Source organism: Chryseobacterium sp. HR92, assembly GCF_045689405.1.
Lineage (GTDB): Bacteria > Bacteroidota > Bacteroidia > Flavobacteriales > Weeksellaceae > Chryseobacterium > Chryseobacterium viscerum_A.
This window is the reverse complement of record NZ_CP139139.1, coordinates 4,805,858-5,036,543: the sequence shown is the minus strand read 5'-3', so window position 1 is coordinate 5,036,543 and position 230,686 is coordinate 4,805,858. Positions and strand designations below refer to the sequence as shown.

Below are 230,686 nucleotides of genomic sequence, written 5' to 3'. Positions count from 1 at the left end.
CCAAATAAGTACAGGGTTTCCTTTATATTCCCCTGGTTTCCATTTTGCGGTCATAGATTTCATCACTCTTTCCACTTCATTATTAAGGGATTCATTGTCTCCGGTTATCTGAATCGTTTCTATATCACCTTTAGCATTAACGGAGAACTTTGCATTGGAACGGGATTTACCTTTTGGCCCTTTTATTCGGTTAGAATCAATTTTTTGAGTTACCTCCCGCATAAATACTGAAAGCCCGCCGGGATATTCTGCCTGTTTACTTTGTTCAGGCATATACTTATCTCTGGAATGATTTTCTGCAGGTTGTGTTTTGGCCTCCTGTGTCTGAGCAAAGACGAGCCCAAACCCAAGACATAAAATGAATGCTGATATTTTTTTCATGCTTTAATTTGTATTCTGGTTATTTATTTTCAAAAAACTCTATGACCAATTCATTGAACAGCTCTGGTTTTTCTTCGGGAACATAATGATTTGCATTGGGGATAATAGCTAATTGTCCTTTTGGGATAGATTCTGCGATTTTTACCGTATGTTCCGTTTTTATAAGATCATTATCACCAGCAATGATCAATGATGGGCACTGAATTTTATTCAGATCTTCATACTTCCATTGAGGATACTTCAAATCCAGATTGAGAAGATCAATAAAGATATCATTTTTATGGTCTTTATTCTCTTTAGTAAGGCTCACGAGCATTTCTTTCATGGATTTTAAATCATTATCTTTAACTCCTTCCGGAAAAATATTGGCTCCCGAGCATGCTATTTTGTCTACCATCTCCGGATATTTCATGGCCATAGACAGTGCGAGAATTCCTCCGTCACTCCAGCCAAGAATTTTTGTTTTTTTGATGTTCAGCTTCTCTAAAAACTGCTTAATATCCTCTGTCTGAATATCAAAAGTAAGTTCTTTCGTTTTGTCATAAGTAGACCTTCCCCGTTCACGGCAATCTATAATGATCACTTTATATTTTTTAGCAAATGTATCTTTTTGGTTCATAAAGGCACTGATGGATTGGCCATTGCCATGAAGCATAAGAACCGGCTCACCTTCTCCATAAACTTCATAGTATAATTTGATACCATTAACATCCATAAATTTTCCTTCCGGCATTGCTCCGATAATACCACGGCCTCTGATCAACAAAGATTTGCTGCCACTGAATGGTTTGTAATCTGAAGTTTCAATTGTAAAATGTTTTACGTGCTTTATTTTCTGAGAACGGATTCCTTCAAACCAACCATTTGAAGATGCAATCTCTTTTTCAAAACCTGAGTTTTCCAACGGAATTTCAGTCCATTTTTTTGACTTCCCATCATTGACTTCCAACTTAAAATCGTCAAAATAAAAATCCCCGTTGCTTTGTGCAAAAGCTCCGATATTCATGGTCTTCGCAGATGGATTGATGGTTCCTTTTATTTCGTAGGTTTTCCATTCATGGGTTACCTGGATTCCATAATATTGATTTTCAAAGAAACTAGTAGACTCATCTTTATTATCTATTCTGCACCATAACCCACAATTGGAACCATTATCCTCATTATCTTTTCTGATTTTTGCTGTTATACGGAAGTTCCAGTTAGGCTTATTTTCTATATTGACAGCCTGTGTAAGTGAAGTCCAGTCAGAGACAATCGTTTTTTCCTGGCTGTATCCTAAAAAGAACCAGAATAAAAGAAAGAAAGCGAGATTTTTTTTCATGTTTATAGTTTTTAGTAAAAATAATACTTTTTTATAAGGTGTTGAGATCCTGTGCAATAAGCCATCCTTCACTCCAGCATGCCTGAAAATTGAAACCGCCCGTTACGGCATCTATATTTAAGACTTCTCCGGCAATATAGAAATTTGGAAGTAGTTTTGAAGACATGTTTTTAAAGTTAATTTCCTTTAAATCAACACCTCCGGCCGTTACAAACTCATCTTTAAAAGTTGATTTTCCGGTCACCTGAAATTTCTTCCTGCAAAGATTTTCAAGGATTTTCTGCATTTCCTTTCCGGAAATATTAGCCACCTGTTTGTTGAGGTCAACGTTTGAAATATCTAAAATTTTCTGCCAGAACCTGTTGGTAATGTCGAAGATCTTAGACTGTCCGATGGTTTTTTTAGGATTGCTTTGTTTAAAATTATTAAAAATTTCTTCTGCTTCATCCGTTTCAACCGAAATAAAATTAACTTCAATTTCAAAGTTATATTTGAGTTTTGCCAGGCTTATAGCCTCCCATGCAGAAATTTTCAAAACAGCAGGCCCGGAAAGTCCCCAGTGGGTAATAAGCAGCGGCCCGCTTTCCTCGGTTTTCAGCTTCGGGATTGAAATTCCTGCATTTTCAAAGCTTGTTCCCGGAAGATCTTTCAGTAATTCATCTTTAATATTAAAAGTAAAAAGGGAAGGAACAAGGTCTACAATCTTATGACCCAGATTTTCAACTATTTTTAAAGATTTTGGAGAGCTTCCGGTAGTATAAACAATATAATCTGCCTCAAAATCCCCTGAATTGGTTTTTACGATATATTTTTCGTCCTGTTTTTCTATCTCTTTTACCGTACATTTTGTTTTTACAGAGACATTTTTCTTTTGGGCTTCATTCAGAAAAGTATTAATGATAGTCTGAGAAGAATTGCTTTCAGGAAAAGTTCTGTTGTCATTTTCAATTTTCAACGGAACATTACGTTGATCAAACCATTCCATTGTATCTCCAGGCTGAAATTTGCTGAAAACACTTAATAGTTCCTTGTTTCCACGAGGATAAAACTGAACAAGTTCTCTGGGGTCAAAGCATGCGTGAGTCACATTACAACGTCCGCCTCCGGAAATTTTAACTTTCTGAAGGACATCCGAGTTCTGTTCTAAAATCGTAATTGTATATTTCTTTTCGTCAAGATTGGATGCACAGAAAAAGCCTGCAGCACCGCCTCCGATAATAATGATCTGTTTCATGTATATGTAATCCTATGCGGAAGATTATTTTTTCAAAAGTACAATTTTTATAAACCATCTTATTTGAGTATTTTTGAAGATTATTATTTTATAATACCCAAAAACGATTTTCAAATGATTTTCTACCATAAATTTGAAGTGCGATGGAGCGATCTTGATGCTAATAAGCACTTAGCCAACTCATCATATGTACAATATTGTGCGCAAGCCAGAATGGCTTTTATGACTAAAGAGAAAATGGGAGTAACCCAGCTAAGCAGATGGGGAATTGGTCCTGTGATCCTGCATGAAAGATATTCTTTCTTCAAAGAAATCTATGCAGATCAGATCGTCATTGTAAGTGTCGAAATAGACGGATGTGCAGAAGATTCTTCTATCTACCGTTTTGTACACAAGTTCTATACTCCGGACGGGATGCACTGTGCTACTGCGGAAGCTACAGGAGTATGGATTGATATGATGCTTAGGAAAATGACCACGCCGCCGGATGATGTAGTGGAAGCAATGAATAAGTATAAAAGCCCGGAAACTGTTGTATTGTCAAAAGAAGACTTTAAAAAATTTCCTTTCCACCCACACAACATAGACCCGGCAGAACTTACTCAATAATTCAAAGTTTAAAATTCAAGGTGATGATGATTTTCAAAGTCATTAATACATTTTACATTAGACATTAATACAAAACAATCATGTTTGAAGATAAATCACAGGAGCTGACGCCCATTTCAAAATTAGGAGAATTCGGTCTTATTAAGCATTTGACAGAACATTTTCCGCTATCCAATGAGTCTTCGGAGCTTGGAGTGGGAGATGATGCGGCAGTAATCAATCCTGATAATAAAAAAGTAGTTCTTACAACAGATGTACTGGCGGAAGGAGTGCACTTCAATCTGGGGTATGTGCCGTTGAAGCACTTAGGATATAAAGCTGTCGTGGTAAACCTTAGTGATATTGCAGCAATGAATGCAACTCCTACACAGATACTGGTTTCTCTTGCCGTTTCTAACCGTTTTCCGGTGGAAGCTTTAGAAGAAATCTATTCCGGAATTCAAGCTGCTTGTGGAAGATACAAAGTTGATCTGATTGGAGGAGATACTACAAGTTCCAATTCAGGGCTGGTAATGAGCATTACTGCTGTAGGGATTGAAAATGAAGAAAATATCGTAAAAAGAAGCGGAGCAAAACCTAATGATCTTCTTGTGGTAACAGGAGATTTAGGCGGCGCCTACATGGGTTTACAGATTCTGGAAAGAGAACATGCTGTGTATCTTGCAGATCCGAACATGCAGCCGGAAATGGAAGGATACGACTATATCCTGGAAAGACAGCTGAAGCCTGAAGCAAGAACAGACGTTAAAACGATTCTGGAAGAACTGGATATAAAGCCGACTTCTATGATCGATATTTCAGATGGTCTGGCTTCCGAAATTCTTCACCTTTCAGATCAGTCGAAAGTAGGATTCAGGTTGTATGAAGAAAAAGTACCATTGGATAATCTTACGATTTCTACTGCAGATGAAATGAATCTGAATCCGGTAATGACTGCTTTAAGTGGTGGTGAAGATTATGAACTTCTGTTCACGATTTCACCGGATGATTTTGATAAAATTAAAAACCACCCGGATTTTACCATTATAGGACATGCTGTAGACAAAGAAGAAGGAAACTTTATGGTAGCGAGAGGATCTAACCAGCTGGTAGCACTTACTGCTCAGGGTTGGGACGCTTTTTTAAACCAATAAAACCGAAAAATTATATTTAATTTTAAATATTGTAAGAAAACCGCAGCACTTTTTTTGCTGTGGTTTTTGTTTATAGTTAAATACTTTATCATACAGTAATGATTACACCAGAAAAAGAAATCCCGGTTCATCATCTGACTTCTGAAGAATTTCAGATGAGTACTTTGAGCGCGGCAGGTCCGGAGAATTTTCACGATGTTCACCGGCATAATTTTTTTGAAATTATCTGGTTCAGGGAGGTGTATGAAAACAGCCGTTTAGAACTGGATTTTGAAAGCTATCAACTTAAGAATAATCAAATCTGTATTATTGCACCGGGACAGGCATTCAATATGAAACTGGAAGGAGAAGAAGGGTATGCAATGGCCATAAGCAGGGAAATTTTCAACGAAGCCTGTGATATAGAATCTGTACTCACAGGAGGAGAACTTCCCTTTTTTTTAAATCCGAAAAACGAAAAAACCTGCAGTACAATTATATCACTGATTGAGCAGGAATATAAAACATTATCAAGAACTGAACTCTTAAAGGCATACCTGAAAGCATTTTGTATCATCATCGGAGAGCAAATCAACCCTCAGGAACCTTTATTGAATGACCGTCAGCGCATTCAGGAACTGGTGGGGCTTATTGAGAGGCATTATATAGGACATAAAGAAACAGGTTTCTACGCTGATCAGTTGAAGATAAGTACGCATCATCTTAATGATATTGTGCGCCTTTTGAGAGGAACAACGGTAAAAAAAATGATTTCCCAGCGTCTTATCCTGGAAGCTAAAAGAGAACTAAGCTTTGGAGCTCTCACAGTAAAGGAAATTGCTTTTAAACTTGGTTTTAACGATGCTTCATATTTTTCAAGGTTTTTTAAGAAACATACGAACCAAAATCCTGACAACTTTAAGAATAATGAAAAACGGTAATCTTCAATATTTACTGTAATTATGTGCTTAAATTAGTAATTTTGATTTATTATTGTATTTGAATCTTCAGTTTGTCCTATACTTCCTTCAGTTCTTTTATTGAAATATGATGCTTTTTACATCAACTTTGCAGCTGAAAAACCGGCTGTGAAGGCTTATGTATTTTATGAAGAAGAATTTGAATATTGTGGTGTTTATTTTAGCACTGCTCAACACATTGGAGTCGCTAAGTATAGATCTTTATCTTCCCGCTTTCCCAAGTATGGCCCAAATTTTTAATACCGATATCGGACATATTCAGATATCCATTTCGGTGTTCTTTGCCGGGTTTGCTTTCGGGCAATTGTTATGGGGACCTTTATCCGATAAAAAAGGGAGAAAACCCATGCTGTACTGCGGGCTTTTACTTTTTATTATAGGAGCAACGGCTATCTATTTTACCTCAGATATTTATGTGTTATGGGCAATGCGTTTTCTGCAGGCGTTCGGAGGAAGTGCCGGAATTGTTATCGGAAGGGCAATTATTATTGATCTTTATGATAAACAGAAATCGGTAACCATCTTTTCCCAGCAGTCTCAGATCAGTGGTATCGCTCCCATTGTAGCTCCGTTACTGGGAAGTGTTTTTCTTAAATTCTGGGGCTGGAACAGTTCTTTTGGATTTTTATGCATTATGGGACTGATAACACTTTTCATGGTATACAAATATGTACCGGAAACCAATAGCAGAATCAACCTTCCGGATGAGGAACTGGTGAATGAAAAAGGATTAAAAGACCAGCTGAAAATGATTATTTCCAACAAAGATTTTATCAACAGTACGATGGTGGGAAGTATTGCGTTTGCTTCCCTTATTATCTACATCTCGAATGCCCCATTTTTATTCATGGAAATCCATGGTTTCTCAAGCAGTGTGTTCAGTTTTATATTTGCTTTTAATTCCCTGGCATTGATAACAGCAGCTTATATTACGCCTAAACTGATCAAAAGGATAAGCAATTCATCGCTTTTATTTACGGCTACCATTGTATTACTGGTTGTATGTTCCCTTCATATTCTGATTGCCGCTGAAAATGTTTCTGTAGCCCTGGAAATTGCGATGCTTTATCTTTCATTACTGGCTATTGGTATTTTATTTCCTATTACATCCGCCCATGCGTTGTCTCCATTTAAAGAAGGAAGAGGAACAGCGGCGGCTTTGCTTGGATTCATGCAGCTGATGGTTACATTTTTAATGTCAGCATTACTTGGGTTTTTAGAAGCAGATTCTATAATTCCAATGGTGGTAACACGCTCTGCTATGGCATTGATTGCTGTGTGGTTCGGATATCGCATTTTTAAAGCTCAAAAAAGAGAAAATTTAAATACCAGTTCTAATCCGGAAACTCATCCTCTTATTTGATCCTGTTGTCATACAATCCAGACACTTAATCAAGTAATTTTTGTAAAAAATAACCAAAGGGCTCTCTTTGCATAAAATTTAAAATATGAAAAGAACCCTTTCGACGGTTTTATGCTGTTTATTGCCATTAGGTTATTGGGTAAGTGCACAATCCGGAATCTCTGCAGAACTGAAAACAGAATATATTCCGGGCTCAAACTATATCCGCCCTGAAGACAGCACAAAGACGAATTCCAAAAGTGATTTTAAAAGAATAGATCTTAACCTCAGTATTCCATTATCTGTAAAAAAAGATACCGACGGGAAAGTAAGGTCATGGTCTATGCTGTTGAGCGGATCTTACGCAAAGATGGCACACAAAAATTACGAAACCCAGTTATTTCCGGATCAGATGCTGAATGCGCAGGTCGGGATACAGCATCTGAGACCTTTAGGTAAAAAGTGGAGTATGATGATGACAGCATCGGTGGGAGTGTATACAGACCTTGAAAGAGTCAGTTTTGATGATGTGCTGGGACAGGGAGGACTTTTATTTATCAGACATTTTAATCCTACTCTTTCATTGGGTGGAGGGCCTGTTCTTACCACTGCCTTTGGAGTTCCTATGATTTTACCATGGATTTATTTTGACTGGAAGACCAATGGAAAAATTAAGTTCAACATCAATTTCCCGCAAGGGATGGAAGCCGGTTATCTGTTTTCAGATAAATTTGCTTTAAAAGCTGTTGTAGATCTCAACGGGATGACGGTAGAGAGAAATGTAGGCGGAAAATCTATGCTGTTGGGCTACCAGCAGATCACTGCGGGACTCAGACCAGAATTGAAAATCAATGACAGACTTACGTTGCGTCTCACAGGTGGAACGGCAATACTGAGAAGTTTCAACGAAAATGACCGTAAGATCAAAAATATTTTCAGAGACAAAAAAGTAGCGGATCCAAGATTTGCAAGTACATTCTACGCTGCAGTATCGCTACGCTGGAATCTGCCATAAGAAAAAATAAACTGGAGGCTGAGAACATACAATATTGAATACAATGAGTTAATTATTCATTGTGCTTTATAACTCCCAGCTTCCGGCTTATTTCTTCCAGCTACTTACTTATTAATTTTTTATACACCACCTGATTAAGCAATTCTTCTTTTCGGGTACGGGAAATCGGAAGCTCAATTTTATTAATGAAAAGCCGTCCTCCCGAGATCATATCAATATGGGTAATATTGATGAGGTAGGATTTGTGAATCCGGAAAAAATGATCTGAAGGAAGAGATTCCTCAATGGCTTTCATCGTCTGATGAATAATCAGAGATTTATCCTTAAAATGAAGCTTGGTGTAATTCTGCATACTTTCAATGTACAAAATATCTACCCAGGAAACCTTAATAAATGAGTCAGACTGCCTCACATACAAAAAAGGATCATCCAGAGAAGTATTCTTTTTCAATTTTTCACTGATGATAAACTGTTGCTGTGCCTTATTCACTGCCTGATAAAAACGGTTAAAAGCAATGGGTTTTAAAAGATAATCTACAACCTGCAAACGAAATCCCTCCAGAGCATATTCAGAATAAGCCGTGGTAAGAATACACAAAGGAGGATTTTCCAGCTGTTCCAGAAACTCCAGACCGGTAAGATAAGGCATATTGATATCAAGGAAAAGTAGATCTATTTCGCTCTCTTTTACTTTGGCATCTGCTTCCAGTGCTGTAGCGCATGTACCTTCAACAGATAAAAAGTCAATTTGACCGGCCAGTTCTTTAAGATGAAATCTGGCCAGAGGTTCATCATCTATAATCAGGCATTTCATTTTAGGAATATTAGAGCTCATGATAGTCAGATAAAGTTAAAATTAAAGTTATTTTGAAGGTATGATGATCTGATTCAATTTTTAGATCGTGAGAGTCAGGATATTGCAGTTTTAAACGTTTTTTTACATTTTGAAGGCCAATTCCGCCCGCTCCGTCTTTCTTTTTATAGGTTGCCATATCAGAATAGGAATTTTCAACATAAAAATAGAGATTATTGCTTTTTTCTTTACAGGAGATTTTTATATACCCTTTATGTCCGGGAAGCCTGCAGACATACTTAAAGGCATTTTCTATAAAAGGAACCAGCAGTAACGGAGCAATAAAAGCTTTCCTGTTATCAATTTCCCATGAAGCTTTTACATCCAGTTCATTTCCCCATCTCAATTTTTCTACCTCAACAAGATTCTGAAGGTATTCAATATCTTTATCCAAAGGTACCAATGGCTGATTGCAATGATACAGCTGATACCGGAGAATATCCGAAAACTTCATCAGTAAAAAGTCCGCAAGCTGTGTATCCGTTTTCATCAGAATATGAATATGATTCAGAATATTGAATACAACATGAGGGTTGATCTGATCCTGTAAAAGTTTAAGCTGGTTTTCCAGATGCGCTTGCTGGAGAAGAATATGATCACGTTCTATTCTTCCGTGTTCCTTATAAAATTTTATACCGCATGCTGCTCCATTGATCAGAAAAGAAGCAGGTAAAGACATGTAAAAGCCTTTCCACAAAAAAGGAAGTTGGTCTGAAAAATTCTTTGGAAGCTGATCTTTGGGTGCAACTTCAAGATAGGTGAAGACAAAAGAGAATACCAGACTGAGCAGGAAAATAACAAGTACCGCCTGTACCAGAAACAATTTCATTTTCTTTTCCAGAAGAGCTTTCGGTAAAAATTTATTGGTTAAAAAATGAGTCAATATAAATGAGAAGACTGCAATAATCGCAGCCTGAGTCATTGCAAGATATTTTTCTGTTGTACTTTGGAAATTAAACCACAATACAATAGCGAGAACAAGCCAGAAAATAAAAGTGAATATATATTCTTTTAAAACAAAAGATTTTGTCATGGAAATGGAAATAGGTTGATAAAAAAATTAGAAACTGCAGGGAAACAGTTTCTAACAGGTAAAGATAATTTAAGTTTTTTAGAACAGGAAATAACCTATTCCGAGGGAAAAACTGTGGGGTTTGGACTTAAAGTCTTTACTGATGCTTGAAAGACCGGTTTCATACCTAAGATCTACTGTGAAGTTCTTATAATCTACTCCAACACCTCCCGTAATGCCAATATTGGATTTGTCAAAATTTTTAAATCCCTCCTGAAAAGCCTGAGAAGTAGATACTTTATTGTTAAAGGCGTAGCTGTAAACACCTCCGGCAAATAATCTTACATTAAAATCATCTGCTTTAATCAGTTTATATCCTACTACTACAGGAATATCAATAGCGTTCCAGGAAAGTTTTGAAGAGTTCCCGTCTTGGGATGTGTATGATGTCTTTCTTTTGTTGAACAGAGCTTCTCCCTGTACATATAACTTTCCGAGATCTACTCTTGTCATTACTCCTGCCTGATAGCCGAGTCCATATTTCCCTTCCAAAGAAGATTCCGTTGAGGTTTTTGTAAAGTTTGCCCCTCCCTTGACCCCAATGTGAAAAGCCGGAGCTTGTTGTGCTTTCGTTTCTATACCGCAAAAAATACATAATAACAATGTACTTAGAGCGAAAAATTGCTGCTTCATAATTAATTGTGTTAAAAATCTGATACAAAACAACAACTATGAAGTGGGGAGTGAAATTTTATTTGATGAACGGCAAAGATACTTTGACAAGACTCTGTTTTAGGATGAAAAATAAAAAACCGGAAGTATCACTACTCCCGGTTTGCTATTACTAATACGGTTGTTCTTCACAAATAGATGGAGGGTTGCATCCACCGCCGCCTCCGCCAGGGTTTCCACCTCCTCCTACAGCGATGCATTGTCCCGGATTTCCGTCTTCATACATTTCACATGCATATCCCCAGGCACATTGGCAGTCGTCCTGACAATTGTAAGAGTTGCCTCCCATATGGCAGCCGTCTATTCCGCTGCCCAGAATTACAGATAAGTCCTTTCTCAAAAGTTTTTTCATTGTTTTCATGATTAATTTGGTGTTAAATGTTATTGTTTAAAATTGTACATTCTTGTAAATATAATAAAATTGTCTTAATGGATTGTAAATGAATTGCATGCAGATGCATTATACGAAGAAAGCCACTACAAGAGCGGCTTTCTTATGATAGTTAAACGTTTTGTCTTAGAAACTGAAATCCTTTTGATACAGCATATATTCTTTTTTGAAAAGAGGAATCGTTCCTTCATATCTGAGAGGAGCTATTCCAAAACCATAAAACATATCAGCCTGAATTTTGCCTTTTACAGAGATCACACCTTTTCTTTCAGGTATGAATGTTAACCCTAAAGATGAAAGAGCAGAAGCTCTTCCTCTTAATCCGGAATTGGCAATAGGAATAGAAATAAACATCAGCCCTACTGCTCCCTTAGCTTCTAAACCTGCTTCAGCAGATAAGTTTCCTTCTGCTCCTGTGATGGCGGGATCTGATTTCTTTTGAAGATTTATGTTAATCGCTGGAGTTTTGCTTACCAAAAAGTTAGCATTTCCTTCAAGATCCAAAAGTTGTCCCTGTACTTTTCCTGTTGCCTGTACTCCCAGAAATGGTCCGGCAGAAAGAGTGGGACTTAAGATCAGTCCGGTAGGTCCTAAAACGATAGGAACAATAGGAATATTCAGGTAGTCTGTAGTACTTGCCGTATAGCCAAGACTTCCTACAATACTTGCTGTGCTCTGAAGTTTGATATCATCCATGATGAGGTTAACATAAAAATTGGACAAATGCCCCCACGAGAATGTAATATTGTAATCAATTTTTGGAGTAAATCCACCTTTTACATTTACACTGGATGTACCCGCTGAAGATAGAGGGAATGAAAAGGTTTTATTAAAATCAAAACGGTTGAAAGCAATTATTTTCTGGTTTTGAATGTTTTTTGCTTCAATAGAAAGTATTTTTTGATTGATTTGCTCAGAAATCATACCTTCTACAGGAACATAGTTTACCATTCTTCCGTCAATATTAACAGGTGCTTTACCTGATGGGTCATAAACCCCGCTCAATGTTCCGCTATAGATAAATTCTTCAAGTTTTGCACTGGAAGTCTGTACTTTAAACTGGTTATTCAATGTAGAAACAGAACTTACTTTTGAAAGAATGGTACTCACCTGATCACCTTCTATCTTAGTTCCTACAATAACAGTTCCTACCGAAATACTGTCTGTTTGCGGAGTTGTTCGGCTAAATGTAATTTCTCCGTCATTATGAGTGGAAATTGCATTTACCGATTCATCATTCAGAATAATAACATTCTTCTGTAAGGTCAGATTTCCCAAAGTCTTCATCTGAACAGACTCTGCAGGTTTTTCAACAGGTGCATCCGCGAGATCATCCTGAGAACAAGACGTTAAAAGAAAGAAACAGAAAAAAGATAAAAGAAGGGAAAAGTAAAATTTTCTGTTGATTTTGAAGTGGCTAGATTTCATTTTCATATACAGTGATTTTAAGTTTTCTCTAAATTAGGTGAATTTTTTAAGATTTACAAAATAATAGTGTTGAATTAGTGTCAATAACATAATTAATTTTAGTAATGTTTTTGAATATAAAAAAGAAAAACCCACTACCATCGTAGCGGGTTCTATGTATTATTTTTTAAAAGTCAATGCTAAAGGAACAGAAACATTGGAAGAGACAGGTTTTCCTTTGTCTTCTGCTGATTTCCATTTACCTTTATCTTTAATCCTGTAAAAAGCAGCTTCAATAAATGCATTTACATCTTCATTATTTCCTTTTACATTAGGATCCAGAACATTTCCTTTAGAATCAACTACAAATGTTATTGTTGCTTTGTAGGTTTCCGAAGAAAAGTTTAAAAAATCAAGATCCACAGCTTCATATAATAATTTTTGAAAGGCAGCTCTGCCTTTATCGTATTCAGCTTCTTTAGTAGCTTTTGTTTTTGTCGGAGGATCTGCAGCGATCATTTTCTGATCTTCAAGAGAAGCCTTATCCAAAGCATCTTTGTACGCAGCTATTTTATCTTCCGTCAAAAGCCATTCTTTCTTCGTTCTTAAATCATTAGGCTTAGGATATTTATTATACAGAGCCGTTTTCTTTCTTTCATAGCGTGAATCTGCCCTTTGAAATTCAGAAATCTGGGCACTGCCGAAAATAAAAGTGAAAATGAATGCTGATGCTAAGACCTTTTTCATGATTTATTAAGCTTTTACAATATTAATAATTACTTCAGTTGCTTTTTCCATGCTTTCCAGAGCTACATATTCGTATGGCCCGTGGAAGTTGATTCCTCCTGCGAAAATATTAGGGCATGGAAGTCCCATATATGAAAGCTGAGCACCATCAGTTCCTCCTCTGATTGCTTTGATCTTAGGCTCAATCCCAGCTTCAGTCATTGCTTTTGCGGCAAGATCTACAATATGCATTTTACCTTCAAACTGCTGCTTCATGTTTCTGTATTGTTCTTTGATTTCCACTTCAGCAGTTCCTTCACCATGCTTTTGATTGAATTCAGCGATTTTTCCTTCTAAGAATTTCTTTCTGGCTTCAAATTTATCTGCATCATGATCACGGATAATGTATTGAAGTTTAGCTTCAGAGATATCAGCTGTAATCTCCATTAAATGATAAAACCCGTCAAAACCTTTTGTCGTTGCCGGAGTTTCATTAGCCGGAAGCATTTGAGCAAACTCAGCTGCTAAAAGCGCTGCATTGATCATTTTTCCGTAAGCGTAACCTGGGTGTACACTCAATCCATGAATTTTTACTACAGCTCCGGCAGCGTTGAAGTTTTCATATTCCAGTTCTCCAACTTCCCCACCGTCCATAGTATAAGCCCATTCTGCTCCAAATTTAGCTACATCAAATTTATGTGCTCCTCTTCCGATCTCTTCATCCGGAGTAAATCCTATAGCAATTCTTCCGTGTTTGATTTCAGGATGAGCGATAAGATATTCCGCAGCTGTTACAATCTCTGCACAACCCGCTTTATCATCGGCACCCAGAAGAGTTGTTCCGTCAGTAGTAATTAACGTTTGGCCAATATATTTTTTTAAACTTTCAAATCTTGAAGGGGATAATGTGAATCCTGTAGCCTGGTTCAAAAGAAGATCATTACCGTCATAATTTTCCCAAACCTGAGGTTTTACATTTTCTCCGCTGAAGTCTGGTGAAGTATCATAGTGTGAAATAAATCCGATCGTAGGTCTGTCATCATTTTCAAGGTTAGAAGGAACATATCCCATAATATAACCATGCTCATCAATTGAAACATTTTCCAGGCCGATGGTTTTCAGCTCTTCAGTAATATAATTGGCAATATCCCACTGGCGAGGAGTAGAAGGTGTTGTTTCGCTCTCTGCATCGCTGGTTGAATATATTTTTACATAGCTAAGAAAACGGTTCAGTAATTTTTCTTTCCACAATGGGTTGAATTCTATTGTACTCATCAGATATCATAAATTTTAACAAAGTTAGCAAATTTGATGCTGAGAATACGTTATTTGCGATTTAATATCAGTTATTGAAATTATAAATCAGATATAAATCTTTGAAAATCAAAATAGTGTTAGCTTTGTATGTACAGTATACTAAGTAGTTTAGTTTTATTATATTTGAGAAAATCAAAAAGTAACAATGTTTCTTACCGAATGTCCTAGAGATGCCATGCAGGGATGGGGAGAATTTATCCCTACCGATAAAAAAATAGATTATATCAACTCCTTGATGGATGTTGGCTTTGATGTATTGGATTGTCTGAGTTTTGTTTCTCCGAAAGCAATTCCACAGATGGCTGATTCTGATGAGGTAGCCAAAAATATTGACAAGTCACGTTCCAAAACGAAAGTTTCCGCGATTATCGGTAATTACAGAGGTGCTGAAAAAGCATTGAAACACCAGTCGGTTGATATTCTTGGTTTTCCGTTTTCTATTTCTGAAACCTTTCAGCACAGAAATACCAATAAAAGTCAGGAAGAAGCTTTTGATGAAATCATTAAAATGCTTGAACTGGTGAAAAGTGAAGAAAAGCAGCTGAATATCTATTTCTCCATGGCTTTTGGAAATCCATACGGTGAAATGTGGAAATGGGAAGATGTTGACCAATGGGCACAAAGATTTTCAGATATCGGAGTGAAAGACATCTTATTATCAGATACAACTGGTGTGGCCACTCCCGAAACGATTGCTCTTTTGTTTGAAAAAATACCTTCAAAATATCCTGAAATCAACTTTGGAGGACACTTTCATAACCGCTATGAAGATTCCTATTCAAAATTAAAAGCAGCTTATGATAAAGGCTGCAGAAGATTTGACAGTGCCATCAAAGGAATTGGAGGGTGTCCTATGGCTAAAGATGATCTTGTAGGAAACATGCCTACAGAGCAGGTGATCAATTTTATGAGCGTAGAAAAAGTAGATCATAAACTGAATCTTCTGAATTTTGAAAGCTCTTATAATAAAGCGAAGGATATTTTTCATTTTTAAAATGAATCAATCTCATAGATAGAAAAGAGATCTGCTCAATCAGTAGAATCTGCGAGAAAAATCAATAGGAGTGGGCTTTAGCCCGCTTTACTATATAGAGATACAAATGGCTTTAGCCAAAACATAATTAAATTTCAATTCCAAAATCAACAAAATGTCTCCAATAATCTCATCATCCCAACTAAAAAATATTCCAGTAGAAAATCTTGTTATTCTTGATGCAAGAACTGGAAAAGAGGTAAAACAGAACTACCTTGAAAAGCACATAAAAGGAGCAAGATTCATTGATCTGGATAAAGATCTGGCCGAGATAGGAGAGAATGCTGCTTTTGGTGGGAGGCATCCGCTTCCTTCCGTAGGAAAGTTTGCAGAGACACTTTCAGATCTTGGAATTTATGAAGGAGCTCATCTCGTTGTTTATGACGACAAAAATGCTTCAAATACAGCGGCAAGAGCATGGTGGATGTTAAGATCTTTCGGGTTTGAAAACGTACAGGTTCTTGATGGCGGAATGCAGGCTGCAGAAAAAGCTGGTTTAGAGTTTTCTTCAGGAGAAGAAATAATTAATAAAGCTTCTTTAATCAAAAAAGATCAATGGGAGCTTCCGGTTTCGAGTCTTGAAATTGTTGAAAGTGACTTGAAGAATAATTCTTCTACTGTTATTGATGTAAGAGATGCTTATCGGTATAAAGGAGAATCAGAGCCTATTGATCTGGTTGCCGGGCATATTCCCGGAGCGATCAATATCCCTTTTTCTGAAAATCTTGATGAAAATGGAAACTTTCTGAGCCCTGATACTTTAAAAGAAAAATACAGAAAACTATTGGAAAATAAACCTGAACATCTGATTATTCACTGCGGATCAGGTGTTACTGCATGTCATACTATTTTAGCTTTGGACTATGCAGGGTTCCCGATGCCGGATCTGTATGTAGGTTCCTGGAGTGAATGGAGCAGGAGAGAAGGAAAGGAAATAGCAAAAGAAATATAATTATAGAAAACAAGAAAGGATGTCCGATAAGACATCCTTTTTATGGGTACATATTACGTTGTACTTATTTTTTACTCAAGTGAAACAGAGAAATAATGATGAAGCCGATTCCTGTGATAAAAGGAGGCTGTGCTTTCATCTGCGCTCCTAAAAAGAGCATATAAATACCGAGAAAAGCAAGAACTATCGCTCCAATTTTCTTTGCCATTATTTCCTGAGTTATAGCATTCCTAATTCAAACTTCGCCTCTTCACTCATCATATCCTTATTCCAGCTCGGTTCAAAAGTAAGCTCTAAATCTACACTCTTTACATGCTCTACTTCAGCTACTTTATCTTTTACTTCCTGAGGAAGTGTTTCTGCAACAGGACAGTTGGGAGTAGTAAGGGTCATTATAATTTTTACGTCAGCATCATCGGAGATCTGGACATCATAAATCAGCCCTAATTCGTAAATATCTACCGGAATTTCGGGGTCATATACGGTTTTCAGCACACCAATGATTTCCTCACCAATGTCAGCAATTTGATCGTCTGTAAATTTCATTTTTTAATCTAGATTGATATTCCTTTTCAACAAATCTTCCTGACGCATGCGCCGGAAAATATTTGCCAAAGTTAAGACATCTTTTTCACAATAGTCAACAATTCTCTGCAAGTCTTTTTCTATGTAGTAAATTGATGAAACCATTGAGCCGTCAATATCATCTTTCGGAGTAGGAATTCCAAAGACATGCGCCAGTAATTCCAGAGATACAAAACTTTTATAGTCCCCAAATTTCCAAAGTTCCATTGTATCTATATGAGGAACCTCCCAGGGCTTTTTCCCAAACATCTGAAAGGGAGTTGGGGGTTGTATCCCATTAATAAGGTATCGTCTGGCAATCCAGGGAAAATCAAATTCTTTTCCGTTGTGTGCACAGAGAATAATATTGTGAAGCCTTGGGCTGTTGAAAATTTCTCCGAATTCCTGAAGCATTTTCTTTTCATCATGTCCGGAAAAGCTTTTTATTTTCAGCGTATCATTCTTTTCAACCATTCCGATAGTAATGCAGATGATTTTTCCAAACTCAGCCATAATACCGGCTCTGTCGTAAAATTCTTCTGCTGTGATATCTTCTTTTCTCTGGAATCTTGTTTTTTTATCCCACAGGTATTGTTCTGTTTCGGATAATTCGTCCCATGATCCAGCCTGTGGAACGGTCTCAATATCAAGGAATAAAACTCTTTCTAAGGGTATGTTCTGTATCATATGTGTTTTTGTTGGGTATCTATCCTACCTGCATTCCGTTTTTCGTAGGTAATGAAGGAGCTAAAAGAGTGACATCTTTTTTGTCTTCACCATATAATCCTAGCACAAGACATTCACTGAAGAAGTTGGCAATCTGTTTTTTAGGGAAATTAACAACGGCTAAAATCTGTTTTCCTATCAGTTCTTCTTTTTCATAAAGAGAAGTAATTTGTGCCGATGATTTTCTGATTCCTAAATCTCCGAAATCGATCTCCAGTTGATAAGACGGATTTCTTGCTTTTTCAAAATCATTTACTGAAATAATGGTTCCGCATCTGATGTCTATTTTTTCAAAATCTGCCCAGGTGATGTCTGGTTTTACTGTCATGGTAATTCGTTGATTAAATGTTCTACTTCTGTTTTCTGTTCTGCATATTTTTGCTGCAACACTGAACCTTCACCCATTCTTTTGTAATATTCCAACGCTTTTCCTCCGAAGAATTTTTTATGAAAATCCGAAACGTCCGGTATTTGTGGAAATACTTTGTGAAAAAGCATTTCATAATATGCCTGAAATTCTCTTTCATTTTTGTCTTCAATGACCTGCCCCGGAGCTTTTTGTCTTACATGAAGCATTTCGTGGGCCACCATATTCAGAACAAGGTTAAGGTCAAAATCAAATAAATTTTTTGGAATCATGACCGTCTGCGGGCCGCCCAATTCACCTTCTGCCGTAAGAAGCATTGAGGTAGGAGACAATTCCTGCCTAAATCCAAACCCTGCAAAGTTTTCATGTTCCAGATCAAAAGAATGGATCAGGTATTTTGCTGCATCCAGAATCTGATCATGCTCTTTGTAAGCCTCAAGGTGTAAATTGATCTGTTCAAAATTCATCTGAAATATGTTTTAAACAAATGTATTAAAATATTGAGAATTATGATATATTTTAATTATTTGAAAGGACAAGAGAAAAATGATTTATTTTCAACCTTGGCTCACATTATCATACAGTTTTGAATTAGTGATTAGAAGGAATTTTGTCAATTCCAAAAGAGGAGGATAATTTATAAGCCAAAATGATAAAATAACAATAATCAAAGTACTTAATTAGCTGGTGTTATAAATAGAGCAAATTTCTTCTCGGAATAACTGTTCAATTTATACGGTTAGTGAGACCCAATAATGTTATATTAATTTTCATTAATATAAATTTCGATTATACTTTCCCAATGTTTATAATCCCCCCACTCTAGTTTAACTTTAATTGGCAATTTTGAATCAAAAATTTCAATATCTCCTATTTCTACATTTATAATCCTGTTAATAAAATCTAAAGGAGGAACCCCATTTATCTGCAATTTATCTGCATAAGGAATAGAAATCAATCTTGTAATTTCTAATTTAATAAGTCGATTTAATATTGAAATATTGTTTTTAAACTTTTGGTAATAATAAGAAAGTAATGAACCAAACATTGGATGGCTTTTTAAGTCTCCGAATCCAGTACTTAAGGTTAGTTTTATTATCTGTTTCGCACAATCTTCTCCCTTTACAATTTTAAAATCTCCGTTTTCTATTTCAAAATCTTCTGAGATATCTTGTAGATTATAAGGTGTAGTTCTTGGTGATTTTTCTTTAGGAGTTAAAGAAATATTGTATCTTCCGTCAATAATCTCCCAATTTAAATCACCTGAAATCATTCTTCCGTCTCCCTGGGTTTCAATAACGATGTATCTTAGTTCCTCTATAGATTCATCATTAAAAACTCTTATATCATTAATCTCGCCAAGTATAAACTTTTGAATTTCAAATTGCCAGACTCCATTATTTACAGATTTCCAGATTGCCTCGACTACGATTTTGCTTCCAATGGAAAGAAAAGTTGTTGGTAAACTTATACTTTCCCTTTCAAGGGTTTTTAGTAGATTAATAGCTTCTTTTTCTGCAATTAGCTTCCATTGAATTAATGTTTCTGCAGAATAGTTAGAATAATCAGAATCAATAATTCTCGCATGTTGTCTGCATAACCATATTCCATTTTCAATAGAAATCCTTTGCTCCTTGGTCATTTTCTCATCATAACGAGGACCTTCAGGTGAGGCCGCATAAATATGTGCAGCTTCACCTAAGTTTATAACATGACTAGAGCTTTTATGTCCTGCTCCTACTGTAATTCTCCTGCATCCTAGAAATGAGCAACGCCAAGCAACTCTTTTTGCTAATATTTCCTTTGTCTTTGATGTGAAATTATCTCTCATTTATTAATGATTTTATGCATTTTCTTGAGGGGTATTTTCCTGTTGCATAAAAACCGTAGAATTCTTAGGCACTGGAATGTCAACCAATATTCCTACTTCTCCATTTTCAATGCTTTCAACATTCTTGTCATTAAATTTTATCTCAAGAATCCTTACTTTTTTAAAGCGATTTCTTATTCTAATAAATAAAATGTTTCCCACACTTATTAAGGTGTTGTTTATGGTGAAAATTAATACTTTATTTTCTTTAAAGGTTTCAGTTACAGTTCCTATTTCAACTATATTATGAGGTATAAAAGATATAAGCCCATAATCATACAATCTATCTCGTGCCTCTCCCTTGCTGATAATTCCATTTTCTATATCATAGTATAGTTGAAATAACTGCCATGTTGTTAGTAACCCTCTTTCTTCATTGATTGCATCGTTTATCTGATGCTCCGAAAATGGCGGGTTACTTCTATTTAAAGCGGGAATGTGTCTTTGGTGATTAACGATATATAAACCAAATACATCAAATTTATTTCTTTCCTTTGCTCTTCTGTATTTTATTTTTGAAATCTGGCTACATTCGGAATCTTTGGAAGTTCCTCCAATTCCTTTTACTTCAATGACAAGTAATCCTTTTTCGTTCTCAATTTGAATGTCTTCTTCCTTCTTTTCCCCCTCTTCTAATTGTTCATCCATATCAACTACGTTACTTAATCCCAGCCACTCTAAATATTCAATAACAGCAGTTACTAATGAATCTCCAGTTTCAGTAAGAAGATTATGTAAAAACTGGTACTTTTCTATATTCTTTGAGATTTCATCATTTTTAATGTTTACTTTTTCTTCATATTCTTTCTCTAAGTCTAGTTTTTCTTCTATCAGTTTCGAATGATTTGGTAAAGCATACTCATTTTGGCTTGTCCATTTTTTTTGAGAAGAAAAGGGAAATAATTCAGGCTGAATAGTTGGTGCTATTTCTTGAAGAAACTCTAATAAAAAAGTTGAATTATCTTTTAATTCCGGAAATAAATATGTTCTTGAAATTTGATTTCCGTACGTATAAGAAACTATATCTCCATCATTGTTCACTAGTAAAGGGAAAAAATGAGGGTCAGGTTTTCTTTCTCCTTCTTTCCATACAGTAGGGGGTTCAAAAATATTATGGTATATATATTCTGATTGGTATTTAGTTAAAAATTTATGAAATTCATTTTGTTTTTTGTCCCAAGCTAATTGAGTTTTTAAACCATATTTAATTCCTAAAGAAGGAAGTTTAGGGACAAATTCATAGAGGTTATAAATTGCTAATTGTTTCTGACGGCTCTTTTTATCATAAAACTCATAAGTAAGCTGCATATATTCATTTTGGAACACAATCAACATGAAGTCCTTATTAAAGCAACTTTTTATTTTTTCTTCCAAAAAATGAGCAGAAACCCCTCTGGGATCAAACAAATTCATAGGTGGTTTGCAAAGAATATATAAATCTTTTCCGGTTTTATTGACTGTTCTAATATGTTGCTTTTCATCATAATCAATGATTTCTTCATTTGTCAAGTCAACTATAACAATATCAAATTCATGTAAATTATTAGGAATGATTTGGCCCGTTAAGCAGAATGTCTCTCCAGTTTTGTCTTTAAGATTAACTGTTTTTCCCAAACTACCTTCAGTAATATTAAAATCATTATTTATTAATAAGTCTTTTGTTTTTTGGGTAATATTCAGAGTTAATATTTGTGGTTTATTCATTTTGATTTTTTCAGATGTTATCTATTCTATAAAAAGTTGTTTTTACTAATTCCTGCTTGCTTACAGGCTTTATCGATAGGAATACTTTTTGTTATCATATAAATGTTTGGCAAACTGATATTTATCTAAACTTTCTTTGCTGAAGCTCTTTGGTCTTTCTAACAATTTTTTCTCTTTCTTGCTCTTTTCAATCTTACTTTTATCCTCTCATTAATCAAATTTCTTTCAAATTCAGCGACTACTCCAAAAATCTAAATAATAAATTTACCCTTGGCGGAAGTTGTATCAAATGCAGATTCGCTCAAGTTCTTAAATAAGACTCCTCTTTTCTTAAATTTATCAAAGGTTAATCATATTTCAAGAGGGCGAAAAATTAGGTTTGTTTTATAAACTATTACAATCTCTCCCTTTCGTAAATATGTCAGCATTTCATTAAATCCTTTTCGGTCATCTCTTCTTACACCATTAGCAATATCGGAGTAAATTTTTTCACAACCAATTTGATCAAACAGGTCAATTTGAGTTTTTAAATTCTGGTCTGAAGTTGAACCCAAGCATATCCAACTATCATAATTTAGTCTTATAAAAGGTTTATTTACGAAACTATTAATAAAATGGAAAATGAGACTGATTTGATTTTAAAAATAGATGTTTTTTATTGAATCACAAAACGAACATAAAAAAAGCCTACCTCGAAAGGCAGACTATAGATTTAAATTAAAAAATAAATTAAGGATGTTCATTTCTCGCTCTGATGACCAGATTGACTAAATCTGAGCCGCCACTTGCAAAATTATCACTTGGATTATGCGCGCTTTGAGTAGCCACAGCATACGGAGAACCGTCCCAATATCCCCAAAAAGGACCTCCGCTTTGTCCAGGCCATATATCTGCTTTATGGCTCATGCTTTCGTTGTCATCAGCACTCCAGAAATCTCCATCCAGTGCGATACCTGTTTGGTATGTTGGTCTTTGCGTTCCTGTAAGGTCTCCCGGATATCCTGCATGGGTCCAGTAAGCTCCTCCATCCCATGAGTCAGAGTAGGATTTTGAGCCTAACCAGCCTGTGCTGTTTCCGATAGGTCTGTCTAATACAATCACTACATAATCGTATTGAATCTCAGTAGAGTCGATAGTAGGACCTGCTACTTTATACTTGTAATAAGTTAATGTTCCCCAGGCTGTTCCGTAAGGAGCGCTTCCGTTGTAATACATGGGTGTAAACTTCAGCCATCCTGTAGTATTATTAGGCTGCCAGTCTACAATATGAGAACAGGTAAGAAGGTGTCTTGGGCCGATCATTACACCGCTTCCTGAGCCTAAAGAACTTTCTACTCTGCCGACACACCTCCATGGATAGGCTGTAGAATTATATACTTTTCTTTGGTCTGTTCCGAAAATAGTTCTCGCATTTTCCGGAGTCAGGAAAGAATCTCTGTCAATGAATTTTGGTTTACGGTCTTTTTTAGGTTCCAGCTTTGGATTGTATTCAAAATCAGCATGGGTAGGATAAAAATGGTCAGTTTCCAAAGATCGGTTTTCAGCTGTTTTTTCATCCATGGGCATTCCTATTGTTTTCATTCCTTTAGGGAAAGTTCTTCCGTTAATGGTTTCCATAGCGGGAGCCTGGCTGGATAATTTTTCAATTGCTGACGGTTTTTCAGTTGATTTTGCTTTAACAGTTCTAAGTCTTAGAATCTCTTCAGCGGTCATTGGGTTGTTGTTTTCAATTTTAGACATGATTATTATTTTTAATCTAGTGTGTTCCTACTCTTTTAATGGCTTTTCGGATTCCGCCGATAATGGTTTTATGATTAAGTGAATATTTTTTGTGAAAATTCTGCAGTGATGCTTTCCGTTTGGTTAATTTGGGCTGCTCCCATAGCTGCTAATGCGACGGCAACCTGCTTATCAAGTGTTTTTCGGACGATATTTCCATTGGTAGCACGCAGTATTTTACAGAAATGATAGGTGAAATATCCTCGTATTTGTCCGCTGATAGTACCTTCCATAGATACCTGATTGTCTTTCGCTGCAGCCCATAGCGTATGATTCATTCCGGCAACTGGGACAAGAGCCTTAGTAAGAACGGTTGATTTTTTTGAACTTTTGGAAGTTTCCATTTCACTGGTATACGTCAGATAAAATTCATCTTCAAGCATTGGCGGGATATAACGGGCGGTTTCATTGAGAAGGTCTGCCTCCAGTCCCAGATCCATTTTTCGGGTTCCCGTTCCGGAATAACAGCAGTCGAAGATCACTTCCATATTAACCCCGGCTTTTAGCTTGCTGAGAACTGTTTTGAAATCATCATCCCGGATGACTCCGTTATTGGCATAGTCGTGAGGACAAATGGCTTCATCCAAACCATCCAGTTCCAGATCTGATCCTATATTGGCTACTCTTGTTCCGTGTCCTGAATAATAAAAAACCAGAGAATCACCTTTTACACTGGTGCTGATCATGGATTTCAGATAGTTTAATATATTCGCTCTTGTGGCATTCTGATTGGTCAGGATTTTAATCTTTGTCGGACTAAAACCACAAATAACCAATGTATTTGCCATATCTCTTGCGTCATTTACACAGCCATTAAGGTCCGGACCTCCGTATCCGATGGGTGCATAATCATTAATACCTACGATAAGTGCTTTTTTCATTGTATTAGTTTTAAAAATATTCCCTACTCTGTTTCGGCTTTTCAGGTACCGCCTTTCTGTATTTTTTTCTATGACAAATTTCCGTCATTCCGAAAGGCAAAAACAGAGGCGAAAACCGTATTTTGAAAAAGGGAAAACACCTTTTTAATTGTATATGAGATTGTTATGAAATAAGTATCCGGCAGCTTGAAAAGCTGCCGGATACGTAAATAGAATGTAAAGATGTTTATTGTATAGGCTAAGAAGTAAGATTAAAATTAAGTCAGCACAGATCATGTTTCAACGCAAAAAGAACCAGTCCGGCTCTGTTTTTTATGTCCAGTTTTACAAAAACCGAATCCCGGTAGCCATCAATTGTTTTCGGGCTCAGGCACATCCTGTCGGCAATTTCCTTATAGGTAAGTTCACTGCATGCCCACTTTATAAATTCTTTCTCTCTGTCTTTCAGCTCAGAAAGCAGAGAGGCGTTTTTCATTTCTTCTGTTTTTACTTTCAATAATTTCTGGGCCACAAAATCAGTATAAAAACTGCCCTTTTCAAATACGGTGTCTATGGCCTGGAATAGGATAGAAGGCTGCATATCTTTCAATAAATATCCTTTAGCACCTGCTTTCAGCATTCTAATCAGAACTTTTTCATCATCATCCATTGTCAGGGCAATGACTTTAATGTCGGGATAATGCTCGGTAAGCCATTCTGTAGTTTCTATACCATTTTTATAAGGCATATTAACATCCATCAGTACTACGGCGGGTAATTCAGAAGCTTTTTCCACACCTGCAATAAATTCTTCTCCGTTGGGATGATTCATAATTACCCGATATTGAGTGTTTTCTGTGATCATATTTTCCAAAGCTTTGGAGATTAAGGTATGATCATCAACGATCGCTATGGGGATAGTTTTCATAATAAATTTTTATGATAGGTTATCAAAGTTTGTGTTCCTTTATTCAATTCTGAGCGTATAGACAGTTCGGCATGAATCAGTTTTGCTCTCAGTTCCATGTTTTTTAATCCTGAGCCGTCCTGAATACTGCTAGTATCAAAACCTCTTCCGTTGTCGGAAATGCTGATGTGCAGTTTTTCACAATCATCTTCCATTTGTATGGAAACATTTTTGGCTTTGGAATGTTTCAGGATATTGTTGATGCTTTCCTGGATAATTCTGAAAAGGATCAGACCATGTTTTGGGGAAATATCAATATCCTGTTTCTGGGTAATGAACTCTATTTTTAATAATTTCAGCTTTTTGATCCGCTGAACTTCTCTTTCAACGGATTCTGCCAGTCCGAAATGAATAATCTGTTCAGTAATTAATGTTTTAGACAGGTTTCTTATATCCTGTATACATTCACCCAATAGTTCATTGAGCTCAATCAGGTCTTCTTTTTCATTGTTTTTTAATTTGGTAATCAGTTGGTTTTGCCGCAATCGGACCACGGAAAGTTTTTGTCCAAGATCATCGTGTAATTCCTGGCCTATGTAATTCAAGGTCTGTTCCTTCATTTCTACCTGTGAAGTAGCCAGCTCTTTTTCAAACCGTAAATCTTTTTCTTTTTGCTCTATCAGCAAGGTTGTCTTTTTCTTGATGAAAACAGCATAAATGAAGATCATTGTTAAAACAACGATGAATAAAGTAATCGTAAAGATAATGACCAAATTATTCTCTTCCATATCTGAAAAGGATTTATCTGATTTTTTCTTGTTTGTTCCAAATTAAGCCTAGTATGAGTATACCGTTACTGATCAGATTCAGCATAAATAAAATGAAGAAATAAATAGTCTCTGAAACAGTAGTTCTGAAAAAGAGTATCGGAATACTTCCAATAAAAAAGATCAGTAAAGCCACTGATATCCAGAATGGTAAATAGCTTTTGATTTCCAGTATTTTATCAGAATTAAAGGTTTGATACAGGAACAAAATAATTGAAAATAGCAACAGAAGAATATCTACATACAGCATATTAAAAGAAAAGTGATGAAGCAGATCATCTTCCATGTAAAACATTACAGCAATATTTAGGACAAAAAGAATCAGGATGATAGTCTGTATCTTTTTGAGCAGCGGAACATATAATAACTGGTGATAATAAAATAAATATAAAAAGAATACGATCATTAAAAACCCAATTACATAAAATATGTCCGTAGGCAGATTTGTCAGGTCGTAGTAGAAATAACAGAAAATATCAATCAGGGAAAACAACAGATATCCAATAATAAAAAATAAGTTCTCTTTTCCGGTTTTTCTATATTTTATGACCATTAAAAGTATCACTATGATGGATAGGATCATCGATATCTGTTTCCCTGTTTCAATATTCCAGTTCATAATTTTGTGTTTTTAAGGCATTGTTCCTGACAGAGTTTTTGGTGGAGGTGCCAGATTGGTCATGTTCATAGATTCTATAGAAGGAACATCTGTATTTTCCTCGGTGGTGGCTGATCTGGACACTGCGTTGGTTCTTTCTCTTTTTTGAGCAGTAGGAACTAAAAATATAGTCTGATAACCTGCATATTCCGGTTTTGCCATTCTGTTTTTAGGATGATTCATCGGATATTTTCCCATGTAAATCCTGATTCCCGGATTTTTTAATTTTTGTTTTTTTGCATTTTCTTTTACGTATTTAATATAGCCTTCCATATCTTCCAGCGAAAACCAGTACCATCGGGAGTCAGGTTCACCGTTTCTGTACTTCATGAGAATTTCATGATTAGTCCTGGTGTATTCATCAAAAAGGACCCGGCCTTCACGGTAGCTGATCAGTTTCTTTTTATAACTGTTACTAACGGGTTCCTGAGGTGGTTCGGAGCAGCGGGTGCAGCTTAGCAGACAGAGGGTTAGAATAAATGCTGCACAGAGCAGACTTAAAGTCTTAGTAAAAAAGGAAGTTTTCATTTTTATGGTTTTTAATTTTATTGAACAAAATTAGCTAACGGTACAACTATAAAAAAGAGGGAAAACACTGTTTTTTTATCCTTTACTAAATTTACGGCTTTTTTATATTCATGTGAATTTAAATTATCAGTTTGTTTTTGTTTTTTTAAAAAAATATTAATTATGATTATTAAAATGGTAATTCATTTTTGATTCCGAAACTGAGTATGAAAAACAGGACCGGAAAGAAATTTCCGGTCCTGTCAAACAAGATTAAGTGTAAAATTTAGCCCTTAAAGGCAAAAAGGATAATTCAAATATGAACAGATTTTTATTGATTCTTAATCTATGTTTAAGGGAATTGACAGTAATGGTATCTTATTTTTATAGGCCATAATAGCTGTTTTACTGCGATGAAAAAGAGACTCCACAAGATTATATTTGTAGGGAACCATAGTCAGCAGATCCGGGCTCGTCAGCCTGATTTCTTCTTCAATTGCTTTAATGACTTCGATAGATTGAATCATTTTAAAACTATACTTAATATCATCCAGATTATATCCGGAATTCAGGTCAATATCATGAATAACCTCTGCAAAATCCTCCAAACTTTCACTTACATTGAATACCTCAACTTCAGCATTAAATTCATTAATAAAATAATAAATATCGTTCATTGCAGACCAGGTCATACTTTTGTGAGTATCATAAGCAAAAAGAATCTTCCGGATTCCAGTATATTCGATGTGAGCGGGAATAATTAAGATGGGCTTTTTAACCCTATGAATGGCCCTTGTAACGCTATTTCCTAACAACTTTTGCTCAAGCGTTTTTTCTGCCATTCCCATCACTACAAAATCGCATTCGTTGAGTTGTATACAATTTTCAAGCTCTTCAATAAAATTACCGGAAGCCAGATGATGCCCGGTCTCTATAGCATACATAGTATTAAGTTCGGTTGCTTTATCTTCCAGTTTTTTCTGATTTTTAAGCGTTTGGGTGTAGAAAAAATCAGCAGAGGCTTGTGCATTCAAAGCATGAATAGAAACGGTTTGCAGATTAAAAAGGATAATCCTGTAATTATTTTCTTTAGCCATAGATGCTGCATAATGAGTCGCATTTTCGGCTTCGTATGAAAAATCTGTGCAGACAATTATTGTTTTCATTGTTCCGGATTTAATACTGCAAAACTAGGATAGATGGCAGTTGCCTTGCCCTAAAAATAGGGTGACATTGCATAAAATGATGATGAAATGTCTTTTTCAGGTGATGAACCGTCACATCCATTTTAACGTTCCTATTTTACGTTTCAGGTACTGTTTTGGCGGTCTCGTCTAAAATAGAGGATACTCATATAAAATCTATTTCTATATTTACATTCACAAAGTCCCTGATATGAATAGGATTTCTTCCATCAGAAAAAATATAGTACGGAATAAGAAGATTCTTTCCACCATGAAAAGAAGGCTCGTGATCTGGGCACTGGCAGTGGTTACTTTCTGTGTTTTTTCCTACCTTATTGATCCCTTTGACCCTGTTTGGAAAGAATATCTGAATGGTCCGCTGAAGATGATTCTGGAAGATGGCACCTGGATTGTCTTTTTTTCCATCATTATTTCAGAGGTAAGTATATTTATAGACAGAACGCTCAATAAACTGCTTCCCTGGAGAGACAGAACTGTAAAGCGACTGCTCATCCAATGCTTACTGCAAATTGTGGGAAGTGTCATGATTGTGATTATTATCAATGGAATTGTAGGTTCCTGTACCTCTGTGACATTACCTGATATGGATTCCCGGAGAGAATATACACTTCTTGGGCAGTGGATTGCAACTAATATTATAATATCATTGATTATCAGTGCTTTTAATACCGTGGATTATTTACTTGAAAACTGGAAAAAAACAGCAGTAGAAGCTGCCCAGCATAAACTGAGGGCTTCCAAACACAAACAGGTAGCTATGGCGGCTGAACTTCAGGCACTTAAGCTTCAGATAGATCCTCATTTTATTTTCAATAACTTAAGTGTGTTGTCAGAACTCATCCTGGAAGATCAGCAGCTAGGGTATGATTATTCCGAAAAATTTGCGAGAGTATACAGGTACCTGTTAGTCAATTCCAAAAAAGATATTATTGCATTAGAAGAGGAGCTCAAATTTTTAGAATCCTACATCTTTCTGATTGAAAAAAGAATTGGCGAAGGTGTTATATTCAAAATAGATATTCAGGAAGAGTACAGATCCAGATTTACTCTTCCGCTGTCTTTACAATTATTGGTTGAAAATGCCATTAAGCATAACCAGACCTCTAAAGCAAATCCTCTGGAAATCCATATTTATACAAACACTGAAGGAGAATTGGTTGTTTCTAATACATTTCTGCCTTTGATCAATAAGCCGGATTCCTCAGGAGTAGGACTTACCAATATCATTGCACGTTACGAAATCCTTGGATATCCTAAGCCTGTGATTGAAAAAACTGAAGATAAATTTATTGTAAAACTCCCATTGATATGAAGATTAATAAAGTTTTAATAGTTGAAGACGAAAGACCTAATGCAGATAGATTAAAAAGGCTGTTGTTGAAATTAAGACCCCATATCGAAATCCTGTCTGTAGAAGACTCAATTACCTCAACGGTACATTGGCTGGAAAATAATGTCGTTCCGGATGTCATTATGATGGATGTGCGCCTTGCAGATGGACTCAGCTTTGAAATCTTTAACAAACATGAAATTAAAAGTGCAGTCATATTCACCACAGCATACGATGAATATGCCGTGCAGGCATTCAAATACAACAGTGTAGATTATCTTCTGAAACCTATCGAGGAAGAAGAGCTGGAGGCTGCTTTAAAACGTTACGAAACTTTTATGGAAGCCGTTCCGGTAGTAGGAACAGCTATCGAAGGGCTGCTGAATTATCTCCAGCCGAAAGATTACAGAAAACGCTTTCTCATAGCTCATAGAGATGGATATAAAACGGTTCTGGCAGAAGACATCTTATACTTTTATACCGAGTTGGGAATCAGTAAAGCCATGCTGAATAACGGAGTGGTAGAAAATGTTCCACAAACACTGGAAGAGCTTGAAAAACAGTTGGATCCCAAATTCTTTTTCCGGGCTAACAGACAGGTTATCATTCACATCAATTCTGTAAAGCAGATTTTTAATCATTTTAATGGAAAGCTGAAGCTGGAACTCAGAAATCAGCCTGATATGGAAATCATTGTAAGCCGGGAAAAAGCTTCCATTTTCAAATCCTGGATGGATTATTAATTTCATAAAAATACAAACGAGATTGCTTTTACACAAAGCAATCTTTTTTTGTTTTACCTGTGAGAGATATTATTTAGTGATTTAACACTTATTTTTCCGGAAAATCTCTTTTTTATCACAATTATAAGGAAAAACAGCCGTTTTCTTTTCATTTTTGGTATCATACGCTTCACCTGCGATTAACGACGCTTCACCCAACTTCTGAATGAATATCACTCTAAGATGAAGTTATTTTGCTCCTGTAAAATTTAAAACCAAATGTTATGAATTACAGAAAAGGATATCTGGTTCTCTCACTTACAGCAGCAATATTGTATTCGTGCGGTTCCGGCCAGGAAAATACTCAGCAAATGCAGCAGGCGCTGCCTACAGATTTTATCCAGGTGAAATCCGGAGATGCAGAAGTGTCTACAGGATACCCAGGAAGCATAGAAGGACAGGACAATGTAGATATTAAAGCGCAGGTGACAGGTTATCTGGAAGCCGTATATATCAAAGAAGGACAGTATGTAAGTAAAGGACAGACCCTTTTCAGAATAAATCCATCCGTGTACAATGAGCAGGTGAATACCAATGAAGCTGCTTTGAAATCAGCTATGGCAGCACAGGAAACAGCAAGACTTGAAGTGGAAAAGCTGAAACCCCTTGTAGAAGGAAAAGTAGTTTCTGATATGCAGTTGAAAACAGCACAGGCAAGTTATAAAGCGGCATCAGCACAGGTAGCACAGGCACAATCATCATTAGGGTCATCAAAGATCAATGCCAATTTTACGTACATCAAAGCACCGGTGAGCGGATACATAGGAAGAATTCCAAATAGAGTAGGAAACCTTATCAGCCCATCAGATGCATCACCTTTGACAACTCTTTCAAGTATCAACAGTGTTAATGTGTATTTCTCAATGAATGAAGCTGATTTTATTTCACACAGCAAAGCGTCTGCATCAGGAAATACAGCAGAAAATGTAGAGCTTATTCTTGCTGACGGCTCCACCTATTCTCTTAAAGGAAAATTGGAAAATGCCAGCGGAAACTTCGACAGAAACACAGGAAGTATCCAGATGAAAGCTGTTTTTCAGAATCCTGATAAATTATTAAGAGCCGGAGGAACAGCTAGAGTAATGATTCACAATGAGCTGAATGGAGTAGTCAAACTTCCGAAAACATCCGTGAAAGATATTCAGGACAGATTCTTTGTCTATAAACTGAATGGTAAGGATAAGGTGAAAATGACTCAGATTACGGTTTCAGGAAGTACGTCTCAGGATTATTTTATCAAAGAAGGCGTGAATGCAGGAGACAAGATCGCTATCAATAGAATTGATGCCCTTACAGACGGAGCTCAGGTTGTTGCGACAACAGTTCATTTGAAATAGTTGTATAACCATTCTTAGAAAATTCAAAAATGTTAAAAAAGATAATAGACCGTCCGGTACTGGCGACGGTAATATCCCTTATCATCGTTATTTTAGGGATTATAGGATTAAACCAGCTGGCGGTGACTAGGTTCCCGGACATTTCTCCGCCTACGATTACTGTTTCAGGGTCGTATCCGGGAGGAAATAGCGAAACGGTGATCCGTTCTGTGGTAACGCCGCTGGAAGAGCAGATCAATGGAGTGGAAGACATGGAATACATGAAATCCACAGCGAGTAATGATGGTACATTCTCCATCTCCATTATATTCAAACAGGGAGTTAATGCCGATCAAGCAGCTGTAAACGTACAGAACAGAGTACAGCAGGCCACTCCGATACTTCCGCAGGAGGTAGTGAGAATGGGATTAACCACATCCAAGCAGCAGAACAGTATGGTGTTGATTTTCAATATTTATACTGAAGATAACAAACAATATGATGAAACTTTCCTTCAGAACTACGCGAATATCAACCTTATTCCGCAGGTTAAAAGGGTGAAAGGAGTAGGGCAGGCCATGGTTTTCGGGTTGAAGGATTATTCCATGAGAATATGGCTTAACCCTCAGAAAATGTCATCCTACGGACTTGAACCGGCAGATGTTTCCAGAACAATAGCAGACCACAGTTTAGAATCTGCTCCGGGTAAATTGGGAGAAGAATCTGATGCTGCGTTAGAATATGTAATCAGATATAAAGGAAAAAAGAACAAGCCGGAACAATATGAAAATATTATCGTTAAAAATACCGGAAGCCAGGTCATAAGGTTAAAAGATGTAGCCCGTGTAGAATTCGGAGCCATTTCCAATACAGGAGATAACCTTTCTAATGGGAAGAATGCGGTTACTGTAGCTATTATGCAGACTACAGGATCCAATGCCAATCAGATTGAAATAGGAGTAAACAAAGCCCTTGATCAATTATCGAAATCATTCCCTCCGGGTATTAAATATACGAAGGTAATGAGCACCAAAGAAAGATTGGATGAGGCCACAGGACAGGTAAAATCTACTTTGATAGAAGCATTTATTCTGGTGTTTATCGTTGTATTTATTTTCTTGCAGGATTTCAGATCTACGATTATTCCGGCAGTGGCGGTTCCGGTAGCCATTATCGGTACATTCTTCTTCCTTCTGGTTTTAGGGTTTACGATTAATGTTTTGACACTTTTTGCCCTTGTACTGGCCATCGGGATTGTAGTGGATGATGCCATTGTAGTGGTGGAAGCCGTCCACAGTAATATGGAAGGAACAGATCTTTCAGGAAGAGAGGCTACTCACAAAGCAATGAGTGAGATCACAGGAGCGGTTATTTCCATTACACTCGTGATGTCAGCGGTATTTATCCCAATTGGATTTATGTCCGGTTCTGCAGGATTATTCTATAAGCAGTTTGCCTATACATTAGCCATTGCGATCATCATTTCAGCGGTTAACGCATTGACTTTAACTCCGGCTTTATGTGCCGTGTTTTTGAAAAACAATCACTCTGGAGAAGGTAAAAAACCAAAAGGATTCGGGCAAAGATTTGCGCTAGCATTCAATGCAGGATTTAATAATATGACCAACCGCTATGCAAAAGGAGTTCGTTTCTTAATAGGACGAAAATGGATTGCAGGAGGATTAATCGTAGCCGTTATCGGTGTTGCAGGCTGGCTGATGTCAAGCACGCCTAAGAGTTTTGTACCAATGGAAGACGATGGATTCTTCATGTACACTTTAAGCATGCCTCCCGGAACAGCATTGACCAAAACGACAGAAGTTTCCAACAAGATCAATGACATCTTAAAAGGAGTAGAAGCCGTACAGGAAAATACTTCCATTACCGGATATAACCTTCTTAGTAATAGCGCAGGACCCGCTTATGCAATGGGGTTTGTTAAACTGAAACCTAAAAAAGAAAGAGGTGAAGTTCAGGATATTCAGGAAGTAGTAGATATGGCGAATGCAAAATTGGGAGTCATCAAAGAAGGAAGTGTAATGACCTTTAGAATGCCTCCGGTAGAAGGATATGGAATGACGAATGATGCAGAAATTGTACTTCAGGACCGTATGGGAAGAGATCCTCAGGTTCTTAAAGCTAAAGCAGACGAACTGATCGGGCAACTGATGAAAGTTCCGGAAGTGGCATTTGCCTACACCATGTTTAGAGCAGATTACCCTCAGATGGAGCTTGAAGTGAATGAAGATAAAGCAAAACAGCTTGGAGTAAGCATTTCAAACTTGTTGGGAACCGTTCAGACCTATTTCTCAGGAGATCAGTCTCAGAATTTCTCAAGATTCGGGAAATTCTACAGAGTGAATATTAAGGCGGACGGAGTTTTCAGAATGGATGAGCAGGCCTTCAACGATATTTTCGTAAAGAATGAAAAAGGAGATATGGTACCGGTGAATACCCTTATTACTTTGAAAAAAGTCTACGGTCCGGAATCTGTCCAGCGTTACAATCTTTATAACTCATTAAATATCAACGTGTCTCCAAAGCCAGGAGTAAGTAACGGAGAGTTGATGGGCAAATTGGAACAAACTTTAAGCAAATTACCGTCTGATTACAGCTACGAATGGACTGGATTGAGTTTAGAAGAAAAATCCGCAGGAAATCAAACGATTGCCATCTTTGGACTGTGTTTACTTTTTGTATACCTGCTTCTGGCAGCTCAATATGAAAGTTATATTCTTCCTTTAGCCGTAATGCTTTCCATCCCAACGGGAATTGTAGGGGCGTTCTTAGGAATAAAAGCGATTGGACTGGATAATAATATCTATGTACAGGTAGGATTGATCATGCTTATTGGTTTATTAGCCAAAAATGCAATTCTTATTGTAGAATTTGCCATACAAAGGCGAAAAGCAGGTCTTTCCATTCTGGATTCTGCACTGGAAGGGGCAAAGGCGAGATTACGTCCCATTATCATGACTTCCTTAGCCTTTATTGTAGGAATGATTCCGCTGATGATTTCTACAGGAGGAATGGCTTCAGGAAACAAATCAATCAGTACAAGTGCTGCCATGGGAATGCTGAGCGGCGTGGTTTTAGGAGTTTTTGTAATTCCTGTACTATACATGTTCTTTCAATATCTGGATGAGAAATTCTCTGCCAAAAAGAAGTATAATACGATAGAAAATCAATTGACAAATGAGAATATTTAATATAAAGAATTTCCTTATTTCAGGCGCAATGGCATCACTTCTGGTGTCTTGTGCCGTAGGGAAAAAATATACAAGAACAGACCTTCAGGTTCCCGAAACCTACAAAGAATCTGTACAGGTAACAGGAGATACTGTAGTGCTTCCATGGAAAACCTTTTTCAAAGATCCTAAGCTGATAGGATTAATAGATAAAGCTCTTTCCAGAAATAATGAAGTGAATGTAGCCCTGAAAAACATAGAACAGCTGGACCTGATCTATAAACAGGCTAAGCTGGGTCTGATGCCAACATTAGATCTTACAGCAGGAGCAAACAGAAGCTGGGCTTCTACCAATACGCTTAACGGCTCTTTGAACGAACAGTTTGTCGGTACAAAATACATAGATGATTTTAGTGCTGCACTGAGGCTTTCCTGGGAGGTAGATATCTGGGGAAAGGCTAAAATGCAGAAAGAATCCGCTGCAGCAGAATATTTTGGGCAAAAAGAAAATCTGAATGCCATCAAAAGCAGGATTGTAGTTCAGGTGGCTCAGGCTTATTATAACCTTATCAGTCTTGATGAACAGCTGAAAATAGCTGAGCAGAATATTGAACTTAGTGACAATACCCTTAAAATGATGAATCTTCAGTTTACAGCAGGCCAGATTAATTCATTGGCTGTTCAGCAGTCAGAAGCGCAAAAGAAAACTGCGGAACTGTTGATCCCTTTGGCAAAACAGAATATTTCCATTCAGGAAAATGCATTGAGTATTCTTTGTGGAGAATATCCGGCTAAAATAGAAAGAGAAGGAAACCTTAAAACAATGATTCCTGAAAACAAATTGTCAGAAGGATTACCCGCACAGCTACTGAGCCGCAGACCGGATCTGAAGGTGGCAGAATTTAACGTAATCAGTTTGAATTCTAAAACCGGGCTGGCAAAAGCAGCAATGTATCCAAGCATAAGCCTGAGCCCGCAGATAGGAGTAAATTCCAATAAATTCAGTTCATGGTTTGACATCCCGGGCTCTATTACCAAGGCAATCGCAGCGAATCTTGCAGCTCCCATTTTTCAGAAAAAACAACTGAAAACGGCTTATGAGACCGCATTGCTTGAACAGGAAAAAGCAGCCATCAATTTTAAACAGTCTGTAATGACCGCTGTTGGAGAGGTATCCGATGCCATGGCCAAGTCTAAAGGCTCTTCAGAACGACTGCAGCTTTTAGAACAGAGAACAGCCATTCTGGACAAAGGAATCAATGATGCACTGAAGCTGTATAAAAGCGGAATGGCAACCTATCTTGAAGTGATTACAGCTCAGAATAATAAGCTTCAGAATGATCTGGAAACCATTAATGTAACCCTTGAAAGGTTAAATGCAGAAGTAGACCTGTACAGATCACTGGGCGGTGGAGTAGAATAAAATGTAAAAATGATAAATAATAAAGGAAGCTACATCATATAGCTTCCTTTTTTGTTATTTCTGAAGGTAAATACCATTTAATTTTAACATCAGGTCCGAAATTTGCAGAGAAGTGATGAAATTTTATATCCATTAAATCAATGGTTTATGAAAAATTTTATCTTTTTTTCAAAAATAGATGCAAGATTTTTGAAAAGTGAGATTTATATAGATGAGTACTCGAAAATAATTAATGTTTAACGAAAAAAATAATGCAATGAAAAGATTGACAGTACCCCGATTTTTTATAACAGTTTTAATGGTTTTAATAGGATTTACTCTATCCTCATGTAACGATAATGATGGTCCGGACATCCCTCCTGTAAAAATAGAAGATTTAAAAGGAAACTATAAAGGTAAGCTGGTTATTGTACAGGGAAATAGTAAAAGAGAAGGAATAAAAGAGTTTAAAGTAAAAAAAGATACGATCTCATTTGCTGAATTTCCGGTTGCCGAAATTGTAAAAACAGTAGTGAAGGACCCGGCAAAAGCAGAAGCAGCCTTGAAGACAATGGGAAAAGTGAAGTATGACGTTAAGTATGCCGCAGTAATTAACACTGCAAATAATGTGATAGAACTTACTTTGGCCCCAAAAGTTATGGAACTTCAGATCCCTGTAGACGGAGTGAATAAAAAGACCGTTGTAGAATTTGTAGCAAAACAAAAAGGATATTATGTAGGATTGGACCAGACGCTGAGGTATGCTATAACAGCAGAAAAAATTACAGTAGATGGTACATTGGTTACCCCTTATGAGGTAATTGATTATAATTTTCCATTCTGTATAAAAAATTAATTAATAGATATTATCATCAATGGATTGCGCTTTATTACTAAGATGCAATCTATTTTTGCTTGACAGTTTATAACATCCCACTGGGTATGGCGGCATTATATGGAAGAAAGTAAAGAACAGATTTTGGTAAAGCACCTTCTGAAGAAGGAGGAAGCTGCCTGGAAAGAGCTTTTTGGAGCTTATTCCGGAAATCTGGCCTATGTCTGCTCCCGTTATATAGCTGAGAAAGAAGATGTTCATGATGTATTGCAAAACAGTTTTATCAAAATGTTCCGTTCGATAGAATCTTTTGAGTACAGGGGAAGTGGTTCTTTAAAAGCCTGGATGACCCGTATCACTGTCAATGAATCTTTGAAACATATCAAACAAAAAGGAGATTTTAAATCTGCGGTGGAAGTAGATGATCTTCCGGATATTCCTAATGAAGAAGAACCAGACTTTGAAGAGATTCCGCGTGATAATATTATGATGATGATAAAATCTCTTCCTGAAGGGTACAGAACTGTTTTTAACCTGTATGTATTCGAGAAAAAAAGCCATAAGGAGATTGCCGGACTGCTGGGAATTGCAGAAAATTCTTCTGCATCTCAGTTTCACCGTGCAAAAGGACTGCTTGTTCAGCAAATAAAAGAATTTAAAATGTCAAAAAAAGCACAATATGAATAACGAATGGCTAAATAACCTGCGAAGCAGAATGGATGACCATGAAGAGGACGTTCCGGAGGGATTGTGGGATGACATCAAAGATGAACTATTCGCCGGGGAAGAAAATAACAGCATTCCCGGGTTTATTCCTGAAATTCATGAAGGTGCTACGAAGAAAGAAAAGGAAATAAATGTAGGCCGAAAATCTTTGTTTTATCAGATTGGAGGTATTGCAGCAGCCATTGCACTGATATTTTTGCTCATAAAAATTCTGCCACAGGATGATACAGAAAAAAGAATGTCTCAGAAACCGGCAGATATAGTAAACGAAAAGGAAAGAAATTCTTTAAAACCTATAGAAACTGAACATAATTCAGGCGGAGAACCGAAATCAGGAACAGGAGATTTTTTAGCAGACAATATAGTAAATACAGGATATTCGGAGAAAATTACAGCACAGAGATATGCTGAGAGAAGAGCGGAAAATAATCAAAAAATCCAGGATATTTTCAAGCTTCCCACAGCATCAGAATCTTTTCAACAGGAAAGCAGAATTGCTCAGAAAGTCCCTTCTGTTGATGATACAGTAAAAGAATCTACAGAACAGCAGACTTCTGATGAGGTTCTTTTTAAAGAGGAGAAGCCAAAAGAAATCTATGCTGAAAATACAAAACTAAATAGATCAAAATCCCGCGATAAAAAGTCGTGGATGCTGAGTATGCTTACAGGAAATGTTGCTTCCAACTCTGCAGAACAGCAGTTCCCGGGCTATGCTTCCATTACTGGAAAAGCAATGAATGTTGAGCAGGTATTTACTACATCCGAGCATCATGATGATCCCCTTACAGCCATATTGCTTGCCAATCAGAGCCAGCCGGTAGAAGCGAGAATCAGGCATAAAGTGCCGGTAACATTTGGGTTATCACTTTACTACAATTTAGGAAAAAGATGGGGAATAGGAACGGGATTGAACTATACCAAACTATCTTCTGAACTGCATTCCGGAACTGAGAACAATTATATTAAAGGAGATCAGACGGTTCATTATATAGGAATTCCTGTTCAGGTTAATTATAATGTCATTCAGAAAGGCCGGTTTACAGGATATGTTACAGGTGGGGCACTCCTGGAAAAACCTGTATCGGGAAGTGTTACAACAACCTACGTAGTGAATGATGAAATAAAGGAGACGTCAAAGGAAAGTCTTGATCACAAACCGTTGCAGTTTTCTGTTAACACTGCAGTAGGATTTCAGCTGAAGGTCATAGACAAAGTTGGAATTTATGCAGAACCGGGAATAGGATACCATTTTAAGGAAGAAAATGCTCCTAATACCATTTATAAAGAGAAACCGCTTCATTTTAACATGAAATTCGGGATCAGAGTACTGTTGGATTAATGTAGAGGCTTTTTAAGACCAAAATCACACTTAATAATCTATATATGAAAACAAAACTAATTTTTTTAGTGTTTTTATTATTCAGTATTCTGGATATAAAAGCACAGTGTACCCCTACAATTACCAGTCCGAGGCTTGGACAGAAATATCCGGGAACCATCTTGTTCTGTGATGTGGAAGATGAAATAATTTCTACCACACAGACGTATGGAAGCTACCAATGGTACAAGCAGGAATGGACCTGGCAGACACCTAACAACAACCCTTGGGTAGCCATTCCGGGAGCCACATCACAGCAGTTAACCGTTAGTGGTAATGACCAACTGAATTATTTTAAAGTTAAAGTTACAGACGGAGACTGTATCGCGGAAAGTCCTGCAGTATTTGCAGATGGATTTGTCTATGGTCTGCCGGCAATGATGACTACTTATACTCCCGGAACTTATCAGGATAATGGGGGAATAGTGAATGTGTGCAACGGGGCTTCTGTACAATTTGATAATATATTTCCGGTTGTATATGGCAAACATACCTGGTTCAGATGTGTGCCAAGCAGTAATCCTCCGGTATTGGGAGATCCTTGTATCATCCCTGGAGTGGTAGGAGATACTTATGTTGCGACAAGTTCCGGAAAATATGGGTTTTATGCCTGTACAGAATACTGCCCGGATCAATGTCAGATGCTGGATCCGTTTGCCTTTGTGGAAGTGAATTTCGGAAATTGGGACTTCTGCAATAATCTGGGAACAGGAGAGGTGAAGAGTAAGGATAATAATCTGAAAATTTACCCTAATCCTACAGCGCAGCATCTTTATATCGGTAAAGAATCAGATAAGATCTATAAGGAAGTTACCATTATAGATATGTCCGGAAAGCTTGTTCTGAAGAAAAATGATCATCAGTACAATCAGGCGATTGATGTAAGTCAGCTTGTGCCAGGAAACTATATCATTGTTTCTAAAAGCGCAGATGGAAAAGAGTATAAAAACAGATTTATAAAAAAATAGGATTACATAGTCTGAATGTGTTAAAATATTGATTGTGGGAAGGAAGAATGGATGTCAGAAGAGGGATGTTCCTTGTATTGAAGAAGAACTAAAGTATTTTTTACTTTACGCTCAATAGATAAAGTTTCATCCTTGTTAATCTAATGACGGTCATAATTACCCCAAAAGGAGCCCTCTCTTTCGGGCATCCGCTTCCTGACTCACATTGGGTATTTTATCCTGAATTCAGATGAAATAATCTCTTTCGTTAGTTTTTAATAATGGTTGGATCGGTACAATTTTTTTGTGCCGATTTTTTTATTTTACAACCGGCAGAGTTTTTTGTTGTGGGGTTTTGTGGGCCATTTTAATATGATTTTTTTTCATAAATAATTGGGATTTCTGCAGAAAATTTCACAAAAAATAATTTTATAAAAAGATCTAAATGATAAATATTGTAACTTTGTTTTGTTGAAAACTTATAACAAACATATTGGTCACATTTTTATCCTATGTCTGGTGCTTTTCCTAGTACCAAACTTAGGTTTTGCGTGTACCAAGAAAAATATAAAAAAGGATGAAACCTTAGGTTATAAGTGCGCAACCAATAATTTTTCTAATAAATTCTGCTGCGAACCGGGTTTTTGTAAAAAAGACAGGGACCATAGTGACTGCAATGGCAAATGTAAACACAATTCCTGCCGATGCGGAACTGTGATCTCACTAGCAGGGCTTCCTGTTATGGCCGATCTGAAAATTAAAAATCATTTCAGAGAAGAAAAGAAACTTAAATTTAGTTTTAGTCAGACCTATTATTCTTCAGGTTTTTCTTCTATCTGGCAACCTCCCAAAATAGGATAACAATCTGGTTTTACAGCCAGAAATACGTCTTGTCGAAAGCAAATTTTTTGTTTTCGGACAATCTGTTGTATTCCCATTATTAATTTTTTAAAATCAAAAAATGAAATCATTATCAAAAATATTGATGGTAATTGCTGTATTACTATCATACACCATAAGCTTTGCACAGATAAAAAACGCAAAGACAGAGACTGTAAAAATATATGGCAACTGTGATATGTGTAAAGCCAATATCGAAAAAGCAGGAAATCTAAAGAATATTTCATCCGTAACATGGAATAAAGACACAAAAATGGCTGCACTGAGTTATGATGCCCAAAAAACAAATGAAGATGAAATACTTAAGCGCATTGCATTAGCCGGCTATGACAGTGAAAAATTCTTAGCACCAGATGATGCCTACCAAAAATTAGCAGGCTGCTGCCAATACAAAAGAGAGTTAAAACCTGCCGGTATGAGCAAAGATCAAAGGATGAATATGAATACTGAACATGGAGATCATGATCACAGCAAAATGACTCAGGCCAGTAGTACTGAAAATAAAAACAACTCTCAGCTTAAGGCAGTTTTCGACAATTATTTTTCCTTAAAAGATGCTCTTGCAAATACTGATGCAGGAACATCATCAACTAAAGCTGCCTCTTTGGAAAAAGCTATTCAGAATGTTGAAATGGGGAAACTATCCAGCGAAGAACATACTGTTTGGATGAAAGTTTTAAAAGAACTTACAGCGCAGGCAGAAAAGATTGCAGCTGCCAAAGACATCTCAAAACAGAGAGACTTTTTTGCGCTTCTGTCTGAAAATATTTATGCCCTTGCAAAAGTTTCAAAACAGGAAGAACCAGTGTATTACCAGCATTGTCCAATGTTTAATAACGGAAAAGGAGCTAATTGGCTTAGTAAAGAAGAGACCATCAAGAATCCTTTTTATGGGTCCAAAATGCTTACTTGTGGAAGTGTTCAGGAAACCATCAATAACAAATAACAAAGAGCTTTAAAAGTAAATATCAATACAATGAAAAATATAGTTTTATCAATCATCATATCAACAACTGCTGCATTAACAGTTGTTTCCTGCAAAAAATCCCCAAATAAAAACAGTGAATTAAAGGTACAGGACAGCACATCCTTATCTGAAACAAAAACATTACCGCAACATAATTCAGTGGTTTCTGCAGAACAGGTAACTGCTCCGGTTCAGAAAACTGAAACTCCTAAAATGCAGGATCAGTCCCAAAATTTTAGCATTGAATCTACTGTTAAAGATTATTTAGCCCTTAAAAATGCACTTGTAGCGGATAATGATAAAAGTGCAGCCAGTGCAGCTAAACAATTACTGACGACCTTAAAGAATATTGATATTAACAGTATTCCCGCTGCTAAGCAAAAAGAATATAAAGAAATAGCAGATGATGCTAAAGAAAATGCTGAACATATCGGTGATAATACAGGAAAGATTGATCATCAGCGGGAACATCTTGCTTTTTTAAGTAAAGATGTTTCAGACCTTATCGCATTATTTGGCAGTTCGCAAAAGCTGTATCAGGATCATTGCCCGATGTTTAATGATGGTAAAGGAGCTGTATGGATCAGTGAAACCAAAGCAATTAAAAATCCCTACTATGGAAATCAGATGCTAAGTTGTGGTTCTGTGAAAAAAGAGTTCTGAAAATGAGGCAGATACTAAAAAGAATTTTGGTATTTGCCCTGTTCATTTTTATTGCAATACAGTTTTATCAGCCCGCCTTTAATACAGATAAAGGTGAGGCTGTTACAAAAGATTTTACTAAAGTCTATAAAATGCCGGCTGATGTAAAAACTTTGTTTCAGAATTCTTGCTATGACTGTCATAGTAACAATACCAATTACGCCTGGTACGATTACATACAGCCCGCAAGGATACTTGTAGAAGATCATATTAAAAACGCAAAAAATGATCTGAATTTCAGTGAATGGGATACTTACTCAAACCGAAAGCAGGAAAGATTGCTGAATTCAATAAAAGAACAGATTGTAAACAGAAAAATGCCATTGTCATCCTATACAGTAATGCACAGGAAAGCAAAACTGAATGATGATGAAATTAAAACAATAGCCGATTGGCTAAACGCGCAGAACAAAGTTTATGAATAAAAATAGTACAATGAATATACTTCAGAATATCATAATAAGGTTACTTCAGGCAATTTTGATACTTCTCTGCTGGCAGGGTATTTTTGCACAAAAAGTAGTAAGATATGAGCTGTATGTAAAAGATACACTGGTCAACTACGCCGGGAAAGAAAAAAGAGCCATATCAGTCAACGGGCAAATACCAATGCCAACCCTTACTTTTAAAGAAGGAGATACCGCTGAGATTGTGGTACACAATCAGTTGAAAGAGAGCACATCATTACACTGGCATGGAATATTTTTACCCAATAAAGAAGATGGGGTACCATGGCTGACACAAAAGCCTATAAAACCGGGAGCCACCTATACCTATCGTTTCCCGATTATTCAACATGGAACACACTGGTATCATTCACATTCCGGGCTTCAGGAGCAGATTGGGATGTATGGAAGTTTCATCATGAAAAAAAGAGAAGATGACAAAACCTTCAGAAAAGGAATTGATGATCTGCCCACTGTTCCCATTATTTTAAGCGAATGGACGAACCTGAACCCAGATAATATCAACAGGATGCTGCATAACGCTAACGACTGGGCGGCAATTAAGAAAAATGCTACGCAGTCTTATGTGGAAGCCATTAAAGAAGGACATTTTAAAACAAAACTTACCAATGAGTGGAAGCGCATGCTGGCAATGGATGTAAGTGATGTATATTATGATAAAGTACTGATCAATGGAAATAACAGTACAGATTTAACAACCGTAAACGGAAAAAAACTAAAAGCGGGAGATAAAGTCCGGTTAAGGATATCAAACGGTGGGGCCTCTTCTTATTTCTGGCTGCGCTATGCCGGAGGTAAAATTACCGTTGTAGCCAATGATGGCAATGATGTGGAACCTGTAGAAGTAGACAGACTGATCATAGCTGTTTCCGAAACCTATGATATTGTAGTAACGATTCCTCAGGATGGTGTTGCATATGAATTTTTAGCTACCACAGAAGACAGAACCCAGTCTGCAAGCTACTTTGTAGGTAATGGAATAAAACAGCTCATTTCTCCTCTTCCCAAACTTAAATATTTTGAAGGAATGAAAATGATGAATGATATGATGAAAATGAATGGAGACCTGAATGATATGGGAATGAAAATGAGCCTCAACCAAATGGATATGAATGTGGTTATGTATCCTGAAATCACAGGAGACGGAAGCCGGAAACAGGATCACAGCCAGCATAATATGAAGGCAGATAAAGAAATGGATAAGGAAATGAACATGGATACTAATGCCAGCAAGTATAATGCTAATGCCTTAGGTGATATTAAAACCCTGAATTATGCCATGCTGCAATCTCCTTATAACACGGAACTTCCCAAAAATGCCCCTGTAAAAGAATTAAAGTTTACCCTTACAGGAAATATGAACCGATATGTATGGAGTATGGACAACAAAATTTTATCAGAAACGGATAAAATCCCGGTGAAAAAAGGTGAAATATTACGGATCACGATCTATAACAATTCGATGATGAGACATCCGATGCACTTACACGGTTTTGATTTCAGGGTAATAAATGGAAAGGGAGAGAAGTCGCCCCTGAAGAATGTACTGGATGTAATGCCCATGGAAACCGATACTATTGAGTTTCTGGCCAATGAAGAAGGAGACTGGTTCTTCCACTGCCATATTCTTTATCATATGATGGCAGGAATGAATAGGGTCTTCGCTGTAGATGATTATAAAAACCCTTATTTGCCAGACAAAAAAGAGGCGTATAATATGCTTCAGAAAGAAAGTAACATGCCCCATTTCATGATTCAGAACGACTTTGCAACCAATGGAAATGACGGAGATGCAATGCTTCAGAATGCAAGATGGAACCTCTCTACAGAATGGCGTTTAGGATACAATAATATGCATGGATATGAAGTAGAAACCCATTTGGGAAGATATATTGGTAAAATGCAGTGGTTTATGCCGTTTGTGGGATTTGACTGGCGTTATAGGAAAATGGGAATTGATGAACAGGAAAAAAATATCTTTGGACAAAAAAATGAAAAAGATACCCGAAGAGCAGTTAGCTTAGGTTTTGTATATACCCTTCCGATGCTGGTCAACTTTCAGGCAGAAGTATACCATGACGGGATCGTTCGTTTACAGTTGATGAGAGAAGATATTCCGATCTCAAAACGATTGAGAGGTGGCTTTATGGTCAATACCGACAAAGAGTACATGACCGAATTAAAGTATATTCTTAATAAAAATGTGAGTATTCGTGCACACTATGACAGTGATATGGGATGGGGAGCAGGAATTTCTTTAGCCTATTAAAAGAAAAACTTTACAAGTGGATTATTAATTAATTTGCAACAATTGATAATTTATGAGAAATACATTCAAAGAGCAGTTATTTAATAGCTGCTCTTTTTTTATAGGAAGGGTCTTTTCAATATCTGTTTTTCATAATATCTTTTTCAATATATCCATTCAACTAGAATATCATTCATGTAAATATCAGATTTTCAAAATAGTATATTCATTATTTTTACTTCAAAAACACACCATGCTGATTAAAATTTATGGAAGTGCCATTCATGGAGTGGCTGCACAGACAATAACAATTGAAGTGAATGTAGATACCGGCGGAGTAGGATACCATCTGGTAGGGCTTCCTGATAATGCAATTAAAGAAAGCGGTTACAGAATCTCTGCCGCACTGAAAAATGTAGGATATAAAATTCCCGGAAAGAAAATCACCATCAATATGGCTCCTGCGGATCTCAGGAAAGAAGGATCTGCCTATGATCTGAGTATTGCGATTGGTATTTTAGCAGCTTCAGATCAGATTTTGGCGGAGGAAATTGAACATTATATTATTATGGGTGAACTTTCTCTTGATGGAAGCCTGCAGCCTATCAAAGGAGTTTTGCCTATTGCTATCCAGAGTAGGGAAGAGGGCTTCAAAGGAATTATTCTTCCTAAACAGAATGCCAGAGAAGCCGCTATTGTAAATGATCTCGAAGTATATGGAGTAGACAATATAAGAGAAGTGATTGATTTTTTTAATGAAGGAAAACCTCTTAACAGGATTACGCTGGATACCCGGAAAGAATTTCATGAGAAAATTAATGATTTTCCTTTCGATTTCTCTGAAGTTAAAGGCCAGGAAACAGCCAAAAGAGCAATGGAAGTGGCTGCCGCAGGAGGACATAATATCATTCTCATAGGCCCCCCCGGAAGCGGAAAGACCATGCTGGCTAAAAGGGTTCCCAGTATTTTACCTCCATTGACTCTGAAAGAAGCTTTAGAAACAACAAAAATTCACTCTGTAGCTGGAAAAATAGGAACCGAAGCTTCATTAATGACCGTTCGCCCCTTCAGATCTCCCCATCATACAATTTCTGATGTTGCCCTGGTGGGCGGCGGAAGCTATCCGCAGCCCGGTGAGATTTCCCTCGCACATAACGGTGTATTATTTCTTGACGAGATGCCTGAATTTAAAAGAACGGTACTCGAAGTGATGAGACAGCCTCTGGAAGACAGGGAAGTGACCATTTCAAGAGCCAGATTTACAGTGAATTATCCTGCAAGTTTTATGTTAGTAGCCTCTATGAATCCCAGCCCAAGCGGATTCTTTCCCGATGATCCAAACAATACCTCATCTGTTTATGAAATGCAGCGGTACATGAATAAACTTTCAGGACCGCTTTTGGACAGGATTGATATTCATATTGAAGTGCAGAAAGTGGAGTTTGAGCAGCTTTCTGAAAAAAGAAAAGGGGAAAAAAGTAAGGATATCAGAAATCGGGTATTGAAAGCCAGAGATATTCAGAATGCAAGATACCAAAGCCTCAATATCAGCAGTAATGCCCAGATAGGACCTAAAGAAATTGAGAAATTTTGCGAATTGGATGAAAACTCTTTCGGACTCATCAAGCTGGCGATGGAAAAACTTAATCTTTCGGCAAGAGCTTATGACAGAATCCTGAAAGTAGCCAGAACAATTGCTGACCTTGAGGAATCTGAGAATATACTGTCTCACCATATTTCCGAAGCCATACAATACAGAAGTCTGGACCGGGAATTCTGGAATGGATAACAGATTCAGAGTTCTGTTGGTGAAATAATGTTACAGGGCATTTATTTCCTGATCTATTTTAAGGCTGATCAAAAAAGGATGGTTGTAAACTTTAGGAACCCATTGAAACTGGTCATTTACTTTATTAATATACCCAATACCCGGCCATGGAAGATGAGCGGAGCAAATAAGTGTTCTGTTTTTAAAGCAATTTTCAAGAACTTTCTTACGGGTTTCAACGCCTGTTTCAAAATCAATATCCCATTGTGTTCCCCAGTCAGGTTTTGCAATAAGAAGAGGAGAATGGAAAACATCTACTACATTGGTAATGGATATATCCCCATCATTCACTGTATAAATAATATGTCCCGGAGTGTGTCCCGGAGCAGCATGTGTCTGAATACAGGAGAATAATTGATCTCCCATTTCAAATTTCGTAAGTCGGCTGTCTATAACAGAAAGGACTTTTCTAACCAAAGGAATGCTTGGCTTTCCACCTTCCGGGTTTTTGCTTTTCTGAAAGTCCGGTTCATTACTCGTCCAGAATTCAAATTCCTGCCTGGAAATATAATAATCTGCATTCGGAAATACAGCTTCATTATCCTTAGAAAGAATTCCTCCGATATGATCTCTGTGAGCATGGGTAAGCAGAATATCTGTTATGGACTCCGGTGTAAATCCGGCTGCTGTAAGGCTGTGTAATAATTGTCCTGCGTTTTCATCATCATAAAACCCTTCTCCGGTGTCTATTAAAATAATACGCTCAGCTTTTTTGACAAGCATTACATTAATAGGAGCTTCATAATAAGAGTCTGATAAATAAAGATTTCGGAGTTCATTTTTTACCTTATTTTCAGGAATATCGGGAGCTAAAATAGGCTGGTGATAGCCAATACCAAAATAGCCGTCAGAAAGTATAAAAATATCCAGTTCATTGCATGGAATATGTATGAATCCATGGTTTCTTTTCAGGTTTTGATCCATATTAAAATGAAGTGTGTTTTATTGTTCACAAATTTAGAGAATATTCCAATACGATGGCCGTATTAAAAACGGATACAGAAGAATGCTGTTTTTGATGATGCAATAAATTGTAATTCAGTTTTTTATTTTCCATTTCTTCCAGAATATCAATTCCGGGATGTGGTAGATGATAGTAATTATGTAACGCATAGGTTAAAATATTATGTTAAGTTTGATTACCAAATTATTAAAAATATTACATTATGAAAATAAAATTTTTAAATTCAGAATAAAAATTTACTTCTAATTTCTGAAAGATATCTGCAATATATTCTTTCTTCTTTCCGACTGCAATAAATAACGTTTTGAGTGCTGTTTCCCGTTCTGCTTATGGAGTAGATCGCTTAAGATTCTGCATCATTCCGTTTTTAAAATTTTTATGAAAACACATTTATTAAATAAACTGTGGCTATACCTTGCGTCCTGTTGTTTCTTTGTTTCACAGAGATTAAAACAACTTTACGTAGAGTTAAAGCCATTGATTGCAAATTTTTAAACCAAATCAAATTATTATGTCAAACACAATTCCCTCATTAGAAAATCTATCATCGGGTTCACCAGTATTATTGTCCTCTGAAGATAGAGATAAGTTACTCAACAGGTTTAATAAAACTGGCTGGGACTATCATCATGAAGAAACATTAGAATCTCTTTTCCGTAAGCAGGCACTCCTTTATCCCGATAAAACTGCCATTGTTTATCAGGATCAGGAGATCACGTACCGTGACTTAGATCAGAGAAGTAACCAGATTGCTAATCTATTATTGAGCCATGGTATCAAAGAAGGCAAGTATGTTCCTATTTGGCTGGACCGTTCTTTAGAATGGGTTGTTGCAGTTCTAGGCGTGATCAAAACAGGAGCAGCGTATGTTCCTATAGATCCTGCTTACCCCGCTAAAAGAGTAGAATTTATTCTTTCAGATACCGCTGCCGATATTATCCTTACCAACCAAAATCTTGAAACCCTTTTATCTGGAACAGAAAGAACAAAAGTATTTGATCTGAGCAGTATGGAGAATCTTAATCATTTATCTTCAGATGCCCCGGAAATTAAAATTCATCAGAACAGCCTGGCATATACAATTTATACTTCAGGTTCTACAGGAAAACCGAAAGGAGTAATGGTAAGCCATCAGGCTATTCAGCACCTGGTAACCTGGCATAATCATCATTTTCACGTGGATCAAAGTTCAAAACTGACTCTTGTAGCAGGATTGGCATTTGATATATCTGTATGGGAAACCTGGTCGGCACTTACTTCCGGGGCAACTCTGTTTATTGCAGATAATGAAGACAGAACAGATGCTCATGCATTGGTGGATTTCTACAGGAGAAATCAGATTACACATGGTTTTGTTCCCTCTGTTTTAGGTCCGCCGGTTGTTAATTATACCAGAAATTATCCTGATCTGAAATTGAAATATCTCTTTACCGGAGGTGAAAAACTGAAGCCCGTACTTACTACTGAGCTAAGCTATGAGTTGATAGATTATTATGGGCCAACGGAATGTACTGTATTTGCAACTTTTAAAAAAGTGAAAGATATCAATGGAAAATATGTCTCTTCAATAGGGAAACCCATTGCCAACGCAAAAGCCTATATTTTAGGTGAGAATATGGAATTGCTGCCAGTAGGAGCTGTAGGAGAGTTATGCATCGGAGGAAATATTTTAGCGAATGGATATCTTAATAATGAAGAACTTACAGATTCTAAATTTATTGATAATCCATTCCGGGAAACCGAAAAACTGTATCGTACCGGAGATCTTGCAAAATGGAGGCCGGACGGAGATATTGAATTCCTTGGAAGAATAGATAATCAGGTGAAAATTCGTGGATTCCGGGTTGAATTGGGAGAAATAGAACGAACGTTGCAGCAGCAGAAAGATATTAAAGAGGCTGTGGTCATTAGCAGAGATACAGAAGGAGATAGTAAATATCTGATTGCTTTTATTGTTTCAAGACCTGAAGCCGAGAAAGATATTTCATCAGTTAGAAGTGCATTGAAAGAAGAGCTTCCGGGTTATATGATTCCTGCCCAGATTATTTTTATAGATAAAATTCCTTTGACGGCAAATGGCAAAACAGATGCTCAGGCTTTAAAAGATCTGGCAGATAAAGAAGCGAAAGAACTTATTTCATTTGAGCCGCCAACCAATGAAACAGAACGTATTGTTGTAGATGTCTGGTCCTCAGCTTTGGAACGTCCCGTTATTAATATCACAGATAATTTCTTTGATATCGGCGGGAATTCCCTGTTGGTAGCAACTGTTGCTGTGGCATTGGAAAGAAAGCTGGATACAAAAGTGTATCTGCGGGATATTTATCAGTTCCCCGTGCTGCAGGACCTATCGGAGGTTCTTATAGCCAGATCCCGGGCAACAAGAGAGGCTGTTCCAATGGAAGATGTAGAGCCTTATGTTGCCTTACAGAAGGATGTTTATCTTGCTCCGGGAACTGTTTTTGCAGGTGGATTTGATCCTAAACAAATAGAAAATCCCGCCACAATATTTTTAACGGGAGTTACCGGATTTGTGGGAATTCACCTTTTACAGGAGCTTCTGGATACTACAAATGCTGATATTTACTGTCTTGTAAGAGCTCAGGATCAATTTCATGCGATGGAAAAGATTGAGAGATGTTTTAAACAATACCACATTCCTCAAAAAGAAGAACAGAAATCGAGAATTATTCCCGTAATCGGAGATCTGGCGTTGCCGGCTTTAGGATTGTCAGAAGAAATATTCACAAAACTGGCAAAACAAACTGATCTGATTTACCATTCCGGAAGTTCCGTAAACTTCATTGAACCTTATTCTTACATGAAAACTCCCAATGTAGAAGGATTAAGAGAAATCATCAAATTGGCCGGAGCAGAAAGGACCAAATGTCTTGCCTTATTATCCACCATTTCAGTATACAGCTGGGGGCATGTGTTTACAGGAAAAACAGTGATGCTGGAGTCTGATGATATTGAGCAGAATTTAATGTCTGTAAGCAAAGACATTGGTTATGTAAGAAGCAAATGGGTAATGGAGGCCGTCGCAGATCTAGCTGCAAAAGAAGGTCTGCCATTGATTACTTATCGTCTTGGATATGCAATGTGCCACAGTGAAACAGGAGCATGTGCTTCCTACCAGTGGTGGTCCGGATTGGTGAAAAACTGTATAGAATTCAAATCTTATCCTGCATTGACTGAGCTTAGAGAAGGTCTTATCACAGTAGATTATATGACGAAATCTATGGCTCATATCACAAAAAATAAAGAGGCAATAGGGAAAAAATTTAATTTGATAGCCCGCCCGGAAACCAATCTTACATTGGAAGGCTTCTTTGGGCTTATGAAAAAGTATTATCCTTTCATCCTGAAAGACCTTCCTTACAAAGAATGGAGAAAACAGTGGGAAGATGACAGCAAAAACCGGTTGTATCCACTGACGAGCCTTTTCAGAGATAATATGCATGAAGGTTTATCCACCGTGGAGCTTTATCAGAATACCTACATATGGGATTGTTCCAATGTAATTCAGTTTCTGGAGGGCTCGGGTATTCAGGAGCCGGTATTTGATAAAAAAGTACTGGATTCCTATTTGAAATATCTTGGAATTCCAGTCGAATAATATTACAGATTATTAAAATTCCAGGCAGTTATGCCTGGAATTTTTAATTGTATGATCTTTTAAATCTGAAAATTAATTCACGGTTACTTTAATCACATTCTGAACAGCAGGAACAGAATATTGGTTTCCTACTTTTGAAATAATTTTATTTTCACTCTGCGGAGTGCCACCGAATAATGCCTGATGATTTCCGGCTCCGGGATATTGGTCAATCCCTGTTCCGGAATCAAATAATGAAGTTTTTGAACTAATATCTCCCTTGGTATTTGCATCAATGCTCTGTTCATTGGCATAGAACCAGTCATTGGAAAATCCAAACATGGTTACATAAGCTATTTTATCCCCGGGTTCAGCATTAAAGCTTGTTGTTACTTTGCTTCCCGGTGCTACAGGAGCGTTCCCGGCAACATATACACCTCTTACAGCGGAGAGAGATTTCAGGCTGTTTTGAAGCTGGGTTACATTTCCAAACTGTGCAATATCTTTCAATCCCATTCCGCTGTCAGGTTGACCTAATTCATAAATAGGATTTTTGTCACCACGGTAAACAACTACCAAAGCAGGAGAAAGGCCGGTCATAATTCCTGTGTTGACATTCAGTTTTGTCATCATTTTACTGATATTCCCCATCTGGGCAATATCCGTGATTTCCGGATTTGATAAAGCATTAGGAGTAAAAAAAGGAGCGTTGTTCAGCAGCTGGGAGCCATTGTAGTTGGAAACAGCCCATACTCCGGGAGAAAAAGGAGTTTCATTAGCTGTTCCGCCAGATGTATTGGTAATGGTGAGGGTAAACTCTGAGGTTACATCATTGTAAGCAAGATTGAGCTTCATAAGCTGTGAAGCATTTACGTTAGGAACCTGCATAATAGGCTTGCTTTCTGCCTGTCCCGTTGTGTCATCTTTGGTTCCGTTATCCCACAGTCGTACACTTGAAGAAACATCCCCGGTAATGGCATTTCCATTAGTGTCAAACAGTTTGATACCAGGCTGTTGGGAAGCAAAAAACCAGTCTTTTGAAGCACCATACATGGTAGCAAACATTAAGGCCTGTGTTTTTCCTGCGCTGAATTTAACAGAAACAGATTGTCCGGGCAAAATAATAGGAGAAGTTCCTGTTCCCTGAAAACTTCCGCTTTCTACAAAATCTTTAGGAGTTACCACATTTTCAAAAGTGATAGTTCTTTGAAAAGACATATCCGTCATCATGTCATTATCCGAATCACTACATGAAGAAAGAGTAAATGCAGCTAGAGTAGCTGCCACTAAAACCGATGTTCTGAAAATAAACTTGTTCATAAAAGTAAATTTTTTATAGTTATAAATGATATCTGTAACTATAGTCGGCTACTTTTTGAGAACCTGACAAAAAATATTTTCTTTTATTCAATTTTTTTAATGTACAGCTTTCGGGAGTGAAAACAGAATGATTTATATCCCCTTTTTCCCATCTAAAATCATCTGAATCATTTTAATCTTTCTGTTTTCTCTTGTTTCCGGTTTTTTAGCCTCTTCTATCCAGCGGATATATTCCTTTTTGTGGGTATAGCTCATCTTGTCAAACAATGCCTTTGCTTCGGGGTTTTCATTAAAAACAGAAACGACATCTTCAGCAATCTCAACTACTCTCTCTTCTTTATCTTCAGTAAGGGAAACGGAAACCTTATCTCCGAAAGTTTTCCCAAGCTGTTTCCTGATCTCCTGTGTAAGTCCTAAAATATGACAATCTGATTTCATTTTGGCAAGGCTTCCGCGGTATTCAACTTTATCATCAAAAACGGCTTTAATTTTTACCTGTCCTTTTTTATGAAACAGTTCTTCTGTAGAAAAAGGAAATTCTACAAACGCCGCATTCATCTCTCCGTTTTGCTGAATAACAGCTGTGAATTCAATAGGCTTAGGGTTCATGATAAAATATTTTTAATAGTCAAAAATAAAAAAACCGTGAAATTTACTTTCACGGTTTCAAAAATATATCAGATAAGATAATTATTTTTTAACTTTCTTAGGCGTTGTTGTAGTACCTGAGTTTTTAGTTTTTGTATCAGCTGGAGTGTTTTCACCTCTTACAAGCTTCAACTCGTCAACTAATCTTCTTGCACCGGCAAACTTATCAATTGTCCAAAGAACAAAACGAACGTCTACGTTGATAGTTTTCTGCCATTCCTGCTCGAATACGATATCACCGCTTAATGCTTCGCTGTTACCATCAAAAGCAATACCGATAAGGTTTCCGTCTCCATCAATTACCGGAGAACCAGAGTTACCACCTGTAATATCATTGTTAGAAAGGAAGTTTACAGGCATATAACCTGCTGCATCAGCATACTGTCCGAAATCTTTAAGGTTGTAAAGGTCGATTACTCTTTGAGGAAGATCAAACTCTTCATCACCTTTCTTGTATTTTCCAACAAGACCAGTCATGTCTGTATAATAGTTATCAGTAATACCGAAATAGTTTCTGTCATTTCTGATAGGTAATTTATCTACAGTACCGTAAGTTAATCTCATAGTAGAGTTAGCATCCGGGTAGAATTTTTTCTCAGGCATAGCCTTCATAAGACCTGCTAAAAACAAACGGTTATTTTTTGCAAAATTATCGTCTACTTTAACATATCTTTCTGCGCTCATTTTTTGATCAGCAACGATACCGTTAGCTACTTTCCAAAGTGGATCAGCATCAAGTTTCAATGCATCAGGATTCAATAAGAAGTTCGTTGCAGAAGTTTTGTTAGCAAAGATTGAAGAATAAGCTAAATTAGAAACTGTTTTAGCATCCAATCCTAAAATAGTAGCAGAAGCAACCTCTGGATTTTTAACTCTTGCTTGGTAAAGTCCGGTCATAGACGCAAGCATATCTCCCTCTAAAGAAGGGCTGAAGTTCTCATAAGCAGCTTTGATGGCGGCTTCAGTTTTAGCCTTCATTGCAAGTCTTCCCTGCATATCCTGAGCAGCATAAGCTTTCAATACAGAACCTACCTGCAGAGCAAGAGACATATATTTTACATTTCTTGAGAATTGTGAAGCATAGTTTCTTTCAACATTTCTTTCAGAAACCTGCTTGTAATACATTCCAATATCTTCTAAGATACCATCATAAGCTTCATTTCCAGACATCATTGACCATTTTTTGAAGATCTCTTCAGTTTTTTGTTTGTCAGTGATTGTTCCGTTTTGCTCTACGGCATCAATAGTTCCTTGTCTGTTTTTCCAGTAGTTGGCTACTGAAGCATATTGAGAAGCATAGTTAAGCTGAGTTGCTTTATCCTTATCCATGTACTTTTTCATTACATCCATGGCAAGTTTAGAAGCCTCAACCCAAGCTGGGTAGTCTTTGTTTACCATTTGCTGAATTCCGTAAGAAGTAAGGTAACGGTTTGTTCTTCCAGGGTAACCTAAGATCATTGAGAAATCACCAGGCTTAATTCCCTTAAGAGAAACCGGAAGGAAATGTTTAGGCTTCAAAGGAGTATTGCTTGGAGAATATTCAGCAGGGTTTCCTGCAGCATCAGCATATACTCTGAAAATAGTGAAGTCTGCAGTGTGTCTTGGCCATTCCCAGTTGTCTGTATCTCCTCCGAATTTTCCTAATGATGAAGGGGGAGCACCTACTAATCTGATGTCTTTATAATCCTGATATACGAAATAGTAGAATTCATTTCCGTTGAAGAAATCTCTCACCACTACAGTATATTTTCCGTTCTCAGAGTTTTCTGTCTGGATGGCTTTTGTTTCAGCATCAATAACAGCTTTTCTCTCAGCTCCGGTCATATTGTTGTTTAGTTTAGAAGTGATTCTCTGCGTAGCATCATCCATTCTTACTAAAAATCTTACATAAAGATCCTTTGCATTGAATTCGTCTTTCTGCTTCATTGCCCAGAAACCGTTCTTCAAATAATCTTTTTCTGGTGTAGAAGCCGCAGCTACAGCACCGTAACCACAGTGGTGGTTTGTGAATATAAGTCCTTTATCAGAAACAATCTCACCTGTACAGAAACCACCGAAACTTACGATAGCATCTTTTAAGCTTGAATTGTTTACAGAATAAATTTCTTCAGGCGTAAGGTGTAGACCCTCTTTTTGCATATCAACACCGTTAAGTCTTTTGATGAGCATTAGCAGCCACATCCCCTCATCCGCCCTCATCTGAGCAAAGCCCAGTAAGAAAGTGAATAGTAGAAATAGTCTTTTCATTTTATAAAATAATTTTTGTGTCGCTAATTTACTAATTTTTACGAGATTCTGTCCCGGATTGGTATGAAAATGGGATGATAACCCACATGAAAAAGATACTATTGTCCATTTTTGCAGTTTTACTTTTAGGAATCGTTTTAAATTGTTCCTCTGTGCCGGATAAAAATCCTGCTCTTCAAAGGCAGTGGATGCTGGTTTCTTTTGCTGGTTTTTCAAAAGATCAGCTGATTGCTAATAAAGCTGAAATGAACCTGACAGCCAGTATGGTTGATGGTAAAATTCAAGGAAGCGCTTATATGGGATGTAATCAGATGTCTTTTGTTTCCGAATTTAAAAAAGGAGGAAAAGTAAAGATTTCAAACGGGGTCAGTACGATGAAAGCCTGTCAGGATATGAGTCTTGAAACATCTTTTCAGAAAAAAATTGAGACGATGACTAAGTATTCTATTGAAGGACATTTTCTTACCTTGTCCGATGATCATGGAAATACAATGAAATTTGTAGCTGCTGATTGGGATTAATAATACAATACTACAATACAAAAGTCCGCATTACAGCGGACTTCTTTGTTTGAAAAATCTAGTTTGGTTATCAGCTTTTTGCGGTTATTAGCTTTTGAGAGTCATTAGTTTTTGGGAATTGTCTTTTTTATGTCTTCCAGGGTTGCTGTGTTAGGCAGCCCGGTAACTGTCATTTTTGTGTTCCTAGAATTTATAGTATTGTGATATGCCTGTCGGTTGGGGATTGTTTTCTTTATATCTTCAAGACTTGCGGTATTAGGGAGAAGCTTTCCTGAATTGTCAGCTGCTGCTTTGGGTTTGGAATCCTGTTTTTTTACTTCAAGTCCATGATCGGAAACAAGACCTGAGTTGGCCGTTTTCTTTTCATTGTTTTCCTTAGCTTCCTGCATTAGTTTTGCCTGTTGTTCCTGTGCCTGTTTTACAACCAGTGTTTGATCTTCTTCTTTCGGAGCGGCCTTCTTATTTTCCTGAGCATAAATAATAGTGCTTAGGAATAATAACGGGATAATATATGCTATTTTCATGACGGTTTATTTTATGTTGACTAATACTTGAATTTTTCCAGTCTCTTTTTGGTCATAATCCTGAAGTGCTTTTCCGATTACCTGTCCAATTTTTACCTTTTTGATATTGGCTTTCATGGCAACACCTGCTTTAGATGAAGTTACCAGAAGATCTCCTCTTTTTATTTTTCCATTCTCAAGACATACTTTGGTTGGAATAACACCAATGACACCCATTGGCGCTTTATTGGAAATATCAGTATCAATATGTTCCTCTGTGAGGAGTACACCAGGTTTTGTAGCATACACTCCCGCAACAAGAGTTGAATAAGGCGTTGAAGATTTTTCAACTGTTCTGTCTGCTTTGGTTGAGATGACAAGAATATCACCAGGTTCATATTCAGAAATGCTTCCGTTTACATCAAACACTTCTGCAACGTCAGCACCGCTGTTTTGTGTACCTCCGTTAAAAAATCCACGTCCGGCAGAATTGATTCTGGCCACATTCACTGTACCCGGATTTCCGGATTTAAATAAAGCAATAGATCCGTTGCTGTGGGTTTCTACTGTAAGAGGTGGGTTGGTATTGCCGGTATTGTAATTTACAAATCTTGCGGCACGTCCTTGTCCGAAATTAGGAACCCATGCGTAGATAGCATTTCCTGTTCCGTCTGCAGTAGTTTCTACACCGTCCCCAGTGTTTGATGCATTAGCCGTTATACCGTTACCATTACCATCTGCAATAGCAATCAGTGCAGGACCATTTCCGGAAGGATTACTGGCGTGGAATAATCCGGCAAATCCTCCTGTCCCTGAGGATATCCCATAAATACCCGCGGTGCCGAAATTGGCAAACTGAGAGTTAACCTCACCTCTCACCGCTGCTGAAGTCCCGGTCACTTTATCTACTTTAAAATTTCCTGCAATACCATTTCCTACAGTAGTTACAGTGATAACATCGCTGGTGTTGGATTCGTTAAAAATATTAAATCTTCCGGCGCGTCCGGTAGAAAAAGAAGGAACCCATGCATAGAGTGCATTTCCAGCGCCGTCAATATTGGTTTCAACACCGTTCCCGTCTTTTCCTGCATTGGCTGTGATCGCATTTCCGTTACCATCAGTCAGAGCAATCAATGAGGCTCCGTTTCCTGCAGGATTTGATGCATAAAATAAACCTGCACGCCCTCCTGTTCCTGAAGAAATTCCATAAATAGCGGCGGCGCCAAAATTCCCGAAAATAGTGTTTACTTCCCCTCTTACTGCTGCAGCAACACTATTGGTGTTGTCAACAATAAAAGAAGCGGCATTTCCCTGTGTATCATCAGGGATATTTCCATTTCCATTGGTTTCTACCTCAAAGGTATTTCCCGTGGTATTTGTTTGGTTAAAATTTTCAAATCTTCCGGCACGTCCAGTACTGTTATTTAAACCTACCTGTCCGTAAACACCGATACCGGTTCCGGATGTATTGGTAGCCACAAATCCTCTTACTCCATATCCACCTCCATCATTACGGCCTACAACAGCTCCGGCAATATCACTGGTTGTTCTACCCACCACCGCTTCACCAGCTCCTGTATTGTCTCCTATAACACCTGCAGAAGATTGGGAAGAAGTGATGCCATGAACTCCAAAGCCTCCAGCTGTGGAACTGAGTATCCCAGCGCCAGTACCTGTACTTGAAACGTTAATGACAGTACCGTTGCCTACAGTAGATGCTGTAAGAACACTATTGGCATTTGCATTATTGGTGATAGAAATATTAGCGGCAATACCATTGGTACTGGTTGCGTTTAAACCCGTTCCTGTATTACTGTTTGCATAAACACCATATCCGTTTCCGCTGGCATTTCCGTACACTCCTAAACCGTTTGGAGTAACACCATATACTCCCCAGCCACTTCCGGCCTGGCTTCCCCAGACCCCGATTCCCAGCCCGCCGGTTCCGTTATTGACACCGCGTACTGCTGAAGAAAACCCGCCTGGAGCAGTATTGCTTACAATTCCTCTTACGGAAGCGATACTTGATGTTGTTGTGCTATTAATTCCTTCCACTGAAGTTCCATCACCATCATTGGTTAATGAAAATAAAGTTGAGGCATTATTGACTGTATTAGTATAGGGAATTGTAAAGCTTCCGCCTCCGCTACCTGCAGATTTAGCATACATAGCATAAGGAACACTTAGGAGCTGGCTCGTTCCTACTATAGTATAGCTGGTTCCTCCGGCAGGGTCAGTTTCTGTTTTTAAATAATAGCTTCCTGTAGGCCAGTCGATGGTGGCAAATATTCCTGTAAGTACAGTTCCTGTTCCTATTTCAAGGCTGATAAGCCCGTTGGCATTGGTATTTCCGGTGAGCCTTTCTGAATAGACTGCGGCGCCGGCAGGAGATCCCTGTAATATGCTTACTCTCACGGCTATAGCTTGATTGATTAAGAGTTGTCCGGAGCCATTTCTCATGACAGCCTGGTAGCTCATTTTTTCCGGAGCCTGAGAAAGTCCCATAAAGAAACCGGTCAGGATCCAAAACAGTAATAATATTTTTTTCATGGCATTTTATTTTTTGATGATTTTGAATGTTTTAATATTTTCTCCGTTTTGAGTAATCCTGATGATATACATAGCAGAAGGAAGTGAGGAGAAATTAAGCTCAGATTTTGATTGTGAAATCTTATCTTTTTTTACCAGCTTACCTTGGGCATCAAATAACTGATACTCTGATCCTTTAAAATTATTTGAGGTAAAATCTAAATACAAATAATCTCTGAAAGGATTAGGGTATAGCAAAATGCCTGTGAGTTCAGAAGAAGTTTCAAGGGAAGTAAGAGTGATAATTTCGTAAGGCTGTTGAACACCTTCGAGAACCTGTCCTGTTCCTTTTTCGAGGTAGGTCGTCTGGCCTACACTGTAAGAAACAAAACCATTAGCTGCTGAAGCATCCAGTCCGGTTGCCAAAACTGCAGATTGTGCGTGCAGTATGGGGACGGAAAAGACAGACAGAATAATACAATAAATAGATATTCTTTCCATGGATAACAGTTTTGGTGATTAATAGATGTGTTTTTCTTGGGGAATTTGGGAAGACTAAATTACCACCTATCTCAATCAAATAACAGGAAAATAGACCAACGGCAGAAATAATCGACCAATGGCATTTTGTGAATTATTGTTGAATGTTTTTCGGGATTTTTTAAGGATTGAAAAAAGAAAGATTATCCTTGTAAGTTCTGCCGATAGGAAGTTTGATGTGATGTGCAAGTTCTATCTCATGACAGCTTTTTCCACGGATAAGGTGGCGCGGAACAGCATAACTTCTGTGTATTCTGACAAAAGAGTCAAAGATTTTTTTTTGCAGAAGATTTCCCAGAGAATTTAAAATACAGTGATTTTTTTCAAGAGTGATAATTCTGGTGTAATCTTTCAGAGCTTCCAGATACAGAATATCTTTCATATTAATCTGAAAAACCTGCCCTCCTTCTTTTATTTTGATGCAGTTTTCTCCTACCATTGCATCATAGCATTCACATTTTTCTTTCACTTCAAAAAAATCAAAAAGCTTCTCCATAGAGTAATGAAAGCGTTCTGCAGTAAGGGGTTTGGTGATAAAATCTAAAGTGCTGATCTCAAAAGCTCCCGCAGCCAGCTCAGGATGGGAACTTACAAAAATACAGGCAGGTATTTTATGGGCCAGTCTCCGGAATTCAAGTCCGCTCATGCCCTGCAAATTAGTCTCAATAATCAGGAGATCGGCGGGAACGTCAAGGTAGGGTATTGCCTTTTCAGCAGAGTCAAAAGAGGCAACAATTTCAATGTTTTGATATTGTTTGATATAATGCTGAAGAACCAGTCTGTCCAGTTCATCATCATCAATAATCATACATCTGATATGGGTAATCATGATATTCCGGAGATTAGTTTTTAAGTTAAATATTTAAAAATCAGAAATTTATTACATAAAGTTATTGATTTTTTATAAACCTTTCATCAGTAAACTTAAATTTATATTAAAATATGTTATTAAATAAAAATTGATTTTGTTTTTTTTCTGAAAAATATTAACTTGTAAAAATCATAAACATAGACAGAACTTAATGTTAGAAAAGAAAGAACATAACTATGAGAAAGCGGTCTTAGTGGGTGTTATTACTCAAAATCAAGACGAAGAAAAACTGACAGAGTATTTAGATGAACTTGAGTTTTTAGCTTTCACAGCCGGAGCAACCGTACAAAAGCGTTTTACCCAAAAACTGACTCAGCCGGATTCCAAAACCTTTATAGGAAGTGGAAAAGCAATTGAGATAAAAGAATATGTAAAAGAAAACGAGATCGGAACTGTGATTTTCGATGATGAACTTTCTCCTTCACAGCTTAAAAATCTGGAAAGAGAGATGGAGGTTAAGATTTTGGACCGTACCAATCTTATTCTTGATATTTTTGCCCAAAGGGCTCAGACTTCTTATGCAAGAACCCAGGTAGAACTGGCACAATATCAATATCTTTTGCCACGATTGACGAGAATGTGGACTCACCTTGAGCGTCAGAAAGGGGGAATTGGAATGAGAGGTCCCGGAGAAACGGAAATTGAAACTGACCGTCGTATTATCCGTGACAGAATTACATTGCTGAAAGAAAAACTGAAGACGATTGACAAGCAGATGGCGACTCAGCGTAATAACCGTGGGAAAGTAGTGCGTGCAGCTTTGGTAGGATATACCAATGTTGGAAAATCTACTTTGATGAATTCTATTTCAAAATCTGAGGTTTTTGCAGAAAATAAACTATTTGCTACTCTGGATACCACAGTAAGAAAAGTGGTGATCGGAAACTTACCATTTCTGCTTACGGATACGGTAGGGTTTATCAGAAAATTACCTACTCAGCTGGTAGAATCATTCAAGTCTACTCTGGATGAGGTTCGTGAAGCTGATCTTTTGATTCATGTAGTGGATATTTCACACGAAAGTTTTGAAGATCACATAGAATCTGTAAACCATATTTTGATGGAAATCAATGCCCATCAGAAACCAATGATTATGATCTTCAATAAGATTGACGATTTCAGTTATGAGAAAAAGGACGAAGATGATCTTACCCCTTCAACCCGTAAAAACATCTCTCTGGAAGAGTGGAAGAAAACATGGATGGGGAAATCAAAATATCCAACGGTTTTCATTTCTGCTTTAACGAAGGAAAACTTCCCGGAAATGAAGAAAATGATTTACGATGAGGTAATGAAGATTCATATTTCCAGATTTCCATACAATGATTTCCTTTTTGAATATTTCGATAACGACGAGGAAGAAGAAAGAAACAATTAATGAAGTATCACTTTTTCCTTTTATTCATCATATTTTCAGTTTTTGGCTTCAGCCAGAAATCAAAACTTGATTTAAAAGCTATTGAGAAAAGTCTCAAAAATTCTGATTCTCCTTACAATTATGAGAAGCTTATTTTTAAATATAAAGGATATCCGAAGTCTTTGGACAGTATAGAGTCGCAATATCTTTACTATGGAAGAAATTTCATAAAAGATAAAGTAAATACGTCAGATGATAGCTTTAAAAGTCTTGCTGAAGCCTTTAAGCAAAACAATTTTGCAGACTGTATCGGGCAGGGAAAAGCTTTGTATTATAAAGACCCTACGAATCTGGATATTTTGCTGATCCTTCTCAGAGCATATGATTCTGTGAAGGACGGCAGCAACTTTATGCATCATCTGAATCAATTTCGTTCACTTACTGAAGGAATAAAACTTTCAGGAGACGGGAAATCTGAAAAAACCGCCTATATCGTCAATTCCGTAGGAGATGAATACATTCTGCTAAACATTCTGAATATAGGACAGGATTATACGAGAAGCTCAAAACCTGCTAAGGATGGCATGTTTGATGTTTGGGAAAAAGAGGGGCAGCAGCTCTATATTAAAATACTCTATTTGGAACTAACCAATTAATCATAAAACAAGAAACACTTAGTGGAATTATATTATTCATTTTCAGCATTAATCGTATTAGCATCAATATTTGCCTATCTCAATTACAGGTTTTTAAAACTTCCAAGCACCATCGGAATTATGGTGATTGCCATTGTGGTGTCTATTTTTCTGGTAATGTTCGGAGAAACAGTGCTTCCGAGAACTTTCGGACATCTTCACAATCTAATGAACGGTATTGATTTTACCGAGGTTTTGATGGGAGCTATGCTTAATTTTCTGCTCTTTGCAGGAGGAATTCATATTAATATTAATGATCTGAAAGAACAGTTCAGGCCTGTAGTAATATTTTCCACAGTAGGCGTTGTGATTTCTACTTTTGTGGTAGGATTCGGAATGTTTTATCTGCTTCCTTATGTGGGCGTTAAGCTTCCTTTTATCTACTGTCTTGTTTTTGGTGCCCTGATTTCACCTACTGATCCGGTAGCGGTTCTGAGTGTACTGAAACAGGCAAATGTATCAAAATCACTTGAAACAAAAGTAGCCGGAGAATCTCTGTTCAATGACGGTATGGCGGTTGTGGTCTTTACAGTGATTTTACAGCTGGCAGTCGGGAAAGAAGTGGATCTGAGTGTTGAAACCATCGGATTGCTTTTGCTTAAAGAAGCCGGAGGTGGTCTTTTACTTGGAGTTCTCCTTGGTTGGGTTACATCAAGATTGATGCGTGAAGTGGATGATTATATTATTTCCGTATTAGTAACGCTTTCTGTAGTGATGGGAGGATATCTTATTGCAAGGCAGATGCATATTTCAGGGCCGTTGACAATGGTGGCAGCAGGATTATTTATGGGAAACTTCAACAGAAGCTTCAAAATGAAATCCGTTACTCAGGATTATCTGATTAAATTCTGGGAACTGATTGATGAAATTCTGAATGCAGTATTATTCCTGTTCATCGGATTTGAACTTTTAATGATTAAAGATCTCAGACACTTCATGATTCCTGGATTAGCTGCTATTGTGGTAGTTCTGTTTGCAAGATTTATTTCTATCTGGGGACCTACGAAATTTACCTCTTTGAGAAGAAGTTTCAGCCCGCAGACTGTAAAAGTTCTGGTTTGGGGAGGAATCCGTGGAGGAGTTTCTATTGCACTGGCGATGTCTATTCCTAAAAGTGAATACAGTGAGATTATTTTAAGTATTACCTATTGTGTAGTAGTATTCTCGATCATTGTTCAGGGGCTTACCATTGCCAAGGTGGCGAACCCTAATAAGATTGCAAAAGAAGAGGAAGAGCAGGAGAATACTGCCTTAGAAGAAAAAGCTTAAAAACGCTTGTAATATGAGCATTGTTAAAGAAATACAGGAAGCACTAGCTATTCTTTCCATTCCTGAAAAGGCAGAATTCTTTCCGAGATTTTTCAAAACAGGAAAAGGAGAATATGGGGAAGGCGATTTGTTTCTGGGAGTAAAAGTTCCGGATCAGCGCTCTGTTGCTAAAGAGTATTATTCGAAAATCAATTTGGAAGAACTCAGTATATTACTTTCTTCAAAATACCACGAACACAGGCTGACGGCTCTTTTTATGCTGATTTTAAAGTTTGAAAAAACAAAAGATAAAGCAGTAAAAGAAGAAGTGGTAGCTTTTTACCTGAACCACCTTCCTTATGTCAACAATTGGGATCTTGTAGACTCTACCTGTTATAAGATTTTAGGTAGATATGCTTTTGAAAACCAGAAAGAAAGCCTTCTTAGGAAGCTTTCTGAATCTGAAGAAATGTGGCACAAAAGAGTGGCTGTTGTAGGGACGATGCATTATATAAAAAAGGGATCATTTGATCTTACTAAGGAATTCGTAACCAGAAACCTGAAGCACCCGCATGATCTGATGCATAAAGCCAATGGCTGGCTATTAAGGGAAATGGGAAATAAGAATGAAGGAGAATTGATCCGTTATCTGAATTTATATTACAATGAAATGCCCAGAACCTGCCTTCGGTATGCTATTGAAAAGCTGGACGAAGATCTTCGTCAGGACTATCTGAAAGGACGTGTTTAAAAAATAATATACGGAAATAGTACCGTGTTTTCCCCTAAAAAAGTACCGGGAAACAGCTATTTATGCCCGAAAAATCAGAGATTATAAGGTTTTAAGTCCAAAATTGAGTAATTTTGTGGCTTTAAACCTAATCATGAAAAATTTCCTCAGATTATTTCTTCTTTTTTTTCCTTTACTATTTCTTACAAGCTGTTTCGATATCCTTGATAAAGTGAATGTAAAGGCTGACGGAACAGGAGAATATACCATTATTCTTAACGCCAGTAAAAGCAAAACGAGGCTGGCATCCATCTCAAAAATGGAAACTATCAACGGGAAAAAAGTTCCGAAAAAGACCGAAATTGAAAATAAAATCAATGAAGCGGCAAAAATTTTCAAAGGAACTCCCGGAATAAGCAATGTGAAAACATCCATGGATTTTGATAATTACATCATTAAACTGAGCTGTAATTTCAAAAAAATTGAAAACATCAATGCCGGCCTGGAAAAACTGAAGGCTCAGAATATATTGGGTAAAATGGTTCCAACGCAGGTTTACAGCCAGAATCTTGAAAAAAAGACGCTGACAAGGAATAAAGTCAATACATTCAAAGCAGATTACGACAAGATGAGTAAAGCGGATAAGGAAGTTTTTAACAATGCGAGATATACTTCCATTATGCAGTTTGAAAGTACAGTGAAATCACAAACAAACAATACATATGTGCTTTCTCCCAATAAAAAAGCGCTCAAACTGGAAGCTGATATTCTGGATCTGATCCTTCAGAAAAAACAAATACAAAACACTATTCTTTTTCAATAAATTTCTAAACTATAGTCATGAAATCTATCTTATTAAAAACACAAAAAATCCTTTTTGTACTCTTTGGTTTTACACTGATTTTTGCCCAAAATAGTATGAAAATCCCCACTGATGCTGTATTTTATATGGAAGTCAACGGGAAACAGCTTAACAACAAAATCAACTGGAATAAACTGAATCCTTTGCTGCACGAACTGAGCAAAAATAATAAAGAAAACCTTTCTTGGACAGATTATTCCAAAACCGGAATCAAATATGACGCTGTTCAGTACCATTATGCAAGCTTTAATGACTCCATTAAGGCATACAATACTCATTTTATCATTGATAATAAGGAGAAGTTTCAGGAATTCATCAATTCTGTCAAGAAAAAAGGACAGGAAGTTTCTAATAAAAAGAACTATTCTTATGTAGATATTAATGATGATATTTTCGTGGCATGGAACGGAAGCCGCGCGGTTCTTAGGATGATAAGCTATACCAAACCTTACAAAGATCTTTGGTCAACAGAAGCCGTTGCGGACAGTACTGCCGTTGCCGTTGACAGCGTTTACGCAGAAGAAGGAGATACAGCTTATACAGATGAGCCGGAAAAACCTTTTGATTACAAAGAAGAAATCAAAAACCTTAAGGATGATATTAAATATCTGAAGGAAAGCATCAAAGATAACAACAACGAGATTGCAAGAATCCAGAAAGACATCAAATACCTGCAGAAACATCATAAATATCCTGCAGAGAAGGAAAGTGCTGAGAACCCCGAAAACGGAGAGGAAATGCCTGATGATGCTTATGCTTACGATGAAGAAGAGGATAAAGCATACAAAAAAGAGCAGGACTCTATCCGCAGAGAAAACTTTAAGATCGTTAAAAAGAATGCTGAAGATCATTTTGACCAATATTTCAGCTCAAATCTGGAAATTGAAGTTCCTAAAGAAATGCTGACATTCAGAGACACTAATTCTGATGCTTTTGTCTACACAGATTATGGAAGAATAGTGAATGAAGGAATCTATGGTAAGATGACGAAGTTCTACAGCTATGGGCAGTTCTTTAAAAATATGTACAATTCCAACTATTCTTACAATCTGTATTTTGATAAAGATAAAGTAAGGCTTGTTAATAATTACCAGCACAAAAATGCTGACCTTCAAAAGAATATATCAGCTATTTATAAAGGAAAGAAGAATAAAAAACTGCTGGAATTAATCAATGAAAAAAGCGTTGGCTACTATGCAATGAATGTGAATGGAGCCAAATGTTTTGATTTGATGTACAGCCTGCTTCAGAATTCCGGAGAAAACGAGTATAAAAAGGAAATGGAGCTGGTCATGGAAACGATGAAAATTGTTCTGGATGAAGAAGCTATTACCAAAATTGCACCCGGAAACGGAATCTTTGTTTTAAATGAATTGAAATCCAAAACAGTAGAGTACACGGATTATGAATATGATGCTGATTTCAACGAAAAAGAAGTAAAGAAAACCAAAGAAATTGCTGTGCCTAACTTCACTTTTGCTTTTGCAACAGAGAATGAAGGCTACTGGAACCGTATTTTTGATTTATTGGCTACCAACAAGAAATTCTCTAAAAGGTTCTCTAAAAAAGGAAATCTGTACACCTTTAAGGAAGAGAAAGACGGGGGATATATAGATCAGCTGTTCTTCACTGTAAAAGATGGTGTTGTTTATCTGATGAGTTCTGCGGACAATATGTTGTCTGTAAACCAATCTGATATTTCCAGAAAATGGGCAAAAGATTCAGCTAAATATCCATTGTCAGGAAGACTGGATATCCAAAAACTTTTAACAGGTTTAGATAAAGAATTCAAAAGCCCTAAAGAGAGAAAAGCCCTTGATGCCTTTAGAAAAAATGTAGGAGAATTGTATTATAAAACAGAAGTGAAAGGAGAGAGTATCCAGACAGAAATGAATTATAATATTAAAGATTCTTCGGAAAACAGTTTAATGTATTTCTTTGATGTATTCGATCAGGTTTTTAAAACAAAAGAAACAGAAGAGAAACCACAAATTTTATAGATGAATAGAAAGAAGATTATTGTCCCGTTAATTGTATTGCTCGCTATTGCAGTATATTTTGTGGCCTTTCATAAGAATAAGAGCCTCAAATATATTCCTGGAAATGCAGATGCAGTAGTTTTAATTGATGTAAAGAAACTAACGGGACAATATCTCTTCAGCCTGATAACACATCCTTCACATTGGTCCGGAAACAAAGCTAAAGGCAAGAGTTCAGGTTCATTGAAAGAGGCGGGAATCAGAATTCCTGATTTTTTGCAGATCTTCCATCTTAAAGACACAAAGTTCTCCGAATGGTACAGTGTTTTAGAATTGAAAGATCCACAAAAATTGATCACTTTTTTAAAGAAACAAAATTTTGTAGAGAAAGGGAATAACCATTTTCAGAAGGATAATATTTTTATTATAATCAATGGAGATCATTGTGTTGCAGGGACTTCAGATCTGGCTTTTGAAAACATTCAGAAAAAGCTTCTCAAGACTTCTTCAAATCCGGTTTGGGATGCAGATCAGTTTATTCATCATACAGCGGCAAGCATTTCTTTCATTTCAGGAAAGAAAATTCAAAACTTTTCTATTGATTTAAATGATGATGAAATTGAAATTAAAAACAATTCAAACTCTCAAATTCTTAATGCTGTCACTTCCAAACTCCAAAAGGGAAACCACTTTCTTGATCTGGAATTAGACAAAGAAAACATCAGGAATTTTAGCCGTTTTTTCAATAAAAGTATTGCTGATTCTTCACAAGCTGTTTATCTGAAAGCAACGGCAGATCTTGAACAGGTCAATGACACGATTATCAGCTATGAATATGATGACAATTTCAATGAAGTTGAAAAAAAGACCTTTCAAAAAATAACCCAACCCAATTATACTATAGATATTAAAAGTGATGATCCTGAAAGAACATGGGAATATTTCCAGTCTAAAAAGTGGATCAATAACGAAAATCAATTCACAGCAATTCCTTTCCTGCCGAATCAAATCAGCCGAAATAACAACGGTGTTGCGATCAAATCAACCCGAAAACCAGTATCATTATCACCTCAGTTAAAAGAAAATTATATTTTCATCAGAAACACTGCTCTGCTGTATTCCTCTTTGAAAACTTTAGGCAATACTGAAAAAAGAATCATTTCAGATATAGATTATATACTCTACGGGAATAAATCACAGGATTACTGGATAAAAATAAAGGCTAAAAACGGAGAATTACCCTTAATTTTGCGATGGTAAGTATAGAAACCGAATAAAATTATTTATTAATGGCTCCATCAGACATCGCATTGCTCAAAACTTTTACTCATTATTTTTTGCATCTCGTTTTTCCCGTTTTTATTGCATTGATCTTTTACCGTAAAAACTGGAAGAAGGCTTATTTTATTCTCCTGGCTACCATGCTGGTAGATCTGGACCATCTTTTTGCCAATCCTATTTTTGATCCGTCGCGGGGAAGTATAGGTTTTCATTTTTTACATTCATATTATGCCATTGCGGTGTATTTTTTGCTGCTGTTTTTTAAAGGAGATATCAGAATTATAGGAATTGGACTTCTGTTTCATATGTTTACAGATTATCAGGACTTTAACTTCTGGCCGCATTAAAATATTATTAATATTTTCTTTTGATATTTAAAATTTCATAGATTTTTTGTATTTTGTAGTCACTTATGAGACCTAAAGAATTCTTACATTATACCTATATTTTTCCTCTCCTTGCGGTAGGGTACTACTTTTCCGGACTGATGGGATCTGGGGTTCTTTATGATATTCTTGCAGGTGTTTTACTGATCGGAAGTGTATTATCAGCAGTACACCATGCCGAAGTAGTGGCTCATAAAGTAGGGGAGCCTTTCGGAACCATTATTCTGGCTCTTTGTATCACCATTATTGAAGTTGCGCTCATCATCTCGCTGATGGTGGCCGGCGGAGATCAGGCGATCACGCTGGCCAGGGATACGGTTTTTGCCGCTGTAATGCTTATTCTTAACGGAATTCTGGGAATATGTATTCTTGTAGGCGGTGTTAAATATCATGAGCAATTCTTCGCAAGAACCTCTGCAACTACTTATCTGGTAAGTATTGTTTCTATTCTGGTACTTACCCTTGTTCTTCCTAATTTCACTTCAAGTGTCAACGGACCTTTCTATAACGAAGCTCAGCTTATTTTTATATCCATCGCATGTCTTGTTATTTACGGAGTTTTCCTGATGGTACAGACTGTGCGCCACAGAAGCTATTTTATTGTTCCTGATGAACATCCGGAAGAACATTATATTCCTTCACTCACAAAAACGCTTATCAGCTTTGCTTTTCTTGTGGTTTGCCTTGTTATTGTTGTATTGATGGCAAAAGGATTATCAGACACGATAGAAGGGATGGTACAAAGCCTTGGTGCTCCAAAATCCCTTGTTGGGGTCATCATTGCAGCCGTAGTATTACTTCCGGAAGGGGTTGCGGCAATCAGAGCGGCAAGAGCCAATCAAATCCAATCCAGTTTGAATCTTGCATTGGGTTCTGCACTGGCTAGTATTGGATTGACTATTCCAGCGGTTTCCGTGGTATGCATCATGTACGATATTCCATTGGTTCTGGGCTTGGACAAAAAGGATATTATATTGCTTTCTTTATCCGTATTTATCGTAATGCTTTCATTAAGCCGCGGAAAAACAAATGTCCTCTACGGAACTGTTCTATTGGTGAATCTGGCAGCTTATATCTTTACGGTAATTGTGCCTTAAAAGAGAAATTATTATTTGAAATAAATCTGGGATTTTGTACCTCGTACACCGAAATCCCGCACCCCGAAACACATTACAATCTCCTCGCCAAATCCATCTTGAAAGCCATAAGCTTTGCTATGTTTTCAGACTTGTAGACTGCCATATCTGCATTTTCTCCTACGAAGTTTTCTTCAATAGTGGTACGCCAAAGCAGAAGCCACCTGTCAAAATGTTTCTGTTCCATAGCCTGGATCTCATTAATCGGGAAATGAACGCCCATTGGATTTCCTTTATAAGACATTTGTCCGAAAAGAATAGATTCCCAGAAAGAATACATTTTAGGAAGATGTTTATCCCAATCTACTTTAGCAACATCATTAAAGAAAAATCCTATGGTTTCATCTTTAATGACCTTTGTATAAAATGAGTTGACAAGGTGCTCAATGTCCTCTCTTGACTCCAGTTTTTTCATACCTCAAATGTACTCCAAAATCAAATTAAAACTCAAATGAATCAATTGATAAAATTCATCAAAACAATATTTTATCTTTGCACCAGAAACGGTAAGAAAGAAGATAAGCAAATCCCTCAATTTGCTGTTGTAATTTAAGCTGTTCAAAAATAAATGCTATAAAAATGACAAGAGGATTCAGAAAAAAGATCCGTCAGAAAAATGCGGAGAACAGTGGCTTCGGGACTAATGCATCCGGAAGATTTATCAATAAAGACGGTCTTCCGAATGTTCAGAGAAGAGGAGTGAATGTCTTCAACAGGCTAAGCTGGTATCATACCATGCTGAATCTTTCTTCATTTCGCTTTATTTCTTATTTAGTCATCGCTTATATTCTCATCAATCTTCTTTTTGCAATGATCTATTACCTGATAGGTGTTGAGCATCTGACCGGAATTGATAAAAGTGATCCGTTGAACGAATTTATCGACGTCTTTTTCTTCAGTTCCCAGACCTTCACAACAGTTGGATATGGAAGAATTGCTCCGGTGGGATTTTTGGCCAGCCTTGTGGCTACTTTTGAAGCTTTTTTGGGATTGCTTACCTTTGCCATAGCAACAGGACTTTTTTACGGAAGATTTTCAAGACCGAGAGCATACCTCAGATTTTCTGATATAGCAGTTATTGCTCCTTTTCAGGACTCTCCAGCATTGATGTTCAGGCTTGCTCCTTATAAAAATAATGCACTGACAGATGCTGACGTGATTCTTTCGGCGGCTATTGAAGTCATAGAAAATGGAATTGCCAAAAGTAATTTTTACAGACTGGACACCCAAATGAGCAAAATTAATACGTTGGCACTCAACTGGACCGTGGTGCATAAAATTGATGAAAACTCTCCATTTTATGGCTTTTCCGAAGATGATTTTAAAAATACGGATATCGAGCTTATTGTACAGGTGCGGGCATTTGATGAAGTATTTTCAAACACTGTAGTTCAGCGGTCCTCCTATACTACCAGAGAAATTGTATACGGAGCTAAATTTGTTCCGATGTATTATCCAAGCAAAGAAAACCTTACGACAGTCCTGGATCTCGATAAAATCAATGAGTACAAGAAAGAAGAGATTCCAGATTTTGTAAGAAATAATGAATAAATGAATTTAGATTTTTATAAAAAACAAGCAATACAAAAGCAGAAAGAGCACAAAAAATTTCTGGACGGATTAAAGAAAAAACCACCCAAAAACCTTGATTATATTGTGCAGGAAACCCATGATGAAGTTTTCTCTGAAATAGACTGCTTGCAATGTGCCAATTGCTGTAAAACAACCGGCCCTTTGTACACGGAAAAGGATATTGAGCGTATTGCCAAGCATCTTCGTATGAAGCCCGCAGACTTTGAGGCCAAATTTTTAAGGATAGATGAAGATAATGATAAGGTACTGCAGCATCTTCCATGCTTTTTCCTGAACAGTGATAATACCTGTTCTATCTATGAAGTAAGACCTAAGGCCTGCCGTGAATACCCTCACACAGACCGGAAGAAGATTTATCAGATTAATAACCTGATGCTGAAAAATACAGTGATCTGTCCGGCCGCTTTTGAATTCGTGGAAAAAATGATGAAGAATGTAGCAAAGTAGTTTTGTAGGCAGGAAGTGAGAAGATGGAGCGTGAAGCTGTTACACAAAAAAATGATGGCTCAACTGAGATTAACTTCTAGCTTCAAGCTTCGGTCCTTCAGTCCAATTCGTTAGAATTATTTTTTACTAATTCCTCTTAAATAATTATAAAGTACGTTAAATAAGCTTATTACACATAATTTTATAAATGATGCTTCGTTTAAGTTAAACAATCATTTAAATATTACATTATGAAAAAGTTATTTTTAACGGCAGCGTTTACATTAGTCGGAGTAATCGCAGTATCAGCACAATCAACACCACAAAAGCCGGCGGATACTTCTACTAATAATCCAACGACAACTCAAACCCAACAACCGAATACACAGACTACAAGTCCTTCGGATCCAAAAACTCAACAGGAAAAAACCCCTGCAACTACAATGGAAACATCTCCTGCAACTGACCCAACGGTAAGTACAACACCTACAGATGCAACGAAGCCAGCAGATGCACCTAAAGAGGAAAAGAAAGACAAAAAGAAGAAAAAGTAAAAGTACTTTAGCAAACACTAGTCGGAATCCTGAAATCTCGTATTTCAGGATTTTTTTTGGTCAATTTTTCCTACTTTAAACCGGAGAATCTTATTGACTAAATCCAGCGGGAGATCACCGGAAATCGGAAACTGTACAGCTCCCTTGGAAAATGTATATTTTCTTTGCTCAAAATCTGTTTCAAAATTACTGATCCCTTCAGCTCCGGGATAAAAACCAATGTGTTTTTTATATCCGGCAAAATATACCAAAGGCTTTCCTTTATACCTGAAAGCAGGCATCTGATATCCAATATATTCTTCCAGATCCGGAATCTGTGAATGGATGGCTTGTCTCAGTTCAAGCAGTTTTTCCTGCACTTCCATCGGGAATAGAAGGATATATTCATCAATATTTTTAAAAGTGTTTTTCATGATATAAAAATAAAAAAAAGCGCTGCATATAGCAGCGCTTTCTCCTTTCACTTTTTACTTTTTTCCCATTATCCCGGGAACAGGCTATATCAAAAAAGGTCGGGAATTTTTCCCAACCTTTGTTTTTCTGTTACACAACTCCTTGAGCCAACATTGCTTCTGCTACCTTTACGAAGCCGGCAATATTTGCACCTTTTACGTAGTTTACATAACCGTCTTCGTCTTTTCCGTAGTCTCTACAAGCTTTGTGGATACCAATCATGATTTCCTTTAATCTTGCATCAACCTCTTCAGAAGTCCAGTTAAGACGGATAGAGTTCTGAGTCATTTCTAATCCTGATGTAGCAACACCTCCAGCGTTGGAAGCTTTACCAGGAGAGAATAATACTTTATTATCTAAGAAATAGTTGATGGCGTCTAGTGTAGAAGGCATGTTAGCCGCTTCCGTTACACAAACACATCCGTTTTCAACTAGTTTTCTTGCATCATCTAAATCTAATTCGTTTTGAGTTGCAGAAGGGAACGCAACATCACATTTCACATCCCAAGGACGTTTCCCAGCATGGAATTCAGCAGAAGGATATTTTTTAGCATAATCTTCAGCTCTGTTGTTTCCTGAAGATCTAAGCTCTAATAAATAATCGATCTTTTCTCCGCTGATACCATCTTTATCATAAATGTATCCATCTGGTCCAGAGATTGTTACTACTTTAGCGCCTAGTTCAGTTGCTTTTTTGATAACTCCCCAAGCTACGTTTCCGAAACCTGATACCGTTACTGTTTTCCCTTGGAAATCCTGCCCGATAGTCTTAAGCATTTGCTCAGCGAAGTATACTACGCCGTATCCTGTAGCTTCAGGACGGATCAATGAACCTCCATAAGCAAGACCTTTTCCTGTAAGAACTCCGGTAAATTCGTTTCTGATTTTCTTGTACTGTCCGAATAAATATCCGATTTCTCTTGCTCCTACACCGATATCTCCCGCAGGTACGTCTGTTTCAGGACCAATGTGCTTGCACAGTTCTGTCATGAAAGCCTGGCAGAAACGCATTACTTCCATATCAGATTTTCCTTGTGGATCGAAATCTGAACCTCCTTTACCACCTCCCATTGGAAGAGTTGTTAAAGAGTTTTTGAATACTTGTTCAAAAGCTAAGAACTTAAGAACTGATAAGTTTACAGTAGGATGGAAACGAATACCTCCTTTGTATGGTCCAATAGCAGAGTTCATTTGAATTCTGAAACCTCTGTTAACCTGAATCTCTCCTTTGTCATCAACCCATGGAACTCTGAAAATAATAATTCTTTCAGCTTCAGCCATTCTTTCAAGCAGCTTCATTCCGGTATATTCTTTTTTAGTAGCAATGAATGGAATTACTGTTACGGCAACTTCTTTTACAGCCTGTAAGAATTCCGGTTCGTTAGGATTTTTTGCTTCAATTTTTGCAATAAACTCTTGGATTTTCTGGTCAATATTATATTGTTCCATATATTAAGGTTGAATATTATTGTCAACAAATTTAATTTTTTTTTCAAGATTCACAACACTGTATTTCAACATTGTTAAAAATTAAATAATAATGTTTCGTAATATTATTAAATTGATAATTTGTGTTCAAATTTTATTAAAAATGAAATGTTATGTGTGAAATAATGCAATATTAAGAAATCATTAAATCTTAAATTGCGATGAATTGCCTCCCGGAAAATGATTTTACTTTCCCTAAAAGTTCCAATTCCAAAATTATTGGTAAGATTTTGTGGGTGGGAATATTAATTTTCTGCGCCAGATCATCCAGAGAAATCTGAGGTTGATCTTTAATAGATTGATATATTAAATATTGATTATCAGGTAATTGTATCAATGTCTCGCTGTAAGGAAATAACTCTTCTATTTTTTCTTTAGGACCATTAAATCCAAGCATACTTATAAGATCTTTTATAGTAGAAATGGCTGTCGCTTTATTATGGAAAATCAGCTGATTACATCCCTGGCTGCAGATGTCTGTAATTTTTCCCGGGAGGGCAAAGACGTCACGGTTATAATCATTGGCAAAAGCAGCAGTACTTACAGACCCTCCTCCAAAACCGGTTTCCACCACAATGGTTGCGGGAGACATTCCTGCTACAATTCTATTTCTCTGAATGAAGTTTTCACGGTCTGGTTTCCGGGAAGAACTGAACTCTGTGATTAATGCGCCTCCTTCCTCCAAAATTTTCTCTGAAAGTTTTCTGTTCTTTGATGGATATAAATATTGGAAACCATGTGCAAGAACCGCTACAGTAGATTTTCGGTGAAGAATAGACTGCTCATGAACCTCTTTGTCAACACCCAAAGCAAGTCCGCTTACTGATGTATATCTTGAAGATTGAGTTGTTTCAAAGAAGTCTTCAATAAATTTTTGGCCATAGCCCGTCATATTTCGGGTTCCTACAATACTTACTTTTGACTGTGTATCATCAATCTTTCCTTTCTGATAAAGAATAGCAGGGGCATCATTACATTCGTTAAGCAGTAAAGGAGTTTCACTAAGATGCTTCAGCCTGATCCGGATATTATTCTTTTCGCAAAAATTTAATTCTTCTTCTGCGAATTCCAAATGAGACTTATTTCCAATATCTGAAACTGTTTTTTGTCCTATTCCTTCCAGTTTTTTGTACTCTTTCTTTGCTCTTTTCCATGCTTCCTGTGCACTCCCAAAAGTATGGACAAGTTTATGAAAATGAATATCACCTATCTGGCTGCATTCGCGGAGGGCGATTGTGTAAAAGTATTCTTCGGAAATCATGTGTGTTTTTTTTCAAATGTAATGAAATAAGTTTTTATCTTTTCCTTAATTCATCCAAATGATCCCAAATATCATCTCTTTTTTTATAGGGAAGCTCCATAAAATCCTCCGGATGATTTTCCTTGTATTCCTGCCACAGCTTATCATCCTTTTCACTATAATAATTAGGAAATTCCCAGATAAATTTTTTCTTTTTTTCTCCAACATTTTTAAAAGCAAATGCAATGACACTACCTACTACAGCACCGGAAAGATGGGCCTGCCATGAAATTTTACTGGGTTCCTGCATATTGTAGAACAGTTCTTCCGGAAGCATTCCCCAGACTAAACTTCCATAATACAGTACCACTAGCATTGAAATGGTAAGAAGCTTTGTATTCCATTTGAATACTCCACTGAAGAAAAGGAAGAAGGCAAGAACATAGACCACGCCACTGGCTCCGATTGTACAGGTGTACATATATTCGCCGGAAAAAATGTCGATGGGAGGAAGAAGCCATACCAAAAGCCCTGTTGCCAGCCAGCCGATAATAAAAACCTTGTTTGCAACTAAAGGGTAAAACTGATAGAGCAAAAACATAAGTGCCGCTATGGGAATAGAGTTTCCTATAATATGATCGATATTTCCATGCAAAAGAGGGGAGGTAACTATACCCAGCAGTCCTTCAGGTAAAAGCGGTATAATCGCTCCAAAACAGCTTTGAAAAAATCCCTGCATTTGTAAAAAATACCCGAACCACATTGCAGAAAGCATCAGCAAAGGGTATATAATCGCTCTTTTTGAAATTGCATTTTTAAACATGAGGATTTTACGTCAAATCAAAAGCCAATGATAAATTTCGGAAAATTTGGCGATGAATCAATTTCTATCCACCTGATTTTAAGACAAAAGGTATCAAATTTATTTTCAGACTTATTATTTTGGCATTGATTTTATAGAGATATCTTATTGTTAGGCATTTAAACTTTAAAGAATCCTAATTCTTTAAAGCTGAATTTACCTTTAAAAAAAATTATATTAATATTTTTGCAGTGAAAATTATTTGAGTAATGAAGAAGTTTTTATTGATTCTTTCCTTTTTTATTGGGATTTATGCAAGTGCACAAGAAGAATTGAAGAAAGATTCTGTTGTGGTAGACACAGTAAAATACTGGTCTGTGATAGGGAAAAATACATTAATGATCAATCAGTCTGCCTTTTCAAACTGGGTACAAGGTGGGGCTAATAACGTGGGGTGGCTTGCCGGTGTCAATTACAACCTGACGTACGAGAAAAATAATGATCTCTGGGAAAATATCATTATTTTAGGTTATGGACAAAATGATACCAAAGGAATAGGAATAAGGAAAACTCAGGATGTTATCAATGTTTCTACCAACTATGGGCGAAAATTTTCAAAAAGCTGGTATTTCTCTTTAGGAACGGGATTACAATCTCAGTTTGCTGCAGGATATGAAGACGGAAACAACCCTGAAGCCAAAAAAATCTCAAATTTTATGGCTCCAGGTTACCTGAACGTCGGGATGGGTATCACGTACAGACCTAATGAAGATCTGACGGTAACTTTACGTCCTACCAACGCCAGATGGACATTTGTACTGGATAAAGACCTTCAGACAGCGGGAAGCTACGGTTTGAAAAGCGATGGTGATTCTTCTTTATTGCAGTTCGGTTTCTTGGGAACGGCAATTTATAAGCTGAAAATAATGGAAGATATCTACTTGACCAATACCGCATCGGTCTTTTCAAATTATCTGGATCATCCGGATAGATTGGTATTGGCTTATGGAGCCCTATTGAACCTGAAAGTAAACAAATATATTTCATCCAATGTAACGGTTGATTTGTTGTATGATCACAGTCAAATCGAAAAAACGCAGCTGAAACAAACCCTTGGAATCGGATTCGCTTATACCATTGATAATGGGGTAAAACGCTCTGACCGTAAAGACAGTCAATGGTGGATTAAAAAATAATAGAATTACATCAATTCTAATAGAAAGACACTTCAGGAATGAGGTGTTTTTTGTCATTAAAATACTGTTGTTTTAAGTTGACTTAAGTTTGGGATACAATATGGGGTTACTTAAATGATTTGTTTTCATTGTATTATAAGCAAAAAATCAACTATGTTAAATTCATTTTAAAGTGAATTTTATTTAGGCATAGATTATTATTTATACATTTGTAATAAATCATTATTATGAAGAAACTTTTATTGATCAGTTCCATTTCTTTTGGAGCGATGGCTTTGGCGCAAGAAACTAAAACAGATGCTCCGGCAGCAGACACCATTAAAGCCTGGTCTATTCAGGGACAAAATACATTAATGCTTAATCAGGCCGCCTTTTCAAACTGGGTTGGAGGTGGAGCCAACAACGTAGGATGGCTTGCCGGTGTCAATTATAACCTGACTTATGAAAAAGGAAAAGATCTTTGGGAAAATATTATTATTTTGGGCTACGGACAGAATAATACCCAGGGAACGGGTGTAAGAAAAACTCAGGATGTTATCAACCTTTCTACAAACTATGGTAGAAAATTTGCTGAAAGTTGGTATTTATCAGCCGGAACCGGCCTTCAGACTCAGTTTGCCCCGGGATATGAGGACGGGAACAATCCCGATGCTAAAAAAATCTCCAATTTCATGGCTCCGGGATATCTGAATGTAGGTGCAGGGGTTACCTACCGTCCTAATGATAATCTGACAGTAACTTTACGCCCGGCTACCGCGAGATGGGTTTTTGTTTTGGATAAGGATCTTCAAAAAGCAGGAACTTACGGGCTCAAAAATGATGGTGACTCATCACTTTTTCAGTTCGGTTTCTATGGAACAGCTATCTATAAAATCAAAATCATGGAGAATATAAACCTGACCAATACAGCGTCTGTATTTTCAAATTATCTGGATCATCCGGATAGATTGATATTGACTTATGGAGCAATTTTAAATATGAAAATCAATAAATATATTTCATCCAATATTACCCTGGACCTAATGTATGATCATACTCAGATCTGGAAAACACAGCTTAAGCAGACATTGGGCGTAGGTTTTGCATACAATTTTGATAATGGTAAAAAACGTTCAGATAACAAGGATAACCAAAGTTGGTTAAAGAAATAAACGAGATAGCCTGTAAAAAATAAAAAAGCACTTCAAAAAGAAGTGCTTTTATGTATCAATATATATAAGTCTTAGAATTCTATATCTACTCCTAGTTTCTCTGCCAATAGCTTTGATATTTTCTCTTTTAGAGGCTCTATATCAATGTTTTGCATGGCGTCATTAGCAAAAGCATATAAAAGTAATGCCTGTGCTTCTTTTTTAGAAATTCCTCTTGCTCTCAGGTAAAATAAAGCGTCTTCATTCAGCTGACCTACGGTACAGCCGTGAGAACATTTTACATCATCTGCAAAAATCTCTAACTGAGGTTTTGTATCAATACTTGCACCTTCACTTAGCAATACGTTGTTATTCTGCTGATAAGCATTTGTTTTTTGAGCAATTTTGTCAACAAAAACTTTTCCGTTGAAAACGCCGTGGGCATTGCCATCGAAAATTCCTTTGTAGTTCTGATAGCTTTCACAGTTCGGGAAGTTATGGTGAACCGCCGTATGATGATCTACCAATTGATCTTTTCCGATGATTGTGATTCCATTCATGAATGAATTGATGTTTGATCCATTATGAATAAAGTCAAGGTTGTTTCTTACCAGTTTACCTCCGAAAGAGAATGTATTTACAGTGGTTAAGCTGTCTTTCTCCTGTCTTGCGAATGTGTTGTCGATAAGATAGGTTGTGTTGTTATCATTTTGAAGCTTATGCCAGTCAGCTTTTGCATTGGGATAGGTAAAAATCTCCGTTACAGAGTTTGTCAATACATAAGTGCTGTCAAAATTATGGTGGCTTTCAATCACTTCTACTTTTGCTCCTTCTTCTACGATCAAGAGGTTTCTGGTATTGTAGAATGTGTTTTCCTCCTGATTCTGAGAAATATAAAAAATATGGATTGGTTTTTCAATCACTACATTTTTAGGAACCTTCAAAAAGAAACCGTATTTGCAGTAAGCAAGGTTTAAGTTTGTAAAAGCTTGTTCTTTAGAAGCGATGGTGTTGAAATACTTTTCAAAAACTTCTTTGTGCTTCTCGTCATTCAGTGCGTAGTTGAATGAAAGGAATTCTACATTTTCAATAGAAACTTTTGAAAGTTCTTTATGAAGTTTACCATTTACAAAAACAATCCAATCAAAATTTTCTTCTCCAAGATGCAGTTCATCAAACTGCTCTTTAGTGATATTGTGGCTCTCTTTCGGGAAGAAGTTGTAGCTTTTTTCCGTGATTTCCTTTAGATTGGTATATTTATATTCTTCGTCTTTTTTTGTCGGAAAACCAAGGGTTTGAAACCTTTGAAGAGCTGCTTTTCTACTGTCATCCAGAAATCTGTGACGAAGACTCTCCAAAAATTCATTATGGTTCTCTATAATTTGTTCTTTTAATGCCATTACTGGTATATCTGTGGTTTGCACCATTTTTTCTTTTTTTATTAACTAAAATATTGTTATTCCGAGGAATAGGGAACCCAATTTTTAATACTAGAGATTCTTTTTTGCTGTATTTTATAAATGAATGCGAAAAATTTTAATCTCTGAAATAATATATTTTCTTCTTAGTTAAGAAGCCAGTCGTAACCTTTTTCTTCAAGTTCTAATGCTAAAGATTTATCACCTGTTTTGATGATTTTTCCATCTGCTAAAACGTGAACGAAGTCAGGTTGAATATAGTTAAGCAATCTCTGATAGTGTGTAATCAAAAGAACTGCATTTCCTTCATTTTTAAAATGATTTACTCCATCTGCCACGATTCTTAAAGCATCAATATCCAATCCAGAATCAGTCTCATCAAGAATAGCCAATTTAGGATTAAGCATCATCATCTGGAAGATCTCGTTTCTTTTCTTTTCACCTCCGGAGAATCCCTCGTTTAATGATCTTGAAAGGAAATCTTTCTTGATACCCAGTTTTTCAGATTTTTCACGGATTAATGCAAGCATTTCTTTTGCAGGCATTTCTTCCAATCCGTTTGCTTTTCTTGTTTCGTTTAAAGCAGCTTTGATAAAGTTCGTTACAGAAACTCCCGGAATTTCCACTGGATACTGGAAAGAAAGGAAAATTCCTTTGTGAGCTCTATCTTCAGGAGCGTCTTCACTGATGTCTTCTCCCTGAAAAAGGATCTCTCCACCAGTCACTTCGTAATCTTCTTTTCCTGCGATTACAGAAGAAAGGGTAGATTTCCCGGCTCCGTTCGGCCCCATGATAGCGTGAACTTCGCCTGGCTTTATTTCAAGATTAATACCTTTTAATATTTCTGCGCCATCTTCAATTTTGGCGTGAAGGTTTTTAATTTCTAACATTTTATTTGCTTAAACAAATTATTTTTGAATTCTATATACTAAACTTTCAGGTTGACCCGGAACATCATTAAGGGTCCCGATTTTGATCATACCTGCCTTTTCCAAAACTTTAACAGAAGCTATATTGCTGGGACGGACAATTGCGAATATTTCTTCTTTATCGTCTTGATTTAAACCAACATCTATAGCCTTCTTTGTGAATTCTGTGGCGTATCCTTTCCCCCATGCCTGGGAAGCAAAACGATAGCCTAAATTCAATTTTTCTTCCTCTCCGTAGAGTTTATAGCTCAGTCCTCCAAAACCTATTATATTTTCTGGATCATCCTTTTCAACAATCACCCAGCTTCCAAAACTATATTTTTCCCAATGATCAAGCATTCTTGCAAATGTGCTTTCTGCTTTTTCAAAACTCATGGGCCCGCTTGGATTATGAATATTGGTTTCAGGGTCATGATTAATTTCAAAGAAACTTTCAAAATCTTCTTTTGCAGGTTTTCTTAAAATTAATCTTTCTGTAGCTATCATATTTTTTTTATCCTACTGAACCTTCTAATGAAATTTCAAGTAGTTTTTGTGCTTCAATGGCAAATTCCATCGGAAGCTTGTTCAAAACTTCTTTACTGAAACCATTCACAATCAGAGCGATTGCTCTTTCTGTATCAATTCCTCTCTGGTTACAGTAGAAAATCTGATCTTCTCCAATTTTTGAAGTCGTTGCTTCGTGCTCTAACTGCGCAGTAGGATCTTTAATTTCAATATAAGGGAAAGTGTGAGCTCCACATTCATTACCCATCAATAGAGAGTCACATTGAGAGAAGTTTCTTGCCCCTTTTGCTGAAGGCATTACTTTCACCTGTCCTCTGTACGAGTTTTGAGATTTTCCTGCAGAAATACCTTTTGAAATAATTGTGGATCTGGTATTCTTTCCAATGTGGATCATTTTTGTTCCTGTATCTGCATACTGGTGGTTGTTGGTTACCGCAATAGAGTAGAATTCCCCAATAGAATTGTCTCCCTTAAGGATACAAGAAGGATATTTCCATGTTACTGCCGAACCTGTTTCTACCTGTGTCCATGAGATTTTTGCATTTCTTTCGCAAAGTCCTCTCTTCGTTACAAAGTTGAATACACCTCCTTTACCTTCTTCATTACCAGGATACCAGTTCTGAACTGTTGAATATTTAATCTCAGCGCCGTCCAAAGCAATCAGTTCCACTACCGCAGCGTGAAGCTGGTTTTCATCTCTTGATGGTGCTGTACAGCCTTCAAGATAAGAGACATAACTTCCTTCATCAGCTACAAGAAGCGTTCTTTCAAACTGTCCTGTTCCTGCCTGATTGATACGGAAATAAGTGGATAGCTCCATTGGGCATTTTACACCTTTAGGAATATAGCAGAAACTTCCATCAGAGAATACTGCGGAATTTAATGCTGCATAGAAATTATCTCCTCTCGGAACTACTTTTCCAAGATACTTTCTTACTAAATCAGGGTGGTTTTTAATGGCCTCAGAAATTGAGCAGAAAATAATTCCTTTCTCTGCCAATGTATCCTGGAAAGTAGTTTTCACAGAAATTGAGTCCATTACGATATCTACGGCAACGCCTGAAAGTCTTTTCTGCTCTTCGATATTGATCCCTAATTTTGCAAATGTTTTCAATAATTCAGGGTCTACCTCGTCAAGGCTTGCCAGTTCTGGCTTTACTTTAGGAGCAGCATAGTAACGGATTGCTTGAAAATCTGGTTTTTCATACTTGATATTTGCCCAGCTAGGTTCTACCATTTTCAACCAGATTTTGAAAGATTCCAAACGCCATTCAGTCATCCATTCCGGCTCTTCTTTTTTAGCAGAGATGGCACGGATGATATCCTCATTTAAACCGATCGGGAAATCTTCATAATCAATCTTAGTTTCCCAACCGAATTCATATTTTTTATTTTCTAGATCGACTCTTAAATCGTCTTCTGTATATTTACTCATTATATTTTTTTAGATTTCAGATTTTAGATTCCAAAATTCAGAAAGGTTCTGAGGTCTGCAATCTAGGATCTAAGGTCTTTTCTCTAAAGACTAAATGATTCTCCACATCCACATGTTCTGGATGCATTCGGGTTGTTAAAAACAAACCCTTTTCCGTTCAATCCTCCTGAATACTCAAGAGTTGTTCCTGCCAAATAAAGGATGGATTTTTTATCTATAATAATTTTGATGTTATTATCTTCAAAAATCTGATCTGTGTCTGTTTTTTGGTTATCAAACTTTAAAACATACTCTAAACCAGAGCATCCGCCGCTTTTTACCCCTACTCTTATATAATCTTCAGCAGGGTTAAAACCATCTTCCGTCATTAACTGGATGGCTTTCTCCTTTGCATAGTCTGATACTTTTATCATTGTATTTATTTAGAATGATTTAATGATGCAAAAATACGAACTAATTTCCGCAATCTCAAATCGAAGATATCTATTTTAATGATTCTGATATTAATAGCAAGATTGAAAGGGGGTATTTCTGTTAAAATTAGATAAAATTGTTTTGCTTATGTGAAGATTTCATTTCTCATTTTAACCTTGAAACGTATTTCATATCTATAAATAAAATTGGTAATGAAACAAAAAATAACTGCTTTTTTTGTGTTGCTTTTCACCGCAGTGTCTTACGGACAGACAACAAGATTTGTGTACGAAACACTGGTAAACCCGGATTCCATCAATCTGGTAAGTATGAAAAGCGAAAGAACCTTTCTGGATATTAAAGGAGACCGCTCCTTATTTATCAGCGAAAATAAATTGAAAAGAGACTCTCTTTTTACTTCTCAGAGATCAGAAGCGAAAGAAAATGATAAAAAAGATGGAAAAGATTTTTCAAAGCTTGAAGGAAAGAAACATTTTGAACCGACTTTCTTTGAATATTTTATTTCTAAAAATATTCCGGATCAGAAAGTATATTATTATGAAAGAGCAGCCGGAAAACAAATTTACTATCAGGAAGACAGACCTGTAAAATGGGAAATAACAAATCTTGTGGAGAAACAAAATGGATATTCTGCCCAAAAAGCAGTAGCCGAATTTGCTGGCAGAGTCTGGACAGCATGGTTTACAAAAGATATCCCTGTTTCTGACGGGCCATATAAATTCTCAGGATTGCCGGGATTGATAGTGAAGTTGGAAGACGACAAAGGAGATTATAAATTTGATCTTGCTAAAAAAATTACCATTAAAAATGCTTTTGAAGAACAGATCAGTTCTGATGCTAAACAAAGTACAAGAATTAACTTCCATGGTGATAAAGCCGCTCTGGAATTGGAGTTTGGCAAAAATAGAAAGGCAATGGTCGGAAATAGCGGTGGTGAGGGAAATATGAATATTGGAGGAGGAAGACATAGTGGCGGAATGAATGGAGGTGGCATGAGAGGCGGAGGTCATGGCGGTGGTGGAATGCATCGGGGAATGGGTAACGAAAACCAGAGTTTTCCCATGCAGCAGAATTCTTCTACAGAAAACCATTCTTTTGCCGGAAGTATAGATCAGAATCCAATTGAATTAAAATAAAAGAAAATATAAATGAAAAAATTAGGTATTATCGCATTGGCACTCTTCATACAGAATGTTTCTGCACAGACAAACAGGTTTGTGTATCAGGTGACTATGAAGCCTGATGCCGAAAATAAAACAGATGTCAAGACTGAAAACGCTTACCTGGATATTTCTCCCGAAAAATCTGTATTTTATTCTGAAAACAGGATTAAAAGAGATTCTATCATGCAAAAGGCATTTCAGGGTGGCGGTGGAAGAGGAAGTATTAACAGAGATCAGATGGAAGGTTTGAGAACTAATATCAATTATTCTGTAGAAAAAGATAAAACAAACCAAAAGACATATTTCAAAGACAGAATAGGGCGTGATATCTACTCGTATGAAGAGGACAGGCCTCTGAACTGGAAAATTGAATCGGAAACAAGAAAAATAGGAGAATATAAAGTTCAGAAGGCGGAAACTGATTTTGGAGGAAGAAAATGGACGGCTTGGTTTACTACAGATCTTCCTTATCAGGATGGTCCTTACAAGTTTGGCGGACTTCCGGGATTAATCGTAAAAGTGGAAGATGATAAAGGAGAGTATTCCTTTGATTTAATGAAAAACTATAAGATTGCTGAATTCCCTACTTTGAATCAGTTTGGAAATACATTAAAAGTGAAAAGAACAGATTATGTAAAACAGCAGCAAAAATTCAAAACAGATCCAATGTCATTCATGAGTCAAAGTGGAGGACAAGGTGGATTTTCGACTACTGTGAGAATAGGAGGGGGAGGAAGAGGCTCTGGCGGTGGTGGAAATCAGAATCCTGCCGATATGAGGAAAAGAATGGAAGAAAGAGTGAAAGAAGAAGCCAAGAAAAATTCTAACCCTATAGAATTGCAATAAATAAAAATGCGGTCTCACACTGAGACCGCATTTTTATTTTTAGGAATATAATTTTATATGTGTTTTTTCCAGAATTATTTTATTGTAATACATTAATTCTGGAATAGCTATGCAGTTTTTATTTATAATCTTTATATTGTTTTTGGTAAGTATTGCTTTGTTCTTTTCGGATAACGGAAGGATGCCAAAATGATAATACTTCATTTTCTTTTTTATATAATCATTGACAGCAACTTTTTTCATATTTAAAAAAAGTGTATCGTCGTTTTGTATATTAGAATATCCAGCTATTGGAAAATGAATACACAAAAGGGTCGCAATAATAATTATAAAAGCTCTGTTTCTCATTGTGTAATATAAAATCATAGTCAAGGCATTAATACCCTGACTATGATCTTTTTTAGTTATAAATGGTCAGGACAATACATAAAGTTATGTGCAAATGTTTCAAGCTTTTGCATCCACAAGGGAGATGCTCCCGGTCTTCTATCTTCAACATTATAACCCCAACATGGTGTGTGTTTTAATCCACCATTAATACTTTTCATTGCAGTTTTTGAAAGTTTCGCTGCATTTTTCTTGAAATTTTTTGAATTTTCCATAATTTGGTTTTTAAATTTGTATTGTAATATAATAAAAAATATTTTATTTCAACAACTGGTTGAAAGTATCTCCCTGTCTGATATCTCCAGTGTTGTAGCCTTTCATAAACCATTCCTTACGTTGTGCAGATGATCCGTGAGTGAAGCTTTCCTGATTGACATATCCCTGGCCTCTTTTCTGAATGTTATCATCTCCAACAGCTTCTGCAGCATCTATGGCAGACTCAATATCTCCAGGTTCCAGGATATGCTTACTCTCATTGGTCCTCTTTGCCCAGACTCCGGCATAGAAATCTGCCTGTAATTCTGTAGCAACGGATACTCTGTTCATCTGTTCTTCAGAATATCTTCCGCTTCTTCTTAGCTGATCTACTTTCTGAGTAGTTCCTAAAAGAGTCTGAACATGGTGGCCTACTTCATGGGCAAGAACATAGGCTACCGTAAATTCCGTTACTTTAGCCCCGAATTTTTGCTGAAGCTCACCAAAAAAACTCATATCCATATAAACTTTCTGATCAGCAGGGCAATAAAATGGTCCCATAGCAGACTGCGCTGTACCACATGCTGAAGAAGTTGTATTTTCAAAAAGAACTACCTGAGGAGCGCTGTAATTCATTCCATTTTCCTTAAAAATCTGATCCCAGGTAAGAATATTCCATTTGGCCATCATATCAACCATTTCACCAACCTGTTTTTCACCGGTTGTAAGCTCTCTTTGTTCTCCCGGATTTCCAGAAGACTGGATACTGCCGGAATTCAAAATACCGGATGGATCACCTCCCAAAAAGAATACAATGGCTGCTATAATTAAAGTTCCAAGTCCTCCACCTACAATCATACCACCACTTCCACCTCCGGAACCACGGCGGTCATCAACGTTTCCGCCTCTGTCGTCTGTCCATTTCATACTAATAAATTTATTGGTTAATTTAAATATTTTAAATCAAACTATAAGTGAAAAATATTTAGATATTTATCTGTTTAGTTGTTTAGTTTTTAACCAGTATGAGGTAGACTGATAGGCTGATACAGCATCATCTACCAGTTTCTGCTCCGGATTTTTTAATAATTTTTCATCGTAATACAACTTAAAAGCTGGAGCCAGATCACTTTTTTCCAGTTCCAAAGAATATTGTTTTACCTTTTTTACCGGGGAGATAATGGTTAAATGTCCGTCTTTTATAAATCCAAGATCCTGATAGGTTGCAACATAAGCTTTAGGCTGGAACTCCTGTTTGAAGACATCCTGACCTAAAAACTTAGACTGATAGCTAAAATTTAATAATCCTAGAACGGTAGGCATAACGTCTATCTGAGACATTAGCGCATCAAATTTCTGAGGCTGAACAAATCCTTCTGAGAAGATCATCGCAGGAATTCTGTATTTATCCATCGGAAGTTCCGTTTTTCCGGCACTCGAAGCACAGTGGTCTGCAATGATGATAAAAACAGTGTTTTTATACCAGTCTTGTTTCTTAGCCATATCAAAGAACAGTTTAAGAGAGTAGTCTGTATATTTTACACCGCCTTCACGGGATTTTGCTGTTCCCGGAATATCTATTCTTCCGTCAGGATAAGTAAAAGGTCTGTGATTGGAAACTGTCATCCAGTGATTGAAAAATGGTTTCCCAGATTTAGCTTCAGTATTCATCACCTGAATCGCTTTTTTAGCCATATCTTCATCAGCAACACCCCAAACATTGGCAAAAGTAATTTCTTCAGGTTTAAAGTTATTCCGGTCTACAATACCGTAGCCATTTCCGCCAAAGAAGTCCTGCATATTATCAAAATAGCTGTATCCGCCATATAAAAACTTAACATCATAGCCTTTGGATTTGAAAACACTTCCAGTTGTAAATTTGTTTTTATTGTCATCTCTTTTGATGATACTTTCTCCGGCTGTAGGAGGAATACATAGAGTCAAGGCTTCAAGACCCCGTACTGTTCTGTTTCCGGTAGCATAAAGATTGGTTAACATCAATGATTTCTCTGCAAGGCTGTCCAGGAAAGGAGTGATTTTTTGCGTATTACCATAATGTTCCATAAAATCTGCGGAAAGACTTTCAATAGAAATCAATACAACATTTTTCTTCATTTCAGGTTGCTCAGCAACAATGTTTCTTGATAATGTCTGCTGTGGATACTGGCTCAGGAAATTCTTTTCAGCCTGCTGTTGATTGATCTGTGAGTAAAACTGGAAGTAATCCAGCTCATTATGAGTAAAGGCCCAGTAGAACTTAGGAAGTCCGTTGGCTTCAATTTCGTCAGCAAAAACATTGTCTGACCTGATTTGCATTAAAGATGGTATTGCCAGTGCACTAAGAGCACAAAGTACCATAAAACTACCAAGAAGGACCATTTTTTGTTTAAAATCAGGAAGTTCCAGCAATTCATCTTTTGTTTTTTTATAAATAAACCATGTGATGGCAAGCGTAACGATCATTATTCCTGAAAACAAGGGAACCACAGGATAACTTTCCATGATATTTCCAATGACTTCATTCGTATAGATAAGATAATCTACTGCAATAAAGTTATAACGAACCCCGAATTCATTATAAAAGAAGTATTCACTTACCCCGTTGAAAATAATCAGAAGAACGTACAATAATAATGTAATGAAATATAAGATGTTACGAATCTTAGTTCTTTGAGTAGGAAGGAAAAGCATCAATCCGAAGAAAAGGGTCTTTATTCCTACAAAAACAAGTGCTATCTCCATGATAGAACCTCCATATTGCTTGAAAATGTTGTTCGGAACAAGCCAGATATAAAGAAAGAATAGAACCAATACCCCCAAAATAATGGGACCATAAGGTTTTTTATATTTCGAATTGGACAGAAAGAGGAAGTAAAGCGCAAGAATAGAACTGGCCAATATGAAAACGAAAATATCATTTACCAGACCTATTAACAGGACTTTTATGACCTCGAAAACCCCAAAACTAGCTGTGGTAATAGGGTGAAAAAAGAATACTGTTCTTATTATCAATGAAATAATAAGATAGAAAACTCCTAAATATAGGAACGGTTTTATTTTTTTTAAAAACATGTATGTACTGTTTTTATTAGTTTTCACAAAGATAGTTTTTGTACAGAACTTTTGATAGAAAAAAATAAAAACATCCTTTTTATTAGTAAGGTTTATGATTTACAAGACCCAATAAAAAAGGACTATTAAAAAATAGTCCCAGTATATTGTTAAAGTAATCTGCGGTTAAGAATGTCCAAAACCGATATTTCCTTTTTTATCAGATAATTTCTTTTTGAAATCAATCATTCTTAAAGCGGTAACAGCTGCTTCAACACCTTTGTTTCCAAGGTCACCACCGCTTCTTGCGATAGACTGCTCTTTAGTGTCATCTGTTAGTACGCAGAAAATAGTAGGGGTGTCCGTCATAATGTTACAGTCTTTGATTCCCTGTGCCACGGCAGAACATACATAATCAAAATGAGGAGTTTCCCCGCGGATCACACATCCGATAGAAATTACTGCATCATATTTTCTCTCTTTGCAAAGCTGCATGCTTGCATAGTTGAGTTCAAAAGCTCCGGGAACAGGGAAAAGTTTGATGTTTTCAGGTTTTACCCCTTCTTTTTCAAGGATTTCCAAAGCTGCATCACGAAGATTGTACGTTACAAAATCATTCCACTCAGAAAAAACAATGCCGATAGAAAAATCTTCGGCATTAGTTATATGAAGTGGCTTGTAATCGGAAAGATTAACTGTTGCCATTTTTTAGTAATATTTAGTCATTTCAATATAAGAATCAGACATTCCATTGTCGTAGTCCTGATATTTCTCGTTAATTGCGGAGAAGTATTTTTTAGCTTCTGCATTTTTCTTTAATCCTAAAGCAACGATACCTGCTTTTCTTGTGAAATAGTATGTCGTATACGGATCATCAGAAGCTGTTGCTGCTTTATCTAATAAAGCTAAAGCTTCATCGTTTTTGTTAAGTCCTGATTTTGCATCTGCCATAGCTCCGAATTTAAGTGCTACTAAAGTTTTGTTATCAGATGAAAATTGGTCTAAAAGATCGTAAGCTTCCTGGAATTTTCCTTCTTTGAACTTTAATAAACCTGCATTATAAGATGAAAGTTTACCAATTTTAGTAGAAGAATATTCGTTATATGTACCTACAAAACCTGGGTTGGCTGCAGATTTTCCTCCCAAGGCATCTTTATCTTTACCTTCAGTAAGACTTTTTTGAGCAGAAAGGAAACTTTTCACAGCTTCAGCGTTCTTTGGAGCAACTACAAATTGCTTGTAAGCGAAGAATCCTAAAACAGCTAAAATTAGTGCTCCAAATACAAAACCTAGAGGCTTTGAATATTTTTCAACAAATCTTTCAGTGTTTAAAGCTTCTCTATCAAGGTCTTTAAAGAACTCAACCGTTTCTTTACCTTCTTGCTCGTTCTGAGCACTCTTTCCCAATTTTGCCATAAGTTTTTAAAAATTGAAATGCAAATTTAATTGTTTCTGAGAGATTTACAAAATACTTTATTGGTATTATTATGTAAATGTTGTGAATTTGTTGTTATTTCTCTTAAAAACAGATCGGCTCCGCTCGGTATGGCAAGCATTTATAATGATTGACACACTGAGCGGAGCCGAAATTTATTATATAAATTGAATTTTAATATCCTAAAATATGATACACTTCTGCACCAAATTTTTTCAGCTTTTCATCACCATTCAAGTCTTTTAAGCCAATAAGGAAACTGAACTGGGAAATGGTTGCTCCTTGTTTTTCAACCAGCTTTGCAGCGGCTTCTGTAGTTCCTCCCGTTGCCAAAAGATCATCATGAATCAAAATTCTTTGTCCTGGCTTTATTTGCCCTTCACGGGTTTCAATAACCGCACTTCCATATTCCAGATCATATTTTTCTGAGATGACAGGGGGTGGAAGTTTTCCTGCTTTTCTGATCAGAATGAACGGAACTTCCAATGCGACAGCAATAGCAATTCCAAACAAATAACCACGGCTTTCAATTCCGCAGACTGCATCTACTTTTCCTTTACTGAAGGATACAAGATCAGCAATCACATCTTCGTAAAGTTTTGGATCTAAAAAGATGGGTGAAATATCCTTAAACTGTATTCCCGGAATCGGAAAATCAGGGATGTTTTCAATTGTTTCTTCTAATTTTTTGATCAGTTCTGCTGAAGCCATTTATTAATTGATTTTATAGCTGGAAATTTTCCAGTCTCCGTTTACATTTTTAAGCCCGAAAGTTACTTTTAATGAAGTTGTCTTACCGCTTTTATCCGTTACATCGTAGGTAGCATTTACGCTTGCGCTGTTGGCTGTAGTGCCACTTGTAGTAATATTTTTTACGCTTACATTTTTCACAGATCCGAAACCTGAGGTAGGGTTTGAGAAAGATTCATAGCTTCCCCAGCTTGGATTGCTGGCTGTTTCGTAGGCCGCTTTTAAGTTCTGTGAACTTACACTGTTCAAAAATTTGCTTACTGTATTTTTAGGATCAGCAGTTGGCTGTTTTGGAGCAGCTGGTGCTGAAGGAGTTGTCGCAGCAGGATCTGTAGTTGTGCCAGTAGTTGCATTTGGATTGTTTGGATCAATAACTGCACTTGGTTGTTCCGGTACAGCTGTTGTATCGGTTTTAGGAATTGCAGGAACTTTCAGGGCTGCTGCGTTCACATCAAGACCGATTTTTGACATTTTGAAAGTTTTTGCAGTTGTTTTTACAGAAACCGTGATGTCAATTTTGTTATCTATAACTTTTGCTGCCGGAATAGAGGAGAACTTCAGGTTGAATCCTTTAAAGTTATTATCCTGCATCAGGTTTTTAGCTGTAGCAAGTCTTACTCCGTTACTGAATACTTCAAGTGTTGCTTCCAAACCAGCTCCTGTGAATGATACCGGGTTTCCTGCAGCATCTACAAGTCTTGGTACGATTTGAATGGCAGTAGGAGCTCCGGAACCGTCATCTCCTGTAGGTCTTGTAATAAGGCTTAATGATCCTGCTTTTACATCATTAGGATCGCTTTCTTTAGCTTTATCATCCCCAAAAATATTCATTTCTCCAAGTGATGGCGGGGCAGTACTTGCCCATTCTATTCCGTTTTTCTGTGCAACTTCGTCTGCCAGAGACATAATCTCAGGAACTTTTTTTCCATTGATCAGTTTTCCAAGGGCTTTTAGCTCGTTTACATCACCATCTGCTTCTACGCCAAATGTTTTAAGGATATAAAGAGCCTCATTAAACTTAATCTGCTTAATGGTTGGTAAACTGGAAGTCATATCATTGATACTTGACTGCAGTGTTTTAGTATTCGTAGCATCTACATGATCTTTCTTACATGCTGTAAAAAGCAACAGACTGAAAACAAGTAGAAAAGAAAACTTTTTCATTTTTATTTGGTTTGTTGCAAATTTAATAAAACCTTTATTAATACTGGATTTTATTTTTTACTTTATGTTTTTTGCTTATTTGTTGTTGTTTTCCGGAAATAGATGCTGTTCTTTTAATTTTAGAATTCAATAGTGATATTAATAATATGGAAAGTGAGTCTGAGCAGAGTTTTCATTATTTTTTATTGGTTTGTTCTTTTAAATCACCTTTGAAAAAACTGCTGAAAATAGTCTGCATATTCGGAAATGACGAATCCTGCCAGTAAGAGGTTTGGTAATTGCTATTGTCTTTATCAAACTTCACTTTCTCAACATCATTGTCATTACTGAAGCTAAGTTCTGTTGGATAGAAATTAGTATATACTGCTAGCTGATTGTAATTGGGTTCACTTTTATGTTTCAATTTTACAAAAGCAAGCTCATTATATTCCAGGAAATCTTTAAGCGTTTTTTCTGATCCTTTTTCAAAAGAGATATTTAGTATTGTCCTTAGATCATAAAATCTATATCCAAAGAATGAAAATTCTTTTTCCTGAAGTACGCCGCCTGTTACCTCAATCTGATCTTTGCGGTCACCTTTTAATTCTTTAATGTTATTTTTTGTTGTTTTATATTCTTCCGGATTTCCTACATTTTTAAGCTTAGGAATCTGAAGAGAATTGCCATAGTCCCATGATGAAGTTTCTTTTTTCTCATTTTTAGGTTCTGTCAGTCTGAAAACTCTGTACTGTTCTACATTGGTGCTTTTCAGTTTTTTGGATTTATTATCAAAAATGTAGGTTACAACTCCGTCTGCATAACTATTCAGCTTATTGTTTACCGTTACATAAGTGTTAAAATTTCCCTTGATGAAAATGTATTTGGCAGGCTTATTATTTTTAATAACAACCGTTTCAATTTCTTTTACCTGGTCATTGATCTTAATGACCGACTGATCAAAATCGGAATAGGATAGGGTGGCAACAGGAAAATTATTATAAACCAGCTGAAATTTTTCCTGAGAGGGTGACAGAGACTGCTTGTCAATCTTACCATCAATGTCAGAGTAGGCGAGTATGCTTCCGTCTTTGCCAAATACGGAAACTCGGGGAAGAGGGCTATTGTTTTTTTCAGAAACAAAAGTAATGACCTGTGCATTTGTGAATACGGAGATCAGAGAGAACAGAAGGTAAAAAAGGTGAATTCTTTTCATAGCAGAATGTTATTTTCGGTGTTAATAGTAAAACAGACTTTTATATAAAGACGAGAAAAACAGAAAATGGTTGCCTGAAAATTCTTATTTACGTCATGGCATAAAAAAAGACTGATTGTTTAACAATCAGTCTTTTGTAATTTTATTTTGTTACAAGTCCTTAGAAAGGATACTCATAAATTTCAGATTCGTGTAAGAATGGGTTTCCTGTAGGAATCAACTTCAGTTTAGATAAAGCTGAAAGAACAGTAAACATAAATAGTCCCGCTACGAATAGAACTGCTCCCAGGATTAACAAGAATACTTCAGGAGTGTTCCAGTATGGTCCTACCGTTCCCGGCATTACCATGTTGAAGTAATCTAAAAGGTGTCCTAAGATAACTACTACAGCCATTGTGGTAACTACTTTGTAATTTCTCTTGATGCTGCTGCTTACTAATACCAATAGTGGTAATAAGAAGTTAACAATCAGCATTGGTAAAAATGTAGTACCATAGTGCTGGAATCTACCGAAGAAGTAGTTAACCTCTTCCGGAACGTTTGCATACCAGTAAAGCATGAACTGAGCGAACCATGTATATGTCCAAAGCATACTTGTAGCGAAAAGGAAAACTCCTAAATCGTGTAAGTGGTTGTCATTGAACTGAGGAAGGAATCCGTTTTTCTTAAGATATACACTTAGTAAAATGATTACAGCAATACCACTTGAAAGGCAGCTAACCATTGAATACCAGATATACATTGTAGAGTACCAGTGAGGGTCAATAGACATCAACCAATCCCACGCCCATGCTGCAGAAGCAAATCCGAAGAATACGATATATCCTACTGCCCATCTGTAAAGGAATTGATATTCTACTTTTGATTTTGTCTCGTCTACTTTTTTAGACTGAGCTTTTAATTTCCAAGCAAAGAAAGAAGCACCAATCACATAGATTAAAGTTCTTATTGCATAGAAAGGAATATTTAAGAATCTTTTCTTTTCAAATAGGATCACATCAAAATGTGCCGATTCCGGGTTTGTCAATTCAGGATCCATCCAGTGGAATAAATGGCCATTATGAGTGATGTTTAAGATCATCAAGATAACCAGGATTGCACCACCGTAAGGAATATAAGATGCAATAGCCTCCATTACTCTTGTGATGATAATAGGCCATCCTGCGTGAGCAGCGTGCTGAATACAGTAGAAAAACAGTACAGCGCAACTTACTCCAAAGAAAAAGACAGCTACAAAGTGCAGCGATGCTAATGGCTGGTTGTGAACCTGAAGTTCAGCATGCTCTAAATGAGCTGCGTGATCCTGTGGTCCAACCATTTCACTTGAATGTGTAGGGGCATCATGACCAGAAGCATGAACAGCTTCCATCATTTGTTCTATTTTCTCAGTAGAAATTCCTTTGTTCATAAAGAAACCAATACCGAAAAGAACTAAACCTACAACAAGAAGTATTATAGAAGTTGATTTTAATTTTGGTGAAAAACTATACATTTCTTTTCTTATTTTTTAGTTTCGGTAGTCGTTTCAGTTGTTGCTGGTGCCGCCGTTGTAGCTGCTGCCGGTGCTGCTGCTCCTTTTTTGAAAGCACTCATCACATACAATGCTACTCTCCATCTGTCTCCTGCATTCAATTGTCCCGCATAAGATCCCATTGCATTTCTACCGTTTGTTAATACATAATGAACAGATCCTACAGTAATTTCTCTGTCTGCATAGTTAGGTACTCCAGAGAATGCCCCACTTTGCACGATAGGTCCTTGTCCATCACCTCCTGTTCCGTGACATGCCGCACAAGTGTGATCAAACAATATTTTTCCTCTTTCAATATCCTTAGCTGCATTAGCTGGGTTTAGAGGAGATACTGTAAGTTTTTTAGAAGCATCATACCCAGCGTTGTACTCGTCAACATTTTTAGGTAGTAAGCTTTCTTCAAAAACGCCATCTTTATTTTGAGAAACTGATCCTTCTACCGGAGAAAGACCTGTTGCACCACTATTTTTAACAAAAGCAGGAATTTCATTTTCATGATCTGAATAAGCATCCTGTGCTTTCATCAATGGATCATAAGCTACCGGAAAATACATGTCCGGGAAATATACCAGCGGAGTATTCTCCTTTGGTCCGCAAGAGTTAAGTAAAACCGTTGTTAAACCTAAAACTGCTGTAATTTTTAATACATTCTTTTTCATTTTAAGCGTCTTTAACAGTTATTTCTTCAACTCCAGTCTCAATAAGCAACTGTTTTACAGATTCTACATCTTCAGTTACAAATTCCATCATGAATTTATCATCAGTAGTTCTCGGGTCTGGGTTCTGAGCAGGAGCTCCCGGATACATTTTGTTTCTAACCAAGAAAGTTAAAGACATCATGTGAGCAGCACAGAATACCATTAGTTCAAACATTGGAACTACGAATGCCGGCATGTTGTGTGCCCAGTCGAAAGCTGGTTTACCACCGATATTCTGAGGCCAGTCATGGTTCATCACATACCAAGTTACAGTAGCACCGATAGTAACACCGTAAAGAGCATATAAGAATGCAGCATCAGAAATTCTGGTTTTCTTTAACCCTAAAGCCTTGTCTAGCCCGTGAACCGGAAACGGAGTATATACTTCGTTTATAGCGATTCCTTTATCGTTGAATGCCTTAACGCCGTTCATTAAATCGTCGTCGTCAGCATAAAGTCCGTATACAATTTTAGTGGTGCTCATCTCCTTCTTTTGCTTTATAAGTTTCACCTGAGATTTTCAAAATCGATTTTAATTCAGCCTGTGCAATTACAGGGAATGTTCTTGCGTATAATAAGAATAATACAGAGAAGAATCCGATAGTTCCCAAATATACACCTACATCAATGATCGTTGGCTTAAACATTGTCCATGACCCTGGTAAGTAGTCTCTTGAAAGGTTGATAACGATGATATCAAAACGCTCAAACCACATACCGATGTTGATGATTAATGCAACAATGAATGTCCAGATAATGTTCGTTCTTGCTCTTTTGAACCAGAATGAAGCCGGAATCACAAGGTTACAGATAATCAATGACCAGAATGCCCACCAGTAAGGTCCTACAGCAGCACCTGGAGAAAGATATGTAAAATCTTCAAATCTAGATCCTGAGTACCATCCGATGAAATATTCAGTAGCATAAGCTACGGTTACCATACCACCTGTAAGAACGATTACGATGTTCATAATTTCGATATGATACATTGTAATATATTCTTCTAAGTGACAAACTTTTCTTGCAATTAACAATAGTGTCTGTACCATTGCAAATCCTGAGAAGATCGCACCAGCTACGAAGTAAGGAGGGTAGATTGTTGAGTGCCATCCTTTAATAACTGAAGTTGCGAAGTCAAAAGATACGGTAGTGTGTACTGAGAATACAAGTGGAGTTGCCAAACCTGCAAGAACCAAAGAAAGTTCTTCGAATCTTTGCCAGTGTTTTGCTTTACCACCCCAACCGAATGCAAGGAATGTATAAATTTTTCTAGTCCAAGGCGTTTTCGCTCTATCTCTGATCATTGCAAAGTCAGGGATTAGTCCCATGAACCAGAATACAGTTGATACTGAGAAATACGTAGAGATCGCAAATACGTCCCAAAGTAGAGGAGAGTTGAAGTTCCCCCAAAGAGAACCGAATTGGTTTGGTAAAGGGAATACCCAGTATCCAACCCAAACTCTACCCATGTGGATTACAGGGAAGATTGCTGCCTGTACAACCGCAAAGATCGTCATCGCCTCTGCAGATCTGTTTACAGACATTCTCCATCTCTGTCTAAATAATAATAATACTGCTGAGATTAGGGTTCCGGCGTGACCGATACCTACCCACCATACAAAGTTGGTGATATCCCAACCCCAGTTAATAGTTCTGTTAAGCCCCCATGCTCCAATACCTGTCCCGATAGTGTACGCAATACAGCCGAATCCATAGAGGAATAGAACTAGTGCAGCATATAGTGATATCCACCATAATTTACCTGCTCTTTCTTCGATAGGTCGTGCGATATCTTCTGTAATATCGTGATAAGTTTTGTGACCAATAATTAGAGGTTCCCTTATCGGAGCTTCGTAATGTCCTGACATTTTTTACCTATTTATTATTTAAACTTTATTTTTCTACTCTGTTTCTTACTTTAGTGTGATAGAACACGTTTGGTTTTGTTCCGATCTCCTCAAGTAAATAATATCTTCTGTTAGAAGCATATTGCTCTCTAATTGCAGAATCTTTATCATTCATATCTCCAAATGTCATTGCTCCCGTAGAACAAGCTTTAGAACAAGCAGTCTGGAATTCTCCATCCTTCACTTTTCTTCCCTCTTTCTTAGCCTCAAGAATAGTATTCTGAGTCATTTGGATACACATTGAACATTTCTCCATTACCCCTCTAGTTCTTACAACTACATCCGGGTTAAGTACCATTCTTCCTAAATCGTTGTTCATGTTGAAATCGAACTTGTCATTTAGGTTATAAGTAAACCAGTTGAAACGTCTTACTTTGTACGGACAGTTGTTTGCACAATATCTTGTACCGATACATCTGTTGTAAGCCATATGGTTTTGACCTTGCTTACCGTGTGAAGTAGCCGCTACCGGACATACAGTTTCACATGGAGCATGGTTACAGTGCTGACACATTACAGGTTGGAAGATTACATCCGGGTTGTCTGCAGGGTGGTTTAATGCACCTCCGTCTCCGAATGCAGTACCATACAATTCAGGTACAGCCATTCCTTCTTTCAATCCTTCGTATACTTCTACTTTTTGTCTTGAAGAATAGTAACGGTCAATTCTTAACCAGTACATATCTCTAGACATTCTTACCTCTTCTTTTCCTACTACAGGAACGTTGTTTTCTGCCTGACAAGCAATAATACATGCTCCACAACCAGTACAAGAGTTCAAGTCGATAGATAAGTTGAAGTGAGGTCCATCCGTATCATCGAAAGCATCCCAAAGATCAATTTTTCTCGCTGGAAGTGCTCCGCTGATGGTGTGGTATTCCAAAGGCTTATTCCATCCCTTGTGCTCATCATCAAAAGCAACGTTAATGAATTCAGCTAAAGGAACTTCCTTCGCGATTTCATAACGACCCATTAATGTGTTTTGAAGCTGGATCCCTGCAAATTCGTGATCTTCTCCTGTTTTCTCGATTTTAACACCTGAAAGAACAAGGTTAGAACCATCGAATAAAGGATAAGCATTTACACCAGTATCTGCAGTTGCTCCTGAGTTTTTCTTACCATAACCAAGCGCAAGACCTACAGATCCTTCAGCTTGTCCTGGTTGTACAAATACAGGAACGTTTTCTATTTTTACTCCGTTTACAGTAAGGTTTACAATAGAACCATCTAACTGCATTCTCGCGTTAAGATCGTTGTCAATTGCAAATTTCTCTGCATCTTTAGGAGAAATTGTAAGGTAGTTATCCCAAGACATTCTTGTAATTGGGTCAGGTAATTCTTGCAACCAAGGGTTGTTAGATTGAGTACCGTCTCCCATTGAAGTCTTAGTGTATAATACTAATTCTAATTCTGAAGCTTTGAAGTTTCCTAGTTCAGCAACAGCCTGTGCAGCGTTTCCGCCTGCGTAAGATAAAGTTGCAGCGTTTGTAGAAGCATTAATACCGTTATACAATGCTTTGTTGAAAGAAGTACCACCTAAAAGTGAAGCAGAGCTTGCTTTTAAATAATCGTAGTAGTTGTTTGCTGCATTGTTTTTACCATTTTTCCAAACCAATAGAGATTCTTCAATCTGTCTTGATTTGTAGATTTTCTGGATAGTAGGCTGCATCAATGAATATACTCCTGTCTGTGGTTCGATATCTCCCCAAGACTCTAGCCAGTTAGCTACAGGAATTACAGCTTTCGCTGCTTTGTACATTTCATTTTTCTTATCTGCTACAGCAACTACATAAGGAACTTTTGATAAAGATTTTTTGAAATCTTCTCCTTTTGGATGAGAGTAGATAGGGTCTACGTTGTTTGTAACCAATACACCAACCTGTCCACCGTTTACCCATCCTAAGAATTCCTGGTATCTTGCACCGTTAAATTCTTTCAGTAAGTTTGCTTTACCTGTGAAAGCTACTGAACCTAATTTCTGGTTGATTAAGTGTGCTAAAACCTGTGCTCCTTTAGAACCGTCAGCAAAAACAACAGCTTTGCTGCCTTTTGCTTTCAATTCGTTAGCAATTTCAGTTGCAGTCTTATCAGTGGTACCACCTCCTACGATTGCATTGTAAACTTCAACTAATGTTTTGTTTACAGCACTTGGCTTTAATCTGTATCTTGAGTCAGCGTTAGCACCAGTTAATGACATGTTAGATTCCACTTGGATGTGTCTCAACATGCTTGCTCCCGGTTTTCTAGCTGCTGCATAAGAAGTTTCTAAGCTTGAAGCGTTATAGTCTCCTAAGAAATCGGCCTGGAAAGAAACTACCAATTCAGAACCTTTAAGGTCATAAACAGGCAATGCTCTTTGTCCGAATACTTCCTGAGCTGCATCTAATCCTGCAGAATAAGGGAAAGCATCATAAGTTACTAATTCAGCTGTAGGATATTTAGCTTTAAATTCAGCGAATAACTTTTTGAAAGTTGGTGAAGCAAAAGAGTGTGATAAAACAACAATCTTTTTGCCAGACGCTTTAGCTTCTTCTAAACCTTTAATCACGAAACTGTCTACTTTATCGAAAGTTTCATCTTTACCGTCTAGTTTAGGCTGCTTTACTTTATCATTATCATAAAGAGAAAGTACACTTGCCTGAGCTCTTGCGTTAGTTTTACCTAAATCACCACCAGCCGGGTTTGGTTCAATTTTGATTGGTCTACCTTCACGGGTTTTTACTAAAACACTAGCAAAGTCGAAACCGTCAAAATATGTTGAAGCGTAATAATTAGGGACTCCCGGAATAATATCATGCGGCTTTACCACATAAGGAATCGTTTTGATTACCGGAGCTTCGCAGGCAGCTAATGTAACTGCTGCTGTAGAGAATCCTAATAATTTCAGGAAATCTCTTCTTGAAGTACTTGATCCGTTTTTCTCAGCATCTCCAAGGAAATCTTCTACCGGAATTTCTTCCTGAAACTCTTTCTGAGCCAGCTTATTATTCAAAGCTGGATCTTTAAGTTCATGAATACTTCTGAATTGTATTTTGTTTGAAGCCATTTATACTTCTAATTTTTTAGTTATTAATAATGACATTTACCACACTCAAGACCTCCAATTGCATCTACAGTGATCTTACCTCCATCTTGAGGATATTGTTTTTTCAACTTGTCATGTAGATTTTTGAAGTACTCTTTATTATAACCGTTGTTCATATCAACTTCAGTCGTTCTGTGGCACTCGATACACCATCCCATAGTAAAGTCGTTAGCCATTTGAACAACATTCATTGTATCAATTTTACCGTGACAAGCTTTACATACAACATCAATTTTGTTGTTAGGATTCTTTTTGTTGAAAGAATTGATGATCGCTTGTTCTCCAGCAATTACGTGCTGAGAGTGGTTGAAGTAAACGAAATCTGGCATATTGTGGATTCTTGTCCATTCAACCGGTTGTGTTTTTCCTGTATACTGTTGTTTTGCAGGATCCCAACCTGTTGCAGCGTAGATCTTCTGGATTTCTCCATCATAGAATGCCTTATCTTTTCCTGGCTCCATGTAGTGATCTGCGTTGTATTCAGAAATTGTTCTGTGACAGTTCATACAAACGTTCATAGAAGGAATTTCAGATACTTTTCCGTATTTAGCACTAGAGTGACATAGCTGACAGTCAATTTTTTGCTCTCCAGCGTGAATTTTGTGAGAGAAGTAGATAGGCTGCTCAGGTTTGTACCCTTTGTAAACCCCAATCCACATCAACCAGTTCCATACTCCATAGGCCGCTAGGATAGCAAGGATTGCTAATAAACCTTTACCAATGTAGTGGAACTTCTCATACATTTCACTGAAAGAACGAACTCTTGTTTCATTAAGTCCAGCTAAATCTTCAGATTGACCCAGTTTTACCAATTGTCTCAGTTTTACCAAGATCCAAACCAATAAACCTGCGATCGCTAAAAGTGAAATGATAACAACGTTTGTAGTAGTTTTGTCTGCAGGTGCTGCAGTTGCTCCCGCTGTAGCAGTTGCTTTATCATCTGCCTTTGGCGGCTCCGGAGCCGGAGGATTAGTAGTGAAAGCTAAAATGTCGTCAATATCCTTATCTGTAAGATTTGGAAAGACCTGCATTTCAGTCTTGTTAAACTTTTCAAAAATCTCATTGGCGTATTTATCCCCAGAAGCTCTCAGAGCTTTGTTGTCTTTGATCCACTTGTGAAGCCAATCTTTGTCTACACCACCTTCTGTCTTTACTCGTTCTACAACCCCCTTTAATGGTGGTCCAACAACTTGTTTGTCCAGCGCGTGACATGCAGTACAATTCGCTTTGAAAAGTTTCTCTCCGTTTTTAGGATCGCCGTCTTGCCCGTAAAATGAAGCACTGGTTGATAGCAATAAGCCTATCGCGATCAACGTTTTTTTATAATGCTTTCTCCAACTAATCATTTAAATTATCTTATGTTAGTAAATTATTGAACATTCAATCAATTCGGCAAAAATAATATTTTTAACAGGAATTTAACGGTATATCGAAAAGGGAAAATATCATTTACGTTTAATTTGTATTGATTCTAAATAACCTGTTTGGTATAGTTTTTTAATTTGTATAAATTTGCGAAAACAAGTTTAAATGAAAAATTTGATTAAAATATTTTCGATATTATCACTATTTGGTTTTTATAGTATTGAAGCCCAGCAAGTTGTTAAAAAAGATACCCTTTCGGGTACGGAGCTTGTTATGACAATGGATTCCAAAATAAATGCAGCTTTGGAAGGAATTGAAGGAAAATGTGCTAAAGTTACTCCTGCAAATTCTTCTAAAGATTCCGGTTCTAACGATATTGGAGTTTCTACAGGGATAAATACAAAACCTCCGAGAATCTTTGTGCCGAACCGAGAACTTACGAATGCTGAAATTTGTAAGAAAAATCCTAGAATTTTAGGTTTTAAGATTCAGATTACAACGGTGAAAAGTAATGAGGAAGCCAATGAAGTAAAGTCTTATTTCAGAAAAAGATTCCCTAACCTTAAAGTGGAAACAGATGCCTCTTTAAGACCTAATTATAAGATTTTAGCAGGAAGTTATTTCACAAAACAAAGTGCAGCGAGTGATCTTTCGAGAATCAGAGAATATTTCAAATCTGCAGTAGCAGTACAGTACAGAATTTTCTGTGCAGAAGCAAAATAGAATTGACTCATTTCAACATAAAAAACAAAAAGCTGAGAAAAATTCTCAGCTTTTTTTATTGATAATAAGTTTCCATAAACCAGAAAAATTCAGTCATTCGAAACAGGTTGTTAGCCAGTAGATATACAAATAGTAAGATCACTGTTAATGTTAAGATTGACATCATTTTAGGGGATGACCTGTAGGCGTAAAAAAGCCATCCTAAAAGAAGCGGGTATACGAAAACAAAATGTCCTCCGTAGATAGAAGAAGTATGAAGTCCAAACCTCATTACACAATGAATAACAATGTCAACGAAAAAAGAAATGGCAATAACCTGAACCCATTTGTTTCTGAAATTTTTAAAATAACTCCACATTATCAGGATCAGTAATATAGCTGTAAAAAAGTAAGGAAAAGCAGATGAATAAAGGTCCATATAAAGCCCTTTAAAGTCAAATCCTTTCATATTATGTTTATCCGAAATAATAAATCCAGGGAAAAGAATGTTACCCCCGAAAAAGAAGGAGAGAATCATGTCCCAGGTGGGCATTGATTCTACATTAGAGAATTTTTCGTACTGTTGGTTGGTTTTGGAAAAGATATTCTGATATTTAAAATCAATTCTGTTCAAATACAGCAGTACAAAACAAATGACTGCAACTGCAACTCTAAACACCACATTTCCGAATTTTTTCCAATCTCTGAAAATATTTTTTTCAAAAATAAGGGGAACAAAAACTTTTACAAAATTGGTAATAGTAAGCCCGCCAATGGTAATTCCGGCTAGCGAAAGAGCAATAGCTGGAGTTTTTTCTTCCTTTCTGAGTTTTATTGCTGCATAATAATTGTATAATGAGAGTAAAAATAGCGTGTATGTGAAATTTTCCGGAGTAAAGGATAATATGATATTGGTTGAAAAAACTCCAAAAAACAAGACAATTAAAGTACTTAACCAGAGAGGAAGGCATATAATATTCTTTAAATATTTAAAAACCTGAACAATGTTTAAGCTGATGATGATATTGCTAAGCCAAGCCAGTGTAAGTCTGAAGTTAGCGTCCATTTTTCCACCTGAAATCAATAATGAAAACTCTCTTACCCAGTTGAAAAAATAATAGGATAGAGGATGTCTTTCAAAACTTCCCCCTGTCATAAGGATAGATTTGTTATCAAAACTGAAATAAGCATCCCATGGAATTCTGCTGTCAAATATAATCCTGTAATGAAGGGCAATATATGAACCTAAAATGCCATAACAGATTATAAAAAACAGAAAAACTGCCAGTTCGGTATAAGTGGAAGGAAAAATCAGTTTAAAGAAATTGATGATTTTTGTTTTGATAAAAGACACGTGTCGGATTTTTTGCAAAAGTAAAATAAAAAAACCACCAAAGTTGGTGGTTGTGTAAAGATTGTATAAACGTTGTTATTGTTTGATTACTTTTTCTGTGGTAGACGTTCCGTCTGCGAAGTCTATTTTTAACAGATAAGTTCCTTTTGGAAGCGTAGTAATATCTGTATTTCCGGAATCGTTCGTCTTAAGGGCCTTACCCGACATATCAATAACGGATGTTGATTTTATTTTTTTATCAGTCTTAATATTTACCTCTCCTTTTGATGGATTAGGATAAACGGAAAGATTGTTATTCTTTGTTTTTGAAATCTCATTGGTGCCAAGAGTTCCGTTAGCAATAACCTGTACATCATCAATTGAAACTGCATCAGCATCATTTGCAATATACTGGAATCTTACTTTTACGTTTGCTTGCCCTATATATGTGCTAAGGCTTTTCTGGACAGTAACTGTGTTATAAAAATCAGTATCTATATTACCGTCACCATCATCAGTAAAACCAGGTTCGCTGTCTTCATTCCAAAGAGTAGTCCAGCTGGATCCTCCGTCTGTTGAGATCTGTGCAAGAAGGTTGCCCTTGTTCAGGCTTATCATATAACCCCAGCCAACTTTTACCTTGAAGCTGAAAGTTGGACTTGCAGCTCCTACTAAGCTGAATGCAGGGCTTACAAGATGGGCTGTGTTGGCCCCTGAGATCCAATCAATAGTGGCGGAATTATTTCCGGCAATAGTAAACCTTGTTTTTAGTTCAAGAGAAGGAGCAGAAGTCCCGGGAAAAACGGTACTGGTTAAATCCCAGGCTCTTGATGCGTTTGTATTAGACTTGGTCCATCCTGTTGGAGGAAATGTAGCCCCTTCGAAACTTTCCGAAAGTAAGGTCTGGGCATTGCTGTATAAGCATGATGCCAATGCTAAAGAAAATACAATTTTTTTCATATTAAAGATTTCTCTAAATGTAGTGAAAATATTTAATATGACGACAACTTGATAACAAAGTATGTGTTTGGTTGTTAGTTTATTACGAGCTGCATGAAAGTGTAGAACATCCTGCAGTGTCATCATAGCCGGATGGTCTTTTAACAGAGAATTCGGGGTAAATTTTCTGATATGGATTTTCAAGGGCTTTAGTAAGCTTTTCCAACATTTCTTTTTTGCCGTTGCTGATTTCTTCAATGCATTCATAAAGAAGATAATTTCTAAGAATGAATTTTGGGTTTGTTTTTTCCATCATGGCCAATGAAGTCTCTCTTGGAATAGAGTTTAACTCTAATCTTGCATTATAATTCTTAATGAAGCTGTTGAGCTTTGTCAGCATTTGTTCATTTAATATGATATAGGAAACCTCTTTAAAATGTTCTTTTATATCGGTGTCCGGAGTTACTTTCTCCAGTTGGCTGAAAAACAGGGTGTAGTCTAGCTGAAGTTCCTGCATTAATCCCTGCCAGTTGGTGAAAAAATTTTCATCTTCTTTTTGAAGCTGATCAAACCCAAATTTTTTACACAGCATTTGATCATGAGCCTCCCAGAAATAAGTTCCAAAATTATTTAAGGTGTCTTCTAAAAACTTTTCATCTTTAATTAAAGGGTGAAGTGCATTCGCGAGCTGCCAAAGGTTCCATTGGGCAATCTGTCCCTGTTTTCCGAAGGCATATCTTCTTCCCGGAAGGTCTGTGGTATTAGGGGTGAAATTCAAATCATATTCATCCATCATGGAGTAAGGTCCATAATCAATAGTTAATCCCAGAACAGACATGTTGTCTGTATTCATAACTCCATGTACAAATCCTACTCTGAACCATTCCACCATTAAGTTGGCGGTACGGGTACAGATATTTTCAAAAAAGTCTTTGTATTTCTGATTGTCTGATGATGTGATTTCCGGATAATAGTTTTCAATAGTAAAATCAGTCAGTTCCTGTAGTGTATTGTATTCTCTTTGGGCAGACATCAGTTCAAAATGTCCGAACCGTAAAAAACTTTCAGCAGTTCTGATAACTACTGCGCCTTTTTCAAGTTGAGGATTTCCACTGTACATAATATCACGCATTACATCTTCGCCCGTAAATGCCAGGCTGAGTGCTCTTGTTGTAGGAACTCCTAAATGATGCATTGCCTCGCTCATCAGATATTCCCGAACAGAAGATCTTAATACGGCTCTTCCATCGGCATGTCTGGAATATGGGGTTGCTCCGGCACCTTTCCATTGAATTTCTGTTTTTTTTCCTGCTTCATTTGTGATTTCACCGGCAAGTATTGCTCTCCCGTCTCCGAGTTGTCCTGCCCAGTTTCCGAACTGATGTCCTGCGTATGCTGTAGCATAAGTTTGAACGTTTTCCGGAAGTTTATTTCCAACCAGAAAGTCCAAGTCTTTATCTTCAAATTTTCCTAATCCTATTTCTTTGGAAAGAACTTCATTAAAAGCAATCAGTTCAGGTTTATCAAAGCCGGCAGGTTTGATGGTGGCAAATAAAACTTTTGGAGTGTTTCTCTGCATAGAGTTATTTGAAAAATCACCTGGAAAATGCTCTATAAAGGGTTGTCTGATACGTTCGATATTCATACTTCAAAGGTATTAATTATAAAAGAAAAGACCTTCCAAATTATTGAAAGGTCTTGTGTATTTCTAAAAGAGAATTTATTTATTAAAATCTACTTCATCATTAGAGTGAAGATTTTCATTGATGTTGTCCTCTTTCTTTTCTGTAGGTTTTTTAGGAGCAGGATCTACCGGTCTTGGATTTTTGATCTCATCGATGGTCTGAAGACTTCCGTCATCACCATATCCCCCGCTTAAGCCTTTAAGGTTTGAACAGCCGTCTTTCCAATCGGAAGGTTTCACAAATTTATCATCAGGAGTAACTCCTAAACTCTTATCTGCCCAGACTTTCTTCATGAAAATAGCCCATATTGGCAATGCCATTTTTGCCCCCTGACCTTCACCGGTTCCAAAGAAGTGGGTTGCCCTATCTTCCCATCCAACCCATGCTCCGGTTGCTAATTTTGGTGTGATTCCCATAAACCATCCGTCGGAGTTATTCTGAGTTGTTCCCGTTTTGGCTGCAATTTCTACTGCTTTTGAGATTCCTCTTCTTCCTAATTCTCCGGAAGCGGTTCCATACTGTGCCACACCTTTCATCAATTCAATCATGGTGTAGGCGTACATTGGGTTCATGACCTCTTTTGGTTCTACATTTACTTCCTTGATTACTCTACCGTTGGCATCTTCAATTCTCCAGATCATTTCCGGCTTATTGTGATTACCATAATTGGCAAAAGTACTATAAGCACCTAACATCTCATAAATAGTAATGTCTGATGAACCTAAAGCAATTGTATTGTTTCTCGGGATATCTTCTGTTACTCCAAGATCTCTTGCAGTCTGGATTACAGCATCTACTCCTGTCATTTCAATTAATCTTGCCGCAACAGGGTTTTGAGAGTGTGCTAATGCATCTTTTAAAGTAAGCATTCCTCCTCTTCCCGGTACATGCCATCCGTTATGATCATAAGTTCCGTTAGAAACAGCTGAACAAGGAGTCATTCCCAGTTTCATGATCGCAGTGGCATACACGAAAGGTTTGAATGTAGATCCTACCTGTCTCTTACCTTGCTTAATGTGGTCATACTGGAAGTGCTGCCAGTCGATACCACCTACCCAAGCTTTGATCTCTCCGGTTCCCGGAACCATAGACATTAGTCCTGCCTGTGCAATTTGTTTGTGGTACCTGATAGAATCCCAAGGAGACATTTCAACTTCTTCTTCTCCGTTCCATGTGAATCTTGAAGTTTTGATAGGTTTTTTGAATTCCATCATAATGGAGTCTTCTGGCATTCCGTCAGCTTTTAACAGCTTGTATCGTCCGGTTCTTTTCATGGCCTGAAGCATCACATCTTTGATCTGTTTGTCATTAAGATAGTAGAAAGGTCTGTTCTTTCTTCCTCTTTGTTCTGCATCAAATCTTTTCTGAAGGTCCGTTAAGTGTTCTTTGATTGCTTCTTCTGCATACTTCTGCATTTTAGAATCAAGAGTAACATATATTTTTAACCCGTCTTTATAGAGGTTAAGTTTTTTACCGGTTTCTTTTTCATGAGTTTCAAGATACTTATCGATCTCTTTTCTCAGATAGAATTTGTAATAAGCCGAATACCCGTCAGTAATACTTTTAATAGGGTGGAAGTCTACTTCAATAGGAGTGTTGGCCGCTTTTTCATAGGTAGCGGCATCAATATATCCTGTTTTCTGCATCTGATCCAATACAACATTCCTTCTTTCTTTTGCCTTTTCAGGGTATCTGTAAGGATTGTTTTTTCTTGGGTTTTCAAGCATTGCTACAAATGTTGCAGCTTCAGGTAATGTAAGTTCCGAAGTTTTTTTGTTAAAATAAACTCTGGAAGCCATTTCAATCCCGTTAGCATTGAAAAGGAAATCAAATTTGTTGAAATAAAGAGTAACAATCTCTTCTTTGGTATATCTTTTCTCAAGGCTTACCGCTACTACCCATTCTTTTAATTTCTGGAATGCTCTTTCAATTTTATTTTGAGAAGCATTTCCTGTAAAAAGAAGTTTTGCCAGCTGCTGGGTGATTGTAGAACCCCCACCACGGCCACCACCATAGGCTACGGCTCTGGCAATAGAATATAAGTCGATTCCTGAATGTTCTTTAAAACGTTCATCTTCCTTAGCTTGAAGGGCATAGATCAGGTAAGGAGGAAGATCCTTATAAACGATAGGCTGTGTTTTTTCCTTTTCGAATTTACCCAGCATAACTCCGTCTGAAGAAATGATTTCTGAAGCGACAAAGATATCAGGGTTTTCAAGTTCTTTTACATCAGGCATTTCCCCAAGGAATCCTTGAGAAACCGCAAAGAAAAGTCCCGAAATACCCAAAACTACCGCAACAAGTCCAATCCAAATAAATGAGACCCATTTTTTCCAGGAGGTATCTTTCTTTTTTTTAGGAGGCAGAGGAAATGTTTTCCCCTTATTTCCTGCATTTTTTTTGTTTTCTTCCATTTATGGTTACGGTTTAGCCGTTTCTATTTTTACCCCAATATCCTCAATTCCTGAAAGGTTGTCATTTCTCATCGCCTGGGTCAGACTGATTTCATATTTTCCCTTTCCCGGAAACTGATAATTCAATTTATACTGAAACAAAGTTTCCTTTGTGTCACCAAACCCTGTACCAAGCCATTCTCCATTGGGTTTTGCCAGTACATAATTCAAGGTATCAGTTTCCTTTTTTTTGTTCTGGAGATTGGTGAAATTCACAATAAATCTTATATTGCTGTAAGGATAACTATTGTTGTTTCTTACGACAAATATAATATTTTTAGGATTCTGCGGATCTGAAATTTCAAGATTAAATTTTTGCTCATTTTTCTTATTCCATTTGTTGTCAACGGAATTCATGATGACATCTCCTCCTGAGGAAGAGTTACAGCTAAAGAAAAGGATAAGGGAAAATAATCCTAAAATTTTACGCATTATTATCTTTTTTTGGAGGATATTTCTTTTTAAATTTCTTCTTGTTCGGGTTGTTTTGTGGCTTCTTGTCAGCATCAGAATTACCCTCTACTTTTTCCACAGGTGCTTTTTGCTGCGGGTGTTGTTTTTGAGGTCTGGGCTGATTTCCAGATTGAGCATTAGGATTTTCTGGTTTTTCAGATCTTTCCGGTCTGTCTTGTCTCTCCGGTCTGGTTCTTTTTTGTCCTTGTGATTGTCCTTGTTGCCCCTGTTGGTTATGATTTTGCCTGTTTTGGTTGTTTTTGTTCCTGTTTCCTCTGTTTTTCTTTTCAAAACGATCCACGCTGTTTTCCTGGATCAAATCAATATTTTGAGCAGAAGCTTCCGGCTGTTTCAAGTCTTCCAGAGGAAGTGTTTTTTCTCCTCTTTTATTTTTTGAAATCAGTTTTTTCACCAGATCTATATCGAAATCATACCATGCAATGGAGCTGTCTACATAGGCAAACCACATTTTCTTTTTGAAAACATCAATTTTGATACAAAATGCTTTCCCTTTTTCTGTTTCTAAAGTAGTTGAAGAAGAAGGAAAATTGCTTAAAGCATCCAAATAACTGTCAAGCTCATAGTTAAGACAGCACTTAAGCTTGCCACATTGTCCGGCTAGTTTTTGAGGATTAATGCTCAATTGCTGATATCTTGCCACATTGGTATTTACAGATCTGAAATCCGTAAGCCACGTAGAACAGCAAAGTTCACGTCCACAAGAACCAATTCCGCCTACTTTTGCAGCTTCCTGTCTGAAACCGATCTGTTTCATATCGATTTTGGTACGGAATGCTCCGGCGTAATCTTTAATTAACTGTCTGAAATCCACTCGGTTTTCAGCGGTGTAATAAAAGGTGATCTTTGAAGAGTCACCCTGGTATTCCACATCAGTAACTTTCATTTCAAGGCCTATTCTCTGAGCAATTTTTCTTGCTTCAAGTTTTACACCATCTTCTTTTTTTCTTGCTTCCTGCCATACCTCAAGATCTTTTTGGTTGGCCTGTCTGTATATTTTGAGTGCCAATTCTTCAGAAAACTTTTTCTTTTTCATCTGAATCTTTACTAATTCTCCCGTAAGGCTTACAACGCCTACATCGTGTCCCGGACTTGATTCTACTGTAATTACGCTACCAATATGTAAAGGAATATTATTTACATTCTTATAAAACGATTTTCTGTCATTTTTAAATCTAACTTCTACAAAATCACACCTGTTAGGCGCTGGATTGTTGATGTCAGATAGCCAGTCAAAAACACTTAATTTATAACTATTCCCGCAGGTATTTACACTTTCACAGCCATTTGCGGTTTTCTTAGGGCCGCAAGAATGTGCAGAATCGCCGGATGTTTTACATCCACAACTCATATTATTATTATTTATAATCTGCAAATTTATGTATTTTTATCTTTATGCAATTCTAAAATACTTAAATAACCTGAATTCGGAACAAAACATTAATGTTTTTTAAGCAAGAATGAAAGCTGGAGACTTATGGAGGCTTGTTATAAAGGAAATAATTGAATAGGAGATTTTTTAACTTTAACATTTATTATCATTTGATTCCTTTTTCTGAATTGCAGAGGTAAGATAACTTAGAAGTTAAACAACCGTTTAATATTAAACACTGAAACAAGGATTGTTTTAAAATGTTCTTAAATGTTTAATAATGAAAATTTTGGCTTTTGTTTAATTGAAGGTATTATTTTAAACATAGTTTTCTTTTGATATATTGTTTAAAATATTAGGAAATATTAACAGACGTATTCAAAATAATTTTATATTTGGCTTATATAATAATAGTCTATGAAAAAAATATTAGTATCAACTGCTTTATTGGCGGGAGTTCTATCTTACGCAGGAGGCTTCAGAGTTTCCCTGCAAGGGGTAAAACAATTGGCAATGGCGCATACTAGTGCTCATGCCGAAGACGCGAGTGTGACATTCTTTAACCCTGCGGGTATGTCATTTATCCCTTCCAAACTGAGTGTAGTGGCAGGAGGGTTTGGTGCAAGTAATAAAGTTACTTTTCAAAACTTCAATACTTTACAAAGTGCAGAAACAGATAACCCAATAGGGACTCCTTTCTATGCGGCGATTACTTATAGACCAATAGAGAAACTTACCGTAGGTCTTAGTGTTACAACACCTTTTGGAAGTACAATAAAATGGCCTGAAAACTGGGAGGGTAAAGAATTGGTTCAGAAAATGGAATTGAAAAGTTTCTATTTCCAGCCAATGGTCTCTGTAAAACTGGCTCCTTGGGTGTCTTTTGGTGCTAGCTATATCTACGCAAGAGGGAAAGTAGATTGGGACAAAGCGGTGACGCAATTCGACGGGAAAGTTAATATTAATGATGACAATGCAACCGGACACGGATATGGATTCGGTTTCTATTTCAGACCTGATCCGAAATTAGACGTGAGTATTGCCTACCGTTCAGCAATAGATATGAAAGCTAAAAAAGGAACGGCTACATTCCAGTTTCCATCACAATCTGTTTATACACAGCTGAAACTGAATGCAGCAGGGCAAGATGGTTTCTCAGCAGTTCTTCCATTGGTTGAAGAGTATACAATTGGTTTAACCTATAAAGTGACACCGAAATGGCAGGTTTCTGCAGACTTTAACTACCACGGATGGGAAAGATATAGTAAGCTTACTTTAGATTTCGACAATGCTCCTATTGGAAACAATCCGTCGGATGCTACTATTCTTACCAATCCTAAGAACTTCAAAAACTCCAAAACTTTCAGATTGGGAACTCAGTATGCGTTCACTAATATGATCTATGGACGTTTGGGAGCTTATTATGATGAAGCACCTTATACTACGGATAACTTTATCCCGGAAACCCCTTCATATGATACTTATGTAGTGACAGGTGGGGTGGGCTTCAAGCTGAAACAATTCGGAATTGATGTTGCCGGAGGATATGCAATGCCTCAGTACAGAAAGGTAAACAATGTTAATATAGGGCTTAACGGACAGTCAAAAGCAACAGCTTTCTACTTTGGTCTAGGTTTCTCTTATAATCCATTTTAATTTTAGAAGACTATGAAAAAAATTATAATATCGACAATTGCAGTTTCTGCACTTCTTTTTACAGTAACAAGCTGTAATACGGATTTCGATACGGATGTGAAAGATATCCCGGTAACAAAAGGAGACGCAGACTTTTCAAAATATATATCGTTAGGAAACTCCCTTACTTCAGGATATCGTGATGGGGCGCTGTACAGCAGCGGCCAAAATGAATCTTATCCAAGCATGATTGCCGCACAGATGAAACTTGCAGGCGGCGGAGACTTTAAACAGCCATTAATGCCTAATGATGTGGGTGGTTTCAATAATCTGCCTGGTTTCCCTGGAAAATTAACTCTTCAGGTTGTTAACGGATCTTTGACTCCTGTGCCAAGTGGGGCAGCAGCAGCACTGGATGTGTTATCAGGTGGTGGTACTTATAATAATATGGGGGTACCTGGTGCAAAGTCATTCCACTTAGTAGCTCCTGGATACGGTAGTCAGGTAGGTCTTGCAACCGGTACTGCCAATCCTTATTTTGTAAGGTTTGCTTCCTCTGCTACAACAAGTGTGCTGGCAGATGCTATGACTCAGAAAGCTACGTTCTTCTCTCTTTGGATAGGAAATAATGATGTATTGTCATATGCTACCAACGGAGGAACAAATTCTCAGACTGTAGGAGGAGTTACAACATATTCAATTGCTACAGTTCAGACAGGAAATACAAATCCTGCAACTTATAAATCAAATGATATCTCCGATCCTGCACTTTTGGCTGGGTCTATTAAGGCAGTTTTAGATGGTCTTAAAAGTGTAGGAACAACAAAAGGTGTTATTGCCAATATTCCATCTGTTACTTCAGTGCCTTTCTTTACTACGGTACCTTACAATCCTTTGACACCTGAACTTTTAGGCTCGAATTTAACCACTCTTAATACAAGTCTATACGGTCCTTTGAAGCAGGCGCTTACCGCTTTTGGAGCTGGAGATAGAATTAATTTACTTTCTGCAACTGGACCAAACCCGGTTTTAATTAAAGATGTAGCTTTAACAGATTTATCCGCTCAGCTTACAGCAGCACTTACTCCTTCTTTAGGATTACCTATGGCTACTGCTTTTGGACAAATCTTTGGTCAGGCAAGACAGGCAACGGCAGATGATTATATTTTGCTTACTACAAGTTCTGTGATTGGAAGCACTGCTGCAGGTGTTCCTGCTCCGGTAAATATTTATGGAATTTCTTATCCGTTACAAAACCAACATGTATTAACAAAAACAGAAGCTGGATATGTAAAAACAGCAACCACTGCTTACAACGCCTCTATAAAAGGGCTTGCTGATTCTTATGGCCTTGCCTTTGTAGATGCTAATGCGAAGATGCTTGAGCTGAATTCACAGTCAGGAATCGTATTTGACGGAGTAAAGTATACTGCAACATTTGTTAGAGGGGGAGCTTTCTCTCTGGATGGAGTTCACCTTACAGGACGCGGATATGGTGTTGTTGCTAATGAATTTATTAAGTCCATTAATGCAAAATACAAGTCTACACTTCCACAGGTAGATCCGAACAAATATTCAGGAGTTAAATTCCCTTAATAATTGATAAAATAAAAACTTAGAAACCACAGGAGTAAATCTTGTGGTTTTTTTTTAAATTTGCAAAATCTTTTAAAAAGTAAAAATGGCCGATCAGTTAAGTTATCTATTTTGTACAAGAACCAGCAGGGACTTGGCAGAGAAAATTGCCCAGAATTATGGGAAAGAATTAGGAAAAATCAACTTTCAGGAGTTCAGCGACGGGGAATTTGAGCCTGTTTTGGATGAGTCTGTAAGAGGAGGAAGAGTTTTCCTGATTGGATCTACATTCCCTCCTGCAGACAATCTTTTGGAACTTCTTCTAATGATTGATGCAGCAAAAAGAGCTTCTGCAAAGAGCATTACCGTTGTAATTCCTTACTTCGGACTTGCCAGACAGGACAGAAAAGACAAACCAAGAGCGCCGATCGGTGCTAAATTAGTTGCAAACCTTCTTACAGCAGCAGGAGCAACAAGAGTAATGACAATGGATCTTCACGCGGATCAGATTCAAGGATTCTTCGAAATTCCGGTAGATCATTTATATGCTTCCAGTATTTTCGTAGATTATATCAGATCTTTAAATCTTGATAGTCTTACTATTGCTTCTCCGGATATGGGAGGTGCGAAAAGAGCTAAAAACTATGCAGGTCACTTAGGTGCTGAAGTAGTAATTGCTTATAAGGAAAGAAAAAAAGCGAATGTTGTAGAAGAAATGTTCCTTATCGGTGATGTTACAGGTAAAAACGTTATCCTTATTGATGATATGATTGATACTGCAGGGACGCTTTGCAAAGCTGCAGATATCCTGATTGAAAAAGGAGCGAAAACAGTAAGAGCTATGGCAACTCATGGAGTACTTTCAGGAAAGGCTTACGAGAATATTGAGAACTCAAAATTGTTGGAAGTTATTGTAACTGACTCAATTCCTGTTAAAAATAATTTGTCATCTAAAATAAAAGTGCTATCTTGCGCCCCGTTATTTGCAGATGTTATGACCATGGTTCATGAGCATAAATCAATTAGCAGTAAGTTTGTTATTTAATTGATTTTAAATAAGTTGCAAATCAAATAAGAATAATTTTTTAAATTTATTATAAATGAAATCTATTACAATTCAAGGTACAAAAAGAGAAAACGTGGGCAAAAAGTCTACAAAAGCTTTACGTGATGCTGAATTAGTTCCTTGTGTTGTTTATGGAGGTGAAGCACCTTTAAACTTCTCTGCTGAAGAGAAAGCTTTTAAAGGATTAGTATACACTCCTGAAGCACACACGGTATCTATTGAGGTTGACGGAAAAACAATTCCAGCTGTTCTTCAGGACATTCAGTTTCACCCAATCACTGACAAAATTCTTCACATTGACTTCTATCAGCTATCTGACGATAAGCCAGTAGTTATGGAGGTTCCTGTAAGAATTACTGGACGTTCAAAAGGTGTTGTAGCTGGTGGTGTTTTACGTCAGTCTTTCAGAAAGCTAAAAGTAAAAGCTATTCCTGCTAACTTGCCAGACGAGATCGTTGTAGATGTTACTCCATTAAGAATTGGTAACAAACTTTACATCGGAGGTATCAAAACAGAAGGATATTCTTTCATGCACCCGGACAATGCAGTAGTAGTTGCTGTTAAGATGTCTAGAAATGCAATGAAAGGAGGTGCAGCAGCAATGGATGATGAAGATGAAGAAGAAGTTGCAACTGAAGAAGGAGCAGCTCCAGCAGAAGAAACTGCAGCAGAATAAGAATTGCTTATTTAAACAATATAAGACCCGTCATTTTTTGACGGGTTTTTTTGTAGGATGTCAGAAAAATAAGAGGATTTATAAATGATCTTTATTTCATCATTTATGGGCTTTTCCACTATATACCATTGAATATTTCTATCAACTGACAACTATCAGCTCTCAGCCTCATGCTTCCTTTCGGAAAAAAAGCCGTAAATTTGAAGTGTTCTAAATAAGAACGTCTTAATTTAAAAAATAAATAAATGTTTGACATTCAGGAAATAAGAAGCCAGTTTTCTATATTGGACAGAGAAGTGAATGGTAAACCATTGGTTTACCTGGATAATGCAGCTACATCTCAAAAGCCAAATTCGGTTTTGGAAGTCTGTCACGCATATTATACAGAACTTAATGCCAACGTTCACAGAGGAATTCATACCCTAAGCCAGCTGGCAACGGAAGAAATGGAGCTTTCAAGAAGAAAGATTCAGAAATTCATCAATGCTGAACATGACTTTGAAGTGATTTTTACAAAAGGAACCACAGAAGGGTTGAACCTTATCGCTTATATTTTAACACAGAAACTGCAGAAAGATGATGAGATCATCATTTCATATTTGGAGCATCATTCTAATATTGTTCCGTGGCAGATGCTTTGCAAAAGAACAGGAGCAAAACTTCGAGTGATTCCAATTGATGAAAACGGAATTATTCAGATGGATCATTTTGATCAATTTTTAAGCGAAAAAACAAAGGTTGTTTCTGTAAATCAGGTTTCCAATGCTTTGGGAATTGTCAATCCTATTGAAGAAATTATTGCAAAAACAAGAAAGAATACAGATGCTTATATTGTGATTGACGGAGCTCAGTCTGCTCCACATTTCAATATAGATGTACAGAAACTGGATTGTGATTTCTTTGTATTCTCAGGTCATAAAATGTATGCTCCGATGGGAACAGGCATTTTATATGGGAAACATGAAATACTGGAAGCTTTGCCGCCATTCCATGGAGGAGGAGAGATGATTGCTACATGTTCTTTTGAAGGAACTACTTATGCAGGTCTTCCATTTAAATACGAAGCGGGAACACCCAATGTAGGCGGAAATATTGCTTTGGGAGCTGCTGTGGATTTTATGAACAGGATGGGTCATGCCAATATTCAGAATCATGAAAATGCGTTGCTGGAGTATGCTCAAAGACAGCTTTTGGAAATAGAAGGAATTAAAATTTATGGTGAAAAAGCAAACAGAACCGGCGTTGTTTCCTTTAATCTGGAAGGAGTGGGGATTGCTTCTGACGTAGGAATGATCCTTGACAAAATGGGAATTGCTGTAAGAACAGGACATCACTGTACACAACCAATCATGAACTTCTTTAATATTGCAGGAACAGTAAGAGCAAGCTTTGCCGTTTACAATACTTTTGAGGAAATTGATATTCTGGTAGAAGGAGTGAAGAAAGCACAACGGATGTTGAGCTAATTAATTCTTTATCATATAAACTAAAAGCAGCTGTTGAGCTGCTTTTTTTATTATTCCCATGGAATGCAATAACACCGGCCGTCAATAATAACCTGATAATATCCAATAGCGCACTCAAGGCAGATTTCTCCTCCTGCCATAATGCTTTTCATTTTTTCTTTGTTTAGTTTTTTCATATGAAATGATTTTTGGTTAAATATAAAGATATAAATTATAGATAGAAATTCTGATTCTTTTTAAAATTTATGTAATGTATTGATTTTATGTATAATTATATTTTGCGAAATATAATTCGTTAATTTTATACAAACAACAAATATTTTATTATGAAAAAACTATTTATTCTATTTTTATCCATTTCTGGAATATGTCATGCACAAGTTTTTTCTGAAAACTTCAACGGTAATATTTTGCCAACCGGATGGACGGTAGAAAATCCGGATACGTCTTATAACTGGGGTGTGGGTACACAGAACGGTTTTGCGGGCTTTCCTGATGGGGCGGCTTTTTTTGATGATGATAATGCAGGACCAACCGGAATTAATACGAATGCCAGGCTGGTTTCTCCTGTGGTTAATCTTACGGGGGTTGCGAGCCCAAAACTTTCGTTTAATTATGCCAATATGATTTATAATCTGGATTCTACTTTAAAAGTTGAAGTTTTCAATGGCACTTCCTGGATTCAGGTTTTTACCTTTTCAGGCGAAGCCGGAGTTTGGAATATTGATTTAAATACCCTGTCATACGTATTAATCACGTATGCGACAGCATCCAATATAGATTTGACGCCATATGCCAACGCTGCTTTTAAGCTCAGGTTTGTTTATGATGACGTCGGAGATTACTCTTTCGGTGTTATCGTAGACAATGTGACGATAACAGGTGGGGTTTTGGCAACCTCAGAGGCTTTACATGCTGATCATATAAATGTATACCCAAACCCGGTAAGAGACAATATTCATATTAAACTGGGCTCTCAAAGTAAGCTTGAAAAAGTCAGCGTTGTTGATATATCAGGGAAACTTGTTAAAACGTTTGATAAGGAATCCGATGCATATGATTTATCAGATATACCTAAAGGGACTTATATTATCATGATCACAAATAATAATAAAGAAGTTCTGAAGAAGAAGATTATCAAGAAATAGTTAGAATCAAATAGTAAACTTAGCCATAAAAAAACCTTATAGAATATCCTATAAGGTTTTGTATATTTTCAAAAGAAATAATCTTATAAATTCGGTTTCCAGTCAACGACTGCTCTGATGAATGCCTCAGCGTTTTCAACAGGAACGTTTGGTAGAATTCCGTGGCCTAAGTTGGCGATATATCTGTCTTTTCCGAAACGGTTGATCATTTCATTCACCATCTTCTTAATCGTTTCAGGCGTTGAGTGAAGTCTTGCAGGATCAAAGTTCCCCTGTAGAGTCATTGTATGGTTTGTCAGTGTTCTTGCAAATTCCGGCTTAATAGTCCAATCTACACCAAGAGCAGAAGCTTTAGACATAGTCATATCTTCCAATGCAAACCAGCATCCTTTTCCAAATACCACCACATGAGTAAGCGGACTTAGTGCCTCAACAATCTGGTTGATATACTGCCATGAGAATTCCTGATAATCTGTAGGAGAAAGCATTCCTCCCCATGAATCAAAAACCTGTACTGCAGAAACTCCTTTTTCTACTTTTCTCTTTAAATAAGCAATCGTAGTATCTGTAATTTTTTGCAGTAATAAATGAGCAGCTTCAGGCTGTTGGAAACAAAAAGATTTTGCAATATCAAACGCCTTACTTCCTTTTCCTTCCACACAATAACAAAGGATAGTCCATGGAGAACCTGCAAAACCGATCAATGGAATGTCATTGTCCAGTTTCTGAAGAGTAAGTTCAATAGCATCAAAAACGTACCCTAAAGTATCATTCACGTCCGGAGTTTCAATATTCTGAACCTGTTCCATTGTTCTGATAGGAGTATCTAACCATGGTCCAACAGATTCTTTCATTTTGAAGTCAATCCCCATTGCCTGTGGAACTACCAGGATATCAGAAAACAGAATCGCTGCATCCAGAGGAAATCTGCGGATAGGCTGTAGAGTAATCTCAGCCGCAAGTTCAGGGGTCTGACATCTTGTAAAGAAATCATACTGATCTCTCAAGGCAATGAATTCCGGCAGATATCTTCCAGCCTGCCTCATCATCCAGACAGGAGGTCTTTCAACGGTTTCTCCGCGAAGTGCTTTTAAATATAGGTCGTTTTTTATCATAATCTATTTAAACTAATATTACCGTCAATATTTTGGTAACAAATATTCTAAATTCTACTTCTGATTTCTCTTCTTATCAGTTCAAAAATCGAAGTCAGTGTATTTTCTTCAGAAGTAAAAATTTCTTCCTGCGTATAATTTCTCAACTCACCGGAAGTAGTTTCGCCAATTGAAAATATCTTCATGCCTTCCAGAGAATTTCGCCTTGCAAAACTACGAACTCCGCTCGGACTAAAAAATACTGCAGCATGATATTTTTCATTTATTAAAGGATGAGTTTCCTCAGTGTTATATATCGTAACTTTTTTGTACTTAATATTTTGTAAGGGAAGTTCCTTATCCAGAACGTTGATGGCAAGGTTGCCGCAGAAATGAAGAAATTGCTCATGCTGGCATTTTCCGATAATGAATTGGGAAAGAGTATCAGCATTTTTCAAAACCTTAAATGTTCCGAAGCCGTGTTTTCTTAATTCTCTCTTCGTTTTTTCACCAACACAATAGATCTTATTGTAATTCCTGGCTGTAAAATCCTCATTAGGTTTAAATCTGTTTTTAAAAAATGAAATGACTCCATTTGCACTTGTAAAAATCAATGAGTAATTTTTCAGATCAAAAGGACTGATCATAATAGGTTTGGTCTTAATTACCTCAACACAGTCGGCCAAAATATCCTCTCCTAATTCTTTGGATATAATCGTCTGGTCTATATTTTTGGTAAATAAGATTTTCATGTCTGTAAAATTAAGAAGATGAAAAAGATGAGCTGAAAGAATTTATAATCTGAAATATCAGATCTGGCTTTTGATTTCTGCCATTAATTCTTTTCCTCCGTTTTCAAGAACAACTTTTGCAAACTTTTCTCCAAAATTTTCTGTCGGAGTATATACAAAGTTTTCATCCACAGCAATGCAGTTTTTTCCATCCAAAGAGCAAAGTGCTGCCTTGAAGCGGATCTGATCCCCGATGATTTCTGCAAAAGCTCCGATAGGGGCAGTGCAGCCTCCTTCCAAAGTACTTAAGAAGTTTCTTTCAATTTCTACACAGATTTGGGTTGGATTGTGGTTGATCTGACGTACAATCTCGTTGATTTCAGGTTTGTCAGTATGTCCTGCTACGGAAATTACTCCTTGTGATGGAGCAGAAATCATTAATGGAAGCATTTCGTAATCGATTTCCATTTTCATTCTTTTGATTCCGGCCAAAGATAGAATGGTCGCATCAAAATTCCCGTCTTCCAGTTTTTGAAGTCTGGTTTGAATATTTCCACGGATATCCGAAAAATCAGTAGTCGGATAATTTCTCAGCCAGAAAGCTCTTCTTCTTAAGCTGCTGGTAGCCAGTTTAAGCTCATGGAATTCTTTATTCCTTGCAGATTCTTTTCTGATCAGGATGTCCTGCGGGTAATCTCTTTCAAGATAAGCGATCATCTCAATGTTTTGAGGCAATTGAGTAGGAACGTCTTTTAAAGAATGTACAGCAATATCAATTTCGTCATTCAATAAGGCAATATCAAGGTCTCTTGTGAAAACCCCGGTGATTCCTAAAGAATATAAAGGTTGATTGAGATTCTTATCGCCAGAAGAAACGATAGGAACAATCTCCGTTAAATAATTGTTGTTTTGAAGGTGCCTTGCAACCTCTCTTGCCTGCCAAAGTGCAAGTGCGGAATTTCTCGTTCCGATTCTAATGCTTTTCATTGAATTCGTTGTTTGGTTGTTCAACTAATATTTCGTGCATTAATTTACTAATTTCTTCGGCTTTTAAAGGGTTATCGATGATATATTTTGCAAAACGGTTGGTGATTTTCTGGATCATTTTATCAGAAAGTTCCATGTCCGTGATGTTTATGTATTTATTTTTTTTATAAAAATTATGCATTTCATTGCGTTCCATGTTCTTTAAAACGGCTTTGAAATGGTGGATATTCGGTGCAAGCTTTCTCTTTTTCTCCCATTCAATAAAGTCTTTCATCAGTTCCTTGATGATTTTTTCAGCTTTCGGGATTTCTCTTTCACGCTGTTGAATCGTTTCCTGGATCTGTTTTGAAAGCTCATCTACATCAATCAATGTTACGTTCTCATTTTCGGTAACATTCTTTTCGACGTTATGCGGAATAGAAAGATCAATGACCAGTGTTTCTTTTCCGTTCGGGAAATGAGACTGGTTGACAATAGGATGTTTGGCTCCTGTTGCCACAATAAGAATATCGGTGTTTTTTAATTCCTTGTCAAAATCAGAATAATCAACATGAGGAATATTATATTTCTGGGAAATCTTTTCAGCTTTCTCCTGAGTTCTGTTGGCAATTTTAATTTTCGGCTGAAAGACGTGCTTTACAAGATTTTCAACAGTGTTCTGTCCAATCTCACCTACTCCCAAAAGAAGAATGTTCTTTTCGGCAATTCTTTTCTGGCTGTTTAAAATATAATGAACCGCTGCATAGGAAACAGAAGCTGCACCATTGGAGATGCCAGTTTCGTTTTTTATTCTTTTCGAGATTTGAATAGCTGCATTGATAGCTCTTTCAAGATAAGGATTAGAATTTTGTCTCTCTTTTTTGAAACGGCTGTATGCTTTTTTGATCTGTCCGATAATTTCAAAATCTCCGATAATCTGACTTTCAAGTCCCGCTGCAACTCTGAAAAGATGGATCAGAGCTTCTTCCTTGGTAAGAATATTGGCAAACTGAAGAAAATCCGTAAGATGTACTCCAATGGTTTTGCAATATTCTTCAGCAACTAAAAGGTAATTGGGAGAAGTAGTATAAATTTCGGTCCTGTTACAGGTGGAAACCACAAATGCATCTCCAAGATCTTCCTGGTGGACTCTGGAAACAAAGTTTTTGATGTTTTCATCAAAGAATGCAAACTTTCCTCTCGTTTCTACGTCGGCTTTCTCGTAACTTATAGAAAGCACGGCAAAATTTGACGTTCGATGAATGTTGGAATACTGTAACATAAGCAGTCGCAAATTTACGCTTTTTTTAATTAATCACTCTCAGATAGTGTATATGATAATTATCGTAAAAAACTATAAGGTAGTTAAAGATGAAGGGGCAGAGTGATAAAAAGTGAATTTACTTCTACTAGGGGAGTTTCTTAAGTTTTACTATTAATTATTTTTATTAATTGATTTTTTAAGAAGTAAATAAAAATTTTTAAATGTAAGGCTGGGCTGCTTAAAAGCCCGTTTGTCTCTTCTGTTTCTGCTTTTTCATCCTTCCGTGATTTCGCTTTTTCACCCTTTTAACAACCCATTAATTTTAGTTTAACTCAAAGTCTGTAAACATCTAAACTCAAAGTTAATAAAGAATTATAAATTTTAATAAAATTTTAACCAAATTAAGTTGGTGGGAAATTTCTTTAGTAGTCTTAAATTTATATCTTTGTAATCTTAAAATCAGAAGAAAAATATGAGTTTATTTGATATGTTTACGCAAGAAATTGCGATAGACCTGGGAACGGCTAATACCCTTATTATCCATAATAATAAAATTGTTATAGATCAACCGTCAATTGTTGCAATTGAACGTTCTACGGGTAAACCCATTGCTGTAGGGGAACAGGCTAAGCATATGCAAGGTAAAACTCACGAGGATATCAAGACTATCCGTCCTTTGAAAGACGGTGTTATTGCTGATTTCCATGCTTCTGAACACATGATCAAGGAATTTATCAAAAAAATTCCCGGAATCAAAGGTAAATTCATTCAACCGGCATTACGAATTGTAATCTGTATCCCTTCTGGTATCACTGAAGTTGAAAAAAGAGCTGTAAGAGACTCTGCTCAAAAAGTAAATGCAAAAGAAGTAAGATTGATCTATGAACCAATGGCAGCAGCAATTGGGGTAGGGATAGACGTACAGAAACCTGAAGGAAATATGATCATCGATATAGGTGGAGGTACTACAGAAATTGCTGTAGTGGCTTTAGGAGGTATCGTATGCGATAAATCTGTGAAAATTGCAGGAGATGTATTTACCAATGATATTGCTTATTACTTAAGAACTCACCATAACCTTTATATCGGAGAAAGAACTGCTGAAAGAATCAAAATTGAAGTAGGTTCTGCAGTAGAAGATCTTGATGTAGACATCGAGGATATCCCGGTACAAGGAAGAGACCTTATTACAGGTAAACCTAAAGAAATTATGGTTGGATACAAAGAGATTGCAAGAGCATTAGACAAATCGATCATCAGAATCGAGGATGCTGTAATGGAAACTCTTTCTCTTACACCACCGGAACTTGCAGCTGATATTTACAAAACAGGTATTTATCTTGCCGGAGGAGGAGCGTTATTAAGAGGTCTTGCGGACAGAATCCACAAAAAGACAGGTCTTCCTGTATTCGTTGCGGAAGATCCGTTGAGAGCTGTAGTTCGCGGAACAGGTATTGCCCTTAAGAATATGGATAAGTTCAATTTCTTAATTAAATAATTTTAACTTTTTACGACTTTATATCTGAATGGGATTTTTGCTGAGATTATTTTCGAAGAATACTCTTTTCGTCTTCTTTATATTTCTGCAAATTATTGCTCTGGTTTTGATATTCTCCAGAAATGCCATGCAGAAATCCTGGATAGCGGGGCAGACAGCTACGTTCAATTCCTGGGTTTCAGGATATATTGATGAAGGAGTTTCTTATCTGAAACTAAAACAGATCAACGAAGATCTTGTGGTTCAGAATAAAGCCCTTATGACTGAACTCTACGGAAAAGACGGATCAAAGAATCCTGTTTTCAAAAGAGTTCATGATACCATTGGTGGTGGGCAGATCTATACTTTTGTTGATGGAGAAATTGTTTTCAACAGTATCAACAGAAGGAACAACTATTTTACAATCAACCGCGGCCGTAGAGACGGAGTCTTTCCTCAGATGGGGGTAATGGCGCCAAGAGGTATTGCGGGTATTGTAATAAATTCTACAGACAGTTATGCATTAGTTCAGTCGGTCTTAAGTGTCAACAAGATCAGAATTAATGCAGCACTCAAAAATTCAGGATATTTCGGTACTTTAACGTGGAATGGTGATAACTCCAGAGTGATGCACCTTGCAGATATTCCAAAATATGTTGCATTAAAAGTAGGAGATACTGTTGTTACAGACGGTAAATCTGCAATCTTTCCTAAGGGAGTCACCATTGGTACTATTGCAGGATATTCCGTAGATAATAAAACCGGCTTCTGGGATATTTCCGTAGAGTTGAGTGAAAAAATGGGAGCGTTGAACAAAGTGTATGTAGTGAAGAATCTTAAGAAAGCAGAAGTGCAGAAGATTCAGGATACTATGCAGGCTGTAATAAAAAAAGAAAATGATTAGCAGGACTTTATTTACTGATATATTGATCATGATTTTTCTTGTGGCATTACAGATATTTGTATTGAACAGGATTACGCTTTTCGGGAAATATACTCCGGTATTATATCCCGTATTTGTCATGTTTTATCCTTTTTTCAGGAATAAATTTCAGTTCCTGGCATTGAGCTTTTTAATAGGATTGTCTATTGACGGTTTTCTGTATTCGTGGGGGATCAATGCATTTGCGACAACGTTGATTGCTTATTTCAGAACGCTGATTTTCAGAACTTCTACCGATACGTCTACGGACTTTTTCTCTTTTCAGTCCCTTCAATGGGCACAGTTTTTACTGTTTTTATTTTCTAGTATTTTTCTGCACCAGCTTTTGGTACAGTATATAGAATTCTTCAAGTTTAGCAGATTTTTCGAAATATTGTTTAATGTGTTGGTGACTAGTGTAATTTCATTTATATTTATAGTCATTTACGCATTAATATTTAAAATCAAACAAAAAGTTTGAACACACGTTATTTTAAAATTTTTTCCATCCTCGTTGTTATCGCCCTTATTTTTGTGGCGAGACTCGCCTATTTACAGTTGTTTACAGATCGTTATGCATTAAATGCTGCAAATACCTCCATCAAAACCGAATATGTTATTCCACAGCGTGGAGTCATTTTTGACAGGAATGGTAAAATTATGGTGGGAAACCAGCCTGCTTATGAAGTTTCTTTTACACAGGCCTTAATGCGACCGGATTTTGATACTCTTGGTTTTTGCAGTCTGATGAAGATCTCCAAGGCAGATTTTATCAAAAGAATTGATGTTATTAAAAAGGAAAAATATTATTCCAAACTAACTCCAATGACTTTCCTGAAGGATCTGAGCAGAGAAGACATAGCAAGAGTTCAGGAAATTATTTTTAAATACCCGGCCTTTAATATTGTACAAAGACCTCAGCGTCAATATGAAGTTTCTACTTCAGGTAACCTTCTGGGATATACCAGCGAAGTAAATGAACGTGAAATAAAAAAAGACTCTGCATACTATTTACCAGGAGATTTTATCGGAAAAACAGGGGTTGAGAAATCCTACGAGAAAGAACTTCGTGGAGTAAAAGGAGTGAAATACATCCAAAAAGATATCAGGCTCCGAAATATCGGTTCTTATAAAAACGGGTCTTTGGATAAAGATGTGATTACCGGTAAAGATATTACATTAACTATTGATTATGATCTTCAGAGAACAGCTGAAGAAATGCTTGTAAACAAACATGGTGCAATTGTAGCTTTAGATCCTAATAATGGGGAAGTACTAGTTGCGGCTACCGGACCGGATATTGATCCGAATCTTTTCACCGGACCCTACAAATCAAAAAATTTATATGCCCTGTCAAAAGATACGCTTTACGAAAATAAGCCCACTTTTGACCGTTCTTTACAGGCAGGATATCCTCCGGGGTCAACATTCAAGTTATTGACTGCTCTGGCGGCAATGCAAATGGGAGTAATGGATGAAAAGACTATTTTCCCTTGTGGTGGCGGTTTTTTCTATAAAGGGAAAAGAATTAAGGGGCATGGTGGAGCTGATCCGCTAATTCCTTCCATTCAGGTTTCCAGTAACTGTTTCTTTACCTATGCATTTATTGCTATTATCAAAAAATATCCAGGAAATCCTTCAAAAGGTGTTGATGAATGGAAAAAGATCATGAGCAGCTTTGGAGTGGGAGAATTTTTGAATAATGATTTTGCTGTGGGAGCAAAAGGAAGAATACCTTCAGGAGATTTCTACGAAAAAAGGTTTAAAGCTATCATGAAAGCAAGCGGTTCTCAACGAACTGATTTTAAAAACTGGGATGAAATGTCAACTGGTGCTATCTATAATGGGATGGGGCAGGGAGATGTTTTGGTAACTCCTATTCAGCTGGCCAACTATGTAGCAGCTATTGCTAACAAAGGATGGTATTATACGCCTCATATCGTAAAAGCAATTGACGGAAAGGCAAACCCGGATCCAAGATTTAAGGTTAAACACCAAACGCTGGTTGACCCAAAACATTTTGAGCCCGTTTTAAAAGGGATGGAAGCTGTAGTTTTGAGAGGAACGGCAAGAGGTTTGAAATCCAATGACTTTACACAATTAGCAAAAACAGGTACAGCACAGGTGCCGCAAGGAAAGGATAACTCTATCTTTGTATTGATTGCTCCTGCTGAAAAGCCGAAAATTGTTGTAGTAGCAGTAATGGAGCATGCAGGATTCGGGGCAACATGGGCTGGGCCGGCCTGTACGGTAATTGCTGAAAAATATATTACTGGTGATTTGAAAAGAGAAAATCTTTATAAAAAAATGATCACCTCGAGTTTCATGCCAGAGTATAAAAGGCAGTGGATTGCAGATTTGAAGCGCAAAGGGTTATACGTTGATCCTAAACCGGATTCAATCAAACAAAAAAGAATAAAGGATAGTCTGGAGCTGGTGAAACAGCAAAAAGCCAAACTACAGAAAAAAATAGAAGAGGAAACTAAAAAGAATAACACTGCTAAAAAAACTGTCAAGCAATGAAATGGACTGAAGGAATAGATAAATTAGGCCTTGGGCTGTATTTCCTGCTTTGTGTTTTTGCCATTGCAAATATTTACAGTGTTGACCAAAAACTAGGGGAAAAGCAATTGATCTTTTTCTGTATTTCGTTGTTCGTAGGACTTATTATATTTTTCAGCAGAAGTAAGTTCTTTGAAAATATGGCCGGGATTATTTACATTGGCGGAGTCTTGTTGCTTATAGGACTTTTTCCTTTTGGAAAAGAAATTCTGGGACAGAAAAACTGGTATAAATTTGGAAGTTTTACCATGCAGCCTGTAGAATTTGCGAAGATAGGAACTGCGCTGATGCTTGCCAACTATGTTTCCGGACCCGATTTTAACCTTAAAAACCGGAAGTCATTATGGACTACCTTAGCCATTATTGGTGTACCGGCGGTTGTTGTTCTTGCTATTCCGGATGTAGGTTCCATGCTTGTATTTATTGCATTTTTCATTGCTTTATACAGAGAAGGACTGAGTGGTCTTTTGTTTGGAATAGGATTCCTTTTTGCCGGAGTATTTCTGATTTCATTAGCAGTTCCTCCTGTTTATGTTGCAGTGGCTGTTCTGGTAATTGCCGGTATTCTGATAGCGATGAATTATCATAGAATGTCCTGGGATGTAATTTCTATTTCAGGGATTTCAGGATCTATTCTTTTACTGTGCGGACTGGCTTTTGCATCTCCAACTATTTTAGAAAAACTTCCTAAACACCAGCGAGAAAGAATTGATGTTCTTTATAAAGGTGAAAAGGCATTTAGAGATACTTCAGGATACAACTTGTTATATTCCAAAACAGCTATCGGATCCGGTGGGCTTTGGGGTAAAGGATACCGTGAAGGATCAGTTACCCAGGGAAAATTTGTACCCGAGCAGGAAACGGATTATATCTTTTGTACAGTAGGAGAAGAATGGGGCTTTTTAGGAAGTGCAATTCTTATCTTATGCTACATGATTTATATCGGAAGAATATATTATCTCGCAGAAAGGCAGAAATCTACTTTTAACCGCGTCTTCGGATATTGTTTTGCCTCAATTCTGCTAATGCACTTTTCAATCAATTTAGGGATGGTTATGGGACTTTTTCCTACAGTTGGGATTCCTCTTCCGTATTTTAGTTATGGAGGAAGTTCTTTGCTGGCATTCTCTATGATGACTTTTATTTTCTTTAAACTTAATTATTCTGATAAAAACAGTTTGGTGTAGAATACGGAATTTAGAAGCTGGTTGATGGAGGGTTACAATTTTTCTGCTTGAATTCGTTTCAAAATAAATCAGCGGAATCTGCAAAATCAGTGAGAGAAAAATAACACTCATCAACACAATTTTTTATGAAACAGTCATATTTCTCCGACGAAAATTTCGAGAACAAAGATTTCACACAGCATTCTTTAGAAAAAGGAGAGTACGAAAACTGTACTTTCCGGAACTGTAATTTTGAGTATGCAAACCTTTCGGGATTCAGCTTTACAGACTGTGAATGGATAGAATGTAACCTCAGCATGGCAAAGCTTGTGAGGACGGCTTTTCATAATGTGATTTTCAAAGAATGTAAAATGTTTGGTCTTCAGTTTACTGATTGTAATGCATTCGGATTATCTTTTGCATTTGAAGGATGTGCTTTGAATAATTCAGTTTTCTACCAGACATCCATTAAGAAAACGGTTTTCAAAAATTCCAGATTGATTGAAGCAGATTTCACAGAATGCGATGCATCAAATGCTATCTTTAATAATTGTGATTTTTCAGGCGCTGTTTTCGATGCTGCAAACCTTGAAAAGGCAGATTTCAGGACTTCGGTTAACTATTCAATAGATCCGGCTTTAAACAGGCTTAAAAAGGCCAAATTTTCGCTTTCTGAAATATATGGACTCTTGTATAAGCTGGATATTGAAATTGATAAGAATAGCTGATGTCTTTGGCCGTATAACGATTGCTTATAAAAGATATAAATATTGATTCAGTAGGAGTGGGTTGTAGCCGATTTTATTTTTAATACATATTCCTTTGACTTTAGCCGAAACTTAGCCTCACTTCAAACATATAAAAAAGCCATCACAATTCTGATGGCTTCATTATTTAAATCAATTATTTATAAAATTAAAAATTTGCTGGTGTAGCGGGAGTAGTTGCTGCTAAGTTATTGTAAGCGTCTCCTTCTTCGTTGATTACTCTCTTTGCGAATCTGAACTTAGGTCCCCAATAAGAATCATTCAGTGAAGAAATCATTACTCCTTTTGATGTTGCTGCGTGGATAAACTTAATCTCACCCTCTTCAGAAACACTTTCTACAATACCTACGTGAGAAATTCTTCTTCCGTGAGAAAAGAAAATCAAATCTCCTTTCTGTAGTTCTCCTTTTTCAATTCTTTCCCCTTCCTGAGCCTGAGATGCTGCTACTCTAGGTAAGCTAAGGCCTGCTGCTGCTCCGAATACAGAAAGAACAAAAGCTGAACAATCTATACCGTTTCTTGTAGTTCCTCCGTATCTGTAAGGAGTCCCAAGGTATGTTTCAGCTTCTTCAAGGATACCGTCAATGGTTTTATTATGTTTGATTGCTTTTGCAATCTCAGAATTCTTAACTGCTTTTTTAGCACTAGCGATAGATGCTGCTTTTTCAGCAAGGAAAGAGTCGATAAGTTTCTGCTTATCCTGCTCTATTCTTTTGTTATCTATAGAAGCTAGTTTGGCATCTGTTTTGTATTCTTTTGTGTAAGTTGCTGGTTTTGAAACCACATAATTTGTAGCGCACGATTGCAATGAAACTGTAGTAACTAAAGCAACTAAATAAAACAAAACTCTTTTCTTCATATATATTTGATTATCCGTGTTAAAAAGGAATATTTATTTTCAAAAGCAATACAAAAGTAGAGATTCCGAATAAAAGACCCCTGATATGATAATTGTCAGGATCTTATTTTAACACATTTTAACATATAATTTGCATATGTTAAAGAAAAATAAACCGCAACGGCCTATTTTTGGTAAGTGTGCGGTTTTTTTTATTAAGATTCTTTAACAAACTAAATCGATTTTCTTCTATATATCAGGTTTTGTAATTTAAAACTCTCATTTTCAAGACTGTTAATAAAACAAAAAAATTCCCCGGAAAACCGAGGAATTTAAACTAATATGGAACTTTACAGGACGTTATTTTGTAAACAACATTTCTCTGTATTTTGTCATTGGCCAAAGCTCATCGTCTACCATCATTTCCAATGCATCAGAAGCCTCTCTGATAGGATCGAATAATGGTTTTACTTTGTTACAATAGCTTTCTGCCTGTTTTTGGCTGTCTGAAATACCTTTTGCTGCTTCTCTTGCTTTAAGAAGATCTTCAACACCAAGTTTAATTTTAGAAACATTTTCAGAAATGCTTGTAATTAAACTCATCTGTTCTTTAGCTAGCGATTTGAATTCTTTGTCACCAAAGATTTCTTTAAGGCCTTTTACGTTTTCAATTAATCTGTTCTGATAATTTAATGCAGAAGGAATGATGTGGTTTCTTGCGATATCACCCAGCACTCTTGCTTCAATATCAATAACAGTAGAGTACTTCTCTAATTTAATTTCATTTCTTGCCTCTACTTCTCTATGGTTGAAAATTCCCATCTCTTCATATAGGTCTAAGAATTTTTTATCCATTTCCTGCTTTAAAGCTTCCGGAGTTGTTTTAAGGTTGTTCAATCCTCTTTTTTTAGCTTCTTTAGCCCAGTCATCAGAATATCCGTCTCCTTCAAACATAATGTTTTTACACTGCTTGATGTATTCTCTCAATACATTAAAGATAGCTTCATCTTTCTTAAGACCAGTTTCAATTAAAGCATCAACTTCTTTCTTGAAATCATTAAGCTGTTTTGCTGCAATAGTGTTCATTACAGTCATAGACTCTGCGCAGTTTGCAGAAGAACCTACCGCTCTGATTTCAAATTTATTTCCTGTAAATGCAAATGGAGAAGTTCTGTTTCTATCAGTATTATCTAATAAAATTTCAGGAATTTTTCCAACTACATTTAATTTTAATTCTGTTTTCTCTTCCGGAGATAATTTTCCGTTCGTTACTTTTTCAAGTTCTTCCAATACGCTGAACAGCTGAGTTCCGATGAATACGGAAATAATTGCCGGTGGAGCTTCATTGGCGCCAAGTCTGTGGTCATTGCTTGCAGAAGCAATACTTGCTCTTAAAAGATCTGCATATTCGTGAACCGCCTTAATGGTGTTAACAAAGAATGTTAAGAACTGTAAGTTTTTCTTTGGATTTTTTCCCGGGCTTAAAAGGTTTTCTCCAGTATCTGTAGCTAAAGACCAGTTGTTGTGCTTTCCGCTTCCGTTTACTCCAGCGAATGGCTTTTCGTGGAAAAGAATGTGGAAGTGGTGTTTGTGAGCTACTCTTGCCATAATATCCATCAACAATGAGTTGTGGTCTACAGCAACGTTTACTTCTTCAAACATTGGTGCAAGCTCGAACTGATTTGGTGCAACCTCGTTGTGTCTTGTTGTTGCAGGAATTCCCAATTTCATACACTCGATTTCCAGCTCTTTCATGAAGTTCATTACTCTTGTAGGAATAGAACCGAAATAGTGGTCATCCAATTGCTGTCCTTTTGCCGGTGAATGTCCAAGTAATGTCTTGCCTGTTAACACAAGGTCCGGACGAGATTGATATAATGCTGAATCTACAAGGAAATATTCCTGCTCCCAACCCAGAGTAGGAGTTACCTTCGTTACGTTTTTGTCAAAATACTGCATTACATTAGTTGCAGCTTCATCTACAGCGTTTAAAGCTCTTAAAAGAGGAGCTTTGTAATCTAATGTTTCTCCTGTATAAGAGATGAAGATGGAAGGAATACATAATGTAGTTCCCATAATGAATGCCGGAGATGTAGGATCCCAAGCTGTATATCCTCTTGCTTCAAAAGTATTTCTGATACCTCCGTTAGGGAAAGACGATGCATCAGGCTCCTGCTGAATAAGCATGTTTCCACTGAATCTCTCGATAGCTCTACCTCCTTCAATTGGAGTGAAGAATGAGTCGTGCTTTTCTGCAGTAGTACCCGTCAAAGGCTGAAACCAGTGAGTGTAGTGTGTTACACCTTTGCTCATTGCCCAGTCTTTCATTGCTACAGCTACCTGGTCTGCAATGTGCCTCTGGATTTTAGTTCCTTTTTTAATAGCATCCATAATAGAACCGAATGCTTCTTTCGTTAAATATTCTCTCATTGTTTCTTCTGAGAAAACATTTTTACAGAATAGCTCTGATAATTTCGCAGGGATTTCAACAGAGTTGTCTTTTCTGAAATCCTTAAATGGAAGGGTTTCTAATGCTTTGAATCTTAAGGTTGACATAATTGGGTTGATTTTTTACAGGGCAAATTTACAAAAAAAATGAATTGAAAATATTTTAACCCTAAAAATTTTAGGGGTGTTTTCAAAATTTATATAATTTAAACGATTGTTTGGGTGTTTTTGTTGGGGTTCACTGTTGATTTGTGGTTAAAAGTTAACATTCACAGGCTTGAAAAACCAGAGATATTAACTTTAGCCGTGCAAAAAGAAAATATACAATCCGATGGTGTATGGAATTGTATAGCATTAAAATTACAATTATTTTAAACTAATTCTTGATTTTTTTTTCTGAAATAAATGAAAAGATGAAAGAGAAATGGAAAGTGAATACAGTACAGGTTCAAAATAATACTACAATAAGTAGCAGACAAAATAATAGGACGGGTTAAAATATTCCAAAATAAAACCCGCTTATCTATAGGTTTTAAACAACTTATTAAAAGATAGTTAAAATAAGTTGAGTGGAGATTTTGTATATTTGTGTGAAATTTATTTTATGACAAATTCTAGAGCAAGAGAAACAACGGAGGCTATTGAAAGACTGTACATTTCTATGAGACACTTATTTTATAGAGGATTTTTCAAGCCAGGAGGAGTTTCAGGAGAGAGCATCAGAAGTTTGCTGAAGACAATCAACCCAGAGATTTATGGTACCATGAATATTCCAAGCAAATTGGAACTTGACGGGTTGATGTATGTTTTAGACAGACTTCCGGAAGGGATTGAAGAATGTGCTTTTATTCATCTTACATCAGATGAAGGGTTTGATAAAGGAAGTTTCGAACCTATTGTTCCTAAGAAAAGAAGAAGAAACTGTTATAGAATAGACGAACACCAGATGAATATTGAGGTTCTTTTGGGCCGTTCCGAAATTTATGACATTCTTACCCATCTTACCTTCCTTTTTATAGAAGCTGATAAAATCCGTAACCTGGCATTCATCCAGGACGAAAACTGGAAACCGACACGTGCATTCAAAATTATTGAAGAAGTGGTGAAGGGTGAAAAGAAATACAGCAGAAAAGAAAAAGAAGTGGCACTTATTCATCTTTCTTCTTTAATAGGAAGATCTTTTGATGAAACGCTAAGAGCTTATAATACTTTCGGTGATGATCATAATCCTGACCGTTTATTCAAAATTATCTACAACTTAGGAAAGGTAAGTCTTGAAGATGCTAAAAGCAGCAGAGAAAGAGAAATTCATTTCAGTTCTATATTAAAGGAAAGAGTAGGGCATCATTATTTTGGTGAGAAATGGGCGAATAAAGTGAAAGAGGTTTTATTTGAAAACAATCTTCACATGCGTCCGCTGCATATTATTTCTGCCAATATGCACTCTGTGAAAAATATGCTGTATGCCAATAATGCACTTAAAAAGAAACAGCATCATGAAGTGGATTATAAACTGTACGAAGATATTTCGAACAAAAAAGAACTTCGTGATAAAGTTTTAAAGTATGCTTTGGATGAAGGGATGATTCATATTGCCGATAAAAGTGGAAGTAATATAGATGTTCAGATTATAGACCTCAGCAAAACAGATCTAAAGAATACACCATTTGCAGATTGCAAGTTCGGAGGAGATGATGTAGTAATGGTTTTTGACTATGCATTCGGAGAGCAGGCTTTTGAGGTAATGGATGAGCTTTTAAGACCTTTTGAGCACAAAGGGGAAATCTATATGATGAAAGTGAAATCTGTCTCTATTATGGGGAAAGCAGGAATTCTTACAGGAGAAAAAGGAGATATTATGATTCCTACTTCTCATATTTTTGAAGGAACTGCGGACAACTATCCATTTGAGAATGCATTGAAGCTGGAAGATTTCAAAGATGATGAATTAAAAGCTTTTGAAGGCCCAATGATTACTGTTTTAGGAACTTCACTGCAAAACAGAGATATTTTATCCTACTTTATGAATACTTCATGGAAAGCGATTGGTCTGGAAATGGAAGGAGCACATTATCAGAAAGCGATTCAGGTAGCGTCGAAGATCAGACACCATATTTCACCGGATCTGTTTGTAATGTATGCTTATTACGCTTCTGATAATCCATTGGAAACAGGAAGTACATTATCTTCAGGAGGGCTTGGGCTTACAGGAGTAAAACCAACTTATCTGATTACTTTAAGAATCCTTGAGAAAATTCTAAGAAGCGGAAAGAAAGAAGCTTCAACTAAAAAATAATTGTAATTCAATAGTATAATATCAACCTCAGCTGTATTTTGCATTTGAGGTTTTTTATATTGAGAAAACTTATGAGCCTCTGTGTTATCTGCAAAACCTGAAGGAAGTTTAAAAATGATTATCCAATTGCCTATCTTTAGAAAACAAAATACTACACAATGAGTTCAGTATCAGAATTATCAAAAAGATTCAGAGAAGTACTGCTTGACGGTTTCTGGATTGCCAATACCAATTTTAAGGATCAGCTTTCAGATGTAACCTGGGAACAGGCTGTGAAGAAGGTAGATTCTTTAAATACGATTGCTATGCTCACTTTTCACATTGATTATTATATTGCAGGAATTATCAATGTTTTTGAAGGGGGTGATCTCGAGATCAAAGATAAATTCAGTTTTGATCTTCCTTCCATAGAATCCCGGGAACAATGGGAAAATCTGTTAAATAAACTTTGGATAGATTCTGAAAAGTTTGCAGCATTACTTGAACAGATGCCCGATTCTAAACTTGATGAAGTTTTTGTTGATGAAAAATATGGGTCTTACCGCAGAAATATAGACGGAATGATCGAACATAGCTATTATCACCTGGGACAGATTACTCTAATCAAAAAACTGTTGAAGAACCAGTAAAAATTACTTATAAAATAACATCACCTTGTCAGGGTTTTAAACCTTGGCAAGGTGATGTTCAAATAAAGCCCCTAAAAAGTTTAACAATCTCGATTAATATTCATCTAAAGCTATATTAAACAGACTAAAATCTCAAAATAACTCCTATTTGAGGATCTTGTTTAAATTACTACCTTTAAAAAAAATAAAATTTTAAATGAGAAAATCGGCTGCAATCATTTTTGCGTTTATCATTTCACAATTTCAGGCTCAGCAAGGAGCTTATTATCAGCAGGCTGCGAAGTACAAGATGGATATTGATGTCAATGCTGAAAAATTTACCTATCAGGGAAAACAGACTTTAGAATACACCAACAATTCGCCGGATGAGCTGAATGTGGTATATTTCCATCTATATTGGAATGCTTTCAAACCTAATTCCATGATGGATCAAAGAGTGGCTTCCCAAGGCAAGAATGGTGACGGAAGGTTGCAGAAAGATGGTATATCAAGGCTTGCTTCTATTCCAAAAGATCAGGAAGGAGCTCAGAATATCCATTGGATTAAACAAAATGGGAAAGACCTGAAATTTGAAGTTCAGGAAACCATTATGAAAGTATACCTGGCAGAACCTATAAAACCGAATTCTACAACTACTTTTACAATGGATTGGGATTCCGTGATTCCTCAGCAGATCAGAAGAAGCGGAAGAAATAACAGAGAAGGAGTAGACATGACAATGACGCAGTGGTATCCGAAAATTGCCGAGTACGATTATGACGGCTGGGCAACCTTTGATTATCTGGGAAGAGAATTTCATGCTCCGTTCTCAGACTTTGATGTTACTATTAAAATCAACAAAGATTATGTTGTAGGAGCAGGAGGTATTCTTGAAAACCCAACAGAAGTAAAAGGATATGATGCCAATGCTAAAATAAAAACTGAAAAAGACAAAAAAGCAATCTGGAAATGGACGGCAAAAAACATTCTTGATTTTGCGTGGAGTGCAGACAGAGATTATTCTGTAGAAAGCTTCAATGTTCCGGAAGGTCCAAAAGTCTATCTGGTATATCAGAAAAACGATAAAACAAAAGCATGGGGCGAATCACAGCCTTATATCACTAAGTATTTCCAGATTATGAATGCCCACTTTGGAAAATATGTATATCCTACTTATGCATTCATTCAGGGAGGTGACGGCGGAATGGAATACGGAATGTGTACCATGATTTTAGGTGAAGCGAAAAACGTTAAAGATTTAATGGGCTTAATGGCTCACGAAGGATCTCACTCATGGTATCAGCAGATGCTGGCTACCAATGAATCTGTACGTCCATGGATGGATGAAGGTTTTACAAGCTATGCGGAAGGATATACCATGTATCAGCTATTTCCTGAAGATCTGCCGAATCCTTTTATGGAAAGATTGGATGCCTACAGAAAATTTATTAAAAAAGGAATAGAAGAACCTGCAGTATGGCTGGGGGATCACCATGATAATGGTACATCTTATACATATGCATCCTATGTAAAAGGAGAATTATACCTGGTACAGCTTGGATACATTATGGGAGAACAGAACCTTGCAGAAACCTTAAAACAATACTATGACCAGTGGAGCATGAAGCATCCTTCAGACAGGGATTTCCTTCACATCGCACAGAAAGTTTCCGGAATGGATCTGAAATGGTTCCATAATTATTGGATCAACACTACAAAAACGATTGATTACGGAATAAAAGACGTAAAATACGATGCAAAATCTACAACTATTACCTTAATCAACAATGGTCAGGTTCCAATGCCGATAGATTTCGGAGTGATGACAACCGATAAGAAAATAGTGACTTATCAGATCCCGCTGAATATGACTCACACATGGAAACAAAAAGATATTTATGGTGATCTTAAAACAATGCCTTACTGGCCCTGGACGCAAAAAGAATATACTCTTACCATTCCTTACACCAAATCTCAATTATCTGTTCTTGGAATTGATTTCAGCCAGAGAATTGCAGATGTAAATATGGAAGATAATTTTGTGGAAGTAAAATAATGAATACAAAATAATACAGTAAACGGCGCGGAAATAAAATTTCCGCGCCGTTTACCGTAAAGAAAGGACTGGCTGGCACATGTTGATATGTACAGATATATTTTTAAGATAGACTTAATTTATAAGAGATCCAAGGCTAGTTTTTATAAAAATGATTAAATTTAGTCCCTCAAAATCAAGCAGGAATTTCAATTATAAATCATGAATTTCTTCTGAAAAATATATCAATGAATTCAATCGTAATAAACGTAGGAAACAGCAATATCAGATTTGGTCTTTTCAATGGTGATAATTGTGATATTTCGTGGGTAATCAATACAAAACCTTACAGAACGGCAGATGAGCTTTACGTACAGATGCTGATGCTTTATCAAACTTATAAAATTGAGCCAACAGAAATCGACAAAGTAATTATTGGGTCAGTAGTACCTCAGCTTACCAAAGTAATGAGCTCCGGTATCAAAAAGATTCACGGAACTACTCCTGTAATTGTTGATAGGTCAACTCCTTCAGGAGTCCAGGCGAAATCTAAGCAGATGGGAACAGATATTTATGCAAATCTTGTGGCGGCACACAATCTGTACCCTAACAGGAAGAAAATTGTTATAGATTTCGGAACCGCTCTTACAGCCAGTTGTGTGACAGAAACAGGGGAAACCCTGGGAGTGATTATTGCTCCGGGAATTGTTACTTCCTTAAATTCATTGATCAACCAGACCGCACAGCTTCCGGACATTGAACTGAAAAAGCCAAAATCTGTTTTGGGATTGGATACAGTAACCTGTATGCAAAGCGGAATGGTATATGGCTTCCTGGGAATGGTAGAAGGCTTTGTAAGCCGCATCAACGAGGAGGTAAATGACGATTGTTTCGTAGTAGCAACGGGAGGTGTCTCCCATATCTATAAACCTCTGACAGATAAGATTCATGTGATGGACAGGCTTCATACATTGAAAGGCCTTTATTTCCTGGGGAAAGATTTATAAATTAAAAGATTAAGGCTGGGTTGAGCTCAAGTCATATCTTATCTTACACTTAACTTTAACCTTAATACAATGGAAAAATTTCCCATCATAGAAACCGAAAGACTTATTCTCTCACAACTGGAAGAAAAGGATGTTCCTTTTATTGTTGAATATCTTCAACATAGGATTTATTCTGATCTTACCTCTAATATTCCGTATCCTTACGTAGAAAATGATGCCAGATCCTGGCTGAAAATGTCAAAGGAAGCTTTTGATAATCAAACAGGATATACTTTTGCTATCAGGAACAAAGAAGGACATATCATAGGTGCTATCGGACTGCATGACAGGGATGATGATAAAGCGGAGCTTGGGTACTGGATAGGAATACCTTATTGGAATAAAGGATATGTAACTGAAGCAGCAGGAGCAATTGTAGATTTTGGTTTTAAGGACCTGGGTTTCCATAAGATCTTTGCTACCCATTTTCTTCACAACCCGGCATCCGGAAGAATAATGGAGAAAATAGGAATGGAGCAGGAAGCTGTTTTAAAGCAGGAAATGAAGAAAGATGGAGAATATTTTGATATAGTGAGATACTCTATTTTTAAAGACTGATTATAAGGAATATGAATACATTCCTGATTCTATAAAAACAAAAGCCAGAGAATATTTTAATTTTCTCTGGCTTTTTATACTATTATTATCTAAACTATTGAGAAAAGGTTAAAGTCCACCAAGACACGAATCAAATTCTTTCAATGAAAAGGTTATCTTTTACTTTTAAAAAAATCTTTAACAATAGAAGAACATTCGGCTTCCATGATGCCTGTAATGATTTCTGTTTTCGGGTGCAGAGAAAGATGTTTATTGATAAACCCTCTTTGTTCATCCCGTGCGCCAATCACCACTTTTGAAATCTGAGACCAGGAAAGTGCACCTGAGCACATCACGCATGGTTCCATTGTTACATACAATGTACAGTCTTTTAAATACTTTCCTCCAAGGAAATTGGCCGCTGAAGTGATGGCCTGCATTTCTGCGTGAGCAGTAACATCATTCAGGGTTTCGGTAAGATTGTGGGCTCTTGCGATAATCCTGTTATTGGAAACTACTACACATCCAATAGGAACCTCATCTTTTTCCAAAGCAGCTTCTGCTTCCTGCAGGGCCATTTTCATGTAATATTCGTCAGTAAACATTTAATCGGTGATCGTTAAAGTTAAAGGTAATTTAAAACGATAAGTGGTAGGATCTCCTTTTATCATTGCCGGAGAGAACTTTTCTGCAAGAGAATATAATGCAATTTCTGCCTGTCTGTTGAAGGTGAAATTATCTCCCTGTGCATGAACATTGCTTACTGTACCATCTTTTTCTACAATAAAATCAACATCTGTTTTTATCATTTTTTCTAAGGAATAAACCCCATCAACGTATAGCAGATTGGCAACTTCCTGTCTCAAAGAATTAAGCCCTCCGGGATAATCCGCAACCTTTTCTGCATCAGAAAATTTTTCGGATGGATTTAATTTAGGATTCCTGATGGTTTGGAGGTCTTCCAGGTTTCTTACCTTTAATAAAGCCCCGATCAAGGCATTGTTTTCAATGCTGTCCATTTTTTTCATGAAAAAGAGAAAATCTCCTTTTATTGCCACTTTTTTATCCGTATTGGATTCAGCATCAAACTTTTTTTTGAACTCTTTATTCAGCATATTTCTGTGCTGGTTATAATAGCTCTTTACAAGCCTGAATTCTTCTTTCTGCTGTGCCAGAAAAAAGGTGGAAATAAAGCAGCTGATGCCAACAAATAAAGTTTTCAATAAGGGTATATTTATGTAAATATAACAAAAAATATGAAATGTGTTTTTTATAATCAGCTTTCAAGATAACGGTTCAAAGATTCCTGTAAATGATTACGGATGTCATCAACTAAACCTTTAGGTTCCAGAACAGTTACTTCTTTTCCATAAGAAAGAATTTCCTGCATAAAGTCATAAGTAGGATGAAGGAAGAACTCAAAATAAATCTCTTCCGGAGTTTCTTTGGTCTCTTTCTGCGATTGATGAAGAGGAAAGCTTCTGATGTACTCTCCCTGATGGCGGCTGCATTTCAATACTATATTCTGTGGTTTCTGCTCCGTCAGATTCATTACTCCGAATGCATTTTTGAAATGCTCTCTGAAATTATATTTGTACTTCTCTCTAAACTGATTGTTAGCTACGTCAAGATAGTTGATTCTATCAAGCCCGAAAGATTTTAAAGCTTTATCTTTCGTGTCAATGGCAATAAGATACCATCGGTCTTTGGATTCTTTTAAGGCTAAAGGATGAACTTTTCTGGAAGTCATCAGTTTGTTTTTGTAATTGTAATGTTCAAAGCTTACAACCCTTTTATTTCGGATGGCAAAGAACAGATCATAAAAATGTTCCACACCGGTGGGTTTCCGGCTTTCAAAAAAGATAAAATCTGAAAAATCCGGATGAAGATTCAGAGCGTTACTTACCTGAAAAGATTCCAGTAATTTCTGGTTGTACTCATCCACTTCCATGATTGGTCGGCTCTCGATATAGTATCGGTTGTCCCCCTTTTTCTTGTTGTGGATGGAAAGATTAAAAAGATCGGAAATCTCCCGGATATCCCTTTGCAGGGTACGGATAGAGTAGCTCTTGATTCCGGCATCCTGGAATTCAAAAGAATTTAAAAGATAGTCCTCCAGCTGGGAATAGGTAGCCGGAGAACTTTCTAATCTTTTAATTATTAAGGCATATCTTGTCAGATAAAAATCTTTCTTCATTTCTCTTTTTTTAGGACACAGCAGAACTGCGTTTCATGATAAAGTTTTATAAGACAAATATATGCGGTTAATGCGACAAAACGTGTCGTGTTTTATTTTTTATCTAAAAAGTATCTTCTTCAAAATCTTCTCTGAGGAAGTTGTCAATGTCGTTCAGATAGTTTTCATAATCTATCTCAGCATTTTCTATGTCGCTCCATTCTATTGTAAAGAGGTTTGCGTCAAAGAGTAATTTGGTATCGGGTGTTTCCATGTTTTGTGTTATAAGATGTTGGTTACATTCTGAACATACTTCAGGTTGTTCAGCATAGGCGAATGTTGAATTCAAAGGCTTTTTAAAGTTTTATGGATTCTTGTTTTGTGTCTTTTGATACTCCAAAGATATCGGGGCAAAACGACAAAACTTGACGTGTTTAAAAAATATTTTCCAGTTTTGAAATATAATCTTTAAAGCTTATATTAGATAGTTATAAGGTTCAGGGCTTATATTTTATTTCTGATGAGCTTTTGAACAATCTGATTCAGGATTTCTCTGTTATCATCAATATAGCTCAATCCGGCCTGTATAAGGTTTTCAATATTAGACCTTTTTACGTTATCCATTGCCGGAGATGCGTTTTTCAGTGAGGGATTCAGGCGGTAATAGTTTTTCTGATTTCTCAAACCCAGTGTCTGAAACATCTGTTCCAATTGATAATCTACTGTTTCTGCATTGGCAGACATTAAAATATCAATAATCGGGCTTACCCAGCCAATTTTCCCTGCTTTTTCCAGTTTTTTAAAAGGATAAGGTCTGGCTTCAATTCCTGTTCCGATAGAAACAATAATCATATCATTTACACTCGGATGGTTGGCTTTCTGATGGTTTTTTAAAACTTCGGCAAAAGGAATTTTTCTTGCCTCTGCATAAGCACAGAGGGCAGGATTATTGGCAAACATTCCTCCGTCAATCAGGCTGAAGATCTGTCCATACATGGATTTGATCTGTACCGGACTAAAATAGGTAGGTGCGGCTGAAGTTGCCCTGCAGATATCTTTTACGTAGAAGTTATCTGTGCTGAGGTTGGCATTCCATGAATTGAAAAGTTTTGCTCTTCTGTTCTCAATGTCATAACTTGTTATTAAACATGGTTTTATTAATTCTTTTAATTCTAAATTTCCAAAAAAGTCATTTAAATTCCTTTCAAGTGATTCCTGTGGAATTTTTTCATTCAATAATCCGAATGGATTAACCAGTTTTTCCCAAAAGGAAACCTGGAAGATATCGCCGCCCTTTTCTGCATATAATTCTAATCCTTTCTGAATAGAATATTTTGCTTTTCGGGTTTCGTCGGGACATAGAATAATAGAAGCAATCAGACCTCCGGTGCTGCTGCCTGCCACCAGGTCAAAATAATCCCCAAGCTTAGCTGTTGGCTTATCATAATACTGGAGCTGCTCTTCTATGTAACGCAGAATAATACAGGTGATGATTCCTCTTATTCCACCTCCGTCCAAAGAAAGAATGGTTGTCTTTTTCATGTTATTTTTTTATTTTTTTAAAGAAACATTTAGCAGCTTTAGACAAGTAAAACCAATAGATTTCCGAAAAATATCTATTGGTTTCAGCTTATTATAAGGATTGCTTTTGGTGTTTTCTTATAAAGTAAAGATAGACGGAGGAAGCGACAGAACTTGTCGTATTATAAATGATTTTAATTAATTTTATCAAAAAAATGGAGCTTAAAATCAGAGAGTTAGTCTTTTAATGGTTTGATAAATGAGAGTTAAAAAACAACATAATTCTGCTTATCTCTAGGCATCTTTAAGAGTGTTCTCCATCTGGTTTTTACGGAACCTTTTTTAGAGGGAATGTTCTTTTTTTCAAAGTGGGGAAGGTCTTTGAAGGTTTTCCAGTTTCCACCCCAGTCCCAGCCATGGCGGGCAAAGATTTTTACACACTCATACCAATCGGCAACTTTGTCATTATCCCAATCTTTTACTGTATCCCAACTTACTGTTTTTCGGTCAATCACCAGGCAGATATCTACGGCAAGACCATAATTGTGGATGCTTTGCCCTGCTTTAGCATTGGTCACCTTTTTTCCGGAAGTAATTCTTCCGATCGCATAAAGCTTTTCCTGCTCTTCAAAAGATCTTAATCCCTGGATGATTCGTATCTTGGCTCTTCCGGTAAGGGCTTCATTACATTCTTGTATAATTTGCTTCACTTCATCTCTTACCAACGGATGAAGTTTCTGAATTCGTTCCAAGGTTACTTTGTCCATATTTCTTATTTTGTTATGATACAAAAGTATAGAGCGGAAGCGACGAAACTTGACGTGTTTTATTTAATTTTTTGTGTGAGATGTTCCTGAGTGTTTGAGAATGACCAGGCTTGTGAAATGGGATTAAATAAATGTTTTTGAACCCAAAATTAAAGCACTAATGCGACAAAATGTGTCGTATTTAATAATTTTATTCATTTGTTTTTCAGACTGTTAAATAAGATGTTAATTATGGGATAAAAGATTATTTTATTCTTTTAAAACTCTAATTTTGTGTAGATATTTATCATGCAACTGTCATGTATGCACTTGTAGATTGTAATAACTTTTTTGTTTCCTGTGAAAGGACTTTAGATCCTGATCTTGAGGGCAAGCCCGTTGTGGTTCTTTCCAACAACGATGGGTGTGTTGTATCCAGAAGTAAAGAAGCAAAAGATCTGGGAATTCCCATGGCAGCCCCGGCATTCAAGTACAAGGAGCTTTTTCAAAAGTATAATGTGAAAAGTTTTTCTGCAAAATTTGAATTGTATAATTATAAAAGCCAGCAGGTAATCAATATTGCCAAATCCTATGTTCTTGATTATGAAGTCTACAGTATTGATGAGCTTTTTCTTGATTTAACAGGATTTAAGTATATCGATATTCATGAATATTGTTCTAAAATCAAAAAAGAGATTGATGAGAAAGAAAATATTCCCGTAAGTATCGGAATTGCTCCCACTAAGACTTTATGTAAAGTTGCGAATAGAATTGTAAAAGAGTTTCCGGATAATTTTAATGGCGTTTATATTCTGGATTCTCCTGAAAAAATTGAAAAAGCATTGAAGTGGCTTAATATCGCAGATGTTTGGGGAATCGGAAGAAGACTGGCCGTCAAAATGAACGACAGTGGCGTCTATAAAGCCTGGGATCTTCTTCAGAAACCTGAAATATGGGTTCGGAAGATGATGGGAATTCATGGCGTAAGGATGATTAATGAACTGAAGGGAATTCGTCAGCTGGAACTGGACGCTCCTTCTCCTAAAAAATCTATTGCTGTTACCCGAAGTTTTATGCAGATGCTTACAAAAAAAGAAGAAGTAAGGGAAAGGGTAGAAACTTTTGGAATGTACTGCTCAGAAAGATTAAGAAAGCAGAATACCTGTTGTAAAATGATTACGGTTTTTGTGCAGACCAACCGTTTTAGGAAAGATCTGCCTGAATACAGAAATGCAATGACCCGGATTCTTTCCAATCCTACCAATTCCTCAATCTTAATAGGAAGAGTGGTTAATGAACTTTTTGAAGTTATTTACAGAGACGGATTTCATTATAAAAGGGCAGGGGTGATGGTGAATGATTTTGTACCCGAAGATCAGAGACAAATCAGTCTTTTCGAAGAAGATATACAAAATCAGCATCTTCCCGTGATGAAAGCCATGGATGCCATGAACCGAAAATTTGGGAAGGATAAAGTCCGCCTTGGAAGCATGAGTGGTGAAAACACCTTTGGACGTGCAAAACTGTCTCCGGAATATGAAGCTTTCCTGAAAAAAAATACATTGCCGGAAGCTAATTTCAGGTTTCATTAAAGCCATTCCTAATTCAAAAATTCTGTTTATTTTCGTCATTCTTACTGAATGAAAAATAAAACGACTGAGATCAATAATCTATTACAGCAATTATCCCGGGAAAATCTTTCCGGATACAAGATTGTTGATTATTGGGATGCAGATACTACAGCGTTAGGATTGCAGAAAGGAAATGTTGTTGTCTATATTTCAACATTCAGCTATTCTAAAAGCAATCATTATGATATTATTATTGAAGAACTCGAAACAGGTAAAATATTGAAATCGGGAGACAAAAAATCATACCACGAACTTATTCATGACTTTCTGATTTTTTTTCTAATGGCGCCTTCAAAATAATATTTTTCTTTAAAAAATAAGAATACTTTAAAAATTTCCCATAAAATAGAAGGGTAGTTTTATTTTAAATAGTAAAATTCCGTATTTTGATAATGTGGAATAAGTGCTTACTTATCTTGTTTTCAGTGGTTTATGTGTTTTTGTTTTAAAGGCTGCTATTGTACATGATGTGCTTTTACATTTATCTTTGGCCGAGAATTGTACACGTTTTAAACCACAAATCAAATGAAAAATCTAAGTATTTGGATGAAAGGAATACTGATTCCCTTGTGCTTTATCAGCTATTCAAAAGCGCAGGTTGGTATTAATACTTCAAATCCTCAATCCACTTTCCATGTGGATGGGGCAAAAGATAATCCCACCTCCGGAGTTCCTTCTACCACACAGGCTGCTAATGATGTTGTCATAACTTCTACAGGAGAAATAGGGATTGGAACATTATCTCCTGCTGTTAAGATAGATACACGGTCTGCAGTCAACACAGATAATTCAATAGGAATAGGTGAGACCAGCCAGACGGCCTCATCAGCAGGTGGAGGTGCCGTAAGATATAACCCTCTGAATGGCGGAAAGATGCAGTACTCAGATGGCGTTGTGTGGCAGGATCTTATTTCTTCCCCTACCAAAGCTGTAGTGGTAGCTAATATTCAGGCAGCGAACTTTGCTGTTAAAATTCCTTATCAGGTTTCTACAGGTATTGCCGGATGGACGGAGATTTCTGATCCTACGGCAAACTTTACTCCCGGAACAGGTATTTTTACAGCGCCAAGAACCGGAGTATATCTTGTTTCTTTTACCTATGACTTTGTGAGAATCCCTATAGTTTCAGGCTATTTTTCGGAAGCGAGATATGTAGTGAACGGAAACAATACTGTTAAAAAATGTGTGAAATCTTTCTCCAATATTTCAAAACAGGCACAAGTTGCAGGTTCTTGTGTGGCTGGAGTTCAGCTGAATAAGGGAGATACTCTTCAGCCATATATCTACCAGTCTGTTTATAATGGTAATCTAAGTCTGAGGACAGATCTATCTTCTGCAAGCAATGATTATGGCTTTGTAAATCTTTCTATTTTAGAACAATAACACACTTTGATATGAGAAAAAAATTAGGACTGGCTTTATGTATGGGCTGCGGCATGTGGATGCAGGCTCAGATAGGAATCAATATGTCTGCCCCGGAAGGAACGGTGCATATAGACGGACAGAAAAACACAAATGCTTCAATACCTTCCAGTTATTATGATGATATAGTGATTACTCCTGCAGGAAATGTAGGAGCAGGAACAAAATCTCCCAAAACAAGACTGGATCTTAGATCTAATGAACGTTTAAATGCAATCGGAATTGGGGGAACTTCACAATCTGCTTCTGCAGCTAAGGCCGGAGCGCTGAGGTATAACTCCGGAACGCAGGATCTAAGCTATTCTAATGGAACCTCATGGATCATTCTGGCTCATAAGACCTCTAATGACTTTGTAGATGCAGAAAACTCTTCGACGCAAAGTTTTGGTGATGGAGTGCAGACCGCTGTTACCAGCTGGATTAAAAAAACGGATGTAAATAGCAGCTTTAATGCTGGTACAGGAATCTTTACAGCCTCAAAAACAGGAGTATATATTGTGTCCTTTACCTTTTCATTAGCATCCGGAAGCATTGCCAATGATTCAAGGTATGAAACTTTGATTCAAACCAATTCAACATCTTCCACTACCAATAAAGTGTTCAAGTGTGTAGGAAGCTATCCCGGAACCAATACCATTGGAAACCGTGTTGCGGGAAACTGTTCAGGAATTTTTAACCTGAACCAGGGGGATAATATTACAGTAAGCCTGAATCAGAAACTGGGAAGTTCAAAAACTTTGGATACTGATGCTACACTTACTTCTTTAAGTATTTTCGGATTATAAAAAGACAGATGATGAAAAAAAATTGTTTACTGATTTTAATGACTTTAAGCTTCCACTGTGTATTTTCACAGGTTGGAATCAATACTCCAAATCCACAAGGTATCCTGCATATTGACGGACAAAAAGATAATCCTGTTTCAGGGTCAACATTTACGCCAGCTCAGCAGAGTAATGATATTCTTGTGAATAGTACCGGAAAAATAGGAGCGGGAACTCTCATCCCGGTTGCAAAAATTGATGCCAGAAATTCCGGAAACGGAGCCATTGGCTTTGGAACTTCTTCACTAACTGCGCTTGCCGCTGATGAGGGAGCAGTACGCTATAACAACGGAGTGGAATATTCTAATGGAAATGAATGGCTTCCTTTGCTCACAGCACAACCCACAAATAATAAAGTAATTGTTATTGCAGCTAAAACCAATAATAATGTAAAACTGGCCACTCCGTCTATTCCGACGGTAACTACAGGATTGCAGAACAGAGCAAGTAATTATCTTGTAGACTGGAGTAAAACATTTGAAAGTAATTCCGGTACAAATTTCAATGCTGCCACAGGTATTTTTACTGCACCCCGAAACGGAATTTATGTAGCTTCTTTCACTACAGATCTGGCTCCATTAGCAATTAATTATACTACAGATCCTTTAAATCCTATTCAGATAGAAGCGATCTGGCAGCTCTATGATAATACGGCAGGATTGGCAGTTACCAATATTGTAAATACGGTAAAGTGCGTTAATACCATGTCCTCAAACAGTGTAGGAAATATTGATGCAGGAAGTAATTGTACTGCCTCATTTTACATGACTGCAGGGCAGAGGCTGATGCCTTACATTTGGTTTAATTTAAATAATTCAATTGTTGCTAATTTCTCATTAAATAATACAGGCGGTTATAATAATCTTACCATTGCAGAACAGTAAATCAGGTGATTTCATCCAGCGTTTTGATAAATGCTGACGGATGCAGACCCGTGATTCTTTTGAACTCAAGAGAAAAAGCACTGTGGGATGAATATCCTGTGATTTCAGAAAGATGGTTGATCTTATACTTTCTGTACTGTGGTTCGTTTTTCAACTGGTTGACAATGTAATTGATCCTCAGATGATTAATGTATTGGTTGAAATTGAATTTCTTGTGTTTTTTAATGACCGCTGAAAGGTATTTTGTGTTGATATTCAGAGTGTTTGCAAGATTATAACGTGAAATGTTCTTGTTATTAAACTCAAGACTTTCTTCAAAGGTTTTTAATCCACTCAAAATATTTTCCTCTACTTCAGGTGAAATTTTTATTTCTGTGGGAGTAGGGGTATTTTTATTTTGGATATCATCAGAAATTTCCTGAGGATCTTCTTCATAAACCACTGGAGAAATACCTTCTCTGTAAATTTTGGAAACAGCTTCTTTATGTTTTTTGCGAAGACGTATGCTGTTAAAAATAACAATCCCCAAAACAATGATCAGAGCCAGACAAGCTATAATAAGCCTTTTTGAAATGGAATGACTTTCATTGAGCTGCTGATCAAAGCATTCCTCTTTTTTGGATAATGTTTTGTTGACAGCCATTGCTTTGTTATAGGCGATGCTGTCTTTTAATTTAAGATTTTCAAGTTTATATTTCTCCGTATTGGGTTCGTCATGAAGCTGGGTGTAGGCTTCCTCAAGGTTTTTGGTGACTTCAATCTTTTTTTCGTTGAAACCATACTGATCTACAATGGTTAATGCTTTCTGGTAATAAAGCACAGCACTGTCCGGCTTATTCTGTTTTGAGAAAGAGAATCCGATATCATTCAGTATAGTAGACCGCAGATAATAATTGTTTTCTCCAACCAAAGAAAGGGCTTTTACAAAATAATATTTAGCCTCTTTAAATCTTTTTACTTCTGATAAGTTATACCCCATATTGGTATAAGCGGAGATCAGCAGTTCATTTCGCCGGGCTGCATTTTTAAGCTTCTGAAATTCCTGAATGGCACTTTTAGAGTAAAACTCTTTCTCTTTATACTGATTCTGATTAAGAAGGATCAAAAAAGAATTAAAGATCATTCCCTTCAGCTCATGTCCTTCCTCTGTATTATTGTTTTTTACCTCAGATAGGGCGTTGTGAAGGCTCTTGGAAGATTCTTTAAGCAGTCCGAGCTTTGCATATTGGGTACCTTGCATCCTGTAAGCCAGAGCTTTCCCGATAGTATAATCGTTTTGGGTAGATATTTTAAGGGCTCTATCTGCAAAATCAAGACTTTTCTCAGCATCAGATTTTAAATAGCTGTTGAATGATTTCAAATAATAAGCTTTTGCAAGAAATTCAGGGAGATTTCTTTTCTGTGCTGAATCTATAATCCTATTCAGAACGATTTCCGAACTGTCCGGATTCTTGGATGAAAGAGTACGGGCATACTTGTACTGTCCCTCAAAATCAAATGACTGAGAGAATGCGGAAATCGAAATAATAAGGAAGAAAAAGAGAATAATTTTTTTCTTCATTGTGTTTTTGTGTTTTATTTTTTTTGGTATTTCCAGTTACGGCTTTTACCTTCGGTTATCCACTCCAAAGATTGTTCCAATCTTTTATTTCTGGTAGCATCTGTTTTGGCTTCTATAACCCATGCAATATACTCTTTTCTGAAGGATGGTGAAGCCTTTTCAAAAATACCGAGAGCCTTTGGATGAGCATCTAAAGCTGACTGAAAATAACCAGGGATTTCCATTTCTGTTTTGGAGGGAGGAGCTTTCTTCATTGTAACTCCCATTTCCGTAAGCTCCATTGCTTCTTTAATGGCTTTTTTTAGCTGAGGTTTTGGCGGAAGATCTTCAATCCTTGTTACTTTTCCTAAGCTGAACATTGAGCTTCTTTCAGCAGTTGTTTCTATTTCCTTTAATGTTTTCATCTCCTGATGCAGCCAGAATCCAAGACTGCAATACTGTTTGAAAGCCGTAATGGAACAAAGAATTTTTCCTTTATACATGAACGTAGGAAATTTCCATTTGATCGCTTCTTCCGCATCAGGGCAGACTTCGTGAATCGTTTCACGGAGGTAATTTAAGATAGGCCTTGCAAAATCCGGAGATTTTTCAATGTATTCATCAACTTTTATGCTGTGTTTATCCATAGTGTTTATTGGAATAATTGTACAATTTCATTCACAAAGAATTTCACCTGGTCAGGTCTTCCTCTGTCATTTTTAGGGTTGTTGGAGTAGCTTCCGGTTTTTACAATAACGATATTGTGTTCAGGAACCATAATAATATACTGTCCCTGTAATCCCAGGAAATAATAATGTTTGATAGGGTTGTCATGGTTGATCCACAGTCCCATTCCATAAATGTTTTCAGACTTTTCAGTAGGAGTTCTCATTTGTTCAATGAAGTCAGCATTGAGAATCTGTTGATCCCCGGCTTTTCCATCATTCAGAAACAGCTGCCCCAGCTTAGCAAAATCTCTTGCATTGGAATGAATGCAGCAATACGTTTTTTCCATTCCATAATCATCTGTACTCCATTTAGCATTCTGTTCCATTCCCAAAGGAATCCAGAATTTTTCTGATAAATAGCTCGCTAATGGTTGATTCAGAGCCTTTCGTAAGGCAAAACCAAGAAGCTGTGTAGAACCGCTCTGGTATTCGAATCTTGTTCCCGGTTCTTCTTTAAATTTTCTTGAGAATACAGCTTTTACAAGGCTTTTTCCATAATAAGCTTTGGCATTGGGAAGAAACGGATTATTGTAATTTTCATCCCAGTCCAGCCCGGATTCCATTTGGGCAAGGTTTTTAAGAGTTACTTCATTTCCGAATGGCTTATCTTTAAATTCAGAATAAAAATCAGATAGCTTTTCATCAATAGCCGGAATAATACCTTCTTCCAATGCTTTTCCCAACAGCATCACAGTCACTGCTTTTGCCATCGAAAAAGAATTGGTTTGTGAAAGCTGATTATAACCATTCCAATATTGCTCATGAAGAATTTTACCATTCCGTATTACAACAAAAGCTGCTGTTCTGGAGTGTTTTAAATTTTCAACTAAATGTTTAGGTAAATCTTTTTTGTTATAATCCGGATCTTCTTCCCAGAGTTTAGGTTCTTCTGTAGCAATAGGATTGCTTGGGAAAAGATTTCCGTCATCAATATGTGCACTTGATTTTCCTTTAAGATAGGTTTTGGAAATACCATTAAATAAATAATCATATCCCAGAAGATAAGCCGCTGCCGCACCGGCTACAGCTCCGCCTATCATATACTTTAGTATTCTCATTTTTTCATAAATGGGTCTTTAACAAATTTAGAATAATTTGACTATAAAAATTAAAATGAATCATCAAATAAGCTATTTTTGTTCTTATTTGATGAAAACTATGACCAGAAAACTTATTGTATTGGGATGCTTCCTATTTTCAATCATGGGAACAGCCCAGATTTATAAACCGATAGATACCGCAGATTATATACAGAGAAAAGCATTTTTAAAGAATTTTGAAGGGAATAATGAAGCGACTGTAAAGAGGTTAAAATCTCAGTATTCCGGGAAAACGGGCTCTGAATTATCCAAAATCTATAAAGAATTCGGAACTGATTTTCAAAAGCAGGTGAAGAATAAGGATTTTATCTTTAAATCTGAATTTGAAATCAGCATACAGTCTGTGATCCAGCGTCTTAAAAAGAATAATCCTACAATCCCTCAGGACCTGAAAATTCTGATCGCAAAAGACAATACTCCCAATGCTTACTGCCTTGCTGACGGAACTTTTGTAATCAATATGGGGCTTTACAGCTGGCTCAATAATGAAGAGCAGATTGCAGCTGTGATTTCCCATGAATTGGGGCATAAAATAGAAGAACATTCCCTGAAGACCTTTTTAAAAATTATCCAACAGGATAAATTGGATAAAATTGTGGTTGAAAATATAAAATCAACCACTACAAGCCGCAGCCAGAGCCAGAATCAGAAAGCTTTCGATATCTTTAAAAATACAGTGTATAAAAAAGGTGTGGAAAAGAGGCAAAGCGAAATGCAGGCAGATTCTTTGGGATATGTTATTTTTAAAAACAGTGATTTTAAGAAAACAGAATTTGTAAATGCGCTTCAAAGACTGCAGGATTTTGATACTATTTCACCAAGAGAGCTGAAGATGGAAACGTATAAAAAGCTTTTTAACCTTCCAAAGCAGGCCTTTAATGAAAAATGGATGAAGAAGGAAGATTTTTCACTGTACAATTATAATTTTTACAGAGAAAAGCTGAACAAAGATTCCCTTGCATCACACCCGGAAGTGTCCAGAAGAATTGAAATGCTAAAAAAAACATTTACAGAACTTAAAAGCCCAATGGCTCCGGAAAAACCTTCGGATCTATTTGTAACATTAAAGAAAACAGCAAGAATGGAAATTTTGCCCAACTATTTCCACTCGGAAGACTATGGACAGGGAATTTATGCAGCTATGCAGTTTCTGCAGGATGAAGAAGAAGAAAAATATTATAAAAGCTGGCTGGGAAGATGCTTTTCCAAAATATATGAAGCTAGAAAAAACTATAATCTGAACCGGTATCTGGATCGTATAGAACCCAAAAATCAGAGTGAAAGTTACCAGCAGTTTCTGAACTTTATGTGGAACTTAAGTTTGGATGAAATAAAAAATATTGCAGACTTTTATCAGACAAATGAAACTATAGCAAAAGCAAACTGATTTTAATAGAAACGGGCTTTAGCCAAAACTTAAAAAAGAAGAATCCTGATACAGATCAGGATTCTTTTTTGTATTAGTAATTCAATTTCTCCAAACGGATCTTATTGAATTTTTCTTTCTCATTATACTCACGAAGTAGGATATAGCCTTCTTTTCCTACATATGGCGTGACTGCATAATTATCTTTTTCAGAAATAGGAATAATCTCCTGTTTGAATTTTCCATCAATAATGGTATTGATGAACAAATTCCATCTTTTCTGCTTTGTTACTTCATCTTTCTGATAGTCGCGGTAGAAAAATACTACGTCTTTTCCACCGTTGAGGTATTGCGAAAAGAGATAATCGCTGTTTACCCATTTTGATTTTTCTTTTTCAAAAACCTGTACATTTTTCACTTTGAAATCTTTATCTGTGTAGATGTAAACAAGGTCTGTTGTTTTGGGGGCGTTATATTGTCCTGCAGGTTTATATTTTTCAGATAATATTCCTACGCTTCCGTCATTCATAAAATACATATCCTTAGTCTGAAGCATATATCCGTTTTCCACCATGCCATTTTTATTCACTTTTGGAAGGAAGGCTGAGATATTCGGTTCATAATTGATTGTTTTGGTATCTGCAGTAAAGTTTTTTTTGTCTACCATCATTCTTGCAAATCCCACTGACTCAGAATCATCATAGTTTCTTCCCAGCAGAACCACTTTATCATCAAAATCTTTATCATTATCAATCTTTCTGTAATTGGAGTAGAAGGATTCAATATTGTCTATGGTATCATCAGATAACCCGGTTACCGGTTTGTTGGAAGTCTCTTTTCCGGTTTTCATATCAAGAACAAGAAGACTGAATGTTTTCTGTTTTTCATTCACTTTCTTCATGATGCAGTACATATAATTCTCATCTCTTTCCAGCACAGACAGGGTGGTGTAGATTTTCTTGCTTCCGTCAGTATTGTATTTATATCTCCAAACCTCCTTTTTGTTTTCATCGAACTTCATAAGGCTGTTGTTATTTTCATACTTTCCGTAATCTTTATACTCTACAGCAAAGTAACCACCTTCTTTCAGCTCCCCTACGGCAGAAACATAGTTGTATCCTTTATCTTTCTTTTCCTCACGATTTTCCTTACGCTGTTCTTTCCAGCTCTTCGGCTCGTTGATTTCTTTGAAAGTGCCGTTTTCCAGATAGTCATAATATATTTTTCTGGTAATAGAGTTTGTTTTAGGGTCAATCACCATAGAAACAGGAGTGAATACTTCTCTGCTTTTGACCAGAGAATAATCCATCATGGAAGGTTTTAAGATAATCTGTCCTTTAAAATCAACATATCCTAAATAAGATGCAGCAGTGATATCTCCTTCAAACTCTTTATTGGCAACAGGGTTGAGATTTTTGTCCAGGATTACATACTCAAACTTTTTGGTTTTATCACCGGATTTTCCGTAAGAATATAGAGAAACGTAACCGTAAAGGTTGTCTTTATCATCGAATAAAGCATTCATTCCCACATGATCCCCAGCGGCAAGTGTTGTCAGATCCTGGGTTTGGGAAAATGCAAATGTCTGGATGAGTCCAAACATGATCAGAGTTATTTTTTTCATGGTTAAAATTTGAGGGATAAATGTAATAAATTAACCCATATGTTGCGAAAAATAAAAAAGCCCCGAGATCGGGGCTTTTCAACTATATTTTAGAAAGTAAATTTCTGAAGTTCGTTTTCTCATCAATGATTCTTCTCAACTCTGAAACAGGAACTCTTTCCTGCTGCATCGTGTCTCTGTCTCTGATGGTTACTGTGTGCTCAGTCAGAGAGTCATGGTCAATGGTGATACAGTATGGAGTACCAATGGCATCCTGTCTTCTGTAACGTTTTCCAATAGCATCTTTCTCCTCGTAGAATAAGTTGAAGTCATATTTCAGGTCATTGAAGATTTTTTCTGCATATTCTGCTAAACCGTCTTTCTTCATCAATGGAAGAATAGCCGCTTTAATTGGCGCTAATGCCGGAGGTAAAGATAAAACCGTTCTTTCTGAACCGTCTTCTAATACTTCATCTTTTAAGCAGTGAGAGAATATAGAAAGGAATAATCTGTCTAAACCTACTGAAGTTTCCACTACATAAGGAACATAGTTTTCGTTTCTTTCTGGATCAAAGAACTGAAGCTTTCTTCCTGAGAATTCTTCATGAGCCTTTAAGTCGAAATCTGTTCTTGAGTGAATACCTTCCAGTTCTTTAAATCCGAATGGGAAGTTAAACTCAATATCAGCAGCAGCATTCGCGTAGTGAGCCAATTTCTCATGATCATGGAATCTGTAGTTATCATCTCCTAAACCTAAAGCTCTGTGCCAGTTCAGACGTTTTTGTTTCCACTGCTCATAGAATTCAAGTTCGGTTCCCGGAGCAACGAAGAACTGCATTTCCATCTGTTCAAATTCACGCATTCTGAAGATAAACTGTCTTGCAACAATCTCATTTCTAAATGCCTTACCAATCTGTGCAATACCGAAAGGAAGCTTATGACGTGAAGTTTTTTGTACATTCAGGAAGTTAACGAAGATTCCCTGAGCCGTTTCAGGTCTCAGATAAAGATCCATCGCACTGTCTGCAGAAGCCCCCAGTTTTGTTCCGAACATCAGGTTGAACTGTCTTACCTCTGTCCAGTTTTTAGAACCTGTATCAGGATCTGCAATCTCAAGCTCTTCAATCAAAGCTTTTACATCAGCAAGGTCTTCATTTTCCAGAGATTTTGCCAGTCTTGAAAGAATAGCCTCTCTTTTTGCTCTGTATTCCAGAATTTTTGGATTCGTAGCAACAAACTGATCCTTATCGAAAGCATCCCCGAATCTTTTTGCTGCTTTTTCGATTTCCTTGTTCTCTTTATCTTCAATTTTAGCACAATAGTCTTCCACCAAAACGTCTGCTCTGAAACGTTTCTTAGAATCTTTATTATCAATCAATGGATCATTGAAAGCGTCTACGTGGCCTGATGCCTTCCATGTTGTTGGGTGCATCAAAATTGCCGAATCAATACCCACAATATTCTCGTTAAGCTGTACCATAGCCTTCCACCAGTATTGTTTGATATTATTTTTAAGTTCGGCCCCGTTCTGTCCATAATCATAAACAGCGGATAAACCATCATAGATCTCACTTGATGGGAAAATAAAACCATATTCTTTAGCGTGAGAAATCACTTTCTTGAAAACATCTTCTTGCTTTGCCATAATTTTTTTAAACGTCTGAAATGCAAAAATAGCAATTTGGATCCAAAATCATGAGATTCAATAAAAAAAGCATTCATAAACAGGCAAATATTTACAATTTAATTTTTAAGGAGCCGGGAACCCGCTTTTCACTCTATCTTTTGCTTTGCAAAAGGATGCCGTTACAATCAGGGCTATATCAGTCGAAAATTTCTACTTTTGCATCATGTTAGAAATTCTTTATCGTGACGAGCATATTATTGCCATCAACAAACCCAGCGGATTACTGGTTCATAAATCTTTCTATGCGGGAGAAGCCGATGCCTACGCTATTCAGGAGCTGAAGAAACAGATTGGGCAAAAAGTGTATCCCGTACACCGGTTAGACCGAAAAACTTCGGGTGTTCTGTTGTTTACCTTAGATAAAGATACCCTTAGAATCATGAGCGAACAGTTTGCATCACGCGAAGTGGAGAAGAAATATCTGGCCATTCTTCGTGGCTGGGCAAAAGAAGAGGAAACAATTGACTATGATTTGGTTAATGAAAATGAAGTTAAACAAAATGCTGTTACTTACTATCGCCGTTTGCAGACTTCGGAAATAGATCTACCTTTTTTAAAACATCAGACTTCGAGATATTGTTTAGTGGAAGCTATTCCTGAAACGGGCAGATTTCACCAGTTGAGAAAACATTTTAAACATATCCTGCATCCTATTTTAGGCTGCAGAAAACACGGTTGTAATAAACAAAATAAATTGTGGCTTCAAACATTTGAGATCAGCAAAATGACGCTTCATGCACATCAATTGATTTTTAATCATCCTATTTCTAACGAAAGAATTACCGTAAATGCTACTATAGATGATGAATTTAAAAGAGTAGGAGATATTCTGAAATTGGATCTGAGTGCATACTCTTCATTAAAACTTTAAGATTTTAAATATAAATACCCTTGTCAAGGTTTAAAACCTTGACAAAGATGATGGAGGTATTTCTCTGTTTCTATTGCTTTAACGCAATGTTCGCAAAGTTTAATTAATGATTTTTATTTCCGATCGCAAAGGCACTTCGTTCAGCAAGGCTGATAGCGCGTACTTCGCTTAGTGAAACGCCCTTGCGAACAAAATGTTTTCAGGATTGTCATACTTCTTTGCGATGGTAGCGTTAAAAAAATCTCACTGATTTTAGAAATTTACAGTTGTTGATTATCTTATAGATACTATATATCAGACATTTTGATAAAATATCATACATCAATCGAGCATTAATTTTAAAATGAGTAATTTTGTAAAACTTTTTTTCAATGTACAAATCGCTCATTCGTCCGATTCTTTTCAAATTTGATCCTGAAGATGTTCATCACTTTACATTTTCAATGCTTAAGAATTTTGGATTTTTCACTAAATTATTTTTCCCAAAACCTGTTGAAGACAAACGTCTGGAAAGAGAAGTTTTCGGATTGAAATTTAAAAATCCTGTAGGACTGGCTGCCGGTTTCGATAAAAATGCAGTTTTGTTTAACGAATTGGGAGACTTAGGTTTCGGATTTGTAGAAATCGGGACGGTAACCCCAAGAGCTCAGGCTGGAAATCCCAGAAAAAGATTGTTCCGTTTGATAGAAGATAGCGGGATTATCAACAGAATGGGATTCAACAACGACGGTCTGGAAGCAGCTATTGAAAAACTGAAATCCAACAAAGGAAAAATAATCATCGGTGGAAACATCGGAAAAAATACAGATACAAGCCCGGAAAATTATACCCAGGATTATCTGGATTGTTTCGAAGGTCTTCATCCTCATGTAGATTACTTTGTACTGAATGTGAGCTGCCCGAATGTAGGAAGCCACGCCAAACTTGAAGATGTAGAATATCTGAGAGAGCTGATTACTGAAGTAAAGAAAATAAACCAATCAAAATCCGTACAGAAACCTATACTCCTGAAAATTGCACCGGATCTTAATAACAATCAATTAGATGAAATCATTGAACTGATTGCTGAAACAAAAATTGATGGTATTGTAGTATCCAATACTTCAGTGAACAGAGAAGGTCTGAAAACCTCTCCGGAAGTTTTAGAACAGATCGGAAACGGAGGATTAAGCGGAAAACCAATCCGTGAAAGAAGTACAAAAATGATCAAATATCTTTCCGATAAAAGTAACAGAGCATTCCCGATCATTGGAGTGGGAGGAATACATTCTGCAAAAGATGCTATGGAGAAGCTAGATGCAGGAGCTACACTGGTTCAGCTGTATACAGGCTTTATTTATGAAGGTCCGGAACTGATCAACGAAATCAATCAGGAACTTCTGAAAAGAGCAAGCAGATTACCAAGATAAAAATACAAAGAGAGTTTACACAGCTCTCTTTTTTATTTTGATTTTACAATGGAAGCATTTTTCAGATCCACAGTAAATGTATACGCGGGAGAAGAGTAAGATTTACTTACTTTATATTGTATTGTTTCCTTGTCCTTTGATTTCGTTTTCTTAGTATCATAAATGTTTTCCCAGCAGCTTTCGGTCAGGAATTCTTCATAATTTTTATAATTCCAGTCTTTTGTAAAATAAAGAACTCTGTAACCTTTTTCACCATCACTGGCTCCACATTGTCCGCAGGCATTAAAATTTGAAGTCTGTTCAAAATAGAGCAGAACCCTGTTTCCATTTTCTCCTGAAGAATAGGAAACCAGTTCATTTCCTCCGGCTTTATTAATGAAATCAAATGTATTGATCTTTTTATTATTGGGTAGAAACAGATAATTATTGAGACGGTAGATCATTGCGTTACCGGTGAATAATTGTACAGGCATATTTTTTTTACCCTGATAAAAATGACCAAGAATAGGGTTATTTTTCATACTGATTTTTTCCAATATAATATACTCCTGGGGAGCTAGTTTTTGTACCGTTTCATTCGTTTTTTCTACTTTTTGGAGGGAAGTGATCTGCTCTTTTAGAATTCTGGAATTTTGTTTCTGCTTAGCCCCGAAATTATATAAAGACAAATCACCATAATAATCATATATTCCGGTGAGCGGAATTTTCTTTTTGTATTTATCATAATAATACCATCCGTCAACATAATGCTGATACTGGTCACAATCTACCACTCCTGTGTAGTTGAGCTGCATGGTGATAGGTATTCCTCCAATCTCTCCGGTGAAAATCTGTGAAGAATCAGTTACTTTCTTTAATTCAACTTTTTGACTGAGAAAAAATGTGAGACTTAAAGAAAATAATAAAGTAAATATTTTTTTCATGGTTGGCTGTCTTAGTTTTTTAGAGGAAGAAATGGGCGATGGTGTAGATAATAAGCCCTACCAAACCGCCGACCAGTGTTCCGTTGACCCGGATAAACTGAAGATCTTTTCCTACTTCCAGCTCCAGTTTTTCACTGAGCTCTTTTCCCTGCCAGTTCCCAACGGTAGTACTGATGAGGTTCCCGAATTGATGGGTGTTTTTCAGGATATATTTATAAGCCGTCACCCGAACCCAATGGTCAATTTTGTTCTGCAGGTTTTCATCTGTCTTTAAGTTTTGTGCAAACTCATTCAGGTTTTTAGAAAGGTAATTTTTCAAAGCGGAATGTTCTTCCTGGAGTTCTTTCATCAATGTGTTTTTGATGGAAACCCAGATGTCATTGGAATATTCATCCAGTTTGTCATTTTTCAGAAGTCCGTTTTTGATGGTTTTAAATTCTTCATCCCATTTCGGATCTTCTTTCAGGTCAACGGAGAATTCATGAATTTTCTGCGTAATCAATCCTCTTACTTCATGCTGAGGATCTTCTTCTATTTCTTTGAAAAAATCAGAAAGTCCGTCGGCAATTTTATCCGCAATTTTATTATCTACAAAAGATGGAATGAATGAATAACTGCCTTTCTTTACTCGTTCCTGGATCATTTCATCATTTTCAATAATATATTCCTTGATCTGTTTTGAAAGGTTGGTGATGATTCTCTGATGATCATTTTTTTCCAGAATATAACCTATTCCGTTTCCAACTACTTTATTAAGTTTAATATCATCCGTCATTTCAGACACCTTTTTGCTGATAAACTGGCTTACTGTGGAATCATCCAGTTTATTAAGAATATCAAGTACAATATCTGAAAGGTTTTTAATCAAAATTTCCTGACTCTTTTCTTTTGCCAGCCATTCTCCTACAAAATTGGAAACTTTCAGCTTCTGGATGTAAGGACGTATATTCTGAGGAGAAAGAAAATTACCCACTACAAAATTTCCAAGGTTGTCTCCCAGTCTTTGTTTACTGTTTTCAATAAGATTGGTATGGGGAATTGGAAGCCCGAGCGGATGACGGAATAATGCTGTTACAGCAAACCAGTCTGCAAGGGCACCTACCATCGCCGCTTCAGCAAAGGCCCGAACATAACCGATCCAATGAGAGCTGTTAGACTTCTGTAAAATAGTGGTAACAATGAAAATAACGGCCATCAGAACAAATAATCCTGTGGCAAATGCTTTATATTTTCTCAGTTGTTTTCTTTTTGCTTCGTCATTCATATTCTCAAATTTACTAAATTTGGTTATGAAACCGTTTAATCTTAATAAAAGCTTTTAGACCTCAAAACTTTTGCGGTTAAAGAATGAAATTTACGATGAGATTTTTAGTTTCAATCACCCTATTATTTTTTCTGCAGGCTTGTACGCAGAAATACGAACCTATTAAAACCTCCTCTATGGAAAATACAGAAGCAAAAAACAATCCATACTATTCCAGAACTGATACTGCAAAACTTAATATTTCCAATGATGAATGGAGAAAAATACTGGCTCCTGACTTGTATGCAATTGCCAGAGAAGCAGCAACAGAAAGAGCTTTTACCGGAAAATATAATGAATTTGATGAGATAGGAGAATATTATTGTGCGGTGTGCGGAAACCACTTGTTCCGCTCTACATCAAAATTTTCCAGCAGTTGCGGCTGGCCTAGTTTCTTTGAAGCTGATAAAGAAGGAGTCTATTATGTAAGAGATCAGTCTTATGGAATGGATCGTGTAGAGGTGCTTTGCAAAAGATGTGATTCCCATCTGGGACACGTTTTTGATGATGGTCCGAAACCTACAGGATTGAGATACTGTATGAATTCTGTAAGCCTGGAATTTGTAGCGGATACTCAAAAATAAGACTTTTAATTCACAGAATCAGGACGTTAAAGTTTCTTAAATAGCGTTAAACTTTTTAGAGTTATAACCCCTTGGTAATTATGTTTTTATAATTTTGCCCCACTAATTTGGATTTATACAGTATTGAATGAAAGGATTTTATAGCGTATTAGGCCTTGTTTACATGGTGACGACTTCATTCTACATTTCCCCAAGAGTAGCGGCGAAAAGTGAGAATGTAAAAACAACGAAAACTGAAAAAGTAGCTGAAACGAAATCTGAGAAGGGCGCAACTACCGTGTCTTCATCAGAAGCATTGTACCAATCTATTGCATTTGACCCGGAACATGAACTTAATTATGAAGTGTTCTCCAAAGCATTGACTGGCTATGAAAATTTAAAAAAAGCAGGATTGCTTACCCAAGACTCACATTTATTGACTATCTGCGATTTTTCTATGTCTTCCAACACAAAAAGACTTTGGATCATTGATCTGGAAGATAAAAAAGTTCTGTTCAACTCATTAGTGGCACACGGAAAAAATACCGGCGAAGAATTTGCGACGAATTTTTCAAACAAGGAAAGTTCGCTGCAGAGCAGTCTGGGATTTTATATCACGGATGCAACATATCAGGGTGATAACGGATATTCTCTGAAGTTATTGGGAATGGATAAGGGCTTTAATGATGCTGCATACAGAAGAGCAATTGTAATGCATGGTGCGGATTATGTAAGTGATGCATTTGCTTCGATGCACAAAAGAATTGGAAGAAGCTGGGGATGCCCTGCCGTCCCAAGAGAACTGACGCAGTCTATAATCAATACGATTAAAGGAAAAAATTGTCTGTTCATCTATTATCCTGATCAGAATTATCTTTCTTCTTCAGAATGGTTGAAAGCATAAAAAAACCGGCTGCCTCACTTTTGAGACAGCCGGTTTTTTTTAAGGCTGTGTACAACCGGTTCCGATGAGTGGGGTATAAGTGGTTTGAGATTGAGTGGTGTGAAATTTAAAATAACATCCATTATAATAAACACCTTCCATATATCCCTGCTGCTGATAATTGCTGGCATGCGATATGTCAAGATCTACCACTTTGTTTTGATACAAAAGGGTAATCTTATTGTCAAGTATTGTATGGCCAATAAAAGCCCGTTCAGCTCCTAAAGAGGTAAGTATAGAATTTACCTGCGTCTGTGTAAGCTCCTGCTTTGCCATGCCACGATACCAATATAATCCGGTAGTGCTGTTTGTGGCAGCCTTACAATCTGAAGAAGTACAGATTTTGTTTATGACCGGGTTTACATAAGTATTGAGTGTGGTAACAGACTGGTTAAGCGCTGCCACTTCAGGACTTATCCCTGCGTGTAGAAACAAGGTATTCCCGGCACGTTCAATCATATTTTTGCTGCGGAGCCATTGGCCCAGTTCACTGTCTGCATCGTATAATGTAGTAAGTGTTTCACCTAATACAGGTGCGTTGGTTTTATATTTGTCGTGTACATATTTAAAATTACCGGTTAAATTCATAATATCATGATTTCCCAACACAAAATGTACTTTTCCTCCTGCTGTTGCTGCTTCCTGTTCCAGTTTATAAATAAGCCAGAGACATTGTGATACATATTGTCCACGGTCGAAAACATCACCCATTATATATAAATGGCTGTTGCCATAGCTCCAGTTATAATTTGAATCAATAATGCCAGCTTTACGCAGCATCAGGATAAAACCCATGATACCTCCTTCAATATCAGACGTTGCAAAATATTTAGCGGGTAAAGTAGAATATTCGGCCTGCTCACGATTCGTCAATTGAGGCTGCAGACTTACTGGGAAAGAATTTCCGTCAGGTAGTTGTACCGTTAAAGCAACCTGGCTTCGTGTAGAGAATGTCTGAGTTGTAAAGCCCTGTGCCCGGTCAATGCTTTTTACAATATAGCTGTTGTTTCGTATAAATACATAAGGGCCGTCAGGGTCTTGCTGGGAACTTTCACTTATCTTACAGTCAAATGATACATAGCTGCTGTCTGCATTTTGGTTGTGTACTTCTATTGCAATAACGTTATCCCCTGTTTTAAAATAAGAAGATGCAATTTTATAATCAAAGAAATTGTTTTCTTGTGCTGTAGGTACGAATGTACTTGTACCTGTGTTGTATGCAATAGGACCGGTTTGCGGAAGGAGTGCTGTCCGTAAAACCTCAACTCCATTCACGTATACAACGGCTCCATCATCATGGATCATAGATAACGTCAGCAATCCCGGAAGTGCACTGGCGTCTGTAATATTAATATGTTTCCTGAAATAATAAGTGATATGCCCTGATTGTAATACAGTAGCTTCATCGCCGTCACCGAAACCGAACTGTCCGGAACCGGTTGTCCAGCTGGTGTCGTTAAAATTAGTGCCACGCCATGCGGTACCTTGATCTGATCCGTTGTCAAGGTACTTCCAACTGGAATTTGGCAATAATAGCTGACCTTCAGAATCTAAATTCATTTGGTTTGTTGTAGTCCCATCTGAAGTTTCAGATGTTGTGTTTAAAATAGTATTCTTGCAACTGCTTAGCAGAAAGAATATCATCAAAATACCATAAATTTTTTTTTCCATGTTTAATAAATTGATTTGATGTTATAAACTATGATATTTCTAAACCTTATATATCTGTGGATAAAATTTGTATAAGCTTTAGAAATTGATAATAGTTTTTTTGAAAATAAAAATAATACAATGGAACTGTAAAATAGGAATTAAGTAAAAAATAACTATAATTGAGTATAAGTCGATAATTATTAAACAATATAGTTGAATTTCATGTAATGTTATAACTGTATACTGATTTGATCTTATCAAATGCGGGACGAATTCCGTTGTGTTTTTTGAAAATAAAGTAAAATAAATGAGGTGTCGTAGAGTTTGAAAAGGATTCAAATTCATTAAAAAGAAATATGGAAGAATTGGATTCTCAAAAATTTGTAAAAAATTATTAAGAAAAATCCCTGTACCATACAGTACAGGGACTTAGCATAATATCATTTAAATTCTAACTGAATTTCTTGAAAATTAATGTAGCATTATGCCCTCCAAACCCAAAAGCATTACTTAAAGCATAGGTAATCTCTTTTTCTTTTGCTTCTCCAAAAACAATATTGATATCCTGCGGAATATTCTCATCTATAGAATGAAGATTGATGGTTGGCGGAATAATTCCGTTTTGAATAGCTTTAATAGAAAGAATTGCTTCAACAGCTCCGGCAGCTCCCAACAGGTGGCCTGTCATGGATTTAGTTGCACTGATGTCAAGATTTTTACTTCCTTTAAACAATTTATTAATCCCATTCAGCTCAACAAGATCTCCAAGAGGAGTAGAGGTTGCGTGAGGATTAATATAATCAATATCATCTACATTGATCTCTGCTTCGTTAAGAGCAAGCTGCATTGCTTTGATTGCTCCAACACCGTCAGGATGAGGTGCTGTCATATGATAGGCATCTGCTGTCATTGCTGCACCTACCAATTCTGCGTAGATTTTTGCTCCTCTTGCTTTGGCGTGCTCATATTCTTCCAGAATTAGAGTTCCTGAACCTTCACCCATTACAAAACCATCTCTTTCTGCATCGTAAGGACGACTGGCTGTTGCAAAGTCGTCATTTCTTGTAGACATGGCTTTCATAATGGAAAATCCTCCTATTGAAGCCGGAGAAATAGCCGCTTCAGAACCGCCGCTCACAATTACTTTTGCTTTTCCAAGACGGATATAGTTGAAGGCATCCATCAATGCCGTATTTCCTGTTGCACACGCTGAAACCGTTGTGTAATTGATTCCCTGAAGACCATATTTCATGGAAATCATTCCCGAAGCCATATTGGCAATGAATTTCGGTACAAAAAAAGGGTTGAATCTTGGCGTTCCGTCTCCAGCCGCGAAATTCATAACCTCACTTTCGAAAGTCCACATTCCACCTTGTCCTGTTCCCCAGATAACACCTATATCAAACGGATCCATATTTTCCAGTTCAAGCCCGGAATCTTTTAATGCCTCCGCAGTGGAGTACATTGCATATTGTGAAAATAAATCACTTCTTTTGATTTCGTTGTGTGTCAAATGAACCTTTGGATCAAAGTTTTTAACCTCACAAGCAAAGTGTACTTTAAACTTTTCTGTGTCAAAATGGGTGATTTTGTTTGCTCCACTCACTCCATTGATACTGTTTTGCCAAAATTCTTCGACATTATTTCCCAAAGGCGTCACTGCGCCAAGACCTGTAATGACAACTCTCTTCATATTTAGTTATTGATTTTGAATAAATTAGAGGTTCCTCTTGCGATTAATCGTGTTTTGTCTGCGTTCCATATCTCGCATTGTGCGTTTACGAATTGCTTACCTCTTTTAATGATTTTAGTTTCAGCTACAATATTATCATTTTCTTTTGCAGTTGAAAAATAATCAATGACATTATTTATAGTGGTAATGAAAGAATTTTCATTTAAAGAAAACATAGTGGCACCGATGACATCATCTATAATGGCTGCAGTAACTCCACCATGAAGATTTCCGATTGGGTTCAGCCATTCCGGTCTTATGGTATATTGAAATTCCAGTTGTCCTTCTTCTACGGAAAGAACAATAGGATTGAGCCATTTCATAAAAGGTGATGGTGACTGGTCAAATTCTTTTCCTATGAATTGTTGTAATTGTGCTAATCTATCCATATTTGAGTTTTTTACTTTTCTAAAATCATGGTTACTCCCTGTCCACGCGCAGCACAAATGGATATAAACCCTTTTCCGCTGCCTTTTTCATGAAGTAATTTGGCCAGTGTTGCGATAATTCTACCTCCTGTTGCTGCGAATGGATGAGCTGCTGCAAGGCTTCCTCCTTTTACATTCAGTTTGCTTCTGTCTATTTTTCCGAGGGCTTTTTCCAATCCGAATTTTTGCGCAAGCTCATCATTTTCCCAGATTTTTATGGTGGCTAAAACCTGTGCAGCAAATGCTTCATGAATTTCATAATAATCGAAGTCTGATAAACTCATACCTGCTTTTTTCAGCATTCTCTCTGCGGCAAAAACTGGTGCCAGAAGTAAGTCCTGTTTATTTTCTACATATTCTATTCCTGCAAGTTCTGAAAAACTGATATATGCTAAAACGGGAAGGTTGTTGGCTTTTGCCCATTCTTCACTGGCCAGTAAAAGCGCTGAAGCTCCATCGGTAAATGGTGTTGAATTTCCTGCTGTCAAAGTTCCGTTCTGTTTATCAAAAGCAGGTTTTAACTGGGATAATTTTTCAATACTGCTGTCACGTCTTAAGCTATTGTCTTTATCTAAACCAAAAGCGGGAGTCATCATATCATCAAAAAATCCTTCATCATAAGCTTTTGCCATATTCTGATGACTTTTCAAAGCTAATTGATCCTGTTCCTCTCTTGATATCTTGTAATATTTTGCTGTAATTTCTGTGTGTTCTCCCATTACCAGACCTGTTTTAGGTTCCTGTCCTTTGTATGGAATAGGCATCCAGTCTTTCAGTCTTGGGCTTAGCAATTGTTTTAATTTTCCAAATGCCGATTTCTCTTTATTGGCCTTTAACAGGGCTTTTCTTAATCTTGGTGAAGACTCGAACGGGATGTTGCTCATTGCTTCCACTCCGCATGCAATACCACATTCTATCTGGCCTAACGCAATTTTATTTCCTATATAAATAGCTGCTTCAATGCCTGTGTCACATGCCTGCTGAAGATCACATGCAGGAGTTGCTGGATCAAGAGTCGTATTCATAACGGCTTCTCTAATGAGGTTACTTTCTGAAATATGCTTAATCACTGCACCGCCGGCAACTTCTCCGAGTCTTTTTCCCTTAAGGTGATAACGATCTATCAGCCCATTCAGAGAGGCGAGTAGTAGATCCTGGTTCCCCTGCTCTGAATAAGCAGTATTCATTCTGGCAAAAGGAATTCTGTTGTATCCTACAATAGCCACTTTTTTTGTTTCCATATTGTATAATTTATGATGGAAGAATATTGAGTTCATGATCAATCATGTGGGTGATTTTATCTAATGCATGGTTTAGAAAGCTTTGATCACCCATTGTTTTTGAGAGCAGAATTCCGCCTTCAATGAGCATGATGAATAGGGATGCATATTGCTCAGCATTGATTTTTTTATCAATTTCACCATTATTTTGTCCTTCAGCAATTGCGCCTGAAATTTTAGTCATCCATTGTTCGAAGGACCTTTTAACCTGAGTTTTTAATGCAGGAAAAGAATCATCAGCTTCTGTTGCAGCATTCATTAATGGGCATCCGCCGTTGGAAAAGACAAACTTCCAGTTTTTCCGGTAAAAATCTACAAAAGCATGAAGCTTATCCAGGGCTTTAGGATATTCATCACTAAAAGAGCGACTAAGGGTTTTGCCCAGTAATCCTGCGTTATATTTATAAACTTCGATTGCTACTTCATCTTTGTTTTCAAAATTTCCATAGATACTGCCTTTTGTCAGTCCGGTTGCCTGTGTAATGTCGGACAGCGATGTGGAAATATAACCCTTCGTATTAAAAAGAGTTGCTGTTTTCTCGATGATATGCTGTTTTGTTTTTTCTGCCTTCGACATTATAAATGTTTAAATACTATGCAAATATACAAAAATATACCACTCGGTATATTTTATTTGAAAAGTTTAGATTGTAAAATAGTTTGATCTTTAATTTTTGGCTAAAGCCAATAGGTTTGTTTTTAAAATAGAAAAACGGGCCAAAGCCCGTTCCTATTGATATAAATGTTTTGAATCTTAATTTTCTAAAGTAGCATTCAATGTAATTTCAAAGTTGAATGCTGCGCTTACAGGGCATCCTTCTTCAGCAATCTTCGCAAATTTCTGGAATTCTTTTTCTGAGATTCCCGGAACTTTAGCCGTTAAAGTCAGTTCAGATTTTGTAATCTTTCCGATGTTTGGGTCAAGAGTGATTACAGAAGTTGTTTTTAATTCTTCAGGGTTGTAGCCTGCCTGTGATAATTCTGCATCCAGTTTCATAGTAAAGCATCCTGCATGAGCTGCGGCCAATAATTCTTCAGGGTTTGTCCCTACACCATCCGCAAAACGGCTGTTGAAAGAATATTGAGTCTGATTTAAAGTTGTACTTTGAGTAGTTAAGTGTCCTTTTCCTTCTTTGATGGTACCGTTCCAAACGGCTGTTGCGTTACGTCTCATAATGTTTGTTTTTGTATTTAATGTTGTTTGATTTTGATGTTACAAAGGTATGTCGGTGATGGGGTGTTTTCAATAGATAAAAAGACTTAAATATTGTACTTTTTTCCCGACGAATAATTTTTCTTGAAATTAGAAGGTGTACTTCCTGTTTTATGGGTGAAAAGCCGGTTGAAATAGGCCGGATCTTCATAGCCGAGATTGTAGGCAATTTCTTTCACAGGTTTATCTGTATAAAAAAGTAGCCTTTTTGCTTCTAATAAAATTCTGTTGATGATAAATTGATTGGGAGAATCCAGGTTTAAGTTTTTAAATTTATGAGTTAAGGTTTTCGGAGCTATGTGAAGCAGTTCAGCATACTCTGCTACATGATGCTTTTCTCTGAAATGAATTTCCAGGTGTCTGCTGAAATCTCTGAAAATATCAAGTTCACTGCCTGGTATTCTGAGGGTGTCATTATCTAAATTTTGTTTCTTCCATTTTCGGGTAGCCCGGATGATGATCTGTTTTACATAGGTTCTGATCATGTCTTCCGCAGACGAATCTTTCCATTCAAGCTCATCTTTAATATTCTGAAACAGACCTTTTATAAGAGTCGTTTCGGAAGGGTCAAGCTCTACGAAAGGAATTTCAAATACATTATGAAAGAGAAGTCCATCGCAGGCTACTTCCTTATCATGAATCTGAATGCAGTAAAAATCACGGTTGTAGAAAAGAAGAATAGATTCATCTTTACCTTTTTGGATGCTTAGGTGTTGATTGGTCAGAAAAAACAGTGAAGGTTTCTTGGTTTTATAATGATTAAAGTCTACCGTAAGCTCGTATCCTGAAGGAATGAAAAATACTTTGATATCAGTTCTGAAATGATTTCCATTGAAGTTCTCCAGGTTTTCTTCTGAAAATATTTCCAGTCCGAGTCTTTTATAGTGATCTTCAAAAATAAGCTGTTGCGGCATACTTTAACTTTAGTTTAAAGATACAAAAAAGCATGATTTTGACTCTATTAAATTATTGAAACGTAAATTTCTGAAACCAATCCTGCGGAATTGGAATAAAATAAATCGGAAATATATTTTTACATTGATATTATTTTATCATTTTTACAAAGATTTGTACCACGTCCTATATTATTAACCCTTTTTTCAAAACTGCCTGCATGAGTGAATTAGAAAATATTCTGAGAGAAATAACTCCACTATCTCCTGAGGACAGTTTTCTTGTGTTTGACAGGATCAAGGCTTCATTTGACTTTCCGTATCACTATCATCCGGAAATTGAAATCAACTTTATCTACAAAGGAAAAGGATACCGCAGAATGGTTGGAGATCACACCGGAGAAATAGGAAACATTGAATTGGTTTTGGTAGGACCCAATTTACCACATTGCTGGGCCAATTACAGATGCAAAAACAGGAAAACCCACGAAATCACAATACAATTTAACCAGGATTTCTTTCAACAGTCACTGATGGAGAAAAATATTCTGAAACCCATTAACAATCTGATGAAAGACTCCATCAGAGGAATACTTTTTTCTTCCGAAACTGCCGAGAAACTAAAAGATTCGTTTCTCAATTTATCAAAAATGAACAGTTTTGAATCTTTCATAGAAATTATGAAGATTCTGAATGAGCTGGCAGTTGCAGAAAATAAAACGCTTTTGTCATCATATAGCATTGAACTTGAAACCTTTGCTGATAATGATAAAATGAAAGTTGTACATGATTTTGTACACAAAAATTTTGAAAATAAGATAACCCTGGATAAAGTAGCTTCATTGGTGAATATGAGCAATGTGACATTCAACAGATTTATCAAAAAAAGAACTGGGAAAACATTTATTAACTATCTGAATGAAATAAGAATCAGCTATGCAGCACGTTGGCTGATGGAAAAAAACCTTACCGTTTTTGAAATCGCTTTTGAAGCAGGGTTTAATAATATTGCCAACTTCAATAAAGTATTTAAGTCTATCAAAAAGACAACTCCTACTGAATTTAAAGAGCAATTTAAAGGAGTGAAAAAAATTGAATAACACGCTTTTAAAATTCGCTTTCTATGCATGATTAATTCAATAAAAAACCGGGTATTTATATCCGTTTTTTTTTGATAAAAAAGTAAGATAAATCCTCTTTTTTTGATAGAATTTAATCAGGTGTATTTTGTTGATATTTAAAGGTTTAATCGGGTTTAAATAAAATTGCTGAAAAAATAATATCGTTTTATGATAAAATAGTATTATATCAGACTGGTTACAAAATTTAGATTTGTGAATGTGAATTAAATCTTAACAAAACTTTAAATAATTTAATACATAAACGGCAAAATTTTGTTGAAAAAACAATAATTTTTTTTGTATTGAAAAATAAAGCAATGTAATTGATTCTCAATTAAATCTAACGAATCTATACCTTATGAGAAAAGCAGTTATACCCGTTCTGTTTGTTTTTTCACTTACTGCGAATGCACAGGAGAAAAAATCAGCCGACACTACGAAGACAAACACTATTGAGGAGGTCGTAGTCACCTCTTTGGGGATAAAAAGGCAGGCCCGCTCTTTGACGTATTCCAGTCAGCAGATTGGCGGGGATGAGCTTACAGAAGTGAAGACTCCCAATCTATTAAATTCGATCAATGGAAAAGTATCCAACGTACAGATCAACAGAACCAATGGGGTAGGAAGCTCAGTAAGGGTGATTATGAGAGGAAATAAGTCTGTATCAAACAGCCAGCCATTGTATGTAGTTGATGGTATTCCAATCATCAATGGAACAGGAAAGTCTACAGATATAAGCCAATATGCCAATATGCCGGACCCGGGAGATGTATTAAGTTCCATCAATCCTGATGATATTGAAAGCATCAACTTTCTGAAAGGGGCTTCAGCATCAGCATTATATGGTTCAGCAGGTGGAAACGGAGCTATTTTGATTACCACGAGAAAAGGGAAAATAGGTAAGAGCTCTATCTCTTACAGCACAAGCTTAACGGCAGAAAGAGCTTATAGTCTACCAAAACTGCAGCATAGCTATTTATCTTACGATCCATCTGATCCTGCTCAATCTCCAGGAAATAATATTGAGAGCTGGGGAGCAAAAGGTGCTTCAAAAGACTATCTTAAAGATTTTCTTCAAACCGGAACAACATGGGTAAACAGTCTTTCTTTCCAATCCGGAAACGAAAAATCAACCAACTATTTTTCCATTGGAAATACTACCAATAAAGGGGTGATCCCAATGTCTTATTTTGATCAGTATAACGTTTCTTTCAGGAATTCAAGTAAGTTTCTTGATGATAAACTGACATTGGATGCTAACTTCATTGGTTCCTTACAAGATAGTAAAAACAGACAAACGCCGGGAGCTTCTTTTTCTCCTTTAACGAGTTTGTACTGGCTGCCAAGAGGGGTAGATTTTGATCAATATGGACCTGACAATTATTCTTTCATAGATAAAAAGAGACTTTTACCTGCACAAAACTGGTGGGAGGTAAAGCCAGACGGAAGTTTCAAAGGAAACCCGGAAACCCAAAATCCATATTGGATTTTAAACAGAAATCCGGTTACGGTTAAAAATAAAAATGCATACAGCGCTGTTTCATTATCTTATGAGATTAATCCATGGTTAACAGCACGAGTAAGAGGTAACTATAGCTGGAATAGTTCAGACAGTCAGCGTGATATTTCAGCCTATTCAGCACCGAGCTTATTAGCAGGAGGACAAAATGGAAGAATGCTTAAAAACGTGTATGAAAATTCCTCTACCTATGGTGATGTCCTGTTGATTGGTAGTCCAAAATTAAGTGAATCAATTTCCTTAGACTTTACAGTTGGAGGAAGTGTGAATACCACAAGTAATAAAGTAACACAGATTGATAATGCTTATTTGTCAAATCCCAATTTGTTTGCAGTAAATAACCTGCAGTGGAATGTAGATCGAAGCCCGGGAGATGGATATCATAATATCTACTGGAATCTGAAAAAACAGGTGCGATCAGTCTTTGCAAGTGCTTCGGTAGGATATAAGAATATGTTTTATGTAGATATGACCTTTAGAAATGATTGGGATTCTACTTTGGCATTAACGGGAAGAAGCGGATTTGATTATGAGTCTGTGGGAGCTAATGCTATATTATCTTCTGTTTTCAAACTTCCTGAAGTTATTAATTTCTGGAAAGTAAGAGGATCTTATGCAACTGTAGGATTGGGATTACCAGCCAATATTTCTAATGCAATGGTTGCCTATTATAATGCATATTCTTATGGGGTAGATGCAGGAACGATTGTATATCCGAAAAGTTCATTTGTTACCAGCCGCCCAGACCTTATTCCTCGTCCGGAACTTAATAAAACTTTTGAGGCAGGAACTGAGTTGAGAATGTTTAGCAACAGGTTAAATTTTGATCTAACTTATTATAACTCTAATGCCAGCAACCAGTTGTTGGAGACTACTATAGGCTCTAACTTTGGTGGGATTCCATCAGGTTCATATTATATTAATGCAGGAAAAATTCGCAATACAGGTTTTGAAGCGTCTTTATCATACAAAGTTTTCGGGACAGAAAAATTCGGATGGACAACTACAGTGAATGCTTCAGCAAACAAAAATACAATTGTTGAATTATTCCCATCAACTCTGCCTATTTCAGAAAATCAACTTTTCTCATTAACTGGTGGTGGAGATTTTACAAAACTGAGACTGGGAGGATCTTTTGGAGATCTTTACGGAGTTAAATTCAAAAGAGATGATCAGGGACGTGTTTTAGTAGATGAAAATGGAGTTCCATTAGGTACTACGGGTGATCCTCAATATTTGGGCAATCCAAATCCTAAGTTTATTCTAGGTTTTAATAACTCTTTTAATATTGGTAAACTTGGAATATCTTTCCTTATCGATGGTAAATTTGGAGGTAAAGTATTGTCTCTTACTGAAAAAGCTAATGATTTATATGGGGTAAGCCAGACTACTGCCGATGCAAGAGATGCTGGTGGAGTATCCATTCCAAACGCGGTATATGCTCCGGGGACACCTTTAGCAGGGCAGGCTTATAATGGCGTTACTGATGCAAAAGCATATTATAAGAGAACAGGTGGTGCCGGTGGTATGGGAACAGGAATTGACGAAGCTTATATGTACAGTGCTACAACTGTGCGTTTACGTCAGGCATCCATTTCATACAGCTTTGATATCCAATCAAAATACATGAGAAATGCAACGGTAAGCTTAGTGGGAACCAATTTATTTTTCTTCTATAAAAAAGCACCGTTTGATCCGGAACAAGTATCAGGAAATACACCGGGCGGGGTAGGAGTTGATTCATTTGGACTTCCAGTTACACGCTCAATCGGACTATCATTAAAGGCTAACTTCTAATTTAACGAAAATGAAATTCAATAATATTAAAACACTGGTATTGGGTGCAGCAGTCTTGATGGCTGCTTCAGGATGCAGTGATCTAGATCAGTATAACCAGGAAAAGCTTGGGAATCCTGAAAATATGTATGCGGATTACAACGCGGTTGTTAATCCTTTAAAATCCCTTCAAAGAGGTCTTCAGTCAGATTATCAGCTGTATCCCAATCTAAGTGCGGATATGTTCAGTGGTATGTTCAGTACAGCAACCCCGTTTAATGGGGGCAAGAACAATATGACTTATTTTATGATGGATGGGTGGAATAACAGGATTATTGCCAGACAGCAGGATATCTTCAACTATTCCATCATCATCGATAATGCTGCAAAAAATTTCTATCCTGGAACAGATTTTACAGGGACATTTGCTGTTAAAAAGATTTTAAAGGTAATCACTGCAGCAAGAGTATCAGACAATCATGGTCCGGTAGTGTATAGTAAATATGAAACCCCCAATGCAAACGGGGTAACTGATTTTGATTCTCAGCAAGATGCATATCAAAACTTTATCAATGATCTTACTGTGGCTATTACGGACTTGCAGAAAGTACAGAATATGCCTGCTACAGGAAATGAAGGTGATAAAGCGGCATTAAAGAGAGCTGACCTTGTGTATGGCGGAAATATGGCACAATGGGCAAAATTGGCTAATTCTCTAAAGCTGAGATTAGCGATGAGAATGAGCTATGCTGATCCGGCGAAATCTAAACAATATGCAGAAGAGGCACTGGCTTCAACAGCAGGATTGATTACGGATAATGCGGACAATGCATTGATCAGCGTAGGACAGTCAGAATTAAGCTTTATTATTTATTCATGGGGAGACTGTTTAATAGGAGCACCTTTGATGGCTTATATGAACGGATACAATGACCCAAGACTTCCGGCATATGCTATTCCGGCATCAGATGCTGGTTTGCAAGGGAAATATATAGGAATACGCCAGGGAATTGATTTATTAAATGGTAAATCAACTTACGGAGGATTCTCACAACCACAGGCAAAATCTGCCAATGGAGATTATTTTTCCGGTACTGATGGTAAAATGAAATTATTTACTGCTGCTGAAACATGGTTCCTGAAAGCGGAAGCAGCTTTGAGAGGCTATGCCGGAGCAGGTGATATTCAGACCAACTATACTACCGGAGTTCAGCAGTCTTTCGGAGAATGGGGGAAAAGTGCAAGCGTTGCAACATATCTTGCTGATACAACATCCACAGAAGCTCCTTATATTGACCCGAAAAATGCAGACAACAATGTGCCTGTTGGAAATTCACAGTTAAGTACCATCACGATTGCATGGAATAACGGGGATACCAACGAAAGAAAATTAGAAAGAATTATTACCCAGAAATGGCTTTCCCTTTATCCAAACGGACCGGAAGCATGGGCTGAGCAGAGAAGAACAGGATATCCTATTCTTTTCAAGGTAAGAAAAAATGATAGTGGAGGAGCCATCAATACAGATGTAATGATCAGAAGAATTCCTTTCACGGTTGATACCAAAACTTCATTATATAATTACCAGCAGGCCTCACAAATGCTTAACGGACCTGATACAGGAGGTACCAAACTATGGTGGGATAAGAAATAAAAAAATATTCAGAATCACTCATTAATAAAGAGACATCTCAACATCAGATTTTTATTTGATACATTCATTGAGGCGGGAGAATAGAGTAGAATCTCCAAAAAATTTATAGTTTCGTTTTTTTAGCCTGAATGAATTGTTGAGATGTTCTCTTTTATTTAGAATCTTATTTTTAAATATGGGAAAAAACAACTCCGGAACCCGTCGGATTCAGCCAATTCTTTGGATTTCCACATTATATTTTGCAATGGGTGTTCCCTTTGTAACCATTAATGCGGTTTCAGGAATCATGTATAAAGATATGGGTGTTTCGGATGCACAGATTACATTCTGGACAGCCCTTGTCATGTTCTCCTGGACATTAAAGCCTCTTTGGAGTCCGTTCCTGGAGATCTATAAAACAAAAAAATTCTTTGTTGTTTTTACTCAGTTTGCGATAGGAGTTCTGTTTGCATTAGTAGCCTTAAGTCTGCCAATGCATGATTTTTTCAAATACAGTATTGCCCTTTTTGCAGTAGTGGCATTTTGTGGAGCTACCCATGATGTGGTAGCAGACGGAACGTATATTGGCTTTCTTACCAATAAAGAGCAAGCAAAATATATTGGTTGGCAGGGTGCTTTTTACAATCTTGCCAAGATTATAAGCAGTGGTGCACTTGTTTATTTTGCAGGTGTTTTAGAAAAAACAAAAGGAGTTACCCATGCCTGGATGATCATTATGGTGATCTATGCATTACTGTTTTTTGTATTGGCTATTTATCATTATTTCATTCTGCCAAAAGAAAACAAAGAAGAGCAGAAAGATGGGAAAACTGCAGGAAATGTTCGTGAAGAACTGTTGGAAGTTATTACTTCTTTCTTCACCAAAAAGAAAATTCTGTGGTGTATCCTTTTCATTATTCTATACCGTTTTGCAGAAGGGTTTGCCATCAAAATTGCTCCTTTATTTTTTAAAGCGCCAAGGACATCAGGAGGATTAGGACTATCCACTTCTGATATTGGACTTATTTACGGAACATACGGTTCTGCAGCATTCATTTTAGGTTCTGTACTGGCGGGATATTTTATCTCAGCCCGCGGATTGAAAAGATCTTTGATATGGCTTTGCTGTGCATTCAATATTCCATTTGTGGTCTATGCATTACTGGCTTATTATCAGCCGACAGATCTTTTACCGGTAGGAATTGCCGTGGTAGTAGAATATTTCGGCTATGGATTTGGCTTTGTAGGTTTAATGCTCTACATGATGCAGCAGATAGCTCCCGGAAAACACAAAACGGCCCATTATGCATTTGCAACAGGAATTATGAATCTTGGCGTAATGATTCCCGGAATGTTCAGCGGAATGATCAGTGACTGGATCGGGTACAAAATATTCTTTATCTGGGTATTGATTGCTACCATTCCTGCATTTTTAGCCACCTTATTCGTTCCTTTCCCTCATCCGGAAAATCAGAAAGAACAACAAATCAACTCATAATAATTAAAAATAAAAAGTAAAAATACTTTATGACAGCTCAATCAGTAATGATCCCTTGGCAGGATCGCCCGGAAGGTTGCAATGATATCATGTGGAGGTTTTCCGAAAACCCGATCATTAACAGATACGCGATACCAACATCTAACAGTATATTCAACAGTGCCGTAATTCCTTTTGAGGATGGGTTTGCAGGAGTATTCCGTTGTGACAACAAAGCAGTACAGATGAATATTTTTGCTGGTTTCAGTAAAGACGGAATCAATTGGGATATCAACCATGACCCTATTGAAATGCAGGCAGGAAATACGGATATGATTGAATCCGATTACAAATATGATCCCCGCGTAACCTTCATAGAAGACCGCTACTGGATCACATGGTGCAACGGATACAATGGTCCTACCATCGGAATTGGATATACTTTTGATTTTAAAGAATTTTTTCAGTGTGAAAATGCCTTTCTTCCATTCAACAGAAACGGTGTTTTGTTCCCTGAAAAAATCAATGGTAAATATGCGATGTTGAGCCGTCCGAGTGATAACGGACATACGCCTTTTGGTGATATTTATATCAGTTACAGCCCAGATATGAAGTACTGGGGAGAACACCGTTGTGTGATGAAAGTAACTCCTTTTGAAGACAGTGCATGGCAGTGCACGAAAATCGGCGGAGGGCCGGTTCCTATCAAAACTGAAGAAGGATGGCTGCTTTTCTATCATGGAGTGATCAATACCTGCAGAGGATTCAGATATTCAATGGGAGCAGCTTTGCTTGATCTTGAAGATCCTACAAAAGTATTGTACAGAACGAAACCTTATCTGTTGGCGCCAGCAGAATTGTATGAACTGACAGGAGATGTACCGAATGTGGTTTTCCCTTGTGCAGCATTGACTGAAGGAGATAAAGTAACAGTATATTACGGTGCTGCTGATACCGTGGTTGCTATTGCCTTTGGGTATATCTCAGAAATCATTGATTTTATGAAAAAAAATTCAATTTAATACAGTAATATAAAGTTTAGGAAAATAGGTTAATCATCTTAATTTTCCCTTTTTCTGGGAATTTTATAATGGTTTTCCTATTTTTAAACCAACTTTTAAACAAAAAAATCTCCGATACCTCTCTTATCATGAAAAAAGAACTGTTAATCTGCTTTTTTACCACCCTGATTTCTGTAGCCAATGCCCAGCAAAATAAAAATGATATTTTATCCTGGGTAGATCCTTTCATAGGCACAGGTGGACATGGACATACGTTTCCGGGGGCAACTACGCCATTCGGGATGATACAGCTGAGCCCGGATCAGAATACTAAAAGTGGCGACTGGGACTGGTGTTCCGGATATCACTACAGCAGTAAGACGATCATGGGATTCAGTCATAACCATTTGAGCGGAACAGGATGGGCAGACCTTGGAGATATTTTGGTAATGCCTACTGTTGGACAGGTGAAAATGGTTCCCGGATCTGAAGAAAATCCTGAAACAGGCTACCGTTCAAAATTTACCCATGATAAAGAGATAGCGTCTCCGGGATATTATTCCGTAATGCTGGATAGCTACGGAATTAAAGCAGAACTTACTGCTTCCCCAAGAGTCGGATTTCATAAATATACTTTCCCGAAAAGTAGTGAAGCCAATATCATTATTGATCCTACCAACAAAATCTTCGGAAATATCTACCATACTTTAGTAAGTGTGGAAGGCAATAATAAAATCAAAGGTTACTGCTACAGCAACGGCTGGGGAGGTAAACGGTTTGCTTACTTCGTAATGGAGTTTTCCAAACCGTTTAAGTCTTACGGCGTTTATGCTGACGGAAAAATCAAAAATGATGAAAAAATTGCCCTTGCCAAAGATGCTAAAGCTTTTGTAAGATTCTCAACAGAAGATCAGGAAAGCATTGAAGTTAAAGTATCTTTATCTCCGGTGAGTACAGAAAACGCACAGGAAAATTTTGATACAGAAGCAACAAATGTAGACTTTGCAAAAGCAAAAGAAACCGCTCAAAAGACATGGAGAGATCTGATCGGCAGATTTCAGGTGACAGGAGGTACAGACAGCCAGAGAAAAATTTTCTACACGGGGGTTTACCATACCTTCATTGCACCCAACCTATATATGGATGTTAATGGAGACTATGTTGCCGCTCAGGAAAACATGAATACAAAATGGTTCACCAACTACAGCACCTATTCTTACTGGGATGGATTCAGAGCAACACACCCGCTGTTGACGATTATGGATCAGAAACATACGAAAGAATTTGCCAACTCTCTGATCAGCAGATATACCGATCGTAAAGATCATATGCCAATCTGGGAGCTTTGCGGATATGATAATTTCTGTATGTTAGGATATCACAGTGCTTCGGTAATCTGGGATGCTATTTCAAAAGGAGTTCCTGGTATTGATGCTGAAAAAGCATTTGCTGCGATGAAAGATGCTTCTTTAACGGATAAAATGAGCAGCAGCGATGGTGGTGGCGGTCTTAATGATTATATCAAATTAGGCTATACCCCATCAGAAAACGGAGCTTCTGTTTCTGCAACACTGGAATATTCATACGATGACTGGTGTATTCAACAGCTTGCTGAAAAATTAGGTAAAAAAGAAGAATCAGAGGTATATGAAAAACGTTCTATGAACTTCCTGAATACCTTCAATAAAGAAAATAATCACTTCTGGCCAAGACAGAAAGACGGAAAATTCTTAGCAGATTTCACCCTTAACGATTGGAAAAAGCTTCAGCCACACTGGGTTTCAGGAAACATCTGGGCTTACGATTTCTTTGTTCCGCACCAGATTGATGAAATGATGAATCTATATGGAGGGAAAAAAGGATTTGAAGAAAAACTGGATAAAACCTTTACAGAAGCGTTGCATATGGAAGGAGAGCAGCACGTAGATATCTCAGGATTTATCGGGTCTCTAGGATTCGGGGATGAGCCGGGGCATCATGTTCCATACCTGTACAATTATGCAGGAAGCCCTTACAAGACTCAGAAAATGGTAAAATATATCCGTGACAATATGTATGCGGCTAAACCAGACGGAATCGTGAATAACGAGGATTGCGGACAAATGTCAGCATGGTATATTTTCTCATCATTAGGATTTTATCCTGTGACGCCAGGGAAACCTGTTTATGCCATTGGAGCACCACAATTCCCGAAAGCTTCTTTAAAGCTTGAAAATGGAAAAACGTTTACCGTGATTGCAGACAAAATATCTGATAAGAACATTTATGTACAGAAAATGTTCCTGAACGGGAAAGAATACAAAAGCTGGGAGCTGAACCACAGCGATATCATGAACGGTGGTGAATTGAGATTCGTAATGGGGAGCAAACCTGTAAAATAAGACTAATAAAAATAAACGAAACAAAGTATCAATGGAAAGGAGAAATTTTATTAAAACAAGTGCACTGGCAGGAGCCGGATTGCTGTTTACTCAGAATGTTTTTGCTAAAAATTTAGTATTGGATGATTTTCCTGTTGTCCGTGTTCCTAAAGATAAAAGACATTTTACCAGCGAATCCGTAGAAAGTGCTATTGCAGCCTTTAAAAAGAAAGTAAAAAACAAAGAATTAAGCTGGCTTTTTGAAAACTGTTTCCCGAATACATTGGATACTACTGTTTACTATACGGAAACCGGCGGAACACCGGATACCTATGTGATCACTGGGGATATTGATGCCATGTGGCTTCGTGACAGTTCCGCACAGGTTTTCCCTTATCTGCAGTTCTCGAAAAAAGATGAAAAACTTCATAAGCTGATCTCAGGAGTAATCCATAAACAAACGACATTCATCCTGAAAGATCCTTATGCGAACGCTTTCTACAATGACGATCAGAAGATCAGTAAATGGAAAGAATATGATCATACCGATATGAAGCCGGGTACCCACGAAAGAAAATGGGAAATTGACTCTCTTTGCTATCCTATCCGTCTGGCATACCACTTCTGGAAAACTACAGGAGATACCAAACCTTTCGATGCCAACTGGCTGAAAGGAATCAAACTTACGCTGCAGACCTTTACAGAACAGCAGAGAAAACATGATCTTGGGCCTTACAAATTCGAGCGTACCACAGCTTGGGCTACAGATGGAGTTCCTATGGGGGGATATGGTTATCCAACAAAGCCTGTGGGATTGATCAGCTCTATGTTCCGTCCAAGTGATGATGCTACTATCTACGGATTCCTGATCCCTTCTAACTTATTTGCGGTAGTAAGCTTACGCCAGGCAGCGGAAATGGTTTCACAAATTAAAAATGAAAAAACGTTGGCTCAACAACTGAACAGCCTTGCTGATGAGGTAGAGGCAGCCATCAAAAAATACGGAATTTACAATCATCCTGAATTTGGAAAAATCTATGCTTTTGAAGTGAACGGCTTCGGAAGTTACAATCTGATGGATGATGCAAACTGTCCAAGTTTGTTAGGATTACCTTATCTGGATGCGGTGAAAGCTGATGACCCTGTTTATTTGAATACAAGAAAATTTGTGTGGTCAGAAAACAACCCGTTCTTCTTCAAAGGTAAGCTGGCAGAAGGAATAGGAGGTCCACATATCGGGCTTGACATGATCTGGCCAATGAGTATCATAATGAAGGCACTCACTACCAAAGACAAAAGTGAGATCAGATGGTGTATAGATACCTTACAGAAAACGCATGGAGGAACAGGCTTTATGCATGAATCCTTCCATAAAGACGATTCCAAAAAGTTCACCAGAGAATGGTTTGCATGGGCCAACACGTTATTTGGAGAATTACTATGGAAAACCTTTAACGAAAACCCAGAGCTACTGACATAGCACACCCTTTTATATGGCTTTTTCATCTGAGATTCCTTCCCGAAAAAGAAGGTATCAGGGGAATGCTATATAAAATTTACACACCAAAAACACCTTAAAAAAATTATACAATGAAAAAAAAATCCATCTTTACCGCACTGGTTGCCATGATGCTTCAGTCTGGTTCTCTGATTACCGCACAGCAGCTTAATCCTACCGGAATATGCTATGTGGAAGTGAATAACAACAACCTCCTGAATGCAGGAGCGTACAAACTGCAGACATCGAATAGCTATCTGTTTAATGTTGTAAATATTTTTGCGGCCAATATTAATTATGATACCAGCCGTGGAAGAGCTTATCTGTATTCCAATAACAACGTTACCAAAGTTCTTACCAATGCAGATACCTACATAAAGCCGCTTCAGCAGAAAGGAATGAAAGTAGTGTTGACTATTCTGGGAAATCATCAGGGTGCAGGGATCTGTAATTTTCCTACCCGTGAAGCCGCAAAAGACTTTGCATTGCAACTTGCCAATACAGTGAATACCTATGGTCTTGATGGAATTGATTTTGATGATGAATACTCAGAATATGGAAAAAACGGAACAGGCCAGCCTAACGACAGCTCTTTTGTCATGCTTGTTCAGGAGCTGAGAGCATTATTACCCAATAAGATTATTTCATTCTATTATTATGGAGATGCCGCTTCAAGACTTTCCTGGAACGGAGCGAGAGTAGGAGACAACGTCAATTACAGCTGGAACGCAATGTACGGAACATTCTCTGCACCCAATGTACCTCCTCTTACCAAAGCACAAATCTCTCCGGCAGCTGTATGGATGGGAAACACTTCCAATTCTACAACCACTAGCCTTGCTACACAGACCAAAAATGGAGGATACGGAGTATTCATGTGGTATGATTTGCATGGAACGAATGAAACGTCACAACTTTCTGCAGGAACTCAGACATTATACGGAGAGCAGACTGTTTTAAGCGGTACTTTACAGTCGTGGACACAAGGAACCAATTGTGATGCGCCTATCGGGTTGTACACAAGTAATCTTACGGGAACAAGCGCAAAACTGAACTGGTCAGCCGTAGGAACCAACACTTATGATATTGATTACAAACCAGCTTCTTCAACAACATGGACGAATGCTGTGTCTGCAACAAGCTCTACTTCTGTAACAATTTCCGGATTAACAGCCAATACCGAATATGACTGGAGAATCAGAACCAATTGCAGTGTGAAAAGTGCCTATATGTTTGCTCCAAGATTTACAAGCACTTCAGGAACAACGCCTACAGGTTCTTACGCATTATCTCTGGATGGAAGCAGTGAATCTGGAGCAGCCGGAAGCATGAATTTAAGCGGCTCTGCATTATCTTTTGAAGGATGGATCAAACCTTCATCATTCAAATCAGCATCACCATATATTTCCTCGATCATGGGAACAGAAGTAAGCGACAGCAATTCTGCGTTTTTACGATTGGGAGATGCGAGCCTTGCTAATAATAAACTTCAGTTTGTGGTAAGTATTAATAATGTACAGCAAAAACTGGCTTCTGCAACAGCTCTGAATGCCAATACCTGGTATCATGTGGCGGCTACCTATGACGGTGCCAATATGAAAATTTACATCAATGGTGTTCTGGATGCAACTAAAGCACAGACCGGAAGTGTGAATTCAACAGGTGCATTCAACGTAGGATATTTATATAATACATCTAGAAATTTCAATGGTAAAATAGATGAGGTAAGAGTTTGGAAACGCGCCTTGAGCCAGACGGAAATCAGTCAGAATATGTGTAATGTTTCTGTTCCTGCCACTTCACTGGCTGCTTACTGGAAGTTTAATGAAGGAAGTGGTTCTACAGTTCAGGATACTTCCGGAAATGGTGTGACTTTAACGTTAACAGGAGTAGACGCTTCCAATTGGGGAACAGATGTACCATGTACAACGGGAAGCTCACTATTAGCTAGAACCGCAGGAAGTCAAAAGGCGATAAATGCAGGACAAACAAGCATTAAAAATCAAATAAAACTATATCCTAATCCGGTAAGCAAATCTTCATCACTTACAGTTTCTGTTCCGGATGAATACAGCAAAGGAAAATTAACGGTATATGATTTTAATGGAAGAATTGTAGACACAAAATCGCTGAATTCAGGAAACAATCAATATGAATTGAGCAGAATCTCAGCAGGAAACTACATCGTTCAGTTTGAATCTCATGATGGAAGCTTAAAACAATCCGAAAAACTAATTGTAAAATAATAAAACTCAGTCATTGGGCTTCGGCCCAATGATTTTTTCTACTACAAAATTGATATACTATGAGAAAAAAATCCTTTTTTATTCCCTTAATGGCCCTGATGCTCCAGACAGCCCCGCTGCTCAAAGCACAGCAGCTTGATCCTTTGGGAGTCTGTTATGTGGAAGTGAACAACAATAATATGCTGAATGCCGGTTCCTATACTTTGCAGAATACCAACAGACAGCTTTTTGATGTTGCTATTATTTTTGCAGCGAATATCAACTACGATGTTTCCAAAAACCGGGCTTATATTTCAAACAATAACAACGTTACCAAAGTTCTGAATGATGTTAACACCTATGTAAAACCTTTACAGCAAAAAGGAATAAAAGTATTACTCGATCTTTTAGGAAATCATCAGGGAGCAGGAATTTCTAATTTTCCTAACCAGGCGGCGGCAAAAGACTTCGCTCTGCAGGTCGCTCACACTGTTTATACCTACGGTCTGGATGGGGTAGACCTTGATGATGAATATGCAGGATACGGAAATAACGGAACAGGACAGCCAAATAACAGCTCCTTCGTAATGCTTTTGCAGGAATTGAAAGCGGCAATGCCGGATAAACTGATTACATTCTACTACTACGGTCCGGCTACAACCAGACAAACTTATAATGGAGATTTAGCAGGAAATTATATCAATTACACATGGAATGCCATGTACAGTACATACAACGCACCTGTTGTTCCACCTCTTGATAAATCCAAAATCTCTGCAGCTGCAACCTGGATACAAAACTCGAATCCAAGCTCAACTTCTGCCACTACACTGGCAAGCTTAGCTACCAGTACAAAAAATGACCAATATGGTGTATTTATGTGGTATGATTTGCCGGGAACCAATGTAGCCAGCTATCTGAGCACAGGTTCTAACATTCTCTACAATGAAAATACACTCTTAAGCGGTCAGTTATATTCATGGTCTCAGGGACAAACCTGTGATCCGCCATTGGGACTTGATGTCTCCAACGTGACAGGAACTTCAGCTCAGCTGAACTGGACTTCCAATGCTTCCCAGTCTTATAATATTGATTATAAACCAGCCAATTCAACGGTATGGACGAATGTGGCTAACAATTATTCAGGAAATAATATTGTCATCAACAACCTTACCCTGAATACCAATTATGATTGGAGAATACAGTCCAACTGTTCTCCTACATTGACGAGTACTTATATTTTTGCACCAAGGTTTAACTCCGGAAGTGGCTGCACTACGCCATCAGGATTAACTTCCGGAAGTTTCCTTGGTAATACGGCTCAGTTATCATGGGATGCAGGAAATGCAACTTCATATACACTACAGTATAAAACAGCCGCCGCTACAACCTGGTCTGAAATTCCGAATATTACAACCAATTCCTATTCATTACAAAACCTGACAGCCAATACTAGTTATGTATGGAAAGTACAGGCTTCATGTGCGGGAGGAACTACAAGTACCTATTCAGGAGAAGGATCATTCAATAGTGGTTTTGCTCCGGTTACAAGTCCGGGTGCAAGATCTCTTTCATTCAATGGAAGTACACATTATCTTAATGCAGGACAATTTAACCTGAGTGGAAACGCGGTAACCTTTGAAGGATGGGTAAAAGTAAATGCGTTCAAAACAGGGTTCCCGTATATTTCGTCAGTGATGGGTGTTGAAGTAGGAGATAACAACTCGGCTATGCTTCGTTTCGGAGACGGAAACCTGGCGAATAACAAACTTCAGTTTATATTGAGTTTCGGTTCATCACAGGTGAAACTGAATACCAATACAGCATTCAATACCAATACATGGTATCATATAGCAGCCACTTATGATGGTGCAGCAATGAAGATCTATGTCAATGGTAACCTTGATGCAAGCTTTGCAGTAACGGGTAACTTTACAGCAAACGGAATTCTTTATCTGGGAAGAAATTATGACAATTCCCGTACAATTAATGGTTTTCTTGATGAATTCAGAGTCTGGAAAAAAGCGTTAACACCACAGGAAATATTGAGCAACAGCTGTAATGTTCCTGCCAATTCTACGGGTCTTGAAGCTAACTGGAAAATGGATGAAGGAAGTGGAATGGGAGCTTTAGATGCTACGGCTAACACTCATTTTGCAACCCTGATCAATATGACAGATGCCAACTGGAGAACAGATGTTGCCTGCACTTCTTCTCTTGCAGTAAAAGATATTGAATCTGTAAAAGAGAACAGCGCTGTCTATCCGAATCCTGTGAAAAGAGGAAATGATATTCATTTTGCTATCAGTGACAGTTCAACGAGTGAAGTGGCATTGTATGATGTTTCAGGAAAACTGTTCAAAAAACAGAATATTAATCAAAATAATAACGCAGTCAATACACAGGATTTAATCAGTGGTACTTATATTTACAAAATTACATCCGTAAATGGTAAAGTAGTATCAACTGGTAAAGTAATTGTGAAGTAAGATTCAGATAATAAAATAGTTGCTAAAATAAGTCTGAAATACGAAGCAGACAGACAGGGGTGTACTTCTGTTTGTCTGTTTTTTCAGTCTGAGGAATGTCTTGAATTTAAAATAATAAATAATGCAGAATATAGTAGGAATAGATATTGGAGGGTCGCATATCACGCTGGCTCAGGTAGATCCGGAAAAACGTGAAATCATTTCATCAACCTATGTAAGAGAACATGTAGATGCTTTTGAAAATAAAGAAGTTATTTTCTCCGCATGGGTTTCGGCTATTCATAAAGCGGCTCATGATCTGGTAAAAGAAGATCTTTTAATTGGTATTGCAATGCCGGGACCTTTCGATTATAACAACGGAATATCACTGATGCAGCAGGGAAAATTTATTGATATCTATCAGGTCAATATTAAAGAAGAGCTGGCAAAAAGGCTGGGAATTTCTCAGAAACAGATTCATTTTGTAAATGACGCTGCTGCCTTTATGGAAGGAGAGGTATTTGGAGGCTGTGCTCAGGGATTCAACAGAATTTTTGGAGTCACTCTTGGAACAGGATTGGGAACAACTTTCTTCAACGGAGAGTTTGCTACGGATGAAGATTTATGGGATTCTCCTTTCAGGGACTCTATCTGTGAAGATTATCTGGCAACACGTTGGTTTGTGAACCGCTATAAAGAACTTACCGGAGAAGAAATTTCAGGAACTAAAGATTTGTTGGATAAACCAGCTGAAATGCAAACCAGAATATTTGATGAATATGCAGACTCTTTCTCAGAATTTATTGTCAGATATGTAGACCATTACAAACCGGAAGTTTTAGTTATAGGAGGAAATATTGCCAAAGCATATCCTCATTTTGAGCAAAGATTTATTCAGAATTTAACAAAGAATAATATTAACTTGCAGGTTAAAATTTCGGCTATATTTGAAGATGCAGCCATTCTTGGAGCTGCCAGCTATGCACTAAAAAAGCTTATATAAATGAACAAACGAAAAGATACAATGAAGTTTATATTTTCTACTTGCTTACTTTTATTACAGGCCTGGGCTTTAGGTCAGAATGTATCTCCCGTAGACTACGTGAATCCTTTGATGGGAACTCAATCCAAACCTTCATTATCTAATGGAAATACTTATCCGGCAGTCGGACTTCCATGGGGAATGAATATCTGGACACCACAGACTGGTAAAATGGGCGATGGATGGGCATACACTTACGATGCAGATAAAATAAAAGGATTTAAACAGACTCATCAGCCATCTCCCTGGATGAACGATTATGGCGCATTTGCCATCATGCCGGGAGTAGGAAAAGTGAAGTTTAAAGAAGACGACAGAGCAAGCTGGTTCAGCCATAAAGCTGAGGTTACGACACCTTATTTCTATAGTGTTTATCTGGCTGACATCAATGTGACCACAGAATTTACCCCTACGGAAAGAGCTTCTTATTTTAAATTCGATTTTCCAAAGACAGACAGTGCTTACGTAGTGGTTGATGCATTAAACAAAGGTTCTTACATCAAAATTTTACCAAAAGAAAGAAAAATTCTGGGATATACAACGAAATATTCTACCGGGAAATATGAGAACTTTAAAAACTACTTTGTCATTCAGTTTGATAAAGATTTTGAACTGACAAAAACCTGGAAAGACGATAAACTGATCAATGATCAATTAGAAATCACCAGCGATCATACAGGTGCTGTAGTAGGGTTTAAACTTAAAAATAAAGAAACGGTTTATGCAAAAGTAGCCTCTTCATTCATCAGCTTTGAACAGGCAGAACTGAATCTTAAAAGAGAAATCGGAAACAGAAATTTTGAACAGGTAAAAACCGATGCTAAAAATATCTGGAACAAAACATTAGGAAAAATAGACGTAAAAGGAGGAACCGATCAGCAGATGAGAACCTTTTATTCCTCTCTATACAGAACTTTATTCTTCCCGCAGAAATTATATGAAGTAGACGCTCAGAACAAAATAAAACACTGGAGCCCTTACAACGGTAAAATTGTTGACGGAAGAATGTTTGCAGGAACTGGTTTCTGGGACACCTTCCGTGCTTTGTATCCTTTCCTGAACCTTGTTTACCCTAGTATCAATGTGGAAATGCAGGAAGGATTGACCAATGCTTACAAAGAAGGCGGTTTCTTACCAGAGTGGAGCAGCCCGGGATATTCTGATATTATGATTGGAAACAATTCTGCCTCCGTAGTAGCAGATGCTTACATCAAAGGACTTCGAGGATATGATACGGAAGCACTTTGGCAGGCAGTAAAACACGGAGCGAATAATGAAGGTCCTATAGAAGCTGTAGGCCGTGCAGGAGTAGAATATTACAATACATTAGGCTATGTACCTTACGATGTGAAAATCAATGAAAATGCAGCAAGAACATTGGAGTACGCTTATGATGATTTTTCAATCTATCAGTTAGGAAAAGCACTGGGAAAACCTGCTTCAGAGATTGATATTTATAAGAAAAGAGCTTATAATTACAAAAATGTATTTGATAAGGAAACAGGCTTAATGCGAGGTAAAAATAAAGACGGTAATTTCCAGAAACCTTTCAATCCTTTCAAATGGGGAGATGCATTTACAGAAGGAAACAGCTGGCATTACACATGGTCTGTTTTCCAGGATATCGACGGGTTGGCAGAGTTGATGGGCGGGAAGAAGAAATTTGAAGCCAAATTAGATGAGGTATTTTCATTGCCGCCGGTTTTTGATGACAGCTATTATGGTGGCGTGATCCACGAGATCAGAGAGATGCAGATCATGAATATGGGTCAGTATGCTCACGGAAATCAGCCTATTCAGCACATGATTTATCTGTATAATTATGCAGGAGCTCCTTACAAAACCCAATATTGGGCGAGACAGGTGATGAATAAACTGTATCATGCAACACCAGACGGATATTGTGGGGATGAAGATAACGGACAGACTTCTGCCTGGTATATTTTCTCTGCTCTAGGATTTTATCCGGTAACGCCTGCAACGGATCAGTATGTATTAGGTGCACCTTTATTTAAAGAAGCTACCATTCATCTTGAAAATGGTAAGAAAATTGAAATAAAAGCTCCGGAAAACAATGCTGAAAATCTATATGTAAAATCACTGAATGTAAACCAGCAGCCTTATTCTAAAAACTGGCTTAGCCATAAAGAACTTGTGAAAGGAGCTGTTTTAGATTTTAAAATGGATAACAAACCTAATAAAGAAAGAGGTTCACAGGAAAAAGATTTTCCCTATTCAATGTCAAAAGAAGAATCAAATAAATAATTTTAAAATTAAAAATATAGCTGTATGAGTACAGAAAAAAAAGAAATATTCGAGAGAGTAGAGAGTATGCTGCAGGGACAGGGGTTTAACATCGCAGCAAAAGATGATACAAGACCATGGGGAGGCTTCTTTGTAATTGATGAAACACAGGCTCAGGATTTTGCCAATCAGTATTTTGATGGGATTGATGTAGACAACCTGAGAATAGGAGGAAAGTTGAGTCCGAAAATTCTTATCGTTGCTCCGGAAGCAAGATTAAGCTGGCAGTACCACCACAGAAGAGCCGAAATCTGGCAGGTAGTGGAAGGAACTGTAGGAATCAAAAGAAGCAATACCGATGAAGAAGGAGAATTGGGAGAATATGGTCCAAAAGATCAGGTGAAACTTCAGCAGGGTGAAAGACACAGACTGATAGGTCTTGCAGGCTGGGGAATTGTAGCTGAAATCTGGCAGCACACCGATGCCTCCAATCCTTCAGACGAAGATGATATCGTAAGAGTACAGGATGATTTTGGAAGATAATCCAAAATAAGTAAATAGTAAAAATCCCGTTTTAGTAAGTCATAGAGCACTAAAACGGGATTTTTTATTGAAACGGAAATTGTAAACAGGTGTTTATTCTTCCCAGTTTCTTTCTATTTCTTCCAACGTTTTTCCTTTGGTTTCGGGAATCATTTTCCAGATAAAGAATAAGGTAATGATAGCAACTGTCATATAAATCCAGAACGTATAGGCATTTCCCACAGATCCGATAAGAACGGGAAAAGTTTGAGACACCAGAAATACGGCAAGCCAAAGAAAGAAAGTAGCTGCAGACATTGCCGTAGCACGGGCTTTTGTAGGGAAAATTTCTGCAATCACAACAAATGTCAAAGGCCCCAATGACATGGCAAAGCAGGCAATATAACCTAGGATTGCGATGAGCACCAGATATCCCTGCTGCTGAGTATAAAAAGCAAAACCTACAATAAACAGACAGGCAGCCATCCCGGAAATTCCCAGCAGAAGAAGCTTTTTCCGGCCCCAGAGATCTACATATTTTATAGCCACGAAAGTGAAGATGAGGTTGATAATGCCTACCATAATGGTCTGTATAAATGCAGAATCAGATCCTACACCTGTTGATTTGAAAATCTCAGGAGCATAATACATAATGGCATTGATTCCCGTAATCTGTGAAAATACAGCGAGTAAAATACCAATAATAAGGGCTCTTTTTAATTTCGGCTCTTTGATATTGGAAAAAGAAAATGGAGTTTCATCTTTCAGAGATTCAGTAATAGATTCCAGTTCCTCATTAGCAGCTGTTGATCCATTTATTTGGGTAAGAATACCTAATGCTTCAGTATTCCTTTTCTGTTTTGCCAGCCAGCGAGGGCTTTCAGGTACGGTAAGCAGTAACAGGATAAAGATGATTGACGGAATCACTCCCGATCCGAACATCCAGCGCCATCCTGTAGAAATATTCCAGTTTTCATCATGAATACCTGCGATATAAGCATTCACGAAATAAATAACAAGAATACCTGTCACAATTCCCAGCTGAAAGATCGATATCAGACGCCCCCGAATAGCTGCAGGAGCCATTTCTGAAATATACATCGGAGAAAGCATTGAAGCAATCCCGATTCCCATGCCGCCAATAATCCGGAATATAACAAAAATCCAGAGGCTGGAAGCCAGGGCGGTTCCTACAGAAGAAATAGTGAATAACAAGGCAGAAAGCATTAATACTTTTTTCCTTCCTACCTGATCACTGAGTTTCCCGGAATACATGGCCCCGATGATGCATCCTAGTAAAGCACAGGAAGCCACCCAGCCAGTCATCACATCAGAAAGCTGGTAATAAGTCTTCATAAAACCAATAGCTCCCGAGATCACAGCAGTATCATAGCCGAATAATAAACCACCTAGAGAAGCTACCAGAGTTGATTTATAAATAATATTTGAAGAGGTGTTTGTTGACATACCGTTTATTTTAAAACCTTACCTGCAATCATTTCTGTACGGACACTGGCTTTTATCGTTACACATTCCTTACCTGCACTTTCGCCATGAGGCGTAATGGTATAAGCTCCCACGTGAGCAGGAACAATGAAGGTTTCAGCATAATGAATAATATAGGGCTCAAAGCGGTTGTCCGGACTCTCAATAATGACCTCACGGCCTTCTACCAGATTCAGTACATTCACAATACCTTCCGTGTGATGATGAACTTTTTGGGTAAACCAATGTCTTCGGGTTTCAATAAATGACCAGGCATCCAGTCCGGTACGTTCTTCACGCCATCCTTCTCCTTCAGCAACCTGTTCTGTGAGGTTCAGGATGTGCTTTTGGGTCCATGAAGTGGTGCGGTCACACTGTATTACGTTTTTGCCGTGTTCAAGAGATATGGGGCGGGGCTTTCCGTCCAGTCCCATTCTTCCCCAATCCCAGAGTTTAAAAGTAAAAATATAAGGGGTAGCACTTATTTCCAGTACTACAGAATTGGCTCCCGAGCAATGTACAGTTCCGGCTGGGATTGATACATGATCATGTTTGCGGACGGGCCATTTTTGGACATATTCTTCAGCATCAAAAGTGAGGTGATCATTTTGAGCTGCAGTAAGCGCTTTCATCATACGATCAGGGTCCACATTTTCTTTCAGCCCAAGATATACAAAAGCATCGTCTCCGGCATCCAGCATATAATAGCTTTCATCCTGAGTATAAGACATTCCGAATTTTTCTTTGATGTATTCTTTCAATGGATGTACCTGTAAACTTAAGTTTCCACCTTCCATGGTATCCAGAAAATCGAAACGAATAGGAAATTCATCCCCAAAACCTTCATAGACCTCTTTTCCAAGTAAAGCATCCGGCTGGAAAAATACAAGGTTAATGGATGGGGTTTCTACAATCTCATCTCCAAATCCTAATAATAAACTGTTTTCTTCCGGTACACAATCGAATCCCCAGGCAAAATTGGGCGCATTTCTGTCCAGATCACAGATTTCTTTCAACCATTGTCCACCCCATGGCCCCGGATCAAAGAAGGGAACTACTCTGAATGGCTGTTGTACCGTTTGCTGAAGAGCTTGAAACAAAGCCTCGGTACTTATCATTTTAGGTTGGTTAGGGATGGTTGTATCCAAAACAAAATGACAGGTATTCAGAATTCTTTTTTTATAACGGTCACATACTCGCCAGTCTACAAAATAAGCATGTTTGTATTGGTAAGAAAAAGCATCGGTATAATTACTTCTGCCCAGATTGCATGCTGTGTTGTTTCGGAAACGCATCTGTATTTCCCATCGTGGCATATCGGCATACATGGTAATATCAGGCTGGCTGGTAAGCAAAGTTGCTCCAGGCCCTATAACTACTGTATAGTCTTTGGTTTTATCGATTTCTTGTTGAATTTCCAATACTTTTGAAGAATCAAAATAATCTTCCATTTGCAACTGTGTGATATAGCCAAACACAGGATCATCTGTAACATATTCCTGTACCATTGCGGCAATGTCGTCTTCAGATTTCATTGCTTCTGAAGTATCAATGATCCACTCGGGATTTAAGAATTCCTGCACAGAAGTAATGATCTCTTGGAGAAAAACTCCGGGATAACATTCAATGGCAATTATTTTAGGCGTATTTTTTTTAATTTCTCTGAAAATATTTTCCCAGCCTGTTACGCAGGTATGGTTTTGTATTTTAATGACAGGAAACTTATTGAAATTTGATTTCATTCGGGTTTTTTATTAATGATTAACAAGATGTGCAATTCCGAGCAAAGCTGCGGTAACGGAAAATGCTCCTTCTGTAAGGTGTACCTTTCCCCACGGAGTCCAGGCATGAGTATCTATATATTGTTTGATGTAAGGAATAATCTGTGAACTGCTGCCCATAATTCCGCCCGTCAGTACAAGGACTTCCGGATCATAGGAATGGATGAGGTTAATAGCACATGCAGACCATGCCTGTAAACTTTGATCCCGCAGCTGTAAAGCGGTTATATCACCTTCTTCAGCAAGTCTGAAAACGAGTTCATAATCAATAGCAAGAGATTCAGACAGTTTACTTCCGATAAAATTTTTATGTGACCTTGCCATTGCCGGAAGATTCCAGGTTGAAGCTTCAGTTTCTACACAACCTTTATTTCCACAATTGCAGGAATCTCCTTTATAGTTGATTACAGAGTGGCCACCCAATATGCCGGCTGTGAAATGCTTGCCCTTCAGCAATTGTCCTTCTATAATAGCAGCACTTCCAACTCCGGTTCCCAATGTCATCAAGACAACATTGTCATAGTTTTTTGCATTTCCATATTTCCATTCTCCCAATAATGCAGATCGGGCATCATTTTCTATAGTAAAAGGAAGATCAAATGTCTTTGAACACCATTCATTCAGGTCAATATCAGGAGCATCTCCGAATTTTTTATCAATAGAAAGAATTTTTTTCTGAATACTGTCCACAATACCCGGAGAAGCTATTCCCAGTCCTGCAATATCTGCGGTGGAAAGTCCAAGTTGATGTAGCATGTTTTCCACAGTTTCCTGTATGAAAGGAAGTCTCTGCCGGAGACCTTTACCGGAATGAGCATCAATGGATGCAGAAGATAAGACAGTATCACCTTGAATGATTCCTGTTTTAATTCTGGTTCCACCCATGTCTATAGCAATTACTGGCTTTGACATCTGCTGTTGTTTTAAATGTTTTAAAATAAAAAATTAAAGAGCTATTCTGATTTCTATTACATCCATTCCGGACAAACTAATCTTTTCGTCGGGAGACAATACTTTCCCGCTTTTAAGCTCAGTAATCTTTGATGGTTTAAGCTGTTCCCATAAGAAAGCAGCAGTCTGTTCTTTTTCAGAAGGGTTGTAAAGCCTGATGAGAAAACCCTTATCTTCCTGTGGGGTAACACTTGTCACTACGATATTGTCATTATTTATGCGGAAAAGACTTTTTCCGGCAGGTGATTTTTCTTTGAGAGGAATAGCGATAAGAGGATGTGTAAAAGCAGTTGCAGACTTTTCATTTTCTACAGCATTAAAAGCTTGATGCGGGCGGAGTGTATAATGATAATGCACCGGCCCTTCCTGATCTGCTTTATAATTAGTATGCCAGTAGTTGTTCATCGCATAGCTGAACCAGTGAGTCGTTCCCGGAGTTCCCTGATCTTTCCATTTTTTGTGGCTGTTATCAATAGTCATTCTTTCATCAATCATTTCTGCTGGTTCAATCAATGGGGTTTCCAGCATCATCCACTGCATTCCCTTTTGTGCGGAGGATGCATCTACCCAGCGGCGGCTGTACCAGTAATCCATATTGGAGCCGGGAAGCTGATCTTTAAGATATTTCATCGTTCCATAACCAGCATCTATGGTGATATTTTTAAAATCGGCATTGAAAGGAAAGCCAAAATGAACAGATTCTTTTGTACGAACAGGTTTTTTATCTACAATATTTTCCAGCGCTACTTCATCACTTCCGGCTGTAAGCGTAATGATTCTTTCTAATTTTTTAGTTCCGGGAGCTTCTGATGTAATTGAAACCCTTGCGATCACAGGACCATTTTCCAGTACTTTTACCTTTACATCAGCATTTGATACAGCTTCTTTGGGATCAGATCCCGGAACATACCAATAGCTGTTCAATCCCTGATCATTGAAGCTTCCTGCATAATTTGTTGAATTGTTATCTGTAAAGCTGGTAATGCTTCCCGTTTTAAGATCCCACGTCAAAGACACTTTTCCATTGGAAATTCCGGTGTCTGTAATTGTAAAAGAATTTGATGTTGCTGCTTTGTTCTTGATGACAGTATAGGTTGCAGATCCTAATGCAGGAATATTTTTAGCAAAGAAAACCATGGTTCCGTTCTGCAATTTCTGAAGAGAAATTTTATTTCCGGAAATATCCTGTACAGCATTTCCCAAAACCGTTTCCGGAATTGTAACCATACCGCTTCTTGTCCATGATGAGGTGTTGAAAACGGCAATTGTTTTGGAAGAAGGATCAGTAAGAGGCTGCAACAGTTCTTTTTCTAACTTTTCCGCTAAAGAATTTCCATCAAGAGAAAACTGTCTTTTCACTTTCCACTGATCTGCCACGAACGGAAGATCCGGAGCTGTAATACTGTTGAATGCCCCCCATGTATGCTCATGAAAAAGAATAACATTTCTCCAGGCATCATAAAACCCTTGATGATTATATTGGGCTGGGTTCAGCATAGCATAAAGTGTTGTAAGCTGTTGCAGCTTCAGGCTGCTGTTCCGGTTGATTCCTTCTTCTTTGGCGGTAGACATTGCACCGTCTTCCCAATAAGGACTGATATCACCTTTTACTACAGGAATCTGATTACCGTATTTTTTTTCAAATACTTCAAACATCTTTTCATTGGTGCTTAGTATGATTTTAGGTGAAGTATATTTTTTATTCCATTCATCTACAAATCTGGAAACGGAAGGATCTATCGGGCCATTATCTGCTACAATATTATAGCGCCATTGTACCATATCATATGGATAATTGTTTTGGGTAAGATCATTCAGATATTCTGCAATTTTTTTCTGTCCGGTTTCAAATACAGCTCCGGGATGCACACCGTGCCATGAAGAATATCCTCTTCCTGCAGTCCAGAATAATATTTTTTCTTTTCCTGAGGGAGATTGCCACCATACAGGCCTATCACCCCAGTTTTTCACAAAATTTCCTACTCGGTCACCCAGATAAGGATTGGTTTTTCCTAAATAATTAGGTCCGCTGGAAAAATATTTTACTCCGGATGAAGTTAAGGCCGGAACTAATGCCCAGGCAAATCCCGGTACATCAGACATCATCGCGCTGTTGATCTTTAAGCCAAATTCTTTTTCAAGTTTTTGGGCATATTCTGTATAATGGAAAAGTTCTTCCGGCTGGCTTAGTCCCGTCAAAATATTTCCGTACATGGCAGAAAGACCTATTCCTCCTTCTTTTACTGCTTTTACAAAAGCCATTTTCTCCTCAGCAGTTGCATTTTTCATAAAGTTTTCCACATCCCAAAGGGCTTCCACATTCCATTTGAAGCGGGCTTCTTCCGGAAGATTTTTGGTTTCTTCAACCATTTTGATGGCATCATAGATATTCTGGGTATGAATCTTTTCTACCTCGGCCTGCAGATGAGAATATCCTACATCTGTATGAGAATGATGGATGAAATAGAGTGTACGGGGCACTACTTTTCCGGCTTCAATATTTTTTCGGAGAAGTTCTTTTTTTTCTGAGGTTACGACCAGTTGTACCTCACCTCCTTCAGACGATAATGTAATAGGAATATCGAATGTCTTGATTCCGTCCGGCATAGTGAAAGAATGATTGTTTTTACCATCTATTGTTGCCGTTATCTTCTGATCCGGACCAAAATGTAAAGTAGTAAGATTGATCAGGCGTTTTCCGTCTTTTAATATAAAGGGAGTAGAAGAAGCGTCTATTTTTTCCTCAAAAGTAAACTTATAAGTCATAAACCAATCCCGGCTGTTTTGAGCCAGGCCTACCAGCTTTAAACGAAGAGGTTTTCCTGGAGTTATTTTACTGATGGGAACCCGCAGATATGCAATCCCATAAGAATCTTTCAGACCGTCCATTTTAGTTTGATGGAATACAAAAGCAGTACTGTCAGCAGCTTTTGAAATCCAATCCGGACGTTGATTGGCAGGGTAGGTGCTGAGGGTTAATGCTTTCTGATCATTGATGTACAGATCAAAATTTCGGATTCCTCCGCTGGTTCCCGATGAATGTGAAACTAACCAGCTGAAATATACATAAGGGCCGGTATTTTTTTGTGGTGCAGGAGCTGTTTCCCATTCTATAGTTTTTGCACCATCCGTGGTACGGGTAAGTAGTGCACGGGTGGCATGATCCGGAAATGCAGAAAAATAATCGATGTTTTCACCCGTTATTTCACGGTTGTATCCGTTTATAGGCTGTATATTGCCAAAATAGGGCACTTTTTTCTGACCATATGCAATATTGCTTATCAGGAAAGATACAAGCAAAATAAAATACCTGTTATACATAAGCTTAGTTTTTATAATTATATGTTAGAATGTTTGAACATATTAGTTGCCCGAAAATATTATTTTCCCGGAGATTTATTAATATCTATGGTATAAGTAAACTTATCCGAACGGTAATATCCCACATTATACTCTACAGGTTTACCATTGATGTCATACACAAAGCGCTCACGTTTCAATACCGGAAAAGAAGCAGATACTTTCAGTTTTTTTCCTATCACAGAACCAGCCTGGCAGGCACTTATGTTTTCCCGGGAACGATGTACGGTTACTCCATGATGTTCCTGCAGCATGCTGTATAACGGCATATTAAAGTCATCATTTTTATCAATTCCTATCCTTGGGTGGAAGCAGCTTTCAAAATATACAATTGGATCTCCGGAGCTTTCTCCTTTTAACTTTGAAAGTTTGAATATTTTTTTGTCTGGTGTACAGTGAAAGAAATTACATATTTCTTCATTGGGCTGCACCATAGTTGTTTTCAGCAGCTGATTAATGACATGGATTCCTTTTTCATGCATTTCTCTGGTAAAGCTGTACCAATGATCCAGGCCTGTTACCAGACTTTTCTTTTCAGCAACACGGGTTCCGATTCCTTTTTTACGGATGATCAGTCCTTCGTTCTCAAGCTTGTTTGTGGCCTGACGGATGGTATTTCTGGAAACTCCCCACAGATTCGCAAGATCAACTTCTTTAGGTAATAAAGCCCCCTTTTTATAAACTTCCATTTGGATAAGTTTACGGAAAAGATCCTCTACCTGTACATGCAGAGGGAGTTTGCTGTTATGATCAATTGTAAAATCCTGAGTTGGTATGTTCATACATATAAGAAAGTGTAAATATAGTATTTTTTTGATTTGGTGAAGATTTTTTTAATTATTTCTAAAATAAAAGATGCAAAAGCCAGGGAGAGAACATTGTTGAAATATAATATGAATTGATTCTTCTGAAACGCAAAGTTTTATTTTTTAGAATGAATATTCCAGGAGACAAAGAGTGAAATCAATTTCATTGATTCTTTGAGATATTCATAAAGCTTCTTCTGCGACAAAGTCGAACTTCTGAGCTCCCTAAAAATAATAGATTTGAATTACCTTTCTTTGCGTTTAAAACAGATTCCACAAAAAATATGATGGCAAAAAATAAACCTTATAGACCTCTAAGACCTATAAGGTTTTGTTTATTTAGAATTTTTATACAGGTGGTTCATCCCAAATAAGAATTTCACCCGCTAATAGTACTTCCAGCTTAATTCTTCCAGCTTCCAGCTTTTAAAATGTCACATCCAGTCCTACATAGAAGTTTGCCTTCATAATCGGTGCGTATACCATTCCACCATCAAAATAATTTCCGAAAGGATTTTTAAAATCTACAATCGCATTTTTCTGATAATAAGAAGTAAGATTTTCCCCTCCTAAGTAAGCTCTGATCTTTTTATTGAAGTTTCTTGAAATCTGAGCGTTAAGAACCGCGTAAGATTCCGAATAAGTCGGTAACTGAAACTCTGCCGGATTAGTTGAAGTATCAGGAAGTCTTTGCTTTCCTACCCAGTTTAAAGTAGTATCAAAACTCCAGAATCCTCCTTTATCACTCTTGTTGGTCGAATAGGCCAAGTTCACAAATCCTCTGTGTTTTGCCATGAAAGGAACTTCTCTTCTTCCCCCGATATAATCAGCCTGTACATCATAATACTTATAAGCAAGTCTTACATCAAAGTTTTTGAAAGGTGTAAAATCCCATTGAGTCTGAAATGAATTGGCAAATGATTTTCCTTCCAGGTTATAAAACGTCAGCTGCTGAGGAGATTTGTCAAGATCCACCAATACCTGATCCTGGAAATCTGTTCTGAAGAAATCTGCGATGATACTGGATTTTCTTCCGAATAATTTGAATTCCTGCTGTAAGCTGGCACCATAGTTCCAGGCAATTTCAGGTCTTAAACCATAAATATTTCCTCCGTTTGGTAAAATATTAATCGCTCTGTTTGAAGCAAAATACTGTTGGCTTTCTGCAAATACATTCGCAGTTCTGAATCCTCTTCCCGCAGAAAGTCTTAAAATAGTCTGAGGTGTGAAATCATATTTAAAATTAAGTCTTGGTGTAAATTGTGTTCCTGCCAGATTATGAAAATCTACTCTGGAACCTGCTACTAAAGTATATTTTAAACCAGTTAAAGTATATTCAGCAAAAATTCCCGGTACAATTTCATTTCTTCTCAAATCATTCAATAAATAGGTTTCTTTGTAACCGTCGTATAAGAAACTTGCTCCCGCTTTATACTTATGGTTGGAATTTCCAATGATGCTTTCAAAGATTAAATTGGAATAATAAGTGTGCTGCTGTCCTGCATAATTTCTCAACCCGAAGTTGCTATCCTGCTGATGATACACATACTGGTTCATCCAGCCGATACTCTGGTAAGGTTTTCCTTTAAAAACATATCCTGTCTTATTCCAAACCTGGAATCTCGAAATATCGATTCCTACTCCGTAAAAAGGCTGCTTGTCCTGACCAAGTTTTTTATCAAAACCAACCTGTCCTGCCGTTCTTTCATCTCTGATAAAATTAATTCCGAAGTGAGATCCGAATCCTGACTTTTCAAGATCATTATAGTTCAGTAAATACGCTGCATTGATCTGGGTGCCTTTCGGTCTGTCCAGAAAACCATCATCATTCATATCCGTATTCCCGAAAGTTCCGTTTCCGTGAAGAAGAAAAGTTTGTGACCATTTATCGTTGATGGGGGAGACATTGGTAATATTCACTTCAGCTCTCCCATTGAAATCAGCAAAAAGGTTCAGTGAAGTTTCCGGAGTTTTCGCATTCTTCAAAAGTTCAGTATTAATCTGCCCTGTGATGCTTTCATAACCATTCGTTACAGTGCTTCCTCCCTTAGTAAGCTGGATACTTTCAATCCATCTTCCCGGAATAAAATTTAAGCCATATGCAGAAGCAAGTCCTCTGATTTCAGGTAACTGTTCTTTAGTTAAGCTGGTATATTTCTGATCCAGACCAAGCATTTTCAGCTGTTTTGTCCCGGTAACTGCATTACTGAAAGAAACATCTACGGTTGCATTGGTTTCGAAACTTTCAGAGAGATTGCAGCAGGCTGCTTTTAAAAGTTCTTTTTTATCAATATTAAAAACAAGTCCGGCTTCTTTCTTACTTAAAGCTGTTGCTGCCTTAGAACCTGTTACGACAACACCATCAATGCTTTTTTCATGCTGAGAATGATCTTCTTTAGCTGAAGAGATTGCATTGTCATTATGATCTTCATGTTTTGCTGCTTCTTCGTAATGCACTTTTGGATTAGGTTGGCCAAAAGTAAACTCTCTGTCATACAGACAGCATCCCGGAAGGCCATTGTAAACAGCATCTGAAGCTTTATATTTTTCGTTATCATGTCCTGCATCAGCAATAGCCTTTAAAATCTTATCTGATGAAGTTTTTGACGGGTCAAAATTTAAAGTAACTGTTTGTTTTTCTGCATTCCATTCTGCAGCAGTGGCTCCTGCATCTTTGGATGCCTTTTCAATTCTGGCTTTGCAGGATGCACAGTTTCCTCTTACATAGAATTCGTTTTCTTTTTTATCAGAAACCTTAGCACTGGTATGTTGTTCATGATGTGTTTCCGCCTGAGATGGCAGATCTCTTTTATACAGGCAGCATCCCGGAAGACTATTGTAAACTGTATCCGGAGCCTTGAATTTCTCATTATCATGGCCTGCTTCAGCCACTTTTTGCAGAATATCATCCGTAGATACCTTGTCTGTTTCTAAAGTGAGTGTCTGCAGGTCAACAGAATAAACGGCTGTTTTTGCGCCTGCTTTTTTGGCGGCACTTTCAATTCTTGTTTTGCACATTTCGCAGTTCCCTTTTACCTTGAACTGGTTTTTTGAAAGTGTTTGAGCAGATATAAATTGTGTAAATAGGAATAATGCACCAAGTATCAACCTGGAAATAGGTAATTTCATTTTGTTTAAAAGTTTAAATTAATTAAAAAACAGTCCATTACAGAGTATAATGAACCCATGATATTTTAATTAACCTATCTTAGGCGGCTGCCAGATTTCCTTTAAACGGTCTGAAAGATAAGGATCTGAATATCGAAACTGAGCATTCTTATTCGCTTTGTAATAAGACAGTTCCAGACGTAGATTTTTTGAAAAAGGGGTTTCAATAAAAGTGTAGCAGGCAACACATGATGAACAGCAGTCATCATTACATGATTTTGTTTTGTCATGTTTGCTGTCTTTTTTTGAAGAATGGTTTTTACAGCAGTCCATTTTCTTGGAAGATTCTGCTTTACAGCATGTTTCCTGCATCCCTTGCATATAGAAATTGTCCTTGGGAATTAGAAAAACTCCCAGGCAAAATACAATTGCAAGTAGGTGAAACAGCTTCATATCTGCAAAAATACAAAATTTATGGCAAAGGATCACCAACTTTTAGAGAACAGCTGTGCCAAGGTTCACCATGTGCAGGGTTTAATTTTGGTTTTTCTCCCATTGCCAGATTCTGCGCCGCCGGTGCGGGAGCAGGACTTGGAGTAGTCTGTACTGCATTTTGTGCAGCCTGTGGAGCCGGAACAGGTTTGCTGTTTAAAGGCTGTCCTACCGGAATATCACATCGGTGTCCGGGCTGTCCGTGCGGAGGATTCATCCCCGGAGCTGTTTTTGCCTGTTTCCCATTGTTGTCAAGGGTGATTTTACCTGGTGATACAGCATTCGGATCAATCTGGACAATATTATTTCCGTTTGTATTGATATTTTGTGTAGCTGGAGTAGCGGCAGCAGGCTGACCATTCAAAGGCTGTCCTACCGGAATATCACATCGATGGCCGGGTTGTCCGTGTGGAGGGTTCATACCTGGGGCCGTAGCCATTGGAGCAGGAGTGGAGATAGATGGAATGCCCGCCTGGTCCATTAGTGTTGTTTTTGAGGTTGTATTAAGGGCAACGCTGGGTTGTCCGGCATTGGCTTCTTCTTTTAAATAAGTAGCTCTTTCATCCTTTTTACAGGATACAGCTAATAGTGATACAGCGATCAAACCTATAAATGTATTCTTCATATCCATGGGTATGAAACAAAATTAGCAAAACATTTTCAATTGTTTTGCTAATTTTATACTTATAATTTGATTTTTGGATTAATTTTTTACCAAAAGTCTAAATCCTTCTCCGTGAACGTTGATAATTTCCAACCCTTCGTCGTCTTTTAATAACTTACGAAGCTTCGCGATATACACGTCCATACTTCTTGCTGTAAAGTAATTTTCCTTTTTCCAGATCTTTCTTAAAGCAAGATCTCTAGGCATAAAATCGTTTCTGTGAATACAAAGAAGCTTCAATAATTCATTTTCTTTAGGAGAAAGTTTGTATTCTTTATCACCTACTTTCAACTGTCTCAGCATAGAGTCAAAGAAAATATTACTGATTTTAAACTGCTCCTGCTCCTCATTTTCCAACGTAGAACTTCTCTGAAGAATTGCTTTTATTTTGTATAAAAGAAGTTCAGTATCAAAAGGTTTTGTAATATAATCATCCGCTCCCAACTGGTATCCTTTCAAAATATCTTCTCTCATATTTCTTGCCGTAAGAAATATGATCGGTGTATTTTTATCAATCTTTTTTACATCTTCAGCCAATGAAAACCCGTCTTTTTTAGGCATCATTACGTCAAATATGCAGATGTCGAATTCATTTTCTGTAAATTCTTTAAGTCCCTGCTCCCCATCAGTGGCAAGTGTTACTTCAAAATTATTGATCGTCAAATAATCTTTAAGCACTGCCCCGAAACTCTGATCGTCCTCTACTAATAATATTCTGTTGCTCATAATTTTAATAATTAATAATTAACAATTAAGAATGAACTTTCTCACTCTATCTTCTATATTTTGATATTTGGTTAAACTTTTTATAATTGATAAATGATCATTGATAGTTGATGTGAAGTAAGTTTTTTATCATTTATAACTTATCATTCATCATTTATCATTTGCATTTTATCCCATTGGCAGTTTTATCGTAAACGTACTTCCATTTCCTTTATGAGAGTCAACGATAATCTGTCCTTTGTGTAGTTCTACAATTTTCTTCACATAGGAAAGCCCTAATCCTTGTCCTTTTACATTGTGAATATTTCCGGTTTCTTCCCTGAAGAATTTTTCGAAAATTTTGGTTTTATTCTGGGTGTCCATTCCCATTCCTTTATCGGAAATTTCAATGATATACCAGTGTCCTTCATTTCTTGTTTCCACATGTATTTCCGGTGCTTCGGGAGAATATTTATTGGCATTATCCAGCAGGTTGACCAGCATATTAGAGATGTGGAATTCATCTATTTTAAAATTATAATGGGTGGCATTGAACTTTTGCGTAAGTGTTCCGTTTCTTTGCTGCACAATAAGATTGAAAGATTCTGTAGTTCTTTTGATCAATTCCCTTACATTGGTTTCTTTTAAAAATAGTTCTACTTCATTTCGTTCAAGCTTGGACATATTCAGCACATTTTCTACCTGCTTTTTCATCCTTAAGTTTTCCTGCTTAATCAGTTCGGAATAGTATTTTACCTTATCCGGATTGGTGGCAATTTTATCATTAGCCAAAGAATCCGTTGCTACGGAAATGGTTGCCAATGGTGTTTTAAACTCATGAGACATGTTGTTGATGAAGTCTGTTTTTACTTCAGCAAGCTTTTTCTGCCTCATCATATAATTGATGGAAATAATATAAATTCCAAGAATAGTAAGAAGGGAAAGAAATGTTCCCAGAAGCATCGGCCAGTTGTTCATCGCCAGGGAGTATTCTTTTTTAGGGAACACCAATGCGAGGCTGTACAACGTATTTTTTTTGTCTGCAAAAAGAGGAAAGCTGTAGATGTTACTGTCTTTTTTCTCTTTGTAAGCTTTATTCACAATGCTTGTAAGCTTGTTGTTTTTGTCAAGAACTCCATATCCGAACTTGGCAGATATTCCTCTTATTTTAAGTTCTTTAGCGATCACGGAATCAAGCGTTTTCGGATCTACTCTTTTGGTGATAGGAAGATTGTTTCCATATACTTTCACAAATTCTTTCATGGAATAATCTCCAGTTTCAATCTCCTGATTGATATCTGTGGTAAGAAGTTCACGGTTGGTAGTATCTCTCTTTATTTTATAGGCTGCTTCGTCCGTATACAAGGTGGTGAGTTTAATAGAATCCCCTTTTTGAGAAATTGGCAGCTGTGTTTTTTCAATAATGTTTTTAGAGTAAATAATCTGTCTCTGAGTGCCGGAGTCTTCTACCTGTTGAATAGTAGTTAAGGACGGCTGTTTACTGTTCGCAAGAATATTTTTTCTGAAGTCTTTATAATCCTGATTCAGGTACTTGTCCGCTTCAATCTCTTGAATATTTTGTGAAGTACTTTCCAAAACAGCATACACTTTATTTGAAAAATCCTGTTCCAGTACACCGTAATAGCCTTTCAACCAATAAAATTGGAGCGTCACAAAGACAATCAGTGAGATTGTCATAAACACTGAAATTATTGGGATGAATTTGTTATTCATTATTTAATTATATATGTTTTGGAAAAATGAATGTTAAAATTAATTTTTTTAAGACTACTTAAACAAAAAACGAGCCAAATAATTGTTTTTTTTTTCTTAAAAGAGTGTTTTTTAACAATTATTTATGAATTATCCTTTACTTGTCATATGAAAAGTCCCTTTCAATAAATAAAGTGTTAACTTTATTAAAAATAAAAATATATGGAATCTAATATCATTTTCAACAAAGATTTTGATGCGGCCAGTACGTATGTCATGAAAATTTATAAGGCTGATGTTTCAACGGTATGGGATCACTTCACCCAATCCGAATTATTGGATCAATGGTGGGGACCTAAACCCTGGAAATGTGAAACAGTAAGCCAGAACTTTAAAGAAGGTGGAATCTGGATGTATGCAATGGTAGGACCAAACGGGGAGAAAGGACCTATGTACGCTCAGTCTCAGTATGGCGAAATTACGGAACACAGAAGCCTTGACTGGATGAGTGCTTTCTGTGATGAAAAAGGAAACATCAATGAAGATTTTCCAAGATCAAAATGGTTGATAGGTTTTACCGGAGTGGAAGAAGGAACTAAAGTGACCATTAATATCCATTACCATTCTCCGGAAGTGATGAAAAAGATCCTGGATATGGGGTTTGAAGAAGGATTTAAAATGGGACTGAAACAATTGGAAGAACTGATCAGTTGATATGCTCTCATGTAAAAGAATGATGTCAGATGAATTTTATAATATAAAAACAGGATGCTCCAATGAACATCCTGTTTTATTATTTTTATTGAATTGAATCCTATTTTTGAATTACAATTTTTCTATACTGATAAAAGTTCCGTCTGTAGGAACAATTTTGTAGACATCTGCCACAGTAAGAATAGAAACACCTCCTGAAACCTGAACTTTCAACTGATCTCCTTTGTCAAACATGGAAAGAAATTCCATAGTTCCAACTCTATTTGCGCCAGCAGTAATTAAGATTGCTTCATTTAAAGGCACATCATTTCTTGCAAGTACATTTCCGTTCTTTAAAGCCCTGAAGGAAATTGTTGGCGGACTAACGTGTATTCCTGAAGTCTTTACTTTTAAACTGATCAAAATTTTATAAAATCCGGATTCTTTAAAAGTAAAGTTATTAAAATTACTATTCACAATGCCTTGAGGGTCAATGATACCAAGTTTATCCGTATCCTGAGTGCTGTCATAAAACCCAAAAGGGACATCTTTTTCACCGCATCCGATAAGTACACAGGTTACAGAAGGGAAACTACTTTCAGCCATTGAAGGATTCATGCTGGCTCGGGTTGTCTTTCCTCCACTTTCATAAAAAGTAGGTTTCCATTTTTCGCCATCATAAACAACCACTCTTTTAATATCCTTTCTGTATAGGATCATTCCCTGCATGTTGGAATCATCATTAAAATGATCGGGCTCGCTTGCGTTGTAAAGAGGCAGCTCGGTTTCATCATTTACTGTTGGGATCATCATCCCTTTAGAATTTGTGGCATTGTCTTCTTTGTTGACAACACTGAACATAGCGTTTGTACTTGGGCTGCTATGACTGCCTACTGTAACTTGAGAGAAGAACAGTACAGCCATCAGTAAAAGAGTGAGGGTATATATTTTCTTTGTCATATTAGTTCAGTTTTTCAATATAGATATAAGTGTCTTTATCATTCATTTTAAAATTCACTCCGGTTCCGAGGTTCAAACCTGTGTCGGCCTGGATTCCTCCTCTTAAGCGGATCTGGTCTCCGGCATGAAGATATTTGGTGGTGGAAAAACTGTTCACAGAATTAGCACTGCCTGCTGTAACCACCAATCCATAAAGTAAGAAACTGTTTTCGTGAATTTTTTGCCAGCCTTCTCCCACTGCATTTACATAGAGTGCCTGAAGGGATACAATTGTAGCAGCATTTCCAACAGAAAGACCGCCGGCACTGCTTGTTTTCACTGATGGATTAATTCTGTAAAACCCATCGGCAGGAATAGTGATTTCTCCGTTGGCATTTACAGTAACACCAAGGTTGTTGATGTTATTTCTGTCAATATTACTTAGAATATTGAATTGTAGAGTAGGTCGTCCTGTGATCCCCAATACATTGGCAACTGCTAAATCTGCCGCATTTGATCCCAGAATACTTAAGTTTTTATAATTTTTAATACTCCTTTCGGTGGCTGCTACCCATCGGTAGCCGTCGTATTTTACAACATCTTTTATTTCTTTGTTATAAAATACCAATCCGTTGTCGCTGGGTTTATTCTCATACAGATCAGGGTGAGAGGCATTATAATTGGGTAATTCAGTATGATTTTCAACAATGGGCAGGATAATTCCTTTGGTCTTACTTTCAACCTGTAACTGTGCCCTTGAATGTGTTTTTTCAGGATGATCACCTATTTTCACCTGCGCCTTTCCCATGCTTCCCAGCGCTGTTAAAATAAATATATTGAGTATAATTGCTTTTTTTGTCATCTTAATCACTTACTTTGGTAAACATTATTTCTCTTGGATAGAACTTGGCGATATTCACATTGGTTGCCGCCGTTAATGTAACAACTACAGATACGGTGGCAAGCGGAGAATGGATTCTTGGAACAATATAATCGCCCGGATTTAAACGGATTCGGGTTGTTGTAAATGCAGCAGTGTTAGTGTCTCCGCCAATTCCCAGAACTCCATAATAGTCAGGAAAAAATGTGGTTAATTTGACCTCGTTATAGCTGCCGTCAGATTGTTTAAGATAAGCTCTTAGCTGATACTGTGGACCACTGGTTAAAGAGACTGCACCACCTGTTTTGGACGGTACATTTAAGTAAATTTCATAAACGCCCGCCTGATTGACAACGAATTTTGCATTGTCAAAACTCTTGTCTGTATAGAGGCCTCCTCCCGGAACAACCGCCGTTTCTCTTGTTATCCCAAGATTGTTGTAAGATTGCTGCCCGTCAACAGGGGCACTAAATCCAAGACCCACATGTCTTCCACATCCGAGAAGAACGCAGACTACACTTGTTTCTTCGTCAGAACTGGACAAAAATCTGGATTGTTTCATCTTAAAATCTGCTGCAGTAGGTTCGTTGTTCCATTTTGCCCCATCATAAGAGTAAAATGTTGCATGTGTTTTCTCAAACATCATCATACCTGTCATTTCTGCATCAGAAGCTGGTGGAGCATTGAGCGGAAGGTTGTCAGGAGAAGATACTTCAGGAAGCATCATACCGTAATTTTTGCCTCCGTACTTCCCGTCTACCTGTAAAATAGCTTTGTTATGAATCTCAACAGTAAGGTTTTTCGAAATTCCTACTTGCGAAAAAGCTAAATTAACAATGACCAACATCAAAGAGGTGTTAATTTTTTTCATGGTTTGATTTCTATTTAAATTTTAATCTGTTTTTCAGAAGAATTTTTCACGAAATACTTTGTTTTTTTATTGTTTGATTGATGTAATTTTTATTCAAATCTTATCCTCCCCAGCTCATCATGTGAACCGGGTTTATCACTTGTCTTGTCTTTTTTCAGATTTAAGAATGAAGTATAAATCAGAAAAAACTGACCATAATATTCTGAGGGAAATTGGCCATAGAAAAGGGCCAAAAGAATGTGGTCTTAGTGTGACCAAAATACAACTCTAATGTGGTACCATCCAATCAAAATCTGAAATATTGTGTGTAATACATTTTATTTGTAAGAAAGGATTTTGGTAATGGTTTGGGAATGAATTGATTTAAAATTTAAATCATAGTTTGATTTTTGATTTATTATTTAAATAATCATGTTAATTTTGTTTAAAAAAAATAGAGACAAGTTTTAGCTTGCCTCTATTTCGTTAATAAAGTGTTGTTATTCGGATCGGTTTTGATAATTATTGGATTGAATGTTTATCAAAACTCTAAATCGATACGTTTTCTGCTTAAATCAATTCTTCTTCCTGAAAATACTGAATAATCGCCTTTTTCATAAGCAAGCTCTGCTCATTGGGCTTTAATTCCGGAAGTTCTTCCAGTTTGTCAAATTGCGGCCATCCATCTTCATAGTGTGTGAATTTATAATATCCAAAGGGCTCAAGCAGTCTGCAGACTGCAATGTGAATCAGATTCACCTTATCCTCTTTAGTGTATTTTTGCTGGCCGCTTCCCAGCTCCTGTAGCCCAATTAAAAATAAAAGGGTTTCAATGGGCGGATTCTTCTCAGTCTGGAAATTGTCTTCAAAGAACTGTTCTATTTTTTTCCAATATTCGGACTCGTTCATAGTATACTTAAATGATAAATAATAATTGATAAATGATAAAGTCATTCCTTTAGCATTTCCTATATGAAGAAGTTACTTTCAGTATTTCTTCAGGTTTTGTTTTTATATCTGTTAAAATTGCTTTTTTATGAATTATCATTTATTTTTAACAGAAATGCATATTCTAAAGCATCTTCTTTCAGAGATTCAAATCTTCCGCTTGCTCCTCCATGTCCAGAGCTCATGTCAGTTTTAAAGACTAAAATATTATCATCTGTCTTTAATTCTCTCAGCTTTGCCGTCCATTTTGCAGGCTCCCAATACTGTACCTGAGAATCATGGAATCCTGTAGTAATAAGCATGTGAGGATAATCTTTGGCTTCTACGTTGTCATAAGGAGAGTAGTCTTTCATATAATGATAATACTCCTCGTCATTTGGATTTCCCCATTCATCATATTCTCCGGTAGTCAATGGGATTGTATCATCCAACATTGTGGAAACAACATCTACGAAAGGGACCTGTGCTACAATTCCGTGGAATAACTGAGGTTCATAATTGACCACAGCGCCAACCAACAGGCCTCCGGCACTTCCTCCCATTGCGTACATATGTCTCGATGATGTATAATTTTCTTTGATTAAATGTTTTCCTGCATCAATGAAATCAAAAAATGTATTTTTCTTGAATAACATTTTTCCATCTTCATACCATTCTCTTCCCAGATATTCTCCACCACGGATGTGGGCAATAGCATAAATGAAGCCCCTGTCCAGAATAGATAATCTTACATTTGAAAAGCTGGCATCAACGGTGTGCCCATAACTTCCATATCCATACAGCAAAAGTGGGGTGTCAGCAGATTTTTTGGTGTCTTTATGGTATACTAAAGAAATTGGAACTTTTGTTTCCCCATCTCTGGAGTCTGCCCATATTCTTTCTGAAATATAATTTTCATGAAAAAATTTTCCACCTAATACTTCCTGTTGTTTCAGGAGTTTGGTGGTTTTGTCTTTCATGTTATACTCGTAAGTGGAACTTGGCTGTGTAAGAGATGTGTAACCATAACGGAGAATCTCAGTGTCAAATTCAAGGTTGATCCCAATATAGGCTGTATAAGTTGGATCAGAAAAAGGTAAATAATAAGACTCCTGGGTCTTCTCATCAATAATTTTGATCTGGAGCAAACCTCTCTCTCTTTCCTCAAGTACCAGATAATCTTTGAAAATTTCAAAACCTTCCAGTAAAACTTCCGCACGGTGTGGAATAACATCTACCCAGTTTTCCATACTGCAGTTGTCAATCTTTGCTTTTACAATTTTGAAGTTAATTGCATCATCAGCATTAGTGATAATATAGAATTCATCTTCATAATGCTCTACGGAATATTCGAGATCATCTATTCTTGGTTGTATTACTGTCCATTCTGCAAATACATTATCAGAAGGGATAAAACGATGCTCATCAGAAATAGTACTTGAACTTGCAATGAAAATATACTGTAAAGATTTTGTTTTAAATACATTAACATCAAAAGTGTCATCTTCTTCGTGGAAGATCAGAATATCATCAGCAGAATCAGTTCCTAATTGATGTCTGTATACCTGGAAAGCACGGAGGCTCTTATCTTTTCTAATGTAGAAAACATGCTGGTTATCATTTGCCCAAACTGCTTTTCCAGTTGTATTTGGGATAGTGTCCGGCAGAATTTCTCCAGTTTTTAAATTTTTAAAATTGAGTGTATAAATTCTTCGCCCTACATCATCTGAAGAAAAAGAAGCCAGTTCATTACCAGGGCTTACTGCTACACTTCCTACTTCAAAAAATTCTTTGCTTTCTGCTAAAATATTCACGTCAAGTACAATTTCCTCCTCATTGTCAAGGCTTTTGTGCTTTCTGCAGAAAATAGGATATTCTTTACCTTCTTCATAACGTACAATATACCAGTATTCATTAAAGAAATAAGGCAGAGACTCATCATCCTTTTTATAACGGGCTTTCATCTCTTCAAAAAGCTCTTCCTGAAGAGCTTCCGTATCTTTCATGATGAATTCTTCGTAGGCATTTTCTTCTTCAATATATTTGATGACTTCGGGGTTTTCCCTTTCATTCAGCCAAAAGTAATTATCAATCCTTCTATCGCCGTGGGTTTCTAATATTTTTTCTATTTTTTTTGCCTGTGGAGCTTTCATCCTATATTTTTAATTATTTGCGTCTGTAATATTTATTGAGACGCTATATTCAATGTTAATTCTTGTTCAAATATAAGAAAGGCTATCAGATTTTTGATAGCCTTTGTGATTATTATTGTAAGACAGGGTTATTTTTTTATTGTTTTAATGGTTTTTACAGTTCCATCATTTAGTTTTAATATAAGTAAATACACCCCTTCTTTTAAATCTCCAAGCTGTAACGATGAGGAAGGTTTTTCAATGGTTTTAACCAAGTCTCCTGAAGCATCCACTACTGATATCGATTTTACTTCAGAGATATTGGAAACGGTAAGGATATCAGTAAAAGGATTTGGAGATACCTGGATTTTTTTACTGTTTCCAGTAACTTCATGTGTAGATAATGCCGTATTATCGTAGGCTGAAATCTGGAATTCTCCATTGTCTGAGAACGAGTCATACTTCCAGACACTTATATGCAAGGTGGTGCCTGGAGTCTGTCCGGTTAATACGATTGGGGAATAAATATCATCACTACAGCTAATTTCTGTTAGTGAACCGCAAGTCCCTCCGTAAACGGTAAGTACAGGGTCATAAAACGAAGAGCCTGAAGCTTCCTGTGCTTCTATTTTTAGATTTCCGCTCTGTGGTACCACTACTGTAAACCAGACATTGCCAGTTGCATCTGGATCACAGGATGGCAGAGAGCTATCTGTCGTTGCTTCAGCGTTGCTTGAAGTGATGGCTCCTGAAGCAAAATCAGTTCCTACTGTTAATGGTATTGCCTGTGCACAGTTATCATTAGCGGGAGGAATAGGATCATAGGCTGAAATCTGGAATTCTCCATTGTTTGAGGAAGAGTCATACTTCCAGACACTTATATGCAAGGTGGTGCCTGGAGTCTGTCCGGTTAACAAGATTGGGGAATAAATATCATCACTACAGCTAATTTCTGTTAGTGAACCGCAAGTACCTCCGTAAACGGTAAGTATAGGGTCATAAAACGAAGAGCCTAAAGCTTCCTGTGCTTCTATTTTTAGATTTCCGCTCTGTGGTACCACTACTGTAAACCAGACATTGTCAACAGCATCTGGACCACATGATGGTAAAGAACCGTCAGTAGTTGCTTCAGCGTTGCTTGAAGTGATGGCTCCTGAATCGAAATCTGTTCCTACTGTTAATGGTATTGCCTGTGCACAGTTATCATTGGCAGGAGGAAGGGGATCATATGCTGAAATCCGGAATTCTCCATTGTCAGTATTGGAATCATACTTCCAGACACTTATATATAAGGTAGTTCCAGGAGTCTGACCAGATAATGATATTGACGAAAAACCTGAGTTGTCATCATCATTACAGTCAATTTCGGTTAAAGCACTACAATTGCCGCTGTAAACAGTAAGTACTGAATCATCAAATAATGAACCGGAGGATTGTCCTGTTTTTATTTTGAGATTTCCGCTCTGTGGTACAATTACCGTAAACCATACATTATCAGCAGCGTCTGAACTGCATGTAGGTAAAGAGCCGTCAGTAGTAGCATTTAAATTTGTAGAGGTGAGCGCTCCAGAAGTAAAGTCTGTGCCTACCGTTAGCGGTATTGCTCCCGAACAGTTATCATTCTGGGCATTTACAAATACAATGGTAAAAAAGAGTAAATAGGATAATAATTTTTTCATATTTTTTTTCTTAAATGTAATGAAAATTTCAATCCATTAAGAAAAAAATACTACATAACTATTTGATTTACAGGTCTTAATGTGTAATATTTTAACCAATTTTAAAATAAAAAGCCATCTTTTCAATGAAGAAAAGATGGCTGTATTTATTTTATACTAGATTATTTATGAAGCGCTTTAATATATTTTTCTAAAGCCATTGTCATAGAAGGTGTTTCTTTCGTAGGTGCCATAAGGTCTACAGTTAATCCAGCTTCTTCCGCAGCTGCCAAAGTCGTGTTTCCGAAAACGCCGATCTTGGTTTCATCCTGTTTGAAGTCTGGGAAGTTTTGTTGTAGAGATTTGATTCCTTGCGGGCTAAAGAAGATCAACATATCATAATCTTTAATGTTGATATCTGTAAGGTCGCTGCATACGGTACGGTACATGATTGCTCTTGTCCAGTCTGCATTAGAGGCATCCATGGTTTTCACAATATCCGGGCTCAAAACATCTGAAGATGGTAACAGATATTTTTCAGTTGGGAATTTTTTGAAAAGAGGAAGCAGGTCTGAGAAGTTTTTCTCCCCAAAGCTGATTTTTCTTTTTCTGTACACAATATGCTTTTGAAGGTAGTTGGCAATTGCTTCCGACTGGCAGATATATCTCATTGTATCCGGAACGGCAAAACGAAGTTCTTCCGCAAGTCTGAAGTAATGATCAATCGCATTTTTACTGGTAAAAATAATACCGGTATACTGCGTCAGATCTATTTTCTGTGTTCTGAGCTCTTTATTGTCAACCCCTTCGACGTGGATAAATGGACGGAAATCAATCTTTATTTTTTCCTTCTTCGCTATATCCAAATATGGAGAAGACTCACTAGGCGCTGGTTGAGAAACCAATATAGACTTTATTCTCATCATTGACATTTATTAAAAAAATAACAACTTCCAAAGCAATAATAATGGTGCGATTTGGAGGGTGCAAATATACAAAAATTTATAATACCATTTTTCGGGAAGAATCTTGTTCTTGTGAAATAAGTAGAAAAAAACTTTGAAAATGAATACAAAAGAAAAGAAACACAAATAATACAAGAACATTTTATTTCTGTCTATAGGGAAGTAATAATGGGCTACACAAAGAATTATTAGCAAAAATGTAAGAATGAAATAAAATTTTGTGGAGGTAAAATAAAAAATAGGCCATTTTTTTCCGTCCCCTATACTTTGATAAAATAAAAAACCGAATGTTGATTTTACTAAATAAAAAAACAGTACTGCCAGCAAAGTATACCCGAATTTATTAAGCTGATACCCCAAAAGCTGAAGATCGGCAATATATTTCGGTACAATAGGAATGTACTGCGAAATTAAAACAGATAAGGTGAGCGTCGTCACACATGAAGTGATAATCCAGCTGGGAAGGTTGTTACTGGCATCAAAATACTTTTGAAGCAGAAAATCTTTGAGACTGGCATCCCTTTCTATGACGTTCATCATAAAAACATATAAAAATATACAGCCCACTAGAATAAAGATTACCCAATCATTATTCTCAGGTATTCTTACGTGATTGATGAAGTGTTGTGATGATGGCAAAATTTAAGTTTTTATTATTTATTATTTAACTTCTGATAGCACAATCCGGCACAGATTTTCCTGTCACCTGTTTCATGTATCCGCAGTTAAAATATTTGCTCTCATCGATTTTACGTATTGTTCAGATCTGTTGAATAAAAGTTTCTGTTTCATCCGTTCAATCCCTGAGAAATATTTTTGCAAAATTATAGATTATTTTGTATAAAATAAAAAGGTTAAATAAACTATCTTTGCAAACTGAAATGAAAAAACTCGTCATTATCCCCACATACAACGAAAAGGAAAATATTGAAAATATTATTTCCGCGGTTTTTGCATTGGAGGATGATTTTCATATTTTAGTAGTGGATGATACTTCTCCGGATGGAACAGCAGAGGTTGTAAAAGAATTGCAGAAGAAATATCCGCATTATCTGCACCTGTCAATAAGACATGTGAAAGACGGGTTGGGAAAGGCATATATTCATGGATTTAAGTGGGCTATCGAAAATAAATATGATTATATTTTTGAGATGGATGCCGATTTTTCTCATAATCCCAATGACCTGCCGAAATTGTTTGAAGCATGCAGGAATGCAGATATGGCCATAGGTTCCCGTTACTCAAAAGGAGTGAATGTGGTGAACTGGCCAATGGGAAGAGTGTTGCTGTCTTATTTTGCATCAAAATATGTAAGGTTCGTATTGGGACTTCCGATTCATGATACTACAGCGGGATTTGTCTGTTTTTCAAGAAATGTATTGGAAGAAATAGGATTGGATAATGTAAGACTGAAAGGTTACGGGTTTCAGATAGAAATGAAATTCAGAGCATTTAAAAAAGGCTTCAGAATTGTAGAAGTTCCTATTATATTTACCAATAGAATTTTAGGAGAAAGTAAAATGAATGGCGGTATTATTCATGAAGCAGTTTTTGGAGTGTTAAACTTAAAGTGGAAATCAATCATCAATAGACTATGAAACAAAGCATGAACAGTTCTCTTCAGACAAAGGAATATGTATATGCGAAGTTCCATCAGACTATTAAAAATTATAAAAATAAACTGATGAAAAAGCTGATCTTTATTTTCGTTTTGCTGGGCATGTTTTCGTGCAGCGATTATATTGATAAGCCTAAAAATCTGGTCGATAAAGGCGTAATGGCAGAGATTATTGCAGATCTTGCGATCAATGATCAGGCAATCTATGTATATCCTGATAAAAATATGGAAGCCGGTACTAGAGCTGTTCTGAAGGCACATAAAGTAAAATCTGATGACTTTGTAGAAAGCTTCAAGTATTACGTTATCAAAGAAGAAATGGATGGGATCGCCAATGATGCACAGGAACTCCTGCTGAAAAAAGATCCGAAAGCAGATAAATACGTAAAGGATAAACTGAAACAAAACGGAGCTGTAATACCTTTGGTAAGGTAAAAACATTACCGAAGTTTCTAACCTATAAGAAATCACTGATAACAAGGTGAATTAAAAAAGTAGAGAGATGAAATTTTTTAATATAGAAAAAACCTCTGAAGGAAAAGCAAGAGCAGGGGAAATTACCACAGATCACGGGAAGATTCAAACTCCTATTTTTATGCCTGTGGGAACTGTAGCAAGCGTGAAAACAGTTCATCAGAGAGAATTAAAAGAAGACATTAAAGCTCAGATTATTCTGGGAAATACTTACCACCTTTACCTTCGCCCGGGAATGGAGACGATGCAGGATGCGGGTGGTTTACATAAATTCATGAACTGGGACCTTCCTATCCTTACCGATTCAGGAGGTTTTCAGGTGTTTTCACTGGCGAGTAACAGAAAAATGACTGAAGAAGGTGCGAGATTTAAATCTCATATCGACGGAAGTTACCATATGTTCTCCCCGGAAAGATCAATGGAGATTCAAAGACAGATCGGAGCCGATATTTTCATGGCTTTTGACGAATGTACTCCTTATCCTTGTGACTATAACCAGGCAAAATCATCTATGGAGCTTACCCACCGATGGCTGAAAAGATGTATTGAATGGACTAATGATAATCCTGAATTATACGGATACAAACAAAGACTTTTCCCTATTGTTCAGGGATCTACCTATTCTGACCTTAGAAAAATTTCTGCAGAAGTGATTTCTGAAGCTGGAGCTGAAGGAAATGCCATTGGAGGACTTTCTGTAGGAGAACCTGAGGAGGAAATGTACAGAATCACAGATGAAGTAACGGATATTCTTCCAAAAGAAAAACCAAGATATCTGATGGGAGTAGGAACTCCATGGAATATTCTTGAGTCTATCGGATTGGGAATTGATATGATGGATTGTGTAATGCCGACAAGAAATGCAAGAAATGCAATGCTTTTCACATGGCAGGGGGTGATGAACCTTAAAAATGAAAAGTGGAAGCGCGATTTTTCGCCTTTGGATGAATTTGGGACCAGTTTTGTAGATCGTGAATATTCAAAAGCGTATCTTCGCCACCTGTTTGTATCTAAAGAATATCTGGCAAAACAGATTGCTTCGATTCATAATCTTGCGTTCTATCTTGATTTAGTAAAAGTAGCCAGAGAACATATTATTGCAGGAGATTTCTACGAATGGAAAAACTCTGTAGTACCGGTTCTTAGACAAAGACTGTAAGAGAATATGCTTAAAATTGTAGACAGATATATCATAAAAAAATACCTTGGAACTTTCAGTTTCATGTTGGTATTGTTGTCTATAGTCGTATTGGTAATTGATGTTCAGCAGAAGATTCCAAGAATAGAAAATGCAAAGGCTATTGATCCGAAACTGGATCTAACCTATTTTCTTATCCATTTTTATCCCTTCTGGATTATCAATCTTGTAGTGACTTTCCTTTCTATTCTGGTGTTTATTTCGGTAATTTATTTTACCTCCAGAATGGCAAATAATACTGAAATTGTTGCTATTATCAGTAGTGGAGCTAGCTTTTACAGATTTTCCAAACCTTATCTGGTAACCTCCATTTTTATTGGACTGATTGCCCTTGTGGTTTATCATATGGTTCTTCCATGGGCCAATATCAAGAAAAATGAACTGGAAGCGTATACCTATAATGCAGCCAATAAAGAAAAGATTTTAGGAACCGCTCCGGCCTCTTCGCAGCTGAGCAAAACAGAATATATTTTTGTGGATTCCTGGAATAAAAGAGAAAAAAGAGGATCAAGCTTTGTCTATCAGAAATATGATAAAGACAGAAAAATGACTTACGAGCTTAAAGCAAGCGAAGTGTATTGGGATAAAGCCAAAAAGCAGTTTGTTTTAAATAATTATCTGGAAAAAACAATCAATAAAGACAATACCGAAAAACTTGGCAATGGAATAGAACTAAGGAAAAACTACGGTCACTCACCGGAAGAACTTTTCCCTAACGAGCTTTTGGGGCAAAATAAAACCACTCCGGAACTTTTAAAATTTATCGAAAGAGAAAAAGCAAGAGGAAACAGTAACCTGAACTCTTATCTGAATGAACTTCATCAAAGAACATCAATGCCTGTTTCTATCATTATTCTGACTTTCCTGGCACTTTCACTGTCATCACAAAAGAAGAGAGGAGGATTAGGGATTAACCTTGCAATAGGAATTTCGTTGGCTTTTATTTTCGTGTTTTCATTTGAAGCCTTGAAAGTAGTGTCAGAAAATAAAAGTCTGTCTCCCGCTGTGGCAATGTGGCTGCCTAATATGGTGTTTTTGCCGCTTACCCTTTATCTGTATATCAAAAGAGCTAATCAGTAAAGTAATTTTACTTCCTTGTGATAAAAGGAACGTATTCCGTCTTCCAGTTCGATCCAGAGTTCACCCTTTTCGTCTGCATTTCGGATGATGCCATTTTGTCGCTCTTTTTCAATCTCAAAGACAGAGATCATATCTTTTCTGAAAAGATTAGCATTGAATCCATCCAGAATTTCCTGATCAGAAGGAATGCTTTTCAGTTTCTCAGACAAATATTCATGGAGGTTTAATGAAACTTCTTCCAGGTCGAATTGGCTGCCTGTCTGCGTCAGGAGTGATCCTGCATTGGATATTTCATCAAATTTGTCCTGAAGAATATTGATTCCTGCTCCTATGATGAAATAATTATTTTGATTAATTTTTTTCTTTTCTATTAAAATTCCAACGATTTTTTTACCTTTAAGGATAATATCATTCGGCCATTTGATTTTTACCTCTGATTCAGACAAATTGGCAAGGAAATCCCGGATAACCATTGCGGTATAATAATTGAATATAAAATCGGAGCACAAGATGTTCTGAGTGTTCACTGCCAGCGTATAAGCCAGGTTTTTTCCAGCAGTTTGAGTCCAGACATTTCCATACTGACCACGGCCTTTAGTTTGATTAAAAGTATGCAGTCCAATAAAATCTGAATTTTCGTAAAGTAAAAACTTTGATATTTCGTCATTAGTAGAAGAACATTCTTTCAGGTAGAAGAGTTGGCTCATTTAAGAAAACTTTAAGACATTAAGAGGGTAAAAGTAAGGTTAAAGTAAAGAAAAAACAATAAATTTGCAGATTATAGTATTTTTTTAATGAATAAAACAGCAGAAAAACAAGCGTTAATAGATAAAATCGTTGAAGCTATCCAGGATGTAAAAGGAGAAGACATTATGATCTTCGATCTTTCAAACATCGAAAACTCCGTAGCAGAAACGTTCGTGATATGTAGTGGAAACTCAAATACACAGGTGGCTGCATTGGCAGGAAGTGTTGAGAAAAAAGTAAGAAACGAACTGCAGGACAGACCTTGGCACGTAGAAGGTACTGAAAATGCAATGTGGGTATTGGTAGATTACGTTTCAGTGGTGGTTCATATATTTCAGAAACAGGTACGTGAGTACTATGATATAGAAGAGCTTTGGGGTGACGCAGTCATTACCAAAATTGAAAATGAATAATAAAAATTTTAAAAAGTCTAAATGAATAATAAAGGATTCAACTGGTTCTTTCCAATTGCAATCATAGCTCTTTTGCTCTTCTTTGGCTCCAATTTCCTTGGAGGTGATAGCGCAAAATCTATTGATGAAGATGGTTTCTTTAGAGAAATGCAGGCGGGGAAAGTCCAGAATATAATTATATACAAAGACATAGAGAAAGCTGATGTTTTCCTAACAAAAGAAGCGAAATCAGCAATGGTTTCCAAAGCCGGAAAAGAAAACAACCCCCTTTCTGCCTTCGAAATGGCTCCTAAAGCAGATTTTTCTGTGAAATATGGAGACCTTCAACTTTTCCTTCAAAAATTTGAGCAGGTGAAAGCCAGTAATCCGGTTATTAAAACAACTAAAGATTACGGAACCGGTAAGAGTGCATTGATGGACATCTTAGTTCCTGCGCTGGTTTGGATTTCCATTCTGGGATTATTCTACTTCCTTCTTTTCAGAAAGATGGGTGGAGGCGGAGGTCCTGGCGGACAAATCTTCTCTATCGGTAAATCTAAAGCGAAGCTTTTCGACGAAAAAGAAAGAATTCAGGTAACATTCAAAGATGTTGCAGGATTGGAAGGTGCTAAAGAAGAAGTTCAGGAAGTTGTGGATTTCTTGAAAAACTCTGAAAAATATACAAAATTGGGAGGTAAAATTCCTAAAGGAGTTCTTTTAGTGGGCCCTCCGGGAACCGGTAAAACATTATTGGCAAAAGCTGTTGCAGGTGAAGCTAAAGTTCCGTTCTTCTCACTTTCTGGTTCAGATTTCGTTGAAATGTTTGTTGGGGTAGGAGCTTCCAGAGTAAGAGACCTTTTTGCCCAGGCTAAAGCAAAATCTCCGGCAATCATCTTTATTGATGAGATTGATGCTATCGGACGTGCAAGAGGAAAAAATAATTTCTCAGGCGGAAACGACGAAAGAGAGAATACATTGAACCAGCTTCTTACCGAAATGGACGGTTTCGGAACAGATGTCAATGTCATTGTAATGGCAGCTACCAACAGAGCAGATATTCTGGATAAAGCATTAATGAGAGCAGGACGTTTTGACCGTTCTATCTATGTAGATCTTCCGGAACTTCACGAAAGAAGACAGATCTTTGATGTTCACTTGAAAAAAATCAAGCTTGATGATAATGTAGACAGGGATTTCTTAGCAAAACAAACTCCTGGATTCAGTGGGGCGGATATTGCTAATGTTTGTAATGAAGCAGCATTGATCGCAGCGAGATATAACCATACTTCTGTTACTAAACAGGACTTCCTGGATGCGGTAGACAGAATTATCGGTGGACTTGAGAAGAAAAATATGGCAATCAAGCCATCTGAAAAGAGAAGAGTTGCTTATCATGAAGCAGGCCACGCTACAATCTCCTGGTTGGTAGAACATGCATCACCACTTTTAAAAGTAACGATTGTTCCAAGAGGTCGTTCTTTAGGAGCAGCATGGTATCTTCCGGAAGAAAGACAGCTTACGACTACTGAGCAAATGCTGGACGAAATGTGTGCAACATTGGGAGGTAGAGCCGCAGAGCAGGTGATCTTCAATAATATCTCTACAGGAGCACTTTCTGACCTTGAAACAGTGACGAAGAGAGCTCAGGCAATGGTAACAATCTATGGATTAAGCCCGAATATCGGTAACATCTCTTACTACGACAGTTCAGGACAGTCTGAATATTCTTTCGGAAAACCTTATTCTGAAGAAACCGCTACTAAAATTGATGCAGAGATCAAATTGATTATCGAAAATCAATATGAAAGAGCGGTAAGGATTCTTGAAGAAAATAAAGATAAACTGGATGCTCTGGCAAATAAATTGTTAGAAAAAGAAGTGATCTTCCGTGAAGACTTAGAAGAAATATTCGGAAAAAGAGCATGGGATCCGGAATTGACAGAGAAGCCTGTTACCAACACTATTCCTGAAAAAGATCAGCCGATAGTAGTGGAAACACCTCAGATCAAAGAAAAAGAAGAAGAAAGCGAAATACAGGCTCCAGAAAGCCCGACACAGCTTTAAGACTCTTAAAAAATATACCTTACAAAAACCTGACAGCTTCAAAATTGTCAGGTTTTTTCATATTTAAAGAGATATTTTGAACTCTATTGTAATTTATTTTCTATTTTTGTATAAAGTTGACTAAAAATAGATTAAGTTGAATTTATTCAAGAGGATTGTAAGCAAACTTACCAACCAGCCTGAAGAAGAGGACAAACAGAGCCTGGAGAAGCTTGGGGATTCGCTGAAAAATGCGGATCTTGACTATAAGTTTGCGCAATTATTTACGCATTCGGGGGGATTTTTTAATTATTGTGCAGATGAAGCGGAGGCTCTACAAACTTTAAATCAAATTATCAAAATAGAAGGTATTCACAACCTTTTCTGTTGGGATAAAGAACTTCAGAACTTTTTGAACGTTGTGAAGACTACGTATACTTCAGATCTGCAGCCGTCTAACGATGCTGCATTTATCACATGTGAATACCTGATTGCCTATGATGGCAGGATCATGCTTTCGCATAATAATATTCTTCATTATCATTCTTCAAGACTTCCCGATAGAATTATCATCATTGCCAATGTTTCTCAGATTGTAAACAACCTGAATGATGCAATGGGGAAAATAAAAAGGAACGGAAATATCAAGAACCTTACTTCCATCAGCGGAAGTCAGTCTAAAATGGACAGTTCTTCCAATTCCAATACAAAACTGTTTTTATTGCTGCTTGAAGATTAAGCAATCACTTCTAAATTTTAAATTTTGGATAAAAATCTCATTCAAAGAACCGTATCAGGTATAGTCTATGTAGCCGTCATTATACTTTGTTCGACTCCGCTGGGAGCACAACTGTTGAACAGCATCACCCCTGGCCTTATCAAACAACAGTATCTTTTTTATGGCTTAATGAGTCTGTTACTGATTGTGGGAACATGGGAGTGTGTTAAAATCATGAAGTTTGGTAATGGTTATGAAAAATGGGTGGTATATCCATTAGTCATTTTCATATTCTATATTTTTTCCAAAAGATATTTCAACCACGATTTCTTTTTTGATTTCAGGCTCAGTGAAATACTGGCGCTGGCGCTGATTGGGATTGCTGTGGTTACTTTATTCAAATATCCCAGCGAATTATACTTTGACAGTGGGAAACTTATTTTTACCGTTATTTATGCAGCGCTCCCATTCAGTTTTGCATTGGGGCTACCTAAGTTTTCCAGTTATAATGAAAGTTTCTCTCTGGAGGTTCTGTTCCTGTTTATTCTGATCTGGAGTAGTGATACCTTTGCCTATCTGGTGGGAAAGTTCTTTGGTAAACATAAAATGGCACCTAAAATTTCTCCTAAAAAGACATGGGAAGGATATGCAGGTGGCGTAGTGCTAACATTGGTTTTATCCTACTTTATTGAACATTATCAGCCTGAGCTGAGAGGGAACTGGATGGTTGTAGGATTTTTGGTTGCTGCCTTTGCCCCGCTTGGAGATCTGGTAGAAAGCCAGTTGAAAAGAAATTTCGGTGTGAAAGACAGTGGAAACATCATTCCGGGGCATGGAGGAGTTTTAGACAGGCTGGATAGTTTTATTATCTGCGTTCCTGTCGTATATTTGTACTTTATTTTAGAAAAATTTATTTAGTCTCATGAAATTACATAGAGAATCAAAAGGAACGATTACCGTTGCGACCATACTTTTTATCATCCTGGGCGCTTTAGCAATTTATTTCCTTAAAATATGGTCCCTGTTGATCATTATACCTTTGTTGGTTATTTACAGTTTAGTTTTCTGGTTTTTCAGAGTTCCGGATCGTAATATCCTTGATCACAAAGAAAACGTGATAGCTCCGGTGGACGGAAAGGTGGTAATGATCAAAGAAGTGGATGAAGATGAATTTATAAAAGGAAAAGCCATTCAGGTTTCTATTTTTATGTCTCCGCTGAATGTTCACATCTGTAGATATCCTGTTTCAGGGGAAGTGATTTACAAAAAATACCACCCGGGAAAATATCTGGTAGCATGGCATGAAAAATCTTCTACAGAGAACGAAAGAACTACTGTAGCAGTACAAACTATGACCAATCATAGAGTTGTCTTCAGACAAATTGCCGGATATGTGGCCAGAAGGATTGTTTTCTACTGTAATGAAGGCGATAAAGCAAAAGCCGGGCATGAGTTCGGATTTATTAAATTCGGGTCCAGAATGGATGTATTCCTGCCTTTGGATACTGAGATTATCTGCAAGATCGGAGATATTACAAAAGGAGGTTTGGATGTTATCGCTAAACTGAAAGAAAATTAATATTCTTATAGTATATAAACTGAAAAGAGGGCCTTTATGGCCCTCTTTTTTATTAGATGAATTGAGAAGTCGATCTGCTGATTTGAGTTTAACTACGCGTGAGTAATATTGCGTATCAGGGAAAGAATACTTTTTTATTTGTATTGATAATTTTGCTTGTTTAAAAAGCACAGGCTATTTATATTTTTAAATGATGGAGAACAAATAGACATTAATTTTTATAAAAATGCTTTTTTATTAGATAATTTTAATGTTGGATTTTTAGTAAATTGTAACTGGAAAACACAAATCATATTCTTTTACCGCTAAAAATTACAGGCCTATATTTTGTTTTGTAAGTTTTTATTTAAAAGCTATTAATATTGGGGAATTTATGCTGTCAGTAGTACAGATGCCAACCTGAGCTTGTGAAAACATAAAAAAACAACAAAATGATTTATAAGTTTTTCTTTAAGGTGATTAATGATGAAACAGAGAATATGGATGATGATTTTGAAAGTAGTTATCTCCATCTTATTAACCGGTATCTGCTTTTATTGTTTTTCATATTTCTGTTTTATTCCATTTTTATTATTACTTTTTTCGGAGATATGTTGATCTCAATATTTCTTACCGTTATTACCTTTTTCTGGTTGTTTTTAATGTCAATAAAAGGGAAGACAAAGCGGTTCAGAAATGTGTTGAAAAGGGCTGTCATCTTTATATTTGTACTGCTGACTTTTATAGTAAGCTTTTTTAATATTTATACTTACAAAAATGCGGGAGTAGAGTATTTCTATTTTTGCCTTTTATTTGCTGTCCCCTTCTTTCTGAACTATAAAAAAGATGCTTTTGCGATCTTCTTCATTGCTTTCATAATCAGTATTAACTTTATTGCATGTCTTTACTTTGATTTTGATTTCCTGCCTAAAAGCAGATTTATAGAAAAAGAGGATTTTAAAACAATAAAATTGCTGAATATTTTATTTTCCGTTGCCTCTTTCCTGATGGATATAGTTTTTATCACTCAGAAAGACGCACTGATTCATGGTTTGATTTCCGATAAAAAAGAGAAAGACTCTACCATCAAAGATTTGGTGAAAACGAATACAGAACTGATGAAACAGCAAATGCTGATTAATCACCTTTCAGAAGAGAACATCCACGAGATTTTAAGTTTAGCAGAAAGTAATTCACCCATGTTTTTTGAAAAATTTCAGATATTTTTCCCTCATTTTATTCCTGATATTTTAAAAATAAATCCTAATCTCATTCATTCTGAACTCTATTTCTGTGCTTTGATGAAGCTTGATTTTGATACCAAGAGGATTGCACAGTGTACCAATAACAGTATTCGTGCTGTAGAAAGTAAAAAATACAGGATCCGGAAGAAACTGAATATATCCTCTGAGATCAATATCAATGGCTTTTTGATTAAAATATAACAAAATTCCGATTTTTGTTACTTATACGTAGTGTTGAGTGCCGGGTGATGATGTTTTTTGTTTTTCTTGTCAATATTTTTACTTATAAAAACATTGTGATGAATATTAAGAACATTCATATTGGAAGCCTGATCCGAACCAAAGTGGAAGAGCATCAGATTTCAATAGAAAGAATCTCCAGATTTTTAGACAGACCGGAAGATGATATAGAAATGATGTATCAGGCAAAAAGTATTGATACGGATGTTCTGTTGAAATGGTGTAAGCTTTTAAAATTTGATTTTTTTAGATTTTATACCGGTCATCTTATTTTGTATGCTCCGCAGTCAAGAGTTGATAATGCATTCAGAGGAAAGGGGAGTACTATACTTTTTAGAAAAAGTATTTATACACAGGAGGTAAAGGATTTTATACTTGATAGAATAAAAACAGGAACAATGACAGCCGGTGATGTGGTTGAAAGGTATAAAATTCCCAAGACAACTTTATATAAATGGATGAAAAAAATATAATATGATTCCTGATTACAAGCAGATTTATACCGATATTCTTGAAGAGAAGTTCCCAGAAAAATTAATAGATGCAGCCATCAGGCTCAAGCTGGAAACATTGCATTCAGCTTTTGATATTCTTAAATTTAATCAAATGATTTTTGGAGAACCGGAATATGTGGTTGGATTCAATAATCAAAGGTTGCGCTCTTATGATGAAGAATCTATTTTGAAAATTCTAAGATATCAAAAACAGAACGAGCTTACCAATCTTCAGCTTGGTAAACAGTTTAAAATAAGCAGAAATACAATTGCAAAGTGGAAAACTATTTTTAAAGTATAAATAATTTTATGTTTTGTTTGATCTAATGCCATTATTTTTTTTAATAAATGGAAAATAATTGCTTTTGCATTATTTAAGTTTTGATTTTTTTAATTTATGGTTGGGTTTTATAAAATAACTCAACTTTTTATTTATGCTTTTCAGGATTGTAAGTTATTGGTGTTTTGTGAGTTTTACTACGCGTGAGTAGTATTGCGTAGGGGAAATTAATTTGTAATGGTCTGAGGGTGATAATTTTGTGACGGTTAAATGACTTAGTTAAAAATTTTACTCATTAAACAATTATAACTTAAAAATGATGGACACAAAATTTACAATTCCCCCAATCAAAGTATTGCTGATAGCACTGCTATTTGCCTTTGGAAAATTTTATTCTCAAGCCAATAATGGAGCGGTAGGAATTAATACCACTACTCCTAATGCTAATTCCGTTTTGGATGTTATCTCAGGAAACAATAACAAAGGAATCCTTATTCCCAGATTAACTGAAGCACAGCGAAATGCTATTACAATTAATCAGTCCAAAGATGATGGTTTGACAATTTATAATACCACAGAAGATTGTTTCAATTATTGGAGCCTTGCGGATAATGAATGGAAAAGTGTCTGCGGACAGATGGGTAAATCTGTTTTTACTATAGACTGCTCCACTTCCAAAGCAGTGGGAAGTTATGTAAAAGGAAAGGAACTTACTAATTCCAATTACCTGAGCATTGCTGTAAATGTAACAAAACCGGGTAATTATACCATTTCCGGAACTACCACCAACGGATACAATTTTTACGGAACCGGAGTATTTTTAAATACCGGAACACAAACAGTACAAATTCCAGGGCAGGGAGCTCCTCAGAATATCCAGACAGATAATGTGTCTCTTGAAGCCAACGGAACAGCTGTTACCTGTACTCCTGCGATTTCTATTACGGTACTAAGCCCTGCAGGAACATATACCATAAGCTGTGGAAGTGCAACGGTAAATGGAGTATATAAAGTAGGAACAGCTCTTACAGCTTCCAATACGATTACCTTGCCTGTGAATGTTGCGGCATTGGGTAGTTATACCATTACAACTAATACGGTTGATGGAATTTCTTTCAGTGGTTCAGGAACATTTACATCCACAGGAAATCAGAATGTAACATTAAGCGGAACGGGAGTTCCGTCTTCCACGTCTGTTAAAACACTTACAATTACTTCCGACAGTCAGGGAGGAGTATCTACGACATGTTCTGTAAATGTAGTGGTGGTGATTCCTAAAAAAACGGTACTTCATATTGGATTAGAAACGGCTTACGGTTATAGTGCTTACACCGGTCCTTCACGAAATCTTATGGATTCTCCAACGAACTTTGGAGCAACGGCTTCAAGTATCGTTAAATATGAAGGTTTTACACATATATCTCTGGGAAACTCTCCTTCATCAGGAGCTCTTCAAACGGCTCTTAATAACAAACCTGATATTGTTATAATTGGTTACAACTATACACCTAATGCCACAGATGCAGGTTATATTGCTTCTTACCTTAATAAAAAAGGAGTTGTAATTGCTTTGACAGATGATACAGGTACTGCGCAGAACTTATTCAGAGGAATATTCTCCGATCCCACGATTTCAACTTCTTATGGAGGAGGAGCGGGCTCTGTCTATGCACTTACCAATTCCGATGATCCAATCCTTAATGGACCTTTTGGAGATGTGAGAGGTAAAAACTGGGGCGAAGATGCTTCTACAACAGTAAGTGTTTCCGGATTGACAAGCGGTTTTGTTCCTTACAGCTATGCACAACCTATCAACAATACAACGACTAGAACAGGAATTTCAGGATTAAGAAATACCAGTTTAAACTTTATATGGTTTGGTGACGGTGGTTTTTTAAGTAATGAAAATGCGAACGGAAATCAATATGCAAGTAATACCATTGAACCTTTTGTAGCTCCAAGTTCGGGAGGATATTTCCCGGTTCAGAAATCTTCTTATGGATATGCCGGAAACGGATATGCAACAGGATCAATGCAAGTTCAGAATTCGATTCTTTTTGCCAATATGATCGCCTGGGCAGTAAAACAGGCAGAATTCAGCGGAATAAACACACAATGATAAAAGTTTTTTAAAGATGGCTCCGGCACGATGATTCGTACCGGAGTTTTTTATTTTATATACTTTTTAATCTCTTCTGTAAGGCTTAATATAAATTCTACCGGGAGATCTTCTTCAGGATCAATTAAGAGAATTTTAAACTTCTTTCTGCCATCCATAATCAGCTCCGGATAATCAAGTTTGTCACCGTGGTAAAAGCTGATATAATGTTTCCTGTATTTTTTGCTGTAATAGAAATAACACAGCATTTTCTTTTTGTACTTGATAAACGGAAGCCCAAAACTGAATGTTTCTGTAATGTTTTCCGGATCTGAAGCTAAAATAGAATCACGTAAAAATAAAAGAGTACTTCTTTCAGGCTCTTCGATTCTGTAGAAATACTCTTGTATAGGGTTCATTTTAATTAAATTAAAATATTAGTCGAAATTTTGAAGTTCAACAAGCTTGTTATACATTCCTTTTTTAGCGATCAGGTCATGATGTGTTCCCTGTTCTACAATATCACCTTTTTCCATCACTACGATCCAGTCTGCTTTCTGAATGGTTGAAAGACGGTGGGCAATTACCAAGGA

The 230,686-nt window shown here is 37.0% G+C and carries 205 protein-coding genes (2 of these 205 cut by a window edge); 93 read left to right on the top strand and 112 right to left on the bottom strand.

Annotated features, from left to right (window positions below; genetic code table 11):
• The 3 genes in view from SFA27_RS22780 to SFA27_RS22770 are tightly spaced (at most 31 nt apart) and all read right to left on the bottom strand, a layout consistent with a single transcriptional unit that may run on beyond the window.
• On the bottom strand, window positions 1-381 hold the 5' portion of the coding sequence (locus SFA27_RS22780; protein ID WP_407295149.1) for a hypothetical protein. 33 nt of this gene lie to the left of the window's left edge; only the first 381 of its 414 coding nucleotides appear in the window; its start codon is at window positions 379-381; the stop codon falls past the left edge of the window.
• Window positions 382-400: 19 nt separating this feature from the next.
• Entirely contained in the window at window positions 401-1,702 is a 1,302-nt protein-coding gene (locus SFA27_RS22775; protein WP_407295147.1) for an alpha/beta fold hydrolase, read from the bottom strand.
• A 31-nt stretch (window positions 1,703-1,733) separates the two neighbouring features.
• Window positions 1,734-2,936: an NAD(P)/FAD-dependent oxidoreductase gene (locus SFA27_RS22770; RefSeq protein ID WP_407295144.1), complete on the bottom strand. Its 1,203-nt coding sequence runs from the start codon at window positions 2,934-2,936 to the stop codon at window positions 1,734-1,736.
• 114 nt (window positions 2,937-3,050) lie between these two features.
• On the opposite strand from SFA27_RS22770, the gene SFA27_RS22765 reads away from it, so the two are divergent.
• From SFA27_RS22765 to SFA27_RS22745, 5 genes are all read left to right on the top strand, one after another.
• Window positions 3,051-3,545 carry a thioesterase family protein gene (locus SFA27_RS22765; RefSeq protein ID WP_047376015.1) on the top strand — a complete coding sequence of 165 codons (495 nt, stop codon included), beginning with the start codon at window positions 3,051-3,053 and terminating at the stop codon, window positions 3,543-3,545.
• A gap of 80 nt (window positions 3,546-3,625) precedes the next feature.
• Window positions 3,626-4,678, top strand: coding sequence for a thiamine-phosphate kinase (gene thiL / locus SFA27_RS22760; protein ID WP_047376017.1), 1,053 nt, complete (start codon window positions 3,626-3,628; stop codon window positions 4,676-4,678).
• A gap of 98 nt (window positions 4,679-4,776) precedes the next feature.
• Window positions 4,777-5,598: a helix-turn-helix domain-containing protein gene (locus tag SFA27_RS22755; RefSeq protein WP_407295140.1), complete on the top strand. Its 822-nt coding sequence runs from the start codon at window positions 4,777-4,779 to the stop codon at window positions 5,596-5,598.
• A gap of 166 nt (window positions 5,599-5,764) precedes the next feature.
• On the top strand, window positions 5,765-7,000 hold the full coding sequence (locus SFA27_RS22750; protein WP_185097819.1) for a multidrug effflux MFS transporter: 1,236 nt from the start codon (window positions 5,765-5,767) through the stop codon (window positions 6,998-7,000).
• Window positions 7,001-7,085: 85 nt separating this feature from the next.
• Window positions 7,086-7,994 (top strand): DUF6268 family outer membrane beta-barrel protein, encoded by a 909-nt coding sequence (locus SFA27_RS22745; RefSeq protein ID WP_407295136.1) that lies wholly within the window; start codon window positions 7,086-7,088, stop codon window positions 7,992-7,994.
• A gap of 100 nt (window positions 7,995-8,094) precedes the next feature.
• Here SFA27_RS22745 and SFA27_RS22740 read toward each other — a convergent pair whose 3' ends face one another.
• From SFA27_RS22740 to pepT, 7 genes are all read right to left on the bottom strand, one after another.
• A complete protein-coding gene (locus SFA27_RS22740) occupies window positions 8,095-8,829 on the bottom strand; it encodes a LytTR family DNA-binding domain-containing protein (protein WP_047376029.1) in 735 nt (244 codons plus the stop codon).
• Window positions 8,819-9,880, bottom strand: a complete 1,062-nt coding sequence (locus tag SFA27_RS22735) for a sensor histidine kinase (protein ID WP_407295133.1) — start codon at window positions 9,878-9,880, stop codon at window positions 8,819-8,821. The genes SFA27_RS22740 and SFA27_RS22735 overlap by 11 nt, the downstream gene beginning before the upstream one ends.
• Before the next feature lie 78 nt (window positions 9,881-9,958).
• Entirely contained in the window at window positions 9,959-10,552 is a 594-nt protein-coding gene (locus SFA27_RS22730; RefSeq protein WP_407295130.1) for a porin family protein, read from the bottom strand.
• Between the two features lie 151 nt (window positions 10,553-10,703).
• Window positions 10,704-10,943: a hypothetical protein gene (locus tag SFA27_RS22725; RefSeq protein ID WP_255813335.1), complete on the bottom strand. Its 240-nt coding sequence runs from the start codon at window positions 10,941-10,943 to the stop codon at window positions 10,704-10,706.
• Window positions 10,944-11,108: 165 nt separating this feature from the next.
• Window positions 11,109-12,416 carry a hypothetical protein gene (locus SFA27_RS22720; protein WP_407295128.1) on the bottom strand — a complete coding sequence of 436 codons (1,308 nt, stop codon included), beginning with the start codon at window positions 12,414-12,416 and terminating at the stop codon, window positions 11,109-11,111.
• A gap of 153 nt (window positions 12,417-12,569) precedes the next feature.
• Window positions 12,570-13,136, bottom strand: a complete 567-nt coding sequence (locus SFA27_RS22715; RefSeq protein WP_407295125.1) for a hypothetical protein — start codon at window positions 13,134-13,136, stop codon at window positions 12,570-12,572.
• 6 nt (window positions 13,137-13,142) lie between these two features.
• Window positions 13,143-14,390: a peptidase T gene (gene pepT / locus SFA27_RS22710; RefSeq protein WP_047376043.1), complete on the bottom strand. Its 1,248-nt coding sequence runs from the start codon at window positions 14,388-14,390 to the stop codon at window positions 13,143-13,145.
• A gap of 187 nt (window positions 14,391-14,577) precedes the next feature.
• On the opposite strand from pepT, the gene SFA27_RS22705 reads away from it, so the two are divergent.
• Window positions 14,578-15,426 (top strand): hydroxymethylglutaryl-CoA lyase, encoded by an 849-nt coding sequence (locus tag SFA27_RS22705; RefSeq protein ID WP_047376045.1) that lies wholly within the window; start codon window positions 14,578-14,580, stop codon window positions 15,424-15,426.
• A gap of 154 nt (window positions 15,427-15,580) precedes the next feature.
• On the top strand, window positions 15,581-16,417 hold the full coding sequence (locus tag SFA27_RS22700; RefSeq protein WP_407295123.1) for a sulfurtransferase: 837 nt from the start codon (window positions 15,581-15,583) through the stop codon (window positions 16,415-16,417).
• 64 nt (window positions 16,418-16,481) lie between these two features.
• Here the strand turns inward: SFA27_RS22700 and SFA27_RS22695 are convergent, their stop codons facing one another.
• The 15 genes from SFA27_RS22695 to SFA27_RS22625 form a co-directional block, all read right to left on the bottom strand.
• The gene (locus SFA27_RS22695) at window positions 16,482-16,625 is read right to left on the bottom strand and encodes a hypothetical protein (protein WP_407295120.1); all 144 of its coding nucleotides are present in this window, start codon (window positions 16,623-16,625) and stop codon (window positions 16,482-16,484) included.
• 11 nt (window positions 16,626-16,636) lie between these two features.
• On the bottom strand, window positions 16,637-16,963 hold the full coding sequence (locus tag SFA27_RS22690) for an SUF system Fe-S cluster assembly protein (RefSeq protein WP_047376050.1): 327 nt from the start codon (window positions 16,961-16,963) through the stop codon (window positions 16,637-16,639).
• 3 nt (window positions 16,964-16,966) lie between these two features.
• Entirely contained in the window at window positions 16,967-17,668 is a 702-nt protein-coding gene (locus tag SFA27_RS22685; protein WP_407295117.1) for a 3'-5' exonuclease, read from the bottom strand.
• A gap of 19 nt (window positions 17,669-17,687) precedes the next feature.
• The gene (locus tag SFA27_RS22680) at window positions 17,688-18,035 is read right to left on the bottom strand and encodes a tRNA-binding protein (RefSeq protein WP_047376054.1); all 348 of its coding nucleotides are present in this window, start codon (window positions 18,033-18,035) and stop codon (window positions 17,688-17,690) included.
• Complete coding sequence (locus tag SFA27_RS22675) at window positions 18,032-18,541, bottom strand: hypothetical protein (protein WP_407295114.1); 510 nt, start codon at window positions 18,539-18,541, stop codon at window positions 18,032-18,034. Before SFA27_RS22675 ends, SFA27_RS22680 begins: the two co-directional genes overlap by 4 nt.
• A 296-nt stretch (window positions 18,542-18,837) precedes the next feature.
• Window positions 18,838-19,905, bottom strand: a complete 1,068-nt coding sequence (locus tag SFA27_RS22670; protein ID WP_407295112.1) for a hypothetical protein — start codon at window positions 19,903-19,905, stop codon at window positions 18,838-18,840.
• A gap of 12 nt (window positions 19,906-19,917) precedes the next feature.
• Complete coding sequence (locus tag SFA27_RS22665; protein WP_407295109.1) at window positions 19,918-21,648, bottom strand: hypothetical protein; 1,731 nt, start codon at window positions 21,646-21,648, stop codon at window positions 19,918-19,920.
• A gap of 350 nt (window positions 21,649-21,998) precedes the next feature.
• Window positions 21,999-22,202 (bottom strand): recombinase family protein, encoded by a 204-nt coding sequence (locus SFA27_RS22660; protein ID WP_407295107.1) that lies wholly within the window; start codon window positions 22,200-22,202, stop codon window positions 21,999-22,001.
• A 175-nt stretch (window positions 22,203-22,377) separates the two neighbouring features.
• Entirely contained in the window at window positions 22,378-23,388 is a 1,011-nt protein-coding gene (locus SFA27_RS22655; protein ID WP_407295106.1) for a trypsin-like serine peptidase, read from the bottom strand.
• A 74-nt stretch (window positions 23,389-23,462) separates the two neighbouring features.
• Window positions 23,463-24,308: a caspase domain-containing protein gene (locus SFA27_RS22650; RefSeq protein ID WP_407295103.1), complete on the bottom strand. Its 846-nt coding sequence runs from the start codon at window positions 24,306-24,308 to the stop codon at window positions 23,463-23,465.
• A 262-nt stretch (window positions 24,309-24,570) separates the two neighbouring features.
• Window positions 24,571-25,215: a response regulator transcription factor gene (locus SFA27_RS22645; RefSeq protein ID WP_047376062.1), complete on the bottom strand. Its 645-nt coding sequence runs from the start codon at window positions 25,213-25,215 to the stop codon at window positions 24,571-24,573.
• Window positions 25,212-25,982 carry a sensor histidine kinase gene (locus SFA27_RS22640; protein ID WP_407295100.1) on the bottom strand — a complete coding sequence of 257 codons (771 nt, stop codon included), beginning with the start codon at window positions 25,980-25,982 and terminating at the stop codon, window positions 25,212-25,214. The genes SFA27_RS22645 and SFA27_RS22640 overlap by 4 nt, the downstream gene beginning before the upstream one ends.
• 13 nt (window positions 25,983-25,995) lie before the next feature.
• Window positions 25,996-26,640, bottom strand: coding sequence for a hypothetical protein (locus tag SFA27_RS22635; RefSeq protein ID WP_047376066.1), 645 nt, complete (start codon window positions 26,638-26,640; stop codon window positions 25,996-25,998).
• Window positions 26,641-26,652: 12 nt separating this feature from the next.
• Window positions 26,653-27,207 carry a hypothetical protein gene (locus tag SFA27_RS22630; RefSeq protein ID WP_407295097.1) on the bottom strand — a complete coding sequence of 185 codons (555 nt, stop codon included), beginning with the start codon at window positions 27,205-27,207 and terminating at the stop codon, window positions 26,653-26,655.
• A gap of 320 nt (window positions 27,208-27,527) precedes the next feature.
• Window positions 27,528-28,352, bottom strand: coding sequence for a universal stress protein (locus tag SFA27_RS22625; RefSeq protein WP_407295095.1), 825 nt, complete (start codon window positions 28,350-28,352; stop codon window positions 27,528-27,530).
• A gap of 229 nt (window positions 28,353-28,581) precedes the next feature.
• Between SFA27_RS22625 and SFA27_RS22620 the strand changes: the two genes are divergently transcribed.
• The 14 genes from SFA27_RS22620 to SFA27_RS22555 all read left to right on the top strand — a co-directional run bounded on the left by SFA27_RS22620 (window position 28,582) and on the right by SFA27_RS22555 (window position 47,368).
• Window positions 28,582-29,703 (top strand): sensor histidine kinase, encoded by a 1,122-nt coding sequence (locus SFA27_RS22620; protein WP_264518935.1) that lies wholly within the window; start codon window positions 28,582-28,584, stop codon window positions 29,701-29,703.
• Window positions 29,700-30,464, top strand: coding sequence for a LytR/AlgR family response regulator transcription factor (locus SFA27_RS22615; RefSeq protein ID WP_407295093.1), 765 nt, complete (start codon window positions 29,700-29,702; stop codon window positions 30,462-30,464). Before SFA27_RS22620 ends, SFA27_RS22615 begins: the two co-directional genes overlap by 4 nt.
• Before the next feature lie 263 nt (window positions 30,465-30,727).
• Window positions 30,728-31,840, top strand: a complete 1,113-nt coding sequence (locus tag SFA27_RS22610; protein WP_407295091.1) for an efflux RND transporter periplasmic adaptor subunit — start codon at window positions 30,728-30,730, stop codon at window positions 31,838-31,840.
• A 29-nt stretch (window positions 31,841-31,869) separates the two neighbouring features.
• Window positions 31,870-35,028 carry an efflux RND transporter permease subunit gene (locus SFA27_RS22605; RefSeq protein ID WP_407295089.1) on the top strand — a complete coding sequence of 1,053 codons (3,159 nt, stop codon included), beginning with the start codon at window positions 31,870-31,872 and terminating at the stop codon, window positions 35,026-35,028.
• Window positions 35,015-36,430 (top strand): efflux transporter outer membrane subunit, encoded by a 1,416-nt coding sequence (locus tag SFA27_RS22600; RefSeq protein WP_407295087.1) that lies wholly within the window; start codon window positions 35,015-35,017, stop codon window positions 36,428-36,430. Before SFA27_RS22605 ends, SFA27_RS22600 begins: the two co-directional genes overlap by 14 nt.
• Before the next feature lie 256 nt (window positions 36,431-36,686).
• Window positions 36,687-37,265, top strand: coding sequence for a DUF4840 domain-containing protein (locus SFA27_RS22595; RefSeq protein WP_407295085.1), 579 nt, complete (start codon window positions 36,687-36,689; stop codon window positions 37,263-37,265).
• A gap of 99 nt (window positions 37,266-37,364) precedes the next feature.
• Complete coding sequence (locus SFA27_RS22590; RefSeq protein ID WP_047376083.1) at window positions 37,365-37,931, top strand: RNA polymerase sigma factor; 567 nt, start codon at window positions 37,365-37,367, stop codon at window positions 37,929-37,931.
• Window positions 37,924-39,309 (top strand): porin family protein, encoded by a 1,386-nt coding sequence (locus SFA27_RS22585; protein WP_407295081.1) that lies wholly within the window; start codon window positions 37,924-37,926, stop codon window positions 39,307-39,309. The genes SFA27_RS22590 and SFA27_RS22585 overlap by 8 nt, the downstream gene beginning before the upstream one ends.
• Before the next feature lie 44 nt (window positions 39,310-39,353).
• Window positions 39,354-40,316, top strand: a complete 963-nt coding sequence (locus tag SFA27_RS22580; RefSeq protein ID WP_407295079.1) for a T9SS type A sorting domain-containing protein — start codon at window positions 39,354-39,356, stop codon at window positions 40,314-40,316.
• A gap of 940 nt (window positions 40,317-41,256) precedes the next feature.
• Window positions 41,257-42,141: a DUF3347 domain-containing protein gene (locus SFA27_RS22575; RefSeq protein ID WP_407295077.1), complete on the top strand. Its 885-nt coding sequence runs from the start codon at window positions 41,257-41,259 to the stop codon at window positions 42,139-42,141.
• 30 nt (window positions 42,142-42,171) lie between these two features.
• A complete protein-coding gene (locus SFA27_RS22570) occupies window positions 42,172-42,825 on the top strand; it encodes a DUF3347 domain-containing protein (RefSeq protein WP_407295074.1) in 654 nt (217 codons plus the stop codon).
• A 2-nt stretch (window positions 42,826-42,827) separates the two neighbouring features.
• Window positions 42,828-43,289 carry a heme-binding domain-containing protein gene (locus tag SFA27_RS22565; RefSeq protein ID WP_047376094.1) on the top strand — a complete coding sequence of 154 codons (462 nt, stop codon included), beginning with the start codon at window positions 42,828-42,830 and terminating at the stop codon, window positions 43,287-43,289.
• Window positions 43,290-43,299: 10 nt separating this feature from the next.
• Window positions 43,300-45,600 carry a multicopper oxidase domain-containing protein gene (locus tag SFA27_RS22560; protein ID WP_407295072.1) on the top strand — a complete coding sequence of 767 codons (2,301 nt, stop codon included), beginning with the start codon at window positions 43,300-43,302 and terminating at the stop codon, window positions 45,598-45,600.
• 232 nt (window positions 45,601-45,832) lie between these two features.
• A complete protein-coding gene (locus SFA27_RS22555) occupies window positions 45,833-47,368 on the top strand; it encodes a YifB family Mg chelatase-like AAA ATPase (RefSeq protein ID WP_407295070.1) in 1,536 nt (511 codons plus the stop codon).
• A 30-nt stretch (window positions 47,369-47,398) separates the two neighbouring features.
• On the opposite strand, the gene SFA27_RS22550 is transcribed toward SFA27_RS22555, so the two are convergent.
• Window positions 47,399-48,331, bottom strand: coding sequence for an MBL fold metallo-hydrolase (locus SFA27_RS22550; RefSeq protein WP_407295068.1), 933 nt, complete (start codon window positions 48,329-48,331; stop codon window positions 47,399-47,401).
• 551 nt (window positions 48,332-48,882) lie between these two features.
• On the opposite strand from SFA27_RS22550, the gene SFA27_RS22545 reads away from it, so the two are divergent.
• Window positions 48,883-51,990 (top strand): amino acid adenylation domain-containing protein, encoded by a 3,108-nt coding sequence (locus SFA27_RS22545; protein ID WP_407295066.1) that lies wholly within the window; start codon window positions 48,883-48,885, stop codon window positions 51,988-51,990.
• A 72-nt stretch (window positions 51,991-52,062) separates the two neighbouring features.
• Here SFA27_RS22545 and SFA27_RS22540 read toward each other — a convergent pair whose 3' ends face one another.
• The 3 genes from SFA27_RS22540 to SFA27_RS22530 all read right to left on the bottom strand — a co-directional run bounded on the left by SFA27_RS22540 (window position 52,063) and on the right by SFA27_RS22530 (window position 56,184).
• A complete protein-coding gene (locus tag SFA27_RS22540) occupies window positions 52,063-53,289 on the bottom strand; it encodes a spondin domain-containing protein (protein WP_407295063.1) in 1,227 nt (408 codons plus the stop codon).
• Between the two features lie 132 nt (window positions 53,290-53,421).
• Window positions 53,422-53,898, bottom strand: a complete 477-nt coding sequence (locus SFA27_RS22535; protein WP_047376104.1) for a YdeI/OmpD-associated family protein — start codon at window positions 53,896-53,898, stop codon at window positions 53,422-53,424.
• Between the two features lie 81 nt (window positions 53,899-53,979).
• Window positions 53,980-56,184, bottom strand: a complete 2,205-nt coding sequence (locus SFA27_RS22530) for a S46 family peptidase (RefSeq protein WP_407295060.1) — start codon at window positions 56,182-56,184, stop codon at window positions 53,980-53,982.
• An 86-nt stretch (window positions 56,185-56,270) separates the two neighbouring features.
• Between SFA27_RS22530 and SFA27_RS22525 the strand changes: the two genes are divergently transcribed.
• Window positions 56,271-56,705 (top strand): META domain-containing protein, encoded by a 435-nt coding sequence (locus SFA27_RS22525; RefSeq protein WP_407295057.1) that lies wholly within the window; start codon window positions 56,271-56,273, stop codon window positions 56,703-56,705.
• 104 nt (window positions 56,706-56,809) lie between these two features.
• Here the strand turns inward: SFA27_RS22525 and SFA27_RS22520 are convergent, their stop codons facing one another.
• The 4 genes from SFA27_RS22520 to SFA27_RS22505 form a co-directional block, all read right to left on the bottom strand.
• The gene (locus tag SFA27_RS22520) at window positions 56,810-57,229 is read right to left on the bottom strand and encodes a hypothetical protein (protein WP_047376105.1); all 420 of its coding nucleotides are present in this window, start codon (window positions 57,227-57,229) and stop codon (window positions 56,810-56,812) included.
• A gap of 6 nt (window positions 57,230-57,235) precedes the next feature.
• Window positions 57,236-59,758 (bottom strand): beta strand repeat-containing protein, encoded by a 2,523-nt coding sequence (locus tag SFA27_RS22515; protein ID WP_407295054.1) that lies wholly within the window; start codon window positions 59,756-59,758, stop codon window positions 57,236-57,238.
• A gap of 6 nt (window positions 59,759-59,764) precedes the next feature.
• The gene (locus tag SFA27_RS22510) at window positions 59,765-60,238 is read right to left on the bottom strand and encodes a T9SS type A sorting domain-containing protein (protein ID WP_047376109.1); all 474 of its coding nucleotides are present in this window, start codon (window positions 60,236-60,238) and stop codon (window positions 59,765-59,767) included.
• A gap of 160 nt (window positions 60,239-60,398) precedes the next feature.
• A complete protein-coding gene (locus SFA27_RS22505; RefSeq protein ID WP_264518918.1) occupies window positions 60,399-61,106 on the bottom strand; it encodes a LytTR family DNA-binding domain-containing protein in 708 nt (235 codons plus the stop codon).
• A 193-nt stretch (window positions 61,107-61,299) separates the two neighbouring features.
• Between SFA27_RS22505 and hflX the strand changes: the two genes are divergently transcribed.
• The 9 genes from hflX (at window position 61,300) to SFA27_RS22460 (ending at window position 70,783) form a co-directional block, all read left to right on the top strand.
• Window positions 61,300-62,526, top strand: coding sequence for a GTPase HflX (gene hflX / locus SFA27_RS22500; protein WP_047376112.1), 1,227 nt, complete (start codon window positions 61,300-61,302; stop codon window positions 62,524-62,526).
• Window positions 62,526-63,161 carry a DUF4919 domain-containing protein gene (locus SFA27_RS22495; protein ID WP_407295051.1) on the top strand — a complete coding sequence of 212 codons (636 nt, stop codon included), beginning with the start codon at window positions 62,526-62,528 and terminating at the stop codon, window positions 63,159-63,161. Before hflX ends, SFA27_RS22495 begins: the two co-directional genes overlap by 1 nt.
• Before the next feature lie 21 nt (window positions 63,162-63,182).
• Entirely contained in the window at window positions 63,183-64,469 is a 1,287-nt protein-coding gene (locus tag SFA27_RS22490; RefSeq protein WP_047376118.1) for a sodium:proton antiporter, read from the top strand.
• 13 nt (window positions 64,470-64,482) lie between these two features.
• On the top strand, window positions 64,483-65,199 hold the full coding sequence (locus SFA27_RS22485) for a DNA alkylation repair protein (protein WP_407295046.1): 717 nt from the start codon (window positions 64,483-64,485) through the stop codon (window positions 65,197-65,199).
• Window positions 65,200-65,332: 133 nt separating this feature from the next.
• The gene (locus SFA27_RS22480) at window positions 65,333-66,001 is read left to right on the top strand and encodes a hypothetical protein (RefSeq protein ID WP_047376124.1); all 669 of its coding nucleotides are present in this window, start codon (window positions 65,333-65,335) and stop codon (window positions 65,999-66,001) included.
• A 17-nt stretch (window positions 66,002-66,018) separates the two neighbouring features.
• Window positions 66,019-68,040, top strand: coding sequence for a hypothetical protein (locus tag SFA27_RS22475; protein WP_407295043.1), 2,022 nt, complete (start codon window positions 66,019-66,021; stop codon window positions 68,038-68,040).
• Window positions 68,041-69,279: a hypothetical protein gene (locus SFA27_RS22470; RefSeq protein WP_407295041.1), complete on the top strand. Its 1,239-nt coding sequence runs from the start codon at window positions 68,041-68,043 to the stop codon at window positions 69,277-69,279. It begins immediately after the preceding gene.
• A 29-nt stretch (window positions 69,280-69,308) separates the two neighbouring features.
• Complete coding sequence (locus SFA27_RS22465) at window positions 69,309-69,647, top strand: DUF6122 family protein (RefSeq protein WP_264518911.1); 339 nt, start codon at window positions 69,309-69,311, stop codon at window positions 69,645-69,647.
• 65 nt (window positions 69,648-69,712) lie between these two features.
• Window positions 69,713-70,783 (top strand): calcium:proton antiporter, encoded by a 1,071-nt coding sequence (locus tag SFA27_RS22460; protein WP_407295037.1) that lies wholly within the window; start codon window positions 69,713-69,715, stop codon window positions 70,781-70,783.
• Between the two features lie 73 nt (window positions 70,784-70,856).
• Here SFA27_RS22460 and SFA27_RS22455 read toward each other — a convergent pair whose 3' ends face one another.
• Window positions 70,857-71,237 carry a group III truncated hemoglobin gene (locus SFA27_RS22455; protein WP_047376134.1) on the bottom strand — a complete coding sequence of 127 codons (381 nt, stop codon included), beginning with the start codon at window positions 71,235-71,237 and terminating at the stop codon, window positions 70,857-70,859.
• 164 nt (window positions 71,238-71,401) lie between these two features.
• Between SFA27_RS22455 and SFA27_RS22450 the strand changes: the two genes are divergently transcribed.
• The 3 genes from SFA27_RS22450 (at window position 71,402) to SFA27_RS22440 (ending at window position 73,395) form a co-directional block, all read left to right on the top strand.
• The gene (locus SFA27_RS22450; RefSeq protein ID WP_047376139.1) at window positions 71,402-72,373 is read left to right on the top strand and encodes an ion channel; all 972 of its coding nucleotides are present in this window, start codon (window positions 71,402-71,404) and stop codon (window positions 72,371-72,373) included.
• Window positions 72,374-72,862, top strand: coding sequence for a YkgJ family cysteine cluster protein (locus tag SFA27_RS22445; protein WP_047376141.1), 489 nt, complete (start codon window positions 72,374-72,376; stop codon window positions 72,860-72,862).
• 230 nt (window positions 72,863-73,092) lie between these two features.
• A complete protein-coding gene (locus tag SFA27_RS22440) occupies window positions 73,093-73,395 on the top strand; it encodes a hypothetical protein (RefSeq protein WP_264518909.1) in 303 nt (100 codons plus the stop codon).
• Between the two features lie 44 nt (window positions 73,396-73,439).
• Here the strand turns inward: SFA27_RS22440 and SFA27_RS22435 are convergent, their stop codons facing one another.
• The 4 genes from SFA27_RS22435 to SFA27_RS22420 all read right to left on the bottom strand — a co-directional run bounded on the left by SFA27_RS22435 (window position 73,440) and on the right by SFA27_RS22420 (window position 77,399).
• Entirely contained in the window at window positions 73,440-73,808 is a 369-nt protein-coding gene (locus SFA27_RS22435) for an iron chaperone (protein WP_047376146.1), read from the bottom strand.
• A 130-nt stretch (window positions 73,809-73,938) separates the two neighbouring features.
• Window positions 73,939-75,297: an NADP-specific glutamate dehydrogenase gene (gene gdhA, locus SFA27_RS22430; RefSeq protein WP_047376148.1), complete on the bottom strand. Its 1,359-nt coding sequence runs from the start codon at window positions 75,295-75,297 to the stop codon at window positions 73,939-73,941.
• A 190-nt stretch (window positions 75,298-75,487) separates the two neighbouring features.
• The gene (gene dprA / locus SFA27_RS22425) at window positions 75,488-76,597 is read right to left on the bottom strand and encodes a DNA-processing protein DprA (RefSeq protein WP_407295031.1); all 1,110 of its coding nucleotides are present in this window, start codon (window positions 76,595-76,597) and stop codon (window positions 75,488-75,490) included.
• A gap of 34 nt (window positions 76,598-76,631) precedes the next feature.
• Window positions 76,632-77,399, bottom strand: a complete 768-nt coding sequence (locus tag SFA27_RS22420) for a rhomboid family intramembrane serine protease (RefSeq protein WP_047376152.1) — start codon at window positions 77,397-77,399, stop codon at window positions 76,632-76,634.
• Window positions 77,400-77,647: 248 nt separating this feature from the next.
• On the opposite strand from SFA27_RS22420, the gene SFA27_RS22415 reads away from it, so the two are divergent.
• On the top strand, window positions 77,648-78,574 hold the full coding sequence (locus tag SFA27_RS22415; RefSeq protein ID WP_047376154.1) for a DUF3078 domain-containing protein: 927 nt from the start codon (window positions 77,648-77,650) through the stop codon (window positions 78,572-78,574).
• A gap of 227 nt (window positions 78,575-78,801) precedes the next feature.
• Window positions 78,802-79,725, top strand: coding sequence for a DUF3078 domain-containing protein (locus SFA27_RS22410; RefSeq protein WP_407295027.1), 924 nt, complete (start codon window positions 78,802-78,804; stop codon window positions 79,723-79,725).
• A gap of 71 nt (window positions 79,726-79,796) precedes the next feature.
• Here SFA27_RS22410 and sufD read toward each other — a convergent pair whose 3' ends face one another.
• The 5 genes from sufD to SFA27_RS22385 all read right to left on the bottom strand — a co-directional run bounded on the left by sufD (window position 79,797) and on the right by SFA27_RS22385 (window position 84,406).
• Window positions 79,797-81,104 carry a Fe-S cluster assembly protein SufD gene (sufD, locus tag SFA27_RS22405; RefSeq protein WP_407298189.1) on the bottom strand — a complete coding sequence of 436 codons (1,308 nt, stop codon included), beginning with the start codon at window positions 81,102-81,104 and terminating at the stop codon, window positions 79,797-79,799.
• Window positions 81,105-81,268: 164 nt separating this feature from the next.
• The gene (gene sufC / locus SFA27_RS22400) at window positions 81,269-82,012 is read right to left on the bottom strand and encodes a Fe-S cluster assembly ATPase SufC (protein ID WP_047376159.1); all 744 of its coding nucleotides are present in this window, start codon (window positions 82,010-82,012) and stop codon (window positions 81,269-81,271) included.
• 18 nt (window positions 82,013-82,030) lie between these two features.
• On the bottom strand, window positions 82,031-82,537 hold the full coding sequence (locus SFA27_RS22395) for a GNAT family N-acetyltransferase (RefSeq protein WP_407295023.1): 507 nt from the start codon (window positions 82,535-82,537) through the stop codon (window positions 82,031-82,033).
• Window positions 82,538-82,544: 7 nt separating this feature from the next.
• On the bottom strand, window positions 82,545-83,993 hold the full coding sequence (gene sufB / locus SFA27_RS22390; protein ID WP_047376164.1) for a Fe-S cluster assembly protein SufB: 1,449 nt from the start codon (window positions 83,991-83,993) through the stop codon (window positions 82,545-82,547).
• Window positions 83,994-84,076: 83 nt separating this feature from the next.
• Window positions 84,077-84,406, bottom strand: a complete 330-nt coding sequence (locus SFA27_RS22385; RefSeq protein ID WP_027372006.1) for an iron-sulfur cluster assembly accessory protein — start codon at window positions 84,404-84,406, stop codon at window positions 84,077-84,079.
• A 213-nt stretch (window positions 84,407-84,619) separates the two neighbouring features.
• Between SFA27_RS22385 and SFA27_RS22380 the strand changes: the two genes are divergently transcribed.
• Together SFA27_RS22380 and SFA27_RS22375 are read left to right on the top strand one after the other, a co-directional pair.
• Window positions 84,620-85,564 (top strand): GLPGLI family protein, encoded by a 945-nt coding sequence (locus SFA27_RS22380; protein ID WP_407295019.1) that lies wholly within the window; start codon window positions 84,620-84,622, stop codon window positions 85,562-85,564.
• A 12-nt stretch (window positions 85,565-85,576) separates the two neighbouring features.
• Window positions 85,577-86,437 carry a GLPGLI family protein gene (locus tag SFA27_RS22375; RefSeq protein WP_047376166.1) on the top strand — a complete coding sequence of 287 codons (861 nt, stop codon included), beginning with the start codon at window positions 85,577-85,579 and terminating at the stop codon, window positions 86,435-86,437.
• 39 nt (window positions 86,438-86,476) lie between these two features.
• Here the strand turns inward: SFA27_RS22375 and SFA27_RS22370 are convergent, their stop codons facing one another.
• From SFA27_RS22370 to SFA27_RS22300, 15 genes are all read right to left on the bottom strand, one after another.
• Window positions 86,477-86,680, bottom strand: a complete 204-nt coding sequence (locus SFA27_RS22370; RefSeq protein WP_407295016.1) for a hypothetical protein — start codon at window positions 86,678-86,680, stop codon at window positions 86,477-86,479.
• Window positions 86,681-86,841: 161 nt separating this feature from the next.
• Window positions 86,842-87,039 (bottom strand): hypothetical protein, encoded by a 198-nt coding sequence (locus SFA27_RS22365; protein ID WP_407295014.1) that lies wholly within the window; start codon window positions 87,037-87,039, stop codon window positions 86,842-86,844.
• Window positions 87,040-87,082: 43 nt separating this feature from the next.
• Window positions 87,083-87,946, bottom strand: coding sequence for a neutral zinc metallopeptidase (locus tag SFA27_RS22360; protein WP_407295011.1), 864 nt, complete (start codon window positions 87,944-87,946; stop codon window positions 87,083-87,085).
• 66 nt (window positions 87,947-88,012) lie between these two features.
• Window positions 88,013-90,091: a sulfatase-like hydrolase/transferase gene (locus SFA27_RS22355; RefSeq protein ID WP_407295009.1), complete on the bottom strand. Its 2,079-nt coding sequence runs from the start codon at window positions 90,089-90,091 to the stop codon at window positions 88,013-88,015.
• Between the two features lie 165 nt (window positions 90,092-90,256).
• A complete protein-coding gene (ribH, locus tag SFA27_RS22350) occupies window positions 90,257-90,775 on the bottom strand; it encodes a 6,7-dimethyl-8-ribityllumazine synthase (RefSeq protein ID WP_034734563.1) in 519 nt (172 codons plus the stop codon).
• A 3-nt stretch (window positions 90,776-90,778) separates the two neighbouring features.
• Entirely contained in the window at window positions 90,779-91,486 is a 708-nt protein-coding gene (locus SFA27_RS22345) for a hypothetical protein (RefSeq protein ID WP_047376173.1), read from the bottom strand.
• 193 nt (window positions 91,487-91,679) lie between these two features.
• Entirely contained in the window at window positions 91,680-92,216 is a 537-nt protein-coding gene (locus SFA27_RS22340) for an adenine phosphoribosyltransferase (RefSeq protein WP_407295006.1), read from the bottom strand.
• A 3-nt stretch (window positions 92,217-92,219) separates the two neighbouring features.
• Window positions 92,220-93,419: an NTF2-like N-terminal transpeptidase gene (locus SFA27_RS22335; protein ID WP_047376177.1), complete on the bottom strand. Its 1,200-nt coding sequence runs from the start codon at window positions 93,417-93,419 to the stop codon at window positions 92,220-92,222.
• 175 nt (window positions 93,420-93,594) lie between these two features.
• Window positions 93,595-94,611 (bottom strand): hypothetical protein, encoded by a 1,017-nt coding sequence (locus tag SFA27_RS22330; RefSeq protein ID WP_264518902.1) that lies wholly within the window; start codon window positions 94,609-94,611, stop codon window positions 93,595-93,597.
• 160 nt (window positions 94,612-94,771) lie between these two features.
• The gene (locus tag SFA27_RS22325; protein ID WP_047376181.1) at window positions 94,772-96,103 is read right to left on the bottom strand and encodes a hypothetical protein; all 1,332 of its coding nucleotides are present in this window, start codon (window positions 96,101-96,103) and stop codon (window positions 94,772-94,774) included.
• An 8-nt stretch (window positions 96,104-96,111) separates the two neighbouring features.
• Window positions 96,112-96,801, bottom strand: coding sequence for a cytochrome c (locus tag SFA27_RS22320; RefSeq protein ID WP_047376183.1), 690 nt, complete (start codon window positions 96,799-96,801; stop codon window positions 96,112-96,114).
• 1 nt (window position 96,802) lies between these two features.
• Window positions 96,803-97,324, bottom strand: a complete 522-nt coding sequence (locus tag SFA27_RS22315) for a DUF3341 domain-containing protein (protein ID WP_047376185.1) — start codon at window positions 97,322-97,324, stop codon at window positions 96,803-96,805.
• On the bottom strand, window positions 97,311-98,708 hold the full coding sequence (nrfD, locus tag SFA27_RS22310) for an NrfD/PsrC family molybdoenzyme membrane anchor subunit (protein ID WP_047376187.1): 1,398 nt from the start codon (window positions 98,706-98,708) through the stop codon (window positions 97,311-97,313). Before nrfD ends, SFA27_RS22315 begins: the two co-directional genes overlap by 14 nt.
• 25 nt (window positions 98,709-98,733) lie before the next feature.
• Window positions 98,734-101,793, bottom strand: coding sequence for a TAT-variant-translocated molybdopterin oxidoreductase (locus SFA27_RS22305; protein ID WP_407295001.1), 3,060 nt, complete (start codon window positions 101,791-101,793; stop codon window positions 98,734-98,736).
• A 23-nt stretch (window positions 101,794-101,816) separates the two neighbouring features.
• Entirely contained in the window at window positions 101,817-103,178 is a 1,362-nt protein-coding gene (locus SFA27_RS22300) for a c-type cytochrome (protein ID WP_047376190.1), read from the bottom strand.
• A 184-nt stretch (window positions 103,179-103,362) separates the two neighbouring features.
• Here SFA27_RS22300 and SFA27_RS22295 point away from each other — a divergent pair, with 184 nt between their 5' ends.
• Window positions 103,363-103,920, top strand: a complete 558-nt coding sequence (locus SFA27_RS22295; protein WP_047376192.1) for an SPOR domain-containing protein — start codon at window positions 103,363-103,365, stop codon at window positions 103,918-103,920.
• A 55-nt stretch (window positions 103,921-103,975) separates the two neighbouring features.
• On the opposite strand, the gene SFA27_RS22290 is transcribed toward SFA27_RS22295, so the two are convergent.
• From SFA27_RS22290 to SFA27_RS22265, 6 genes are all read right to left on the bottom strand, one after another.
• A complete protein-coding gene (locus SFA27_RS22290; RefSeq protein ID WP_407294998.1) occupies window positions 103,976-105,253 on the bottom strand; it encodes a DUF6080 domain-containing protein in 1,278 nt (425 codons plus the stop codon).
• Between the two features lie 75 nt (window positions 105,254-105,328).
• Window positions 105,329-106,192 (bottom strand): T9SS type A sorting domain-containing protein, encoded by an 864-nt coding sequence (locus tag SFA27_RS22285; RefSeq protein WP_407294996.1) that lies wholly within the window; start codon window positions 106,190-106,192, stop codon window positions 105,329-105,331.
• Window positions 106,193-106,274: 82 nt separating this feature from the next.
• Window positions 106,275-107,816 carry a protein adenylyltransferase SelO gene (locus tag SFA27_RS22280; protein WP_407294994.1) on the bottom strand — a complete coding sequence of 514 codons (1,542 nt, stop codon included), beginning with the start codon at window positions 107,814-107,816 and terminating at the stop codon, window positions 106,275-106,277.
• A 75-nt stretch (window positions 107,817-107,891) separates the two neighbouring features.
• Complete coding sequence (locus tag SFA27_RS22275) at window positions 107,892-110,270, bottom strand: transglycosylase domain-containing protein (RefSeq protein ID WP_047376197.1); 2,379 nt, start codon at window positions 110,268-110,270, stop codon at window positions 107,892-107,894.
• Window positions 110,271-110,276: 6 nt separating this feature from the next.
• The gene (locus tag SFA27_RS22270; RefSeq protein ID WP_047376199.1) at window positions 110,277-110,741 is read right to left on the bottom strand and encodes a gliding motility lipoprotein GldH; all 465 of its coding nucleotides are present in this window, start codon (window positions 110,739-110,741) and stop codon (window positions 110,277-110,279) included.
• A complete protein-coding gene (locus SFA27_RS22265) occupies window positions 110,734-112,131 on the bottom strand; it encodes a stage 0 sporulation family protein (protein ID WP_407298188.1) in 1,398 nt (465 codons plus the stop codon). The genes SFA27_RS22270 and SFA27_RS22265 overlap by 8 nt, the downstream gene beginning before the upstream one ends.
• Before the next feature lie 438 nt (window positions 112,132-112,569).
• Here SFA27_RS22265 and SFA27_RS22260 point away from each other — a divergent pair, with 438 nt between their 5' ends.
• From SFA27_RS22260 to SFA27_RS22240, 5 genes are all read left to right on the top strand, one after another.
• Window positions 112,570-113,808 carry an OmpP1/FadL family transporter gene (locus tag SFA27_RS22260; RefSeq protein ID WP_047376204.1) on the top strand — a complete coding sequence of 413 codons (1,239 nt, stop codon included), beginning with the start codon at window positions 112,570-112,572 and terminating at the stop codon, window positions 113,806-113,808.
• A gap of 12 nt (window positions 113,809-113,820) precedes the next feature.
• The gene (locus SFA27_RS22255) at window positions 113,821-115,383 is read left to right on the top strand and encodes a G-D-S-L family lipolytic protein (protein WP_407294991.1); all 1,563 of its coding nucleotides are present in this window, start codon (window positions 113,821-113,823) and stop codon (window positions 115,381-115,383) included.
• Between the two features lie 85 nt (window positions 115,384-115,468).
• A complete protein-coding gene (locus tag SFA27_RS22250; RefSeq protein WP_047376208.1) occupies window positions 115,469-116,407 on the top strand; it encodes a ribose-phosphate pyrophosphokinase in 939 nt (312 codons plus the stop codon).
• Between the two features lie 55 nt (window positions 116,408-116,462).
• A complete protein-coding gene (locus SFA27_RS22245) occupies window positions 116,463-117,104 on the top strand; it encodes a 50S ribosomal protein L25/general stress protein Ctc (RefSeq protein WP_142717310.1) in 642 nt (213 codons plus the stop codon).
• A 245-nt stretch (window positions 117,105-117,349) separates the two neighbouring features.
• The gene (locus tag SFA27_RS22240; protein ID WP_407294986.1) at window positions 117,350-118,570 is read left to right on the top strand and encodes an aminotransferase class V-fold PLP-dependent enzyme; all 1,221 of its coding nucleotides are present in this window, start codon (window positions 117,350-117,352) and stop codon (window positions 118,568-118,570) included.
• Between the two features lie 50 nt (window positions 118,571-118,620).
• On the opposite strand, the gene SFA27_RS22235 is transcribed toward SFA27_RS22240, so the two are convergent.
• On the bottom strand, window positions 118,621-118,746 hold the full coding sequence (locus SFA27_RS22235; protein ID WP_047376214.1) for a hypothetical protein: 126 nt from the start codon (window positions 118,744-118,746) through the stop codon (window positions 118,621-118,623).
• A 150-nt stretch (window positions 118,747-118,896) separates the two neighbouring features.
• Here SFA27_RS22235 and SFA27_RS22230 point away from each other — a divergent pair, with 150 nt between their 5' ends.
• A complete protein-coding gene (locus SFA27_RS22230; RefSeq protein WP_407294982.1) occupies window positions 118,897-119,718 on the top strand; it encodes a T9SS type A sorting domain-containing protein in 822 nt (273 codons plus the stop codon).
• Window positions 119,719-119,801: 83 nt separating this feature from the next.
• Here SFA27_RS22230 and hemE read toward each other — a convergent pair whose 3' ends face one another.
• The 4 genes from hemE to hemA are packed head-to-tail and all read right to left on the bottom strand — an operon-like array spanning window position 119,802 to window position 123,791.
• Entirely contained in the window at window positions 119,802-120,833 is a 1,032-nt protein-coding gene (gene hemE, locus SFA27_RS22225; RefSeq protein WP_047376227.1) for a uroporphyrinogen decarboxylase, read from the bottom strand.
• Between the two features lie 47 nt (window positions 120,834-120,880).
• Window positions 120,881-121,564 carry a uroporphyrinogen-III synthase gene (locus tag SFA27_RS22220; RefSeq protein WP_407294978.1) on the bottom strand — a complete coding sequence of 228 codons (684 nt, stop codon included), beginning with the start codon at window positions 121,562-121,564 and terminating at the stop codon, window positions 120,881-120,883.
• Between the two features lie 57 nt (window positions 121,565-121,621).
• On the bottom strand, window positions 121,622-122,530 hold the full coding sequence (gene hemC, locus SFA27_RS22215) for a hydroxymethylbilane synthase (RefSeq protein WP_047376231.1): 909 nt from the start codon (window positions 122,528-122,530) through the stop codon (window positions 121,622-121,624).
• Window positions 122,517-123,791: a glutamyl-tRNA reductase gene (hemA, locus tag SFA27_RS22210; protein WP_047376233.1), complete on the bottom strand. Its 1,275-nt coding sequence runs from the start codon at window positions 123,789-123,791 to the stop codon at window positions 122,517-122,519. Before hemA ends, hemC begins: the two co-directional genes overlap by 14 nt.
• 454 nt (window positions 123,792-124,245) lie before the next feature.
• Between hemA and SFA27_RS22205 the strand changes: the two genes are divergently transcribed.
• The 6 genes from SFA27_RS22205 (at window position 124,246) to SFA27_RS22180 (ending at window position 130,628) form a co-directional block, all read left to right on the top strand.
• Window positions 124,246-125,271, top strand: a complete 1,026-nt coding sequence (locus SFA27_RS22205) for a rod shape-determining protein (protein ID WP_045491741.1) — start codon at window positions 124,246-124,248, stop codon at window positions 125,269-125,271.
• A gap of 28 nt (window positions 125,272-125,299) precedes the next feature.
• On the top strand, window positions 125,300-126,154 hold the full coding sequence (gene mreC / locus SFA27_RS22200) for a rod shape-determining protein MreC (protein ID WP_407294974.1): 855 nt from the start codon (window positions 125,300-125,302) through the stop codon (window positions 126,152-126,154).
• Window positions 126,147-126,653: a hypothetical protein gene (locus tag SFA27_RS22195; RefSeq protein ID WP_002982456.1), complete on the top strand. Its 507-nt coding sequence runs from the start codon at window positions 126,147-126,149 to the stop codon at window positions 126,651-126,653. Before mreC ends, SFA27_RS22195 begins: the two co-directional genes overlap by 8 nt.
• On the top strand, window positions 126,650-128,695 hold the full coding sequence (locus tag SFA27_RS22190) for a penicillin-binding protein 2 (protein ID WP_047376241.1): 2,046 nt from the start codon (window positions 126,650-126,652) through the stop codon (window positions 128,693-128,695). Before SFA27_RS22195 ends, SFA27_RS22190 begins: the two co-directional genes overlap by 4 nt.
• A complete protein-coding gene (gene rodA, locus SFA27_RS22185) occupies window positions 128,692-129,921 on the top strand; it encodes a rod shape-determining protein RodA (protein WP_047376243.1) in 1,230 nt (409 codons plus the stop codon). The genes SFA27_RS22190 and rodA overlap by 4 nt, the downstream gene beginning before the upstream one ends.
• Before the next feature lie 125 nt (window positions 129,922-130,046).
• Window positions 130,047-130,628, top strand: coding sequence for a pentapeptide repeat-containing protein (locus tag SFA27_RS22180; protein WP_047376244.1), 582 nt, complete (start codon window positions 130,047-130,049; stop codon window positions 130,626-130,628).
• Window positions 130,629-130,815: 187 nt separating this feature from the next.
• On the opposite strand, the gene SFA27_RS22175 is transcribed toward SFA27_RS22180, so the two are convergent.
• Window positions 130,816-131,526 carry a C40 family peptidase gene (locus SFA27_RS22175; protein ID WP_047376246.1) on the bottom strand — a complete coding sequence of 237 codons (711 nt, stop codon included), beginning with the start codon at window positions 131,524-131,526 and terminating at the stop codon, window positions 130,816-130,818.
• A gap of 339 nt (window positions 131,527-131,865) precedes the next feature.
• Complete coding sequence (locus SFA27_RS22170; RefSeq protein ID WP_047376247.1) at window positions 131,866-134,061, bottom strand: glutamine synthetase III; 2,196 nt, start codon at window positions 134,059-134,061, stop codon at window positions 131,866-131,868.
• 496 nt (window positions 134,062-134,557) lie between these two features.
• Between SFA27_RS22170 and SFA27_RS22165 the strand changes: the two genes are divergently transcribed.
• From SFA27_RS22165 to SFA27_RS22145, 5 genes are all read left to right on the top strand, one after another.
• Window positions 134,558-136,249 (top strand): DUF6909 family protein, encoded by a 1,692-nt coding sequence (locus SFA27_RS22165; RefSeq protein ID WP_047376249.1) that lies wholly within the window; start codon window positions 134,558-134,560, stop codon window positions 136,247-136,249.
• 158 nt (window positions 136,250-136,407) lie between these two features.
• On the top strand, window positions 136,408-136,878 hold the full coding sequence (locus SFA27_RS22160) for a DUF1572 domain-containing protein (RefSeq protein ID WP_407294969.1): 471 nt from the start codon (window positions 136,408-136,410) through the stop codon (window positions 136,876-136,878).
• 196 nt (window positions 136,879-137,074) lie between these two features.
• Window positions 137,075-138,913 carry a M1 family metallopeptidase gene (locus SFA27_RS22155; RefSeq protein WP_047376253.1) on the top strand — a complete coding sequence of 613 codons (1,839 nt, stop codon included), beginning with the start codon at window positions 137,075-137,077 and terminating at the stop codon, window positions 138,911-138,913.
• Between the two features lie 227 nt (window positions 138,914-139,140).
• Window positions 139,141-139,899 (top strand): type III pantothenate kinase, encoded by a 759-nt coding sequence (locus SFA27_RS22150; RefSeq protein WP_047376255.1) that lies wholly within the window; start codon window positions 139,141-139,143, stop codon window positions 139,897-139,899.
• A 69-nt stretch (window positions 139,900-139,968) separates the two neighbouring features.
• The gene (locus SFA27_RS22145; protein WP_407294966.1) at window positions 139,969-140,496 is read left to right on the top strand and encodes a GNAT family N-acetyltransferase; all 528 of its coding nucleotides are present in this window, start codon (window positions 139,969-139,971) and stop codon (window positions 140,494-140,496) included.
• A 152-nt stretch (window positions 140,497-140,648) separates the two neighbouring features.
• On the opposite strand, the gene SFA27_RS22140 is transcribed toward SFA27_RS22145, so the two are convergent.
• The 6 genes from SFA27_RS22140 to SFA27_RS22115 form a co-directional block, all read right to left on the bottom strand.
• Window positions 140,649-141,080 carry a nucleoside deaminase gene (locus tag SFA27_RS22140; protein ID WP_047376259.1) on the bottom strand — a complete coding sequence of 144 codons (432 nt, stop codon included), beginning with the start codon at window positions 141,078-141,080 and terminating at the stop codon, window positions 140,649-140,651.
• Window positions 141,081-141,698 carry a hypothetical protein gene (locus tag SFA27_RS22135; protein WP_407294963.1) on the bottom strand — a complete coding sequence of 206 codons (618 nt, stop codon included), beginning with the start codon at window positions 141,696-141,698 and terminating at the stop codon, window positions 141,081-141,083.
• Between the two features lie 53 nt (window positions 141,699-141,751).
• Window positions 141,752-142,672: a helix-turn-helix transcriptional regulator gene (locus SFA27_RS22130; protein WP_407294961.1), complete on the bottom strand. Its 921-nt coding sequence runs from the start codon at window positions 142,670-142,672 to the stop codon at window positions 141,752-141,754.
• Window positions 142,673-142,775: 103 nt separating this feature from the next.
• The gene (locus SFA27_RS22125) at window positions 142,776-142,925 is read right to left on the bottom strand and encodes a hypothetical protein (protein ID WP_407294958.1); all 150 of its coding nucleotides are present in this window, start codon (window positions 142,923-142,925) and stop codon (window positions 142,776-142,778) included.
• Window positions 142,926-143,155: 230 nt separating this feature from the next.
• Window positions 143,156-144,193, bottom strand: coding sequence for a patatin-like phospholipase family protein (locus tag SFA27_RS22120; RefSeq protein ID WP_407294956.1), 1,038 nt, complete (start codon window positions 144,191-144,193; stop codon window positions 143,156-143,158).
• A 245-nt stretch (window positions 144,194-144,438) separates the two neighbouring features.
• Entirely contained in the window at window positions 144,439-144,939 is a 501-nt protein-coding gene (locus SFA27_RS22115) for a M15 family metallopeptidase (RefSeq protein WP_407294954.1), read from the bottom strand.
• A gap of 299 nt (window positions 144,940-145,238) precedes the next feature.
• Between SFA27_RS22115 and SFA27_RS22110 the strand changes: the two genes are divergently transcribed.
• The 5 genes from SFA27_RS22110 to SFA27_RS22090 all read left to right on the top strand — a co-directional run bounded on the left by SFA27_RS22110 (window position 145,239) and on the right by SFA27_RS22090 (window position 149,679).
• Window positions 145,239-146,510 carry a DUF4113 domain-containing protein gene (locus tag SFA27_RS22110; protein ID WP_407294952.1) on the top strand — a complete coding sequence of 424 codons (1,272 nt, stop codon included), beginning with the start codon at window positions 145,239-145,241 and terminating at the stop codon, window positions 146,508-146,510.
• Between the two features lie 48 nt (window positions 146,511-146,558).
• Entirely contained in the window at window positions 146,559-146,849 is a 291-nt protein-coding gene (locus SFA27_RS22105; RefSeq protein ID WP_264518886.1) for a hypothetical protein, read from the top strand.
• Between the two features lie 225 nt (window positions 146,850-147,074).
• On the top strand, window positions 147,075-147,932 hold the full coding sequence (locus SFA27_RS22100) for a hypothetical protein (RefSeq protein WP_047376268.1): 858 nt from the start codon (window positions 147,075-147,077) through the stop codon (window positions 147,930-147,932).
• 11 nt (window positions 147,933-147,943) lie between these two features.
• Window positions 147,944-148,756: a hypothetical protein gene (locus tag SFA27_RS22095; protein WP_407294948.1), complete on the top strand. Its 813-nt coding sequence runs from the start codon at window positions 147,944-147,946 to the stop codon at window positions 148,754-148,756.
• Window positions 148,757-148,767: 11 nt separating this feature from the next.
• Window positions 148,768-149,679, top strand: a complete 912-nt coding sequence (locus SFA27_RS22090; protein WP_407294945.1) for a hypothetical protein — start codon at window positions 148,768-148,770, stop codon at window positions 149,677-149,679.
• A gap of 1 nt (window position 149,680) precedes the next feature.
• Here SFA27_RS22090 and SFA27_RS22085 read toward each other — a convergent pair whose 3' ends face one another.
• The 3 genes from SFA27_RS22085 to SFA27_RS22075 are packed head-to-tail and all read right to left on the bottom strand — an operon-like array spanning window position 149,681 to window position 153,005.
• Window positions 149,681-151,240 carry a helix-turn-helix domain-containing protein gene (locus tag SFA27_RS22085; protein ID WP_407294943.1) on the bottom strand — a complete coding sequence of 520 codons (1,560 nt, stop codon included), beginning with the start codon at window positions 151,238-151,240 and terminating at the stop codon, window positions 149,681-149,683.
• 14 nt (window positions 151,241-151,254) lie between these two features.
• Window positions 151,255-151,866: a YdeI/OmpD-associated family protein gene (locus SFA27_RS22080; RefSeq protein ID WP_407294941.1), complete on the bottom strand. Its 612-nt coding sequence runs from the start codon at window positions 151,864-151,866 to the stop codon at window positions 151,255-151,257.
• A gap of 5 nt (window positions 151,867-151,871) precedes the next feature.
• Complete coding sequence (locus SFA27_RS22075; protein WP_081995451.1) at window positions 151,872-153,005, bottom strand: serine hydrolase; 1,134 nt, start codon at window positions 153,003-153,005, stop codon at window positions 151,872-151,874.
• Between the two features lie 100 nt (window positions 153,006-153,105).
• Between SFA27_RS22075 and SFA27_RS22070 the strand changes: the two genes are divergently transcribed.
• Complete coding sequence (locus tag SFA27_RS22070) at window positions 153,106-154,434, top strand: M48 family metalloprotease (RefSeq protein ID WP_407294939.1); 1,329 nt, start codon at window positions 153,106-153,108, stop codon at window positions 154,432-154,434.
• A gap of 73 nt (window positions 154,435-154,507) precedes the next feature.
• Here the strand turns inward: SFA27_RS22070 and SFA27_RS22065 are convergent, their stop codons facing one another.
• Window positions 154,508-156,037, bottom strand: a complete 1,530-nt coding sequence (locus SFA27_RS22065) for a hypothetical protein (RefSeq protein WP_264518880.1) — start codon at window positions 156,035-156,037, stop codon at window positions 154,508-154,510.
• Window positions 156,038-156,119: 82 nt separating this feature from the next.
• Window positions 156,120-157,661: a glycine--tRNA ligase gene (locus SFA27_RS22060; protein ID WP_407294936.1), complete on the bottom strand. Its 1,542-nt coding sequence runs from the start codon at window positions 157,659-157,661 to the stop codon at window positions 156,120-156,122.
• 205 nt (window positions 157,662-157,866) lie between these two features.
• Between SFA27_RS22060 and SFA27_RS22055 the strand changes: the two genes are divergently transcribed.
• A complete protein-coding gene (locus SFA27_RS22055) occupies window positions 157,867-158,574 on the top strand; it encodes a pseudouridine synthase (RefSeq protein ID WP_407294933.1) in 708 nt (235 codons plus the stop codon).
• 371 nt (window positions 158,575-158,945) lie between these two features.
• On the top strand, window positions 158,946-159,983 hold the full coding sequence (locus SFA27_RS22050) for a quinone-dependent dihydroorotate dehydrogenase (protein ID WP_407294931.1): 1,038 nt from the start codon (window positions 158,946-158,948) through the stop codon (window positions 159,981-159,983).
• Between the two features lie 32 nt (window positions 159,984-160,015).
• On the opposite strand, the gene SFA27_RS22045 is transcribed toward SFA27_RS22050, so the two are convergent.
• Window positions 160,016-160,906, bottom strand: a complete 891-nt coding sequence (locus SFA27_RS22045; RefSeq protein WP_407294929.1) for a hypothetical protein — start codon at window positions 160,904-160,906, stop codon at window positions 160,016-160,018.
• A gap of 19 nt (window positions 160,907-160,925) precedes the next feature.
• Window positions 160,926-162,170, bottom strand: coding sequence for a DUF445 domain-containing protein (locus tag SFA27_RS22040; protein ID WP_407294927.1), 1,245 nt, complete (start codon window positions 162,168-162,170; stop codon window positions 160,926-160,928).
• 95 nt (window positions 162,171-162,265) lie between these two features.
• Here SFA27_RS22040 and msrB point away from each other — a divergent pair, with 95 nt between their 5' ends.
• Window positions 162,266-162,793: a peptide-methionine (R)-S-oxide reductase MsrB gene (msrB, locus tag SFA27_RS22035; protein WP_407298187.1), complete on the top strand. Its 528-nt coding sequence runs from the start codon at window positions 162,266-162,268 to the stop codon at window positions 162,791-162,793.
• A 127-nt stretch (window positions 162,794-162,920) separates the two neighbouring features.
• Window positions 162,921-163,676, top strand: a complete 756-nt coding sequence (locus tag SFA27_RS22030) for a murein L,D-transpeptidase catalytic domain family protein (protein ID WP_047376285.1) — start codon at window positions 162,921-162,923, stop codon at window positions 163,674-163,676.
• 39 nt (window positions 163,677-163,715) lie between these two features.
• Here SFA27_RS22030 and SFA27_RS22025 read toward each other — a convergent pair whose 3' ends face one another.
• From SFA27_RS22025 to SFA27_RS21995, 7 genes are all read right to left on the bottom strand, one after another.
• Entirely contained in the window at window positions 163,716-165,386 is a 1,671-nt protein-coding gene (locus tag SFA27_RS22025) for a metallophosphoesterase (RefSeq protein WP_407294924.1), read from the bottom strand.
• Between the two features lie 433 nt (window positions 165,387-165,819).
• The gene (gene fabF, locus SFA27_RS22020) at window positions 165,820-167,061 is read right to left on the bottom strand and encodes a beta-ketoacyl-ACP synthase II (protein ID WP_407294921.1); all 1,242 of its coding nucleotides are present in this window, start codon (window positions 167,059-167,061) and stop codon (window positions 165,820-165,822) included.
• Between the two features lie 2 nt (window positions 167,062-167,063).
• A complete protein-coding gene (locus tag SFA27_RS22015; protein ID WP_264518872.1) occupies window positions 167,064-167,489 on the bottom strand; it encodes a PaaI family thioesterase in 426 nt (141 codons plus the stop codon).
• An 11-nt stretch (window positions 167,490-167,500) separates the two neighbouring features.
• Window positions 167,501-168,769: an acetyl-CoA C-acetyltransferase gene (locus tag SFA27_RS22010; protein ID WP_407294918.1), complete on the bottom strand. Its 1,269-nt coding sequence runs from the start codon at window positions 168,767-168,769 to the stop codon at window positions 167,501-167,503.
• Window positions 168,770-168,779: 10 nt separating this feature from the next.
• Window positions 168,780-169,385 (bottom strand): TetR/AcrR family transcriptional regulator, encoded by a 606-nt coding sequence (locus SFA27_RS22005; RefSeq protein ID WP_407294916.1) that lies wholly within the window; start codon window positions 169,383-169,385, stop codon window positions 168,780-168,782.
• A 177-nt stretch (window positions 169,386-169,562) separates the two neighbouring features.
• A complete protein-coding gene (locus tag SFA27_RS22000) occupies window positions 169,563-169,982 on the bottom strand; it encodes an OsmC family protein (RefSeq protein ID WP_407294915.1) in 420 nt (139 codons plus the stop codon).
• Window positions 169,983-170,068: 86 nt separating this feature from the next.
• On the bottom strand, window positions 170,069-170,935 hold the full coding sequence (locus SFA27_RS21995; RefSeq protein WP_407294913.1) for a helix-turn-helix domain-containing protein: 867 nt from the start codon (window positions 170,933-170,935) through the stop codon (window positions 170,069-170,071).
• 200 nt (window positions 170,936-171,135) lie between these two features.
• On the opposite strand from SFA27_RS21995, the gene SFA27_RS21990 reads away from it, so the two are divergent.
• From SFA27_RS21990 to SFA27_RS21935, 12 genes are all read left to right on the top strand, one after another.
• Window positions 171,136-172,014 (top strand): helix-turn-helix domain-containing protein, encoded by an 879-nt coding sequence (locus tag SFA27_RS21990; protein ID WP_047376302.1) that lies wholly within the window; start codon window positions 171,136-171,138, stop codon window positions 172,012-172,014.
• A gap of 379 nt (window positions 172,015-172,393) precedes the next feature.
• The gene (locus SFA27_RS21985) at window positions 172,394-175,351 is read left to right on the top strand and encodes a SusC/RagA family TonB-linked outer membrane protein (RefSeq protein WP_081995452.1); all 2,958 of its coding nucleotides are present in this window, start codon (window positions 172,394-172,396) and stop codon (window positions 175,349-175,351) included.
• 10 nt (window positions 175,352-175,361) lie between these two features.
• Window positions 175,362-176,984, top strand: a complete 1,623-nt coding sequence (locus tag SFA27_RS21980; protein ID WP_407294911.1) for a SusD/RagB family nutrient-binding outer membrane lipoprotein — start codon at window positions 175,362-175,364, stop codon at window positions 176,982-176,984.
• 175 nt (window positions 176,985-177,159) lie between these two features.
• Window positions 177,160-178,461, top strand: a complete 1,302-nt coding sequence (locus SFA27_RS21975) for an MFS transporter (protein ID WP_407294910.1) — start codon at window positions 177,160-177,162, stop codon at window positions 178,459-178,461.
• Window positions 178,462-178,490: 29 nt separating this feature from the next.
• The gene (locus SFA27_RS21970; protein ID WP_047376309.1) at window positions 178,491-179,462 is read left to right on the top strand and encodes a glycoside hydrolase family 130 protein; all 972 of its coding nucleotides are present in this window, start codon (window positions 178,491-178,493) and stop codon (window positions 179,460-179,462) included.
• Between the two features lie 128 nt (window positions 179,463-179,590).
• A complete protein-coding gene (locus SFA27_RS21965; RefSeq protein WP_407294909.1) occupies window positions 179,591-181,822 on the top strand; it encodes a GH92 family glycosyl hydrolase in 2,232 nt (743 codons plus the stop codon).
• Window positions 181,823-181,853: 31 nt separating this feature from the next.
• Window positions 181,854-183,281, top strand: coding sequence for a glycoside hydrolase family 125 protein (locus SFA27_RS21960; protein WP_407294908.1), 1,428 nt, complete (start codon window positions 181,854-181,856; stop codon window positions 183,279-183,281).
• 110 nt (window positions 183,282-183,391) lie between these two features.
• On the top strand, window positions 183,392-185,545 hold the full coding sequence (locus tag SFA27_RS21955; RefSeq protein ID WP_407294907.1) for an endo-beta-N-acetylglucosaminidase H: 2,154 nt from the start codon (window positions 183,392-183,394) through the stop codon (window positions 185,543-185,545).
• A gap of 59 nt (window positions 185,546-185,604) precedes the next feature.
• On the top strand, window positions 185,605-188,013 hold the full coding sequence (locus SFA27_RS21950; RefSeq protein WP_407294905.1) for an endo-beta-N-acetylglucosaminidase H: 2,409 nt from the start codon (window positions 185,605-185,607) through the stop codon (window positions 188,011-188,013).
• Window positions 188,014-188,134: 121 nt separating this feature from the next.
• Complete coding sequence (locus tag SFA27_RS21945; RefSeq protein ID WP_407294904.1) at window positions 188,135-188,995, top strand: ROK family protein; 861 nt, start codon at window positions 188,135-188,137, stop codon at window positions 188,993-188,995.
• 21 nt (window positions 188,996-189,016) lie between these two features.
• The gene (locus SFA27_RS21940) at window positions 189,017-191,299 is read left to right on the top strand and encodes a GH92 family glycosyl hydrolase (protein ID WP_052184664.1); all 2,283 of its coding nucleotides are present in this window, start codon (window positions 189,017-189,019) and stop codon (window positions 191,297-191,299) included.
• A gap of 24 nt (window positions 191,300-191,323) precedes the next feature.
• Window positions 191,324-191,821, top strand: coding sequence for a phosphoheptose isomerase (locus tag SFA27_RS21935; RefSeq protein ID WP_047376315.1), 498 nt, complete (start codon window positions 191,324-191,326; stop codon window positions 191,819-191,821).
• 93 nt (window positions 191,822-191,914) lie between these two features.
• Here the strand turns inward: SFA27_RS21935 and SFA27_RS21930 are convergent, their stop codons facing one another.
• The 10 genes from SFA27_RS21930 to SFA27_RS21885 all read right to left on the bottom strand — a co-directional run bounded on the left by SFA27_RS21930 (window position 191,915) and on the right by SFA27_RS21885 (window position 206,886).
• Complete coding sequence (locus SFA27_RS21930; RefSeq protein WP_407294901.1) at window positions 191,915-193,267, bottom strand: sugar porter family MFS transporter; 1,353 nt, start codon at window positions 193,265-193,267, stop codon at window positions 191,915-191,917.
• A gap of 5 nt (window positions 193,268-193,272) precedes the next feature.
• Window positions 193,273-195,027, bottom strand: a complete 1,755-nt coding sequence (locus SFA27_RS21925) for a class I mannose-6-phosphate isomerase (RefSeq protein WP_407294899.1) — start codon at window positions 195,025-195,027, stop codon at window positions 193,273-193,275.
• A 12-nt stretch (window positions 195,028-195,039) separates the two neighbouring features.
• A complete protein-coding gene (locus SFA27_RS21920) occupies window positions 195,040-195,978 on the bottom strand; it encodes an ROK family protein (protein ID WP_407294897.1) in 939 nt (312 codons plus the stop codon).
• A gap of 33 nt (window positions 195,979-196,011) precedes the next feature.
• The gene (locus tag SFA27_RS21915) at window positions 196,012-199,338 is read right to left on the bottom strand and encodes a glycoside hydrolase family 38 C-terminal domain-containing protein (protein ID WP_407294894.1); all 3,327 of its coding nucleotides are present in this window, start codon (window positions 199,336-199,338) and stop codon (window positions 196,012-196,014) included.
• A gap of 59 nt (window positions 199,339-199,397) precedes the next feature.
• The gene (locus SFA27_RS21910) at window positions 199,398-200,159 is read right to left on the bottom strand and encodes a GntR family transcriptional regulator (protein WP_407294891.1); all 762 of its coding nucleotides are present in this window, start codon (window positions 200,157-200,159) and stop codon (window positions 199,398-199,400) included.
• Between the two features lie 450 nt (window positions 200,160-200,609).
• Window positions 200,610-203,312 carry a TonB-dependent receptor domain-containing protein gene (locus SFA27_RS21905; protein ID WP_407294888.1) on the bottom strand — a complete coding sequence of 901 codons (2,703 nt, stop codon included), beginning with the start codon at window positions 203,310-203,312 and terminating at the stop codon, window positions 200,610-200,612.
• A 69-nt stretch (window positions 203,313-203,381) separates the two neighbouring features.
• A complete protein-coding gene (locus SFA27_RS21900) occupies window positions 203,382-203,744 on the bottom strand; it encodes a hypothetical protein (protein ID WP_052184635.1) in 363 nt (120 codons plus the stop codon).
• A 19-nt stretch (window positions 203,745-203,763) separates the two neighbouring features.
• Complete coding sequence (locus SFA27_RS21895; RefSeq protein ID WP_407294885.1) at window positions 203,764-204,414, bottom strand: hypothetical protein; 651 nt, start codon at window positions 204,412-204,414, stop codon at window positions 203,764-203,766.
• A 72-nt stretch (window positions 204,415-204,486) separates the two neighbouring features.
• Entirely contained in the window at window positions 204,487-205,173 is a 687-nt protein-coding gene (locus SFA27_RS21890; RefSeq protein WP_002982671.1) for a response regulator transcription factor, read from the bottom strand.
• 168 nt (window positions 205,174-205,341) lie between these two features.
• Window positions 205,342-206,886: a sensor histidine kinase gene (locus SFA27_RS21885; RefSeq protein ID WP_407294883.1), complete on the bottom strand. Its 1,545-nt coding sequence runs from the start codon at window positions 206,884-206,886 to the stop codon at window positions 205,342-205,344.
• 201 nt (window positions 206,887-207,087) lie between these two features.
• Between SFA27_RS21885 and SFA27_RS21880 the strand changes: the two genes are divergently transcribed.
• On the top strand, window positions 207,088-207,579 hold the full coding sequence (locus SFA27_RS21880; RefSeq protein WP_264518855.1) for an SRPBCC domain-containing protein: 492 nt from the start codon (window positions 207,088-207,090) through the stop codon (window positions 207,577-207,579).
• A 111-nt stretch (window positions 207,580-207,690) separates the two neighbouring features.
• Here the strand turns inward: SFA27_RS21880 and SFA27_RS21875 are convergent, their stop codons facing one another.
• The 8 genes from SFA27_RS21875 to SFA27_RS21840 form a co-directional block, all read right to left on the bottom strand.
• Complete coding sequence (locus tag SFA27_RS21875) at window positions 207,691-208,518, bottom strand: hypothetical protein (RefSeq protein WP_407294879.1); 828 nt, start codon at window positions 208,516-208,518, stop codon at window positions 207,691-207,693.
• Between the two features lies 1 nt (window position 208,519).
• Window positions 208,520-209,359, bottom strand: coding sequence for a hypothetical protein (locus tag SFA27_RS21870; protein WP_407294876.1), 840 nt, complete (start codon window positions 209,357-209,359; stop codon window positions 208,520-208,522).
• Between the two features lies 1 nt (window position 209,360).
• Window positions 209,361-210,248, bottom strand: coding sequence for a hypothetical protein (locus SFA27_RS21865; protein WP_407294874.1), 888 nt, complete (start codon window positions 210,246-210,248; stop codon window positions 209,361-209,363).
• 549 nt (window positions 210,249-210,797) lie between these two features.
• Window positions 210,798-211,136: a hypothetical protein gene (locus SFA27_RS21860; RefSeq protein WP_047376348.1), complete on the bottom strand. Its 339-nt coding sequence runs from the start codon at window positions 211,134-211,136 to the stop codon at window positions 210,798-210,800.
• A 125-nt stretch (window positions 211,137-211,261) separates the two neighbouring features.
• Window positions 211,262-213,307, bottom strand: a complete 2,046-nt coding sequence (locus SFA27_RS21855; RefSeq protein ID WP_407294871.1) for a S9 family peptidase — start codon at window positions 213,305-213,307, stop codon at window positions 211,262-211,264.
• A 128-nt stretch (window positions 213,308-213,435) separates the two neighbouring features.
• Window positions 213,436-214,965 (bottom strand): T9SS type A sorting domain-containing protein, encoded by a 1,530-nt coding sequence (locus SFA27_RS21850; RefSeq protein WP_407294868.1) that lies wholly within the window; start codon window positions 214,963-214,965, stop codon window positions 213,436-213,438.
• 161 nt (window positions 214,966-215,126) lie between these two features.
• Entirely contained in the window at window positions 215,127-215,867 is a 741-nt protein-coding gene (locus SFA27_RS21845; protein ID WP_047376669.1) for a uroporphyrinogen-III synthase, read from the bottom strand.
• A gap of 12 nt (window positions 215,868-215,879) precedes the next feature.
• Window positions 215,880-216,548 (bottom strand): DUF4271 domain-containing protein, encoded by a 669-nt coding sequence (locus tag SFA27_RS21840; protein ID WP_264518849.1) that lies wholly within the window; start codon window positions 216,546-216,548, stop codon window positions 215,880-215,882.
• A 242-nt stretch (window positions 216,549-216,790) separates the two neighbouring features.
• Here SFA27_RS21840 and SFA27_RS21835 point away from each other — a divergent pair, with 242 nt between their 5' ends.
• From SFA27_RS21835 to SFA27_RS21820, 4 genes are all read left to right on the top strand, one after another.
• On the top strand, window positions 216,791-217,507 hold the full coding sequence (locus tag SFA27_RS21835) for a polyprenol monophosphomannose synthase (protein ID WP_047376353.1): 717 nt from the start codon (window positions 216,791-216,793) through the stop codon (window positions 217,505-217,507).
• An 8-nt stretch (window positions 217,508-217,515) separates the two neighbouring features.
• Window positions 217,516-217,962: a DUF4296 domain-containing protein gene (locus SFA27_RS21830; RefSeq protein WP_407294864.1), complete on the top strand. Its 447-nt coding sequence runs from the start codon at window positions 217,516-217,518 to the stop codon at window positions 217,960-217,962.
• Between the two features lie 67 nt (window positions 217,963-218,029).
• Window positions 218,030-219,160 (top strand): tRNA guanosine(34) transglycosylase Tgt, encoded by a 1,131-nt coding sequence (gene tgt, locus SFA27_RS21825; protein ID WP_047380269.1) that lies wholly within the window; start codon window positions 218,030-218,032, stop codon window positions 219,158-219,160.
• Window positions 219,161-219,166: 6 nt separating this feature from the next.
• On the top strand, window positions 219,167-220,279 hold the full coding sequence (locus tag SFA27_RS21820; protein ID WP_407294860.1) for an LptF/LptG family permease: 1,113 nt from the start codon (window positions 219,167-219,169) through the stop codon (window positions 220,277-220,279).
• On the opposite strand, the gene SFA27_RS21815 is transcribed toward SFA27_RS21820, so the two are convergent.
• Window positions 220,273-220,986 (bottom strand): biotin--[acetyl-CoA-carboxylase] ligase, encoded by a 714-nt coding sequence (locus tag SFA27_RS21815; protein WP_407294858.1) that lies wholly within the window; start codon window positions 220,984-220,986, stop codon window positions 220,273-220,275. The genes SFA27_RS21820 and SFA27_RS21815 overlap by 7 nt on opposite strands.
• Window positions 220,987-221,073: 87 nt before the next feature.
• Here SFA27_RS21815 and rsfS point away from each other — a divergent pair, with 87 nt between their 5' ends.
• The 9 genes from rsfS (at window position 221,074) to SFA27_RS21770 (ending at window position 230,114) form a co-directional block, all read left to right on the top strand.
• Complete coding sequence (gene rsfS, locus SFA27_RS21810; protein WP_047376360.1) at window positions 221,074-221,439, top strand: ribosome silencing factor; 366 nt, start codon at window positions 221,074-221,076, stop codon at window positions 221,437-221,439.
• Window positions 221,440-221,460: 21 nt separating this feature from the next.
• On the top strand, window positions 221,461-223,482 hold the full coding sequence (gene ftsH, locus SFA27_RS21805) for an ATP-dependent zinc metalloprotease FtsH (RefSeq protein WP_047376361.1): 2,022 nt from the start codon (window positions 221,461-221,463) through the stop codon (window positions 223,480-223,482).
• Window positions 223,483-223,618: 136 nt separating this feature from the next.
• Window positions 223,619-224,200 carry an LUD domain-containing protein gene (locus tag SFA27_RS21800; protein ID WP_047376366.1) on the top strand — a complete coding sequence of 194 codons (582 nt, stop codon included), beginning with the start codon at window positions 223,619-223,621 and terminating at the stop codon, window positions 224,198-224,200.
• A gap of 24 nt (window positions 224,201-224,224) precedes the next feature.
• Window positions 224,225-225,097 (top strand): phosphatidate cytidylyltransferase, encoded by an 873-nt coding sequence (locus tag SFA27_RS21795; protein WP_407294855.1) that lies wholly within the window; start codon window positions 224,225-224,227, stop codon window positions 225,095-225,097.
• A 4-nt stretch (window positions 225,098-225,101) separates the two neighbouring features.
• Window positions 225,102-225,758 (top strand): phosphatidylserine decarboxylase family protein, encoded by a 657-nt coding sequence (locus SFA27_RS21790; protein ID WP_047376372.1) that lies wholly within the window; start codon window positions 225,102-225,104, stop codon window positions 225,756-225,758.
• Between the two features lie 431 nt (window positions 225,759-226,189).
• Window positions 226,190-227,182 carry a hypothetical protein gene (locus SFA27_RS21785; RefSeq protein WP_052184638.1) on the top strand — a complete coding sequence of 331 codons (993 nt, stop codon included), beginning with the start codon at window positions 226,190-226,192 and terminating at the stop codon, window positions 227,180-227,182.
• 98 nt (window positions 227,183-227,280) lie between these two features.
• A complete protein-coding gene (locus SFA27_RS21780; protein ID WP_407294852.1) occupies window positions 227,281-227,694 on the top strand; it encodes a transposase in 414 nt (137 codons plus the stop codon).
• Between the two features lies 1 nt (window position 227,695).
• Window positions 227,696-228,016 (top strand): helix-turn-helix domain-containing protein, encoded by a 321-nt coding sequence (locus SFA27_RS21775; RefSeq protein WP_264518841.1) that lies wholly within the window; start codon window positions 227,696-227,698, stop codon window positions 228,014-228,016.
• Between the two features lie 295 nt (window positions 228,017-228,311).
• Window positions 228,312-230,114, top strand: a complete 1,803-nt coding sequence (locus SFA27_RS21770; protein ID WP_407294849.1) for a hypothetical protein — start codon at window positions 228,312-228,314, stop codon at window positions 230,112-230,114.
• A 50-nt stretch (window positions 230,115-230,164) separates the two neighbouring features.
• On the opposite strand, the gene SFA27_RS21765 is transcribed toward SFA27_RS21770, so the two are convergent.
• Window positions 230,165-230,512: a DUF1801 domain-containing protein gene (locus SFA27_RS21765; protein WP_407294848.1), complete on the bottom strand. Its 348-nt coding sequence runs from the start codon at window positions 230,510-230,512 to the stop codon at window positions 230,165-230,167.
• An 18-nt stretch (window positions 230,513-230,530) separates the two neighbouring features.
• Window positions 230,531-230,686: the final stretch of an ABC transporter ATP-binding protein gene (locus SFA27_RS21760; RefSeq protein WP_264518839.1), read on the bottom strand. 1,683 nt of this gene lie beyond the right edge of the window; the window shows 156 of its 1,839 coding nt (coding positions 1,684-1,839); its start codon lies beyond the right edge, outside the window; the stop codon is at window positions 230,531-230,533.

Bases quoted from the DNA above. Each gene is read 5' to 3' on its own strand.
- SFA27_RS22770 (WP_407295144.1), bottom strand. From the start codon at position 2,936: ATGAAACAGATCATTATTATCGGAGGCGGTGCTGCAGGCTTTTTCTGT.
- SFA27_RS22025 (WP_407294924.1), bottom strand. From the start codon at position 165,386: ATGGAAAAAAAAATTTATGGTATTTTGATGATATTCTTTCTGCTAAGC.
- ftsH (WP_047376361.1), top strand. From the start codon at position 221,461: ATGAATAATAAAGGATTCAACTGGTTCTTTCCAATTGCAATCATAGCT.
- SFA27_RS22175 (WP_047376246.1), bottom strand. From the start codon at position 131,526: ATGAAGAAAAGAGTTTTGTTTTATTTAGTTGCTTTAGTTACTACAGTT.
- SFA27_RS21930 (WP_407294901.1), bottom strand. From the start codon at position 193,267: ATGTCAACAAACACCTCTTCAAATATTATTTATAAATCAACTCTGGTA.
- SFA27_RS22540 (WP_407295063.1), bottom strand. From the start codon at position 53,289: ATGAACAAGTTTATTTTCAGAACATCGGTTTTAGTGGCAGCTACTCTA.
- SFA27_RS22330 (WP_264518902.1), bottom strand. From the start codon at position 94,611: ATGAAAAGAATTCACCTTTTTTACCTTCTGTTCTCTCTGATCTCCGTA.
- SFA27_RS22635 (WP_047376066.1), bottom strand. From the start codon at position 26,640: ATGAACTGGAATATTGAAACAGGGAAACAGATATCGATGATCCTATCC.
- SFA27_RS22100 (WP_047376268.1), top strand. From the start codon at position 147,075: ATGAAAAATCTAAGTATTTGGATGAAAGGAATACTGATTCCCTTGTGC.
- SFA27_RS22720 (WP_407295128.1), bottom strand. From the start codon at position 12,416: ATGAAAATGAAATCTAGCCACTTCAAAATCAACAGAAAATTTTACTTT.
- SFA27_RS22005 (WP_407294916.1), bottom strand. From the start codon at position 169,385: ATGTCGAAGGCAGAAAAAACAAAACAGCATATCATCGAGAAAACAGCA.
- SFA27_RS22265 (WP_407298188.1), bottom strand. From the start codon at position 112,131: ATGAGTTGTGGATGTAAAACATCCGGCGATTCTGCACATTCTTGCGGC.
- SFA27_RS22600 (WP_407295087.1), top strand. From the start codon at position 35,015: ATGAGAATATTTAATATAAAGAATTTCCTTATTTCAGGCGCAATGGCA.
- SFA27_RS22300 (WP_047376190.1), bottom strand. From the start codon at position 103,178: ATGATTAGTTGGAGAAAGCATTATAAAAAAACGTTGATCGCGATAGGC.
- SFA27_RS22690 (WP_047376050.1), bottom strand. From the start codon at position 16,963: ATGAAATTTACAGACGATCAAATTGCTGACATTGGTGAGGAAATCATT.
- SFA27_RS22570 (WP_407295074.1), top strand. From the start codon at position 42,172: ATGAAAAATATAGTTTTATCAATCATCATATCAACAACTGCTGCATTA.
- SFA27_RS22110 (WP_407294952.1), top strand. From the start codon at position 145,239: ATGTATGCACTTGTAGATTGTAATAACTTTTTTGTTTCCTGTGAAAGG.
- gdhA (WP_047376148.1), bottom strand. From the start codon at position 75,297: ATGGAACAATATAATATTGACCAGAAAATCCAAGAGTTTATTGCAAAA.
- SFA27_RS22080 (WP_407294941.1), bottom strand. From the start codon at position 151,866: ATGGATAAACACAGCATAAAAGTTGATGAATACATTGAAAAATCTCCG.
- tgt (WP_047380269.1), top strand. From the start codon at position 218,030: ATGAAATTTTTTAATATAGAAAAAACCTCTGAAGGAAAAGCAAGAGCA.
- SFA27_RS22705 (WP_047376045.1), top strand. From the start codon at position 14,578: ATGTTTCTTACCGAATGTCCTAGAGATGCCATGCAGGGATGGGGAGAA.
- SFA27_RS22090 (WP_407294945.1), top strand. From the start codon at position 148,768: ATGAAAAAAAATTGTTTACTGATTTTAATGACTTTAAGCTTCCACTGT.
- SFA27_RS22630 (WP_407295097.1), bottom strand. From the start codon at position 27,207: ATGAAAACTTCCTTTTTTACTAAGACTTTAAGTCTGCTCTGTGCAGCA.
- SFA27_RS22195 (WP_002982456.1), top strand. From the start codon at position 126,147: ATGATTAGCAGGACTTTATTTACTGATATATTGATCATGATTTTTCTT.
- SFA27_RS21875 (WP_407294879.1), bottom strand. From the start codon at position 208,518: ATGACAAAGAAAATATATACCCTCACTCTTTTACTGATGGCTGTACTG.
- SFA27_RS22775 (WP_407295147.1), bottom strand. From the start codon at position 1,702: ATGAAAAAAAATCTCGCTTTCTTTCTTTTATTCTGGTTCTTTTTAGGA.
- SFA27_RS21955 (WP_407294907.1), top strand. From the start codon at position 183,392: ATGAAAAAAAAATCCATCTTTACCGCACTGGTTGCCATGATGCTTCAG.
- SFA27_RS21935 (WP_047376315.1), top strand. From the start codon at position 191,324: ATGAGTACAGAAAAAAAAGAAATATTCGAGAGAGTAGAGAGTATGCTG.
- SFA27_RS21790 (WP_047376372.1), top strand. From the start codon at position 225,102: ATGAAATTACATAGAGAATCAAAAGGAACGATTACCGTTGCGACCATA.
- SFA27_RS22345 (WP_047376173.1), bottom strand. From the start codon at position 91,486: ATGGCAAAATTGGGAAAGAGTGCTCAGAACGAGCAAGAAGGTAAAGAA.
- hemC (WP_047376231.1), bottom strand. From the start codon at position 122,530: ATGAAAAGCATTAGAATCGGAACGAGAAATTCCGCACTTGCACTTTGG.
- SFA27_RS22695 (WP_407295120.1), bottom strand. From the start codon at position 16,625: ATGGCAAAGAAAATTGGAGCGATAGTTCTTGCTTTTCTCGGTATTTAT.
- SFA27_RS21965 (WP_407294909.1), top strand. From the start codon at position 179,591: ATGAAAAAAGAACTGTTAATCTGCTTTTTTACCACCCTGATTTCTGTA.
- SFA27_RS22360 (WP_407295011.1), bottom strand. From the start codon at position 87,946: ATGAAATGGACAGACGACAGAGGCGGAAACGTTGATGACCGCCGTGGT.
- SFA27_RS22765 (WP_047376015.1), top strand. From the start codon at position 3,051: ATGATTTTCTACCATAAATTTGAAGTGCGATGGAGCGATCTTGATGCT.
- SFA27_RS21960 (WP_407294908.1), top strand. From the start codon at position 181,854: ATGGAAAGGAGAAATTTTATTAAAACAAGTGCACTGGCAGGAGCCGGA.
- SFA27_RS22580 (WP_407295079.1), top strand. From the start codon at position 39,354: ATGAAAACAAAACTAATTTTTTTAGTGTTTTTATTATTCAGTATTCTG.
- nrfD (WP_047376187.1), bottom strand. From the start codon at position 98,708: ATGTCAGGACATTACGAAGCTCCGATAAGGGAACCTCTAATTATTGGT.
- SFA27_RS22700 (WP_407295123.1), top strand. From the start codon at position 15,581: ATGTCTCCAATAATCTCATCATCCCAACTAAAAAATATTCCAGTAGAA.
- SFA27_RS22075 (WP_081995451.1), bottom strand. From the start codon at position 153,005: ATGAGAATACTAAAGTATATGATAGGCGGAGCTGTAGCCGGTGCGGCA.
- SFA27_RS22335 (WP_047376177.1), bottom strand. From the start codon at position 93,419: ATGAAAAAGTTTTCTTTTCTACTTGTTTTCAGTCTGTTGCTTTTTACA.
- SFA27_RS22435 (WP_047376146.1), bottom strand. From the start codon at position 73,808: ATGAAAAACACTTTTAAAAATATTGATGAATATATCCTTCTATTCCCG.
- pepT (WP_047376043.1), bottom strand. From the start codon at position 14,390: ATGAGTACAATAGAATTCAACCCATTGTGGAAAGAAAAATTACTGAAC.
- SFA27_RS22105 (WP_264518886.1), top strand. From the start codon at position 146,559: ATGAAAAATAAAACGACTGAGATCAATAATCTATTACAGCAATTATCC.
- SFA27_RS22615 (WP_407295093.1), top strand. From the start codon at position 29,700: ATGAAGATTAATAAAGTTTTAATAGTTGAAGACGAAAGACCTAATGCA.
- SFA27_RS22130 (WP_407294961.1), bottom strand. From the start codon at position 142,672: ATGAAGAAAGATTTTTATCTGACAAGATATGCCTTAATAATTAAAAGA.
- SFA27_RS22655 (WP_407295106.1), bottom strand. From the start codon at position 23,388: ATGTCTAAAATTGAAAACAACAACCCAATGACCGCTGAAGAGATTCTA.
- SFA27_RS22645 (WP_047376062.1), bottom strand. From the start codon at position 25,215: ATGAAAACTATCCCCATAGCGATCGTTGATGATCATACCTTAATCTCC.
- SFA27_RS22050 (WP_407294931.1), top strand. From the start codon at position 158,946: ATGTACAAATCGCTCATTCGTCCGATTCTTTTCAAATTTGATCCTGAA.
- SFA27_RS22250 (WP_047376208.1), top strand. From the start codon at position 115,469: ATGGCCGATCAGTTAAGTTATCTATTTTGTACAAGAACCAGCAGGGAC.
- SFA27_RS22725 (WP_255813335.1), bottom strand. From the start codon at position 10,943: ATGAAAAAACTTTTGAGAAAGGACTTATCTGTAATTCTGGGCAGCGGA.
- SFA27_RS21865 (WP_407294874.1), bottom strand. From the start codon at position 210,248: ATGAAAAAAATTAACACCTCTTTGATGTTGGTCATTGTTAATTTAGCT.
- SFA27_RS21855 (WP_407294871.1), bottom strand. From the start codon at position 213,307: ATGAAAGCTCCACAGGCAAAAAAAATAGAAAAAATATTAGAAACCCAC.
- SFA27_RS22095 (WP_407294948.1), top strand. From the start codon at position 147,944: ATGAGAAAAAAATTAGGACTGGCTTTATGTATGGGCTGCGGCATGTGG.
- SFA27_RS22395 (WP_407295023.1), bottom strand. From the start codon at position 82,537: ATGATAGCTACAGAAAGATTAATTTTAAGAAAACCTGCAAAAGAAGAT.
- SFA27_RS22340 (WP_407295006.1), bottom strand. From the start codon at position 92,216: ATGGCTTCAGCAGAACTGATCAAAAAATTAGAAGAAACAATTGAAAAC.
- SFA27_RS22000 (WP_407294915.1), bottom strand. From the start codon at position 169,982: ATGAGACGTAACGCAACAGCCGTTTGGAACGGTACCATCAAAGAAGGA.
- fabF (WP_407294921.1), bottom strand. From the start codon at position 167,061: ATGAAGAGAGTTGTCATTACAGGTCTTGGCGCAGTGACGCCTTTGGGA.
- SFA27_RS22245 (WP_142717310.1), top strand. From the start codon at position 116,463: ATGAAATCTATTACAATTCAAGGTACAAAAAGAGAAAACGTGGGCAAA.
- SFA27_RS22460 (WP_407295037.1), top strand. From the start codon at position 69,713: ATGAGACCTAAAGAATTCTTACATTATACCTATATTTTTCCTCTCCTT.
- SFA27_RS21835 (WP_047376353.1), top strand. From the start codon at position 216,791: ATGAAAAAACTCGTCATTATCCCCACATACAACGAAAAGGAAAATATT.
- SFA27_RS22470 (WP_407295041.1), top strand. From the start codon at position 68,041: ATGAATAGAAAGAAGATTATTGTCCCGTTAATTGTATTGCTCGCTATT.
- SFA27_RS22590 (WP_047376083.1), top strand. From the start codon at position 37,365: ATGGAAGAAAGTAAAGAACAGATTTTGGTAAAGCACCTTCTGAAGAAG.
- SFA27_RS22750 (WP_185097819.1), top strand. From the start codon at position 5,765: ATGAAGAAGAATTTGAATATTGTGGTGTTTATTTTAGCACTGCTCAAC.
- SFA27_RS21860 (WP_047376348.1), bottom strand. From the start codon at position 211,136: ATGAACGAGTCCGAATATTGGAAAAAAATAGAACAGTTCTTTGAAGAC.
- SFA27_RS22620 (WP_264518935.1), top strand. From the start codon at position 28,582: ATGAATAGGATTTCTTCCATCAGAAAAAATATAGTACGGAATAAGAAG.
- SFA27_RS22585 (WP_407295081.1), top strand. From the start codon at position 37,924: ATGAATAACGAATGGCTAAATAACCTGCGAAGCAGAATGGATGACCAT.
- SFA27_RS22280 (WP_407294994.1), bottom strand. From the start codon at position 107,816: ATGAATATCGAACGTATCAGACAACCCTTTATAGAGCATTTTCCAGGT.
- SFA27_RS22180 (WP_047376244.1), top strand. From the start codon at position 130,047: ATGAAACAGTCATATTTCTCCGACGAAAATTTCGAGAACAAAGATTTC.
- SFA27_RS22575 (WP_407295077.1), top strand. From the start codon at position 41,257: ATGAAATCATTATCAAAAATATTGATGGTAATTGCTGTATTACTATCA.
- SFA27_RS22515 (WP_407295054.1), bottom strand. From the start codon at position 59,758: ATGAAAAAAATATTATTACTGTTTTGGATCCTGACCGGTTTCTTTATG.
- SFA27_RS22120 (WP_407294956.1), bottom strand. From the start codon at position 144,193: ATGAAAAAGACAACCATTCTTTCTTTGGACGGAGGTGGAATAAGAGGA.
- SFA27_RS22150 (WP_047376255.1), top strand. From the start codon at position 139,141: ATGAATTCAATCGTAATAAACGTAGGAAACAGCAATATCAGATTTGGT.
- rodA (WP_047376243.1), top strand. From the start codon at position 128,692: ATGAAATGGACTGAAGGAATAGATAAATTAGGCCTTGGGCTGTATTTC.
- SFA27_RS21985 (WP_081995452.1), top strand. From the start codon at position 172,394: ATGAGAAAAGCAGTTATACCCGTTCTGTTTGTTTTTTCACTTACTGCG.
- SFA27_RS22140 (WP_047376259.1), bottom strand. From the start codon at position 141,080: ATGTTTACTGACGAATATTACATGAAAATGGCCCTGCAGGAAGCAGAA.
- SFA27_RS21895 (WP_407294885.1), bottom strand. From the start codon at position 204,414: ATGGATATGAAGAATACATTTATAGGTTTGATCGCTGTATCACTATTA.
- thiL (WP_047376017.1), top strand. From the start codon at position 3,626: ATGTTTGAAGATAAATCACAGGAGCTGACGCCCATTTCAAAATTAGGA.
- SFA27_RS22535 (WP_047376104.1), bottom strand. From the start codon at position 53,898: ATGAACCCTAAGCCTATTGAATTCACAGCTGTTATTCAGCAAAACGGA.
- SFA27_RS22295 (WP_047376192.1), top strand. From the start codon at position 103,363: ATGAAAAATTTGATTAAAATATTTTCGATATTATCACTATTTGGTTTT.
- hemE (WP_047376227.1), bottom strand. From the start codon at position 120,833: ATGATAAAAAACGACCTATATTTAAAAGCACTTCGCGGAGAAACCGTT.
- SFA27_RS22410 (WP_407295027.1), top strand. From the start codon at position 78,802: ATGAAGAAACTTTTATTGATCAGTTCCATTTCTTTTGGAGCGATGGCT.
- SFA27_RS22740 (WP_047376029.1), bottom strand. From the start codon at position 8,829: ATGAGCTCTAATATTCCTAAAATGAAATGCCTGATTATAGATGATGAA.
- SFA27_RS21975 (WP_407294910.1), top strand. From the start codon at position 177,160: ATGGGAAAAAACAACTCCGGAACCCGTCGGATTCAGCCAATTCTTTGG.
- SFA27_RS22735 (WP_407295133.1), bottom strand. From the start codon at position 9,880: ATGACAAAATCTTTTGTTTTAAAAGAATATATATTCACTTTTATTTTC.
- sufD (WP_407298189.1), bottom strand. From the start codon at position 81,104: ATGGCATTAAAAGAACAAATTATAGAGAACCATAATGAATTTTTGGAG.
- SFA27_RS22355 (WP_407295009.1), bottom strand. From the start codon at position 90,091: ATGTTTTTAAAAAAAATAAAACCGTTCCTATATTTAGGAGTTTTCTAT.
- SFA27_RS21905 (WP_407294888.1), bottom strand. From the start codon at position 203,312: ATGAAATTACCTATTTCCAGGTTGATACTTGGTGCATTATTCCTATTT.
- SFA27_RS22665 (WP_407295109.1), bottom strand. From the start codon at position 21,648: ATGAATAAACCACAAATATTAACTCTGAATATTACCCAAAAAACAAAA.
- SFA27_RS21950 (WP_407294905.1), top strand. From the start codon at position 185,605: ATGAGAAAAAAATCCTTTTTTATTCCCTTAATGGCCCTGATGCTCCAG.
- SFA27_RS21940 (WP_052184664.1), top strand. From the start codon at position 189,017: ATGAAGTTTATATTTTCTACTTGCTTACTTTTATTACAGGCCTGGGCT.
- SFA27_RS22560 (WP_407295072.1), top strand. From the start codon at position 43,300: ATGAATATACTTCAGAATATCATAATAAGGTTACTTCAGGCAATTTTG.
- SFA27_RS21890 (WP_002982671.1), bottom strand. From the start codon at position 205,173: ATGAGCAACAGAATATTATTAGTAGAGGACGATCAGAGTTTCGGGGCA.
- SFA27_RS22155 (WP_047376253.1), top strand. From the start codon at position 137,075: ATGAGAAAATCGGCTGCAATCATTTTTGCGTTTATCATTTCACAATTT.
- SFA27_RS22125 (WP_407294958.1), bottom strand. From the start codon at position 142,925: ATGGAAACACCCGATACCAAATTACTCTTTGACGCAAACCTCTTTACA.
- SFA27_RS22285 (WP_407294996.1), bottom strand. From the start codon at position 106,192: ATGAAAAAAATTGTATTTTCTTTAGCATTGGCATCATGCTTATACAGC.
- SFA27_RS22745 (WP_407295136.1), top strand. From the start codon at position 7,086: ATGAAAAGAACCCTTTCGACGGTTTTATGCTGTTTATTGCCATTAGGT.
- SFA27_RS21880 (WP_264518855.1), top strand. From the start codon at position 207,088: ATGGAATCTAATATCATTTTCAACAAAGATTTTGATGCGGCCAGTACG.
- SFA27_RS22315 (WP_047376185.1), bottom strand. From the start codon at position 97,324: ATGAGCACCACTAAAATTGTATACGGACTTTATGCTGACGACGACGAT.
- ribH (WP_034734563.1), bottom strand. From the start codon at position 90,775: ATGGCAACAGTTAATCTTTCCGATTACAAGCCACTTCATATAACTAAT.
- SFA27_RS21885 (WP_407294883.1), bottom strand. From the start codon at position 206,886: ATGAATAACAAATTCATCCCAATAATTTCAGTGTTTATGACAATCTCA.
- SFA27_RS22420 (WP_047376152.1), bottom strand. From the start codon at position 77,399: ATGTTTAAAAATGCAATTTCAAAAAGAGCGATTATATACCCTTTGCTG.
- sufC (WP_047376159.1), bottom strand. From the start codon at position 82,012: ATGTTAGAAATTAAAAACCTTCACGCCAAAATTGAAGATGGCGCAGAA.
- SFA27_RS22365 (WP_407295014.1), bottom strand. From the start codon at position 87,039: ATGGAAAATTCAAAAAATTTCAAGAAAAATGCAGCGAAACTTTCAAAA.
- SFA27_RS21765 (WP_407294848.1), bottom strand. From the start codon at position 230,512: ATGAACCCTATACAAGAGTATTTCTACAGAATCGAAGAGCCTGAAAGA.
- SFA27_RS22730 (WP_407295130.1), bottom strand. From the start codon at position 10,552: ATGAAGCAGCAATTTTTCGCTCTAAGTACATTGTTATTATGTATTTTT.
- SFA27_RS22325 (WP_047376181.1), bottom strand. From the start codon at position 96,103: ATGTATAGTTTTTCACCAAAATTAAAATCAACTTCTATAATACTTCTT.
- SFA27_RS22375 (WP_047376166.1), top strand. From the start codon at position 85,577: ATGAAAAAATTAGGTATTATCGCATTGGCACTCTTCATACAGAATGTT.
- SFA27_RS21915 (WP_407294894.1), bottom strand. From the start codon at position 199,338: ATGTATAACAGGTATTTTATTTTGCTTGTATCTTTCCTGATAAGCAAT.
- SFA27_RS22605 (WP_407295089.1), top strand. From the start codon at position 31,870: ATGTTAAAAAAGATAATAGACCGTCCGGTACTGGCGACGGTAATATCC.
- SFA27_RS22320 (WP_047376183.1), bottom strand. From the start codon at position 96,801: ATGAAAAAGAATGTATTAAAAATTACAGCAGTTTTAGGTTTAACAACG.
- SFA27_RS22145 (WP_407294966.1), top strand. From the start codon at position 139,969: ATGGAAAAATTTCCCATCATAGAAACCGAAAGACTTATTCTCTCACAA.
- SFA27_RS22640 (WP_407295100.1), bottom strand. From the start codon at position 25,982: ATGGAAGAGAATAATTTGGTCATTATCTTTACGATTACTTTATTCATC.
- SFA27_RS22650 (WP_407295103.1), bottom strand. From the start codon at position 24,308: ATGAAAAAAGCACTTATCGTAGGTATTAATGATTATGCACCCATCGGA.
- SFA27_RS21830 (WP_407294864.1), top strand. From the start codon at position 217,516: ATGAACAGTTCTCTTCAGACAAAGGAATATGTATATGCGAAGTTCCAT.
- SFA27_RS21925 (WP_407294899.1), bottom strand. From the start codon at position 195,027: ATGAAATCAAATTTCAATAAGTTTCCTGTCATTAAAATACAAAACCAT.
- SFA27_RS22495 (WP_407295051.1), top strand. From the start codon at position 62,526: ATGAAGTATCACTTTTTCCTTTTATTCATCATATTTTCAGTTTTTGGC.
- sufB (WP_047376164.1), bottom strand. From the start codon at position 83,993: ATGAGTAAATATACAGAAGACGATTTAAGAGTCGATCTAGAAAATAAA.
- SFA27_RS22465 (WP_264518911.1), top strand. From the start codon at position 69,309: ATGGCTCCATCAGACATCGCATTGCTCAAAACTTTTACTCATTATTTT.
- SFA27_RS21945 (WP_407294904.1), top strand. From the start codon at position 188,135: ATGCAGAATATAGTAGGAATAGATATTGGAGGGTCGCATATCACGCTG.
- SFA27_RS22415 (WP_047376154.1), top strand. From the start codon at position 77,648: ATGAAGAAGTTTTTATTGATTCTTTCCTTTTTTATTGGGATTTATGCA.
- SFA27_RS21990 (WP_047376302.1), top strand. From the start codon at position 171,136: ATGAGTGAATTAGAAAATATTCTGAGAGAAATAACTCCACTATCTCCT.
- SFA27_RS22240 (WP_407294986.1), top strand. From the start codon at position 117,350: ATGTTTGACATTCAGGAAATAAGAAGCCAGTTTTCTATATTGGACAGA.
- SFA27_RS22170 (WP_047376247.1), bottom strand. From the start codon at position 134,061: ATGTCAACCTTAAGATTCAAAGCATTAGAAACCCTTCCATTTAAGGAT.
- SFA27_RS22165 (WP_047376249.1), top strand. From the start codon at position 134,558: ATGACAAATTCTAGAGCAAGAGAAACAACGGAGGCTATTGAAAGACTG.
- SFA27_RS22675 (WP_407295114.1), bottom strand. From the start codon at position 18,541: ATGAATTTTGAACAGATCAATTTACACCTTGAGGCTTACAAAGAGCAT.
- SFA27_RS22055 (WP_407294933.1), top strand. From the start codon at position 157,867: ATGTTAGAAATTCTTTATCGTGACGAGCATATTATTGCCATCAACAAA.
- SFA27_RS22275 (WP_047376197.1), bottom strand. From the start codon at position 110,270: ATGGAAGAAAACAAAAAAAATGCAGGAAATAAGGGGAAAACATTTCCT.
- SFA27_RS22520 (WP_047376105.1), bottom strand. From the start codon at position 57,229: ATGAAAATAGCATATATTATCCCGTTATTATTCCTAAGCACTATTATT.
- SFA27_RS22255 (WP_407294991.1), top strand. From the start codon at position 113,821: ATGAAAAAAATTATAATATCGACAATTGCAGTTTCTGCACTTCTTTTT.
- SFA27_RS21775 (WP_264518841.1), top strand. From the start codon at position 227,696: ATGATTCCTGATTACAAGCAGATTTATACCGATATTCTTGAAGAGAAG.
- SFA27_RS22040 (WP_407294927.1), bottom strand. From the start codon at position 162,170: ATGAATGACGAAGCAAAAAGAAAACAACTGAGAAAATATAAAGCATTT.
- SFA27_RS22450 (WP_047376139.1), top strand. From the start codon at position 71,402: ATGACAAGAGGATTCAGAAAAAAGATCCGTCAGAAAAATGCGGAGAAC.
- SFA27_RS21920 (WP_407294897.1), bottom strand. From the start codon at position 195,978: ATGTCAAAGCCAGTAATTGCTATAGACATGGGTGGAACCAGAATTAAA.
- SFA27_RS22610 (WP_407295091.1), top strand. From the start codon at position 30,728: ATGAATTACAGAAAAGGATATCTGGTTCTCTCACTTACAGCAGCAATA.
- SFA27_RS21910 (WP_407294891.1), bottom strand. From the start codon at position 200,159: ATGAACATACCAACTCAGGATTTTACAATTGATCATAACAGCAAACTC.
- SFA27_RS22455 (WP_047376134.1), bottom strand. From the start codon at position 71,237: ATGAAAAAACTGGAGTCAAGAGAGGACATTGAGCACCTTGTCAACTCA.
- SFA27_RS22505 (WP_264518918.1), bottom strand. From the start codon at position 61,106: ATGATTACCCATATCAGATGTATGATTATTGATGATGATGAACTGGAC.
- SFA27_RS21850 (WP_407294868.1), bottom strand. From the start codon at position 214,965: ATGAAAAAATTATTATCCTATTTACTCTTTTTTACCATTGTATTTGTA.
- SFA27_RS22485 (WP_407295046.1), top strand. From the start codon at position 64,483: ATGAGCATTGTTAAAGAAATACAGGAAGCACTAGCTATTCTTTCCATT.
- SFA27_RS22595 (WP_407295085.1), top strand. From the start codon at position 36,687: ATGAAAAGATTGACAGTACCCCGATTTTTTATAACAGTTTTAATGGTT.
- SFA27_RS22270 (WP_047376199.1), bottom strand. From the start codon at position 110,741: ATGCGTAAAATTTTAGGATTATTTTCCCTTATCCTTTTCTTTAGCTGT.
- SFA27_RS22475 (WP_407295043.1), top strand. From the start codon at position 66,019: ATGAAATCTATCTTATTAAAAACACAAAAAATCCTTTTTGTACTCTTT.
- SFA27_RS21870 (WP_407294876.1), bottom strand. From the start codon at position 209,359: ATGACAAAAAAAGCAATTATACTCAATATATTTATTTTAACAGCGCTG.
- SFA27_RS21780 (WP_407294852.1), top strand. From the start codon at position 227,281: ATGAATATTAAGAACATTCATATTGGAAGCCTGATCCGAACCAAAGTG.
- SFA27_RS21980 (WP_407294911.1), top strand. From the start codon at position 175,362: ATGAAATTCAATAATATTAAAACACTGGTATTGGGTGCAGCAGTCTTG.
- SFA27_RS22510 (WP_047376109.1), bottom strand. From the start codon at position 60,238: ATGGAAAGAATATCTATTTATTGTATTATTCTGTCTGTCTTTTCCGTC.
- SFA27_RS21785 (WP_052184638.1), top strand. From the start codon at position 226,190: ATGATTTATAAGTTTTTCTTTAAGGTGATTAATGATGAAACAGAGAAT.
- SFA27_RS22260 (WP_047376204.1), top strand. From the start codon at position 112,570: ATGAAAAAAATATTAGTATCAACTGCTTTATTGGCGGGAGTTCTATCT.
- SFA27_RS21970 (WP_047376309.1), top strand. From the start codon at position 178,491: ATGACAGCTCAATCAGTAATGATCCCTTGGCAGGATCGCCCGGAAGGT.
- SFA27_RS22230 (WP_407294982.1), top strand. From the start codon at position 118,897: ATGAAAAAACTATTTATTCTATTTTTATCCATTTCTGGAATATGTCAT.
- SFA27_RS22385 (WP_027372006.1), bottom strand. From the start codon at position 84,406: ATGATAAAAGTATCAGACTATGCAAAGGAGAAAGCCATCCAGTTAATG.
- SFA27_RS22480 (WP_047376124.1), top strand. From the start codon at position 65,333: ATGAAAAATTTCCTCAGATTATTTCTTCTTTTTTTTCCTTTACTATTT.
- SFA27_RS22685 (WP_407295117.1), bottom strand. From the start codon at position 17,668: ATGATACAGAACATACCCTTAGAAAGAGTTTTATTCCTTGATATTGAG.
- SFA27_RS22015 (WP_264518872.1), bottom strand. From the start codon at position 167,489: ATGGATAGATTAGCACAATTACAACAATTCATAGGAAAAGAATTTGAC.
- SFA27_RS22525 (WP_407295057.1), top strand. From the start codon at position 56,271: ATGAAAAAGATACTATTGTCCATTTTTGCAGTTTTACTTTTAGGAATC.
- SFA27_RS22160 (WP_407294969.1), top strand. From the start codon at position 136,408: ATGAGTTCAGTATCAGAATTATCAAAAAGATTCAGAGAAGTACTGCTT.
- SFA27_RS22445 (WP_047376141.1), top strand. From the start codon at position 72,374: ATGAATTTAGATTTTTATAAAAAACAAGCAATACAAAAGCAGAAAGAG.
- SFA27_RS21770 (WP_407294849.1), top strand. From the start codon at position 228,312: ATGATGGACACAAAATTTACAATTCCCCCAATCAAAGTATTGCTGATA.
- hemA (WP_047376233.1), bottom strand. From the start codon at position 123,791: ATGTTACAGTATTCCAACATTCATCGAACGTCAAATTTTGCCGTGCTT.
- mreC (WP_407294974.1), top strand. From the start codon at position 125,300: ATGGGATTTTTGCTGAGATTATTTTCGAAGAATACTCTTTTCGTCTTC.
- msrB (WP_407298187.1), top strand. From the start codon at position 162,266: ATGAGATTTTTAGTTTCAATCACCCTATTATTTTTTCTGCAGGCTTGT.
- SFA27_RS22305 (WP_407295001.1), bottom strand. From the start codon at position 101,793: ATGGCTTCAAACAAAATACAATTCAGAAGTATTCATGAACTTAAAGAT.
- SFA27_RS21820 (WP_407294860.1), top strand. From the start codon at position 219,167: ATGCTTAAAATTGTAGACAGATATATCATAAAAAAATACCTTGGAACT.
- SFA27_RS22220 (WP_407294978.1), bottom strand. From the start codon at position 121,564: ATGAAAATCTTATTTACCAAAAATATAGACCAGACGATTATATCCAAA.
- SFA27_RS22545 (WP_407295066.1), top strand. From the start codon at position 48,883: ATGTCAAACACAATTCCCTCATTAGAAAATCTATCATCGGGTTCACCA.
- SFA27_RS22680 (WP_047376054.1), bottom strand. From the start codon at position 18,035: ATGACAGTAAAACCAGACATCACCTGGGCAGATTTTGAAAAAATAGAC.
- SFA27_RS22010 (WP_407294918.1), bottom strand. From the start codon at position 168,769: ATGGAAACAAAAAAAGTGGCTATTGTAGGATACAACAGAATTCCTTTT.
- SFA27_RS22030 (WP_047376285.1), top strand. From the start codon at position 162,921: ATGAAAGGATTTTATAGCGTATTAGGCCTTGTTTACATGGTGACGACT.
- SFA27_RS22205 (WP_045491741.1), top strand. From the start codon at position 124,246: ATGAGTTTATTTGATATGTTTACGCAAGAAATTGCGATAGACCTGGGA.
- SFA27_RS22060 (WP_407294936.1), bottom strand. From the start codon at position 157,661: ATGGCAAAGCAAGAAGATGTTTTCAAGAAAGTGATTTCTCACGCTAAA.
- SFA27_RS22370 (WP_407295016.1), bottom strand. From the start codon at position 86,680: ATGAAAAAAGTTGCTGTCAATGATTATATAAAAAAGAAAATGAAGTAT.
- SFA27_RS21815 (WP_407294858.1), bottom strand. From the start codon at position 220,986: ATGAGCCAACTCTTCTACCTGAAAGAATGTTCTTCTACTAATGACGAA.
- SFA27_RS21900 (WP_052184635.1), bottom strand. From the start codon at position 203,744: ATGAAGCTGTTTCACCTACTTGCAATTGTATTTTGCCTGGGAGTTTTT.
- SFA27_RS22565 (WP_047376094.1), top strand. From the start codon at position 42,828: ATGAGGCAGATACTAAAAAGAATTTTGGTATTTGCCCTGTTCATTTTT.
- SFA27_RS22550 (WP_407295068.1), bottom strand. From the start codon at position 48,331: ATGGATCAAAACCTGAAAAGAAACCATGGATTCATACATATTCCATGC.
- SFA27_RS21845 (WP_047376669.1), bottom strand. From the start codon at position 215,867: ATGAGAATAAAGTCTATATTGGTTTCTCAACCAGCGCCTAGTGAGTCT.
- SFA27_RS22045 (WP_407294929.1), bottom strand. From the start codon at position 160,906: ATGAAAAAAATATTTACTTTATTATTTTCTTTAAGTCTCACATTTTTT.
- SFA27_RS22555 (WP_407295070.1), top strand. From the start codon at position 45,833: ATGCTGATTAAAATTTATGGAAGTGCCATTCATGGAGTGGCTGCACAG.
- SFA27_RS22085 (WP_407294943.1), bottom strand. From the start codon at position 151,240: ATGAAGAAAAAAATTATTCTCTTTTTCTTCCTTATTATTTCGATTTCC.
- SFA27_RS22755 (WP_407295140.1), top strand. From the start codon at position 4,777: ATGATTACACCAGAAAAAGAAATCCCGGTTCATCATCTGACTTCTGAA.
- SFA27_RS21995 (WP_407294913.1), bottom strand. From the start codon at position 170,935: ATGCCGCAACAGCTTATTTTTGAAGATCACTATAAAAGACTCGGACTG.
- SFA27_RS22715 (WP_407295125.1), bottom strand. From the start codon at position 13,136: ATGAAAAAGGTCTTAGCATCAGCATTCATTTTCACTTTTATTTTCGGC.
- dprA (WP_407295031.1), bottom strand. From the start codon at position 76,597: ATGATTTCCGAAGAATACTTTTACACAATCGCCCTCCGCGAATGCAGC.
- rsfS (WP_047376360.1), top strand. From the start codon at position 221,074: ATGAATAAAACAGCAGAAAAACAAGCGTTAATAGATAAAATCGTTGAA.
- SFA27_RS22065 (WP_264518880.1), bottom strand. From the start codon at position 156,037: ATGAAAAAAATAACTCTGATCATGTTTGGACTCATCCAGACATTTGCA.
- SFA27_RS22070 (WP_407294939.1), top strand. From the start codon at position 153,106: ATGACCAGAAAACTTATTGTATTGGGATGCTTCCTATTTTCAATCATG.
- SFA27_RS22380 (WP_407295019.1), top strand. From the start codon at position 84,620: ATGAAACAAAAAATAACTGCTTTTTTTGTGTTGCTTTTCACCGCAGTG.
- SFA27_RS22625 (WP_407295095.1), bottom strand. From the start codon at position 28,352: ATGAAAACAATAATTGTCTGCACAGATTTTTCATACGAAGCCGAAAAT.
- hflX (WP_047376112.1), top strand. From the start codon at position 61,300: ATGTTAGAAAAGAAAGAACATAACTATGAGAAAGCGGTCTTAGTGGGT.
- SFA27_RS22235 (WP_047376214.1), bottom strand. From the start codon at position 118,746: ATGAAAAAACTAAACAAAGAAAAAATGAAAAGCATTATGGCAGGAGGA.
- SFA27_RS22115 (WP_407294954.1), bottom strand. From the start codon at position 144,939: ATGGACAAAGTAACCTTGGAACGAATTCAGAAACTTCATCCGTTGGTA.
- SFA27_RS22530 (WP_407295060.1), bottom strand. From the start codon at position 56,184: ATGAAAAGACTATTTCTACTATTCACTTTCTTACTGGGCTTTGCTCAG.
- SFA27_RS22670 (WP_407295112.1), bottom strand. From the start codon at position 19,905: ATGAGAGATAATTTCACATCAAAGACAAAGGAAATATTAGCAAAAAGA.
- SFA27_RS22440 (WP_264518909.1), top strand. From the start codon at position 73,093: ATGAAAAAGTTATTTTTAACGGCAGCGTTTACATTAGTCGGAGTAATC.